The organism is Hymenobacter nivis (assembly GCF_006439025.1).
GTDB lineage: Bacteria > Bacteroidota > Bacteroidia > Cytophagales > Hymenobacteraceae > Hymenobacter > Hymenobacter nivis_A.
The window spans coordinates 344,282-570,313 of sequence record NZ_RCYZ01000003.1; the positions used below are offsets into that span (position 1 = coordinate 344,282).

General features: G+C 65.9%; 209 protein-coding genes (1 of these 209 running past the window's edge). 119 read left to right on the plus strand and 90 right to left on the minus strand.

The annotated features are described in order from the left end of the window. The 5 genes from EAH73_RS23385 to EAH73_RS09295 form a co-directional block, all read right to left on the minus strand. Window positions 1-303: the 5' portion of a phasin family protein gene (locus EAH73_RS23385; protein WP_193560198.1), read on the minus strand. The gene continues 96 nt to the left of window position 1, outside the view; 303 of the gene's 399 nt are visible here — the first part of the coding sequence; it begins with the start codon at window positions 301-303; its stop codon lies beyond the left edge, outside the window. A gap of 120 nt (window positions 304-423) precedes the next feature. After that, the gene (locus tag EAH73_RS09280; protein WP_140466208.1) at window positions 424-1,593 is read right to left on the minus strand and encodes a hypothetical protein; all 1,170 of its coding nucleotides are present in this window, start codon (window positions 1,591-1,593) and stop codon (window positions 424-426) included. A 75-nt stretch (window positions 1,594-1,668) separates the two neighbouring features. Then, window positions 1,669-2,970, minus strand: a complete 1,302-nt coding sequence (locus EAH73_RS09285) for an aspartyl protease family protein (RefSeq protein ID WP_140466209.1) — start codon at window positions 2,968-2,970, stop codon at window positions 1,669-1,671. 489 nt (window positions 2,971-3,459) lie between these two features. Next, on the minus strand, window positions 3,460-4,530 hold the full coding sequence (locus tag EAH73_RS09290; protein WP_140466210.1) for an o-succinylbenzoate synthase: 1,071 nt from the start codon (window positions 4,528-4,530) through the stop codon (window positions 3,460-3,462). Between the two features lie 118 nt (window positions 4,531-4,648). Further along, on the minus strand, window positions 4,649-4,906 hold the full coding sequence (locus EAH73_RS09295) for a KGG domain-containing protein (protein ID WP_140466211.1): 258 nt from the start codon (window positions 4,904-4,906) through the stop codon (window positions 4,649-4,651). 371 nt (window positions 4,907-5,277) lie between these two features. Between EAH73_RS09295 and egtB the strand changes: the two genes are divergently transcribed. From egtB to EAH73_RS09340, 9 genes are all read left to right on the plus strand, one after another. Beyond that, the gene (egtB, locus tag EAH73_RS09300; protein WP_140466212.1) at window positions 5,278-6,588 is read left to right on the plus strand and encodes an ergothioneine biosynthesis protein EgtB; all 1,311 of its coding nucleotides are present in this window, start codon (window positions 5,278-5,280) and stop codon (window positions 6,586-6,588) included. Window positions 6,589-6,748: 160 nt separating this feature from the next. Continuing rightward, entirely contained in the window at window positions 6,749-7,720 is a 972-nt protein-coding gene (egtD, locus tag EAH73_RS09305; protein ID WP_140466213.1) for an L-histidine N(alpha)-methyltransferase, read from the plus strand. 190 nt (window positions 7,721-7,910) lie between these two features. Further along, a complete protein-coding gene (locus tag EAH73_RS23880) occupies window positions 7,911-10,964 on the plus strand; it encodes a T9SS-dependent choice-of-anchor J family protein (protein WP_140466214.1) in 3,054 nt (1,017 codons plus the stop codon). A gap of 299 nt (window positions 10,965-11,263) precedes the next feature. Next, window positions 11,264-12,916, plus strand: coding sequence for a TldD/PmbA family protein (locus EAH73_RS09315; protein WP_140466215.1), 1,653 nt, complete (start codon window positions 11,264-11,266; stop codon window positions 12,914-12,916). Window positions 12,917-12,991: 75 nt separating this feature from the next. Then, window positions 12,992-14,305 carry a TldD/PmbA family protein gene (locus EAH73_RS09320; protein ID WP_140466216.1) on the plus strand — a complete coding sequence of 438 codons (1,314 nt, stop codon included), beginning with the start codon at window positions 12,992-12,994 and terminating at the stop codon, window positions 14,303-14,305. Between the two features lie 57 nt (window positions 14,306-14,362). Next, on the plus strand, window positions 14,363-16,015 hold the full coding sequence (locus tag EAH73_RS09325) for a TldD/PmbA family protein (RefSeq protein WP_140466217.1): 1,653 nt from the start codon (window positions 14,363-14,365) through the stop codon (window positions 16,013-16,015). Window positions 16,016-16,153: 138 nt separating this feature from the next. After that, the gene (locus tag EAH73_RS09330; protein WP_140466218.1) at window positions 16,154-17,488 is read left to right on the plus strand and encodes a TldD/PmbA family protein; all 1,335 of its coding nucleotides are present in this window, start codon (window positions 16,154-16,156) and stop codon (window positions 17,486-17,488) included. Window positions 17,489-17,700: 212 nt separating this feature from the next. After that, window positions 17,701-19,353, plus strand: coding sequence for a TldD/PmbA family protein (locus tag EAH73_RS09335; protein WP_140466219.1), 1,653 nt, complete (start codon window positions 17,701-17,703; stop codon window positions 19,351-19,353). 173 nt (window positions 19,354-19,526) lie between these two features. Next, the gene (locus EAH73_RS09340; RefSeq protein ID WP_140466220.1) at window positions 19,527-20,852 is read left to right on the plus strand and encodes a TldD/PmbA family protein; all 1,326 of its coding nucleotides are present in this window, start codon (window positions 19,527-19,529) and stop codon (window positions 20,850-20,852) included. An 84-nt stretch (window positions 20,853-20,936) separates the two neighbouring features. Here the strand turns inward: EAH73_RS09340 and EAH73_RS09345 are convergent, their stop codons facing one another. Continuing rightward, window positions 20,937-21,563 (minus strand): porin family protein, encoded by a 627-nt coding sequence (locus tag EAH73_RS09345; RefSeq protein WP_140466221.1) that lies wholly within the window; start codon window positions 21,561-21,563, stop codon window positions 20,937-20,939. Between the two features lie 252 nt (window positions 21,564-21,815). Here EAH73_RS09345 and EAH73_RS09350 point away from each other — a divergent pair, with 252 nt between their 5' ends. From EAH73_RS09350 to EAH73_RS09375, 6 genes are all read left to right on the plus strand, one after another. Further along, a complete protein-coding gene (locus EAH73_RS09350) occupies window positions 21,816-22,436 on the plus strand; it encodes a DUF4159 domain-containing protein (protein WP_140466222.1) in 621 nt (206 codons plus the stop codon). Window positions 22,437-22,652: 216 nt separating this feature from the next. Continuing rightward, window positions 22,653-23,630: an AAA family ATPase gene (locus EAH73_RS09355; RefSeq protein ID WP_140466223.1), complete on the plus strand. Its 978-nt coding sequence runs from the start codon at window positions 22,653-22,655 to the stop codon at window positions 23,628-23,630. A gap of 262 nt (window positions 23,631-23,892) precedes the next feature. After that, window positions 23,893-24,762 (plus strand): DUF58 domain-containing protein, encoded by an 870-nt coding sequence (locus tag EAH73_RS09360; RefSeq protein ID WP_140466224.1) that lies wholly within the window; start codon window positions 23,893-23,895, stop codon window positions 24,760-24,762. 111 nt (window positions 24,763-24,873) lie between these two features. After that, window positions 24,874-26,421, plus strand: coding sequence for a BatA domain-containing protein (locus EAH73_RS09365; RefSeq protein ID WP_140466225.1), 1,548 nt, complete (start codon window positions 24,874-24,876; stop codon window positions 26,419-26,421). After that, window positions 26,418-28,712, plus strand: a complete 2,295-nt coding sequence (locus EAH73_RS09370) for a DUF4175 family protein (RefSeq protein ID WP_140466226.1) — start codon at window positions 26,418-26,420, stop codon at window positions 28,710-28,712. The genes EAH73_RS09365 and EAH73_RS09370 overlap by 4 nt, the downstream gene beginning before the upstream one ends. A 4-nt stretch (window positions 28,713-28,716) precedes the next feature. Continuing rightward, the gene (locus tag EAH73_RS09375) at window positions 28,717-30,522 is read left to right on the plus strand and encodes a hypothetical protein (protein ID WP_140466227.1); all 1,806 of its coding nucleotides are present in this window, start codon (window positions 28,717-28,719) and stop codon (window positions 30,520-30,522) included. A gap of 72 nt (window positions 30,523-30,594) precedes the next feature. Here EAH73_RS09375 and EAH73_RS09380 read toward each other — a convergent pair whose 3' ends face one another. The 3 genes from EAH73_RS09380 to EAH73_RS09390 all read right to left on the minus strand — a co-directional run bounded on the left by EAH73_RS09380 (window position 30,595) and on the right by EAH73_RS09390 (window position 34,279). After that, window positions 30,595-31,791, minus strand: coding sequence for a CehA/McbA family metallohydrolase (locus EAH73_RS09380; RefSeq protein WP_205012987.1), 1,197 nt, complete (start codon window positions 31,789-31,791; stop codon window positions 30,595-30,597). Window positions 31,792-32,097: 306 nt separating this feature from the next. Next, complete coding sequence (locus EAH73_RS09385; protein WP_140466228.1) at window positions 32,098-32,934, minus strand: oxidoreductase; 837 nt, start codon at window positions 32,932-32,934, stop codon at window positions 32,098-32,100. A gap of 88 nt (window positions 32,935-33,022) precedes the next feature. Continuing rightward, on the minus strand, window positions 33,023-34,279 hold the full coding sequence (locus tag EAH73_RS09390) for a hypothetical protein (RefSeq protein ID WP_140466229.1): 1,257 nt from the start codon (window positions 34,277-34,279) through the stop codon (window positions 33,023-33,025). Between the two features lie 259 nt (window positions 34,280-34,538). Between EAH73_RS09390 and EAH73_RS09395 the strand changes: the two genes are divergently transcribed. Continuing rightward, window positions 34,539-35,339: a head GIN domain-containing protein gene (locus EAH73_RS09395; RefSeq protein ID WP_140466230.1), complete on the plus strand. Its 801-nt coding sequence runs from the start codon at window positions 34,539-34,541 to the stop codon at window positions 35,337-35,339. Window positions 35,340-35,484: 145 nt separating this feature from the next. Here the strand turns inward: EAH73_RS09395 and EAH73_RS09400 are convergent, their stop codons facing one another. Continuing rightward, complete coding sequence (locus EAH73_RS09400; RefSeq protein WP_140466231.1) at window positions 35,485-35,868, minus strand: nuclear transport factor 2 family protein; 384 nt, start codon at window positions 35,866-35,868, stop codon at window positions 35,485-35,487. 83 nt (window positions 35,869-35,951) lie between these two features. Between EAH73_RS09400 and purU the strand changes: the two genes are divergently transcribed. The 4 genes from purU to EAH73_RS09420 all read left to right on the plus strand — a co-directional run bounded on the left by purU (window position 35,952) and on the right by EAH73_RS09420 (window position 39,940). Further along, window positions 35,952-36,785: a formyltetrahydrofolate deformylase gene (purU, locus tag EAH73_RS09405; RefSeq protein ID WP_193560199.1), complete on the plus strand. Its 834-nt coding sequence runs from the start codon at window positions 35,952-35,954 to the stop codon at window positions 36,783-36,785. Window positions 36,786-36,875: 90 nt separating this feature from the next. Further along, on the plus strand, window positions 36,876-37,460 hold the full coding sequence (locus EAH73_RS09410) for a TetR/AcrR family transcriptional regulator (protein ID WP_140466232.1): 585 nt from the start codon (window positions 36,876-36,878) through the stop codon (window positions 37,458-37,460). A gap of 50 nt (window positions 37,461-37,510) precedes the next feature. Continuing rightward, window positions 37,511-38,329, plus strand: a complete 819-nt coding sequence (locus EAH73_RS09415; protein WP_140466233.1) for a helix-turn-helix domain-containing protein — start codon at window positions 37,511-37,513, stop codon at window positions 38,327-38,329. 27 nt (window positions 38,330-38,356) lie between these two features. Further along, window positions 38,357-39,940, plus strand: coding sequence for an FAD-dependent monooxygenase (locus EAH73_RS09420; RefSeq protein WP_140466234.1), 1,584 nt, complete (start codon window positions 38,357-38,359; stop codon window positions 39,938-39,940). Window positions 39,941-39,983: 43 nt separating this feature from the next. Here EAH73_RS09420 and EAH73_RS09425 read toward each other — a convergent pair whose 3' ends face one another. Next, the gene (locus EAH73_RS09425) at window positions 39,984-41,276 is read right to left on the minus strand and encodes an NCS2 family permease (protein ID WP_140466235.1); all 1,293 of its coding nucleotides are present in this window, start codon (window positions 41,274-41,276) and stop codon (window positions 39,984-39,986) included. 321 nt (window positions 41,277-41,597) lie between these two features. Between EAH73_RS09425 and paaE the strand changes: the two genes are divergently transcribed. From paaE to EAH73_RS09440, 3 genes are all read left to right on the plus strand, one after another. Then, the gene (gene paaE, locus EAH73_RS09430) at window positions 41,598-42,677 is read left to right on the plus strand and encodes a 1,2-phenylacetyl-CoA epoxidase subunit PaaE (protein WP_140466236.1); all 1,080 of its coding nucleotides are present in this window, start codon (window positions 41,598-41,600) and stop codon (window positions 42,675-42,677) included. 663 nt (window positions 42,678-43,340) lie between these two features. After that, complete coding sequence (locus tag EAH73_RS09435) at window positions 43,341-46,820, plus strand: FG-GAP-like repeat-containing protein (RefSeq protein WP_140466237.1); 3,480 nt, start codon at window positions 43,341-43,343, stop codon at window positions 46,818-46,820. A gap of 414 nt (window positions 46,821-47,234) precedes the next feature. Beyond that, window positions 47,235-48,866: a Na+/H+ antiporter gene (locus EAH73_RS09440; protein ID WP_140466238.1), complete on the plus strand. Its 1,632-nt coding sequence runs from the start codon at window positions 47,235-47,237 to the stop codon at window positions 48,864-48,866. 159 nt (window positions 48,867-49,025) lie between these two features. Here the strand turns inward: EAH73_RS09440 and EAH73_RS09445 are convergent, their stop codons facing one another. Beyond that, complete coding sequence (locus EAH73_RS09445) at window positions 49,026-50,123, minus strand: alpha/beta fold hydrolase (RefSeq protein WP_140466239.1); 1,098 nt, start codon at window positions 50,121-50,123, stop codon at window positions 49,026-49,028. A gap of 130 nt (window positions 50,124-50,253) precedes the next feature. Between EAH73_RS09445 and EAH73_RS09450 the strand changes: the two genes are divergently transcribed. After that, window positions 50,254-51,327, plus strand: coding sequence for an AI-2E family transporter (locus EAH73_RS09450; RefSeq protein WP_140466240.1), 1,074 nt, complete (start codon window positions 50,254-50,256; stop codon window positions 51,325-51,327). Between the two features lie 38 nt (window positions 51,328-51,365). Here EAH73_RS09450 and EAH73_RS09455 read toward each other — a convergent pair whose 3' ends face one another. Further along, the gene (locus EAH73_RS09455; protein ID WP_140466241.1) at window positions 51,366-52,358 is read right to left on the minus strand and encodes a DUF1028 domain-containing protein; all 993 of its coding nucleotides are present in this window, start codon (window positions 52,356-52,358) and stop codon (window positions 51,366-51,368) included. A gap of 131 nt (window positions 52,359-52,489) precedes the next feature. Between EAH73_RS09455 and paaA the strand changes: the two genes are divergently transcribed. From paaA to EAH73_RS09510, 11 genes are all read left to right on the plus strand, one after another. Continuing rightward, the gene (gene paaA, locus EAH73_RS09460) at window positions 52,490-53,452 is read left to right on the plus strand and encodes a 1,2-phenylacetyl-CoA epoxidase subunit PaaA (protein WP_140466242.1); all 963 of its coding nucleotides are present in this window, start codon (window positions 52,490-52,492) and stop codon (window positions 53,450-53,452) included. A gap of 122 nt (window positions 53,453-53,574) precedes the next feature. Beyond that, complete coding sequence (gene paaB, locus EAH73_RS09465; RefSeq protein WP_140466243.1) at window positions 53,575-53,862, plus strand: 1,2-phenylacetyl-CoA epoxidase subunit PaaB; 288 nt, start codon at window positions 53,575-53,577, stop codon at window positions 53,860-53,862. Between the two features lie 11 nt (window positions 53,863-53,873). After that, entirely contained in the window at window positions 53,874-54,686 is an 813-nt protein-coding gene (gene paaC, locus EAH73_RS09470) for a 1,2-phenylacetyl-CoA epoxidase subunit PaaC (protein ID WP_140466244.1), read from the plus strand. Continuing rightward, the gene (paaD, locus tag EAH73_RS09475) at window positions 54,680-55,192 is read left to right on the plus strand and encodes a 1,2-phenylacetyl-CoA epoxidase subunit PaaD (RefSeq protein ID WP_140466245.1); all 513 of its coding nucleotides are present in this window, start codon (window positions 54,680-54,682) and stop codon (window positions 55,190-55,192) included. The genes paaC and paaD overlap by 7 nt, the downstream gene beginning before the upstream one ends. Before the next feature lie 100 nt (window positions 55,193-55,292). After that, window positions 55,293-56,486 carry a 3-hydroxyacyl-CoA dehydrogenase NAD-binding domain-containing protein gene (locus tag EAH73_RS09480; protein WP_205012988.1) on the plus strand — a complete coding sequence of 398 codons (1,194 nt, stop codon included), beginning with the start codon at window positions 55,293-55,295 and terminating at the stop codon, window positions 56,484-56,486. Then, the gene (paaI, locus tag EAH73_RS09485) at window positions 56,464-56,916 is read left to right on the plus strand and encodes a hydroxyphenylacetyl-CoA thioesterase PaaI (RefSeq protein ID WP_140466246.1); all 453 of its coding nucleotides are present in this window, start codon (window positions 56,464-56,466) and stop codon (window positions 56,914-56,916) included. Before EAH73_RS09480 ends, paaI begins: the two co-directional genes overlap by 23 nt. Window positions 56,917-56,992: 76 nt before the next feature. Further along, a complete protein-coding gene (gene pcaF, locus EAH73_RS09490) occupies window positions 56,993-58,201 on the plus strand; it encodes a 3-oxoadipyl-CoA thiolase (protein ID WP_140466247.1) in 1,209 nt (402 codons plus the stop codon). 119 nt (window positions 58,202-58,320) lie between these two features. Beyond that, window positions 58,321-60,387: a phenylacetic acid degradation bifunctional protein PaaZ gene (paaZ, locus tag EAH73_RS09495; RefSeq protein WP_140466248.1), complete on the plus strand. Its 2,067-nt coding sequence runs from the start codon at window positions 58,321-58,323 to the stop codon at window positions 60,385-60,387. Between the two features lie 172 nt (window positions 60,388-60,559). Continuing rightward, window positions 60,560-63,808 (plus strand): PAS domain-containing protein, encoded by a 3,249-nt coding sequence (locus tag EAH73_RS09500; RefSeq protein ID WP_140466249.1) that lies wholly within the window; start codon window positions 60,560-60,562, stop codon window positions 63,806-63,808. A gap of 187 nt (window positions 63,809-63,995) precedes the next feature. Continuing rightward, window positions 63,996-65,390 (plus strand): MATE family efflux transporter, encoded by a 1,395-nt coding sequence (locus EAH73_RS09505; RefSeq protein WP_240047195.1) that lies wholly within the window; start codon window positions 63,996-63,998, stop codon window positions 65,388-65,390. A gap of 209 nt (window positions 65,391-65,599) precedes the next feature. After that, window positions 65,600-66,163: a DUF922 domain-containing protein gene (locus tag EAH73_RS09510; protein ID WP_161599496.1), complete on the plus strand. Its 564-nt coding sequence runs from the start codon at window positions 65,600-65,602 to the stop codon at window positions 66,161-66,163. A 76-nt stretch (window positions 66,164-66,239) separates the two neighbouring features. On the opposite strand, the gene EAH73_RS09515 is transcribed toward EAH73_RS09510, so the two are convergent. Next, window positions 66,240-66,581, minus strand: a complete 342-nt coding sequence (locus EAH73_RS09515) for a tRNA-binding protein (RefSeq protein ID WP_140466251.1) — start codon at window positions 66,579-66,581, stop codon at window positions 66,240-66,242. A gap of 7 nt (window positions 66,582-66,588) precedes the next feature. Further along, a complete protein-coding gene (locus EAH73_RS09520) occupies window positions 66,589-66,996 on the minus strand; it encodes a DUF4296 domain-containing protein (protein ID WP_161599497.1) in 408 nt (135 codons plus the stop codon). 37 nt (window positions 66,997-67,033) lie between these two features. Here EAH73_RS09520 and EAH73_RS09525 point away from each other — a divergent pair, with 37 nt between their 5' ends. Continuing rightward, window positions 67,034-67,936 (plus strand): DUF58 domain-containing protein, encoded by a 903-nt coding sequence (locus tag EAH73_RS09525; RefSeq protein WP_140466253.1) that lies wholly within the window; start codon window positions 67,034-67,036, stop codon window positions 67,934-67,936. Then, window positions 67,929-68,885, plus strand: coding sequence for a hypothetical protein (locus tag EAH73_RS09530; RefSeq protein WP_140466254.1), 957 nt, complete (start codon window positions 67,929-67,931; stop codon window positions 68,883-68,885). Before EAH73_RS09525 ends, EAH73_RS09530 begins: the two co-directional genes overlap by 8 nt. Window positions 68,886-68,903: 18 nt before the next feature. Here the strand turns inward: EAH73_RS09530 and EAH73_RS09535 are convergent, their stop codons facing one another. Then, window positions 68,904-69,629, minus strand: a complete 726-nt coding sequence (locus EAH73_RS09535; protein WP_140466255.1) for a CPBP family intramembrane glutamic endopeptidase — start codon at window positions 69,627-69,629, stop codon at window positions 68,904-68,906. Window positions 69,630-69,841: 212 nt separating this feature from the next. Here EAH73_RS09535 and EAH73_RS09540 point away from each other — a divergent pair, with 212 nt between their 5' ends. Continuing rightward, window positions 69,842-70,174, plus strand: coding sequence for a Dabb family protein (locus EAH73_RS09540; protein WP_140466256.1), 333 nt, complete (start codon window positions 69,842-69,844; stop codon window positions 70,172-70,174). Window positions 70,175-70,210: 36 nt separating this feature from the next. Next, window positions 70,211-70,861, plus strand: coding sequence for an MOSC domain-containing protein (locus EAH73_RS09545; RefSeq protein ID WP_140466257.1), 651 nt, complete (start codon window positions 70,211-70,213; stop codon window positions 70,859-70,861). 20 nt (window positions 70,862-70,881) lie between these two features. On the opposite strand, the gene EAH73_RS09550 is transcribed toward EAH73_RS09545, so the two are convergent. Further along, on the minus strand, window positions 70,882-72,591 hold the full coding sequence (locus EAH73_RS09550) for a GH39 family glycosyl hydrolase (RefSeq protein WP_140466258.1): 1,710 nt from the start codon (window positions 72,589-72,591) through the stop codon (window positions 70,882-70,884). 169 nt (window positions 72,592-72,760) lie between these two features. On the opposite strand from EAH73_RS09550, the gene EAH73_RS09555 reads away from it, so the two are divergent. The 3 genes from EAH73_RS09555 to EAH73_RS09565 all read left to right on the plus strand — a co-directional run bounded on the left by EAH73_RS09555 (window position 72,761) and on the right by EAH73_RS09565 (window position 75,083). Next, the gene (locus EAH73_RS09555; RefSeq protein WP_140466259.1) at window positions 72,761-73,789 is read left to right on the plus strand and encodes a VWA domain-containing protein; all 1,029 of its coding nucleotides are present in this window, start codon (window positions 72,761-72,763) and stop codon (window positions 73,787-73,789) included. Between the two features lie 212 nt (window positions 73,790-74,001). Continuing rightward, entirely contained in the window at window positions 74,002-74,670 is a 669-nt protein-coding gene (locus tag EAH73_RS09560) for a YggS family pyridoxal phosphate-dependent enzyme (RefSeq protein WP_140466260.1), read from the plus strand. A 38-nt stretch (window positions 74,671-74,708) separates the two neighbouring features. Continuing rightward, entirely contained in the window at window positions 74,709-75,083 is a 375-nt protein-coding gene (locus tag EAH73_RS09565) for a DUF423 domain-containing protein (protein WP_140466261.1), read from the plus strand. 92 nt (window positions 75,084-75,175) lie between these two features. Here the strand turns inward: EAH73_RS09565 and EAH73_RS09570 are convergent, their stop codons facing one another. From EAH73_RS09570 to EAH73_RS09585, 4 genes are all read right to left on the minus strand, one after another. Continuing rightward, window positions 75,176-75,616, minus strand: coding sequence for a DUF1573 domain-containing protein (locus EAH73_RS09570; protein ID WP_140466262.1), 441 nt, complete (start codon window positions 75,614-75,616; stop codon window positions 75,176-75,178). 241 nt (window positions 75,617-75,857) lie between these two features. Then, window positions 75,858-77,288, minus strand: coding sequence for an ATP-dependent RecD-like DNA helicase (locus EAH73_RS09575; protein WP_140466263.1), 1,431 nt, complete (start codon window positions 77,286-77,288; stop codon window positions 75,858-75,860). Between the two features lie 125 nt (window positions 77,289-77,413). Continuing rightward, window positions 77,414-77,887: a hypothetical protein gene (locus tag EAH73_RS09580; RefSeq protein ID WP_140466264.1), complete on the minus strand. Its 474-nt coding sequence runs from the start codon at window positions 77,885-77,887 to the stop codon at window positions 77,414-77,416. Next, a complete protein-coding gene (locus EAH73_RS09585; protein ID WP_240047196.1) occupies window positions 77,884-78,324 on the minus strand; it encodes a PaaI family thioesterase in 441 nt (146 codons plus the stop codon). Before EAH73_RS09585 ends, EAH73_RS09580 begins: the two co-directional genes overlap by 4 nt. Window positions 78,325-78,522: 198 nt before the next feature. Between EAH73_RS09585 and EAH73_RS09590 the strand changes: the two genes are divergently transcribed. From EAH73_RS09590 to coaD, 4 genes are all read left to right on the plus strand, one after another. Continuing rightward, window positions 78,523-79,128 carry a DUF4126 domain-containing protein gene (locus EAH73_RS09590; protein WP_140466265.1) on the plus strand — a complete coding sequence of 202 codons (606 nt, stop codon included), beginning with the start codon at window positions 78,523-78,525 and terminating at the stop codon, window positions 79,126-79,128. A gap of 86 nt (window positions 79,129-79,214) precedes the next feature. Continuing rightward, window positions 79,215-79,727 (plus strand): NUDIX domain-containing protein, encoded by a 513-nt coding sequence (locus EAH73_RS09595; RefSeq protein WP_140466266.1) that lies wholly within the window; start codon window positions 79,215-79,217, stop codon window positions 79,725-79,727. 56 nt (window positions 79,728-79,783) lie between these two features. Continuing rightward, window positions 79,784-80,665 carry a DUF3822 family protein gene (locus tag EAH73_RS09600; RefSeq protein ID WP_161599498.1) on the plus strand — a complete coding sequence of 294 codons (882 nt, stop codon included), beginning with the start codon at window positions 79,784-79,786 and terminating at the stop codon, window positions 80,663-80,665. A gap of 128 nt (window positions 80,666-80,793) precedes the next feature. Continuing rightward, window positions 80,794-81,267: a pantetheine-phosphate adenylyltransferase gene (coaD, locus tag EAH73_RS09605; RefSeq protein WP_140466268.1), complete on the plus strand. Its 474-nt coding sequence runs from the start codon at window positions 80,794-80,796 to the stop codon at window positions 81,265-81,267. Between the two features lie 103 nt (window positions 81,268-81,370). On the opposite strand, the gene EAH73_RS09610 is transcribed toward coaD, so the two are convergent. After that, window positions 81,371-81,844 carry a hypothetical protein gene (locus EAH73_RS09610; RefSeq protein WP_140466269.1) on the minus strand — a complete coding sequence of 158 codons (474 nt, stop codon included), beginning with the start codon at window positions 81,842-81,844 and terminating at the stop codon, window positions 81,371-81,373. A 15-nt stretch (window positions 81,845-81,859) separates the two neighbouring features. Beyond that, window positions 81,860-82,567, minus strand: a complete 708-nt coding sequence (locus EAH73_RS09615; RefSeq protein WP_140466270.1) for an NUDIX hydrolase — start codon at window positions 82,565-82,567, stop codon at window positions 81,860-81,862. Window positions 82,568-82,672: 105 nt separating this feature from the next. On the opposite strand from EAH73_RS09615, the gene EAH73_RS09620 reads away from it, so the two are divergent. Next, window positions 82,673-83,182 carry a metallophosphoesterase family protein gene (locus EAH73_RS09620; RefSeq protein WP_140466271.1) on the plus strand — a complete coding sequence of 170 codons (510 nt, stop codon included), beginning with the start codon at window positions 82,673-82,675 and terminating at the stop codon, window positions 83,180-83,182. Window positions 83,183-83,277: 95 nt separating this feature from the next. Here the strand turns inward: EAH73_RS09620 and EAH73_RS09625 are convergent, their stop codons facing one another. Next, the gene (locus EAH73_RS09625; protein WP_161599499.1) at window positions 83,278-83,898 is read right to left on the minus strand and encodes a DUF6624 domain-containing protein; all 621 of its coding nucleotides are present in this window, start codon (window positions 83,896-83,898) and stop codon (window positions 83,278-83,280) included. A gap of 300 nt (window positions 83,899-84,198) precedes the next feature. Next, entirely contained in the window at window positions 84,199-84,663 is a 465-nt protein-coding gene (locus tag EAH73_RS09630; protein ID WP_140466273.1) for a hypothetical protein, read from the minus strand. 180 nt (window positions 84,664-84,843) lie between these two features. Between EAH73_RS09630 and EAH73_RS09635 the strand changes: the two genes are divergently transcribed. The 4 genes from EAH73_RS09635 (at window position 84,844) to EAH73_RS09650 (ending at window position 88,848) form a co-directional block, all read left to right on the plus strand. Continuing rightward, window positions 84,844-85,887 carry a threonine aldolase family protein gene (locus EAH73_RS09635; RefSeq protein ID WP_140466274.1) on the plus strand — a complete coding sequence of 348 codons (1,044 nt, stop codon included), beginning with the start codon at window positions 84,844-84,846 and terminating at the stop codon, window positions 85,885-85,887. Between the two features lie 177 nt (window positions 85,888-86,064). Continuing rightward, window positions 86,065-87,333 carry a cation:proton antiporter gene (locus EAH73_RS09640; protein ID WP_140466275.1) on the plus strand — a complete coding sequence of 423 codons (1,269 nt, stop codon included), beginning with the start codon at window positions 86,065-86,067 and terminating at the stop codon, window positions 87,331-87,333. A 151-nt stretch (window positions 87,334-87,484) separates the two neighbouring features. Beyond that, window positions 87,485-88,141, plus strand: coding sequence for a metallophosphoesterase (locus EAH73_RS09645; protein WP_140466276.1), 657 nt, complete (start codon window positions 87,485-87,487; stop codon window positions 88,139-88,141). Between the two features lie 71 nt (window positions 88,142-88,212). Further along, window positions 88,213-88,848: a DNA-3-methyladenine glycosylase family protein gene (locus EAH73_RS09650; RefSeq protein WP_140466277.1), complete on the plus strand. Its 636-nt coding sequence runs from the start codon at window positions 88,213-88,215 to the stop codon at window positions 88,846-88,848. 111 nt (window positions 88,849-88,959) lie between these two features. Here the strand turns inward: EAH73_RS09650 and EAH73_RS09655 are convergent, their stop codons facing one another. Continuing rightward, the gene (locus EAH73_RS09655; protein ID WP_140466278.1) at window positions 88,960-89,502 is read right to left on the minus strand and encodes a 2'-5' RNA ligase family protein; all 543 of its coding nucleotides are present in this window, start codon (window positions 89,500-89,502) and stop codon (window positions 88,960-88,962) included. Window positions 89,503-89,547: 45 nt separating this feature from the next. Further along, on the minus strand, window positions 89,548-90,573 hold the full coding sequence (locus EAH73_RS09660) for an SMP-30/gluconolactonase/LRE family protein (RefSeq protein WP_140466279.1): 1,026 nt from the start codon (window positions 90,571-90,573) through the stop codon (window positions 89,548-89,550). A 135-nt stretch (window positions 90,574-90,708) separates the two neighbouring features. On the opposite strand from EAH73_RS09660, the gene EAH73_RS09665 reads away from it, so the two are divergent. Next, window positions 90,709-92,619 (plus strand): ABC-F family ATP-binding cassette domain-containing protein, encoded by a 1,911-nt coding sequence (locus tag EAH73_RS09665; RefSeq protein WP_140466280.1) that lies wholly within the window; start codon window positions 90,709-90,711, stop codon window positions 92,617-92,619. 101 nt (window positions 92,620-92,720) lie between these two features. On the opposite strand, the gene EAH73_RS09670 is transcribed toward EAH73_RS09665, so the two are convergent. After that, window positions 92,721-93,056 (minus strand): cupin domain-containing protein, encoded by a 336-nt coding sequence (locus tag EAH73_RS09670; protein ID WP_140466281.1) that lies wholly within the window; start codon window positions 93,054-93,056, stop codon window positions 92,721-92,723. A gap of 123 nt (window positions 93,057-93,179) precedes the next feature. After that, entirely contained in the window at window positions 93,180-93,590 is a 411-nt protein-coding gene (locus EAH73_RS09675) for a VOC family protein (protein ID WP_140466282.1), read from the minus strand. A 75-nt stretch (window positions 93,591-93,665) separates the two neighbouring features. Between EAH73_RS09675 and EAH73_RS09680 the strand changes: the two genes are divergently transcribed. Then, window positions 93,666-95,015, plus strand: coding sequence for a type IX secretion system plug protein domain-containing protein (locus EAH73_RS09680; RefSeq protein WP_140466283.1), 1,350 nt, complete (start codon window positions 93,666-93,668; stop codon window positions 95,013-95,015). Between the two features lie 214 nt (window positions 95,016-95,229). On the opposite strand, the gene EAH73_RS09685 is transcribed toward EAH73_RS09680, so the two are convergent. Continuing rightward, window positions 95,230-96,078 (minus strand): hypothetical protein, encoded by an 849-nt coding sequence (locus tag EAH73_RS09685; protein WP_140466284.1) that lies wholly within the window; start codon window positions 96,076-96,078, stop codon window positions 95,230-95,232. 160 nt (window positions 96,079-96,238) lie between these two features. On the opposite strand from EAH73_RS09685, the gene EAH73_RS09690 reads away from it, so the two are divergent. The 4 genes from EAH73_RS09690 (at window position 96,239) to EAH73_RS09705 (ending at window position 101,962) form a co-directional block, all read left to right on the plus strand. Continuing rightward, window positions 96,239-97,666 (plus strand): M48 family metalloprotease, encoded by a 1,428-nt coding sequence (locus EAH73_RS09690; protein WP_240047197.1) that lies wholly within the window; start codon window positions 96,239-96,241, stop codon window positions 97,664-97,666. Window positions 97,667-97,954: 288 nt separating this feature from the next. Next, on the plus strand, window positions 97,955-98,962 hold the full coding sequence (locus EAH73_RS09695; protein WP_140466286.1) for an ABC transporter transmembrane domain-containing protein: 1,008 nt from the start codon (window positions 97,955-97,957) through the stop codon (window positions 98,960-98,962). After that, on the plus strand, window positions 98,955-100,349 hold the full coding sequence (locus EAH73_RS09700; RefSeq protein WP_140466287.1) for an HlyD family secretion protein: 1,395 nt from the start codon (window positions 98,955-98,957) through the stop codon (window positions 100,347-100,349). The genes EAH73_RS09695 and EAH73_RS09700 overlap by 8 nt, the downstream gene beginning before the upstream one ends. Beyond that, window positions 100,346-101,962: a TolC family protein gene (locus EAH73_RS09705; protein ID WP_240047198.1), complete on the plus strand. Its 1,617-nt coding sequence runs from the start codon at window positions 100,346-100,348 to the stop codon at window positions 101,960-101,962. The genes EAH73_RS09700 and EAH73_RS09705 overlap by 4 nt, the downstream gene beginning before the upstream one ends. Window positions 101,963-102,076: 114 nt before the next feature. Here the strand turns inward: EAH73_RS09705 and ychF are convergent, their stop codons facing one another. Next, on the minus strand, window positions 102,077-103,177 hold the full coding sequence (gene ychF, locus EAH73_RS09710; protein WP_140466288.1) for a redox-regulated ATPase YchF: 1,101 nt from the start codon (window positions 103,175-103,177) through the stop codon (window positions 102,077-102,079). A 166-nt stretch (window positions 103,178-103,343) separates the two neighbouring features. After that, complete coding sequence (locus EAH73_RS09715) at window positions 103,344-103,718, minus strand: DUF3276 family protein (protein ID WP_140466289.1); 375 nt, start codon at window positions 103,716-103,718, stop codon at window positions 103,344-103,346. A 151-nt stretch (window positions 103,719-103,869) separates the two neighbouring features. Between EAH73_RS09715 and EAH73_RS09720 the strand changes: the two genes are divergently transcribed. Both EAH73_RS09720 and EAH73_RS09725 read left to right on the plus strand, forming a co-directional pair. Continuing rightward, a complete protein-coding gene (locus tag EAH73_RS09720; RefSeq protein ID WP_140466290.1) occupies window positions 103,870-104,793 on the plus strand; it encodes a DUF58 domain-containing protein in 924 nt (307 codons plus the stop codon). A 60-nt stretch (window positions 104,794-104,853) separates the two neighbouring features. Then, complete coding sequence (locus tag EAH73_RS09725; protein ID WP_140466291.1) at window positions 104,854-105,312, plus strand: hypothetical protein; 459 nt, start codon at window positions 104,854-104,856, stop codon at window positions 105,310-105,312. 61 nt (window positions 105,313-105,373) lie between these two features. On the opposite strand, the gene EAH73_RS09730 is transcribed toward EAH73_RS09725, so the two are convergent. The 3 genes from EAH73_RS09730 to EAH73_RS09740 form a co-directional block, all read right to left on the minus strand. Then, entirely contained in the window at window positions 105,374-105,778 is a 405-nt protein-coding gene (locus tag EAH73_RS09730) for an SRPBCC family protein (protein ID WP_140466292.1), read from the minus strand. A 116-nt stretch (window positions 105,779-105,894) separates the two neighbouring features. Continuing rightward, window positions 105,895-106,656, minus strand: coding sequence for an SDR family NAD(P)-dependent oxidoreductase (locus tag EAH73_RS09735; protein WP_140466293.1), 762 nt, complete (start codon window positions 106,654-106,656; stop codon window positions 105,895-105,897). Between the two features lie 82 nt (window positions 106,657-106,738). Then, complete coding sequence (locus EAH73_RS09740; protein WP_140466294.1) at window positions 106,739-107,158, minus strand: helix-turn-helix domain-containing protein; 420 nt, start codon at window positions 107,156-107,158, stop codon at window positions 106,739-106,741. 156 nt (window positions 107,159-107,314) lie between these two features. On the opposite strand from EAH73_RS09740, the gene EAH73_RS09745 reads away from it, so the two are divergent. From EAH73_RS09745 to EAH73_RS09755, 3 genes are all read left to right on the plus strand, one after another. Further along, window positions 107,315-107,806: a hypothetical protein gene (locus EAH73_RS09745; protein WP_140466295.1), complete on the plus strand. Its 492-nt coding sequence runs from the start codon at window positions 107,315-107,317 to the stop codon at window positions 107,804-107,806. A gap of 97 nt (window positions 107,807-107,903) precedes the next feature. Then, the gene (locus EAH73_RS09750) at window positions 107,904-108,350 is read left to right on the plus strand and encodes a hypothetical protein (protein ID WP_140466296.1); all 447 of its coding nucleotides are present in this window, start codon (window positions 107,904-107,906) and stop codon (window positions 108,348-108,350) included. A 366-nt stretch (window positions 108,351-108,716) separates the two neighbouring features. Then, window positions 108,717-108,923, plus strand: a complete 207-nt coding sequence (locus tag EAH73_RS09755) for a hypothetical protein (protein ID WP_140466297.1) — start codon at window positions 108,717-108,719, stop codon at window positions 108,921-108,923. 84 nt (window positions 108,924-109,007) lie between these two features. Here EAH73_RS09755 and EAH73_RS09760 read toward each other — a convergent pair whose 3' ends face one another. The 7 genes from EAH73_RS09760 to EAH73_RS09790 form a co-directional block, all read right to left on the minus strand. Continuing rightward, window positions 109,008-109,979, minus strand: coding sequence for a deoxyhypusine synthase family protein (locus EAH73_RS09760; protein ID WP_140466298.1), 972 nt, complete (start codon window positions 109,977-109,979; stop codon window positions 109,008-109,010). A gap of 18 nt (window positions 109,980-109,997) precedes the next feature. Then, entirely contained in the window at window positions 109,998-110,510 is a 513-nt protein-coding gene (locus EAH73_RS09765; RefSeq protein ID WP_140466299.1) for an STM3941 family protein, read from the minus strand. 15 nt (window positions 110,511-110,525) lie between these two features. Beyond that, window positions 110,526-111,068, minus strand: a complete 543-nt coding sequence (gene hslV / locus EAH73_RS09770; RefSeq protein WP_068234536.1) for an ATP-dependent protease subunit HslV — start codon at window positions 111,066-111,068, stop codon at window positions 110,526-110,528. A gap of 75 nt (window positions 111,069-111,143) precedes the next feature. Next, window positions 111,144-112,040: a glycosyltransferase family 32 protein gene (locus tag EAH73_RS09775; protein WP_140466300.1), complete on the minus strand. Its 897-nt coding sequence runs from the start codon at window positions 112,038-112,040 to the stop codon at window positions 111,144-111,146. Window positions 112,041-112,485: 445 nt separating this feature from the next. Then, window positions 112,486-115,068 carry a TonB-dependent receptor gene (locus EAH73_RS09780; protein ID WP_140466301.1) on the minus strand — a complete coding sequence of 861 codons (2,583 nt, stop codon included), beginning with the start codon at window positions 115,066-115,068 and terminating at the stop codon, window positions 112,486-112,488. 159 nt (window positions 115,069-115,227) lie between these two features. Then, the gene (locus EAH73_RS09785; RefSeq protein ID WP_140466302.1) at window positions 115,228-116,925 is read right to left on the minus strand and encodes a pyruvate dehydrogenase complex dihydrolipoamide acetyltransferase; all 1,698 of its coding nucleotides are present in this window, start codon (window positions 116,923-116,925) and stop codon (window positions 115,228-115,230) included. Between the two features lie 93 nt (window positions 116,926-117,018). Then, complete coding sequence (locus tag EAH73_RS09790) at window positions 117,019-117,636, minus strand: histidine phosphatase family protein (RefSeq protein ID WP_140466303.1); 618 nt, start codon at window positions 117,634-117,636, stop codon at window positions 117,019-117,021. Window positions 117,637-117,759: 123 nt separating this feature from the next. Between EAH73_RS09790 and EAH73_RS09795 the strand changes: the two genes are divergently transcribed. The 4 genes from EAH73_RS09795 (at window position 117,760) to menB (ending at window position 122,342) form a co-directional block, all read left to right on the plus strand. Beyond that, window positions 117,760-118,194 (plus strand): hotdog fold thioesterase, encoded by a 435-nt coding sequence (locus EAH73_RS09795; protein WP_140466304.1) that lies wholly within the window; start codon window positions 117,760-117,762, stop codon window positions 118,192-118,194. After that, the gene (locus tag EAH73_RS09800; RefSeq protein WP_140466305.1) at window positions 118,194-119,426 is read left to right on the plus strand and encodes a chorismate-binding protein; all 1,233 of its coding nucleotides are present in this window, start codon (window positions 118,194-118,196) and stop codon (window positions 119,424-119,426) included. The genes EAH73_RS09795 and EAH73_RS09800 overlap by 1 nt, the downstream gene beginning before the upstream one ends. Window positions 119,427-119,569: 143 nt before the next feature. Continuing rightward, window positions 119,570-121,399, plus strand: coding sequence for a 2-succinyl-5-enolpyruvyl-6-hydroxy-3-cyclohexene-1-carboxylic-acid synthase (menD, locus tag EAH73_RS09805; protein ID WP_140466306.1), 1,830 nt, complete (start codon window positions 119,570-119,572; stop codon window positions 121,397-121,399). A gap of 118 nt (window positions 121,400-121,517) precedes the next feature. After that, the gene (gene menB, locus EAH73_RS09810; RefSeq protein ID WP_140466307.1) at window positions 121,518-122,342 is read left to right on the plus strand and encodes a 1,4-dihydroxy-2-naphthoyl-CoA synthase; all 825 of its coding nucleotides are present in this window, start codon (window positions 121,518-121,520) and stop codon (window positions 122,340-122,342) included. Window positions 122,343-122,421: 79 nt separating this feature from the next. On the opposite strand, the gene EAH73_RS09815 is transcribed toward menB, so the two are convergent. After that, window positions 122,422-122,607 (minus strand): hypothetical protein, encoded by a 186-nt coding sequence (locus EAH73_RS09815; RefSeq protein WP_140466308.1) that lies wholly within the window; start codon window positions 122,605-122,607, stop codon window positions 122,422-122,424. Between the two features lie 171 nt (window positions 122,608-122,778). Here EAH73_RS09815 and EAH73_RS09820 point away from each other — a divergent pair, with 171 nt between their 5' ends. From EAH73_RS09820 to EAH73_RS09835, 4 genes are read left to right on the plus strand one after another with little or no spacing between them, the layout of a single operon-like run. After that, entirely contained in the window at window positions 122,779-123,228 is a 450-nt protein-coding gene (locus EAH73_RS09820) for a hypothetical protein (RefSeq protein ID WP_140466309.1), read from the plus strand. A gap of 59 nt (window positions 123,229-123,287) precedes the next feature. Continuing rightward, window positions 123,288-123,737 (plus strand): hypothetical protein, encoded by a 450-nt coding sequence (locus EAH73_RS09825; protein WP_140466310.1) that lies wholly within the window; start codon window positions 123,288-123,290, stop codon window positions 123,735-123,737. 15 nt (window positions 123,738-123,752) lie between these two features. Continuing rightward, on the plus strand, window positions 123,753-124,877 hold the full coding sequence (locus EAH73_RS09830) for an AMP-binding protein (RefSeq protein ID WP_240047199.1): 1,125 nt from the start codon (window positions 123,753-123,755) through the stop codon (window positions 124,875-124,877). A 5-nt stretch (window positions 124,878-124,882) separates the two neighbouring features. After that, window positions 124,883-125,746: a DUF481 domain-containing protein gene (locus tag EAH73_RS09835; RefSeq protein WP_140466311.1), complete on the plus strand. Its 864-nt coding sequence runs from the start codon at window positions 124,883-124,885 to the stop codon at window positions 125,744-125,746. A 253-nt stretch (window positions 125,747-125,999) separates the two neighbouring features. Here the strand turns inward: EAH73_RS09835 and EAH73_RS09840 are convergent, their stop codons facing one another. Both EAH73_RS09840 and EAH73_RS09845 read right to left on the minus strand, forming a co-directional pair. Beyond that, the gene (locus EAH73_RS09840) at window positions 126,000-126,218 is read right to left on the minus strand and encodes a hypothetical protein (protein WP_140466312.1); all 219 of its coding nucleotides are present in this window, start codon (window positions 126,216-126,218) and stop codon (window positions 126,000-126,002) included. Between the two features lie 78 nt (window positions 126,219-126,296). After that, window positions 126,297-127,064, minus strand: coding sequence for a hypothetical protein (locus EAH73_RS09845; RefSeq protein WP_140466313.1), 768 nt, complete (start codon window positions 127,062-127,064; stop codon window positions 126,297-126,299). A gap of 264 nt (window positions 127,065-127,328) precedes the next feature. Between EAH73_RS09845 and EAH73_RS09850 the strand changes: the two genes are divergently transcribed. The 7 genes from EAH73_RS09850 to EAH73_RS09880 all read left to right on the plus strand — a co-directional run bounded on the left by EAH73_RS09850 (window position 127,329) and on the right by EAH73_RS09880 (window position 133,238). Next, complete coding sequence (locus EAH73_RS09850) at window positions 127,329-127,784, plus strand: ABA4-like family protein (RefSeq protein ID WP_140466314.1); 456 nt, start codon at window positions 127,329-127,331, stop codon at window positions 127,782-127,784. 27 nt (window positions 127,785-127,811) lie between these two features. After that, the gene (locus EAH73_RS09855) at window positions 127,812-128,654 is read left to right on the plus strand and encodes a hypothetical protein (protein WP_140466315.1); all 843 of its coding nucleotides are present in this window, start codon (window positions 127,812-127,814) and stop codon (window positions 128,652-128,654) included. 62 nt (window positions 128,655-128,716) lie between these two features. Next, window positions 128,717-129,697, plus strand: a complete 981-nt coding sequence (locus EAH73_RS09860; RefSeq protein ID WP_140466316.1) for an alpha/beta fold hydrolase — start codon at window positions 128,717-128,719, stop codon at window positions 129,695-129,697. Window positions 129,698-129,706: 9 nt separating this feature from the next. Beyond that, window positions 129,707-130,759 carry a sensor histidine kinase gene (locus EAH73_RS09865; protein ID WP_140466317.1) on the plus strand — a complete coding sequence of 351 codons (1,053 nt, stop codon included), beginning with the start codon at window positions 129,707-129,709 and terminating at the stop codon, window positions 130,757-130,759. A 297-nt stretch (window positions 130,760-131,056) separates the two neighbouring features. Then, window positions 131,057-131,782, plus strand: coding sequence for an NADPH-dependent F420 reductase (locus tag EAH73_RS09870; RefSeq protein WP_140466318.1), 726 nt, complete (start codon window positions 131,057-131,059; stop codon window positions 131,780-131,782). A gap of 201 nt (window positions 131,783-131,983) precedes the next feature. After that, entirely contained in the window at window positions 131,984-132,454 is a 471-nt protein-coding gene (locus EAH73_RS09875) for a hypothetical protein (protein ID WP_140466319.1), read from the plus strand. A 13-nt stretch (window positions 132,455-132,467) separates the two neighbouring features. Next, window positions 132,468-133,238 carry a LytR/AlgR family response regulator transcription factor gene (locus tag EAH73_RS09880; protein WP_140466320.1) on the plus strand — a complete coding sequence of 257 codons (771 nt, stop codon included), beginning with the start codon at window positions 132,468-132,470 and terminating at the stop codon, window positions 133,236-133,238. A gap of 62 nt (window positions 133,239-133,300) precedes the next feature. Here the strand turns inward: EAH73_RS09880 and EAH73_RS09885 are convergent, their stop codons facing one another. The 4 genes from EAH73_RS09885 to EAH73_RS09900 form a co-directional block, all read right to left on the minus strand. Beyond that, entirely contained in the window at window positions 133,301-134,107 is an 807-nt protein-coding gene (locus EAH73_RS09885) for a LytR/AlgR family response regulator transcription factor (RefSeq protein ID WP_140466321.1), read from the minus strand. Window positions 134,108-134,215: 108 nt separating this feature from the next. Beyond that, window positions 134,216-134,719 (minus strand): hypothetical protein, encoded by a 504-nt coding sequence (locus EAH73_RS09890; RefSeq protein WP_140466322.1) that lies wholly within the window; start codon window positions 134,717-134,719, stop codon window positions 134,216-134,218. Window positions 134,720-134,759: 40 nt separating this feature from the next. Next, complete coding sequence (locus EAH73_RS09895; RefSeq protein ID WP_140466323.1) at window positions 134,760-135,908, minus strand: sensor histidine kinase; 1,149 nt, start codon at window positions 135,906-135,908, stop codon at window positions 134,760-134,762. Between the two features lie 63 nt (window positions 135,909-135,971). Further along, entirely contained in the window at window positions 135,972-136,679 is a 708-nt protein-coding gene (locus tag EAH73_RS09900; protein WP_140466324.1) for a hypothetical protein, read from the minus strand. Between the two features lie 288 nt (window positions 136,680-136,967). Between EAH73_RS09900 and EAH73_RS23975 the strand changes: the two genes are divergently transcribed. After that, a complete protein-coding gene (locus EAH73_RS23975; RefSeq protein ID WP_317129383.1) occupies window positions 136,968-137,075 on the plus strand; it encodes a type IIL restriction-modification enzyme MmeI in 108 nt (35 codons plus the stop codon). 267 nt (window positions 137,076-137,342) lie between these two features. On the opposite strand, the gene EAH73_RS09905 is transcribed toward EAH73_RS23975, so the two are convergent. Both EAH73_RS09905 and EAH73_RS09910 read right to left on the minus strand, forming a co-directional pair. Then, a complete protein-coding gene (locus tag EAH73_RS09905) occupies window positions 137,343-138,128 on the minus strand; it encodes a hypothetical protein (RefSeq protein ID WP_140466325.1) in 786 nt (261 codons plus the stop codon). Between the two features lie 183 nt (window positions 138,129-138,311). Continuing rightward, complete coding sequence (locus tag EAH73_RS09910; protein ID WP_140466326.1) at window positions 138,312-140,549, minus strand: TonB-dependent receptor; 2,238 nt, start codon at window positions 140,547-140,549, stop codon at window positions 138,312-138,314. Between the two features lie 170 nt (window positions 140,550-140,719). On the opposite strand from EAH73_RS09910, the gene EAH73_RS09915 reads away from it, so the two are divergent. The 3 genes from EAH73_RS09915 (at window position 140,720) to EAH73_RS09925 (ending at window position 143,854) form a co-directional block, all read left to right on the plus strand. Continuing rightward, the gene (locus tag EAH73_RS09915) at window positions 140,720-142,027 is read left to right on the plus strand and encodes a PAS domain-containing protein (protein ID WP_140466327.1); all 1,308 of its coding nucleotides are present in this window, start codon (window positions 140,720-140,722) and stop codon (window positions 142,025-142,027) included. 85 nt (window positions 142,028-142,112) lie between these two features. Further along, window positions 142,113-143,399: a PAS domain-containing protein gene (locus EAH73_RS09920; protein WP_140466328.1), complete on the plus strand. Its 1,287-nt coding sequence runs from the start codon at window positions 142,113-142,115 to the stop codon at window positions 143,397-143,399. An 86-nt stretch (window positions 143,400-143,485) separates the two neighbouring features. Further along, window positions 143,486-143,854 carry a hypothetical protein gene (locus EAH73_RS09925; RefSeq protein WP_140466329.1) on the plus strand — a complete coding sequence of 123 codons (369 nt, stop codon included), beginning with the start codon at window positions 143,486-143,488 and terminating at the stop codon, window positions 143,852-143,854. 107 nt (window positions 143,855-143,961) lie between these two features. Here EAH73_RS09925 and EAH73_RS09930 read toward each other — a convergent pair whose 3' ends face one another. Further along, complete coding sequence (locus tag EAH73_RS09930; RefSeq protein ID WP_140466330.1) at window positions 143,962-144,729, minus strand: TatD family hydrolase; 768 nt, start codon at window positions 144,727-144,729, stop codon at window positions 143,962-143,964. Window positions 144,730-144,951: 222 nt separating this feature from the next. On the opposite strand from EAH73_RS09930, the gene EAH73_RS09935 reads away from it, so the two are divergent. From EAH73_RS09935 to EAH73_RS09945, 3 genes are all read left to right on the plus strand, one after another. Further along, entirely contained in the window at window positions 144,952-145,332 is a 381-nt protein-coding gene (locus EAH73_RS09935; protein ID WP_140466331.1) for a BlaI/MecI/CopY family transcriptional regulator, read from the plus strand. Then, on the plus strand, window positions 145,322-146,815 hold the full coding sequence (locus EAH73_RS09940) for a POTRA domain-containing protein (protein ID WP_140466332.1): 1,494 nt from the start codon (window positions 145,322-145,324) through the stop codon (window positions 146,813-146,815). Before EAH73_RS09935 ends, EAH73_RS09940 begins: the two co-directional genes overlap by 11 nt. A 322-nt stretch (window positions 146,816-147,137) precedes the next feature. Then, window positions 147,138-148,184: a glycoside hydrolase family 5 protein gene (locus EAH73_RS09945; RefSeq protein ID WP_140466333.1), complete on the plus strand. Its 1,047-nt coding sequence runs from the start codon at window positions 147,138-147,140 to the stop codon at window positions 148,182-148,184. 18 nt (window positions 148,185-148,202) lie between these two features. Here EAH73_RS09945 and EAH73_RS09950 read toward each other — a convergent pair whose 3' ends face one another. From EAH73_RS09950 to EAH73_RS10000, 11 genes are all read right to left on the minus strand, one after another. Next, window positions 148,203-149,309 carry a glycosyltransferase gene (locus EAH73_RS09950; protein ID WP_140466334.1) on the minus strand — a complete coding sequence of 369 codons (1,107 nt, stop codon included), beginning with the start codon at window positions 149,307-149,309 and terminating at the stop codon, window positions 148,203-148,205. Between the two features lie 17 nt (window positions 149,310-149,326). Further along, window positions 149,327-150,055 (minus strand): polysaccharide deacetylase family protein, encoded by a 729-nt coding sequence (locus EAH73_RS09955; protein ID WP_140466335.1) that lies wholly within the window; start codon window positions 150,053-150,055, stop codon window positions 149,327-149,329. Continuing rightward, window positions 150,055-150,669: a hypothetical protein gene (locus EAH73_RS09960; RefSeq protein ID WP_140466336.1), complete on the minus strand. Its 615-nt coding sequence runs from the start codon at window positions 150,667-150,669 to the stop codon at window positions 150,055-150,057. Before EAH73_RS09960 ends, EAH73_RS09955 begins: the two co-directional genes overlap by 1 nt. 95 nt (window positions 150,670-150,764) lie before the next feature. Continuing rightward, the gene (locus EAH73_RS09965; protein ID WP_140466337.1) at window positions 150,765-151,406 is read right to left on the minus strand and encodes a hypothetical protein; all 642 of its coding nucleotides are present in this window, start codon (window positions 151,404-151,406) and stop codon (window positions 150,765-150,767) included. A 25-nt stretch (window positions 151,407-151,431) separates the two neighbouring features. Continuing rightward, on the minus strand, window positions 151,432-152,832 hold the full coding sequence (locus EAH73_RS09970; RefSeq protein WP_140466338.1) for an oligosaccharide flippase family protein: 1,401 nt from the start codon (window positions 152,830-152,832) through the stop codon (window positions 151,432-151,434). 128 nt (window positions 152,833-152,960) lie between these two features. Then, window positions 152,961-154,178 carry a PP2C family protein-serine/threonine phosphatase gene (locus EAH73_RS09975; RefSeq protein WP_140466339.1) on the minus strand — a complete coding sequence of 406 codons (1,218 nt, stop codon included), beginning with the start codon at window positions 154,176-154,178 and terminating at the stop codon, window positions 152,961-152,963. Between the two features lie 16 nt (window positions 154,179-154,194). Then, the gene (locus EAH73_RS09980) at window positions 154,195-155,328 is read right to left on the minus strand and encodes an ABC transporter permease (protein ID WP_240047200.1); all 1,134 of its coding nucleotides are present in this window, start codon (window positions 155,326-155,328) and stop codon (window positions 154,195-154,197) included. Window positions 155,329-155,330: 2 nt separating this feature from the next. After that, the gene (locus EAH73_RS09985) at window positions 155,331-155,588 is read right to left on the minus strand and encodes a hypothetical protein (RefSeq protein WP_140466340.1); all 258 of its coding nucleotides are present in this window, start codon (window positions 155,586-155,588) and stop codon (window positions 155,331-155,333) included. Between the two features lie 97 nt (window positions 155,589-155,685). Then, the gene (locus tag EAH73_RS09990) at window positions 155,686-156,222 is read right to left on the minus strand and encodes a c-type cytochrome (protein ID WP_240047201.1); all 537 of its coding nucleotides are present in this window, start codon (window positions 156,220-156,222) and stop codon (window positions 155,686-155,688) included. Between the two features lie 75 nt (window positions 156,223-156,297). Then, window positions 156,298-157,653 carry a glycosyltransferase gene (locus EAH73_RS09995; RefSeq protein WP_140466341.1) on the minus strand — a complete coding sequence of 452 codons (1,356 nt, stop codon included), beginning with the start codon at window positions 157,651-157,653 and terminating at the stop codon, window positions 156,298-156,300. Beyond that, window positions 157,650-158,744 (minus strand): lysylphosphatidylglycerol synthase transmembrane domain-containing protein, encoded by a 1,095-nt coding sequence (locus EAH73_RS10000; protein WP_140466342.1) that lies wholly within the window; start codon window positions 158,742-158,744, stop codon window positions 157,650-157,652. Before EAH73_RS10000 ends, EAH73_RS09995 begins: the two co-directional genes overlap by 4 nt. Before the next feature lie 180 nt (window positions 158,745-158,924). Between EAH73_RS10000 and ruvC the strand changes: the two genes are divergently transcribed. Then, the gene (gene ruvC / locus EAH73_RS10005) at window positions 158,925-159,515 is read left to right on the plus strand and encodes a crossover junction endodeoxyribonuclease RuvC (RefSeq protein WP_140466429.1); all 591 of its coding nucleotides are present in this window, start codon (window positions 158,925-158,927) and stop codon (window positions 159,513-159,515) included. Between the two features lie 21 nt (window positions 159,516-159,536). On the opposite strand, the gene EAH73_RS10010 is transcribed toward ruvC, so the two are convergent. The 3 genes from EAH73_RS10010 to EAH73_RS10020 form a co-directional block, all read right to left on the minus strand. Further along, window positions 159,537-160,361, minus strand: coding sequence for a PhzF family phenazine biosynthesis protein (locus EAH73_RS10010; protein WP_140466343.1), 825 nt, complete (start codon window positions 160,359-160,361; stop codon window positions 159,537-159,539). Between the two features lie 109 nt (window positions 160,362-160,470). Then, window positions 160,471-161,301: a phosphatase PAP2 family protein gene (locus EAH73_RS10015; protein WP_140466344.1), complete on the minus strand. Its 831-nt coding sequence runs from the start codon at window positions 161,299-161,301 to the stop codon at window positions 160,471-160,473. Window positions 161,302-161,471: 170 nt separating this feature from the next. Then, a complete protein-coding gene (locus tag EAH73_RS10020; RefSeq protein WP_140466345.1) occupies window positions 161,472-162,665 on the minus strand; it encodes a DUF1624 domain-containing protein in 1,194 nt (397 codons plus the stop codon). A 241-nt stretch (window positions 162,666-162,906) separates the two neighbouring features. On the opposite strand from EAH73_RS10020, the gene EAH73_RS10025 reads away from it, so the two are divergent. Beyond that, the gene (locus EAH73_RS10025) at window positions 162,907-163,179 is read left to right on the plus strand and encodes a hypothetical protein (RefSeq protein ID WP_161599500.1); all 273 of its coding nucleotides are present in this window, start codon (window positions 162,907-162,909) and stop codon (window positions 163,177-163,179) included. 65 nt (window positions 163,180-163,244) lie between these two features. Here EAH73_RS10025 and EAH73_RS10030 read toward each other — a convergent pair whose 3' ends face one another. Continuing rightward, a complete protein-coding gene (locus EAH73_RS10030; RefSeq protein ID WP_240047202.1) occupies window positions 163,245-164,384 on the minus strand; it encodes a spore photoproduct lyase family protein in 1,140 nt (379 codons plus the stop codon). A gap of 118 nt (window positions 164,385-164,502) precedes the next feature. On the opposite strand from EAH73_RS10030, the gene EAH73_RS10035 reads away from it, so the two are divergent. Continuing rightward, the gene (locus EAH73_RS10035) at window positions 164,503-165,021 is read left to right on the plus strand and encodes a 2'-5' RNA ligase family protein (RefSeq protein WP_140466347.1); all 519 of its coding nucleotides are present in this window, start codon (window positions 164,503-164,505) and stop codon (window positions 165,019-165,021) included. A gap of 14 nt (window positions 165,022-165,035) precedes the next feature. Here EAH73_RS10035 and EAH73_RS10040 read toward each other — a convergent pair whose 3' ends face one another. Further along, on the minus strand, window positions 165,036-166,565 hold the full coding sequence (locus EAH73_RS10040) for a glycosyltransferase family 39 protein (protein WP_140466348.1): 1,530 nt from the start codon (window positions 166,563-166,565) through the stop codon (window positions 165,036-165,038). A gap of 192 nt (window positions 166,566-166,757) precedes the next feature. On the opposite strand from EAH73_RS10040, the gene EAH73_RS10045 reads away from it, so the two are divergent. Then, the gene (locus EAH73_RS10045; RefSeq protein WP_140466349.1) at window positions 166,758-167,375 is read left to right on the plus strand and encodes a hypothetical protein; all 618 of its coding nucleotides are present in this window, start codon (window positions 166,758-166,760) and stop codon (window positions 167,373-167,375) included. Between the two features lie 11 nt (window positions 167,376-167,386). Here EAH73_RS10045 and EAH73_RS10050 read toward each other — a convergent pair whose 3' ends face one another. Then, entirely contained in the window at window positions 167,387-167,632 is a 246-nt protein-coding gene (locus EAH73_RS10050; protein ID WP_140466350.1) for a hypothetical protein, read from the minus strand. Window positions 167,633-167,839: 207 nt separating this feature from the next. On the opposite strand from EAH73_RS10050, the gene EAH73_RS10055 reads away from it, so the two are divergent. Continuing rightward, window positions 167,840-168,250: a hypothetical protein gene (locus tag EAH73_RS10055; RefSeq protein WP_140466351.1), complete on the plus strand. Its 411-nt coding sequence runs from the start codon at window positions 167,840-167,842 to the stop codon at window positions 168,248-168,250. A 205-nt stretch (window positions 168,251-168,455) separates the two neighbouring features. Here the strand turns inward: EAH73_RS10055 and EAH73_RS10060 are convergent, their stop codons facing one another. Both EAH73_RS10060 and EAH73_RS10065 read right to left on the minus strand, forming a co-directional pair. Further along, window positions 168,456-168,791 carry an ASCH/PUA domain-containing protein gene (locus tag EAH73_RS10060; RefSeq protein WP_140466352.1) on the minus strand — a complete coding sequence of 112 codons (336 nt, stop codon included), beginning with the start codon at window positions 168,789-168,791 and terminating at the stop codon, window positions 168,456-168,458. A 171-nt stretch (window positions 168,792-168,962) separates the two neighbouring features. Beyond that, entirely contained in the window at window positions 168,963-169,472 is a 510-nt protein-coding gene (locus EAH73_RS10065; RefSeq protein ID WP_140466353.1) for a DUF2721 domain-containing protein, read from the minus strand. A 73-nt stretch (window positions 169,473-169,545) separates the two neighbouring features. On the opposite strand from EAH73_RS10065, the gene EAH73_RS10070 reads away from it, so the two are divergent. From EAH73_RS10070 to EAH73_RS10080, 3 genes are all read left to right on the plus strand, one after another. After that, window positions 169,546-171,387, plus strand: coding sequence for a T9SS type A sorting domain-containing protein (locus EAH73_RS10070; RefSeq protein WP_140466354.1), 1,842 nt, complete (start codon window positions 169,546-169,548; stop codon window positions 171,385-171,387). Window positions 171,388-171,432: 45 nt separating this feature from the next. Beyond that, window positions 171,433-172,791: a YfcC family protein gene (locus EAH73_RS10075; protein WP_140466355.1), complete on the plus strand. Its 1,359-nt coding sequence runs from the start codon at window positions 171,433-171,435 to the stop codon at window positions 172,789-172,791. 166 nt (window positions 172,792-172,957) lie between these two features. Further along, window positions 172,958-174,619: a M1 family metallopeptidase gene (locus EAH73_RS10080; protein WP_140466356.1), complete on the plus strand. Its 1,662-nt coding sequence runs from the start codon at window positions 172,958-172,960 to the stop codon at window positions 174,617-174,619. A gap of 409 nt (window positions 174,620-175,028) precedes the next feature. Here the strand turns inward: EAH73_RS10080 and EAH73_RS10085 are convergent, their stop codons facing one another. After that, window positions 175,029-175,436, minus strand: a complete 408-nt coding sequence (locus EAH73_RS10085) for a DUF6960 family protein (protein WP_140466357.1) — start codon at window positions 175,434-175,436, stop codon at window positions 175,029-175,031. Window positions 175,437-175,673: 237 nt separating this feature from the next. Between EAH73_RS10085 and EAH73_RS10090 the strand changes: the two genes are divergently transcribed. Together EAH73_RS10090 and EAH73_RS10095 are read left to right on the plus strand one after the other, a co-directional pair. After that, window positions 175,674-177,542 (plus strand): alpha-amylase family glycosyl hydrolase, encoded by a 1,869-nt coding sequence (locus EAH73_RS10090; RefSeq protein WP_240047203.1) that lies wholly within the window; start codon window positions 175,674-175,676, stop codon window positions 177,540-177,542. Between the two features lie 77 nt (window positions 177,543-177,619). Further along, window positions 177,620-178,546, plus strand: a complete 927-nt coding sequence (locus tag EAH73_RS10095; RefSeq protein ID WP_140466358.1) for a YitT family protein — start codon at window positions 177,620-177,622, stop codon at window positions 178,544-178,546. A 90-nt stretch (window positions 178,547-178,636) separates the two neighbouring features. Here the strand turns inward: EAH73_RS10095 and EAH73_RS10100 are convergent, their stop codons facing one another. Both EAH73_RS10100 and EAH73_RS10105 read right to left on the minus strand, forming a co-directional pair. After that, window positions 178,637-179,269, minus strand: a complete 633-nt coding sequence (locus tag EAH73_RS10100; RefSeq protein ID WP_140466359.1) for a nitroreductase family protein — start codon at window positions 179,267-179,269, stop codon at window positions 178,637-178,639. A 98-nt stretch (window positions 179,270-179,367) separates the two neighbouring features. Then, window positions 179,368-180,249 carry a DUF5694 domain-containing protein gene (locus tag EAH73_RS10105; protein WP_140466360.1) on the minus strand — a complete coding sequence of 294 codons (882 nt, stop codon included), beginning with the start codon at window positions 180,247-180,249 and terminating at the stop codon, window positions 179,368-179,370. Window positions 180,250-180,485: 236 nt separating this feature from the next. Here EAH73_RS10105 and EAH73_RS10110 point away from each other — a divergent pair, with 236 nt between their 5' ends. The 11 genes from EAH73_RS10110 (at window position 180,486) to trpS (ending at window position 190,614) form a co-directional block, all read left to right on the plus strand. Then, window positions 180,486-181,220 carry a hypothetical protein gene (locus EAH73_RS10110; RefSeq protein WP_140466361.1) on the plus strand — a complete coding sequence of 245 codons (735 nt, stop codon included), beginning with the start codon at window positions 180,486-180,488 and terminating at the stop codon, window positions 181,218-181,220. A 3-nt stretch (window positions 181,221-181,223) separates the two neighbouring features. Then, window positions 181,224-182,258 (plus strand): sensor histidine kinase, encoded by a 1,035-nt coding sequence (locus EAH73_RS10115; protein ID WP_140466362.1) that lies wholly within the window; start codon window positions 181,224-181,226, stop codon window positions 182,256-182,258. A 120-nt stretch (window positions 182,259-182,378) separates the two neighbouring features. Continuing rightward, complete coding sequence (locus tag EAH73_RS10120) at window positions 182,379-183,110, plus strand: LytR/AlgR family response regulator transcription factor (protein WP_140466363.1); 732 nt, start codon at window positions 182,379-182,381, stop codon at window positions 183,108-183,110. A gap of 103 nt (window positions 183,111-183,213) precedes the next feature. Next, window positions 183,214-185,055 carry a glycosyltransferase gene (locus EAH73_RS10125; RefSeq protein ID WP_140466364.1) on the plus strand — a complete coding sequence of 614 codons (1,842 nt, stop codon included), beginning with the start codon at window positions 183,214-183,216 and terminating at the stop codon, window positions 185,053-185,055. Between the two features lie 47 nt (window positions 185,056-185,102). Next, window positions 185,103-185,789 (plus strand): hypothetical protein, encoded by a 687-nt coding sequence (locus EAH73_RS10130; RefSeq protein ID WP_140466365.1) that lies wholly within the window; start codon window positions 185,103-185,105, stop codon window positions 185,787-185,789. 15 nt (window positions 185,790-185,804) lie between these two features. Continuing rightward, entirely contained in the window at window positions 185,805-186,647 is an 843-nt protein-coding gene (locus EAH73_RS10135; RefSeq protein WP_140466366.1) for a DUF4198 domain-containing protein, read from the plus strand. 78 nt (window positions 186,648-186,725) lie between these two features. Next, on the plus strand, window positions 186,726-187,100 hold the full coding sequence (locus EAH73_RS10140) for an STAS domain-containing protein (RefSeq protein WP_140466367.1): 375 nt from the start codon (window positions 186,726-186,728) through the stop codon (window positions 187,098-187,100). A gap of 166 nt (window positions 187,101-187,266) precedes the next feature. Then, window positions 187,267-188,178: a ribonuclease Z gene (locus EAH73_RS10145; RefSeq protein WP_140466368.1), complete on the plus strand. Its 912-nt coding sequence runs from the start codon at window positions 187,267-187,269 to the stop codon at window positions 188,176-188,178. Window positions 188,179-188,190: 12 nt separating this feature from the next. Then, the gene (locus EAH73_RS10150; protein WP_140466369.1) at window positions 188,191-188,940 is read left to right on the plus strand and encodes a queuosine precursor transporter; all 750 of its coding nucleotides are present in this window, start codon (window positions 188,191-188,193) and stop codon (window positions 188,938-188,940) included. A 25-nt stretch (window positions 188,941-188,965) separates the two neighbouring features. Next, window positions 188,966-189,601, plus strand: coding sequence for a hypothetical protein (locus tag EAH73_RS10155; RefSeq protein WP_140466370.1), 636 nt, complete (start codon window positions 188,966-188,968; stop codon window positions 189,599-189,601). A gap of 8 nt (window positions 189,602-189,609) precedes the next feature. Beyond that, complete coding sequence (gene trpS, locus EAH73_RS10160) at window positions 189,610-190,614, plus strand: tryptophan--tRNA ligase (protein ID WP_140466371.1); 1,005 nt, start codon at window positions 189,610-189,612, stop codon at window positions 190,612-190,614. Between the two features lie 169 nt (window positions 190,615-190,783). Here the strand turns inward: trpS and EAH73_RS10165 are convergent, their stop codons facing one another. The 4 genes from EAH73_RS10165 to EAH73_RS10180 form a co-directional block, all read right to left on the minus strand. Continuing rightward, a complete protein-coding gene (locus tag EAH73_RS10165) occupies window positions 190,784-191,701 on the minus strand; it encodes a hypothetical protein (RefSeq protein ID WP_240047204.1) in 918 nt (305 codons plus the stop codon). A 263-nt stretch (window positions 191,702-191,964) separates the two neighbouring features. Next, window positions 191,965-192,654: an ATP-binding cassette domain-containing protein gene (locus EAH73_RS10170; RefSeq protein ID WP_140466372.1), complete on the minus strand. Its 690-nt coding sequence runs from the start codon at window positions 192,652-192,654 to the stop codon at window positions 191,965-191,967. Further along, window positions 192,651-192,983, minus strand: coding sequence for a hypothetical protein (locus EAH73_RS10175; RefSeq protein ID WP_140466373.1), 333 nt, complete (start codon window positions 192,981-192,983; stop codon window positions 192,651-192,653). The genes EAH73_RS10170 and EAH73_RS10175 overlap by 4 nt, the downstream gene beginning before the upstream one ends. Before the next feature lie 57 nt (window positions 192,984-193,040). Next, window positions 193,041-193,778: a class I SAM-dependent methyltransferase gene (locus EAH73_RS10180; RefSeq protein ID WP_140466374.1), complete on the minus strand. Its 738-nt coding sequence runs from the start codon at window positions 193,776-193,778 to the stop codon at window positions 193,041-193,043. Window positions 193,779-193,945: 167 nt separating this feature from the next. Here EAH73_RS10180 and EAH73_RS10185 point away from each other — a divergent pair, with 167 nt between their 5' ends. Then, window positions 193,946-195,655, plus strand: coding sequence for a DEAD/DEAH box helicase (locus EAH73_RS10185; protein WP_410503758.1), 1,710 nt, complete (start codon window positions 193,946-193,948; stop codon window positions 195,653-195,655). 128 nt (window positions 195,656-195,783) lie between these two features. Here the strand turns inward: EAH73_RS10185 and EAH73_RS10190 are convergent, their stop codons facing one another. The 5 genes from EAH73_RS10190 to argS all read right to left on the minus strand — a co-directional run bounded on the left by EAH73_RS10190 (window position 195,784) and on the right by argS (window position 200,567). Continuing rightward, window positions 195,784-196,332 carry an RNA 2'-phosphotransferase gene (locus EAH73_RS10190; RefSeq protein WP_140466375.1) on the minus strand — a complete coding sequence of 183 codons (549 nt, stop codon included), beginning with the start codon at window positions 196,330-196,332 and terminating at the stop codon, window positions 195,784-195,786. Window positions 196,333-196,356: 24 nt separating this feature from the next. Further along, the gene (locus EAH73_RS10195) at window positions 196,357-197,253 is read right to left on the minus strand and encodes a 1,4-dihydroxy-2-naphthoate polyprenyltransferase (protein ID WP_140466376.1); all 897 of its coding nucleotides are present in this window, start codon (window positions 197,251-197,253) and stop codon (window positions 196,357-196,359) included. Window positions 197,254-197,431: 178 nt separating this feature from the next. Continuing rightward, a complete protein-coding gene (locus EAH73_RS10200; protein ID WP_140466377.1) occupies window positions 197,432-198,016 on the minus strand; it encodes a glutathione peroxidase in 585 nt (194 codons plus the stop codon). Window positions 198,017-198,103: 87 nt separating this feature from the next. After that, on the minus strand, window positions 198,104-198,685 hold the full coding sequence (locus EAH73_RS10205; RefSeq protein ID WP_140466378.1) for a TIGR00730 family Rossman fold protein: 582 nt from the start codon (window positions 198,683-198,685) through the stop codon (window positions 198,104-198,106). Between the two features lie 88 nt (window positions 198,686-198,773). Further along, a complete protein-coding gene (argS, locus tag EAH73_RS10210; RefSeq protein ID WP_140466379.1) occupies window positions 198,774-200,567 on the minus strand; it encodes an arginine--tRNA ligase in 1,794 nt (597 codons plus the stop codon). Between the two features lie 254 nt (window positions 200,568-200,821). Between argS and EAH73_RS10215 the strand changes: the two genes are divergently transcribed. The 5 genes from EAH73_RS10215 (at window position 200,822) to EAH73_RS10235 (ending at window position 205,250) form a co-directional block, all read left to right on the plus strand. Beyond that, entirely contained in the window at window positions 200,822-201,082 is a 261-nt protein-coding gene (locus EAH73_RS10215) for a hypothetical protein (protein ID WP_140466380.1), read from the plus strand. A gap of 365 nt (window positions 201,083-201,447) precedes the next feature. After that, window positions 201,448-202,167, plus strand: coding sequence for a CCA tRNA nucleotidyltransferase (locus EAH73_RS10220; protein ID WP_140466381.1), 720 nt, complete (start codon window positions 201,448-201,450; stop codon window positions 202,165-202,167). Between the two features lie 2 nt (window positions 202,168-202,169). After that, window positions 202,170-203,102, plus strand: coding sequence for a phosphotransferase (locus tag EAH73_RS10225; RefSeq protein WP_140466382.1), 933 nt, complete (start codon window positions 202,170-202,172; stop codon window positions 203,100-203,102). 16 nt (window positions 203,103-203,118) lie between these two features. After that, complete coding sequence (locus EAH73_RS10230) at window positions 203,119-203,847, plus strand: hypothetical protein (protein WP_140466383.1); 729 nt, start codon at window positions 203,119-203,121, stop codon at window positions 203,845-203,847. 188 nt (window positions 203,848-204,035) lie between these two features. Beyond that, window positions 204,036-205,250 (plus strand): alpha/beta hydrolase family protein, encoded by a 1,215-nt coding sequence (locus EAH73_RS10235; protein ID WP_240047205.1) that lies wholly within the window; start codon window positions 204,036-204,038, stop codon window positions 205,248-205,250. A gap of 62 nt (window positions 205,251-205,312) precedes the next feature. Here EAH73_RS10235 and EAH73_RS10240 read toward each other — a convergent pair whose 3' ends face one another. Then, on the minus strand, window positions 205,313-206,290 hold the full coding sequence (locus EAH73_RS10240; protein ID WP_140466385.1) for an arginase: 978 nt from the start codon (window positions 206,288-206,290) through the stop codon (window positions 205,313-205,315). Between the two features lie 215 nt (window positions 206,291-206,505). Between EAH73_RS10240 and EAH73_RS10245 the strand changes: the two genes are divergently transcribed. Both EAH73_RS10245 and EAH73_RS23045 read left to right on the plus strand, forming a co-directional pair. Further along, window positions 206,506-207,912 (plus strand): arginine decarboxylase, encoded by a 1,407-nt coding sequence (locus EAH73_RS10245; protein WP_140466386.1) that lies wholly within the window; start codon window positions 206,506-206,508, stop codon window positions 207,910-207,912. Between the two features lie 115 nt (window positions 207,913-208,027). After that, window positions 208,028-208,183 carry a hypothetical protein gene (locus EAH73_RS23045; RefSeq protein WP_161599501.1) on the plus strand — a complete coding sequence of 52 codons (156 nt, stop codon included), beginning with the start codon at window positions 208,028-208,030 and terminating at the stop codon, window positions 208,181-208,183. 310 nt (window positions 208,184-208,493) lie between these two features. Here EAH73_RS23045 and EAH73_RS10250 read toward each other — a convergent pair whose 3' ends face one another. From EAH73_RS10250 to EAH73_RS10260, 3 genes are read right to left on the minus strand one after another with little or no spacing between them, the layout of a single operon-like run. Continuing rightward, window positions 208,494-211,763, minus strand: coding sequence for a type I restriction endonuclease subunit R (locus tag EAH73_RS10250; RefSeq protein ID WP_140466387.1), 3,270 nt, complete (start codon window positions 211,761-211,763; stop codon window positions 208,494-208,496). A 22-nt stretch (window positions 211,764-211,785) separates the two neighbouring features. After that, on the minus strand, window positions 211,786-212,955 hold the full coding sequence (locus EAH73_RS10255; RefSeq protein ID WP_140466388.1) for a restriction endonuclease subunit S: 1,170 nt from the start codon (window positions 212,953-212,955) through the stop codon (window positions 211,786-211,788). A 5-nt stretch (window positions 212,956-212,960) separates the two neighbouring features. Next, window positions 212,961-214,550 carry a type I restriction-modification system subunit M gene (locus tag EAH73_RS10260; protein WP_140466389.1) on the minus strand — a complete coding sequence of 530 codons (1,590 nt, stop codon included), beginning with the start codon at window positions 214,548-214,550 and terminating at the stop codon, window positions 212,961-212,963. A gap of 154 nt (window positions 214,551-214,704) precedes the next feature. Between EAH73_RS10260 and EAH73_RS10265 the strand changes: the two genes are divergently transcribed. After that, a complete protein-coding gene (locus tag EAH73_RS10265; RefSeq protein ID WP_161599502.1) occupies window positions 214,705-215,856 on the plus strand; it encodes a PD-(D/E)XK nuclease family protein in 1,152 nt (383 codons plus the stop codon). Window positions 215,857-216,228: 372 nt separating this feature from the next. Here EAH73_RS10265 and EAH73_RS10270 read toward each other — a convergent pair whose 3' ends face one another. After that, on the minus strand, window positions 216,229-216,744 hold the full coding sequence (locus tag EAH73_RS10270) for a D-glycero-alpha-D-manno-heptose-1,7-bisphosphate 7-phosphatase (protein ID WP_140466391.1): 516 nt from the start codon (window positions 216,742-216,744) through the stop codon (window positions 216,229-216,231). Between the two features lie 36 nt (window positions 216,745-216,780). Here EAH73_RS10270 and hemG point away from each other — a divergent pair, with 36 nt between their 5' ends. Then, window positions 216,781-218,124, plus strand: coding sequence for a protoporphyrinogen oxidase (gene hemG, locus EAH73_RS10275; RefSeq protein ID WP_140466392.1), 1,344 nt, complete (start codon window positions 216,781-216,783; stop codon window positions 218,122-218,124). A 28-nt stretch (window positions 218,125-218,152) separates the two neighbouring features. Beyond that, window positions 218,153-218,932, plus strand: coding sequence for a polyprenol monophosphomannose synthase (locus EAH73_RS10280; protein WP_140466393.1), 780 nt, complete (start codon window positions 218,153-218,155; stop codon window positions 218,930-218,932). 105 nt (window positions 218,933-219,037) lie between these two features. Here the strand turns inward: EAH73_RS10280 and EAH73_RS10285 are convergent, their stop codons facing one another. After that, window positions 219,038-221,152 (minus strand): transglycosylase domain-containing protein, encoded by a 2,115-nt coding sequence (locus EAH73_RS10285; RefSeq protein WP_140466394.1) that lies wholly within the window; start codon window positions 221,150-221,152, stop codon window positions 219,038-219,040. A gap of 118 nt (window positions 221,153-221,270) precedes the next feature. On the opposite strand from EAH73_RS10285, the gene purB reads away from it, so the two are divergent. The 3 genes from purB (at window position 221,271) to EAH73_RS10300 (ending at window position 225,744) form a co-directional block, all read left to right on the plus strand. Beyond that, complete coding sequence (purB, locus tag EAH73_RS10290; RefSeq protein ID WP_140466395.1) at window positions 221,271-222,611, plus strand: adenylosuccinate lyase; 1,341 nt, start codon at window positions 221,271-221,273, stop codon at window positions 222,609-222,611. A gap of 181 nt (window positions 222,612-222,792) precedes the next feature. Then, the gene (locus EAH73_RS10295; RefSeq protein ID WP_140466396.1) at window positions 222,793-224,478 is read left to right on the plus strand and encodes a DUF5723 family protein; all 1,686 of its coding nucleotides are present in this window, start codon (window positions 222,793-222,795) and stop codon (window positions 224,476-224,478) included. A gap of 156 nt (window positions 224,479-224,634) precedes the next feature. Continuing rightward, on the plus strand, window positions 224,635-225,744 hold the full coding sequence (locus EAH73_RS10300) for a glycosyltransferase family 9 protein (protein WP_161599503.1): 1,110 nt from the start codon (window positions 224,635-224,637) through the stop codon (window positions 225,742-225,744). Here the strand turns inward: EAH73_RS10300 and EAH73_RS10305 are convergent. Next, window positions 225,736-225,960, minus strand: coding sequence for a hypothetical protein (locus EAH73_RS10305; protein WP_140466398.1), 225 nt, complete (start codon window positions 225,958-225,960; stop codon window positions 225,736-225,738). The genes EAH73_RS10300 and EAH73_RS10305 overlap by 9 nt on opposite strands. Between the last annotated feature and the right edge of the window lie 72 nt (window positions 225,961-226,032).

A 226,032-nucleotide genomic window follows, 5' to 3' on the forward strand; every position in this document is an offset into this window, starting at 1 on the left:
TTTTTTGGCGGCGGCGGCCTTGGGGGCCCCGGCTTTGGGAGCCGCGGCGGCTTTTTTGGCGGGGGCTTTGGGCTTGAGGCCCACCGAATCCTTCATGCGCTCGGCGAGGCCTTTGAACTGCTGCTCCAACTCGGTGCGCTTGGCTTCACTGCTTTTCAGCAGGTCGTCCACGATTTTCTTGCCCTCCTGCTCGCTGATTTTGCTTTCCTTCACCAAGGTGTCGATGGTGCTCTGCACCTTCTTGTTGCCCTGGGCCAGGTAGCCTACCCCGGCATTGATGAACTTCTTGAACAGGTCTTCCATGATGAAAAAGTGGGGTTGAAGTGAGAAAAAGGGGTGGTGCTGGGGGCCCCCGGGCGCACGGCGGCGCGGGGGGCCCCGGAGCAGTTTACGCATATTTTGGCAAACGGGGGCCGAGGTCCCTCAGGGCCGGCGGCCAAGCTTATGGTTTTTGTAGCCCTTGAGGGCCAGCGGGATCCAGCCCAGCAGGGGAATGAAGTAGGCCAGCACGAAGGGGTTGCGCCACAGCATTTTCCAGAACGCGCCCGGCGCGTCGAGGCGCATTTTGAAGTTGCGCTCGCCGTTGGTCACGAAGCGGCGCTCGAACTCGGTGAAGGCCGCGGGCCAGGCAAAGGGCAGGAAAAACGGGAAGAAGCGGCGGTTTTCCTTCATGCGCTGCCACAGCTCGCGCCAGCGGTACGGGTGCTGGCCGTGGGCGGCCACGGCGGCGTCGAGCTCGGCCTGCATGCGCTGGCGCACCTGCTCGCCCAAGGCCTCGTACTCGGGGCGCGTTAGCTCGTCGTGGGCCTTGGCGGTGAGGTCGGCGGGCCGGATGCGGGTGCCCATCACAAAGGTGAGCTTGGCGGGCAGGGCCAGGTAAAAAATCCAGGGCTGCACCACCATCAGCAGCAGCAGCCCGGTGATGGGCAAAAACGGGATGCCGATTTTCTTCACCAGCCGGTTGATCCAGCCGAAACTATACGCGTAGGGGTCGAGGTACTCGCCGTTGACGCAGTAGAAGGGCACGATGTCGGTGCCGTGCAGCAGGCTCATGCGGATCATGCTGGTGGCCAAGCGCTGCAGCTGGTACTTGCGGTTGAAGCCCTTGCCGATGCCGGCCACGCCCTCGGGGTACAGCATCAGGTTGTGGTCCTGGTAATACATCATGGTTTCGAAGTTGCGCGTGGTGGCGTCCACGCTGCCGCACTTCTTCCAAAAATCGCGCACCAGGTAGGGGTTCATCAGCGTGGTAGCCGAGAGCAGCGGGGCCGAAAGCGGCCGGGGCAAATCGCGCAGGTGGCCGTGGCGCTGCCGCAAGTGGCGCCACAGGTGCGAGAGGCACACAATGGCGTCCCACGGGAAGGCCATGCCCGAGTGGTTGGAAGCAAAAATCAGCGGCCGGTCGGGGTTGTTGCGCTGCGGGTAGTCGTCGAAGCCCACCAGCTCGGAGCGGAACCACACCCGGTCGAGGAGCTGCAAAATGTTCTCGTCGAGCGTCTGCGTAAACTCCTCCTTAAAGTAGTCGCTGTAGATGTGCTGGTTGGCCGCCAGGTCGGGCGGGAGCGGCACAGAAGCAACGAGTGGGCGGGGCATGGCGGCGGGCGGGCGGGGCCGGGAAGGTACCGCGTTTTGGGGAAATTGCCGGGGCGCGCCGGGGCCCCGGGGGCCCTAAATGCGGCGCTCGAGGCGCACGCTGGCCGTGTGCAGCGCGCCGCCGGGGCGGCGCACGATGAGGTGCAGCACCGTGCCGCTGGTGCTGCGCAGCAGGTGGGTGAGCTGGGTGAGCGAGAGCAGCTCGACCGGCAAAATACCCACCGCCAGCAGCTCGTCGCCGTCTTGCAGGCCGGCGGCGGCGGCGGGCGTGCCCGGCACCACGCCCAGCACCTGGTAGCGGTGCAGGGTGGGCCCCGTGGCCAGCACGTCGAAGCCCGCCATGTCGTGCTCAAAGGGCTCGCCGAAGGCCAGGCCCCGGCGCAGCCACAGCTGCCGGTGCGGGTAGTCGATGACGACCCGGAAGCGGCGCAGCAGCTCGTAGCCCACGCTGCCGTTGCGGAACACGTCGGTGCGGGCGTGCACGTCGGCCCCGTTGGGGAAGGAGGTGAGGACGGTGGGGAGGCGGTAGCGGCCCAGCTCGACGGTGGCCACGCGGCCCAGCACCCCGCGCACCAGCCCCGTTAGGCCGTGGCCCAGGTCGGCGGGCAGGCCGGGGGCGGGCAGGTGCAGGCGCGGGTCGGAGGTGGTTTCGAGCGACAGCGCGTGGCTGGCCCCGGTGTCGAGCAGCAGCTTCAGGGGCCGGGCGGCCGAGTCGCCCACCTGGCGCACGGGCACCGTGAAGTACGCCTTGCGCCCCTCGATGGCCAGCGGCAGGCCGGCCCAGCGGCGGCTGCGGGGCGGCCGGTAGGCGGCCGGCGGCGTGAGCACCAGCCGCTCCTGCCCCCCCGCCTGCCCCTCAAACGCGGCCACGAAGCTCTGGAACAGCTCCGACCCCAGGATGCCGTGCACCGGCAGCCCCACGTAGCCCGAGAGGTTCAGCGAGTCGCCGTTGAGTACGAGCAGGGCCATGGCCGGGGCCACGGCCTCCTGGCCGCGGCGGCCCAGGCCCACGCGCACCCGGGGGGCCTGGTAGGCCTGCAGGCCAGTGGGCTTGCCGCCGGCCCCCATCACCCGGAAATCCTGCCCGTGGGGCATGTGCAGCGAGTCGGCCACGGCCGGCGACAGCAGCAGCGACGAGGCCACGCCCGTGTCGAGCAAGAAGTTGTAGGGCCCCGCGCCGTTCAGCCACACCTGCACAATGGGCAGGTTGCGCTGCACCTGCAGCGGCAGGCTCATGCACCGCTGCCTGGCCCGCACCAACTGAAACGGGCCGGGCCCCTGGCCATAGCCGGGCCGGGCCCCGGCCAGCAGCAGGGCCAGTACCAGCAGCCGGCCCCAAGCCCGGCGCAGCGCGCATAAACAGAGCAGCATTTTCATCAGCCCCCGTAAGATACGACTTGTAAGGGTGTTGCCAGGGCCCCCAGCCGAGCTCCTCACTCCTAACCACAGGCTATTGCGACAATCGATTGCACGAAAAGAATTCTCACTGGCTTATTTGGGCTAATTAAGTGTTTCGAGGCAGGAGAAAATTTCTTCTTGCAGCCCCGTCGGAGCGGTCCATTGAGCAATAGAGAAACCGAAGGAGAGCCCCCCCCACGGGGCGGCTCGGTGCTGCGGGAGGGCCGCTCCGCGGGGGCTGGGACACATACCCCGCAGCCCAGGGCAGCAGCCGAGGCTACTGGCGTTGCTTAAGCAATTGTGCGAAAGCAAACAGCTCGTGCTATTGACGTGAATACTTGCTATATAAGAACAAAAGCCATCAGCTAACGAAGCTGTTTAGGAAATCTCTGGAACGTCATACTCATCTGACTTTCTAAACAGGTTCAAGGGCCCAACACTTACGGCAACCAGCTGAACCAGTGGTGTCTACGGCGTTTCCCAGGGGCCCTGGGGGGCGTAGTGGAGGTGGCCGGCGGCGATGCGCAGCGGGGCCCCCACGTTGTTGTGGTAGAGCTGGCCGGTGCCCAGGCCCTGAGCAAAGTTGCCCACCGCAAACTCGCCCGTGAGCTGGGCCACGGCGTTCAGGCCAATGTTTGATTCCAGGGCCGAGGTCATCCACCAGCCCAGGCCGTGGGCCTCGGCCTGGGCCACCCAGCGGCGGGTGGCGGCGTGGCCGCCGAGCAGCGTAGGCTTCAGCACGAGGTAAGCGGGGCGCACGGCGGCGAGCAGGGCCGCCTGCTGGGCGGGGGTTTCGAGGCCAATCAGCTCCTCATCCAGGGCCACGGGCACCGGCGAGTGGCGGCACACCTCCGCCAGGGCCCTCCACTGGCCGGCCGCCACGGGCTGCTCGATGGAGTGCAGCTCGAACCGGGCCAGCTGCGCCAGCTTGCCCAGCGCCTCGGCGGGCGCGAAGGCGCCGTTGGCGTCCACGCGCAGCACCAGCTGGGCAGGCCCGGCCACGGCCCGGATTTCGGCCAGAATCTCCAGCTCGGTGGCAAAGTCCAGGCCCCCAATTTTCAGCTTCAGGCAACGGTAGCCGGCGGCCAGCTTCTCCTCAATCTGCCGGCGCATGAAGGCCGCGTCGCCCATCCACACCAGCCCGTTGATGGGCAGCCCGGCCCGGCCTTCGGCAAAGGCGTTGGCGTAGAGCTGCCGCCGGCCGCCGCCGGCCCAGTCGAGCGCCGCCGTCTCGAGGGCAAACGCCAGGGCTGGCTGCCCAGGGCCCACCAGGGCCGGGGCATCGGCGGCGCTGAATTCGGCGTAGCCCGCCGCGTTGAAGCGAGCGCACAGGGCCTGCACCGCGGCGGCGAAGCCCGGGCCGTGCTCGGGGCTGAGGCCAGCCAGGGGCGCGGCCTCGCCCACACCGGCGGGGCGGGTGGGGTCGGCGGCGTCGTGTAGGTGCAGGTACCAGGCCGTGTGCACGGCCAGGGCCCCGCGCGAGGTGCGGGCCAGGAAGTTGAAGCGCAGGTCGCGCTGGGAAGCCGTAAGCTGGAGCATGGCGCAAAGATGCGGGAGGCCCCGCCAGTTAAAAGTTAAAAAGGGAAGAGCTAAAACCAGGTTGCGGTTTTAGCTCTTCCCTTTTTAACTTTTAACTGACCTATTAAATTGGCAGCGCTTAGGCGGCGGCCTTGAGGTCAGACGGGCCGTTTTTGGCGGGGCGGCGGCTCACCAGGCCACCTTTGCGGCCGGCGTCGCGGGCCTCTTCGGCCGTGAAGCGGTGGCCACGGCCGCTGGCGTGCGAGGCCTTACCGCCTTCGCTGGCGATGCGGCGCTGGGTTTCGGGGCTCATGGCGGCAAAGCCGCGGCGGCTCTTGGTGCCGGTGCGGTTGGCCGGGCGGGGCGTGGTGGCTTCGGGCGTGGTAGATGCTTTCATTGCCTGTAAGATTAAAGGAAAGGATTAGATTTAGCCAAGGCAACATTTACCATTGGCCGGCTTGCCAATGTTAGCGCACAGCGCGACCATATAGTTGCGAATGAACTATAAATGAGCTCAAAATACCGCCTTGTACTGATGGGTTCTACGTATTTATTCCGATGCCCTGCGGCAAATGCCAGCCGGCCCGCGGGCGGCCGTGCAACCAAGCGCGGGCCCCGGCGGTTGCAGTGCCTGAGCCCCGATTTCTGCCGTTCCGTTGCCCGAGTACCGGGCTATTAGCCAACACCTGTTGGCTGATAACTAACGCTCTTGCTAGCAATAATTTACATCAAAGGCGCTAGCTGCTTACTTTTGACTGACTCCCTCGCATGACTGCCTTCGCCCCCGCCCTGCCCACTACCCTGCCCACCGCCCCCGCCGGGGCCCTGGCCGACCGCTACCGCGCCGTGCGCGACCAGTCGGAGGCCCTGTGCCGGCCGCTGCTGCCCGAAGACACCGTGGTGCAGCCCACCCTCGACGTGAGCCCGCCCAAGTGGCACCTGGCCCACACTACCTGGTTTTGGGAAACCATGCTACTGGGGCCCTATGCCTCTGGCTACGAGGTGTTTCACCCCGAGTTTGCCTATTTGTTCAATTCCTACTATAACTCGCTGGGCTCGCGCGTGAACCGGGCCGAGCGCGGCACCCTCACGCGCCCGGCCCTGGCCGAGGTGCTGGCCTACCGCGCCCACGTGGATGCCCACCTGCTGGCCCTGCTGGCCAACGAAGCCGCCCTGCCCGCCGCCGCGCGGGAGTTGGTCGAAATCGGCCTCCAGCACGAGCAGCAGCACCAAGAGCTGCTGGCCACCGACATCAAGTTCATCCTCAGCACCAGCCCGTTGAACCCAGAATACACGCCCGGCCCCGCCCCGGCCGACGCGGGGGCCCTGGCACCGCCGGCCGCCTGGCTGCCGGTGCCGGGCGGCACCTACCCGGTGGGGTTTCAGGGCGAGGGGTTTTGCTTCGATAACGAGCTGCCGGTGCACGCGGCGCTGGTGCCCGACTTTGAGCTGCAAAACCGCCTGGTTACCAACGCCGAGTACCTGGAGTTTGTGGCGGCCGGCGGCTACCGCGACTTCCGCCACTGGCTGGGCGAGGGCTGGGACCTGGCCCAAGCCCAGGGGTGGCAGGCGCCGCTGTACTGGGTGCAGGGCCCTGATGGCCAGTGGCTGCGCTTTACGCACCACGGCCTGCGGCCGCTGGAGCTGGCTGCGCCCGTCACGCACGTCAGCTTCTACGAGGCCGATGCCTACGCCCAATGGGCAGGGGCCCGCCTGCCCACCGAGCAGGAGTGGGAAGTGGCCGCCCGCCGCTTCGGGGCCACGCCCGCCGACGGCGGCACCTGGCTCGAAAGCCCCCGCCTCGACCCCGCCCCCGTGCCCGCCGGCGCCGACGCCACCGCCTGCCACCAGCTGCTGGGCGAGTGCTGGCAGTGGACGTACTCGGCCTACCACGCCTACCCCGGCTACCGCCGCTCGGCGGGGCCCCTGGGCGAGTACAACGGCAAGTTTATGGTGAACCAGTTGGTGCTGCGCGGGGCCTCGTGCGCCACGCCGCGCAGCCACGGCCGCCTCAGCTACCGCAACTTTTTCCACGCCGACAAGCGCTGGCAGTTCACGGGCATTCGCCTGGCGCGGTAGCCCCGGGGCCCCGGCCGGGAATGCTTTGAGCCCCGAAGCGTATTTTTAGGCACATTCCGCCGGCCCCGCCCCGGCACCCGGTGGCCTACGCTGCTTGCGCCGGGGGCCCCGGCTTGTTTTGGTGCCGTCCCCGGCGCCCGTTTTTTCGTTAAGTACCCGCATGACCCCATCCACCGCCCCGTCACCGGTTGTTTCCAGCTTGGCTGCCCACGTGGCCGAAGGCCTGCGCCGGGCCCCCAAAACGCTCTCGTCGATGTACTTGTACGACGACGCGGGCAGCGAGCTGTTTCAGCAAATTATGGGCCTGCCCGAGTACTACCCTACCCGGGCCGAGTACGGGATTTTTGCCGCCCACGGCCCGGCGATTGCCGCCGCCCTCGACCCCGCCGATGCGCCGGGGCCCCTGGCCCTGGTGGAGCTGGGTGCTGGCGACGGCCTGAAAACCAAGCTGCTGCTGCGCGAGTTGCTGGCCACGTCCGACGACTTTAGCTACGTGCCGGTGGATATTTCGGCCGGGGCCCTGGCGGGGCTGGCCGCTAGCTTGGCCACCGAGCTGCCGGGGCTGCGCACCACCCCCGTAGCCACCGATTACGCCACGGCCCTGGCCCAGCTGGCGGCCCGGCCGGGGCGCAAGGCGGTGCTGTTCCTGGGCTCGAACATCGGCAACTTCGCTCCCACCGAGCGGGCGGCGTTTCTGGCGCAGCTGGCGGCCCCCCTGGCGGCAGCCGACCGCCTGCTAATCGGCTTCGATTTGCAGAAGGACCCGCGCCGCATCCGGGCGGCCTACGACGATGCCCAGGGCGTGACGGCGGCCTTCAACCTGAACCTGCTCACGCGCATCAACCGCGAGCTAGCCGCCGATTTCGACCTCGCCGCCTGGCAGCACTACACCGACTACGCCCCCCTGACCGGCGCCGTGCGCTCGTACCTGGTGAGCACCCGCGCCCAAACCGTGCACCTGGGGGCCCTGGGCCAAACCGTGCCGTTTGCGGCCTGGGAGGTCATCCACACCGAAAACTCCTACAAGTTCACGCCCCCGCAAATTGCCGCTATGGCCGCCGCCGCCGGCCTGCGTGTAGTGGCCACCTTCGACGACGGCGACTTTGCCGACGTGGTACTGGCCCGGGCGTAGGGCTCGAGGGGAAGATGGGGGCAAAAAAAAGTAGCGCCGCGCAAAACAGTCGGGCGGCCGCGCGAACCACAAGGTTCGCGCGGCCGCCCGACTGTTTTGCGAAGTAATCGGAGGTGCTGATTGGCCCAGTCGCTACCTTGGGGGTGCGCCCGGGCGGCAGCGGCCGTTTTCTTCATCCCTCCCTTATTTTATGAAACAATTCTTACTTTCTGGGCTGGCCGGGGCCCTGGCGCTGCTCGCGCCTGAGGCCCTGGCGCAGGCACAGGCCACGCTGGGCACCAGCCCCTACGTAGAAACCTTTGACAACCTGGCCAGCGGCTTGCCCGCGGGCTTCGTCGTGTACACGGCGGCCTCGTCGGGCGCCCTGGGCACGGCCGCCGCGTTGGCGCCCGCCCCGGCGCTGTGGAACGCTACCAACGCTGGGTTCAAGAACTTCGCCTCGGCCACGGGCATGCTGGCCACGGCCACAGCGGCCGAGCAAACCGCGGCCCCCAACCGGGCCCTGGGCGTGCGCCAAACCGGCACCGCGGGCTACGACCCCGGCGCAGCTTTCGTGTTTCAGGCGGCCAACACGGCCGGCAAAACCGATTTGTCGCTCACCTTCCGCCTCCAGTCGCTCGACAACGCCACCGCGCCGCGCACCACTTCGTGGCAGGTGGACTACGCGGTGGGGGCCGCGCCCACGGCGTTCATGCCGGTGGGCACGGGCGTTGCCACGGGCGCCAACCTGTTCACCAGCAACGCCGTGACGGTGAGCTTCGGCTCGACCCTTGACGACGTGGCGGGCCCGGTGTGGATCCGGGTGATTGCCCTGACGGCCAGCACCGGCAGCGGCAACCGCCCCAGCACGGCCATCGACGACTTCACGCTGCGCTGGGCCTCGAACCCCAGCGCGCCGGTGCTCACGGCCACGCCCGCCGTGCTGGCCTTCGGCAACCAGCCCCTGAACCTGTCGTCGGCCGCCCAAACCTACACCCTGAGCGCCGCCAACCTCACCGCCGGTGCGACCCTGACGACGGCTGAACCGTTCAGCATTTCGAAGGACGGCACGGTGTACACCACCATCCTCAACTACTCGGCCGCCGACCTGGCCGCCGCCAAAACGGTGTCGGTACGCTTCACGCCCACCGCCCCGGGGCCCGCCACCGGCACCGTGGTCAACACCAGCGCCGGGGCCACCGCCCGCACCGTGGTGCTGACCGGCACCGGCATCAACCCGAACCAAATCGTGTTCAACTTCAATGGCTGCACGGGCAGCACCACGCTCTCCGACGGCTTCACGCAGGTGAGCGTGGTGGGGCCCCAGGTGTGGGGCTGCACCACGTTTGGCCGCGACCCCAACGCGCCCGCCGGCACCACGGCGTTTCCCAGCGGCGTGCAAATCAACGGCTTCGCCAACGGGACCAACGTGACCAACGAGGACTGGCTGGTGTCGCCCCCTTTGAACTTGACGAACAGCACGTTCCCGCTGCTTTCGTACTGGAGCCGCACGGCCTTCAACGGCCCCGCGCTGCGCCTGTTGGCCTCAACCAACTACCCAGGTACGGGCAGCCCCACCGCCGCCGGCGTGACCTGGACCGATCTGAACGCGGCCTTCCCCGCCCCCGGCACCGACCGCTGGACCCAGACCCAGAACGTGGACCTAAGCGCCTACAAAACCGCCGGCGTGTACGTGGCCTTCGTGTACAATTCGACCACCGACGAAGGGGCCCGCTGGACCCTCGACGACGTGGTGTTGACCAACTCGGCTACCGCTCCGCCGCCCACGCTGGCTGCCAGCGCCCGGGGCCTCAGCTTCGGCTACCAGGCCGTGGGCACCAGCGCCGTGCAAACCCTGCGCGTGAGCGCCGCCAACCTCACGGGGCCCCTCACCGTGGTTTCGTCGGACCCCGCGTTTCAGCTCTCAAAGGACGGCACCGCCTTTAGCCCCTCGCTGAGCTACCCCGCGGCCGACGCCGCGGGCAAAACGCTGGCCGTACAGGTGCGCTTTTCGCCCGCGGCGGCCGCCACCGCCTACGCCGCCACGGCCACCGTGGCAGCGGCCGGGGCCCCCACCGCGGCGGTGGCGCTCAGCGGCAACACCTACGACGTGGCGGGTACGCTCGAAGTGGTGAACTGGAACATGGAGTGGTTCGGCTCGCCGGCCGCCGGCCTGGGGCCCCCAGACAAAAACCTGCAAGCCGCCAACGCCGCCGCCGTGTTCCGCGGCCTGAACGCCGACGTGTACGCCCTGCAGGAAGTGGTGGACACCGTGCGCCTGCGCGCCCTGGTGAGCGCCCTGCCCGGCTACGCCTACCGCGTGGCGTACTTCGGCTCGAACGCCGACGACAGCCTGGACGCCGACTACGCCGGGGCCCAAAAGCTGGCCTTCGTGTACCGCACCGCCGTGGTGAGCAACCCCAAATTCTCGGCCTTCTTCCGCTCAAAAGCCGCCCAAAACCTGCCCGACTACAGCTACTGGTCGTCGGGCCGCTTTCCCTTCGTGATGCAGGCCGACGTGGTGCTCAACGGCGTGCGCAAGCCGGTGACCTTCGTGGCCATCCACGCCAAGGCCAACACCAGCCCCACGGCCACCTCCTACGCCCGCCGCAAAAGCGCCGCCGACGAGCTAAAGGCCAAGCTCGACGCCGACTACGCGGGGCGCGACTTCGTGGTGCTCGGCGACTTCAACGACGACCTCGACCAGACCGTCACGGCCGGCGTGGCCCCGCCCACCACGTCCTACAGCGCCTTCACCGCCGACGCCGCCAACTACCCCTCGCCCACCTTGCAGGAGCTGAGCCTGACGGGCAAGCAGTCCACCGTGGCATATAACGACGTGATTGACCACGTGATAACTTCAAAATCGTTTTACAACAGCTACCTCAAGGGCACGGCCGAAGTGCAAACCGGCATCGCCGGCATCATCGCCAACTACGGCACCACCACCTCCGACCACTACCCCGTCCTCACGCGCTACGCCTTCGGCACCGTGACCGGTACCCGGCCGCGCGCCGCCGCGCCGCTGGCCCTCTACCCCAACCCCGCCGGCCCCGCCGTGCGCCTGGAGGTGCCCGAAGCCGGGGCCCACCTGCGCCTGCAGGTGCACACCGCCACCGGTCGCCTCGTGCTCGATGGCCAAGGCACCGCCGCGCAGCTCAACCAGCAGCTCAACCAGCGCCTTGGCGGCCTGGTGCCCGGCGTGTACCTGGTGCAAGTGGTGGGGGCCCAGCAGACCTACGTGAGCCGCCTGCTGAAGCAGTAGCGCCTCTCTGACGCCGGCGCCGCTCGCTTGCGGGCCACGCGGCAATCGTTCTACTCACGGGTGCGCTGCACTCATTTCACTTCCAAAGCCCCGGACCTTACAGCCGGGGCTTTTTGGTGATTACTAGCGCCGTTGGGACCCGGCGCCGGGTATTTTTTGGGCCCTGGGAGCCCGGTGCTGTGCAACCCTGGGGCCCCACCCCTCCCCTTTAAAACGGGCCGGCTAAAAAAATGCGGTAACAAAAATCGTATTTCCGTCCTACTTTGCGGCGGCGGCCATACTCATTTCTGCTTCATCTTGTGAAAAGACGCGACTTTGTGGGCCTCACTGGCCTGGCGGCCGGGGCCCTGTTCCTCCCCGAATTTCCCTCTTTTGGCGGCACGCCCGTCGACCCCGCCCGCCTGCTGGAGCCGGGCCTGGACGTGGCCCAGAAAAAGCGCCTCGCCGACGCCGGCCTCAACGCCGCCAAGGCCGCTGGCGCTACTTACGCCGATGTGCGCATTGGCCGCTACCTCAACCAAAGCATTTTTACGCGCGAAAAGCAGGTGCAGAACCTGGCCAGCGGCGAGAGCTTCGGGGCCGGCGTGCGGGTGTTGGCCGGCGGCACCTGGGGCTTCGCTGCCACCAACAACGTGAGCGAAGCCGGCATTGCCAAAGCCGCCCAGCTGGCCGTGCAAACAGCCAAGGCCAACAGCAAAGTGCAGAAGGAACAGGTACGCCTGGCCCCGCAAAAAGGCTACGGCGAGGTGAGCTGGAAAACGCCCATTCAGCAAAACGCCTTCGAGGTGCCCATTGCCCAGAAGGTAGAATTACTGCTGGCCGCTAACGCCGCGGCCCTGGCCAACGGCGCGTCGTTCGTAAACTCGTCGCTGTTTCAAATTAATGAGCAGAAGTACTTTGCGAGCACCGACGGCTCGTACATCGACCAGGACGTGCACCGCATCTGGCCCACGTTTTCGGTTACGGCCATTGACAAAGCCACCGGCAAGTTCCGCTCGCGCGACGCGCTGAGCGCCCCCATGGGCCTGGGCTACGAGTACCTCACGCCCAAGGCCGCCGACCAGATTGCCGGGGCCGCCGGCACGGGCCTCATCTACTACAAAAACAGCTACGACATCCTCGCCGACGCCGCCCTGGCCGCCAAGCAGGTGAAGCAGAAGCTGACCGCCAAGAGCGTGGTACCGGGCAAGTACAACCTCGTGCTCGAACCCAACCACCTGGGCCTTACCATCCACGAGAGCATCGGCCACCCGCTGGAGCTGGACCGCGTGCTGGGCTACGAGGCCAACTATGCCGGCACCAGCTTCGCCACGCTGGAGTGGAAAGCCAAGGGCCTGCCCTACGGCTCGAAGCAGGTCAACATTGTGGCCGACAAGCTCCAGCCCGGCTCGCTGGGCGCGGTGGGCTACGACGACGAAGGCGTGAAAACCAAGCGCTGGGACCTCATCAAGGAAGGCAAGCTGGTGAACTACGAAAAGATTCGCGACCAGGCCCACATCGTCGGGCAAACCGAATCGGACGGCTGCTGCTACGCCGACTCCTGGGATTCGGTGCAGTTCCAGCGCATGCCCAACGTGAGCCTGCAGCCGGGCAAGGCCAAGCTAAGCGTGGACGAGCTCATCAAGAACGTGGACAAGGGCATTTACATCGCCGGGCGCGGCTCCTATTCTATTGACCAGCAGCGCTACAACTTCCAGTTTGGTGGGCAGGTGTTTTACGCCATCGAGAAGGGCAAAATCACCGAGATGCTCGAGGACGTGGCCTACCAAGCCAACACCCAGGAATTCTGGAATTCCTGCGCTGCTGTGTGCGACGAATCCGACTACCGGCTGTTCGGCTCCTTTTTCGACGGCAAGGGCCAGCCGAGCCAGGTTTCGGCGGTGAGCCACGGCTCGGCCACCACGCGCTTCAACGGCGTGAACGTGATTAACACGGCCCGGAAAATTGGGTAACGAACCGCCCGCAAGGAACGCCAACTGCGCGTGACGTTCCGAGAATACCCAAAACCAGCAAATCAATTCCAGGCCATGCTTTCCAAAGACGACGCCCAAACCATCCTCAAGAAAGTCCTCAGCTTCAGCACCGCCGACGAGTGCGAGGCCACGCTCAACGGCAGCACGGGCGGCAACGTGCGCTCGGCGCGCAACTCCATCAGCACCGCCGGCGCGGCCGAAAACGTGTCGTTGTCGGTGCAAGCGCGCTTCGGCAAGCGCAGCGGCCTGGCCACGTGCAACGAGTTTGACGACGCTAGCCTGCGCCGCTGCGTGCAGCGGGCCGAGGAAATTGCCCGCCTCGCCCCCGAAAGCCCCGAATACGTGCCCCTGCTGGGGCCCCAAACCTACCTCGCGTCGCCGGGCTCGTTTGCGGCGCGCACGGCCGCCATCACGCCCGACTACCGGGCCGAGCAAATTGGGGCCAGCATGGCGCTGTGCGAACAGAAGAAGCTTAGCTCCGCCGGCTTTTTCAACGACTCGGCGGGCTTCGTGGCCAAGCGCAACTCGAAGGGCCTGGAGGCCTACCAGCAGCGCAGCAGCGTGGATTTCTCCATCACCGTGCGCACGGCCGACGGCACCGGCTCGGGCTACGCCATTGCCAACTACACCGATTTGGCGAAGTTTGACGCCGCCCGCCTCACGCGGGTAGCGGCCGATAAAGCGGCCTCTTCGGTGAACGCCAAGGCCATTGAGCCGGGCAAGTACACCGTGATTCTAGAGCCCGCCGCGGCCGTTGATTTGCTTAACAACATGATGAACGCCATGGACGCCCGCAACGCCGACGAAGGCCGCAGCTTCCTCAGCAAGAAAGGCGGCGGCAACAAGAAGGGCGAAAAGGTCTTCGACGAGCGGGTCACCATCTTCTCCGACCCCACGAACCCCGACGTTCCCGACCTGACCTTTGCGGGCGACGGCCGGCCGCAGCAGAAGGTGACGTGGGTGGAAAAAGGCGTGGTGAAAAACCTCTATACCTCGCGCTTCTGGGCCCAGAAATCGGGTGTGCCCGACATCCCGCCGCCCGGTGGCTGGATAATGGCCGGCGGCACCCAAAGCACTGCCGACCTCATCAAAAGCACCGCCAAGGGCATCCTGGTCACGCGCCTCTACTACATCCGGGCCGTGGACCCGCAGACGCTGCTTTACACGGGCCTGACGCGCGACGGCACGTTCTACATCGAAAACGGCCAAATCAAGTTTCCGGTGAAAAACTTCCGCTTCAACGAGAGCCCGGTCATCATGCTGAATAACCTGGAGGCGCTGGGCAAGCCGGTCCGGCTGGGCGGCAACCTAGTGCCGCCGCTCAAAATCCGCGACTTCACCTTCACCAGCTTGTCGGACGCGGTGTAATCGAAGCACTAATTCTAACGGCTTATAAAACAACTAAATACTCCTTCCCTGCACACCATGAAAAGACGCGACTTTGTGGGACTGACCGGCCTTGCCGCCGGGGCCCTGTTTCTCCCCAGCTTCCCTAGCCTTGGCGGCGTCCTGGTGGACCCCGCCCGCCTACTAGAGCCCGGCGCCGACACCGCCCAGAAAAAGCGCCTCGCCGATGCCGGCCTCAACGCCGCCAAGGCCGCCGGCGCCAGCTACGCTGACGTGCGCATCGGCCGCTACCTCAACCAGAGCGTGTTCACCCGCGAAAAGCAGGTGCAGGGCATCGCCAGCACCGAGAGCTACGGCGCGGGCGTGCGCGTGATTGCCAACGGCACCTGGGGCTTCGCCTCCACCAACACCGTGACCGAGGCGGGCATTGCGAAGGCCGCGCAGCTGGCCGTGCAAATTGCCAAGGCCAACAGCAAAGTGCAGAAGGAAAAGGTGCAGCTGGCCCCGCAGGCCGGCTTCGGCGAGGTGAGCTGGAAGGCCCCGATTCAGCAGAACGCGTTTGAGGTGCCTATCAAGGACAAGGTGGATTTACTGCTGGGCGTGAACGCGAAGGCCCTGGATTTGGGCGTGTCGTTCGTGAATTCGATTTTGTCGCAGGTGAATGAGCAGAAGTACTTTGCCAGCACCGACGGCTCGTACATCGACCAAGACATTCACCGCATTTACCCCTCGTTCGGCGTCACGGCCATCGACCGGGCCAGCGGCAAGTTCCGCTCGCGGCAGGCCCTGAGCTCGCCCGTGGGCATGGGCTACGAGTACCTCACGCCCAAAGCGGCCGACAAAGTGGCCGGCCCCACGGGCTCCGACATTGTGGGCTACAAGTACAGCTACGACATGCTGGAAGACGTGGCCGCCGCCGCCAAGCAGGTGAAGCAGAAGCTGACCGCCAAAAGCGTGGTACCGGGCAAGTACGACCTCGTGCTCGACCCGCACCACCTGGGCCTCACCATCCACGAATCGGTGGGCCACCCGCTGGAACTCGACCGCGTGCTTGGTTACGAGGCCAACTTCGCGGGCACCTCGTTTGCCACGCTGGAGTGGAAAGCCAAGGGCCTGCCCTACGGCTCGAAAGTGGTGAACATCGTGGCCGATAAAACGCAGCCGGGCACGCTGGGCGCGGTGGGCTACGACGACGAGGGCGTAAAAACCAAGCGCTGGGACCTCATCAAAGAAGGCCGGCTGGTGGATTATGAGAAGATTCGCGACCAGGCCCACATGGTGGGCCAGAAGGAATCGGACGGCTGCTGCTACGCGCAGTCGTGGCAGGACGTGCAGTTCCAGCGCATGCCCAACGTGAGCCTGCAGCCGGGCAAGGCCAAGCTGAGCGTGGACGAGCTGGTGAGCAAGGTGGACAAGGGCATTTACATCGCCGGCAACGGCTCCTTTTCCATCGACCAGCAGCGCTTCAACTTCCAGTTTGGCGGGCAGGTGTTTTACGCCATCGAGAAGGGCAAAATCACTGAAATGCTCGAGGACGTGGCCTACCAGGCCAACACCCAGGAATTCTGGAACAGCTGCGCCGCTACCTGCGACGAGAGCGACTTCCGCTTCTTCGGGGCTTTCAACGACGGCAAAGGGCAGCCCTCGCAGAGCTCGGCCGTGAGCCACGGCTCGGCCACTACCCGTTTTAACGGCGTGAACGTGATTAACACGGCCCGGAAAATTGGGTAACGCTTGAACGGTCGTGCGGGGCTTGCCGCAGCAGCTCTTCCGCTTCGTGGCAGCCATTGAGTTGCGCACGCAGTAGCGCTGCTTCGGCAAGCCCCGCACGACGTTCTGATTTTCTTCAACGAATCAGCAAATTATTACCTGGCCATGCTCTCCAAAGACGACGCCCAAACCATCCTCAAAAAAGTCCTCAGCTTCAGCACCGCCGATGAGTGCGATGCCACGCTCAGCGGCAACACGGGCGGCAACGTGCGCTCGGCGCGCAACTCCATCAGCACCGCCGGCGCGAACGATAATATTTCCCTCGCCGTGGAAAGCCGCTTCGGCAAGCGCAGCGGCGTGGCCACGTGCAACGAGTTCGACGACGCCACCCTGCGCCGCTGCGTGCAGCGGGCCGAAGAAATTGCCCGCCTCGCCCCCGAAAGCCCCGAGTACATGCCCCTGCTGGGGCCCCAAACCTACCTCGACGGCGGCCGCGCCTTCGCCGCCGCCACGGCCGCCATCACGCCCGACTACCGGGCCACACAAATTGGGGCCAGCATGGCCCTCTGCGACCAGAAGAAGCTCAGCTCCGCCGCGTTTTTGAACGACTCGGCGGGCTTCGTGGCCAAGCGCAATTCCAAAGGGCTGGAGGCTTACCAGCAGGTTTCCAACGTTACGTTCTCGGTGACGGTGCGCACCCCGGACGGCACCGGCTCGGGCTATGCCTCGGGCGATTACATCGACGCGGCGAAGATGGACGCGGCCCGCTTCACGAAGATTGCCGCCGACAAAGCCGCGTCGTCCGTGAAAGCCCGCGCTATTGAGCCCGGCAAATACACCGTAATTCTGGAGCCCAACGCGCTGCTGTCCAACGTGGATACTTCGCTGCTCGGCGCGCTCATGCAGAGCCTCGACGCCCGCAACGCCGACGAAGGCCGCAGCTTCCTCAGCAAAAAGGGCGGCGGCAACCGCAAGGGCGAAAAGCTATTTGATGAACGCGTAACGATTTATTCCGACCCGCTGAACCCGGACATCAGCGACCTGACGTTCAGCGGCGACGGGCGCCCGCAGCAGCGCACCACCTGGATTGAAAAGGGCGTGGTGAAGAACCTCTATTCCACCCGCTTCTGGGCCCAAAAGGCCGGCATCCCCGACCTGCCCCGCCCCAACGGCTGGGTGATGGAAGGCGGCACCCAAAGCACCGCCGACCTCATCAAAAGCACCGCCAAGGGCATCCTCGTCACGCGCCTGTGGTACATCCGCCCCGTCGACCCGCAAACGCTGCTGTTCACGGGCCTGACGCGCGACGGCACGTTCTACATCGAAAACGGCCAAATCAAGTTCCCAGTGAAGAACTTCCGCTTCAACGAGAGCCCGGTCATCATGCTCAACAACCTGGAGGCCATCGGTAAGCCGGTCCGCCTGGCCGGCAACCTGGTGCCGCCGCTCAAAATCCGCGACTTCACCTTCACCAGCTTGTCGGACGCGGTGTAGAACGGCTCATTTTTCTGTCATCCTGAACGCAGTGAAGGATCTGAGGACAGTAGAAAAGCGCGCAGTAACACATTTACTGCTAACCGTTCCGCTATCCTCAGATCCTTCACTGCGTTCAGGATGACAGTTCTGGGGCCCCCAGGCGAGACGTTCTTTTGTCGTTTCACGCCGACTTCACTGAATAGCACATTTTCTATCTTTTCTTTACCGCCATGAAAAGACGCGACTTTGTGGGCCTGAGCGGCCTTGCCGCCGGGGCCCTGTTTTTGCCCAGCCTGCCCGGCTTCGGCCACACCCGCGTGGACCCCGCCCGCTTGCTAGAGCCGGGGGCCGACGTGGCCCAGAAAAAACGCCTGGCCGACGCCGCCCTGAACGCCGCCAAGAGCGCCGGGGCCAACTACGCCGACGTGCGCATCGGCCGCTACCTCAACCAGTACGTATTCACCCGCGAGAAGCAGGTGCAGAACATTGTGAGCACCGAGAGCTACGGCGTGGGCATCCGGGTGCTGGTGGCGGGCTGCTGGGGCTTCGCCTCCACCAGCGTGGTGACCACCGACAGCATTGCCGCCACCGCCCAGCTGGCCGTGGCCATTGCCAAGGCCAACCGCCTGGTACAGAAGGAGCCCGTGCAGCTGGCTCCCCAGGCCGGCTACGGCGAGGTGAGCTGGAAAACGCCCATCCAGCAGAACGCCTTCGAGGTGCCCATTAAGCAGAAGGTGGACTTGCTGCTGGAAGCCAACGCCCGGGCCCTGGACGCGGGCGCCAGCTACATCGGCACCAGCCTGTTCCAGGTGAACGAGCAGAAGTATTTTGCGAGCACCGACGGCTCCTACATCGACCAGGACGTGCACCGCATCTGGCCCACGTTCAGCGTCACGGCCATCGATAAGGCCTCGGGCAAGTTCCGCTCGCGCGAGGCCCTCAGCTCGCCCATGGGCCTGGGCTACGAATACCTCACGCCCAGCACCAGCGAGCAGGTGCCGGGCCCCACCGGCACCGATCTGGTGGGCTATAAGCTGCGCTACGACCTGCTGGCCGACGCCGCCCTGGCCGGCAAACAGGCCAAGCAAAAGCTCACCACCAAGAGCGTGACGCCGGGCAAGTACGACCTCGTGCTTGACCCCGGCCACCTGGGCCTCACCATCCACGAGAGCGTGGGCCACCCGCTCGAACTCGACCGCGTGCTGGGCTACGAGGCCAACTACGCCGGCACCTCGTTCGCCACCCTGGATTGGAAAGCCAAGGGCCTGCCCTACGGCTCGAAGCAAGTCAACATCGTGGCCGATAAGCTGCAACCGGGCTCGGTGGGGGCCGTGGGCTACGACGACGAAGGCGTGAAAACCGGCCGCTGGGACCTCATCAAGGAGGGCAAGCTGGTGAACTACGAGAAGATCCGCGACCAGGCGCACATCGTGGGCCAAAAGGCGTCGGACGGCTGCTGCTACGCCGACTCGTGGAGCTCGGTGCAATTCCAGCGCATGCCCAACGTGAGCCTGCAGCCCGGCGCGGCCAAGCTGAGCGTGGACGACATGATCAAGGGCGTGGACAAGGGCATTTACATCGCCGGCGCGGGCTCTTTCTCCATTGATCAGCAGCGTTTTAACTTCCAATTTGGCGGCCAGATGTTCTACGCCATCGAGAAGGGCAAAATCACGGGGCCCCTGGAAGACGTGGCGTACCAGTCGAACACCCAGGAATTCTGGGGCGCCTGCCACTCGGTGTGCGACCAGTCGGACTACCGCTTGTTCGGCACGTTCTTCGACGGCAAGGGCCAGCCGGCCCAGATTTCGGCCGTAAGCCACGGCTCGGCCACCACGCGCTTCAACGGCGTGAACGTCATCAACACGGCCCGGAAGATTGGGTAGTTTCTTATTGAAGCAGCTAATGGAAAGTTGTCATCCTGAGCACAGCGAAGGATCTTTTCACCGCTGCCCAACTCGCCGTGACCAATAATTTACTGCGAGCGGTTCGACCGTCTATGGGTCCTTCGCTGTGCCCAGGATGACAACTTTTTACTTCTTCGCTTAACTCCATTTCCATGCCCATCCTTTCCCAAACCGACGCCCAAGCCCTGCTCAAGCAAGTGCTGGGCTACAGCACGGCCGACGAGTGCGAGGCCTCGCTGAACGGGCGCACAACTGGCAACATCCGCTACGCCCGCAACAGCGTGAGCACGGCCGGCGCCCAAGACACGATTTCGCTGGCCGTGGAGGCGCGCTTCGGCAAGCGCAGCGGCACGGCCACGTGCAACGAGTTTGACGAGGCCACGCTGAAGCGCTGCGTGCAGCGGGCCGAGGAAATTGCCCGCCTCGCCCCCGAAAGCCCCGAGTACGTGCCCCTGCTGGGGCCCCAAACCTACCTCAAGCCGCCCTCGGCGGCGCCCACGGTGCTTTCGCCCACCGCCCGCGCCCAGGCCGCGGCCGACAGCATCAACCTGTGCGCGGCCAAAAGCCTGACCGCCGCGGGCTTCCTCGACGGCGGCACCAGCTTCGTGGCCAAGCGCAACAACAAGGGACTCGACGCCTACCAGCAGTCCACCAACACCGACTTTTCGGTGACGGTGCGCACCGCCGACGGCCGCGGCTCGGGCTACGCCATTGCCGACGTGACCGATGCCGCCAAGCTGAACGCCAAGGCCCTGACGCAGCGCGCGGCCGACAAAGCCGCCGGCTCGCTCAACGCCAAGGCCATCGAGCCGGGCAAGTACACCGTCATCCTGGAGCCGGCCGCACTAATGGCCGGCGACGACCTATCGCTGCTCGGGGGCCTGTTCTACGGCCTCGACGCGCGCTCGGCCGACGAGGGCCGCAGCTTCCTCGCCAAGAAGGGCGGCGGCAACCGCAAGGGCGAAAAGCTGTTCGACGAGAAGGTGACGATCTACTCCGACCCCATGAACGCCGAGGTGCCCGGCAACGCCTTCGACGGCGACGGCCTGCCCACGCAGCGCATGAGCTGGGTGGAGAAGGGCGTGGTGAAAAACATGCTCTACTCGCGCTACTGGGCCCAGAAAAACAACGTGCCCGCCACGCCGTTCCCGAGCGGTTTCGTCATGAGCGGCGGCACGCAAAGCACTGCCGAGCTCATCAAGGGCACTGCCAAGGGCATCTTAATCACGCGCTTGTGGTACATCCGCGAGGTGGACCCGCAGACGCTGCTCTACACCGGGCTTACGCGCGACGGCACGTTCTACATCGAGAACGGGGCCATCAAGTTCCCCATCAAGAACATGCGCTTCAACGAGAGCCCCATCATCATGCTCAACAACCTGGAGGCCATCGGCCGGCCCCAGCGCTTGGCCGGCTGCCTGGTGCCGCCGCTCAAAATCCGCGACTTCACCTTCACCAGCCTTTCCGACGCCGTGTAAAAAGTTAAAAGTTGAGAGTTAAAAAGCAGGATGCCTAAATGCAGAGTGCCTTTTTAACTTTTAACTCTCGACTTTTAACTCTCATTACTTGCCGAACTGGAGGCCAACGTAGGCCTGGAACACGCGGTTTTGCAACTTGGGGTCGTTGATGCCGGTCAGATTGCGGGCGTCGTTGATGTCGTTGAGGCCCGCCACGAGGCGGCCGCCCACCGTGAGGTTGCCGAGCTTGAGGCCCACGCCGCCGGCGATGCTGATGTCGGTTTTCTTGTACTGGTCCTTCACGTTCTGGCCGTCCACGTTGGCGTAGGCAGCCGAGCCGTTGGTGCCGCTGATTTCCACTTGGCCGTCGCGGGTGGCGTCCACGAGCAGGCCAAACTGCGGGCCGGCTTCCACAAACACGGGGCCCAGCGTGGCCTTGAGCAGCACCGGCACCGAGAAGTAGTGCAACTTGGTGTCGTAGTCGGTGAAGGCGCCCTTCAGGTTGCCGCCCTGCTGCGAGTACTGGATTTCGGGCTGGATGGACAGGGGCCCAACTAGGTGGCCCTGGAAGATGAGGCCGACGTGGTAGTACGTTTTGTAGGACGCCGACTCGCCGTCGCGGCCCTTCATTTCGGCTGCGTTGATGCCGGCCTTCACGCCGAACTGGGCCTGGGCCTTGGGAGCAAATGCCACCGCCAGGGCGGCGGCGAGGGGGAAAGCGAGGAGTTTCATAATCGTTTAAGAATAGAATAATGAGGGGATGGGTGGCGCAAAAGTGAAGCCACGAACGCCAACGCAGCCCGCTTCCGAAAGTTGTGCCGGGGCCCCGGCTGGGCCAGCGCCCGGGGCCGCGCCGGGCCCGGGCTACCCGGGGCCCTAGCAGTATTTTTTTGGGCCGGGGGCCCTAAAATGCCCGGCGGTGGCGCAACCCTGGCATTTTTCTGGTTTCATTTGGGAAGTTTATCCGTTCGCTTTTATTCCTGCATGCCCGTTCCCTTCACGTTTGTGCGCCTCAGCTACCACTCCGGCGATTGGGACGCGGTGGACGAGCGCATGCCCGCCAACCTGCTGCACTCGCTGGTGCAGTACACCAAAGTGCCCGTCGAGCCCAAGGAAAAAGTGGTGGCCCTCGACAGCCCCGCGCTGTTCGGCTACCCGTTCTGCTACCTGAGCGGGCACCGGCTGGTGCAGTTTTCGGCGGCCGAGAAAAAGAACTTTACGCAGTACGTGCGCAACGGCGGCTTCGTGTTTGTGGACGACTGCAACCACGACATCGACGGCCTATTTGCCCGCTCGTTTGAGGAGCAGATGCGCGTGTGCTTTGGGCCCCAGGCGCTGAAAAAAATCCCCAAAACCCACCCCATCTACTCGCAATTTTTCCAGTTCAAGGACGGGCCCCCGAACACGGGCTTCGAGCTGAACGGCTGGGGCGACGACTTGGTGCACGACTACCTCAAAGGCGTCGAAATCAAGGGCCGTCTGGGCGTGCTGTATTCCAACAAGGATTACGGCTGCGAGTGGGACTACGACTTCCGCAACAAGCGCTTTTTGGCCGAGGACAACACCAAGTTTGGGGTCAACATCCTGCTGTACGCGCTGACCTAATGACGATTATACGCAACAAAAACCGTCATGCAGAGCGCAGCGAAGCATCTCTACTGCTGAACTAACTGTATTTACTGCCGCAGTAGAGATGCTTCGCTGCGCTCTGCATGACGGCCTAATTGATTTTTTGAGTTACCGATACAGTTTTCCCGCGTTTTCGATTCCGCCGCCCTTCTTTCCATCCGCGCCTGTTCCTTCGCTTCTGAATCTTTTTACATGACCGAACAAGACGTTAACACGTTGCTGGCCAAGCTGCCGGTATTGAAAGCCGAGATTGGCAAAGTCATCGTGGGGCAGTCGGCGGTGCTCGACGAAGTGCTGGTGGCGCTGCTGGCCGGCGGCCACGCCCTGCTGGAAGGCGTGCCCGGCCTGGCCAAAACCCTGCTGGTGCGCACGCTGGCCTCGGCCACCGATTTGCCGTTTCGCCGCATCCAGTTCACGCCCGATTTGATGCCCACCGACATCCTCGGCACCGAGGTGCTGGAGGAAGACCACGGCACGGGCCACCGCTCGTTCAAGTTCAACCCGGGGCCCATTTTCGCCAGCCTGGTGCTGGCCGACGAAATCAACCGCACGCCGCCCAAAACCCAGGCCGCCCTGCTGGAGGCCATGCAGGAAGGCCACGTAACCTACGCCGGCCAGGAGCACGCGCTGCCCAAGCCGTTCTTTTTGCTGGCCACCCAAAACCCCATCGAGCAGAGCGGCACCTACCCGCTGCCCGAGGCCCAGCTCGACCGCTTTCTGCTGTACGTGCGCATCGGCTACCCCACCGAGCAGGAGGAAATGGCCGTGCTGAGCGGCACCACCGGCACCGCTGGGGCCCAGGTGCGCCCGGTGCTGGGCGGCGACGACGTGCGCCAGCTCCAGCAGTTGGTGCGCCAGGTGGGCCTCAGCCCCGAGCTGCTCAGCTTCGTGAACCGGCTGGTGCGCGCCACCCGCCCGGCCACGTCGGAAGTGAAGTTCATTCAGGACTACGGCCGCTGGGGCGCGGGGCCCCGGGCGGGCCAGGCGCTCATCCTCTGCGCCAAGGCGCGGGCGCTGCTGCAGGGCCGCTTCGCCGCTACGCTGGACGACATCCGGGCCCTGGCCCCGCCCGTGCTGCGCCACCGCGTGCTGCTGAACTTCAACGCCGAAGCCGAGAACCTGACGCCCGACGACGCCGTGGCCGCGCTGCTGCAAGCGGTACAGGTGTAGCGTGGACTCTGCGAGTCCGCGCGGTTGAATGGTACCCATGGTGCTATCCGCACGATTGAACGGGCCCCATGGATAGCGCTAATAGAACGTCAGGCAGAGCGCAGCGAAGCATCTCTACCGCAGCAGTAAATGATGGCAGTAGATGATGATTGGTGCACCAGTAGAGATGCTTCGCTGCGCTCTGCATGACGGCCTGGGGAGTAGGCCTGAGAGAATCCGCCAGGGGCCCTAAATCCAACAACTAGCAACGGACAACTAAAAAATGCTCAGCCCGGAACTCCTGCACGCCTTGCGCAACCTGCCGCTGGCCGCCAAACAGGCGGCGGAGGGCTTCCTCGCGGGCGCCCACGCCAGCCGGCGGCACGGCGTGGGCATGGAGTTCAGCCAGTACCGGCCCTACCAGCCGGGCGACGACCTGCGGCGGCTGGACTGGCGCCTAGCGGCCCGCTCGGACCGCTACTACCTGCGCGAATCGGAGGTAGACACCAGCCTGACCGTGCACCTGCTGCTCGACGCCAGCGCCAGCATGAACCACCGCGACGCCAACGGCCTCACTAAGCTCGACTACGGCCGGCTGCTGCTGGGGGCCCTGGCCTACCTGGCCCAGCACCAGGGCGACGCGGTGGGCCTGACCATCCTCAGCCCCAGCGGCTTGCGCCACCTGCCGGCCCGCGCCGACAACCGCCAGCTGCCGCGTCTCTACCACGCCCTCGAAACAGCTGAGGCCGCCGGCACCTTCCCCGACGCAACCACGCTGGCCCCCCTCACCGCCCGCCGCCAACGGGCCCTGACGGTGTGCGTGAGCGACTTGTACGAGGACGACGGCGAAATAAACCGCCTCCTCAAGCGCCTGCGCGCCGTGAGTGGCGACGTGCTGCTGCTACACTTAGTGGCCGATAATGAGCTGACCTTCAACCACCGCGGCGCCGTGACGCTGCGCGACCTCGAAACCGGCCAAACCTTGCAAATCGACGCCGACCAGCAGCGCGCCGCTTACCAAGCCCAGCTGCAAGCCTGGCTGACCGACACCGCCCAGGCTGCCCGCCGCCAGGGCTTCGACTACCACTTGCTAAACACCGCCGCACCGCTGGATGGGGCCCTGCGCGAGTTTTTGCGGCGCCGGGCAAGTTGATTATTTTCATTCCGAAGAGAAGAATCAGGACTGCTTTCCCGCCCCATTGAACTCAGCCTCTCTTCGTTCGGAATGACAGCAGTATAGCCAGAATTCATAACGTAACAAAACTTGCTCACCCTCACCTCCCCTTCTGCGCTGCTGGCTTTGCTGGGCCTTTTGGTGCCGCTGGCCATCTACCTCTGGAACCGGCGGCCGGGGCCCGAGGTGGCGGTGGGCAGCCTGCGCTGGCTGGCCGCGGGCGCCAACCGCCGCCTGCGCAACCTGAAGCCCGAGCAGCTGGCGCTGCTGCTGCTGCGCGCCGCGGTGCTGGGGGCCCTGGCGGTGGCGGTGGCCGGGCCGGCGTGGCGGCAGGTGCGCCCCGCCGGCCGCGGCCAGGTGCTGGTGGGCCCCGAGCTGGCGGGCACCCCGGCGCTGGCCGCCACCCGGCCCGGGCTCGATTCCTTGCGCCGCCGCGGCTACGCGCTGCGCTGGCTAGCCCCCGGCCTGCCGGCGGTGGCGGCCGATTCGTTGGGCCGCTACCGGGGCCCGGCGGTGGGCAGCTTTGCCTGGGCGCGGGTGCAGCAAGCGGTGGATTCGTTTCCGGGGCAGCCGCTGCGCGTGGTGGTGAGCAGCACCTTGCGCGGCTTGGCGGGGCCCCACCCGCCGCTGCCGGCCGCCGTGCGCTGGCAGCTGCTGAACCCGGGGGCCCTGGCGGCCACCTGGCTGGCCGAAGCGGCGGGCACGCCCGATAGCCTGCGCCTGCTGGTGGGCCGCAGCACCGCCACCCAAACGACTTTCCGCACCCTGGCCGTGGCCCGCCCCGCCGGCGGCGCGCCGCTGCGCGCGCCGGGCCTGGGGCCCCTGCGCTACCTCACCGCGGCCGACGGCACCGGCCAGCTGCGGCCCGATTCTGCGACCCAGGGCCCCGGCCTCGCTGTGACGGGGCCCCTGCGCGCCGTGCTCTACGCCACGCCCAGCCACGCCGAGGAGGCCCGCTACCTGCGGGCAGCGTTGCAAGCGGCCGCCCTGGGGCTGCCGGTGTCGTTGCAGCTGACCACGGCCACGGCCGCACCAGCCCCCGCGGCGGGCGTCAATTGGCTGTTTTGGCTGTCCGACGCGCCCGTGCCGGCCGCTTGGCGGGCCGCGGTGGCGCGGGGGGCGCACGTGTGGCAAGCCGCGGCGGGGCCCGGCGTTGCCGACACGTCCCAACTAGTAGCCCCGGCCGCCGAAGCCACTGCCGTGGCGCTGTTTCGGCGCACCAAGGGCCCCGCGCTGGCCGGGGCTGCGCCGCTGTGGGCCGATGGCCGGGGCCGGCCGGTGCTGGCGCGTCAGGCGGTGGGCCAGGGCGCTTTTTACCAGCTAACTACCCGCCTGCAACCCGCCTGGAGCGAGCTGGCCGACAGCCCAGCCCTGCCCGCTTTGCTGCTGGAAGTGCTCCGTTCCGAGCCTGCGGCCGATGCCCCGGCCGCCCTCAGCGTCCACGACCAGCGCCGCTTCGACCCCGCCCAACTGTCCTCGACTTTGGGGCCCCAGGTAGCAGCTAGCATCTTGCCTATTAGCGCTTTCACATTTACCGATTTACGGCCGTGGCTAGTGCTACTGGCCGCGCTGCTGTTTGCCGTGGAGCGCTGGGTGGCCCGGCGCGCGGCCGCTTCATCCTCCATTTCTGCCGCATGACGCCCACTGCTTCCGTTGCCGAAACTCCCGCGCTGGCCGCGTCGCGCCACCAGCTGGGGGCCCTGGGCCGCCGCTACGCGCTGCGCCGGGCCGCCGCCTTGCTGCTGCCGGCGCTGGCCGGGGCCCTGCTGCTGGCCGGCCTGGCCCAGCACTGGCCCGGCGCCACTTGGCCGCTGGTGGGCGCGGGGGCGCTGGCCCTGGGCCTGGCCGCGTGGCGCCTGGCGCCGCTGGGGCCCCTGCCCGCCGCCGCTGTGGCCCGCCGCCTCGACCGCCGGTACCCGTCGCTCGAAGACAGCGCCGGCCTGCTCCTGCTGCCCCCCGAAAACCTGAGCTTGCTGGAGCAATTCCAGCAGCAGCGGGTGGCCGGGCGTTTGGAGCAATTAGCTGACGGCGAAGAACAACCGCTGCCCGTTGACTTCCGCCGGCCGGGTTTGCTGGCCCTGGGGCTGTTGGTGGCCGGGGCCGCCGCCTGGTTCTGGCCCGCGGCGGGGCCCCGGGCGGCCGCGCCGGCCGCCGTGCCCGTGCATTTTACCGCACCAGCGGCCCGTCCGGGGGCCCCGGCGCCCGCCCGCATCCTCGAAACCCAGCTGCTGGTGACGCCCCCGGCCTACACCCGGCGGGCGGCGTTTGCCCCGGCGCAGGCCTCGTTTCGGTGCCCACAGGGGGCGCGGGTGCGCTGGCGGGTGCGCGTGAGCCGGGCTGCGGCCAGCGGGGCCCCGGTGCTGGAAATGGGCGGCCGCCGGGTAGCTTTCCAACCGGTGGCGGGAGCGGCCAACACCTTTGAAACCGAGCAGATTCTGAACGCCTCGGTGCTGTACCGGTTGCGGTTTGCGGACACCGTGTCCGACGACTACTCCGTTGACGTGCAGGCCGACCAGGCCCCCGCGGTGCGCATCCTCACGCCCAAAGCCTACACGCTGGTGCCCGCCCGCGAGGCCCGGTCCGAGGTGCCGGTGCGCGCCCTGCTGCGCGACGATTACGGCCTGAGCCACGCCGAGCTGGTCATCACCGTGGCCCAGGGCGCGGGCGAGGCGGTGAAATTCCGCGAGGTGCGGCGCGACTTGAGCGGAGCCCTAGGGCCCCAGCCGGCGCAAACCACGGTGGGCAGCTTGCTCAACCTGAAGCAATTGGGCCTGACTTACGGCGACGAATTGTACTTCTACATCGCGGCCCGCGACAACGCCGGCCACAGCGCCCGCTCCGACGCCTACCTGGTGCAGTGGCAAGACACTGCCCAGGCCGCCGGCGTGGCTGGCCTGATGGGGGGGCCTAAGGTGGCCCCGGCCTACTTCCGTAGCCAGCGCCAGCTCATCATCGATACCCAAAAGCTGCTAGCCGAGCGCAAAAACCTCACCTCCAGTGAACTGACTACCCGCGCCAACGACCTCGGGGCCGATCAGCAGGCGCTGCGCTTGCGCTACGGCAAGTTTATGGGCGAGGAGCTGGAGCCCGGCATAGGCGTGACGGCGGGGCCCGAAACCGAGGCCCATCCCGCGCCCCGCGCCGAGTCGCACTCGCCCATTGCGGAGGACGACGATGCGCCGGCACCCGCCGCCACGCCCGCGAGCCATGATGACCACGACCACGAGGCCAGCGCGCCGACCGGCCGCAACGCGTCGCCCACGGCCGAGACCGACGCCCTGATGGAGCCCTACATCCACAAGCACGACGATTCCGAAACCGCTGATTTCCTGGAGCCCGCCGTGAAAACCAAGCTCCGCGCCGTGCTCGACCAGATGTGGGCCGCCGAGCTGCGCCTGCGCACCGGCCAGCTCACCGCCGCCCTGCCCTACGAGTACAAGGCCCTGCGCCTGCTCAAGGAGGTGCAGCAGCAAACCCGCGCCTTCGTCAAGAAAGCCGGCTTCGCCCCGCCCGCCGCGCCCGAGCCCAACCTGCGCCTCACTGGCGACCTGAAGGGCGCGGCCGCCCCGCGCTTGCAGGCGCAAGTGGCCGCGCCCGCCGCCCAGCCGGCCGTGCGCGGGGCCCTGGCCTGGCTGGCGGCCAGCGCCGCCGGCCAGCCCGCCCGCCCCGCCGACGCCCGCCTGCTGGAGCCCGCCGGCGCCGCCCTGGCCCAGGCCGCCGTGCAGCGGCCGGGAGCCTACTTGGGGGCCCTGCGCGACTTGCGCCGCTTGCTAAGCGACGTGCGCGCCGCCCGCCCGCCCTGCCCCGACTGCCGCAGCACGGTGGCCCGCGCCCTCACCGACCTGCTGCCCCCGCCACCGCCCGCCGACGCGGCCCCGCCCGCCCCCGACCGGTTGGCGCGACGCTATTTCCAGAATTTAAGCCGTTGATTGCTTGGCCATTCCTTCCCCGATTTTGATTCAGTACGGCCTGGCCGGCGCGTGCCTGCTGCTGGGCCTTGGGCTGGTGGCGGCCGCTTGGCGCCGGCCCAGCCGCCGCCAGCGCGGGTTGCGGGCGCTGGCCGGGGCCCTGGCGGCGGCCGCCCTGTGGCTCACGGCCTACCCGCCCCAGCGCGCCGTGCCCGCCGCCCGCGCCGAAGCCATCGTGCTGACGCCTGGCTACCAGCCCGATACCCTGGCCCAGCTGCGGCGCTGGCTCGGGGCGGGCACGCCCGTGTGGCGCTACGCCGGGGCCCCGGGCCCGGCGGGCGCCCGGCCGCTGGGCAGCCTGCTGGCCCTGGCCGAGCAGCGCCCGGCCCTGCGCCGCGTGCACGTGCTGGGCGAGGGCCTGCCCGCCGCCGCGCTGCCGCAGCTGGGGGCCCTGGCGGTGCAAGTGCACGCCGCGCCCGCCTTTGCGGGGTTTGCCACGGCTACCTGGCCGCGGCGCGTGCAGCTGGGCGAGCCGCTGCTGGTGGAAGGCACCGCCGCCGGGGCCGCCGGGGCCCCGGCCTGGGCAAGCCTGCGCGCCGACGGCGCCGGGCGCGACTCGGTGCGGGTGCCGGCCGGCGGCGGACCGTTTCGGCTGCGCTACCGGCCCAAGGCGGCCGGGCTGGCGCGCTACCAGCTGGTGCTGCGCCAAGCTGGCCAAGCCGTGCGGGCCGAGCCGGTGCCGCTGGAAGTGACCGCCGCGCCCCGCCCGCCGGTGCTGCTACTGAGCGCCGCGCCATCATTTGAATTCAAGTTTTTGAAGAACCACCTCGCCGGGCAGCCGCGGGCCGTGGCCGTGCGCACGGGCGTTAGCCGGGGCCTGACGCAAACCGAATTCCTCAACCAGCCCGCCCAGGATTTGGGTCGCCTCACGCCCGCCCTGCTGGCCCGCTACGCCGTGGTGGTGGCCGATGTGGCGTCGCTCGCTAGCCTCTCCGCGGCCGAAAACCAGGCCCTGCGCGGGGCCCTGCAAGCCGGCCGCCTGGGCCTGGTGCTGCTGGCCGACGCCGCGCCGCTGCCCGCCGCCACCCCGGCGCGGGCCGATTTTGCCGTGGTGCCGCGCCCCGCGGCCGTGGCGCCCCAGCTACTGGCCTGGCCCGACGCCCCCGCGGCCGTGCGCGCCCCACTGCCCGCCACGCTGCGCCCCGGCGCCACGCTGCAACCGCTGGTGCAGGGCCCCAGCGCGGCGCTGGTGGCCGCCAAGCGCCGCTTCGGGCTGGGTGCGGTGGTGGTGTCGGTGGTGCCCGAAACCTTCCGTTGGGCCCTGGCTGGGCAGGACGCTGGGTACGCTTCGTTTTGGAACCGGCTGCTGGCCGCGGCCACACCCGCCGCGCCGGCCGCCGCTACCTGGCGCGTGGCCACGGCTTGGCCCAAGACGCAGAATGCCACGGGGTTGCAGCTGGCCGCGGGCACCTTCCCAGGCACACCGCCCACCGTGCGGGCCCTGGCCGGGGGCCCCGCCGTGGCCCTGCCGCTCCGCCAAGACCCGCGCCTGCCCGAGTGGAGCACCGCCGTGTTTTGGCCCGCCGCGGCCGGCTGGCACCAGGTTCAGGGCCCCGGCAAAGCCAGTTTTTCCTTCTACGTTTTCGAGCCCGGCGACTGGCAGGGACCCGAGGCCCAGCAGCGCCGGCTGGCCGCCGCGCAGCGCGCGACGGCCGCCCCTGGCGCGGCGCTGGCCGCGGCCGACGCGGTGCAGGAACCCTGGCCGGCGGGCTGGTTTTTCGGTTTGTTCCTGCTCGCCGCGGGGTATTTATGGCTGGAAGAGAAGCTCTAACAAGCCGACACCGGGCCCCGGTACCAGGGCCGGGCGGCGCCCCTGAGGCCTCGGGGAGCCGCCAGTTATGGCCTAGAAGTTCGGGTCGAAGTTGAAGTAGAGTGGGTTCGAGAGGCCCACCATGGGGCTGCTCAGCGCCATCGACTCCGGCACTTGCGGGTAGGGCGTGGCGGGGCCCTCAACCTGCACGCGGTAGTAGGTGCGGCCCGTGGCGGCGGGGGTATCGGTGAACTCCCCGACCGGGTGCCGGCCGCTGAGCTGCAGCGTGTCGAACGCGCCGCCGTTCTTTATCACTGCCACGCGGTAGGTGGCGTCGGGCGCCATTTTGCCCGCCAGCTGCACCCGGAACCGCACGGGCCGGCCCGTAGCCGCCACGTTATCGCCCATCATCATGTCGAGCCGGCCGTCCTGGTTGAGGTCCGCGGACAGCTCCACGCGCGGGGCGAAGGGGTTGGCGCTGACGGACACCCGCCCGTTGGTCAGCGCGTCCACCACGGCCTGCGTGGTGCGGGCCGTGGCAAACACCCACGTGGTGGGGGTGCCCACGTAGTTGGCCGTGGCCTGCACGCTGTTGGCCGTGGCCTGGGCCGGCGTGTCGGGCCGGCCATGGTGGGCGTCGCTGCCCCCGCGCCCCGTCAGCTTGCGCCCCGACGAGAGCATGTCGTCCCAGATCATCAGCGCGTTGGCATTCTTAGCCCAAATCACTGAATTCCAGACCTCCAGCGACTCTAGCATGTCGTAAGAGTAGCCGAAATGGTCCTTGCCGCTCGGGTGGTTGGCCGAGAGGTGCACGCCGAGCTGCCGCTTAACGGCGCCGACCACCACGTCGCGCTGGTCGCGCACTTGGTAGAGGCGCCGGTGGTCATAGGGCTGGGCCGAAAACGCGTTGCCGTGGCCGCGGGTGGTGGTCCACTCCGCCGCGTAGAGCAGCAGCACCGACGGGGACGTGAACTCCGGATCGGCCCAAGTGTGGTGGGCCACGTCCCCGTCCACGTGGTTGTCGTGGTCCGTAATGGCCAGGTAATCCATGCCCACGCTTTGCGAAAAGGCGAGGATCTTGCCCACGGAGTTATTGGTTGATTCCGTGCTGTGGCGCGAGTGCACGTGCAAATCGCCCTTGAGCCAAACGCCCTGTGTGAGGCTGGCGGGCGGCGCCAGCCGGGGCAGCGCGTCGGAAACCCACGGACTGGCCGGGCCTGCTTGGCCGAACCCGAGCCGCGACAGGCCGAGCAGCCACAGCCCAAGGGCAATACTTCTTTGCTTCTTCAAAACGTACGGAATGGGTAAGGCGTCCAGCAACCCGGACCTTTCCAGGGTGGACTGGGGCAAAAGTAGAACCCGCCGGACGCACCGGCGCCACGGGCACAATTACTTAGCACTGCGGTAATCCAGGGCCAACCAAAAGGCTGGGCAACGCCAATCAATGGCACACCAAAAAACATCCTTTTTCATTGAAAACCAATACCTTGCAGCGATGGCCGCGTGGCACTTATGGCTCTAGCAGACGCCACCAAAAAAGCCGCTGCCCGGCAACGGTGAAGTTGCTAAGCAGCGGCTAAACTTATGCCTGGGGCCCTAAAAATCCGTCGGCTCACCGAGGTAGGCGAAGTCGTCAATTTCCTGCAGGAGGCCCTGGAATTTCTGGCGGGCCAGCTTGTAGGCAAAGGCGCCCAGCAGCAGGTGCACCGGCGGGTTGGGCAGGCGCACGAGCTGGTACATGGCCGCGGCGGCCTTCACGGGGTCGCCGGCCTGGTTGCCGTCGCGGCCCAGCGAGGCTTTCAGGCCCTCGCCCACGGTGGCTTGGTAGTCAGCAATTTGCGTGTCGGTATAGGTGGCCGACGCGCCGGCCCAGTTGGTGCGGAACGGGCCCGGCTCCACGTTGGTGACGTGGATGCCCAGGGGCCCCAGCTGCGCGGCCAGCGACTCGCCCAGGCCTTCAAGGGCGAACTTCGAGCCGTTGTACAGGCCGGCGTGGGCCATCCCCATCAGCCCACCCACGGAGGTGATGTTGAGGATGTTGCCCGACTTTTGGGCCCGCAGGTGCGGCAGCACGGCGCGCACCAGGCGCAGGGGCCCAAACACGTTCACGTCGAACTGGCGCTGGGTTTCTTCCTCCGATATTTCCTCGATGCTGCCCAGCGAGCCGTAGCCGGCGTTGTTCACCAGCACGTCGAGGCGCCCAAAGGCATTGACGGCCTGCTGCACGGCGGCGGTGATTTGCGCGGCGTCGGTGACGTCAACCAGCACGCCCAGGGCCTGGCCGGGGGCTTTGTTTGTGAATTCGTCGGCTTGCGCGGGCTGGCGGAACGTGGCCGCTACCCGGTCGCCTTTTTCAATTAAATACGTGGCCAGGGCCTCGCCCAACCCGGTGGAGGCGCCAGTGATAAACCAATTTTTTGATGCTTCGGGCATGGTGATGTTGCGTGAAATGGAAGCAGTAAGACGCCCAAAACGCGCGAATTGTTTGGCCCCGGCCGCCTTGGGCCCGCCGGCCAGGGCCCTAGTACGGGTGGCTGGCGGTGGTTTCGGGGATGACCACAAGGTAATCGTAGCCCAGCAGCACGCGCTGCACGGCCTGGCCCACCACCAGCTTGCCCGCGCTGAGGGCCCGGCGGGCGGGGCGCAGGTCCACCAAGTTCCAGGCGGGGCCGGCGGTTTGGTCGAAGAATAGCTTTAGCGAGGGCTCATCGGCGACGGTGTAGGCGCGGGGCTTTTCGGGGGAGCGGGGGCTCAGGCTGCTGGCGGCGGTGCCCTGCTTGCCCATCACCAGCAGGTGCAGCGATTTTTGGTCCTGCGCCTCGGCCAGGTCCTGGGCCAGGTTGCCAAGGTCGTAGAACTCGCCGAACGAGGCCAGGCTGAGGCCCCGCGCCAGGTGGTTGGCCCCGAACTTGAACAGCATTTTGGGCAGCGGCTGCCCCGCGGGGCCCTGGGTCCCGCGGGCGTAGCGCAGCAGGTTGCGGCGCATCAGGTTCAGGCGCTCCTGATGGCCGCCGGTGCCTTTGATCTGGCCCTGGTAAATGGCGTAGCTGGCCGCGTAGTCCTGCACCATTTGCCGCACGTCGGGGCCCTCTTGCCGGGTGATGTTCACCAGGCTGTCGAGGGCGCTTTGCCGCTGCTCGGCCATGCTGAAATCGTCCTTACCGGCGCGCTCAAACGCCTGGCCCTGGGCCTGGTACTTGGCAGCCTGCTGCTGCAAATAGGCTTTGGCCGGCTTGCCCTTGGCCCGTTCGGCCAGCCGGGCGTAGAAGCGGCCGGCGGTGGCAATGAACACCTGGTCGAGCCCCAGCACCTGCACGCGCTGGGCCCGCAGCGTCCGAATCAGCTCAAATTCCTCGGCCCAATTATAAAAGCACAGCGCCTGGGGGTACCGCTGGCTGTAGGCCGTGGGCAGGCCGGGCTGCGCGGCCAGCGCCGTGAGGTCCTGGGCCACGTAAGGGTCGATTTCGGCCGCGAATACCGCCGGCTGAAGCACCTGCGCCACGGCCGCCGTGAAGCCCGGAATCTGGGCCATGCCGTGGCCCTCGCCGATGAGTACGAACTGACTTTTTTGGATGCTCTGCTGCAACTTGTCCCAGCCCGCGCCCGAAAACTGGGCCCCGGCGGCCACCATCGGAAATTGGTGCTGCCGGATGAGGCGCGTGAGGGTGCTGTCCTGGGCGCGGGCGGGGCCCCAGGCCAGCAGCATAAGCAGGAGCACGACTAGGTAGGGCCCCCGGGCGGGGCGAGCGGTGGCGGCGGGGCGCGGAAAACGTGGCATAAAGCGGGCAAATGGGTGGTTGACGGGGCGAAGGTGCTCGGCCGGCCCACGGCTTTAAAAAATATTATCCCAACCGCCCCAAATTGGCTGTAACATCGGGGCCCCGGGCCCGGTACCCGCGGCGGGCGGGTTGCTCCCGCAAAATCGGGCGTTGGGATAATAAACTACCGGCCGCGGTTCGGCGCGGGTAGCTTCGGCCCACCGACCGGGCCCGCCCGCTCTGTTTTCCTACTTCTTTCACCTCCCTTACTTACTGTTTATGAAAGTCTTCCGACTGTTACTGCCGGCCTTGGTGCTGGGCACCACCGTGGCCGCCGTGCCGCCCACGGCCCCCACCGCCACCCCCGCGCCCACCGCCCAGGAGGTGCGTAACCTGCCCGCCTTCACGAAGGTGAACCTGGCTACCTCGGTGGCCGTGGAGGTGCGGCAGGGCAGCCCGCAGCAAGTGGTGGTGGAAGGCGCGCCCGACGACCTGGCCCAGCTGCGCACCACCGTGGACGGCGACCGCCTCGTCATCGACACCAAATCGGGCGCCGACTGGCGGGAGTTTCTGCGCAGCCACCGCAACCTGGGCAACATGACCGTGCGCATCACCATGCCCACCATCAACGCGCTGGGCGTGAGCGGCTCCGGCTCACTCAGGGCCCCCAGCGTGCGGGCCGAAAACCTGAACCTAAGCGTGAGCAGCTCCGGCTCGGTGGAGGTGGCGCAGGTGCAGGCCACCAACGTGCGGGCGGCGGTGAGCAGCTCGGGGCACGTGGGCATCGGCCAGTTGCAAGCTACCGAGCTGCACTCGAACCTGTCGAGCTCGGGCAGCATCAAGGTGGGCGGCGGCCGCTGCCCGCGCCACGAAGTAGCCATCAGCGGCTCGGGCTCCGTGGCGGCCCTCGACTTGCAGTCGGCCACCTGCGATGCGCGCATCAGCGGCTCGGGCAGCTGCCGCGTGCAGGCCACCGAGACGCTCGAAGCCCGCATCAGCGGCTCGGGCGACGTGTACGTGACCGGCAACCCCAAAGTCACGAGCCACACCAGCGGCAGCGGCGGCGTGCGCCGGGGGTAGGGTTTTGGTTGCCAGTTGCTAGCCGCTGGGTTTGGGGCCCCAGGTTGTTAAATAATAATCTGGCTACCAGATAATAAGCAGGCCGTCATGCTTCGCTGCGCGCTGCATGACGGCCTAACTTTTACCTACTAAGTATCAACTAATCCTAGGAAGCTTGTTTTTGGGCGTGCCAGAGCACAAGCTGCCAGCCGGTGGGGTTTTTGATGTAGGCCACGGCGTACTTGATGTGCGTGGTGAGGGGCTGGCCGTCGGGGCCGGGGCCCAGGTCGATGCGCACGGTGCCGTTCACGAGGGCCGTGCGGTCGTCGTTGTAGGAGCGGACGCTCAGGGCCTCAATGTCCACCTGGTCGTAGCGGCTTTGGCCGGCGCGGATGCTGGCGAGGTAGCTCGCCTTGGTGTCTTGGTGGCCGTTGGCGTGGGTGTACACGAGGTCGTCGGCGAATATTTTTTCCAGCACGGCGTAATCCTTGGATATTTGCGCGGCGAAGCGCTGGCGTTCGAGCTGTTCAACTTCCTGAATGGCGGTCATCTTGCGAGGGGAAAACGCCCGGCCAACCCGGCCGGGGCCCCGCAAAGAAACCACCGCCCCGGCCCCCGCTTCGCCCCCGCCCCATGCCGCACCTGCTGCTCATCCAATCGCCCGACGAGCCCGGGCTGATCTACAAAATCACCGCCGTGCTCTTCGCTCACGGGCTCAACATCTTGCGCAACGACGAGTTCGTGGAGCCCGCGGGCAACGTGTTTTTCATGCGCACCGAGTTTGCCGGCGCCTTCGACGCCGGGGCCCTGGGCGCGGCCCTGGCGGGGGCCCTGCCCGCCGCGGCCACCGTGCGCCTGAGCGACAACCGCCCCCAGGACGTGGTGCTGCTCGTCACCAAAGAGCACCACTGCCTGAGCGAGCTGCTGGTGCGCCACGCCTTTGGCGAGCTGAACGCCAACATCCGGGCCGTCATCGGCAACCACGAAGTGCTGGGGCCCCTCACGCGCCAGTTCGGCGTGCCCTTCCACTACCTGCCGCACGCGGAGCGCAGCCGCGAAGCGCACGAGGCCGAGGTGCTGGCCGTGCTGGCCGGCTACCGCCCCGATTGGGTGGTGCTGGCCAAGTACATGCGCATCCTCTCGCCCGAGTTTGTGGCGCCCTACGCCAACCGGCTGGTCAACATCCACCACTCGTTTTTGCCGGCCTTCGTGGGGGCCAGCCCCTACGCCCAGGCCCACGCGCGGGGCGTGAAAATCATCGGCGCCACGGCCCACTTCGTGAACGAGCAGCTCGACGAGGGCCCCATCATCGCCCAGCGCGTTATCCCCACCGACCACACCCGCAGCGCCCGCGAAATGGCCCAGGCCGGCCGCGACGTGGAGAAAATTGTGCTGGCCCGGGCCCTGGAACTGGTGCTCGACGAGCGGGTGTTTGTGCACCGCAACAAGACGATTATCTTTGATTAGGCGGCGTTTGGATAACAAACATTAGTTAGTTTTGGCTAACTTTACCGCCCGCCCGGGCCCCCGCTGCCTTGCCCGGGGCCCCGCCGCGCCATGCTGAAACCCGAAAAAATATCGAAGCGCCAGCTCATCCTGGCCGAGGCCGCCAAGCTCTTCAAAGACCGGGGCTACAGCGGCACGTCGATGCGCGACCTGGCCGGGCAGGTAGGCATGGAGGCGGCCAGCATGTACAACCACATCAAGGCCAAGGACGAAATTCTGGCGAGCATCTGCTTCCGCATTTCCGATTTGTACATCTCGCAACTGGGCGAAATTTCGGCCACCGCCGCCAGCTATGGCGACAAAATCAAGGCCCTGATTCGGCTGCACATCCGGTTGATGGTGGAGGACGGCCCGGCCGTGTCGGTGGCCAACCACGACTGGAAGTACCTGCCCGAGCCCAAGCTGGGCGAGTTCAAGCAGGCCCGCAAAACCTACGAGAAGGGCTTCGCCGCCCTCATCGAGGCCGGCATTGCGGCCGGCGAGTTCCAGCCCGTGAACGTGTCGGTGGCCCTGTTCACCATCCTCTCCGCTGTGCGCTGGATCGAGCTGTGGTACCGCCCGGGCCGCGAGCTGTCGGCCGAAGAGTTGGAAGCCAACATCATCACGGTGCTCCTCCACGGCTTGGAGCGCAAATAATTAGGGCCCCAGCCAGCAGGCCACGGGCTTAGCCGGGCCTACCTTTCCGCATGCACCACCAAGAAGTAGCACCGCCGGCCGCGCTACGGGACGCCGTCAAGTGCGTTTGGTACACCAGCCGCGACTTGGGCGCACTCCCGGCGAGCTTTGAGGTGGTGCCAGACGGCTACGCGGAAATCATTTTTTACTTCGGCAGTGCTTGCAGCATTGCCACCGCGGACGGCTGGCAGCCCCTGCCCTCCCCGTTCCTGGTGGGGCTGCTCAACCAGCCGGCGCTTTTCCAAGCGCAAAACCGGCTGGAAATCATCGGCATTCGGTGCTTCCCCTGGACGGTGTTCGATTTGCTCGGCCTGCCGCCCGGCAAGGACGGCGTGCGCACCCTGGCCCACCCCATCGCCCAGCTGCAAGCCCCGCTGGCCCAGTGGCTGCGGGCGGGCAACGTAGCGGGGGCCCTGGCGGAGGCCGCCCAATATTTCCTATCGGCCCAGCCGCGGCGGGCCAGTGGCGGCCTGCTGGGCAAAGCAGGCGGGGCGATGCAAGCCGCCGCCGGCACCCTGCCGGTCAGCCAGGTGGCGGCCGCGGCGCACGCCACGGTGCGCACGCTGGAGCGGCAGTTCAAGCAGGCGGCGGGCCACACGGTGAAAGACGTGTCCTCGCTGATGCGCTTCGAGCAGGTGCGCAACCACTTGTGGCAGCACCCCGGGACCAACCTGGCCGGCCTGGCGCAGGAGCTGGGCTACGCCGACCAGGCCCACTTGAGCCGGGAATTTAAGCGCTACAGCGGCACAACGCCCGCGGCCTTCGCCCGAAAAGCCCGGCGCGGCCGGCCGGTAGCGGGGCCCGATTTTGTCGCGTTTGTACAAGCCTAGGGCGGGCGCCGGCCGGAATTTTGCGGCATGAAAACCACTCCTGCAAGCGCAAAGTCCGCCCAAAACACTTCTAATTTCGACGTTATTATTGCCGGGGCCGGGCCGGTAGGGCTCTTCCTGGCCGGCGAGCTGGCCCTGGCCGGCTGCTCCGTCCTGCTCCTGGAAAAGGCAGCGCAGCCGCACTCGCCCCTGAAGCGGCCGCCGTTTGGGGTCCGGGGCCTCAACGCCCCTTCGGTGGAGGCGCTGGACCGCCGGGGCTTGCTCCAGGAGCTGGCGCTGCACAAACGGCTGAAGAACCCACACCAAAATGCCGTGCAAGGGGCCCAGCGCCAGGTGGGGCACTTTGCGGGCATCCCGTTTCACGAGGGCGACGTTGACGCGTCCCGGTGGCCCTACCGCCTGCCCAGCTCAACCGCCACCAGCTTAATGACCGAGCTGGAGGAGCTGGAAGCCGCGCTGGTCCGCCGCGCCGAAGCCCTGGGGGCCGTCATCGAGCGCGGGCAGACCATCGCGGCGGTTCAGCAAACGGCGGATGGGGTGACGGTGCACACCGAGGGCCGCGCGTGGCAGGGCCAGTGGCTGGTGGGGTGCGACGGCGCCCGCAGCGCGGTGCGCAAAGCCGGCGGGTTCGACTTTGCCGGCACGGAACCCGAATTCACCGGCTACACCGCCCACCTTGACCTGACCGGGGCGGAGCAGCTCCGCCCCGGCCGCAACCTGACCGCCACCGGGATGTACCTGCAGTCGCAGCCCGGCTACGTGGTGGTGCAGGATTTTGACGGCGGGGCCTTCCATAATTCCGGGCAGCCGGCCACGCGCGAACACGTGCAGGCGGTGCTCCGCCGCGTCTCGGAGACCGACGTCACCGTTAGCGCGCTGCACCTCGCCACCACCTGGACCGACCGGGCCCGGCAGGCCACCGCCTACCGCCACGGCCGGGTGCTGCTGGCCGGCGATGCCGCGCACATCCATTCGCCGCTCGGCGGCCAGGGCCTCAACCTGGGCTTGGGCGACGCCCTGAACCTGGGCTGGAAGCTCGCCGCCACCGTCCGCGGGCAAGCACCCGCAGGCTTGCTGGACAGCTACCACGCCGAGCGCCACCCCCTGGGGGCCCAAGTCCTGGATTGGTCGCGCGCCCAGGTGGCCCTCATGAAGCCCGACCCCGCCGCCCGCGCGCTGCAAGCCATCGTCCGCGACCTGATGGCCACGCGCGACGGGGCCACCCATTTTGCCGGTCGTGTGTGGGGCGTTTCCACGCGCTACGACCTTGGCAGCGACCACCCGCTGGTGGGCCGGAGCGCGCCCAACTTTGCGTTTGAGGACGGGACGACCCTGGGCGAGCTCATGCGCAACGGCCGCGGCCTGCTGCTAGATTTCGGCGACAATGCTGCCCTTGCAAGGGTGGCGAGTGCCTACCCAATCAAGTACCTGCCGGGCCGGGCCACGGATCAATTGAACTTAAGCGCCGCCCTGGTTCGCCCGGATGGGGTTGTTGCCTGGGCAACGGACCACGCCCCCAACAGCGACGACCTCCACCGGGCAGCTGCGCGCTGGTTCGTCGGCGTGGCGGGGCCCCAGCCACTCCCGGTGCTGCCGAACCCGGTTGCGTAACGCTCTCCGTTTGAGCGGCCCGCCCCGGGGCCCCGCGGGCCGGCTAAAGCAGCAGGCTCACCAGCGAGAGCACCAGGATGAGGCCCAGCACCGGGCTGATGTCGCGCCAGCGGCCCAGCAGCACCCGCAGCGCGCCCCAGGCCAGCAGCCCGCAGGCCAGGCCCGTGGCGATGGAAAAGCTGAACGGCATCAGGAAAACGGTGAGCAGCGCCGGCACCAGCTCCTCGAACTTGTCGAAGGCGAGGTGGCGGATTTCGCCCACCATCAGCAGGCCCACCAGCACCAGGGCGGGGGCCGTGGCGTAGGCCGGCACCACGCCGATGAGCGGAATAACGGCCAGTGACCCTACAAACAGAGCCGCCGTGACCACCGCCGTGAGGCCCGTGCGTCCCCCCGCCGCAATGCCCGTGGCCGACTCGATGTAGGCCGTGCTGGGCGAGGTGCCGAGCAGGCTGCTGGCCATGGCGGCCACCGCGTCGAGGTTCAGCATCCGGTTCAGGCCCCGGATTTTGCCGTCGGGCTGCCCCAGGCCGGCCGCGCCCGCGCAGGCCACCAGCGTACCCAGCGAATCGAAAAGGCTGACGTAGAACAGGGCGAAGATGGGGCCCACCAAATTCCAGCGCAGGGCCCCTAAAACATCGAGCCGGAACGCCACTGGCGCCAGGCTGATACTGCTGGAAAACACCGCCGCCGGGGCCGCTACCAGCCCGGCCGCCGCCGCCGCCAGCGTAGTGCCCACAATGCCCAGCAAGATGGCCCCCGGCACCCGCCGGATGTGCAGCGCCAGCGTGCCAAACAGCCCCGCCACGCTGACGACCACCGGCGGCGTGAACTTGCCCAGCGCCACCAGCGTGGCCGGGTTGGCCACCACCAGCCCCATGTTGCGCAACCCAATCAGCAGCAACAACGCCCCGATGCCCACCGGAATGGCCGCCACAATGGCTGGCGGAATGGCGGCCACCATTTTCTCCCGGGCCCCTATCAGGCTCAGAAACAAGAACAATACGCCCGCCCAAAACCCAATGCCCAGCGCCACTGGCCACGGCACGCCGTTGGTGAGCACGAGGGTGTAGCTGAAAAAGGCCGTCAGGCCCAGGCCCGGGGCCACCGCTATCGGCACGTTGGCCCCGAGGCCCATGAGGGCCGTGGAGAAGGCCGTGACCAGGCACGTGGCGGCAATCAGGGCGGGCTTGTCGAGGCCGGCGGCGCTGAGCGTGGCCGGCACCACAAACACGATGTAGGCCATCGTGAGGTAGGTGGTGGCGCCGGCTGCCACTTCGGTGCGCACCGTGGCGTCGTGAGCACGCAGGCGGAACAGTTTTTCGAGGAGCGGCATGGGCTTGGAAATGCGAATAAGGGGGCCCTGGGCGGGGTACGCCGCTGGCCCGGCCGTGCGGCGGCGGGCGTTTGGCGGGGCCCGGGCGGCGGCAGCGGGGCCCCGCGGTACCTTTGGGGGCCGGCCGGGCGGCCGGGCCCGCCCGGGCAGCCACTGGCGGCGCGGCGCGGCCAGCGGCGCCCGGCGCGAAAGTAGCAGGCGCGGGCGGCGCGGCGGCCACCGGGCGCCGCGCCGCCGCCCGCCCCAGGGGCCCCGCGCCGCCGGCCGCCCGGCAGGGCCCGTTGTTGTTTGCCCGTTCTTTTTTTGGCCTCCTTCCCACCCATGAGCCGCTTCCATTCCCTCGCCGTCAAAAGCATTACCCGCGAAACGCCCGACTGCGTGAGCGTATCCTTCGACGTGCCCGCCGAGCTGCGCGAAGCCTTCCGCTACGTGCCGGGCCAGTACCTCACGCTGCGCCGCACCCACCAGGGCGAGGAGCTGCGCCGCTCCTACTCACTCTGCAGCAGCCCCCTGGACGACGAGTGGCGCGTGGCCATCAAGCAGGTGCCGGGCGGCCGGTTTTCGAGCCTGGTGGTGGGCGGCGACGGCCTGCGCCCCGGCGACCGGCTCGACGTGATGCCGCCGCAGGGCCGCTTCACGCCGCCCGCCCTGCACCCCGAAAATGCCAAGCTGTACGTGCTCTTCGCGGCGGGCAGCGGCATCACGCCCGTGTTTTCCATCGCCAAAACCGTGCTCCTCACCGAGCCCCACAGCCAGGTATATTTGGTGTACGGCAACCGCGGCCGCAACGCCATCATCTTCAAGGAAGGCATTGAGGCGCTGAAGAATAAATTCCTGAACCGCCTGAGCGTGTACCACGTGCTGAGCCGCGAGCAGGGCGACGCCGACCTGCTGTTCGGCCGCATCGACCGCGAAAAAACCGCGCAGTTTCTCCAGAAAATTGTGCCCGCGGGCCGCATCGACGAGTGCTTTATCTGCGGGCCCGAGGAGATGATTACGGGCGTGCGGGAAGCCCTGGCTACCGCCGGCGTGGCCCCGGAAAAAGTCCACTTCGAGCTCTTTGCCACCGGGGCCCCCAAGGCCGCCCAGGGCCCCGGCCGCCCCGCCGGCACCGACGACCAAAAGAGCCAGGTAAGCGTGCACCTCGACGGCCGCGCCTACCGCCTCGACATGTCGTACTACGGCGACACCATCCTCGACGCCGCCCTGGCCGCCGGGGCCGACGCGCCCTACTCCTGCAAAAACGGCATGTGCAGCACCTGCCGCGCCCGCCTCACCGAGGGCACCGCGGCAATGGATGTGAACTACTCGCTATCAGAAGATGAAATAGCCCGCGGCTACGTCCTCACCTGCCAGGCCCGCCCCACCGCCGCCCAGGTGGCGGTGGATTTTGACCAGTAGCAATATCTACTGCCGCGTTACTGGCATAGCGTACACTGGCCCGGCCCAGCCCGGCCCCCAGCTCCTCGCCGTGCCGTTGCGCGACCGCCGAAAACGAGCATTTAGCGCGGCCTCGGAGCCAGCGGCTTTAGGAGCCGGACTTGCCCCGGCCTGGATATTCGCGCCAAACCACCGGGGCCGCGCCGCAACGGGCGGCTGCAAGCCTAGCTCCTACCCCTTGCAAACCATCCTACTGGCTTCGCAGATGGGCTAACGCTCCTTGCGGGGCCCTGTTATGGGGGCTAAGCGGCCCGAAGCGGCGGGGAATTCCGCGCAGGGCCCCCAGCTTCCAGCCCTGCCCAACCGGGGGCCCGGCAAAAAAGCCCCACCGACTTCCGGAAACTGCTTCGGCACTGCTGGCACCCACCCCGTGGGCCGCTTCTCGGGCACTTGGCGGGCTCACCAGAAGGCGCTACATAGGCCCCCCAACTCCCCCGGGCCAGGGCCCGGCAGCCGTTCCGTCGCCAACATATTATACTTAACTACTATTTTATTTTGCTTTATCTATACATTCGGTTAGCTCGTGATTATTTTTGAAACCTACTCCGCAGCTGATACCTAGCGGCTCCATCAACGGTCGTTGCCCGTTCGCTTCTTCCTCCCTTTCCTTTTCAACCCTTGCTTATGACAACAATTTTTACGCGCACTGGCCACCAGGCCGAGGCCCGCTCGAAATTTCCCCGCGCATTGTGCGCGGCCTTAGTGGGTGTGGGGCTGTGGGCCGGCGCGGCCGGGGCCCAAACGCCTGGCCCCGCCCAACACCTTCTGCGGCCGGTCGTTGCGCGGCGCACGCCGCACTCGGCCACGGCATTCAAACCTGGGGAAACGGCGCTTACCACTTTTGCCCTGGCCGGGCCGGGGGCCCGCACGCAGGGCCAGGCGGCCCCGGCCGCCGGTGCTGGTACGGGCCGCTTCCGGGGCGGCTCGGAAGTGCCGGTGGGCAACACCCCCGTAGCCGCCGCCCTGGGCGACGTGGACGGCGACGGCGACCGGGACCTAGTGGTGGCCAACGGCAGCAGCGCCACGGTGAGCATCCGCCTGAACAACGGCATTGGCGGTTTTGGCGGGGGCCGGGAAGTGCCCGTTTACGGGCAGAACCAAGGCCTCGCCCTGGGCGATGTAGACGGCGACGGCGACCTCGATTTGGTGACGGCCAACAACGGCGGCATTGCGAGTGTGCGCCTGAACAACGGGGCCGGCGTGTTCAGCGGCGGCCAGGATGTGGTCCTCGCCAGCAACGACCAGCCCGTAGCCCCAGCGTTGGCCGACGTGGACGGCGACGGCGACCTCGACCTGCTCGTGACTGAGTACGGCGGCCGGGTGAGCATCCGCCAGAATAACGGCCGGGGCTTTTTCAGCGGCAATCAAGAAGTTTTTGTTGGCCAGGGCCCCACGGCCATTGCCGTGGGCGATGTGGACGGCGACGGCGACCTGGACTTTGCTACGTCGAGCGCCCTGGGCAGCACCGCCAGCGTGCGCCTGAACAACGGCCGCGGCGTGTTTGCCGGCGGCCAGGATGTGCCGGTGGACGATAGCACCGAGGGCATTGCGCTGGGCGACGTGGACGGCGACGGCGACCTCGACTTGCTCGCAACGGCCTACAACGAGAAGGGCTCCGCGGACGTGCGCCTGAACGACGGCCACGGCACCTTCAGCGGCAACCGGCAGGTGAGCATCGGCAGCTACCCCAATGGCCTCGCGCTGGGCGACGTGGACGGCGACGGCGACCTCGACCTGGTGGCCACTTACTTTGGCAGCGGCGGCGGCGGCGGGGGGGCGAGTGTGCGCCTGAACGACGGCACGGGCACATTCGCCAGCGGCCAAGAAGTTCCCACCGGGGACATCCCCAACGGCGTGGCGCTGGGCGACGTGGACGGCGACGGCGACCTCGACCTGGTGACGGCCAATCTCGCCAGCAACACGGCCAGCGTGCGCCTGAACCAGCCGGCCCCGGTCATTGTCAGCGTGGCGCCGGCGCCGGCGTCTTTCAGGGCCCCGCGCACGACGCCGGTGGCCGCCACCTTCGACCAGCTGCTCAACACCGGGCCCGCCACCCGGGCCGGCCTCAAGGTATTCAGCCAGCAGGCGGGCGGCTTGAAGGCCGGCACGGGGGCCGTGAGCGGCAACACCCTGACGTTCCAGCCGGCCACGGCTTTCAAGCCGGGCGAAACGGTGTTTGCCACCGTGACGCCGGCCGTGCAAACCCGCGACAACCAAAACCCGGCCGCGCCTTACGTTTTCCAGTTCACCACCGCAGCGGGGGTGGGCCCCGGCGTGTTCCGCGCGGGCTACGACCCGGCGGTGGATGCATCTAGTAGCGGCGTGGCCCTGGGCGACGTGGACGGCGACGGCGACCTCGATTTGGTAACGGTCAGCAGGGTGTACTTCAACACCGGCGTGGGCACGTTCGTCGCCGGCCCCGCCGTCAGCGTCGTGGGCTCCCCCCTCAACCTGACCCTGGGCGACGTGGACGGCGACGGCGACCTCGACTTGCTCGTGACCGCCAACACCGGCCGCGGCATCGTGAACGTGCGCCTGAACGACGGCCGCGGCACGTTTTCGGGCAGCCAGCAAGTTTCCGTGGGCTTCAAACCCTTCGACGTGGCGCTGGGCGATGTGGACGGCGACGGCGACCTCGACATCGTTACGGCCAACCAGACCGGCAGCTCGGCCAGCATCCGCCTGAACAACGGCACGGGTACGTTCAGCGGCGAGCAGCAAGTGCTGGTCGGCGACCAGCCCGTGAGCGTGGCCCTGGGCGACGTGGACGGCGACGGCGACCTCGACTTCGTAACCACGTCCGCCAGCGGCACCACGGCCAGCGTGCGCCTGAACAACGGCGCGGGCGCGTTCAGCGGCGACCAGGACGTTGCCGTAGGCTTCAACCCCTTCGACGTGGCCCTGGGCGACGTGGACGGCGACGGCGACCTCGACCTGGTGACGGCCAACCGCTACAACTACAACAGCATCGGGCAAATTATCAACAGCACGGTCAGCTTGCGGCTCAACAACGGGCACGGCGCATTTGCCGGCGGCCGGGAAGTGCCCGTGGGTGGCGGGGCCAGCAACGTGGCCCTGGGCGACGTGGACGGCGACGGCGACCTCGACCTGGTGGCGACCAGCGGCGGCGCGGCCAACGTGCGCGTGAACGACGGCGCGGGCGCGTTCAGCGGCAACCAGGACGTTGCCAATGTGTATGCGCAAAGCTTGGTACTGGGCGATGTGGACGGCGACGGCGACCTCGACATCGTTACGGAAGGTGGGAACTCGGCCACGGTCAGCGTGCGCTTGAACCAAGCCGAGGCGCCGGCCAGCGCCTTCTACCGCTTGCGGGCGGGCGGCGGGGCCCTAGCCACCTCGCGCGGGCAGTTTGCGGAAGACCAGTATTTTTCGGCCGCCAGCGCCACTTTTGCCACCACCGCAGCCATTGCGGGCACCCCCGACCCGGCCCTCTACCAGCAGGAGCGCTTCAGCACCAATGGTACGCTCAGCTACGCGCTGCCCGTGGCCAACGGCCCCTACACGGTGGTACTGCACTTCGCCGAGCTCTACTGGACCAAGCCCGGCCAGCGCGTGTTCGACATCAACCTGGAAGGGAAAAAAGTGGCCACCAACTACGACATCGTGCGGAAAGTAGGGCCCCTGGCGGCCACCACCGAAACCTTCACCGTGGCCGTGGCCGACGGCGTACTTAACATCGATTTGAGCGTGCCCTACCTCAGCGGCGGCGCGGACCAGGCCAAGCTTTCGGCCCTGGAGGTGCTCAGCCCCGACGGCCGCACCCCGCAGCTGGCAAGCGCCCCGCAGCTCGCAAATGCCGCACTGCGCGGCTCAGCGGCGGGCCCCTTGTCTGGGCTGAGCACTTACCCCAACCCCGCGCAGAATGCCTTTACGCTGGCGTGCACCGCCACGAAAGCACAGGCGGCCACGCTGCTCCTCTCCGGCCCGCTGGGCAACGTGCTGCTTCAGCAGGCCGTGGCGCTGCAAGCGGGCTCAAACCTGGTGCCGGTGCGGGCCCCTAACCTGGCGGCTGGCCTTTATCAGCTCACGCTGCGCCTGCCCGATGGGCAGCACCAAAGCCAACGGATTATTATCCAGCCCTAAAGGCCGGCCGACAATCTCCACACGCCGGCCAGTGCTTGGCAGCGCGTTCCAACCACAGCCACGTAGCGGGCGGCTGGTTTTGCCCACCTGGGTTTCAGCACCTGGGATGAGCAAAACCGGCCGCCCGCTTCCGCGTAGGCTACCCTGAGGCCCGCCTGGTAGCAGGCATCGGCCAGGGGGGCTCGTACGCAGGCTGCCCCCAAGGCCGCCCAGGGCCCCGGCCGCCCCGCCGGCACCGACGGACCAAAAGAGCCGGGTAAGCGTGCACCTCGACGGCCGCGGCTACGTCCTCACCTGCCAGGCCCGCCCCACCGCCGCCCAGGTGGCGGTGGATTTTGACCAATAGCGCGGCGGCGGGGCAGCGGGGGCCCGGTTTGGGCGGTGGCGAATTAGCTTTACCGCATTCTGCTCGTTATGAATAGTTTCGAAACCATTCTGGTATTGTTGGCCCTGCTCGCGGCCCTGTCGGTGCTGTTTCAGCGGAGCCGGCTGCCGCAGGCGGTGCTGTTGGTAGCGGCGGGCTTGGCGCTGGGCTTCGTGCCGGGCCTGCCGCCCATCAAGCTGGAGCCCGACGTGGTATTTCTGCTGATTTTGCCGCCGCTGCTCTATTACGCGGGCTTCAACCTCACCTGGCAAGATTTCAACCATTACCGCCGGCCCATTCTGCTGCTGGCCGTGGGGCTGGTGGCGTTCACGACGGTGGCCGTGGCCGTGGTGGCGCACTACTTCTTGCCGGGCTTTGGCTGGCCGCTGGCGTTCGTGCTGGGGGCCATCGTGTCGCCGCCCGACGCCGTGGCGGCCAGCAGCGCCACCCAGGGCCTGGGCCTGCCCAAGAGCGTGAGCGTGACGCTAGAAGGCGAGGGCTTGGTGAACGACGCCACCGCCCTGATTGCCTACCGCTACGCCGTGGCGGCCGTGGTCAGCGGCGGGTTTGTGGCGTGGCGGGCGGGCGGGCAGTTTGTGCTGGTGGCCGGCGGCGGCGTGGCCCTTGGGGTGGCGGCGGGCTACCTCACGGCGCGGCTGCAAGCCCATGTGCGCGAGGCCACTACGGCCACGGTTATTTCGTTGCTGCTGCCGTTTCTGGTGTATTTACTGGCCGAGCACGTGGGGGCCTCGGGGGTGCTGGCGGTGGTGTTCATGGGCCTGGTGATGTCGCGGCGGGCCCCGGAAGTGTACTCGGGGCCCACGCGCCTGCAAAACGCCAGCTTCTGGCGCGTGGTCAACTTCCTGCTGAACGGCTTCGTGTTCATCCTCATCGGGTTGCAGCTGCCGGCCGTACTGCGCGGCCTGCCGGCGGGCCACTTGCCCGCGCTGTGCGGGTACGGGCTGCTCATCAGCGCCGTGGCCATCGGCATCCGCATTGTGTGGATTTTCCCGGTCACGGCGCTCGTCTCCTTTTTCCGCCGCTCGACCGGCCACCCGGCCTCGCCGCTCATTGGCTGGCGCGAGCTGCTGGTGACGTCGTGGGCCGGCATGCGCGGGGTGGTGTCGCTGGCCACGGCCCTGGCCCTGCCCCTGGTGCTGGCCGACGGCCGCGCCTTCCCGCAGCGCAACGTGCTGCTGTTCCTCACCTTCGCCGTCATTCTGGTGACGCTGCTGGTGCAGGGCCTCACGCTGCCGTGGCTGGTGCGCCGCCTGGGCGTGCACGGGGAAACGGCCGCCGCCGACCGCCACGAGCAGGCCCTGCGCCTGGAGCTGGCCACCGATTCGCTGGCGTTTCTGCACGACACGCTGGCCACCTGCACCGCCCCCGAGGTGCTAGCCCCGCTGGAGCAGCGCCTCACGCAACAAATCGACTTGCTGCAAGCCAACGCCACCGACGCGGCCGCCCCCGATGCGGCCGGACCGGGCCCCGGGCAGCGCCGGCACCAGCAAGTGCTGCGCACCAATTTGGCCGTGGTGCAGCACCAGCTCGGCCTGCTCGTGCAGCGCCACAAGCAGGGCCATGCCGAGGTCGAAATCATCCGCAAGCTCCAGCGCGAGCTGGATTTGGCCGAGCTGGACCTGCAAACGCAGCTAGAGGAAAGCGGCGCAGCGGGCAGCTGAGCAGCGCCTGTTTGAGTTAGCTACAAGGTGCTTTAGGCGGTCATGCGAAACGCAGTGAAGCATCTCTCCCGCCCACTAATCATAGATTACTGCTGCGGGAGAGATGCTTCACTGCGTTCCGCATGACCGTTTTATTAACTCAAACTGCTCTAATTCTTACTACTTGCCGGCCAAGAACTTGCCGATATTGTCGTTGAGGAACTTGGCGTCGGCGGGGTTGCTGGCGGCGCCGGCGGTGTGGCCCCACAGCGAGGGGATGGGCAGCAGCGTGACGCCCGGAATGAACGCGGCCTCGTAGCGCGCGTCGCCCACGGGGAAGTACAAATCCGTTTCCGACGGCATGTAGAGGATGGGCGCTTTTATGCTGCGCAGGGCTTTCTCGACGTCGCCGCCGAAGCCGGGGGTGGTGCCCACGTTGTGGTATTCCCAGGTGCGCATTTGCGCGATGAGGTCGTTGGCGTCTGCCCCGGGGATGAAGTGGATGCGGTAGTTATTGAGTACCTGCTCGAAGGTGGTGCCGGGCTTCTCGTCGCTGCGCCACAGCTCTTTGCGCCACCACTCCTGCGAGAACAGCCAGCCCGTCCACACCGCGGCGAAGGCTTCGATGCCCTTGGTGGGCGGGGTTTTATAGTCGCCGTTCTGGAAGGCCGCGTCGGCGGTGAGGGCGGCAATCTGGCCTTCGAGGCGCACCACGCCGTGGGGGTAGTTTTTGGCCGTGCCCGAGGTAGCCACTAGGCGGTCGGCAAAGGTGGGGTAGCTCACGGCCCACTGAAACGCCTGCTCGGCGCCCATCGAAAAGCCGATGATGGCGCGCAGGTGGGTTATTTTCAGCTCCTTGGTTAGCAACTCGTGCACCGCCGCCACGTTGTCGCGGATGGTCATGACCGGGAAGCGGGGCCCGTGAAACGGCTCGGGCGTGTTGCTGGGCGACGACGACTTGCCGTTGCCGAACAGTTCGGTCGTGACCAGGAACAACTTGGTCGTGTCCAGGCACTTGCCGGGGCCGATGAGCCACTCGTAGCCGTGGTGGCCGGCCATGTAGTGCGAGGGCAGCAGCACGGCGTTGTCGCGCCGGGCGTTGAGGTGGCCGTAGGTGCCGTAGCCCACCCGGGCCTGGGGCAGCACGGCCCCGCCCTCGGTGCGGAAGTTCGGCAGCACGAAGAAGTGGTGCGGCACCCGGTCGGCCGGCTTGGCGGGCGTTTGGGCCCCAACGGCGGCAAAGCAGAACAACAGGGCGAGGGTAAGCAATTGGCGCATAATGAAGACTTAACGGGGAAAAAGCCGTGGTGGCGGCCGGTGGTTTTCGCCGTGCCGCGCGGTTGTTCGTAAAGGTAGCCGGCGCACGGCCCCGCCCGGGGCCCTCACGCGCCCTTCATCTGCCCCGGCAATGGACCAACTTTCTACTTCTTCTTCCCCCACCACTTCCCTCACCGGCTACGCGCGGCGCGTGGGCGTGGCGGTGGGCATCGTGTTCATTGCCTTGTTCTTAACGGGGCTGCTGGGCACGGCGTTCGGGGTGTTTTTGCGGGTGCTGGCGGCGCTGCTCATTGCCCTGCCGCTACAGGCCGGGGCCCAGTGGCTGCACCGCCGCACGCGCCTGCCGCAGGGCCTGGCGCTGCTGCTGGTGGCGCTGCTGGTGGTGGGGGCCCTGGTGGGCGCGGGCTGGCTGTTTTCGACGCGCATCGGCGGGCAGGTGCAGCAGTTGCAACAACAGCTGCCGCAGGCCCTGCGCGAAGTGCAGGCGCGCGCCAAAGGCACCGAGTGGGGCCAGTGGCTGGCCAACGAAAACCTCGATTTCGGCCGCCTCACGGGCGGCGGCTCGGCCTGGATGGGCCGCATCACGGGCATCTTCTCCACCACCTTCAGCGTGCTGGCCGACGCCTACGTCATTGTCTTTCTGTCGCTCTTCATTGCCTTGCAGCCCAAGCTGTACCGCGCCGGCCTGGTGATGCTGGTGCCCAAGCCCGGCCGCGCCCGGGCCCACGAGGTGCTCGACAAAATCAGCGACACGCTGGTGAAGTGGGTGCTGGGCCGGCTGGTGTCGATGCTGGCCGTGGGCGTGCTCACGGCGCTGGGGCTGTGGGCGTTGGGCATGCCGCTGGCCTGGGTGCTGGCCCTGTTCGCGGGGCTGGTCACGTTCATTCCCAACATCGGGCCCATCATTTCAATGGTGCCGGCGCTGCTGCTGGCCTTCTTCCACGGGGGCCCCACGGAGGCGCTCTACGTGCTGGCGCTGTACCTGGGCGTGCAAACGCTGGAAAGCGCGGCCGTGTCGCCGGTGGTGCAGCAGCGGCTCATTCTGCTGCCGCCGGCGCTCATTTTCGTGGGGCAGCTGGTCATCGGCTCGTTCACGGGCCTGCTGGGCCTCACGCTGGCCACGCCCATCATCGCCATCGGCGTGATTTTGGTGAAAATGCTCTACGTGCAGGACGTGCTGGGCGACGACGCGGTGGAACTGTAGCGGGCCTCAGCACGGACTTTGTAGCCCGCGCTACGGCCTTATTTCAGCGCCAAAATTTGCTTTAGTTCTGCATCTGACACCGTGAGCAGGCCCACTTTGGGCAGGCGTTCGGTGAGCACGCGCCAGTTGGGCTCCTGCTGAAAAATGGGCTTGAGCAGGGCCAGGGCGGCGGGCACTTGCTGCTTGTTGGCCAGCGTGATGGCGTGCCAATACTTCATTTCCAGGTTCTGGGGGAACATTTTTTCGGCCGCTTGGTACTCCTGGATGGCTTTCGGCATGTCGTTTTTCTCCACGGCCAGGTCGCCGGCGTTCATGTGGTCGTAGGCGCGGTGCAGCTTGAGGAGGCGGCGCAGTTCGGGCAGCGGCTGGGCGGCGTCGTCCACGCGCAGGTCCACAAGGCGGTCGGCCCAGGGGCCCTCGGTGGCCGTGCCGCGCACCACCAGCAGCGCCACCGACTGCCGGCCGCGCACGTCGCCCCCGGCGGCCTGGGCCGCGTCGAGGGCCCCCAGCACGCGCTCGGCCAGCGGCAGGGCGGCGCCGGCTTCGTAGGCCCGGGCCATGGCGCCCCACACCGTGTTGTTCAGCATCATGTTGGCCTGCACCGAGAACTGGGGGCCCTGCTGGTGGCCGGCCATGTCCACGCACTTTTTGCCGGTGTGGGTGGCCACGCGGCCCTGGTTGTCGAGGATGGCGACCTGGCGCACGTCGCGGGCGTCGTCGGCGGCCAGCAGCTCGTCGAGCGCCTGCTGGGCCGACTTGCCGCTCTTGAGCAGGGCCAGGCCGCGCAGGCCGAACGACTTGTTGGTGAACGACTGGGTGGCCACCACGCCCACCCCGGCCTCGGCCCAACTCACGCTGGTGCCCACCGAAAACCAGTGGCTTTGCACGGCCACGGCCATTTCGCCGGTTTTAGCGTCGCGGGCCACAATGCTAAAGGTGTGGGCCAGCGGGTCGGTGGCCGAGTACACGGACTGGGCCGCAGCGGGCAGCGCCAGCCAGGCCAGCGCGAAAAGGAGTAGCTTGTGCAACATATAATGGACGGGAGAAAAAATGGCATTGGGCCCCGGGGCGGCCGCGGCCTAAGGTACGGCCGCGGCCCGGGGCCCCAGAATTTTTTCGTTACTTTTACAAACTAACGCTTGTTAGCCCTCGTTATCAGCCCATGGAAACGCTCGAAAAAGACCTCTCCCGCGACGACCAGTTCCAGGCCCGCATCGACGCCGACGTGCGCATCGAGCCCAAGGACTGGATGCCCGACGCCTACCGCAAAACCCTGATCCGGCAGATTTCGCAGCACGCCCACTCCGAAATCGTGGGCATGCTGCCCGAGGGCAACTGGATTACTAGGGCCCCCAGCCTCAAGCGCAAGGCCATTTTGCTGGCCAAGGTGCAGGACGAAGCCGGCCACGGCCTCTACCTCTACAGCGCCGCCGAAACCCTGGGCGCCAGCCGCGACCAGATGCTGGCCGACCTGCATTCGGGCAAGGCCAAGTACAGCAGCATCTTCAACTACCCCACCCTGAGCTGGGCCGACATGGGCTGCGTGGGCTGGCTCGTGGACGGCGCCGCCATCCTCAACCAGGTGCCGCTGTGCCGCACCAGCTACGGGCCCTACGCCCGGGCCATGGTGCGCGTGTGCAAGGAGGAGAGCTTCCACCAGCGCCAGGGCTTCGAAATCATGCAAACGCTGGCCGCCGGTGCCCCCGCCCAGCGGGAAATGGCCCAGGAAGCCCTCAACCGCTGGTGGTGGCCCACGCTGATGATGTTCGGCCCAAAAGATTCGGAATCGCCCAACACCGAGCAGAGCATGAAGTGGCGCATCAAGCGCTTTACCAACGACGAGTTGCGCCAGAAATTTGTGGACATGATGGTGCCCCAGGCCGAGTTCCTGGGCCTGACCGTGCCCGACGAAAAAGCTCAATGGAACGAAGCTCGCCAGGCCTACGACTTCGGCGAAGTGGACTGGGACGAGTTCTGGAGCGTAGTGAAGGGCAACGGCCTCTGCAACCACGACCGCCTGCAGGCCCGCGTGCAAGCCCACGAGGAAGGCGCCTGGGTGCGCGAAGCCGCCCTGGCCCACGCCGCCAAGCGCGCAGCGCGGGAAGCGGCCGCCGTGGCAGTTTAGGGCTCCAGCGCTTAGTAAGCTATAATCCAGGCCGTCGTGCAGCGCGCAGCGCAGCGCAGCATGGCGGCCCAGGGCCCCAACCCGTGTAGCGGCCTGGGGCCCCAACCAAAAGAACGCAAGCAATGAATCAATCCGAGTGGCCCTTGTGGGAAGTGTTCATCCGCAGCAAGCAGGGGCTCGACCACAAGCACGTGGGCAGCCTGCATGCCGCCGACGCCACCATGGCCGTGCAAAACGCCCGCGACGTGTACACGCGCCGCCTGGAGGGCGTGAGCATTTGGGTGGTCGAATCGACCCACATCCACGCCTCCAACCCCGACGAGGCGGCCGAGTTTTTCGACCCGGCGGCCGACAAAGTGTACCGGCACCCCACGTTTTACACCGTGCCGGATTCCATCAAACACATGTAAGCCTGCCGGTTATGGACCACCCCGCTGATTTGCAACCCGCCCCCGCCGCCATTGCCCACGCCCCCACCGTGCGGCAGCAGCTCTTCGAATTTGTGCTGCAGCTGGCCGATACCAGCCTCGTGCTGGGCCACCGCCTGAGCGAGTGGTGCGGCCACGGCCCCGTGCTGGAACAGGACCTGGCCATGGCCAACATCGCCCTCGATTTGCTGGGCGAAACCCGCAGCCTTTACCAGTACGCCGCCCAGCTCGAAGGCCAGGGCCGCACCGAGGACGACCTCGCTTACCTGCGCCCCGCCACCGCCTACCGCAACCCGCTGCTGGTGGAGCAGCCCAACGGCGACTTCGCCCACACCGTGGTGCGCCAGTTCTTGTTCGACAACTACCACTACCACTTGCTGTTGGCGCTGAAAGAGGGCCCCGACGCGCCCCTTGCTGGCATCGCCGAAAAGTCGGTGAAGGAGGCCGCCTACCACCTCAAGTGGAGCTCGGAGTGGATCATCCGCCTGGGCGACGGCACGGCCGAAAGCCGCCAGCGCCTCGACAAGGCCCTGGCCACGCTCTGGCGCTACGCCGCCGAGCTAACCACGCCCACCGCCACCGAAACCGCCTTGCAAGGCCTGGGCCTCGTGCCCGACTACGCCGACCTGCTCCCCGCCATGCAGGCCCACGCGGCCCACGTGCTGGCCGAAGCCACCGTGCCCGCGCCCCAAGTCGTGCCCTTCGCCCAGCGCGGCGGCAAGGGCGGCCAACACTCCGAGCACCTGGGCTACCTGCTCGCCGAGCTGCAGTACATGCAGCGCGCCTACCCCGGCCTGACGTGGTAGCTAGCACTACTGGGACCCCCACCGAGGCCCGCGTTTGGGAGCTGCTGGAGGAGGTAACGGACCCCGAGGTGCCCGTGCTCAGCATCCTCGACCTGGGCATTGTGCGGGCCGTGCGCGTGGCGGGGCCCCAGGTGACGGTGACCATCACGCCCACCTACTCGGGCTGCCCGGCCATGAACACCATCGCCACCGACATCCGCCTGCGCCTGCTGGCCGAGGGCATCACCCAGCTCACGGTGCACAACCAGCTCAGCCCCGCCTGGACGACGGACTGGATGAGCGCCGCGGGCCGCGCCAAGCTCACTGCCTACGGCATCGCCCCGCCCGTGGACGGCACTGCTACTGGCCACGTGCTCAACCTGTTCGGCAAGGCCACGGCCGTGGCCTGCCCGTTGTGCGGCTCGGCCCACACGCAGCTAGTCAACCAGTTCGGCTCCACGGCGTGCAAGGCCCTCTACCAGTGCCAGGACTGCCGCGAGCCGTTCGATTATTTCAAGTGCCACTAGGCAATTGTCGTTTGGCAGGCAACCTTTAACGCCTTGCCGCACCGCCGCGCCAGCCATTGCAAAAGGCCGGTGCGATCAAACGACCATTGATAGCCGTTAAATGATGAATGACCACATGACCATCGGAATCATCGGCAGCGGGGCCATGGGCGCGGGCATTGCCCAGGTGCTGGCCACCGCCGGCCACCCCGTGCGCCTGCTCGACCAGCACGCCGGGGCCCTGGAAAAAGCCACGGCCGGCATCGAGGCCAACCTGCGCCGGCTGGTGGAAAAAGGCCAGCTCTCGGCTGACGCCGCCGGCCTGGCCGCCGCCCGCCTTAGCCCCACCACCTACCTGCCCGACTTTGCCGACTGCGAGCTGGTGATCGAGGCCGTGGTGGAAGACCTGGCCGCCAAGCAACAGCTGTTTCGGGAAGTGGAGCCGGTGGTGGCGCCCGAGTGCATCCTGGCCAGCAACACGTCGTCGCTCTCGCTGGCCTCCATTGCGGCGGCGTGCGCGCGGCCGGAGCGCTTCATCGGCTTGCACTTTTTCAACCCTGCCCCGCTCATGCGGCTCGTCGAGATCATTCCGGCGGTGCAAACCCGCGCCGGCCTGGCCGACGAGCTTAGGGCCCTGGTGCTGGGCTGGGGCAAGCAGCCCGTGGTGGCCCAGGACACCCCCGGCTTCATCGTGAACCGGGTGGCGCGCCCTTTCTACGGCGAGGCGCTGCGCATCCTGGAAGAGGGCCTGGCCGACGCGCCCACCATCGATTGGGCCCTGACGGCGCTCGGCGGCTTCCGCATGGGGCCCTTCGCGCTGATGGACTTCATCGGCCACGACGTGAACTACCGCGTGACGGAAGCCGTGTTCGCCGGCTTCTACTTCGACCCGCGCTACCGCCCCGCCATCGCCCAGAAGCGCCTGCTGGAAGCCGGCTTTTTGGGCCGAAAATCCGGCCGCGGCTTTTATGATTATTCCGCCGGGGCCCCGGCGCCCGCCCCCACCCCGGACGAGACGCTGGGCCATATCATTTTGTACCGGGTGCTGGCCATGCTCATCAACGAAGCGGCCGACGCGCTGCACCGCGGCGTGGCCTCGGCCGATGACCTGGAGCTGGCCATGACGCAGGGCGTGAACTACCCCCGCGGCCTGCTGGCCTGGGCCGACGCCCTGGGCCCGCCCCGCGTGCTGGCCTGGCTCGACGCCCTCTACGAAGAGTACCACGAGGAACGCTACCGCGCCAGCCCGCTGCTGCGCAAGCTGGCCCGCACCCACCAGTTATTCATTCCGCATGCGCGCGTTACCCAAGCCTGAGGCCGGCGCTGGGGCCCCCGCCCCGGCCGAAACCGTGAAGGACCTGATGCTGGCCCACGACGCCTTCAGCCGCTGGCTGGGGGTGGCCGTGGCCGCGGTGGGCCCCGGCTACGCCCGCCTCACGCTGGCCGTGCGCCCCGACATGCTCAACGGCTTCGGGGCCCTGCACGGCGGCGTCACGTTCGCGGCCGCCGACACGGCTTTCGGGCTGGCCTGCAACAGCCACGGCCGCCAAGCCGTGGGCCTGAGCGTGACCATCGACTACCTCGAAGCCGGCCGCCCCGGCGACGTGCTCACCGTGGAAGCCCGCGAGGAAAGCCTCAAGCACAAAATCGGCGTGTACCAGGTGCGCGTCAGCAACCAGCACGGCACCGTGCTGGCCCTGTTCAAAGGCACCGCCTACCGCTCAGACAAAGAAATTCCACTGTAATACAATGGGTACGTGCACCAACCAATTACACCAATTGCTTAGGCCGCCGTCCCATTTGATGAAAGTTAACAAGATTATGAAAGACGCATTTATCGTTGACGGCATCCGCACGCCGATTGGCAACTTTGGCGGGGCCCTGGCCACCGTGCGGCCCGACGACCTGGGGGCCCTGGTCATTCAAGAACTGCTGCGCCGCAACCCCACGGCCGACCCGGCCGGCATCGCCGACGTGCTGCTGGGCTGCGCCAACCAGGCCGGCGACGACAACCGCAACGTGGCCCGCATGGCCCTGCTGCTGGCCGGCCTGCCCACCGCGGTGCCCGGCGAAACTGTGAATCGGCTGTGCGCCAGCGGCCTGTCGGCCAGCGTGGCGGCGGCCCGCGCCATCCAGTGCGGCGACGGCGACCTGTTCGTTGCCGGCGGCGTGGAGAGCATGACCCGGGGGCCCCTGGTGATTTCCAAGGCCAGCGCCGCCTTCGGGCGCGACGCGCAAATGGCCGACTCCAGCTTCGGCTGGCGCTTTGTGAACCCGCGCATGGAGGAGCTGTACGGCACCGACAGCATGGGCGAAACCGCCGAGAACCTGGCCGAGCGCGACGGCATCGGCCGCGACGACCAGGACCGCTTCGCCCTGGCCTCGCAGCACAAAGCCGCCGCCGCCCAAAGCAGCGGCCGCCTGGCCCAGGAAATCGTGCCCGTGCCCATTGCGCAGCGCAAAGGCGAGCCGGTGCTGTTTGCGGAGGACGAATTCCTCAAGCCCGGCACCACCGCGGAGGGCCTGGCCAAGCTGCGCCCCGCCTTCCGCAAGAGCGGCGGCACCGTGACGGCCGGCAACGCCTCGGGCCTGAACGACGGGGCCGCCGCCCTGCTCCTAGCCTCGGAAGACGGCCTGAAGCAGCACGGCCTCACTCCCCGGGCCCGCTTCGTGGCCATGGGCGTGGCCGGCGTGGAGCCCCGCTACATGGGCATCGGCCCGGTGCCGGCCACCCAAATGGCCCTGAAAAAAGCCGGCCTCACGCTCGACCAAATCGACCTGATTGAGCTCAACGAAGCCTTCGCCGCCCAGAGCCTGGCCTGCACCCGGGCCCTGGGCCTGGCCGACAACGACCCGCGCCTGAACCCCAACGGCGGCGCCATTGCCCTGGGCCACCCCCTGGGCATGAGCGGCGCCCGCCTGCTCCAAACCGCCGCCCTGGAACTGCACCGCCAGCACAAGCGCTACGCCCTGGTGACGATGTGCATCGGCGTGGGCCAAGGCTACGCCGCCATCATCGAACGGGCGTAGCGCGCTGTAGCGCGGACTTTGTAGTCCGCGGCTTTCGCTTCGTCCTGCCGATGACCGCTGGGCGACCGTTCAAAAACGCGGACTACAAAGTCCGCGCTACATTCTAATCTTCCTTTCCCATGCCCACCCAACTGCTCGAAAACTATACCCTTGGCCGCTGGCTGCCCGGCGGGGGGCCCCAGCAAGAACTGCTCGACGCCAGCACCGGCGAAACCATTGCCCTGGCCAACACCGAAGGCGTGGACTACGAAGAAGTGCTGGCCTACGGGCGGCGCGTGGGCAATCCCGCGCTGCGAAAAATGACCTTCCACGAGCGGGGGCGGATGCTGAAGGCGCTGGCCTTCCACTTGCAGGAGAAAAAGGAGGTATTTTACGAGCTGAGCTACCGCTCGGGCGCCACCCGGGCCGACTCGTGGATTGACATTGAGGGCGGCATCGGCAACCTGTTTGCCAACGCTTCGCTGCGGCGCAAATTCCCCGACAAGCCGTTTTACGTGGAGGGCGAGCCGGTGGGCCTGAGCAAGGGCGGCACCTTCGTGGCCCAACACCTGCTGGTGCCCAAGGAGGGCGTGGCCGTGCACATCAACGCCTACAACTTCCCCATTTGGGGCATGCTGGAGAAGATTGCCGTGAACCTGCTGGCCGGCATGCCCGCCGTGGTGAAGCCCGCCGTGCCTACGGCCTACCTCACCGAGGCCGTGGTGCGCGAAATCATTGCCTCGGGCATCTTGCCCGCCGGGGCCCTGCAGCTGGTATCGGGCTCGGGCCAGGGCATCCTCGACCACCTCACCTACCAAGACGTGGTGACCTTCACCGGTTCGGCCACCACCGGCCGGCTGCTGCGCGCCCACCCGCGCATCATTGCGGAGGCCGTGCCCTTTACCATGGAGGCCGATTCGCTGAACGCCGCCGTGCTGGGGCCCGACGCCCGGCCGGGCACGCCCGAATTCGACCTGTTTGTGAAGGAAGTGCGCAAGGAAATGACGGCCAAGTGCGGGCAGAAGTGCACCGCCATCCGCCGCGCCATCGTGCCCGCCGAATTGCTGGAGGACGTGCAAATTGCCCTCGGCAAGGCTCTGGCCCAGACCACCATCGGCCACCCGCGGGCCGAGGGCGTGCGCATGGGGGCCCTGGCCGGCCGGGCGCAGGCCGCGCAGTTCCGCGCCCGGGTGCAGGAGCTGGCCCGCCACACGCCCATCGTGTACGGCGACCTGGACGCCGTGGACATTCGGGGCCAGGAGCTGGGGGCCCACGCCGGCCGGGGCGCCTTTGCCTCGCCCATCGTGCTGCGCAACGACGAACCGTTCCGCCACCTCGACTCGCACGAAATTGAGGCCTTCGGGCCAGTGGTGACGCTGATGCCCTACCACGACCTGGGCGAGGCCGTGCAGCTCGCCAACCTCGGCAAAGGCTCGCTGGTGTGCTCGCTGGCCACGGCCGATGCCGGCGTGGCCACGGAGTTTGTGCTGGGCGCGGCCACCCACCACGGCCGCATTTTGGTGCTGAACGCGGAGATGGCCAAAGAGAGCACCGGCCACGGCTCGCCGCTGCCGCAGCTCATCCACGGGGGCCCCGGGCGGGCGGGCGGCGGCCAGGAAATGGGCGGCATCCGCGGCGTGGAGCACTTCATGCAGCGCGTGGCCCTGCAGGGGTCGCCGAGCATGATTACGGCTATTACGCAGGTGTACCAAACTGGCGCTAAGCAGATTGAGCGCGACAAACACCCTTTCCAGCACTACTTTGAGGAGCTGGAAATTGGGCAGACCTACACCACCCACCGCCACACCGTGACGGAGGCTGACATCACGAACTTCGCCCAGGTGTCGGGCGACAACTTCTACGCCCACGTGGACGCTACCTCGCTGGAAGGCACGCTGTTTACGGGGCGCGTGGCCCACGGCTACTACGTGCTCAGCAAGGCCGCCGGCATGTTCGTGGACCCGCGCAAGGGCCCCGTGCTGCTCAACTACGGCCTCGACGAGTGCCGCTTCACCAAGCCCGTGTACCCAGGCACTACCATCGGCGTGCAACTGACGGTGAAAGAGAAGATTGGGCAAGAAAAACGCGACAGTACCGACGTGGCCAAGGGCATTGTGCGCTGGCTGGTGACGGTGACCGACGAAACCGGCGATACGGTGGCCGTGGCCACGATTTTGACGATGGTGAAGAAGCGCGACCAGGGCTAAGCCGCGGCCGGCGGGGGCCCGCCCGTTGGGGCCCACGCCGGCCCCCGGCGCAGGGGCGGCGCGTATGTTCTGCAATACCCCTATATTCAGGCCGCCTTACTATCAACCCGCTGGCTTCCACCAGCGGGGCCCGCTCCTTGCGCCAACGGCTGCTACTCTACCCTACCCAGCCATGCCCATTACCCCGCCCCTCCCCGCTTCCCCCGTTGCCGGCGGCCCCCCCCCGGCTCCCGAACGGGACCGCGCCGAGCGCGCCGAAGCCGCGCTGGCCCAGGCCCAGGCCCGCATCGCCGCCCTCGAAGACCAGCTGGCGGCCAGCGCCGGCACCGCCCAGCGCCACTACGCCCAGCTCAATGCCCTGGTGCAGGCCCTGCAGGTGGGCCTGGTGCTGGTCGACCCCGAGGGCCAGATTCAGTTCGTCAACCAGTTCTTCTGGGAGCTGTTTGGCCTGGCCCCGGTGGCCAACCCGGCGGCCGGGGCCCCTCCCCTGGTGCCGGCCGATGTGCAAATCAACCAAGTCTTCGCTGATCCGGCCGCGTTTAAAATGCGCGTGCGGGACCTGAACGCGGCCGGGGGCACGGCGCTGCGCGAAGTATTTGCGCTGGCCGACGGCCGGGTGGTGGAATTGGATTACCTGGTGCTGGACCAGGGCCGGGGCGGGCGGCTCATTTGCTACCGCGACGTGACCGAACGCCACCAGCGCGACGCGCAGCTGGCCGGGCAGCGGGCCTTCTACGAGCACGTGCTGGAGCAAATTCCCACCGCGGTGGCCGTGTTCGACGACGCCCACCGCTACCTGTACGTGAACCCCGCCTTGGAGCCCGACCCCGCCCGGCGTGCCCAGATGCTGGGCCAAACCAGCGCGGCCGCCTGCCCCAGCCGCTGGCGCACGCCGGGCACGGAGGCCCACCGCGCCGCCGCTTTTGCCGAGGCCGTGCGCACGCAGCGCCCCGTGGCCTGGAACGAAACGCACACCGGCGACACAGAGCCCCGGCACTTCCAGATCCGCTACCAGCCCGCACCGGGCCCCGCCGGCGCGCAGTGGGTCATCAGCACGGGCACCGACATTACCGAACGCAAGCGGGCCGAAGAGCGCCTGGCCAACCAGCAAGAATTTTACGAATCGGTGCTGAACCTGCTGCCGGTGGACGTGGCCGTGTTCGACCCCGACCACCGCTTCCTGTTCGTCAACCCCTCCGGCCTTACCGACCCCGCGGAGCGCGAGCGGGCCATCGGCCTTACCAACGTGGAATTCTTGGCCAAACGCCCGCAGGCGCCCCCCGGGCTAGCCGCGCAGCGCGAACGCTGCTTTGCCGAGGCCGTGGCCACGCGGCAAGACGTGTCGTGGGAAGAAGTGCGCCCCACCCCCCAGGGGCCCCAGTTGATCCTGCGGTCGTTTCGGCCCATTTTTACCGCCGACGGCAACCTCCGCTGGATGGTGGGCACCGGCCTCGACCTCACGGCGCGGTACGCCGCCGAGGAGCGCCAGCTCCAGGCCCAGGCGCGGCTCCAGCAGCAGCAGGATTTCATGCGCCAGGTGGTGGACGCCCTGCCGGACGCGCTCTACATGATGGGCCCCGACGGACGCCCGGCCTTCGCCAACGGGACCTTCCGGACGTCGATGGAGCGCAGTGCCCACGCCCAGCCCGGTGCCGAAAAGAACACCGTGGTGCAGGACGAGCTGCGGCAGATTGGGGCCTTTAACGACTTGGTGCTGCGCACCCAGCAGGCCCAGACGCGGGAATTGCCCTTTACCCTGGCCACTGGCGAAACGCGGTACTACTCCGTGTACAAGCAGCCCATGCAGCAGCCCGACGGGGCCCCGGGCGTCCTCACGGTGAGCAGCGACGTGACGGCCATGAAGCAGGCCCGGCAGGCCCTGGAGCGGCGCGAAAAGCAATACCACGACCTGGTGTACTACTCCCAGGCCCTCATTTGCACCCACGACGCCGAAGGCCGGCTGCTATCGGTGAACCCCGCCATTGAGCAGCTGATGGGCCTGTCCGCCGCTGCCTTGGTGGGCCACTACCTGCACGAAGCCATGCCGCCGGAATACCACGCCGCGCTGGAAGAATACCTTAAAAATCCGGCCCCGCTGGCAGTCGGGCCGCAGTCGGTGCTGATCCTCACGGCTACCGGCGAGAAGCGCTACCTAAACTACTATTCGCACCGCGTGGCCGAGCCCGGCCAGCCGCCCTACGTGGTGGCCTCGGGCTACGACGTGACGGCGGGCGTGCGGGCGCAGCGGGCCCTGCAACAAGCCAAGCAGGAAGCCGAGGAAAACGCCAGCGCCAAGGAGGCCTTCCTGGCGCACATGAGCCACGAAATTCGCACGCCCCTGAACGGGGTGCTGGGCATGGCCGCCCTACTCCAGAAAACGCCCCTCACCGATTCGCAAGCCGAGTACCTGCACACCATGCAGCACGCCGGCCGCCACCTGCTGGCCCTGCTCAACGACGTGCTGGACATGGCCAAAATCACGGCCCAGCAGCTCGAGCTCGACCACGCGCCCTTCGACCTGGCCGTGGCCCTGCAAGGAGCCAGCCAAACGGTGGCCTCCCTGGCCGAAGCCAAGGGCTTGCAGCTGACGGTAACCCTGTGGCCCTCCAGCCTGTCGCCGCGTGTGCTGGGCGATGCCTACCGCCTGCACCAGGTGCTGCTCAACCTGCTCAGCAACGCCATCAAGTTTACCGAGCGGGGGCGCGTGCGGCTGGGGGCCGACGTGCTGCGCGACGCCCCCGGGGCCCTCACCGTGCGCTTTTGGGTGGAGGATACGGGCATCGGCATCCCGCCCGCCCAGCAGGCCCACATCTTCGAGGCCTTCGCCCAGGCCGGCACCGAAACCAGCCCCCGCTTCGGCGGCACGGGGCTGGGGCTGGCCATCAGCCAGCAGCTGGTGGCCCAGATGGGCGGCGTGCTGCGCCTGACCAGCACGCCCGGCCACGGCACCACCTTCGCGTTTCAGCTCACGCTGCCCCGCCCCACCCCCGCCGCCGCCCCCGCCGCCCCCGCCCCGCCCCCGGCCTACGACGAGCTGCAGGGCCGCCGCATCCTGCTGGCCGAAGACAACCCCGTCAACCAGTTCATTGCCGTGGTGGTGCTGGAGCGCTGGGGCGTGCAGGTGCAGGCCGTGGCCAACGGCACCGATGCGCTCGACTACCTGCGCACTCAGCCCTTCGACGCGGCCCTGCTCGACATCCGCATGCCGGGCCTGAGCGGGGTGGCCGTAACGGCGGCCATCCGCCAGCACGCCGACCCGGTGCGCGCCACCGTGCCCATCATCGCCCTCACCGCCAACGCCTTCGACACCGACCGCGCCGGCTACCTGGCCGCCGGCATGGACGCCTGCCTCACCAAGCCCTACGAGGAAGCCGCCCTCTACCAGCTGCTGGTGCAGCTACTGGCCCGCGCCGAGGAGTAAGGTGGGCGGCGTGCGTTCTACGTCCCCCCAGGCCGTTATGTGCAATGACGGCTAACAACGAGCAGCTGGCAGCGAGCAACCGGCAACACCCGGCAACGAGCAACTACTAACGGAGCCGCAGGGGCCCCGGGGTTACCTTTGCGGCGGGAGCGGCGCGCGTGGCGCCGCTCCTTTTGCGCCGCTCGTTTTGAAAGAACACCTCCGCCCCACCCTGCTGCTTGCTTACCCCGTCGTGCTCTCGCAGCTCGGCCACATGCTGGTGAGCGTGTGCGACTCGGTGATGGTGGGCAACCAGCCCGGGGCCCTGGGCACGGCCTCACTGGCCGCCATCAGCGTGGGTGTGAGCACCACCAACGTGCTGCTCATCCTGGGCATTGGCCTGAGCATGGGGGCCGTGCCGCTGGTGGCCGCCGCCGCCGGCCGCCGCGACGAGCCCGCCCTGCGCCGCCTGCTGGTGAGCAGCGTGTGGCTGTGCACGCTGGCGGGCCTGGCGCTGGCTGGCCTCAGCGAGCTGCTGCCCCGCGTGATGCCCCACCTGGGGCAGGCGCCGGCGGTGGTGGCCATGGCCGCGCCCTGGGTGCGGGTGGTGGGCTGGTCGCTGCTGCCGCTGATGGTGTTCCAGGGCTTCCGCGAGTTTGCCGAGGGGCTGGGCCTCACGCGGCAGGCCATGTGGCTGTCCATCGGGGCCAACGTGGTGAACGCGCTGCTCTGCTACGCCCTCATTTTTGGGCACTGGGGGGCCCCGAAAATGGGCCTCATCGGCTCGGCCTGGGCCACGCTCGTTTCGCGCGTGCTGATGGCGTCGCTCATGGCCGGCTACGTGCTGCGCGCCGGGGCCCTGCGCCCCTACCGCGCCACCGCCGCCGAGTGGCTGCGGCCCCACGCGGCGGCCCTGCGCCGCCTGGTGGCGCTGGGGGCCCCCATTGGCAGCCAAATGATGTTCGAGATGGGCGCCTTCGCCTTCTCGGCCCTGATGATTGGCTGGCTGGGCGCCGTGCCGCAGGCTTCCCACCAAATTGCCATCAACGTGGCGGGCGTGACCTACATGGCGGCCAGCGGCATTGCGGCGGCGGCCACCATTCGGGTGGGCAACCTGCGCGGGGCCGGCGACGCGGCCGGGGCCCGGCAGGCGGGCTTTGCGGCCTACTGGCTGGCGTTTGGCTTCATGAGCAGCATGGGCGTGGTGCTGATCCTGGCCCGCCACTTGGTGCCGCCGCTCTACAACCACGACCCCGCCGTGCTGGCCCAGGCCAGCACGCTGCTGCTCATCGCGGCCGGCTTCCAGGTGTCCGACGGCTTGCAGGTGGTGGGCCTGGGGGCCCTGCGCGGGCTGGAAGACGTGAAGGTGCCCTCGCTGGTGGCCCTGCTGGCCTACTGGGCGGTGGCGCTGCCGCTGGGCTACTACTTGGGCTTCCACCTGCACCTGGGGGCCCCGGGCGTGTGGGCGGCGCTGCTGCTGGGCCTCACCATCGTGGCCGGGGTACTGCTGCTACGCTTCCGCCGCGAAACTGCCCCCGGGGCCCTCCTGCCCGCCGGCCCCACCCCGCTGCCCCTGCCCGAGGCGGAGCTGCTGAAAGCGTAGCCGCCGCCCGGTCCGTAGCGCACTGTAGCGCAGACTTTGCAGTCCGCGGCTTTCGCTTCGTCCTGCCGGTAATCGTTGGGCGACCGTTCAACCCCGCCGACTACAAAGTCCGCGCTACAGTTCGCGCTACGATGTGCTACGGGCCAGGCGGCGCACTTTTCGGGCCCGGTTGTTGTTTTGGCGGCCTTCCATTTATGGCTTATTCCGCTATGCGCACTACTGTTTTAGGATTTGCTTTGTTGCTGATGGGGCCCCTGGCGGCCCGCGCCCAGGCCCCCGCCAAGCCCGCCGCGGCCAAGCTGGCGGGCATTGCCTGGTCGGCCAGCCGGCCCCTCACGTGGGCCGATTTCCAGGGCCGGCCGAAGTTTGGCGAGCCCGAGGCGGCCCTCACCTCGGCCGATTTGCTGTCGGGCGCCAAGTGCACCGACTTTGTGTTTTCGGCCACCGTCACGCCTACCTTCGACCCCAGCACCTCGTGGGTGCGCGACGCCAAATCATCGTCACCCGCGCTGCTGCGCCACGAGCAGCTGCACTTCGACCTGACGGAGGTGTACGCCCGCCGGCTGCGCCAAAAGCTCAAAACCGCCAACCTCGACTGCCAGAAGCTGCAGCCCGCCTTCAGCCGCCTCACCCAAGTGGTGTACGACCAGTGGAGCGACGAGGAAAACCGCTACGACATCGACACCAACCACGGCCTCAACGCCGCCAAGCAAGCCGTGTGGGAAAAGAAAGTGCAGCAGCAATTGGCCGAACTGGCCGCATTTGCTTCGTAGTTATCGGCTCCTAGTGGGGCCCCAAGGAATAGGGCCTCGCTAATTGACTGACAGACTGCACCCAACAGCCAAGACGCTACACCAAGCGGCTGCCGTTGGGCACGGGGCCGGCCACGGCGGCCAGCACAATGTGGCCGTCGGCGTCGGCGAAGCCCGTGACGAGGACTTCGGACATGAACTTGCCGATTTGCTTGGGCGGAAAATTGACCACGGCCAGCACCTGGCGGCCCACCAGGGCGGCGGGGGTGTAGTGGTGCGTGATTTGGGCGCTGGAATTTTTCAGGCCGATTTCGGGGCCGAAGTCGATGCGCAACTGGTAGGCCGGGCGGCGGGCTTCGGGGAAGGCGCGGGCCTCCACCACGGTGCCCACGCGCAAATCGACGCGGGCAAATTCCTCCCAGGTGAGCGCGGCGGGCACGGCCGGGCTAATTGGTTTGCCCCATGGCCGCTGGGCTGAAGCGGGGATTGGTGGGGTCGAGGCGCTTCACTTTGTGCTCCAACGAGTCCACCACCACGACGTAGATTTCGTCCAGGTCTTTGCCGTGCACGCCGTAGTAGCGCACACTGTGCTGGAACGATGAATCGGTCATGCGGTGGGTGCGGAACACGTTTTTTTGCTGGGCCAGGAACAGGGCCCGGGCCGAATCGGGCTTGAGGGCCGCGTTTTCCACCCGCGCTTCGAGCAAGTGCAAGTCAACGAGGGCCCCCACCAGCTGGGGGCGGGGCACGAGGTCGGCGGGGCGCAGGGGTTCTTCGGGGCGCTGGCAGGCGGGCAGGGCCCCGGCGGCGGCCAGGGCCCCGGCCAGCAGCCAGGGGCGGCAGCGGCGGTTCATGGGGCCCAAGTTACGCCCCGGCCGTAGCTTCGCCGCCATGAACGCCGCCGCCCCCCCGGCCCTCACCGACTTGGTGCGCCGCCTGCGCCACCTCGAAATCCGCATTCGCCGGGCCGTCGAGGCGCAGGTGCAGGGCAACGCGCGCTCCATCCTCAAGGGCACGGGGCTGGAGTTCGACGACGTGCGCCTCTACCAGTACGGCGACGAGGTGCGGGCCATCGACTGGGCGGTGAGCAGCAAGGGCCACGGCACGTTCGTGAAAACCTACAAGGAAGAGAAGGAGCAGCAGTCGCTGGTGCTGCTCGACGTGAGCGCCTCGCTCGACGCCGGGCCCGCCGCCCGCCGCAAGCTGGACCTGGGCCGCGACATTGCCGGGCTGCTGGCCCTGTCGGCGGCCCGCCAGAACATTCCGCTGGGCCTGCTGGCGTTTTCCGACCAGAAGGAGCTGTACCTGCCCCCGGCCAAGGGCATGCGCGGGGCCTATGCCCTGGTGCAGCGGCTGTTTGCGCTGGTGCCGCGGGGCCGCCACACGGCGGTGGGCGCGGCCATCCGGCAGGCGCTGGGGCTGCTCACGCACCGCAGCCTGGTGGTGGTCATTTCCGACTTTCTGGACCAGAACTACGAGCGCGAAATTGCCCTGCTGGCCCGCCGCCACGACCTGGTCATCATCCAGGTGCACACCCCGCGCGAGCAGCAGCTGCCGCGCCTGGGCATTGTGCCCCTGCGCGACGCCGAAACCGGGGCCACCCGCTGGGTGAACACCTCGGCTCCCGGCTTCCGGGCGCGCTACGCCGCCGGGGCCCAGCACCACGCCGCCCAGCTGGCTGCCCTGTGCCGCCGCCACCGCGCCAGCTACCTGGCCCTGAGCACCGAAGAAGACTTCGTGCCGCCGCTGGTAGCCCTGATTCGCCAACGCAACCGCGCCGGGGCCCGTGGCTAAGGCGCGCGCACCGTGGGGCCCCCGGGCGCGGGCCGGGGCCCTGGGGGCCCTGCTGCTGGGCGGGCTGCTGGCCGGCCCGGCGGCGGCCCAGGGCCCCGGGGCCGACCGGCCGCAGGGGCGCTTTTTGCGGCCCACCACGCGCATCGGCCAGCCGCTCGACTACGAGCTGAGCTACCGGCACGACCCGGCCGAGGAAGTGGTGTTTCCCGATTCGCTGGCCGGCTTTGCGCCGTTTGAGTACGCCGGGCGCAGCTACGCGCCCACCGTTACGCGCCAGGGCCGCAGCCTCGACCGGGCGGTGTATCACCTGCGCACGTTTTCGCTGGCCCCGGTGCAAACCCTGGCCCTGCCCGTGGCCGTGCTCAGCGGCGCCGACACCCTGACGCTACGCCCGCCCTTGGCCAGCGTGCGCGTACTGCTCTCGGCCCCGGCCGCGGCGCTGGCGCCCGGGGCGGGGCCCCCGGCCCTGCGCGCGGCCACGGCCCTGGCGCCGGTGCCGCCGCTGTTCAACTACCCCTACTGGCTGGCCGGCACGGGGGCCCTACTGCTGGGCCTGGCGGGCGGGGCGGCGCTGTTTCGGCGGGGCCTGGCGCGGCGCTACGACGCCTACAAGCGGCGCAAAAACCACCGCTACTTCCTGGCCCAGTTTGCGCGCCACGCCGAGCGGTTCACGCTCTCGCAGTCGGCGGCCAACGTGGAGCGCGCCGTGGCCCTGTGGAAAAACTACCTCGCCGGCCTCGAAAACAACGCCCTCAACTCCTTCACCACCCGCGAGATAGTGGATTACTTCGGCCACGACGACGACGTGCGCCGCGGCCTGGCCACCACCGACCAGGTGATTTACGGCAACGGCCTGCCCGACGACGAGGGCGCGGAAATCGAGCGCGCCTTCCAGCGCCTGCGCGTGTTTGCCGAGCACCGCTACGCCGTGCTGGCGCGGGCCGAATAGGGCCCCGGCGCGGGGGCCCTAGCGCAGCAGCGCGTGGCCCACGGCGAGGCAGGTGTTCATCAGGTTGTGGGTGGCCATGGCGGCGTAGCACGAGCCCGTGCGCTCGCGCACCCACAAAAACAGGCTGCCCATGACGAGTTTATCGGCCACTTCGCCGGGCGTGAAGTGCACCTGCGGCCACCCTTGCAGCGGCCCGCCGCGAAACGCAATGCCGTGGGCCAGCACAAACAATACCACGCCCACCACGCCGCCCCAGCTGGTGCGCACGCCAAAAAACGGCAGGTTGCGCGGAAACACCTGGCCCAGCATCCCGGGCAGCACGCCCCGGAACACCAGCTCCTCCGCAATGCCCGGCGCCAGCAGCTGGAACCACAGCGCCTCGGCCGTGGGCGCCGGGTGGTGGTGCCGGGCCCCAAAGGCTTCGAAGAATTGCCACGCGGCCAGGGCCCCCACCACCAGGCCCACCACGCGCCAACTGCCGGGCTGCGGCCGCGCCAGGCCCACTTCGGCCGGGCTCACCCACCGCAGCCCGTAGATGACGCCCAGCGCCAGCAACGTGCTCAGCAGCTTGCCCATCCAGTTGAATTGCAGGGCAAACAGCAGCGCGGGAGCCCAGATGGGCGCCATCAGCACCACTTCGCCCAGGCCGTACACCAGGGCGGCCCGGGCCAGCAGGCGCGGGGCCCGGGCCCACCCCGGGGCGCACAGCAGCAGGCACAGCAGGCCCCAAAAAATTCCGTTCATGGGTTGCGCCCGAAGCAAACGCTCGGCTCGGGGCCCCAAAGTAATTCGCCGGGGCCCCAACCGTGGCCGGTTACTTTGGCGGCGGCGGGGGTCCCGGCCGCTCCGGGCCGTGGGGCGGCCGGGCGAAACTGACCATCCCAGGGCCCTATCTTTCCGCGGCCAAGAACGCCCGTTCCCGGCCCACCCACCGCCTCACTACTTTCCCTCGCTTTATGCCCGCACCCACCACACCCGACGTTTTCGTGCACCACGTCTTGTTCTACATGCCCGCGACGGCCAGCGACGCCGACCGCGCCCAGCTCCTGGCCGGGCTCCAAAAAATGCGGGCCATTCCGGCCATCCAGCTGATGCACATCGGCACGCCCGCCGCTACCGACCGCGCCGTCATCGACCGGTCGTACGCCTTCTCCTTGCTGTGCCTCTTCGCCAGCGCGGCCGACGAACAGATTTACCAACACCACCCGCTGCACGACGACTTTCGGAACGAGTGCGCGCAATACTGGGAGAAAGTCGTGATTTACGACGCGGTGGGGCCGGCTGCTTAAGGAGCCATTTCATCAACTCCAATCGCCTTCAGGACCATGCACTTGCTTTCCGTTAACGTCGGCTTGCCCCAGGACGTGGAATGGCGCGGCCAAACCGTGCGCACCAGCATTTTTAAGCGGCCCGCTGCGGGGCCCGTGGCCGTGCTGGCCGAGCACCTGGCCGGCGACGGCCAGGCCGACCTGCGCGTGCACGGGGGCCCCGACAAGGCCGTGTACGCCTACCCGCACGAGCACTACGCCTACTGGCAGCAGCACCTGCCAGCCGAGTTGCTGGTGCCGGGCGCGTTCGGTGAGAACCTGACCACCAGCGGCTTGCTTGAAAGCGACGTGCCCGTGGGGGCCCTATACCGCGTGGGCACCGCCGTGCTGATGGCCGTGCAGCCCCGCCGCCCCTGCGCAAAGCTGGGCATCCGCCTGAACGACCCCGGCATGGTCCGCCGCTTCGAGGAAGCGCGGCGCAGCGGCGTTTACTTCCGGATAATTCAAGAAGGAATCATCCAAGCCGGCGACGCCCTCATGCGCCTCGAGCCCGGGGTCCCAGAGGAAATTACCATCCAAGACATGGTGGACAGCAACGCCTTGCCCGACAAGGACTTTACCAAAATTGAAGCCATGCTCCAGCTGCCCGACCTCTCCCCTTCCTGGCGCGCACGGCTGGAGCAAATGCTGGCCGCTAGCGGCCGTTAAAGCCCCGGCCGCCGGGGGCCCTACCAGCGCAGGCGCAGCAGCGACACGCCCTGGCGGGGTAACGCAAAGTGCACCACGGCCTGGCCGTTTTGGGTGCTCACCCAGGCCGGGGCGGCCAGCAGGGGCAGCTGCCCGGCCTGCTCCAGGGCGGCTTGCTGGGGCCCCGATACTTGCTGGGGCGAGCCCAGGGCCTGCCAGGCGGCGTAGGCGTTGCCGTGCGCGGCGTCCACGCGGTAGTGCTGCACGAGGGCGCGGGTGGCGGGCAGGCTGCGCAGGGTGAGGGCGATTTCGGCGGGCGGGGCGGGCAGGTCGTCGTTGTGGTAGTTCCAGACGAGCACGCTGGCCGAGTGGGCGTCGGCGGTGGCCAGGGCCCCCACGTCGGGCCGCTGGCTCTGGGCCTGGGCCCGGATGTCGGCCACGGTGAGGGCCCCGGGGTTGGCCACGGCCACGCGCGGGCCGCTCATCAGGCCCAGCATCCGGAACACGTTCAGCACCGGCTTATCCACGCCGTGGGTGGCCAAATCGCGGAAGCCGGCAAACCAGGGCTGGTTTTCAAACTCGAAGGCCCAGCTCACGGCTCCTTCCAGGTTCACCTGGTACTGCGCGGCCAGGGCGTAGAGGCGGCCGTAGGCGGCGGCGGTGTAGCTGGCGAACAGGGGGCCGTTGCGGTAGGCGTTTTCGGGGTTGGTTTGCACGCCGCAGGCGGCGCAGCCCTCGGGGTCGTTTTCGCCCAGAATGATGGGTAAGTGGCGCAGGGTGGGGAACGAGGCCACGATTTTGAAGCCCTCCTCGATGTCGCCAAACTGGGCCCCCATGTTCATGCGCACGTGGCCGTCCACCACCTTGGGGGCCCCCTTGGCGTGGAAGGAAATGTAGTCGAGCCGGGTGCCGGTGGCGCCGGTTACGTAGTTTTTGCCGCTCACGCAATGCTCCAGGAAGCCGCGCAGGTAGGCGGCGGCCTTGTCCCAGCCGGGGCCGGTGGTTTCGGGGCCGCCCAGCACGGCGGCGGGCAAGGCGCGGTGCACGGCGGCCTCGGTGTAATCATACAGGCGGTGGTACTCCTCGGGCGTGCCCTTCCAGTAGCCGATGTTGGGCTCGTTCCAGAGCTCCCAGCGCCAGGTTTTTACCTCGGCCTCGCCGTAGCGGGCCACGCTGTGCCGCACCCACTGGTACACCAGCTCGCCCCACTTTTGGTAGTCCTTCGGCGGGTAGGCCCAGCCGGTGTAGATGTCGTTGTAGTTGTCGCCGGGCTTCCAGTGGTGGCGGTAGGGCGCGGGGTGCGTGGAGAGGGCCTCGGGCATGAAGCCGAGCTGGGCAATGGGCCGCATCCCGCGCTGGATATAGGTATCGAAAATGCGGTCCACGATGGTCCAGTCGTACACCGGGCGGCCTTTTTTGTCCTCGGTGTAGGCGTTGGTCGAGCCCCACTTCAGGGCCGCCGTGCCGTCGCCGGTGGTCAGTAGGTTATGCACCCGCACGTACACGGGCCCCGGGCTGAGGGCGGCCAGCTCCGAGAGCAGCTTCTGGCCGTCGGGCATGTAGGTGTAGTTGGGCTCGTCGTAGCCAAACCACGCCCACAGCGGCGGCATGGGCCCCACAGGCTGGTTCACATCGACGGCAATGGCCACCGGGGGCCCCGGCGCCGCGCCGGGGGCGGCGGATTGGGCACGCGCCGCGGGGGCCGCCAGGGCCAGCAGCCCGCCGGCCAGGTACGAAAGGAAGGAGCGCATAGGGAGGCAAATGGGAGCGGTGGGGCCCCGGCCGCGCACCGCCGGGCCAGGGCCCCGCAAGGTAGGGCCCCGGGGCGCAGCGGCCCAGGTGGCCCTCGCCGTGGGCCGGTTGCGCCGCCCGGGGCCCTCAGCGGCGCAACCGGCCGGGGCCGCCCGTACTTTTGCGCCGATGAGCAGCTTCCCCGATTTTTTGCGCTACGCCACCTTGGCTGGCTACCAGTGGCAGCACCCGCTGCTGCTGCTGCTCATCGGGGCGGTGCCGCTGCTGTTTTTGCTGCGCCGGGGCCTGGCCCACCGCTGGCGCGCCCAGGTGCCCGTGACGCTGGCGCCCGGCGTGGCGCCCGGGGCCGGGGCGGTGGCACTGCTGCGCTTCGTGCCCGACGCGGTGCTGGGCCTGGCCTTGGTGCTGGCCATCGTGGCCCTGGCCCGCCCCCAGCGCACCGACGAGCGGGTGGAGCAAACCGGCCGCGGCATCGACCTCGTGCTGGCCGTGGACGTGTCGGGCTCGATGGAAATCCAGGACCTGCGCCCCAACCGCCTCGAAGCCGCCAAGCGTCTGGCCACCCACTTTGTGAACCGCCGCGCCGGCGACCGCCTGGGCCTGGTGGCCTTCGCCGGCACGGCCTACTCGCTGGCCCCCCTCACCACCGACTACGACCTGCTGCGCGAAGACCTGGCCAGCCTCAAGCTGGGCCTCATTGCCGACGACGGCACGGCCATCGGCACGGCGCTGGGCGTGGCCATCAACCGCTTGCGCGAATCGACGGCCCGCTCGCGGGTGTGCATTTTGCTCTCCGACGGCGAGAACACCGGCGGGGCCCTCGACCCGCTGCTGGCTGCCCGCCTGGCCCACGCCTACGGCATCCGCCTCTACACCATCGGGCTGGGCAAAGACGGCTTCGTGCCCTTCGGCCAGGACTCGCTGGGCCGCCCGCGCTACGTGCAAACCCGCCTCGACGAAACCACCATGCGCGAGCTGGCCCAAGCCGCCGACGGCCAGTTCTTTCGGGCCACCGACAACGCCGCCCTGAGCCAGGTATTTGCCCGCATCGACGGCCTCGAAAAGTCCGACATTCGCCAGCTGCGCTACCGCAACACCAAGGATTTCTACCGCCCCTACCTGGCCCTCAGCATCGCCCTCTGGCTGCTGTGGCTGGCCCTGAAAAGCACGTTCCTCAGCAACCCGCTGGAGGATTAGATCACAGATTATGCAGATTTTAAGAGGATTTCGCTGATTTTAAATTACCCAATCCATCCGTCCTTTTGCGCCCGCTGGCGGGCAATGTTGGCCGTTCCTTTGTTACACCCCCGGCCGGACTAGCGCCGACCGGGACCCTACCGCTCGCTGCCCAGGGCCGTTGAATCTGTGAAATCTTTTTAAAATCTGCATAATCTGCGATTTAGTCTGCGATGAGTATTGCCGAAAACATCCACGCCTTTGAAGAGAAAATAGCCGGTACCGGGGCCCGGCTGGTGGCCGTGACGAAGACCCACCCCGTGCCGCTGCTGCAAGAAGCCTACGCCGCCGGCAGCCGCCTCTTCGGTGAAAATAGGGCCCCGGAGATGGCCGAAAAAGCCCCCCAGCTGCCGCCCGACGTGGAGTGGCACCTCATCGGCCACCTCCAAACCAACAAGGTCAAGCTCATTGCCCCGTTCGTGCACACGGTGCAGAGCGTGGACAGCCTGCGCCTGCTCCAAGAGCTTGACCGCCAGGCCGCCCGCCACAACCGCATCATCCGCGGGCTGCTGCAGTTCCACATCGCCGAGGAGGAGGCCAAAACCGGCCTCTCACTGCCCGAAGCCGAAGAGATGCTAGCCTCGGCCGAATTTAGGGCCCTGCAGCACGTACGCCTCACCGGCGTGATGGGCATCGCCACCAACACCCCCGACGAGGCCCAGGTAAGCCAGGAATTTGGCCAGCTTCGCAGCTACTTCGACGCGCTGAAGGCCAAATTCTTTGCCGATGACGCCGAGTTCCACGAAATCTCGATGGGCATGAGCGGCGACTACGCCCTGGCCCTGGCCGCGGGCAGCACGCTTATTCGCGTGGGCAGCGCCATCTTCGGCCACCGCGGCTAGCGTGCCATAACTTACTCAACCCCAATCCCTATTTATAAATGACTGCTCGCCTTCTCATTCAAATTGCGGCCGCCCTGGGCTTTTTGGGCGTGGCCATTGGCGCCTTTGGGGCCCACGGGCTGCGGCCCATGCTCGAAGCCTCGGGCCGCTTCGACACCTTCGAAACCGCTGTGCGCTACCAGTTTTACCACACGCTGGCCATGCTGGCGGTGGGCGTGCTGTGGGTGGCGCGCCCCGAGCTGCGCCTGGGCCTGGCCGGCAACCTGTGGCTGGCGGGCGTGCTCGTGTTCAGCGGCTCGCTCTACGCGCTGTGCTTCACGGGCATCACCAAGCTGGGGGCTGTGGCCCCGGTGGGCGGCCTGCTGCTCATCGGCGGCTGGCTGGCACTGGCCCTGGCCGTGCGCAACCTGTAGGGCCCCGGGGGCCCTGGCCCGTTCCCAACCGCACGCAAAAAGGGCGGCCCGCTGGTGCGGGCCGCCCTTTTTATTTTTGGCAACAGCCTAGCTTAGTTGGCTTTGGCGGCAGCGGCGGCGCTGGCTTCCTTCACCTCGCCCACGAGCGAAACGGTGGCGGGACCCGCGGCGGCGTTCGACTCGATGGTCAGCACTTTGTTCTGCATGCCCATTTTGCCGGCCGAGTTGAAGTGGGCCGAGAGGGTACCGGTTTTGCCGGGCATCACGGGCGCTTTGCTGTACTCGGGCACCGTGCAGCCGCAGCTCACGCCGATGTTGGAGATGATAAGGGGCTGGTTGCCAGTGTTCTTAAACTTGAACGTGTGGTCCACCATGCCGCCCTGGGCCACCGAGCCGAAGTCGTACTTCGACTCTTCGAAGGTGATGGCGGGGCCGGCCGTTTTGGCGGCGGCCATGGCGGGCTTCGTGGTTTGGGCCTGGGCGGTGAAGCCGGCGGCGGTCAGGCTCAGGGCGAGCAGGAGGGCTTTTTTCATGGTTATAGAAAAACGGATTGGGTTGGGGAGCAGCAGAAAGGCAACGGGTAAAATTACACGTTTTGGCGGGCTTGGCAAATCCGGGGCCAAAGCCGCTGCCTGGGCCCCCAACAGCGCCGGGGCCCCAAAAATTCCGGGGCCCCAGCCAGCCGCTGGTTCTTCAAAGTCCTAATTATCAACCTGCCTAACCACTTGAAAGCACGAATCCGCGAAATCATGGTCAATCAGCCTAATCAGCAATTTAGTCCTCCACGGGCGGGTCGCTCACCAGGCGCTGCTGAAAATTGAGCAGAAATAACCGCTCCGAGGCCCGCGTGATGGCCGTGTACAGCCAGCGCGCAAACTCGCCCGCCAGCGGCTCGTCGGGCTTCAGGAAGCCGTGGTCCACGAACACGGCCTGCCACTGGCCGCCCTGGGCCTTGTGGCAGGTAAGGGCGTAGGCAAATTTGATTTGCAAGGCGTTCAGGTACGGGTCTTTGCGCATTTCCTTGTAGCGCTCGGCCTTGGTTTTGAGGTGGGCGTAGTCGGCGGCCACGGCCTGGTAGAGCTCGTTGTTGCGGTCAGAAGGCAGGGCCGGGCTCTCGGTGTGCAGCGTGTCGAGGAGCAGCTTCACCTCCAGCTCGGGCTCGTCGGGGTAGTCCACGAGCCGCACCCGGGCCTGGGCAAAGTGGAAGCCGTACACCTCCTCGCGCCGGATGATCTTGCTGATTTGCAAGAAGTCACCGTTGGCCAAAAACCCGATTTCCGAGTCCTTATCCAGCCAGTAGTAGTTGTTGCGCACCACCATCAGGTAGTCGCCGCCCTCAATCTCCTCCTCGGCGTCGAACAGGGCCCGCCGGATGAGCTGGTTGTACTGGTTAGCGTTGCGGTTCGAGCGGCAAATAATGGTCGTGTTTTCGTGCCCAAACTCGCGGTAAGCCCAACGCAGGCCGTCCTCCAGCTTGTCGCCGCCCATCTTGAACATGTCGCGGAAGCCCTGGGTGTGCAGCTGGATGTTGGGCGTGGGCTGCCGCAGCTCCTCGCGCAACTCGGTGGCGTTCACCAAGATGCCGGAGTTCAGGGCCTGGCGCATCACCTGGCGCAGCTCCACGGTGGCCACCTGGGCGCGGAAGCGGTGGGCCAGGCCCTCAGGGTCGAGGGCGGGGCTCAGGAGCTGGCCCACCGGCGGCAGCTGGGCCGTGTCCCCAATCAGCAGCAGCTTGTTGGTTTGCTTCTCGAACACGAAGTTCATCAGGTCGTCGAGCAGCCCGGTTTCACCAAACGCCTTTTCGTCCGATATCATCGAGGCCTCGTCCACGATGTAGAGCATCTGCTCCACGCGGTTGGGCTGGCGCTGGAAGCTGAGCCGCTCGGCCGGGGCCCCCGAGGTTTGGCGGTAAATTTTCTTGTGGATGGTGCCGGCCGGCACGCCCGCGTAGCCAGCCATCACCTTGGCCGCGCGGCCCGTGGGGGCCATCAGCGTGTACTTGCGCTGGAGCTGGTGCAGCCACTGCACCAGGGCGCTGATGACGGTAGTTTTGCCGGTGCCCGCGTAGCCGCGCAGCACAAACACCTTGCGCCCGGGCAGTTGGTCGCGTAAAAACTCGTCGAGCTTGGCGAACAGCAGCGCCTGGTCATCAGTGGGCTCGTAGGGAAAAAAGTCGCGGACGGAAGGATGGCGGACGGAGAGCATAGCGAACGTGGTAGAGCAACTTCAATCGTCAAACATAATGCTTGACAATTGCGTATATTTGTACTGGATGGGGTGAGAACCCTGACCCCCCGGGGAGATGCAGCATGCTGCGCTCCCCATTTTTTTTAGCCCATTTTGCCACGGAAGGTATTGTTTAGGATTTCCTGCCGGGTAAAATGATGCAACGCATCGGCCAATAGAATTGCTACCTCCACGATGTTGGCCGCCCGCCGGACCCGGCCATAAATAGCAGTTTCGAGCACTTGGCGGTCAAATTCATTTGCTACCTGGATTAACACCCGAGCGGCCTGCCGGTTCGCCCCGCGCAGGGCTTGGTCGATGGCGTTGGCGGTGCGCCCGGCGGGGACTTTGAATTCCCATTCTATCCCGTCGCGGGTCGCGTCGGCGCACTTGGTGCCCGGAATGCGCAGCACCGGTAGCAACTGCACCCGTTCGCCCCGGGCTGCTAGAAAGAAAGCGATGGGGATATTCTGGCGGCTTTCCAGCTTGCCGTGGGTTTCGTGCATGTCAACGAAGCTGCCATCGGTTCCCTGAAACAGTCGGAAGTATCCGTCCAATGGATTTTCGAACGTACTCACGCGGCCGGTTCAATCACGGCCATGGTGGCCGAGGCCTTGGCTACCAGCTTGCCGTCGCACCACACCTCGGCCTCGCAGAAATGCAGGCGGCGGCCGGACTTCAGCACCCAGCCAATGGCGGTGAGCTTGGTGCCCACGGCGGGATTCAAGTACGAAACCCGCAGGTCGGCTGTGACCACGCCGTAGTCGTCGGGCACGAGGGTGACGGCGGCAAAGCCCGCGGCCAGGTCAGCCATAGTGGCCACCATGCCGCCGTGCACGAAGCCACGCTGCTGCTTATGTTGCTCGCCAATCACCACCTCCGCTTCAATGCGGCCGGGGGCAATCAGGGTGAGGTCGGCCCCCACGTGGTGCATGAAGTGCTGGCGCAGCAGTTTGCGGCGGATGCGGGCTTCGAGGTCGTCGGCGGGGTCGGGGGCGGGCAGGTCGGGGGTCAAAGCGTAGGCGAAGCGGGTGGACGTACGGCATTATGTACCGTTTTGTACTTGTCTAAATTTTTAAGGGCGTTTAAGAACTGCGCCAGGGCTTAATTCGGCCCTGCTGCCCAGCCCTGGGGGCCCTCGGGCAAAGATAGGGGACCCGGGGTGCGGCAGGTGCGCCCGCGGGCCCCCGGCTTTTTCCCTACTTTAACGGGCATGGAAACCCTCCCGCTTACCGAGTACATTGTGGCCGGGGCCCTGGGCCTGGGCTTGGCCGCCAGCAGCGGCTTCCGGGTGTTTGTGCCGCTGCTGGCGGCCAGCGTGGCGCACCACTTTGGGTGGCTGCCGGCAGCGCCGGGCTTCGCGTGGCTAGGCTCGTGGGCGGCCGTGCTGGCGCTGGCCGCAGCCACGGTGTTTGAGGTGCTGGGCTACTACCTGCCGGTGGTTGATAACGTGCTCGACACGCTCACCACGCCGGCGGCCATCGTGGCGGGGGCCCTATTGATGACCTCCTCGCTGCCCCACCTCGACCCCGTGGTGCGTTGGGGGCTGGGCATTGTGGTGGGCGGCGGCACGGCCGGGCTGGTGCAGGGCGGCACGGCGCTGCTGCGCGCCGGCGCCACGGCCACCACCGGCGGCCTGGTCAACCCCGTGCTGGCCACTTTCGAAAACGTGCTGGCCGTGGGCGGCACCGTGCTGGCGCTGGCCCTGCCGCTGGTGGCCGGCGCGGGGGCCGTGGCGCTGGTGCTGTGGGGGCTGGGGCGGCTGCGGCGCTGGCGGCAGCGGCGGGCGCTGCGCCGCGCAGGGGCCCCGGCGGCGTAGGGCCCCGGGGCCGGTTTGCCACCCTGCGGGCCTTCTTTGCGTACAATGCGGCAACCCGGTCTACTCCCGGGTTATTTTTTGTCGCAATGCCCGATTCTACCCTTCCGCCTTCCGATACATTGCTGGCCCTCTATACCGGCCAGGTGCGCGTGCGGGTGGGCGGCCTACTGCTGCACGACAACCGCCTGCTGCTGGCCGCCCACCGGGGCCTGCTGCCCCTGGGGGCCCCGTTTTGGTCGCCGCCGGGCGGGGGCTGGCAGTTTGGCGAGAGCCTGCACGAGGGGCTGGTGCGCGAGTTCCAGGAGGAAACCGGGCTGGCCGTGCGGGTGGGGCGCTTCCTGCATTTGCACGAGTTCCGGCGCGACGGCTTGCAGGCGCTGGAGCTATTTTTTGAGGTGCTGACCACCGATGGGGCCCCGCCCGCCCCGCGCCTGGGCCACGACCCCGAGCACGCCCCCGATGCCCAGCTGCTCACCGAACTGGCCTGGCACACGCCCCGGCAGCTGCTGGCCCTGCAGCCGGCGCACGTGCACCCAGTGCTGCGCGGCCTGCTCAGCGTCGACGACGTGTTTGTGCCGCAGTTGCGGTTTGGGGGGTAAAGCGGGCCGGGCGCGGGGCCGTATCTTGCGGGGCCCTTCGGCTTTTTGCTTTGCCCGTGCCCGTTTCCACCGCTCCTTTCCCTGCTTCCCCCGCCGCGCCCGCTGCTCCGGCCGCCCTGCTGCGCCTGCGCGACGACAGCTTCGACCCCAACCACCGCGCCGCCTACAACCTGTACCTGACCGTGGGGCCCGGCCGCCTGCGCGTGGCCGCCGTGGAGGTGGCCCGCCAGTCGTTTGTGCTGCTCGAAGACTACGCCCTGCCGCCCGGGGGCCTGCCCACCCTGGCCGCGGCCCACGACTGCCTGGGCCGCGCCGGCTGGCACGCCGTGCGCCTGGCCACCACCGGCCGCGCCTTCACGCTGCTGCCCGGGGCCCTGTTCCGGCCCGGCGACGAAGCCGCCGCCCTGCGCCTGCACCACACCCTGGGGCCCACCGAGGCCGCCTACGCCCGCCCCCACCCCACACTCGATTTGGTGAACGTGTTTGCCGCCGACGCGGGCCTGGCCGATTGGCTGGCCACCACCCACGGCCCCAGCGGCCAGCTGCTGCACCACACCAGCGGCCTGCTGGCGGGCTTGGCGCACCAGCGCGACGCCGGGGCCCCGCGCCAGCTCTACCTCTGCCTGGGGCCCCACGAGCTGACGCTAGTGGTGCTGGGGCCCCAGCTCCAGTACTGCAACGTGTTTCCCTTCGCCACCGCCGAAGACGTGCTCTACTACACCTTGCTGGTAATGCAGGAGCTGGGCCTGAACCCCGACCAGGACGAGCTAACCGTGTGGGGCGAGCTCACGCACGACTCGGCCCTGTTCACGCTGCTGCGCAACTACGTGCGCCACGTGCGCTTCGGCCCCCGGCCCTACGACCTGTTCTACAGCTACCGCCTCAACGAAGTGTTCGAGCACCGTTACTTCGACCTGTTCAGCCTGCACTTCGCGTAGTTATAAGACTCGTTCCCGAATAAAGAATGACTCTATAATTTGGTTATGAGGCCTTTAAAACATCATGCTCAGCATGACCGTTTTCAGTAGCACTTATAAAAAACAACCAACCCATAATTCTTCTTCCCGTGGCCCGAATTGCCCTTTTTCCTGGTTCGTTCGACCCGTTCACCAACGGGCACCTCGACGTGGTGCGGCGCGGCACGGCGCTGTTTGATGAGGTGATTGTGGCCATTGGCACCAACAGCAGCAAGCAGCGCTACCTGCCCCTGGAGCAGATGCTCGGGCTCATTGAGGGCGTATTTGCCGACGAGCCGCGGGTGTCGGTGCGCACGTTCCGGGGCCTCACGGCGGAGTACGCCCGCGCGGTGGGGGCCCAGTTTCTATTGCGCGGGCTGCGCAATACCACCGATTTCGAGTACGAAAACACCATCGCCCAAGCCAACCGCCACGTCAACCCCGGCCTGGAATCGGTGTTCCTCATCACGGCCCCGCCGCTGGCGGCCATCAGCAGCACCATCATCCGCGACATTCACCGCTACGGCGGCGACGTGCGCGACTTTGTGCCCTTCCCGCTGCCGCCCGCCCCGCCTTTTTCTTAGCTGTTGGCTTAATGGCCAGTTGGCCAAGTGGCTGATGTGCCGCTCGTGGGGGCCCTGCAATGGGGCGTTGAACGCCGGGCCAGCTGGGCCGCCGGCTCAGGTGCTACCCGCGGGGCACGATGCGCAAGCCCACCAACCGGGTGCGGTGGCTGGCGGCAAACACCGGCAGCAGCAGGTAGCCCGGGGCCCCGGCCAGCAGGCCGGTGCGGCGCATGAGGGCTTCTTCGTCGTTGCCCAGCACCAGCAGGTCGAGCACCTGGCGGGTGCGGGCGTCGTAGCTGGCCAACACCATCAGGCCCTGCGGCCGGAAGGCCAGGGTCGAGTCGTTGGCGCTCCGGCCCATGGGGTCTTCGAAGCCGGCGGGCAGGGCCCGGGCGGGCCCCAGCTGCCGGCGCACCTCGTCGATGGAGTGGCCCACCACGGCCGCCACGTTCACGGCCGGGGTGGCCGCCGTGCGGGCGGGCGCTACCAGCCCGTGGGCGGCGGGGCTGTCTTCGTGCTCGCGGGCCCGCGAGCAGGCCAGCTGCGCTGCGGCCGCCAGCAGCAGCAAGGGCAAAAACTTGGCTGAACGACCCATAACACTAAGGTACGCCTATTTGCCGGTCGCGACGGCTTCTTTCGATGGCTTGCCGCCACCGGCCTTGCTCAGGTAGTGGCGCATCACCAGGGCAATGGAGGCGTAGGAATTGTCGAGCTTGGCCAGGGCTTCCTGGGGCGTCATCCAGCGCACTTCCTCGATGTATTCCTCGGCCTGAGGCTTCATCACCGAGTCGTCGAGGCACTGCATCACAAACCAGCTGGTTTTCTTCAGCATTTTGTTGCCCTTGTAGGCGTAGCTGTGCCAGGTGCTGGGCAGCTCCTCGCCGATGGCCAGCTTGATGTTGGTTTCCTCCTCCACCTCGCGCAGGGCCCCCAGCACGGTGTCCTCGTCGCTTTTGAGCTTGCCCTTAGGCAAGTCCCACTTGCCCAGGCGGTAAATCATCAGCACCTGGCCGTCTTTCACCACCAGGCCGCCGGCGGCCTTGGCAATCTTGAACTGGTCCTTCAGGTGCTGAATGAGCATGCCCTTCTTGCGCACCAGCATGGTGAGGGAGGTCAGCTTTTTGAGCTTTTTCACCTCCATCAGCCGCAGCAGGCGGTCGAGGAACGCGGCCGTGGCGTCGCGCACCAGCACGTCGCCCACCAGGTCTTTCGACGTGAACTCCTGCTCGGGGCCCAGCACGAGGTCGTACTTATGTTTGTACACTTTTTCGCTTAGTTTCTTGATAACCAGCGGAATATCGTTGATGAAGAGATTCATCGGAGCAAAGGTCGGGGAGTGAATGGGCCGCCGGGCCCCGTGGGCCCCGCCCCGCAAGATACGGGGCCGCGTCGCTTTGGGCGAGCCGGGGCCCATCTTTGCCGCATGAAACGCATCGGCCTGCTCTCCGACACCCACGGCTATTTCGACGAGCGCATCGCGCACCACCTACGCGACTGCGACGAGATTTGGCACGCCGGCGACTTCGGCAGCGCCGCCGTGGTGGGGGCCCTGGAGGTGCTGGCGCCGGTGTTCCGGGGCGTGTACGGCAACATCGACGGGGCCGACGTGCGCCGCACCGAGCCCCTGGTGCAGGATTTTGTGGTCGAGGGCCTGCGCGTGCTCATCACCCACATCGGCGGCTACCCGGGCCACTACGCCCCGGCGGCCCGCCCCCTGCTCGACGCCGCCCGGCCCGGCCTGTTCGTCACGGGCCACTCGCACATTTTGCGCGTGATGCCCGATAAGGGCCGCGGCCTGCTGCACCTCAACCCCGGCGCGGCCGGCCGCCACGGCTTCCACCAGGTGCGCACGCTGCTGCGCTTCGGCATCGACGCCGGCAAAGTGGTGGACTTGCAGGCCGTGGAACTGGGCAAGCGCGGGGCCCTGGAGTAGCGCGGGGCCCTGGAGTAGCGCGGGGCCCTGGAGTAGCGCGGGGCCCTGGAGTAGCGCGGGGCCCCGGCCCGGCGGCTGGTGAGCGGGCCCGGGCGCTACTGTTTGGGCATTTTGGCCACGTCTTCCAAGGTTAGCGCTTTGTAAGGGGCCCCCAGGCTGGCGGCGTTTTCCTCCACCGTGGTTTTAAAACCGGCCTGCCGGCGGCGCTGGTTCACCTGCGCCGGGTTTTGGATGGGCCAGACGAAGGGCGGCTGGCCGTTGTAGCCAATCACCTGCGAGCCGTAGAGCTGCGCCTGGCCGGCGTGCTGCAACTGGCGGTCCAGCATCACGGCGTAGCGAAAAAAGGGCAGCTCGCCCTTTTCCGCGGCCGTTTTCATCATCGGCAAGTACTGGTCGATGAGCGCCGGGTTGTGCTGAATTACGTGCCACGCGGCCTCATTGGTGGGGGCCCCCACCAGCGAGGTGCCGGGGTAGCCGTACTGCTGCAAAATGGCTTGCGTGCGCCCCAGGTTGGTGGCGTCGGTGCGGCGCATCCGGTCCATGATGGTTGTGTTGAGTTCCGCCTTCGCCACGCCCAGCGCGGCGGCCAGCGAATCGGGGCGGCGGTTGAGGCGCGGGTCGAACAGCATGGCGCGGTAGCGTTGGTCCACCGCGTAAATGCTGTCCAGCTCGTGCTTGAGCCGGGGATTCAGGGCAGTCTGGGCCGCCGCCGCCAAGCCAACAAGCTGATTATAACAACGCAAAGGCCGTGTTTCATGACCGCAAGGTAAGGAGCCGCGTGCGCCCGTAGCCCCCCGCGCTTGGGGCCCCCGGGTGCCCAGTCGGCCCGTCCGCACTCAGTTGGCAGCCACGCAGCAAAAGCAGATCTACTGCTACATAATCTTGGCTAATAGGGCAGTGGAGGTATTCCAACAAGCCCGGCGTAACGTTCTATAAAACCTGCTGGAAACGCAAAAAGCACCTGCCCCGGGTGGGGCAGGCGCTTTTTAAGATTAGCTGCTGCTTGGCGAAACGCCTTACAGGGAGATTTCGGGCTTGGGGTGCGTGCCTTCCTGGCCGTCGGCGTTCACGGGCTTGGTCACGGCGTCGGCGCTGTCGAAATCGGCAGCGTTTTCAGCGGTTTTGTCAGCGGGGGCGTCGGCGCCCACGGCGTGCTTCACGGTGTCCACCACGTTGCCGGCCACTTCTTTGGCTTTCTCCACCACGGCCGAGTGCGATACAGCGTCCACAGCGTCGCTCACGGCGTGCTTGGCTTTGTCCACCAGCGACTCGGGCTTGGCCTCTTTGGCCGCTTTCGGGGCTTTGGCATCAGCTTTGGCGGCCGGGGCAGCACCTTCGGGCGTAGCAAAACGGCTCTTCAGCTCGTCCAGGTCCACGTTTTTCAGCACCGGGGTACGGAGCAGGTTTTTGATGATGTGCTGCTTGTTGTTGGCGCGGGCAATGTTTTTGCGGTGCTTGCGCTTGAGGCGGGTAACGGACATGGTGCCGGGCGGTTAAGGTCTTATTGCTTAGGAAATGGAGGGCAAAAGTACGGCTTTAATTTGGAAAGTAAAAACGAGGGGCCATTTAAGCGGTTTGGGATGGGTGCCGGGGCCCTGCGGGCTACTTTTGCCCTGGGCCGCTGCCGGCCCGTTCCGTCGTTTTTTTCTGCTGCTCCCCCCATGCCCGCCCCCGCCCTGCCCCTCGTCGACCTGCGCTCCGACACTGTGACGCGCCCCACCCCGGCCATGCTGGAAGCCATGTGGGGGGCCCCGGTGGGCGACGACGTGTACGAAGAAGATCCCACCGTGGCCCGCCTCGAAGCCGCCACCGCCGCCCGCTTCGGCCTCGCAGCCGGCCTGTTTTGCCCCTCGGGCACCATGACCAACCAGATTGCCATCAAGGCCCACACCGAGCCGCTGAGCGAAGTAATTTGCGAGCAAACGGCCCACGTGTACCTCTGGGAAGTGGGCGGCATCGCCTTCCACTCGGGGGCCAGCGTGGCGCTGCTACCCGGCGAGCGGGGCCGCGTCACGGCCGCGCAGGTGGAAGCCGCCATCCGGCCCACCAACATCCACTACCCCACCACGCGCCTTATTTGCCTGGAAAACAGCCACAACCGCGGCGGCGGCAGTTGCTACGCCTGGCCCGAGCTGCTGGCCATTGCCGAGGTGGCGCGCCGCCACCAGCTGCCGCTGCACCTCGACGGGGCCCGGGTGTTCAACGCCGCCGTGGCCACCGGCCAGCGCACGGAGGACTACGGCCAGCTCTTCGATTCCATTTCGGTGTGCCTGAGCAAGGGCCTGGGGGCCCCCGTGGGCTCGGTGCTGCTGGGCTCGGCGGCGTTCATCCAAAAGTGCAAGCGGCTGCGCAAGGCCTTCGGGGGCGGGTGGCGGCAGGCCGGCTACCTGGCCGCGGCGGGCCTCTACGCCCTCGAGCACCACGTGGCCCGCCTCGCCGACGACCACGCCCGCGCCGCCCGCCTCGCCGGGGCCCTGGCCCGCCAGCCCTACGTGGCAGAGGTGCTGGCCCCGGAAACCAACCTCGTCATTTTCCGCCTCCACGAGGCCCTGCCCACCGCCACCTTCCTGGCGCATTTGGAAGCCCACGGCATCAAGGCCAGCGAGTTTGGGCCCCAGTGGGTGCGCTTCGTGACGCACCTCGACGTGGACGATGCCGGCCTGGCCCGCGTGGAAGCAGCGCTGCTGTCGGCAGCAAAGAATTAGTCCTCTGTCATCCTGCGCATCAAGCAGAAACAAAGGACTTGGGGACAATGAAACGGTTTGTAGTAAACCATTAATTAATGCAAACCGCGCAACGGTGAGAAGGTCCTTCATCTCTGCTTGATGCGCAGAATGACAAAACCTTCGCCGATTCACCACCTCGCCAACTCACTCATTTGAATGGAATTATACAACGCCCTGGCCCTGCTGCTGACAACAGCGGCGGCATTTGCTTACCTCAACCAGCGCTTTTTGCGGATGCCGCCGGCCATCGGGCTGATGGTGCTGGGGCTGGCGGCCTCGCTGGCGCTGGTGGGCCTGGCGCGCTTCCAGTACGCGCCGGTGCTGCACTTGGCGCAGGTGGTGCAGAAGCTCGACTTTAGCACCCTGGTGGTGCAGGTGATGCTGGGCTTCCTGCTCTTTGCCGGCTCGCTGCACGTGGACACGCGCCGGCTGGGGGCCCTGCGCGGGGCGGTGGGCCTGATGGCCACCCTGGGCACGCTCCTGAGCACGGGCGTGGTGGGCGGGGCCATGTACCTGCTGCTGCCGCTGTTTGGGCTGCCCACGCCGTTCATCTACTGCCTGGTGTTCGGGTCCCTCATTTCGCCCACCGACCCCGTCGCGGTGCTCAGCATCCTCACCAAGGCCAACATCGACAAGCCCTTGGAAACCAAGATTGTGGGCGAGTCGCTGTTCAACGACGGCGTGGGCCTGGTGCTGTTTGTGGTGACGCTGGAAGTGGCCACCGTGGGGCCCCAGGATTTTTCGGTGGGCCACGCCCTGCGGCTGTTTGCGCAGGAGGCCCTGGGCGGGCTGGCCCTGGGCACGGCCCTGGGCCTGGGCGGGGCCTGGCTGCTGCGCAGCATCAACCACTACCAAACGGAGGTGCTCATTACCCTCGGGCTGGTGGCCGGCGGCACGGCCCTGGCTTCGGCCCTGCACACCTCGGGGCCCCTGGCCATGGTGATGGCCGGCCTGCTGGTGGGCCACCTCAGCCGCACCCGCGGCGTGCTCTCAGACATGTCGCAGGACTACGTGGACAAGTTTTGGGAGCTGCTCGACGAGGTGCTGAACGCGCTGCTTTTCGTGCTCATGGGCCTGGAGGCGCTGGTGCTCGACATCAGTACCCCCACGCTGCTGGCGGGGCTAGCGGCCGTGGCGGTGGTGCTGACGGCGCGCACCGTGGCGGTGTTCGTGCCGCTGCGAATTTTGCGCATTGGGGCGGCGTTTCCTGAAAACGACGGCAGCTTCCCGGTGCTGGTGTGGGGGGGGCTGCGCGGGGGCCTCTCGGTGGCGCTGGCCCTGAGCCTGCCCGCCACCCTGCCGCGCGAGCTGCTGGTGGGCCTCACCTACGTGGTGGTGGTGTTCAGCATCGTCGGCCAGGGCCTCACCATCGGGCCCCTGGTGCGGCGCCTGGGCCTAAGCCGGCCCGCACCCGGGGGCCACTAGGGGCGCGGGGCCGGCCGTTTTTTCTTCACAGCCGTTAACCAAGCAGTTCGACGACGTTGATTATGCGGCGAATACGGCGTAATCGACTGGTTTATTGAGCGAACGCTAACGGCTATCCGCTAATAGCCAACAGCTCATTCTTTAAGGCTGCATGGATTTATTTGTTATCGGCGATGTGCACGGGTGCTTCCACACGTTCAATGCCCTACTGCGGCACTGGCGGCCGGCCACCGAGCGCCTCGTGCAGGTAGGCGACCTCGTAGACCGCGGTACCGACAGCCCGGGCGTGGTGGAGCTGGCCCGCCAGCTCCAGCAGCACGACCCCGAAAACGCCGTTTTTATCCTGGGCAACCACGATTGGGGCATGGCCCAGCACCTGGGCCCCGCCGGGCCCCTGCCCGAGTGGCTGGGCTGGGGCGGGCGCGAAACCCTGCACCAGTACCGCACCCGCCACCCGTCCTGGCTGGGGCCCCACACGGCCTGGCTGGCCGAGCGCCCCGCCTTTTGGGAAAGCGACCACCTGCTGCTCTCGCACGCCGGCCGGGCCGATACCGCCTTCCCCTTCGACCCCACCAACCCCGACGGCTCGCTCTGGCGCCGGGGGCCCCTGCTGAACCTGGGCAAGCTGCAAGTGGTGGGCCACACCCCCACCGCCGACGGCCGCCCCCGCTTCGATGCCGCCGCCCAGGCCCTGTACCTCGACACGGGGGCCTACCGCGGCCAGGCCCTCACCGGCGTGCGCCTCAGCGCCACGGGCGAGGTGCTGGAAATCATCTCCTTGCCCACCGACCCGCGCGACCTCAGTTAAAAGTTAAGGGTTAAAAGTGAACCGGCCGGCCCTGTTTTCACTTTTAACCCTTAGCTTTATAACTCCCCAAAATGCCCCAAACCGCTGCCCTTCAGCACCTGAGCGCCGCCGATGCGGTGCTGGCCGCCCTCATTGCCCGGGGCCCTGCCATTACGCCCCGCGCCCACGAAGACCTATACCTGGCCCTGCTGCGCGCCATCGTCAGCCAGCAGATTTCGACCAAGGCGGCGGCGGCCATCTGGGGGCGGTTCACGTCGTTGTTTAAGCCCGAGGGCTACCCCGAGCCGCGCATCTTGCTGGAAATGAGCGAGGACGACCTACGCCAGGTGGGCCTCTCGCGCCAGAAGGCCGGCTACCTCCGCGCCATTGCCGAATACAACGAGCGCGGCCTGCTCGACTACGAGCACCTCACCAGCCTTAGCGAGGAGGCTTTCACCCAGCACCTGACGGCCATCCGGGGCGTGGGGCGCTGGACGGCCCAGATGCTGCAAATGTTCGCCCTCGACCAGCCCGACGTGTTTGCCGAAGGCGACCTGGGCATCCAAAATGCCATGCGCCGCCACTACGGCCTCGAAACCACCGGCCGGGCCCTGCAAAAGGAGATGCTGGCCCGCGCCGAAGCCTGGCGCCCCTACCGCTCCCTGGCTTGCAAGTACCTCTGGCAGAGCCTCGACCAAAAAGGCGAGTTGGAGCCGCTAACGAAGTAGCCGCCGCCCAAACGCGCCGTAAGCCGTTGTGCAGGCGGCCGCTAGCAGGGCCCCAGGCTTGAGTGCCTTACCAGTGGCCGCCTTACACGGGCAGCCCCAAATTTCCAGGCCTTAGTCGCGGCCCGTCAGCTCTACTTTTTCTACGCATTTGTAGAGGCTACCCTTCTTCTGCATGATGCCGATGTTGTTGATGTTCAGGCGCATGTTGTAGGTACTCTCGTTCAGGAATTGCAATACGGGGCCCAGGGTTTCGGGCGTGGTGTCGTGCAGGGCCAGCGAGAGGTGGGGCAGCCAGCGCGAGGGCGAGTTGAAGCGGTCGGTGCCCTTGCAGAGCGGCTGCGTCACGTCGAGCACGCGCTGGTGGATGTGGTTGAGGTCGAACGAGCGCAGCACGGGGATGTATACCACCGGCTTGGGCCCCGGGAAGATGCCGATGCCAGTGGTATAGGCCGAAAACGGCGGCGTGGTGGCTGCCACCTCGGCCAGCGAGTTGCGGAGGGTTTCGATGCTGCGCACCGCTGCCAGCATGAAGGTGAAGTGCGGGGCGGGCGTGGCTTGCACGGCCTTCAGGCCAAACTTGGCTTCGAGCTCGGCAATGATTTTGTTGACCCGCTGGGCATTGCGCGGGTGCAGCATGGACGTGATGGCGAGCATTGCGGCGGGCAAAAAGGCGAACGAAAACCAGGGGCCCTGGGGCCCCTACTGGAACCGCAGCCGGGCGATGGTGAACTGGCTCACCGGCGGCTGTTGGTTGGTTTGCAGGGCGTTGAGGTTGGAATAGAGCACGTAGCCGTCGGTGCCGGTGCGGGCGGCCAGGGTGGTGGGGTACTGCGGCGGGGTGGCGAAGGTACCGCTGAGCGCGGCCGCGCCCCAGGCGTTGGCGGTGGTGAGGCGCTGCACCTTGGCCTGGGCGTTGGTGCTCACTTGCAGCGTGTTGTTGTCTTGCAGGCGCATGCCGTCGGCCCCGGTCAGGTTCAGGCCGGTGGTCGTCACGCGGGAAAAAGTCGTGGGGTCACTGAGGGGCACCTTGAATAGGGCCCCCTCGTCGGACTTGGCCACCAGCAGGTAGCCATCGGGGTGGTACACGATGCCGTTGAGGCCAAACGTGCCGGCCGGTGCCACGAACTGAGAGTTGTTGAGCAGCACCGTGGCATTGCCCTGCAGGTCTACTTTATAGATAATGGGCGCGAAGCTGTCGGTTACATAGGCGTTGCCTTGGGCATCCACGGCAATGTCGTTAGCGAAGTGGTTGAGGGCGGGCAACAAAGCCCCCAGGTCCACGGAGCGCACCAGCTGGCCGTTGTCGCGGTTGAAGATGGCCAAGCGTGCGAGTTTACGCAGCGTGGCCGCGCTGGTACGGGCGGTGTTGTAGCCGGGGTCCGACACGGCCACCAGCAGGCGGTTGCGGCCGGCGTCCAGGTTCAGGCCAATGCTCGACACCAAGGCGGCGTCGGTGGCAAATTCGGTGTAGGTGCCGTTGTCGGCCACGGCCCCCACGGTGCCCGCGGTTTGCGAGCTGACCAGAAAGCGGCTGCCGGCGGCGTCGTACTGCACGCCCTCGGGATAAACGGCCGACTTGGTGAAAACCACCGTCTCGGGGGCCTCGGGCGGGGCCAGGGCAATGTCGTTTTTGGAGCAGGCGGCCAGGGCCAGCAGGCCAGCCAGCGGGGCCAGGCGGCGGGCGGGGGCCCTAAAAGCAGCGGTAAGGAAGGGGCGAGCGGGCATGAACTGGGGATGATTGCAACAGTAGATGGGTTGCCATACGCCCCGGCGCGGGGCGCGGTTGTGCGGCCGGGGCCCCGGGGCGGTAGCGGCCGGGCCCCGTGTGCCGTACCTTTGCCCTTCAATACGCCGCACCCGATGATTTCCATTTCCGACCTCGACTTTCACTTTGGCTCCCGTACGCTGTACGACAACGCCAGCCTGCACATCAAGCCCAAAGACAAAATCGGCCTCATCGGCCTCAACGGCACCGGCAAATCCACGCTGCTGCGGCTGCTGGTGGGCGAGTACAAGGCCGACGGCGGCAGCATTTCGATGAGCAAAGAGGTGAGCCTGGGCTTCCTCAACCAGGACCTGCTGAGCTACGACACGCACGAGAGCATCCTGCACGTGGCCATGCAGGCCTTCGAGGAGGCGCTGCGCTTGCAGGACGAGATTGAGGCGATTCTGGTGAAGTTCGAAACCGACTACACCGACGATTTGGTGGAGAAGCTGGCCGCCTTGCAGGAGCGGTTCGAGGCCCTGGGCGGCTACACCATGCAGTCGCGTGCCGAGGAGATTCTGGAGGGCCTGGGCTTCGGCACCGAGGAGCTGCAAAAGCCGCTGAAGTCATTTTCGGGCGGCTGGCGCATGCGCGTGATGCTGGCCAAAATCCTGCTCCAGCAGCCGTCGCTGCTGCTGCTCGACGAACCCACCAACCACTTGGACCTGCCGTCCATTAAGTGGATTGAGAACTACCTGGCCGACTACGAGGGTGCGGTTATCATCGTGAGCCACGACCGCGAGTTCCTCGACCGCACCACCAACACCACCGTGGAAGTGACCGGCGGCAAGCTGGTGCCCTACGCCGGCAACTACTCCTTTTACTTGGAGGAAAAAGAGGAGCGCAACCTCATCCAGAAGGGCGCTTTCGAAAACCAGCAGTCGCAGATTCGGGCCGCCGAGCGGTTCATCGAGCGCTTCAAGGCCAAGGCCAGCAAGGCCAAGCAGGCCCAGAGCCGCGTGAAGGCGCTGGACAAGCTCGAGCGCATCGAGGACGTGGCCAGCGACGCGGCCAAGGTCAACATCAAGTTCCAGTTCAAGGTGGAGCCCGGCCGGCACATCCTGCGCATGGAGCACGTGACGAAGAAGTACGACGAGAAGCTGATTTTCCGCGACACGAACGTGCACATTGAGCGGGGCGACAAGATTGCCTTGATTGGCGCCAACGGCAAGGGCAAGTCGACGCTCATGCGCCTGGTGGCCGGCTCGGAGGCCCCCACCGCGGGCAAGCACCAGCTGGGTCACAACGTCATCATGTCGTTTTTCGCCCAGCACCAGCTGGAGTCGCTGACGATGGACAACGAGATTATCCAGGAGATGAGCGAGGCCGGCTCGAAGCGCAACGACATGGAGCTGCGCTCGGTGCTGGGCTCGTTCCTGTTCACGGGCGACCAGGTTTTCAAGAAAATTAAGGTGCTGAGCGGCGGCGAGAAAAGCCGCGTGGCCCTGGCCAAAACCCTGATTTCGGAAGCCAACTTCCTGCTGCTTGACGAACCGACCAACCACTTGGACATGGTGTCGGTGAACATCCTGATTCAGGCCCTGGAGCAGTACCAGGGCACGTTCATCGTCATCAGCCACGACCGCTTCTTCGTGGAGAACGTGGCCACCAAAATCTGGTACATCGAGGATTTCCAGCTAAAGGAGTACCCCGGCACCTACGCCGAGTACGAGCAGTGGCAGGAAGACCGCGAAAAGGCCGCCAAAAAAGCCGGCCTGCCCAGCCCCAGCGCCCCCAAGCCCCAACCCAAAGAGGAGAAAAAAGCCGAAGCCGCCCCCGCCAAAACTTCGTCGCCCGACCAGAAGAAGGCACTCAAAGAATTAGCCGAAGTAGAAGCCAAAATCGACACCTTGGAAAAGGAATTAGCGGGCTACGAAAAAGAGCTGGCCGACCCCAAGATTTACCAAAACACCGCGATGCTCAAAGATGCCACGATGAAATTTGAGCAGGTAAAGAAGGAACTGGGCCGCCTGAACGACCGCTGGGAAATGCTGGCGGAAATGTAGAATTTCTGGGCCAACACCCAAAAAGCCCCACCAGCAGTTGCTGGCGGGGCTTTTTCATGTCTGAGAAACTACTGGATTAATAAAACGGCCGTGCTGCCTGCTTACCCCGGCACGCCCGCGTTCCAAACTAGGATCGTGCAGCCCTCAGAGCCGCTGGGGCTGCTGGCGCGGTGCTCGGTGTCAGGCGGGTAGTAGACGTAGGAGCCGGCTGCGAACGCGCGGCCATTTTCCACGCCGGGGTCGCAGTACGTGCCGGCTACCACAAATACCTCGTCGGGGGTGGCGTGGGCGTGCGGCGGGTACGTACGGCCAGCCTCGATTTTGATGAGCACCCGCTTTTCGCCTGGCTCGGCACGCAGCAAAGTGCGCGTTACGCCCGCACTTACCTGCTCCCAGGCCTGATCTTCGGGGTCTTTGAATGCGATGGAAGTAGCCATAGAGCTATAAAAAAGGGGTTTATAGCCTCAACCGATTTGCCACGGCTTGGGTTGGGGCCCTTTCGGCTGGGGCCCTAGCCAGAAAAATATACTGGGCGGAGTCTGGTTCGCAGCCCCTCTGCCTCACAGAATCTGGCAGAACTCCAGCCGCTCGCCGTCGGGGCCCAGCAGGTTGAAAAACTTGCAGCCGCGGGCCCAAAAATTTAGGAAAACGGGCTGGTCTTCAATAATCGTGAAGCCTTCGCTTTTCAGCAGGGCGTAGGTGGCGTCGATGTCGTCCACGTCGAAGGCCACGTGGTCGATGCGGCCGTCGCGGCGCTGCCGCACGCGGCTGAGCTCGGGCTCGGGCATTTGGTAAAGTTCGAGGGTGATGTCGCCGCGCTGCATCATCGACACCTGGCCGGGGGCCCCCTCGTGGTCGAAGGTGGCGTTCATGGCGCGGTGGAAGCCGAGCCGCTCGTAGAAGGCCTGGGACGCTTCGATGTCGGTGATGGGCAGGCCGATGTGTTGCAGGCGGTTTATTTTCAGGTCCATGGCGGGAAGGCGGTTTGGGTGGGCGGGGCACGGGGCCCCAGGGGCGGAAAGATAGCGCAGCGGTACTTTCGCCCCATGCGCTTCCTGCCCCTCCTGCCCTACCCTTTGCTGCTCCTCGCCGCGGCCTGCGTGCCGCTGGGCACGCCCATCACCTCTACTTCTACCGCTACGGCCCCCACCACCGTGAACCGGGCCCGCGCGGGGGCCCCGGCCAGCGCGCCCGCGCTGCGCTACGCCGACGCTACCTACTCGGACTTTGTGCAGAGCGTGCAGTGCTACGTGGCCACGGGCGTCAACACGGCCATTTTCCAGCCGCCGGTGGTACCGCTGGGCCAGAGCCAGTCGCTGGCGCTGGAGTTTGACGTGCTCGGCGACCAGGCCCCGCGCCTGCTGGCCCGGCTGGTGTACTGCGACGCCAACTGGCAGCCCTCGACGCTGATTGACAACCAGTTCCTGACCGACATCAACGAGTTTTTGATTACCGACTACAAGATTGGCATCGGCGGCAAGGTGCCGTACTTCCACTACGCGCTGCGGGCCCCGGCCCTGAAGGTGAGCGGCAACTACCTGTGGGTGGTGCAGGACGGCACGGGGGCCCCGCTGCTCTCGCGCCGGCTGCTGGTGTACGAAAACCAGGTGGCTGTGGCCCTGCAGCTGGGCCTGGCCCCGGGCGGCAACCAGCGCTTTACGCTCCAGCAGCTCAACTTCAGCCTCAGCTACGGCGGCGTGGAGCTGGTGAACCCCGCGGCCGAAGTGCAGGTGGTGCTGCGCCAGAACTTCCGCTGGGATAACGCCCGCTACGGCCTGCGCCCCACCTTCGTGCGCGATGCCGAGCGTCGGCTTGACTACCAGTATTTTAATTACGAAAATACATTTCCGGGCCTGAGCGAGTACCGCTACTTCGATACCCGCTCCATCCAGACCGTGGGCCAGAACGTGCTGCACCTCGACCTGCGCGCCCGCCCCACGACCGTGGCCCTGGTGCCCGAAACCACCCGCGCCGGCCTGGGCTACTTCCAGTACGTGGACGCCAACGGCCGCCGCGTGTTCGAGAGCCGCGAGTACGGCAACGGCGCCACCAACGCCGACTACGCCGACGTAACCTTCCAGCTCCGCGCCGACCAGCCTGCCCCGGGCCCCGTGTACGTGCTGGGGGCCCTGTCGGACTGGCAGTTGAAGGACGCCTACCGCCTCACCTACGATGAGGCCAACCATATGTACACCGGCCACGCGCGGCTGAAGCAGGGCTACTACAACTACAGCTACGCCGTGGCCCGCCCCGACGGCTCGGCCGACGAAACCTACTTCGAGGGCAGCCACTACGAAACCGAAAACCAGTACGACCTCCTGGTGTATTACCGCCCGCCCGGCACCCGCACCGACCTGCTCATCGGCTACCAGGCCATCGACGCCAACGCTAGGTAGCAGTTGGGGCGCGCAGGGTAAACCCCACAAAAACGGTCCTGCTCACCTGGCGTCCGCGCAGCCGAAGCACCTCTCCCGCATGAGTAATCCGAATCGTTCAGCGATTGGTTTACCCAGCAGTAGAGATGCTTCGGCTGCGCTTACGCCAGATGAGCCGGACCGGATGGTTTGCTTTTCACGAACGCCTGGGGGCCCTAACTAACTCGCCGGGGCCCTACTGCCCGCTGAGCTGGGCGTTGACCTTGAGGGTGAGGGGCTGGGGCCCCATGTAGCCGCCGCGCATGCCCCCGCCGCCGTAGCCCCGGCCGCCGTAGCCGCCCATGCCGCCGCGCCCGCCCATGCCGCCGTTGCTGCCGCCCACGCCGTAGCCGCTGTCGTCGGCACCGCTGCCTTTGGGCATGGCCATGCGGTTGCTGAGCACCGTGACGCCCACCTTGGCGCGCTGGCCGCTGGCCAGGTTGGGCACCTTGCGGTAGAGCAGGCGCAGGGGCACGGCCAGCTCGTACACGATGTTGTCCTGCGCATCAAGGGCCAGGCCGAGCTTCACGCCGAGCGGCGACTGGGTATCGGTGTAGGTAGGCTCCTTGTTGCCTTTGTAGTTGAGCAGCTCCATATCGTGCACGTCGGCCAGGGCCTGGGCCAGGCGGGCGCGGCGGTCTTTGAGGCTCATGGGGGCAGCGGCCACGGGCTGGCCGTTGGCGTCGAGCTCGGGCTTGGCCACGGGCTCGGGGTGCAGCTTGTAGCGCACGCCCAGCTGCTGCTGGTTCTGCCCCGTGCTGTCGAGCCACACCGTGAAGCCCTGGCTCAGCAGGCGCCCCTGCGTCATGGGGTCCGATACTTTCAGGCGCACGTACACGGCCCGCTGGTCGTTGAGCACCGCGTACTGAAGCTTGCTCTCAACGTCGTAGCGCAGCGAGTCGGGGCCCCAATCGGTGCTTAGGCCGTCGATGGTGGGCGGCGACGCGGTGAAGCGGCTGGGGTTGGCGGCCTGGGGCTGGCGGCCGCAGGCGAGCAGCAGCAGGGCGGCGGGCAGGCAGGCGGGTAAGGAACGGAGCGACGTCATAAGGCAAAGCAAAAAGGCGGAATACCGCAAATTTACGCCCCGCGCCGCCCCCGGCGGGTGTAGGTTTTGTGAAGCCCCCGCAACCTTGGCACCACTTTGGCACGTTGGGGGGAGCACCGCCGCTACGGCCGCGCTAATTACCGCCGTTTTGCCTTCTTCTATGAGCCTTCCTTTTCTCCGCGCCGGGGCCCTGGCCCTGCTGCTGCCCCTGGCCAGCGCCGCCCCCACCACCCCGGGCCTGCCCGCCGCCCCCACCGCCCACCCGCTGCAAGGCAACAAGCCCGACCCGGCCGTTATTGCCCAATTTGGCCTTTACAACAACCCCGCCCTGCAACGCCTCATCAACGCCAAGGGCCAGCAGATGGAGGCCGTATCGGACCGCCCCGGCGACTACGGCTTCACCATCGTCGATTCGCCGGTCATCAACGCCTTTGCCACGCCCGAGGGCCACGTGTACTTCACGCGCGGCATCATGGCGTACTTCAACAACGAGGCGCAGTTTACCGGCGTGCTGGGCCACGAGCTGGGCCACATCACCGCCCAGCACGGCAAAAAGCAGAAGCGCAACAACACCATTGCCGGCATTGGCATGTTGCTGGGCCAAATTGCGGCCCCCCGGGTCATGCAGTCCATCGGGGGCGCGGTGCAGCAGGGCGTGGGGCTGTGGATGCTCAAGTACAGCCGCGGCGATGAAAACGAGGCCGACGGCCTGGGCGTGAAATACTCGACCAAAATTGGCTACGACGCCAGCCAGATGGCCGATTTCTTCCTCACCCTGCAACGCACCGAGGAGCAGAGCGGCTCCTCCACCCCCACCTTCCTCTCCACCCACCCCAACTCGGCCGACCGCTACCAGCGGGTGAAGGGCCTGGCCGCGCAGGCCAAGCAATCGGTGGGCAACCGCGCCCTGGCCGTGAACCGCGACCAGTACCTGCGCGCCATCGAGGGCCTGCCGTTTGGCGAAGACCCGCGCCAGGGCTTTGTGGAGGGTAACGTGTTTTACCACCCCGACCTGAAGTTCCGCTTCCCGGTGCCCAGCGGCTGGAAAACCCAGAACTCGCCCGAGCAATTCCAGATGGCCGAGCCCAACGGCAAGGCTTTGCTGGCCTTCCTGGGGGCCGGCACCGGCACCGTCCAGGAGGCTTCTCAGGCGTTGGTGAAGCAGTTGGGCCTCACCGGGGCCCAGGCCCAGAACACCACGCTCAACGGCTTTCCGGCCGCCGTGGTGGAGGGCGACCAGGCCGCCACCCAGGAAGGGGCCGGGGCCCACGTGCGCGCCTACCTGCTGCAAGACGGCAAGTCCGTATACGCCTTCATCGGCCTGGCGGCAGCTTCCTCGTTTACTACCTACGCGCCGCAGTTTGAGGCCGTGGCCAAGGGCTTCGGCCGCCTCACCGAGGCCAGCAAGCTGAACCGCCAGCCCGAAAAAATCCGCATCAAAACTGCCACCGGCACCACCACGCTCGCCGCCGCCCTGGCCGCCAACGGCATCGCCAAGGGCCGCTACGAGGAGCTGGCCATCCTCAACGGCATGAAAACCACCGACCGCCTCACCAAGGGCATGCTCTACAAAGTGGTGGGCAAATAACTGTCTGGGGCCCCGGGGCAAGGCGTTGCCCGGGGCCCCAATTTGGCGGCATTGCGCAATAGCTGGCTGCGCACAACGGCTTGCTAACCTGCCCTTCCAGAACGGTTTATACAGTGGGGCTAAAATTAAAAATGACAAACTAAAAATTTGATTATCAAATTTTTAGTTTGTCATTTTTAATTTTAATTAATGCCGATTTAATCACTATTTAATACCGCGACAGTAGACTAAGCCCGAAATTTGTAACTCTTTAAATCACCTGCCGGCGCCGCCGGCTTTTTTCTCTGCATGGCATCTCATTCCGCTAATCTTCCCCCGCCCACTGCCTGGCAGCGCCTGACGCGCATGCTGGACACGGAGCGGCAGACGATCAATTACATTATTTTCTACGCTGTACTCACCGGCCTCATCAGCCTCACCCTGCCGCTGGGAACGCAGGCGGTGTTCAACTTGGTGTCGACGGGGGCCGTGTTTGCCTCAACTTACATCCTGATCGGGGTGGTGTTTCTGGGCGTGGTGCTAGGCGGCGTACTGCTCATCGGACAAATGACGCTGGTGGAAGCCATCGAGCAGCGCCTGTTTGCCAAGGCCGCTATCGAGTTTGCCTGGCGCCTGCCGCGCATCGCCCCCGGGGCCCTGGAGGGCTCGAATCCGCCGGAGCTGGTGAACCGGTTTTTTGACATCTTAACCGTTCAGAAAAGCCTCACCAAAATCCTGATCGACTTGATGTTTGCGGGGTTTCAGGTGCTGTTTGGGGTGATTGTGCTGGCCTTTTACCACCCGGTGTTCATTGCCTTTGGCCTGCTCACCCTGCTGCTGCTGGCGCTGATTTATTCCGTGAACTACCGCCGGGCCCTGCGCACGAGCATCGAAGAATCGGCTTATAAGTACGAGGTGGTGGCCCTGCTCGAGCAAGTGGCCGGCGACCTGCCCGCCTACCGCCAGGACGCGGGGCGGCAAACGCAGGCCCTGGTGCGCACCGACGAGCTGACGGCCGAGTACCTGAAGGCCCGCAACGCCCACTTCCGGGTGCTGAAGCGCTACTTTACCTACACGGTGGCGCTGCGGGCCCTGCTCACGGGGGGGCTGCTGGTGGCGGGCACGCTGTTTGTGGTGTCGCGCCAGATGACGCTGGGCCAGTTTGTGGCCGCCGAGGTGCTGATTGTGCAGATCAGCGGCTCGATTGAAAAACTCATGACCGGGGTGGGCACCATCTTCGACGCCCTGACCGGGGTGGAGAAGTTGGGCGCCGTCACCGATCTGCCCCTCGCCACTAATCACCCCGCCCATGCTTAACCTATCCAACCAAAACGTGGACCGGGTGGTGTGGCAGGACGCGCCCCGCCTCAGCCGCCCCGAGCTGCTCGACGCCGGTGGTGGGCGCCGGCTGGGCCGCATCATGATGGTGGCCGTCGTGGCCTTCGTCATCATCCTGTTTTTGCCCTGGCGGCAAACCATCGAGGGCAACGGCACGCTCACCGCCCTCACGCCCGAAGACCGGCCCCAGAACATCCAAAACGCCATTGCGGGCCGCATCGAGCACTGGGCCGTGCGCGAGGGCCAATTTGTGCACCGCGGCGACACGCTGCTCACGCTCTCCGAAATCAAGGACGAGTACTTCGACCCCAACCTGCCCGAGCGCCTGGGCGAGCAGCTGGCCGCCAAGCGCGGCAACGTGGCCGCCAACGGGGCCCGCATTGCGGCCGCCAGCCGCCAGATTGTGGCCCTGCAAACGAGCCTGACCGTGGGCTTGGCCGCCGCCCGCAACCGCGTGGACCAGGCCCGCAACACGGTATCGATGGACAGCGCCGACTTGGTGGCCATCACCAACGCCTACCGCATTGCCCAGAACCGGCTGGCCCGCTACGAGGCCGGCTACCAGAACGGCCTGTTTTCGCTGACGGACATTGAGGCCCGTCGCCTGAACCTGCAAAACGACTTGGCCAAGGTGGTATCGCAGCGCAACAAGCTGGGCAGCAGCCGCGACGCCCTGGCCAACAGCATCATCGCGCTGTCCGAAATCCAGGCCAAGTACCAAGAAAACCTGGCCAAAACCGAGTCCGACCGCAGCTCGGCCGTGTCGAGCCGCGCCAGCTCGGAGGGCGAGGTGGCGGCCCTGCGCAACAAGATCAGCAACGTGGCCGTGCGCCGCGGCCTCTACATTGTGCGGGCCCCGCAGACCGGCTACTTGGTGCGCACGCTCAAGGCGGGCATCGGCGAAACCATAAAGGAGGGCGAGTCCATCGCCACGCTCCAGCCCGAGGCCCCAGTGCTAGCCGCAGAGCTGTACGTGCGCGCCATGGACGTGCCGCTCATCCAGCGGGGCCGCCAGGTGCGGCTGCAGTTCGACGGCTGGCCGGCCATCCAGTTCTCGGGCTGGCCGTCGGTGGCGGTGGGCACGTTCGGCGGCACCGTGTCGGTGATTGACGTGGTGAGCAGCACCAATGGCCGCTACCGGCTGCTGGTGCGCCCGGTGCAAACGCAGCCCGGCGACCAGCCCTGGCCGCCGCAGCTGCGCCTGGGCTCGGGCGTCTACGGCTGGGTGATTTTGGATTCGGTGCCCGTGTGGTACGAAATCTGGCGGCAGCTCAACGGCTTCCCCCCCACCCTGACCACCGCGCCCGATGGCTCGCCCATCAAGACCGAAGGCAAAGGCGACAAAGGAGAGGGCAGCAAGTCGTGAGGAAATTCCCGCAACTAGCCGCGGCGCTGGGGGCCCTGCTCCTGGCGCTGGGGCCCCTGGGCCTGTGGGCGCAGGGCTTGCCGCCGTCGGGCCAGGGGGCCCCGGGCCAGCTTGGGCCCGGCCAACTGGCGCCCGGGCAGCTCGCCCCGCGCCGCCCCACTTCCGACCCCACCACGCCCGGCAAGCTGGCCACGCCGGCCGCACCGCTGCTGCTGGGTGGGGCCCCGGCCGTGCCCGCCCGCGGCACGGCGGCCGACACCATGCGCGTGTTCTCGCTGCAAGACCTGGCCGAACTCGTGTTTGCCAACCACCCCATCGTCAAGCAGGCGGTGCTGCTCAGCGCCGAGGCCCGGACCCAGGTGCAGCAGGCGCGCGGTGGCTTCGACCCGAAGCTGGGCGCCGGCTTCGACCGCAAGGTGTTCGGCGGCACCAACTACTATAACAACTGGGCCAACGAGCTGAAGGTACCCCTGTGGCCGGGCGGCGTGGACCTGAAAGCCAGCTACGACCGCTACGTGGGCACCTACGTCAACCCCGAGCACCGCACGCCGGTGGGTGGCCTGGCCGGCATCGGCCTGTCGGTGCCGCTGGGCCAGGGCCTGCTCATCGACGCGCGCCGCAGCACCCTGCGCCAGGCCCGCATCATGGTGGACGCGGCCGAGGCCGACCGTGTGAAGCAGATCAACGAAGTGTGGCTGCAAGCGGCCAAGGACTATTGGAACTGGTACTACGCCTACCAGCAAACCGCCCTCATTCAGGAGGGCGTGGCGCTGGCCGAGGGCCGCTTCCAGGCCGTGAGCCGCCGGGTGGACGTGGGCGACCAGGCCCCCATCGACTCGGTGGAGGCCCGCATCACCGCCCAGGACCGCCTCGTGCAGGCCGAGCAGCTACGCGTGGAGCTGCAAAACGCTCGCCTCGTGCTCTCCAACCACCTCTGGAACGGCGACGCCCAGCCCGTAGAGCTGCCCACCCGCGCTTTGCCGCAGGACCCCGCCCTGGCCCGCCTCGACACGGCCGAGCTGAGCCGCTTGCGCACGCAGGCCGCCGTGCAGCACCCCACGCTGCGCAAGCTGGACGCCAAAATCCGCCAGCTCGGCATCGAGGAGCGCTACCGGCGCGAGATGCTCAAGCCCAAGATCAACGCCAGCGGCACGCTGCTAAGCCAGGGCGATTTCTACCGCAACGAGGTGCCGGCCACCTACAACTTTGGCTGGGACAACTACAAGGTGGGCGTCGATTTTGCCTTCCCGCTGTTCCTGCGCCAGGAGCGCGGCAAGCTCCAGTACACCCGCATCCAGGTGCAGGAAAACGTGCTGGAGCAGCAGCAGAGCCGGCGCACCATCCTCAACCGGGTCGATGCCAGCTACAACACGCTCAAAGCCTACGAGCGCCAGCTCGCCATCCAGGCCCTCACCATCGAAAACCAGCGCGTCCTGCTGCGCGCCGAGCTGGCCAAGTTCAACCTCGGCGAAAGCACGGTGTTCCTCATCAACGCCCGCGAAACCAAGCTCATCGACCTCCGCCTGAAACTGGCCAGCATGCAGGCTAGCTACGAAAAGTCGCTGGCCGAGCTGTACTACTACGCCGGCACGCGCACCCAGGGCAACGAATAAAAACCCAAAGCGACGGATAAACAAAAGAGGGCCCCTGGGGGCCCTCTTTTGTTTTACTTATGAAGCAGCCAGCGGTCGGTCCAGGCCAAACGGGCTACGGAAGGCAGAGCCGTTCTAAACGTTGAAGCGGAAGTGCATGATGTCGCCGTCTTGCACCACGTAGTCTTTGCCTTCCACGGCCATGCGGCCGGCTTCTTTAATTTTTACTTCGGTTTTGTACTCCTGGTAATCAGGCAGTTTGATGACCTCGGCGCGGATGAAGCCCTTCTCAAAATCGGAGTGGATGACGCCGGCCGCCGCCGGGGCCTTGTCGCCGCGGTGGATGGTCCAGGCGCGCACTTCCTGCACGCCGGCGGTGAAGTAGGTGATGAGGTTCAGCAGCTCGTAGCTGGCCCGGATGAGCTTGTTGAGGCCCGACTCGGTGAGGCCGTACTCGCCCAGGAACATCTCTTTTTCCTCGGGGTCTTCCATGTCGGCAATCTGCGACTCAATGGCGGCCGACACCAGTACCACTTGGGCCCCCTCGGCTTTGACGTGTTCGCGCAGGGCGGCCACGTGGTTGTTGCCGTCGGTGGCGATGCTGGCCTCGTCCACGTTGGCCACGTAAATCACGGGCTTGATGGTGAGCAGCTGCAAATCGGCCACGGCCTCCAGGTCGTCGGCGGTGGCGGCCACGGCGCGGGCGTTCTGGCCAGCTTCGAGAGCTACTTTGAATTTCTGCAGGCCCGCCACTTCCTTCTTGGCCACGGCGTCGCCGGCCTTGGCACTACGCTCCGACTTCACTAGCTTCTTATCGATGCTCTCCAAATCCTTGATTTGCAGCTCGGTGTCAATCACGTCCTTGTCGAACACCGGGTCCACGCCGCCAGCCACGTGCACGATGTTGGGGTCGTCGAAGCAGCGCACCACGTGGATGATGGCGTCCACCTCGCGGATATTGGCCAGGAATTTATTGCCCAAGCCCTCGCCCTTGCTGGCGCCCTTCACGAGGCCGGCAATGTCGACGAACTCGATGATGGTGGGCAGCACGCGCTTGGGGTTCACCAGCGCCTCCAGGATTTGCAGGCGCTCGTCGGGCACAGTAATTACGCCCACGTTGGGCTCAATGGTGCAGAACGGGTAGTTGGCCGATTCGGCTTTGGCGTTGGATAACGCGTTGAACAGGGTGGATTTGCCGACGTTCGGCAAGCCCACGATACCGCAGCGGAGGCCCATATTCTTGAGGATAAGTGTGGAGTGAAGAATTGCGCGTTGGCGCAATGCGGCCGCAAAGGTACGACGCGCCGTAGCGTGGGCTCGGCAAATTTGTGCTATAGGCAAACGGCGCGAACGGACCGGGGTCCATTCGCGCCGTCGCGTATTCAAATACGGGGCTGGGGCCCTAGTAGCTATCGTCGCTGCGGTTGGCGTCGAAGGCGGGGCGCTGGGCAGCCACGGGGCCCTCGCGGCGGTCGCGCTCGTCGTATTCGCGGGGGCGGTCGAGCTCGGCCACTTCCTCGGGGGTTAGCAGCTCTTCGCGCACGTAGTCCACGGCGTCCTGGAGGGCATCCACGAATTTCAAAAAGTCTTCTTTATACAAGAAAATCTTGTGCTTTTCGTAGGAAACCGAGTCGTCGTTGTTTTGGCGGCGCTTGCTTTCGGTAATGGTCAGGTAGTAATCCTGGCCGCGGGTGGCTTTCACGTCGAAGAAATACGTGCGCTTGCCAGCCTTAATACGTTGGGAATAAATCTCTTCCTGGTCGGGGCGGTCGTCCACAGGCGTTGGGTGGGTAAAGTTGATGAATAGAACAATCGATTGATGTGAATTCGAATGTAGGTACGGAGGGCCAAAGAAAAAAGCGCCCGGGGCCCCGGCGTGGTATCTTTGAACAGGGCCCCCGGGGCCCCGCCGCCCCTTTCGCCCGCCCATGCCCGCCCCCGACCTCGCCGCCATCCGCTCGTTCGAAAACCTGGAATTCCTGGCCCGCCAGCTCGTCGATGGCTTCATCACCGGCCTGCACCAGTCGCCCTACCACGGCTTTTCGGTGGAGTTTTCGGAGCACCGCCTCTACAACCCCGGCGAGAGCACCCGCCACATCGACTGGAAGGTGTTTGCCCGCACCGACAAGCTATTTGTGAAGCGCTACGAGGAGGAAACCAACCTGCGCGCTCACCTGCTCATCGACGTAAGCCCGAGCATGTACTACCCCGCCCCCGACCACGCCAAGCTGACTTTCAGCGTGGTAGCGGCGGCGGCGCTGGCCACGCTGCTCACCCGGCAGCGCGACGCGGTGGGCCTCGTCACCTTCGCCGACCGGGTAGAATTGCAGACGCCGGTGCGCTCCACTACCACCCACCGCCACGCCGTGCTGCTGGCCTTGCAGCGCCTGCTCGAGCGGCCCGCCGCGCCGGTGGGGCCCCCGCGCGGCACCGACGTGGCCGGCGTCATCCACACCATTGCCCAGCAGATTCCCAAACGCTCGCTCGTCATCCTGTTCAGCGACATGCTGGGGCGCGACGCGGCCGGGCAGGCCGCCGCGCTGGCTGCCCTCCAGCACCTGCGCCACCAGCACCACGAGGTGCTGCTCTTCCACGTGCTCGACCGCGCCACGGAGGCTAACTTCGACTTTGCCGAGCGCCCCTACATTTTCGAAGACGTGGAAACGGGCCAGGAAATCAAGCTCCAGCCCTCCCAAATCCGGGCCCAGTACCAGGCGGCCATGGCCACCTTCGAGCAGGATTTGGCGCTGCGCTGCGGGCAATTGAAGATTGATTTTGTGCCCGTGGACGTGCGTGAGCCCTTCGAAAAAGTGCTGTACGCCTACTTGGTGAAGCGCGGCAAAGGGCGCTAGGGCCCCAACTTGCCCCTACTTTTGTTGTAGTACCCATCACCCACGCTTCCCCCTAGCACCATGTATCAAGTTCTGCTCATCCTCCATTCCTACCTCCGCTACTTCGTGCTCGGGGCCGGCCTCGTGGCCGTGTACCGCGCCTACGTGGGCATGTCGGGCCGCCGCCCGTTCGGCAAGGGCGACAATGCTTTTGGGGCCAGCTTCGTGGGCTTCATGCTGTTGCAGCTCATCGTGGGCCTGGGCCTGTACTTCGGCATCAGCCCCTACGGCCTCAAAGCCATGAAAGTAGCCGGCGCCATGAAGGACCCGGTGGTACGCTTCTTCGGTATGGAGCACGTGGCCATCATGGTCCTCGCCGTCATCATCGCCCAAATCGGCCGCTCGCTCTCTAAAAATCGCCCCACCGACACCGCTAAGCACAAAACCGCCTTCATTTACTACGGCATCGCCCTGCTGCTGGTGCTGCTCATGATTCCGTGGGGCATTTGGAACCCGGCCCGGCCGCTGTTCCGGTTCTAGCCACTGGCCCAGCACCCAAAAAAACGCCTCCCGATCTGCGCAGATCGGGAGGCGTTTTCGGTTAACTCGGGTGGCTTTCCAGCACCTCTTTTAGCTTCGCCATTTCCTGTTCAATCAATTGAACGGCTTGGTAAAACGGCTCGTCCGGCATTTCTGCCGGCTTGGTGAAGGTCATCATAAAATGCGCGCCGGTGCTGCCCGCCACTACCCGGCACGGCACCAGCCAGTTGCCCTCCACCGGGTCCTTAAATTCCTGGTCCAAAATACCCAGCCCCTTATTCGACAGCATTTTTACTTGCTGCGTACCCCGGGGGCCTTCCATGAGCCAATACCCGTTGAGGCCGGGGGTGGCGCTGAAGACGTTGTGAACGGCCCATTTGGGCCAATTGGCCAGGTCGTTGAGGAAGTCCCATACGTGTTCGGGACTGGTCTGAATATTAACGGTTTTGGTGACGGTGCTGGCCATAAGAAGCAGAAGGTAGGCTATCAATTTTGTGGGTGAATGGCAAGATGAAAATTTAAATTCATTCGCCCCCTCCCTGGCCGACGCGGGTTGTACTGCCTCACTCGCCTACCGGCCACCTACACGTTCATCCCGCCCGAGGCTTCGATGCGCTGGGCGTTGATCCAGCGGGCCTCGTCGGTGCAGAGGAAGGCCACGATGGGGCCGATGTCGTCGGGCAGGCCCACGCGGCCCAGGGCCGTGGCGCCGGCTATCGTGGCGTTAACCTGGGGGTTGTCGCGCACCATGCCACCGCTAAAATCGGTGGCGATGGCGCCGGGGGCCACCACGTTGGCGGCAATGCCGCGGGCCCCCAGCTCCTTGGCCTGGTAGCGGGTCAGCACCTCGATGGCGCCCTTCATGGCCGCGTAGGCCGACGAGCCGTTGTAGCTGAAGCGGGCCAGCCCCGACGAGATGTTGATAATGCGGCCGCCGTCTTCCAGCAAGGGCAACGCTTTCTGCGTCAGAAAGAAGGGCCCCTTGAGGTGGACGTTCACCATCTCGTCGAACTGCGCCTCGGTGGTGTCGGCGAAGTCGGCGTGCAGGGCAGTGCCGGCGTTGTTGATCAGGAACTGAAAGCGTTCGGCCTGGAAGTCACGCTGGAGCGTGGTTTTAACTTGCTCAAAAAAGGCGTCGAAGCTCGCGGCATTGGCCACGTCGAGCGGCAGAGCGGCGGCTAGGCAGCCCAGGGCCCTAATTTCGGCCACTACGGCGTCGGCCTCAGCCCGCTGGCTGCGGTAGGTCAGCAGCACGTCGATGCCTTTGTGGGCCAAGTTCAGGGCCATGCTTTTGCCCAGGCCGCGGCTGCCGCCGGTGACGAGGGCTATTTTGTTGGTGCTCATGGGTGTATTGTTTAAGGGTTGCCTTAATTGACAATACAAAGGTCCGGGGCCCCCGCGGCCGGCTTATGGTGAGTAGCCCAGTTTAAATGGTGACTACTTCCGAAACTTCGGCGCGGCGCTGGGCCCACACCTGCTCGCGGTACTGCTTGGGCGTGCAGCCGGCGAAGCGCTTGAAGAACTTGGTGAAGTTGGACGGGTCGTAGGTGAGGTTCGCGGCAATGGCGGCGATGGGGCGGTCGGTGTCGCGCAGCAGGGCCTGGGCCACGGCCAGGATCTGGGCCTCAAAGTAGTGGCACGGCGGGTGGCCGGTGGTAAGCTTAAGGGTGTTGCTCAGGTGCGTGGGGTGGATGCAGAGCTGGCCGGCAATGTCGCGGATTTCCAGCATCTCGGTGGCCCGGCCGGCCACCACATCGGCCAAGTGCTGGTCGATGGCGCGCCGGAAATCGGCCGTTATTTCGTGCTGGCGGGCCAGTATTTTCTGAGGAATGGGCGTGGTGGCCATGCGGCGGCGGGCGAAGTGATAGGGCGTTGCGAACGGCTAACTTAACCGCTCGCGGCGCATTCTGCTTTTTTGCCGGGGCCCCGGCAGTGGGGCCGTGCAACCTTTTTGGTGGCGTTGGGGTCACCTAAGCACTCCCCCGCCTTTCCGTTCGCCCGTATGCGCTTGCCTCTGCTTCTTGCCGCCTCCCTCGCGCTGTTCAGCTGCCGCAAAAGCGACGACCCGAGCCTGGCACCCAGCGAGGGCGTAGCACTGGCGGCGGAAGAAGACTGCGGCACGCCGGGGCCCAGCGGCTACCTCGTGCTGCTGCGCACCCAGCAGCAGGCCGTGCAGCTGCCGGGCACGGTCGAAACGTTTCTGCTCAGCAAAGACAACGTATTCAACACCAGCGGCAACGACCACCTCATCGCCTCGCTCAGCCGGCAGGAGGGCGACGTGCTGAGCCTGCACTACTGCGGCGTGGTGCACGACGGCATGACCGCCAACGCGGGGCCCGCCCGCAGCAGCATCAGCCTCCAAGATCTGCCCGCCCAGGTGTACCGCCTGCGCATCACCGTGCGCAACCGCCACACCACCGGCACCCTCGACCTGACCACCACGCCCGCCCGCCTCAGCTTCGCCGACACCACGGTGGCCGCCGTGTGGCGCTAATGGGGCCCCAGGCGGCTAGGGTTTTGGGCGCGGGCGGCGTAGATTGGCGCTGTTTTTCACAGCACTATACATTCGTCAGCCTAGCTTATTACTTTTCATGAAGAAAATACTACTTCTATCACTCCTCACCTTTCTTACACATTATTCTTACTGTCAAAGCACACCTGAGAGCATTGTCGCTGAGTTCTTTAAAGAATATCCGAAAGGCCCTGCCAAAGCCGTAGAAACGCTTTATGCTACAAATCCTTGGTCAACGCGAAACAGGGATGGAATTGAACAGATTAAAAGCGAAGTCAATAAGTTGACGCTAGATTACGTGGGCAAATACCACGGCTACGAACCGATAACTAAGCGGCATGCAGGAAACAGCTTCGCATTGCATTCTTATTTGGTACGCTACGACCGTCAGCCTTTGCGCTTCACGTTCGAATTCTATAAAGCTGATGACAAGTGGATTGTGTATGCTTTCAAATTTGACTCAAACATCGACGACGAATTAGAAGAATCTGCTAAGCTTAACTATTTTTCCTCTGAGCCAAAATAAGAGACTTGAACAGAACAAGTTATGCTTAGCTACTTGAGACCACCATATAAAAAGCCCGCCGCTGATAATCAGCGGCGGGCTTTTTGTTTGCCGCCGCACCAAGCGCATTTCACCGACGAGCTGTTGGGCGGCGCAGCTGTTTGAGAAAGCTAATTTTTGCTTCGGTGGGGCCCCCATTTCCTCCGGGCGCGCCGGTCCAGCCAAGAGCGCTGCCAACTCCACCCGGCCGCTGGTAGCCGCGGCGCCGGGTTTCGTAGCGAAAGGATGGGCGTTGGTCGAGTGCATTTTTTTGGGTTGCAACTACAGTATGTCGCGCGGTATCCCGTCTATGCACTTGCCGCTCCGTTTCACCCCGCCCCGCCCGTCATGCTCTACCTATTTGGCCGCCTCGCCCTCAGCGATTCTTACCATTCCCAGCAAGAGGAAGAAGAACTTCATTTCCAGCAAAAGCTGAACGGCCACCGCCCCGAGGGGCCCCAGCCCGCCCCCAGTGCCGCAGCAGCCGACCGCCGCCTGTGTCAGGATTACCACTTACCGCAAGCGGGCTACTTGGCTGCTTGCCGCGCCAGCTAGCCAAGCTGGGGGCCCCAGCCAACGCAAAAAAGCCCGCCGCTGTAAATTCAGCGGCGGGCTTTTAAATGCTTGCGCGGGCGGCAATTATTGCCCCAGCACGATGGCAAAAATCAGCGGGGCCACGATGGTGGCGTCGCTCTCGATGATGAACTTGGGAGTTTTCTCGCCGAGCTTGCCCCAGGTAATTTTCTCGTTGGGCACAGCGCCCGAGTAGCTACCGTAGCTGGTCGTCGAATCCGAAATCTGGCAGAAGTAGCCCCACAGCGGCACCGAGTGGCGCTGCAAATCCTGGTGCAGCATGGGCACCACGCAAATGGGGAAGTCGCCGGCAATGCCGCCGCCAATCTGGAAGAAGCCGATTTTGCTCTCTTCGGTGGCAGTTTTGGTGTACCAGTCGGCCAGGTAAATCATGTACTGGATGCCCGTGCGCATGGTGTGCACGTTCTTGATGTCGCCCGAGATGACGTGGCCGGCGTAGATGTTGCCGAGCGTCGAGTCTTCCCAGCCCGGGCAAATGATGGGCAGGTTTTTCTCGGCCGCGGCCAGCATCCACGAATCCTTGGGATCAATCTGATAGTACTGCTCCAACTCGCCGCTCAGCAGAATCTGGTAGAAGAACTCGTGCGGGAAGTAGGCCTTGCCCTCTTGGTCGGCCTTCTCCCAGAACTTGAGCACCACGTGCTCGAGGCGGCGCATGGCCTCCTCTTCGGGGATGCAGGTATCGGTCACGCGGTTCATGTGGCGGGCCAGCAGGGCCTGCTCGTCGGCGGGCGTCAGGTCGCGGTAGTTGGGCACCCGCTCGTAAAAGTCGTGGGCCACCAGGTTGAAGATATCCTCCTCCAGGTTGGCCCCGGTGCAGCTGATAATCTGCACCTTATCCTGCCGGATGAGCTCAGCCAGCTGAATCCCCATTTCGGCGGTGCTCATGGCCCCGGCCAGGGTAATCATCATTTTGCCGCCTTCGGCAATGTGCTGGTTGTAGCCATCGGCCGCGTCGATGAGCGCCGCGGCGTTGAAGTGGCGGTAGTGGTGCTTGAGGAAGTTGGTAATGTGCATGGGGAAGAATTGAGGTGCTTAATTAAGGGGGAAATCGGGCCGCACCAGCTGGGTAGCAGCGGCCTGTTTTAAGATGTATTCCAGCAGTTGCTCGGGGTCGATGGCAACCCCGCTGAGGTTGATGGCAATCGGCGTGAACCCCAACGCTTGGTTTGCGGCCTTCAGCTTTTGCTTCAAAGGCGAGAGCCGGCCTACGTAGGCGGCTTCGTTGCGCAAGTGCAGGCAAATAAAAAATTCGCGGTTGACGCTCCGCACGTAGGCCCCCGCGATGTCGTGCCAGCGGATGGTGCCCACGCCCAACGTGCGGTCGGTGATGCCGGCGTCGGAGATTTGCAGGCGCGGGCGGCTGTCGAAAAACTGCCAAGCCCCGATGGCAGCGCAAGCCCCGAAAAAAAACACGCTGGCCAAGCCGCCGCCCCAATTGCCTTCGCTCACCACCATCCACCCCCCTACCGCCACGAAGGCCAAGCTGCCACCGGTGAGCAGGGCGTAGCGCCAGCGCGAATTATAGTAGATGAGGTCCTCGGCCATGAGTGCGGACCGCTCTTACGCCGGCTCGGCGATGATGAGGTTGTGGTTGGTGTAGATGCAGATGTCGGCTGCGATGTGCAGGGCGTCCTCTACCATCTGGCGGGCGGTGAGGTGCGGGGCGTGCTTCTTGAGGGCCAGGGCGGCGGCCTGCGCGTACATGGCGCCGCTGCCGATGGCGGCCACGTCCATGTCGGGCTCCAGCACGTCGCCGGTCCCGCTGATGATGAGCAACTCGTCTTTGTCGCAGACCACCATCATGGCCTCCAACTTGCGGAGGTACTGGTCCTTGCGCCAGTCCTTGGCCAGCTCGATGGCGGCGCGCTTAAGGTTGTTGCCGTAGGCGGCCAGCTTCTCCTCGAAGCGGTCGAGCAGCATGAAAGCATCGGCCGTGGAGCCGGCAAAGCCGGTGACCACCTTGCCGTCGTTGAGCTGGCGCACTTTGCGCACGTTGTTTTTGGCCACGTGCTTGTCCATGGTGGCCTGGCCGTCGGCCCCGAGGGCAATCTGGCCGTTGTGGCGCACGCCGAGCACGGTTGTGGAGCGAATTTTTGGGAGCATGGGGCAAAAATACAACGCTTGGTTCCGGCGGTGCCAGAACCAAGCGTTGCCGACACAACTTGGTGCCGCCAAATACTAGGCCGGATGCGTCCTTCCGTGGTGGATGCTGTTCACTTTGGCCAACAGCAAGTGTTTGCTTTTTTTGGCAAAGCTGTAGCAATGAGCCAGTAGCTGGTCCGCATTCTTCATTAGCACAATGGACTCCGTCAACACCGAATAATTCGTTTTGTAAACGGCCCGGTGTGAGGTATGCGCGTAAACCGAATACTGAAGGCTCATTACCGTTTCGTTGGCTACCCGCCGATGCAGCACGGCTGGCAACAACGGCTGAATGGCGACGGTGTAGGCAAGCGGGCCCGTTAGCCTCAGCACCCCAATGGCCCCCGTGCCGTGCAGCCACGGGCGATACTGATCAATGTTTCGGAGGACAGTTTCGATTACTGCCTTTAAGAAAGGGTGGCCAGGGGCCGCAATGATGTGCCACTGTTGGTATTCGCCGCCGGCAATGCCCACCACCTCCTCCGAAGTACCAAATCCTTCGTGTGGCTCGCCAGGCTTATTCCGCCAGTTGGACAGAATGTACCGGTCGTCCGGCCGTATCACTTGCTCGAGTGGGCGGGTGCATGCGCTCTTAATGTCTAAGTAAACGCCCCCGCACTTGTACATCAGCAAGTAGCGGAAAAGGTCTGCCCGGGCCACCCCGTACCGCGGGTTTATCCGTTCAAAGTAGCGAAGGATATGGGGCCCGTAATTTTCGCTGATGAACGCTCTTATGTCGTCGTCGTCGTAAATAACGTGCGCCCACCCCGGGTTGAGCCGCTTGATGTTGTCGACGTTTTCCTGAAGTTCCGGCGGGAGCTTTTTGGACATAAACGTTTGATGAATGATACGGGGGATAACCGTGCTCTCATCAACCTGTGGTAAATTCCATTTGCCGCCAGGCAATTCGAAGAGGATAGAATTTCTCATCATGGGCAGTCCGAAAGGATACAATGAGTACTAGCCAACCGCTAGCCGGCTACCCTATTTTATTAGCCTGGCATGAAGGAACATAGAAAAGAACAAAAAATCAAGGACACAATGCAAATTGATGGTAATTCCCCAAATGTTATAATGCTCGAAATACCAGTGCGTAGGTAGGCCGAAGCTTTCCAAAGCGCCGCAGTGCCGGTGGATAGCGGGGTCAGTGAAACGGTCTTACCTATTCGGGGTTTGCGCGACTGAACAGCGCTTGACCGACGCCCAAAGCTGTCCCAATCATAAAAACTGTCCCGAAATAGTTTTGAAGCACTTTGCCTGAATGGGAAGCCCCGCCGGGCTTCAAAAGCCCATCAGGGGGACGGTTACCTGGTGCTGTTTTCGGCCCGAAACCACCGGCAAACGTTCTGTACCAGCGGGAATAATTGCCCGGGCTAACTTAAAAACGAGCCTGGAGCTTGGCAAAAAGGAAGCGGCCGTTCGAGCCCATTTGCACGGGGTCCCAGGCGCCGCCGGTTTCGGTGGCCTGGGGGTTGAAGAAGTTGGGGTACTTGTTGAACAGGTTCGAGCTGCCCACCGAGAGGCGCAGCTGGTTGGTGAGGGCATAGCTCAGGGCTACGTCGGTGGTCAGGCGCGGGTCGTAGCGGTTCAAGTCGCCGTTGTAGTCGATGAGCGACACGCCGCCGAACTCCACGAACCGCACCAGGGCCCCAAACCGGCCGAGGCTGTAATCGAAGGTGAGGTTGATTTTGAAAGGCGGCGCGGAGGCCTTCACAAATGCCTGCTCGCGGGGCCCGAAGAAGACGTCTTCCTTGCCGGCCAACAACGGCGTCGTTTGCACCCGCGTCACGTTCAGGCGGTTGAAGTTGGCGGCCAGCGTGGTGGTGAGGCGGCCGGCGCCCACACCCAGCGTATTGGCCACCACGGCGTCGAGGCCGAACGTGCTGGTAGAGGCCGCGTTGGCAAAGAACTGTGCCTGGCCCACGCTCAGGGCCGTGAGGGTGGGCCCGATGATGTTGTCGTCGCTGCCGAACGTGCCGGTGAGCACAATCCGGTCTTGGATGTGGATGTAGTAGCCATCCACGGTAAACGTCAGCACCGAACCAGCGCGGCCCGTGAAGCCCACGCTGGCCGAGCGCGAAAGCTCGCGCGTGAGCGGCGGAATGCCCACGGCCCGGGTCACGGGACCGCTGTTGCGGTCGAGCAAAATGTCAACCGGCTTGCCGCCCACCACGTTGGTAAACACGGTGTTGAAATTGATTTGCGCCAGCGAGGGGGCCCTAAAGCCGGTGCTCAGCGTGCCGCGCAGCGAGAAAGCGTCGCTCAGCTTGAGGCGCGTGGCCAGCTTGCCGGTGAAGTTGCTGCCGAAGTCGGTGTAGTTCTCGAAGCGCACCGCGCCTTCCACCAGCAGGGCCTTGGTCACGTCCAGCTCGGCGTCGGCGTACACGCCCACGTTGCTGCGGCTGGCCTTCACCTCGTTGCGCGGCTGGAAGCCGGGGAAACCCTGGGCCCCGCCCGCCACGCCCGAGCCCGGCGCGTAGTTGGTGTACGAGCCCGCCTCGCCGGCAAACAGCGAATACCACTCGCGGCGGTACTCGCTGCCAAAGGCTAAGTTGAGGCCCTGGAGCACGGTTTTGTAGTTGCGGCTCACGTTGAGGTCTACCACGTCTTGCTGGAGCTGGAAGCCGCCCGCGTCAAACGTCGTCGGCGACTGGGCCCCCAGCGTGGCGTTCAGCGTATTTTTCACGCCGTAGTGGAAGTTGTTCGAGCCAAAGCCGTTGCTCAGGTCCACGTCCCACTGCCCGAAGGTGCCGCGCACGCCGGCCACCCCGTGCCCGTCGAAAATGCTGCTCGTGATGATGGGGTCGAAGCCGTTGGGGTAGAGCGTGGCGTTGCTGCGCGGGTTCGGGATGTCGTTGCCGTTGCCGTCGCTGATGGTCGGGAAGCGGGTGTAGGCGTAGGCGTCGCCCTTGCGCACGTTGATGCCGCCGAACACGTAAGCGTACACATTCTCACTCAGCGGCAGCTTGCTGTTGAGGTACACGGAGGTGTTGGTCGCCTTGGGGTCGCCGTACTGGCGGCGCTGGATGCCGTCGGGGGCCGGCACGTTGGCGCGCTGGGTGTGCTCGCGCTGGTTGAAATCGACGGTGGCGTTCACGAAGCCGCCCTCGCCCACGGCCACGCCGTAGTTGGCGTTAGCGTTGAAGTTGCCGCCGTCAAAAGTCTTGTCGTCGAAGCGGTACTTGGCGGTGTAAGCGCCGTAGTTAGCGTTGGCCGTCAGCTCCTTGGTGCTGGTTTTCAACACGATGTTGATGACGCCCGCAATGGCGTCGGAGCCGTACTGGGCCGAGGCCCCGTCGCGCAATATTTCGATGCGCTCGATGCTGGCGGCCGGAATCGTGTTTAGGTCGGTGCCCGTGTTGCCGCGGCCGCGCGAGCCGAACAGGTTTACGAGCGCCGACTGGTGCCAGCGCTTGCCGTTCACCAGCACCAGGGTTTGGTCGGGGCCCAGGCCGCGCAGGCTGGCGGGGTCCACGTGGTCGGCGCCGTCGGCGCCGGTCTGGCGGTTCGAGTTGAAGGACGGGGCCACGAATTGCAGCAGCTGGTTCACGTCGAGCTGGCCGGTTTTGGCCGTCACCTGCCGTACGTCGATGATGTCAACCGGCGAGGGCGAGTCCGTTACCGAGCGGTTGAGGCTGCGCGTGCCCACTACCTGCACGCCCTCCAGGGCGGTGCTGTTGGCGGCCAGGCGCACGGCCACGGGGCCCCCTTCGGTACCCACTTCCTGACTGGTGTAGCCCAGGGCGCTGATTTGCAGCCGCGGCTGGGCCGAGCGCGCCCGCAGCACGAAGCGGCCGGTAGCATCGGTGCTGATGCCGTTGTTAGTCCCTTTTTCCACCACCGTGGCCCCAATAATGGGGGCCCCAGCCGCGTCCAATACTTGGCCAGTCACTGTGCGGCTCTGGGCCCAGGCCGCGCTGCTGGCCAGCACGAGCGGCACAATCAGTAATTTTTTATTCATAATCAGAAAATAGGATGATGACCCGTAAATATAGGCTCCTTCCCATACCATCCTAATTACCTGGGGCCCCTACGGCCATAAATGCAAAGAATCAGCCCGGTGGGGGCTGATTCTTTGGGGCATTTTTAGAAATTAAACCGCTTTTGCAGCGACTAGGGGTCAGATCAGCATCCGCATGGGGTCTTCCAGCAGCGCCTTTACCGTTTGCAGGAAAGCCGCGCCGGTGGCACCGTCCACCACGCGGTGGTCGCAGCTCAGCGTCACCTTCATGATGTTGCCGATGGCCAGCTGGCCGTCCTTCACCACGGCGGTTTGCTTGATGCCGCCCACGGCCAGAATGCAGGCATTGGGCTCGTTGATGATGGCCGTGAACTCGTCGATGCCAAACATACCCAAGTTGCTGATTGTGAAGGTACTGCCTTCCCACTCGGCAGGCTGGAGCTTCTTGCTCTTGGCCTTGCCGGCCAGCTCCTTCACCTCGGTGGCAATCTGCGAGAGGCCCTTGCCGTCGGCGTTGCGGATGACGGGCACCAGCAGGCCTTCGTCCACGGCCACGGCCACGCCGATGTGGATGGCCTTGTTCTGGCGAATCTTGTCGCCGAGCCACGACGAGTTGATGACCGGGTGCTGGCGCAGGGCCACGGCCGAAGCCTTGAGCACCAAGTCGTTGAAGCTCAGTTTCACCGGCGAGAGCGTGTTGAGCTGGGTGCGCACCTCCATGGCCTTGTCCATCAGGATTTCCATCGTGAGATAGAAATGCGGGGCTGTGAACAAGCTCTCCGACAGGCGCTTGGCAATCACCTTGCGCATCTGCGACACCGGCGTGTCGGTGTAGGTGCCTTCGGCCGCGGCGGGGGCCGGCGCCGCTTTCGGGGCCGGGGCAGCGGCGGGCAGGGCGGCGGCGATGTACTCGTTGGGGGCCGTAGCGGGCGCAGCAGCCGGCGCAGCGGCGGCCTGGCCGGGCGTGAAGGCTTCCACGTCGCGCTGCACGATGCGGCCGTTGTCGCCGCTGCCCTTCACCTGGGCCAGGTTGATGCCTTTCTCTTTGGCGATGCTCTTGGCCAGCGGCGAGGCCAGGATGCGGCCGGTGGGCGCCTCAGCGGCAGCGGGCGCAGCGGCGGGCGCGGGGGCCCCGGCGGGAGCTGCCTCGGCAGCAGCAGGAGCTGGGGCGGCACCGCCGCTCTGGCCGCCCAGCAGCGCCTGAATGTCAGCGCCTTCTTCGCCGATGATGGCCAGGATGCCGTCCACGGCTACGGCTTCGCCGGCCTTGGGGCCCGTGTAGAGCAGGGTGCCGTCCTCGTAGTTTTCGAGCTCCATCGTGGCTTTGTCGGTCTCGACTTCGGCCAGGATATCGCCGGCTTTTACCTTGTCGCCCACCTTTTTCAGCCAGGCGGCGATGGTGCCTTCGGTCATCGTGTCGCTCATTTTAGGCATGAGCACCACGGTGGCTTTCTTGCCGTTGGCGGGCGCGGCCGGGGCTGCGGGAGCCGCCGGCTTGGGGGCCTCGGCGGCGGGGGCCGGAGCGGGTTTGGGGGCCTCGGGCGCGGGGGCCGGGGCGGCCTCGGCTTTGGGCGCAGCGGGGGCCCCACCACCGTTCAGCAACGCCGAGAAATCTTCACCCGGCTTGCCCACGATGGCCAAAATGCCGTCTACGGCCACGGCTTCGCCCTCTTTGGGGCCGATGTAGAGCAGGGTGCCGTCGTCGTAGTTTTCGAGCTCCATCGTGGCCTTGTCGGTTTCGACTTCGGCCAGGATATCGCCGGCTTTAACGTTGTCGCCCACTTTTTTGAGCCAAGCCGCGATGACGCCTTCGGTCATCGTGTCGCTCATTTTGGGCATTTTTATGATTTCGGCCATCGGGTTGTCGCGCTTGGGTTGATTGGGCCAAAATTAGCCCGAAAAGTTGGCCGCGCCAACCGGCCGGGGCCCACCGGGGGCCGGGGGCCCCGCTCAGCCTTGCAAATGGGCGGTATCAAGGAAATTTTTCACCGTAAACACCGTCCCCGTAAACTCCAGCTTGTACAAACACAAGTTACTGTGCTCGAAGCCGTCCATGCAGCGGAGCGGATAGTGCAGCAGCTGGCAGAGCAGCACGCGCAGGGCCCGGCCGTGCAGGCACACGAGCACGGGGTCTTCGTCGGCGCGGGCCTTAAGCAGCTCGATGAACGGACGCTGGCGGGCGGCTACTTCGGCGGGGCTCTCGCCGCCTTCGAGGCGGGCGTGGTCGTCGCCAGCGGCCCAGGCGGCCAGCGTGGCGCGGTACTCGGCATCTTCGGCCACCGTGATGCGGGTGCCCTCGCGGCGGCCCCAGCTAATCTCGTTCAGGGCCGTGTGCGCCTCGTGGGGCAGCCCCAAATCGAGGAAGCCCTGCACCGACTGCCGGGTGCGGCGCAGCGCCGAGGTGTAGACTTTAGCGAACGGCACGTGGCCGTAGGCAGCAAAAAACTGCGCAGCTTGGCGGCGGCCGGTGTCGTTCAGGTCGGAGTCGACGCCGCTGCCCTGCACGATGCTTTGCACGTTGAAATCGGTCTGGCCGTGGCGCAGCAGGAAGATGGTCCGGGGCCTCACGTTTCGGGGTAGTTTTGCGGAACAATGGCCCAAAGTACGGGTTCCTAAGTTTAGTTATTCGCCGCCAGTTGCCGGGCGCGGCAAACGCATCACCTGCCGCCCCAAACCACCACCCCGCCACCCATGACCCTCGACGAAGTAAAGGCCTGGACGGCCACCCGCCCCACCTTGGCCGATGCCCTCGGCATTGAGCTAACCGCCCTCACCGACGACTACATCGAGGGGCGCATGCCCGTGGACGGCCGCACCCACCAGCCCATGGGCCTGCTGCACGGCGGGGCCTCGGTGGCACTGGCCGAAACGCTGGGCAGCGTGGGGGCCGCCAGCCGCGTGGACCCCACCAAGCAGGCCTGCGTGGGCCTAGAAATCAACGCCAACCACCTCAAGGGCGTGCGCGACGGCTGGGTGCACGGCCGGGCCACGCCGGTGCACGTGGGCCGCAGCACGCAGGTGTGGGAAATTCGCATCACCCACGAAGAAACGGGGGCCCTGGTCTGCATCAGCCGCATCACGATGGCCGTGGTGGACCTGCCGGCCGCTAGCCCACGCCCCGCCTAATGCCGCTGCCCGAACCGCGCTTGCTGCCGTGGCCGCCCGCCGCGGCGGGCCTGGGGGCCCTGGCCCGGCTGCGCCACCTGGTAGCGGGGGCCCTGCGCACGGGCCGCCCGCTGGCCGTGTGGCGCGAGCCCGGCGCCGGCCGCCCGCAGCTGCTCGTGAGCCGCTCGCTCGAAGCCGCCTACACCGGCCTGCCGCCCGCCCTCGACGCGGGGGCCCCGGCGGGCTTCGCCTTTTTTCCCTTCCGCGACTCCGACCACAACCCGGCCTTCTTCCTGCCCGCCGACGTGCGCTACGACGCCGCCCGGCCCGACGCCATCCTGGTGGCCCCCGCCGCCCGCGAGCTGCTGCCCAACATCGCGGCGTGGCTGGCCCTGCCTACGCCCGCCGAACTGGCCTGGCACTACAGCCCGCAGCCCGCCCCGGCCGCGGCCACCGAGGCCGAGTACACAGCATTAGTACGCGAGGGCGTGGCCGCCATTAAGGAGAAGGCGGTGGTGAAAGTGGTGAGTTCGCGGGCGGCGCGGCGGCCGCTGCCGGCTGGGTTTGATGCGCTGGCGGCGTTCAACAAGCTCAGCGCCAAGTACCCGCAGGCGTTTGTGTCGCTGGTGAGCGTGCCGGGCGCGGGCACCTGGCTGGGGGCCACGCCCGAGGTACTGGCCGAGGTCACGGCCGGCGGGCACTTCCGCACCGTGGCACTGGCCGCCACCCAGCCCGCCACCGAAGCCGCTTCGCCGCGCACGGCCATCTGGCGGCAGAAGGAAATTGAGGAGCAGGCACTGGTGGCGCGCTACATCGTGAGCTGCTTCAAGCAACTGCGCCTGCGCGAATACCAGGAAACGGGGCCCCGCACCGTGGTGGCGGGCCAGCTCCTGCACCTGCGCACCGACTTCGAGGTGGACCTGACCGCCGTGCCCTTCCCCAACCTGGGCACCGACATGCTGCGCCTGCTGCACCCCACCTCGGCCGTGGGCGGCATGCCCAAGCTGGCGGCGCTGGCCTTTTTGCGCCAGCACGAGGGCTACGACCGCGCCTACTACAGCGGCTTTTTGGGCCCCGTAAACGTGGCCGCGCCCGGCGTTGCCCGCCTCTTCGTGAACCTGCGCTGCCTGCAAGTGCGCCCCCACGAGGCCATCCTCTACGCCGGCACCGGCCTCACGGCAGACTCGGACCCGGACCGCGAGTGGCAGGAAACCGAAATGAAACTGCAAACCGTGGGCACGGTCTTACAATGAACGCTTTAGAATTACTCTAGGGCCCCCAGGCCGTTATGCGGAGCGCAGCAAAGTCTCTTTCCTGCTCAGCTAATCATGTTTACTGCTGCGCGCTGCCTGACAACCTGGGGGCCCTAAATCAATTATTACGATTACCTGCTTAAATGAATAACCAAGCCGTTTTCAACATCGCCGAAATCTGCGCCCGGCACGGGATTACCGACGTGGTGCTCTCGCCGGGCTCGCGCTCGGCGCCGCTCACGCTGGCCTTTGCGCGGCACCCGGCCTACCGCGGCCGGCTGCGCGTGGTGCCCGACGAGCGGGCGGCGGCGTTCATCGGCCTGGGTATCGCGCAGGCCACGCGGCGGCCGGTGGTGCTGGTGTGCACCAGCGGCACGGCCGGCCTCAACTACGCGCCCGCCGTGGCGGAGGCCTTTTTCCAGCAAATCCCACTGCTCATCCTCACCGCCGATAGGCCCCCGGAGTGGATCGACCAGCTCGACGGCCAAACCATTCGCCAGCGCAACCTCTACGGGGCCCACGCCAAGGCGGCCTTCGACTTCCCCGCCGATACCACCCACCCCGACGCCAAGTGGCACGCTGAGCGCCTCATTAACGAGGCCATCAACCTAACCCAGGCGGGCCCCGCCGGCCCAGTGCAGGTGAATATCCCGTTGCGCGAGCCCTTTTACCCCAAGGCGGGCGAGGAGGTGGTGTACGAGCAGGATGTAAAAATCATTCGGGAAGACCAGGCAAACGCCGTGCTGCCCCCGGCCGAAATCCTGGACCTGCGCCAGCAATTGCGGGCCGCCGGCCGCGTGCTGGTGGTGGCCGGCCAGCAGGCCGGGGGCCCTGGCCTGACGGCCGCGCTCTACGACTTTGCCGCGGCGCGGCGGGTGCCGGTAGTGGCCGACATCATCGCCAACCTGCGCGATGTGCCCGCCGTGCACCGGCAGGATATTTTCCTGGCCGGCCTGCCCACGGAGCAAAAGGCCGCGCTCCAACCCGACTTGCTCATCACTTTCGGGCAGTCGCTGATTTCGAAGAGCCTGAAGCTGTTCCTGCGCGACGTGGCCCCGGCGCAGCACTGGCACCTGCAAGCCACGGGGCCCGTGGCCGACACGTTTCGGAGCCTCACGCGCATCGTGCGGGTGCAGCCGGCCGCGTTTTTCCAGCAGCTGGCCTCGTTCGAAACCAAGGACTACGGCCCTGCGCTGGGGCCCGGGGCCCCAGCAGCGGCGCCAGCAGCACCGGACCAGCACTCGGGTACGGATAGCTCAGAAGCTCTTGATCTAGGTTCGATTCCTAGCGCGACTACCACCGAAACACCCGTGACCTGGCAGCGGGCCGATGCGGCGGCGGCGGTATTTCTGGAGGACTTCTTTGCGGCCGAAGATCAGCCGTTTAATGAGTTTTCAGCCTTCCGCCACGCGCTGGGGGCCCTGGCCGACGGCACCGCCCTGCACTTGGCCAACAGCATGGCCGTGCGCTACGCCAACATCCTGGGCCTGCCGACGGACCGGCAAATCGAGGTATTTGCCAACCGCGGCACCAGCGGCATTGACGGCTGCAACAGCACCGCCGTGGGCGGGGCCCTGGCGCAGCCCGCGCGGCCGGTGGTGCTGCTCACCGGCGACGTGGCGTTTTTCTACGACCGCAACGCCTTTTGGCACAACTACCCCGTGCCCAACCTGCGGGTGGTGGTGTTCAATAACCACGGCGGCGGCATTTTCCGTATGATTGAGGGGCCCCGGCAGCAGCCCGAGCTGGAAGAGTTTTTTGAAACCCACCAGGCCCTGACGGCCGAGAACCTCTGCCGCGATTTCCAGCTGCGCTACTTCCCGGTGGCGTCGTTTGATGAACTTGCGGCCGCGCTGCCGGTTTTCTTTGCCCCCGAGGGCGGGGCGGCGGTGCTGGAGGTTTTCACCGACAGCCAGGCCAACGCCGCCTTTTTTGAGGATTACCGTGCGGCCGTTAAAACCGCTTTCTCTTAACGTTTTGTCATGCTGGCGAAGGGAGCAACTTATCACGGCTGCTTTCGTCAGAATTATTCACCGCTTGGGCGTTGCGAACGTGATAAGGTGCTTCGCAGGCTCAGCATGACAGTTTTTTATGTCTGAAAAAATCGAGTGGACGCCCATCAAGGAGTTCAAAGAAATCCTGTTCTCCCAGCACGGGGGCATTGCCAAAATCAGCATCAACCGGCCGCAGGTGCACAACGCCTTCACGCCCCTCACGGTGGACGAGATGATTGAGGCGATGGACATTTGCCGCAACCGCACCGACATCGGCGTGATTGTTTTCTCGGGCGAGGGCGGCAAGGCCTTCTGCTCGGGCGGCGACCAGAGCGTGCGCGGCCACGGTGGCTACGTGGGCGAAAACGCCGTGCCCCGCCTCAACGTGCTGGACTTGCAGAAGATGATCCGCAGCATTCCCAAGCCCGTGATTGCGATGGTGGCGGGCTGGGCCATCGGCGGGGGCCACGTGCTGCACGTGGTCTGCGACCTGACCATTGCCGCCGATAACGCCCGCTTCGGCCAGACGGGCCCCAACGTGGGCTCGTTCGACGGCGGCTTCGGGGCCTCGTACCTGGCGCGGGTGGTGGGCCAGAAGAAGGCCCGCGAAATCTGGTTCCTCTGCGACCAGTACGACGCCCAGGAAGCCCTCGACATGGGCCTGGTGAACAAAGTGGTGCCCCTGGATAAGCTGGAGGAAACCACCGTGGCCTGGTGCCACAAAATCCTGCAAAAGAGCCCCTTGGCCCTGCGCATGCTCAAATCCAGCTTCAACGCCGAGCTCGACGGACAGGCCGGCATCCAGGAGCTGGCCGGCAACGCCACGCTGCTCTACTACCTGAGTGAGGAAGCTAAAGAAGGCAAAAACGCCTTCCTCGAAAAGCGCCAGCCGGACTTCTCGAAGTTCCCCAAGTTTCCGTAGCCGCTGCGCTGCATCGCACAAAAAAGCCCCGCCAGTTTGGCGGGGCTTTTTGCATTTAATTAGCTATCTATCAACAGTATCAGAAGCTTCCGCCCATGTACTGGCATCCCCAGCACCAGGAGAAAAACCAGCGCAACCGCGCGTGCTTGCGCTCCTTTTTGGCGGCCTTGGCGGCTAGCTTGGCGGGCGTGTGGACGGCGGCGGGGCGGGCGACGTTTTCAACGAGGGGCGCCGGGGGCGCCAGCGGCTGCGAATAGGGAGTCATGGCCGTAAGGGTTAGGTGGGAGGTAGGTAATAATAGCGATTTTTTTCGGAAAAAGCAAGCCAAATTGCCCCGGGCTTTGTTGCCAACGTGCTCATCGCCTTTGGCGTGCGGGTGCGCGGGCCACCAAACCCGCGCCTTGGTTTGACCCGCCCCCGGGGCTCCTTTCACCGCATGACGGACGCTGAATTTCACGAAGCCCTCGGGCGCATCCGGCGGCGGCACTGGCTGCACTACGGGGCCCAGGCCCTGCTGATGGGCGGCGCGGTGCTGGCCACCGGCCCCCGCATGGCGGTGGGCGCCGCCGCCAACCCGCGGCTGGCCACGTGGCCCCTGCTGCTGCTGCTGGGGGCCCTGATGCCGGTGGTGGGGGCCCTGCTCTACGCCGTATCGCGCAGTTTGCGGCCCAACCTGCGGCGGCCCTACGCCGAAAACCTACGCATTTACCAGGCCCGCATCTTCTTGCGCGACAGCCTACTGGGCCTCCTAGCGTTGCCCCTACTGGCCTCCTACGTTGTAACGCACGCGGCCACCGACCTGGCCATTTGCGGCGGCCTGCTGCTAGTTTTGGGGCGGCTCACGGTTCCGTCGGCCCCCACGTACCAGCGCTGGCTGCTTGGCTAGGGCCCCGACCGGCGGCGGTTGGCGCTGGTTTTTCGCTCGCTACTCACTTTTCATAGTCCGTGCTAGCCCGAATTGTAGAACGCTTGCTTGACGGAGATAACTACCCGACAGCAGTCAAAACAATTTTCGTCGTGTTGTTTTTTGCCGTCGCATTATTATTATTCAATAATTTTGAAAAAACGCCTACTCAAGCAGAAGAAATAATTCGCAATCAAAATAGCTCTTTTGCAGGAGCGCTTTGGAATAAATTACCGAGTCCAAGCGCTGGCTATCAATTATTTATTGGCAAAGAGTTCGATTGGATGAGACTTCCCAACCTGACGCATTATTACCCAGCGCCGTTTACATCAGATTCCATTCGCGCTTCCTCCAATTATCAGGTAGTTAGAAAAGCGTCCTTGCCATTTTACGTGGAAGCTGGCGATAGTTTGATCAAAAAGAAGGGTGAATTAACCGTTTTGGTAAAGCGCGGAAAAACCACTCGCGTGTTCAACTATTGCAGCTTTTAGCAATAATTCTTTGTTTTGATTAACTCCCTCCCCACTTCCCTGCTGCTCAACGGCCGCGAATTCACCTACGCGGCCATCCAGCAGTACCCCGCCGCGGTGCCCGCGGACCTCAACGGCTACGAGGCCCGCGTGCTGGAGCGCGTGCGCGAGTGGCTGAACGGCTCGCAGGAATTTACCCTCACCACCTCGGGCAGCACGGGCCCGCCCGCGCCCATTGTGCTGCGGCGGCGGCAGCTCGAAGCCTCGGCCCGCCGCACCGGCGACTTCTTCGATTTGGGCCCCGGCGACCGGGCCCTGGTCTGCCTCAACTGCGAGTACATCGGCGGGCTGATGATGCTGGTGCGCGGCCTGGAGCGCCGCCTGCACCTCACCGTGGTGGAGCCCCGGGCCGACCCGCTGGCCCTGGTGCCGGCCGAGGCCGAATTCGACTTCGCCGCCTTCGTGCCCTTGCAGCTGCGGGCCGTGCTGGCCGCCGGCCACGCCCCGCGCCTCAACCAAATGAAAACCATTTTGGTGGGCGGGGCCCCCGTGGACGCCGCGCTGCTGGCCGCCGTGCAGGCCCAGCTCACGGTGCCGGTCCTGCTCACCTACGGCATGACGGAAACCTGCTCGCACGTGGCCTTGCGGCGGCTAAATGGGCCCCGGGCCACCACTGCCTTCCGGGTGCTGCCGGGCATTGCGGCCGGGCAGGACGCGCGCGGCTGCCTCACGCTGCGCGGCGACGTGACCGACGACCAGCTCGTGGTGACGAACGACCAGGTGGCGCTGCATGCGGAGGACCACACGTTTGAGTGGCTGGGCCGGGCCGATTTCGTCATCAACTCGGGCGGGGTGAAGGTGCCGGCCGAAAAGGTGGAGCTGGTGCTCGACGTGGCCCTGGCCGAGCTGGGGGCCCCGCGCCGCTGCTTCGTGGCCGGCCGGCCCGACGAGCGCCTCGGCCAGGCCGTGGCCGCCTACGTGGAGGGCCCCGCCCTGCCTGCCGCCGCCGAGGCCCAGCTGCGCGCCCTGCTGGCCGCCCGCCTGGGCCCGTACGAGCAGCCCCGGCACCTCGTGTTCGTGCCCGAATTTCAGACCACGGCCTCTGGCAAGCTCGACCGGGCGGCCACGCTGCGCCGCCTCGAAACCCCGAATTTGATTTGATAAAGATGCCGTTTTTGAAGTTTTGGGGCCCCGGGCTGCTGGCGCTGCTGCTGCTGGCCGCCGGCCCCGCCGCCCGCGCCCAGGGCACCGCCGACTCGACCCGCACCGCGCCCAAGGCCGACACCACCGCCACGCCCGCCGTGGCCCCCGCGGCCGGCGGCGCGGCCGGCCTGCCCCCCGCCGAGTTCGAAACCTACGCCGTGAAGGGCAAGGGCGTGCGCTACACGGCCTCGCTCACGGGCCTCTACACCACGGGCACCGTCGAGCGCATGTTCCTGAGCACCAGCCACACGGTCAATTTGTCATTCAAGGGCGGGCACTGGCTGGCCCCGGTGGCCCTCAACTTCAGCTACGGCAAGCAGGACGGCTTGCAGCGCGAGCGCGAGTTTTTGCTGCTCACCACGCCCACCTACCAGCAGGGGCGCTACAAGTTCTATGCCCTGGGCCAGACGGAGTACAGCAACCTGCGGGCCATCGACTACCGCCTGGTGGGGGGCCTGGGCGTGGGCTACCAGCTGTACCAGGATACGCTAAGCAACGAGGTGCACCTGAGCTACTTCCTGATGGGTGAGAAGACGCAGTACTACACCGATTTGCGCCGCCAGGTGCTGCGCCACTCGCTGCGCGCCAAGGGCAAGTACACGCGGGGCGGGGCCACGCTCACAGCCCTGGTGTACTACCAGCCGGCGGTAGGCAACGTCAACGGCGACTACCGCGTGAACGGCACGGGGGCCCTGTCCGTGCGCCTTTCGCGCCACCTGGCCCTGGCCGTTACCTACACCTACTCGCTCGAAAGCATCAACGTGGAGGGCCGCGCCCCCGTCAACACCAACCTATCGGTGGGCTTCACCTACGCGGCAGGCAAGTAGTGGCCGGCGGCCCTCCCGGCCAGCCGTATCATTTTGTTAAACAGCAAGCTACATTCTACATTTTTCAGGCTTTTTAGCCCACCTGAAATAAAAAAAGGCGAAGGATTAAAAACCCGAACAATCAGGTTTTTAATCCTTCGCCTTTTTTCACGTTAAGCAATTGGGCAAAAGCAAACAGTCAGTGCTTTCGACGCAAATTATTGTTGATTAAGAACATTAGCCATCAGCTAATGGCTCAGCAAAGGCGCTGGTACTAGCGGGCCGAGCGCGGGGCTGCCGGGGCCTGGAGGGCCCCCAGCGGGGCCGGGGCGGCGGGGGCAGCGGCGGGGGCCACGGCAGCTACCGGGGCCGGCGGGGGGGCCGGGGCGTTGCCGCCCTTGGCCAGCCACACGGCCGGCAGCAACAGCAAACCGAAGATCCAACGGACGCCGCGGGCGTCGGGTACAAACGCCGAAATCCAACCGAAACGCATACAAGTACTATTTATTGGGTGGGAGAGGTGGCAAACATAAGCCGACAGCACCCACACCGCAATAGCCCGGCGCAACAATTATTCGCTGCGCAGCCCTTTTTGCGAAAATAACCGCTCGCGGCCCCGCACCACGGCCACCAAATCGTTGACGAAAAGCTTGCCGCGCAGGAAAAAAATGGGCCCGCTCAGCTCTTTGCGCACCGCGGCGTTCACAAACACCGGGGCCCGCCAGCCGGCCCCCGCCCCCAGCCCGGCCCAGCGGAAAATGCGCATCTGGGCGTTGGCGCTGGGCTCGATGACGCCCATGAAGTCGTGGGGCGTTTCCTGGTGGGTGCCGTCGGGCGAGATGTACTCCACATAGGCATTGCCGAGGCCCGCCTGGATGGGCACGCTCAGCTCCCAGCGGCGGTTTTCGATGAGCACGTACTCGCCGTAGAGGGCCAGGTAGCGGAAGCGCAGGTCGGCGCGGGCGTCGTCGTCCACGCCGTCGGGCCGGGCGCGGCGGGTGGGGATGCGGCTGCTGAGGAAGTACACGGCCGCGCCGGTGCGCAGGCGGTTTTTCCACTCCAGGCCCAGCTTCAGGCCGTTGATGGTGACGAAGTGGCCGTTGATGATGGAGTAGCGGGCGTCGAAAAACGCCACCACCCGGGGCTTGGGCAGCCGCGCCACCGCGTGCCGCCGCACCGTATCGGACCCGATGCGGAGCTGGCTGTGGCCCATTCCGGGGAGCTGGGCCCGGGCCGCCAGCGGCAGCAGGGCCCCCAGCCACAACAGCAATAGCCCCCGCCGTGCCCCAGAGCCAAGGGCCTGGCGGCTAACAACAAACAGGTAATCAATCAACGTCACGCGGCGGGTGCGCAAGCCTGGCCATAGCCGCTGCGCTTAATAGGCAAAGAGGGGGTTAACCCGCAACGGGCGCTTTGGTTCAGAAAGCCGGGCGTGGGGGCCCGGGGCCCTCCGCAATTCGTGCGCCAGAATGGGGCCCCACCCGTCGCTTCGCCCCGCCTGGCGGCGGCTTGGCCCCGGCGCGGGGGCGCTTCGCCCCGAATGGGCTGGCGGCCGGCGGGGCCCGCTGCTACTTTTGACGCACTTCCCGCCGCGAAAACCGCCATGCCCACGCCCGACTTTTTATTTTCGCTGGCCAACCCCGCTGCCCTGCTCGGCTGGGCCCTGCTGGGGCTGGCCCCGCGCAGCCGCTTCACCAAGGCGCTGGTGCTCAATGGGGCCCTACCGCTGGCGCTGGCCGCGGTCTACGCGGTGCTCATCGCGGCGCACTACCTGGGGCCCCACGGCGGCGAAGGCGGCTTTGGGTCGCTGGCGGCGGTGGCGGCGCTGTTCCGCGACCCGTGGGCGCTGCTGGCGGGGTGGGTGCACTACCTGTGCTTCGACCTGTGGACGGGGGCCTGGGAAGTGCGCGACGCCCAGCGCCGCGGCCTGCCGCACGCGCTGGTGGTGCCGGCGCTGGCCCTCACGTTCTTGTTCGGGCCGGTGGGCCTGCTGCTGTATTTCGGGCTGCGCGGGCTGTGGGCCCGCAAGACCGCTTCGGCTTCTTCGCCAATCAATTAGTCCCGCTGCCCTCACCCCTGCCGCCTTATGGAAACGCTGCTGCCCTTCGCCATTCGCCCCACTCCTACCGCCTTGTCCGCAGCGGCTGGGGCCCTGCGCACCTTGCACCGCGCCAGCCCGGCGCTGTCGGGGGTGGGCTGGCTGCACGTGGGGCTGGCCGGGCTGGCCCTGGTGCTGCTGCCCCTCGACCACCGCCACGTAATGGGGGCCCTGGTCTGGTTGAAGCCCCTCAAATTCGCCCTCTCGGGCACTGCCTACCTCTGGACGCTGGGCTGGCTGCTGGCCGACCTGCCCGCCCCGGCCCAGCGGGCGGTGCGCCGCCTCGGCGGCGGCGTGGCCCTGAGCATGGCGGTCGAAATCGCCATCATTTTTGTACAGGCCGGGCGCGGGGTTTCCTCGCACTACAACCAGAGCAGTGCCCTCAATGGCCTGCTGTTCGGGCTGATGGGGATTTTCATCGCGCTGAACACGGTGCTCACCGCCGGGGCCCTGTACCTGGCCTGGCGCTACCGGCCGCAGGGCCCGGCGGGCTACGCCTGGGGCGTGCGGCTGGGGCTGCTGGTGTTTCTGGTGGGCTCGGCCCTGGGGGGCCTCATGATTCGGGCCCAGCAGCACACCGTGGGGGCCCCCGACGGCGGCCCCGGCCTGCCCGGCCTGGGCTGGAGCACCGCCGCCGGCGACCTGCGCGTGGCCCACTTCCTGGGCCTGCACGCCTTGCAGGCGCTGCCGCTGCTGGGCGCAGCCCTGAGCCGCTGGGCCCCGCGCCGGGCCGTGGCCGGCACCTGGCTGGGCGCGGCCCTGTACGCGGGGGCCGTGGGCGCGCTGCTGCTGGGGGCCCTGGCGGGCCGCCCGCTGTGGGCCGGCCGCTGAGGTAGCCACGGCACCTGGGCGCAGGCCATTCTATTTGTAGTCTGTTTTCTTTTCCTCCCCCAATGCACCGCTTTCACCGCCGCCCGCTCGTTCAAATTTTTGCCTTCGTCCTCGTCCTAATCGGGCTGGCCAGCGCGCCAGCCGCGGCGCAGAAATCCCGCGCCCCCCGCGCCGGGGCCCCGGCGCTGCCCAGCGGCGAGCTGGCCTTCCGCACCTCCGATTCGGTGCGGCTGTTTGTGAAGGTGGCGGGCCGGGGCGTACCGTGCGTGTTTGTGGCCGGGGGCCCCGGCGCGGGCAGCTACGCCTTCGAGCAGTTGGCCGGCCGGGCCTTGGAAAGCTCGCTGCAACTGATTTACCTCGACCAGCGCGGCAGCGGCCGCTCGGCCAGCGCCCCCGGCCACGATTACCGCCTGGCCCGCCAGGTACAGGACCTGGAGGAGCTGCGCATTCGGCTGGGCCTCCGGCAGTGGGTACTGCTGGCGCACTCCTTCGGGGGCGTCATTGCCACGGCCTACGCCCAGCGCTACCCGGCCCGGGTGCAGGCCCTCATCCTGGCCAATGCCGTGCTGAACCCCTCGGCCTCGCTGGCCAGCATGGTGCACTACGGCGACAGCCTGCTGCCCGCCGCGGCCCGGCCCGCACTGCCGGCGGGTGCGCCACTGCCCCAGCAATTGGGCCTGGCGATGCAGGCCCTGGGTCAGCAAGGCATTATGTACCAGCTGCAATACGCCGCCGATACCACGGCGGCCCGCGCCGGCCGCGTGGCGCGCCAGGTGCCCGGCAACCAGGATTTTGCAGCCCACGTGTTCGACTTCTCGGAGTACGGGCAGGACTACGCGCCCGCTACGGCGGCCCTGGCCATGCCCGTGCTGGTGCTGGCTGGGCACGACGACTACACCGCGGGGCCCCGGCACTACCGCACGTTCCGGTTTCCGCACCAGCAAGTGGTGGTGCTGCCCGGCCGCCACAATTCGCTGACGGAGCAGCCCGCGGCGGCCCAGCGGGCGGTGCGCACCTTTGCGGCGGCGCTGCCCAAGCGCTAGCCCGTGCCCATGCCGTTGCCCGCTTTCCCCCCGCTTCGTGACCGCCGCCTGGTGCTGGTGGGGCTGGTGCTCATCAGCCTGGTGATGACGCTGGGCAGCGGCAAGTGGGCGTTTCAATCGGCGGCGCACTTTGGCGTCACCTGGGGCTGCTCGCTGCTGTACACGCTGGTGCTGGGCCTGGGCAACCGCGAAATTTGGCGGCAGCTGCAGCGGCGCTACCCGCACGTGGCCCAAACGCGCCGGCGGCTGTGGTACCTGGGGCTGGGCAGCGCGGCCTACACCTGCGCGGCCACGGTGGCCCTCACGCTGGGCCTGGCCTGGGCGGGGCCGGGCGTGAACGCCTCGCCGCAGGCGCTGCTGCTCATCGCGGCCATCAACTTGGTGCCCACGCTGGTTGGGCAACTCATTTACGAAAGCCGCCACACCTTCCAGCAGTGGGAGGCCACCGGGCGCCGCGCCGACCAGCTGGCCCAGGCCCAAACCCAGGCCCAGCTCGACGCCCTGGCCCAGCAGCTCGACCCGCACTTTTTGTTCAACTCCCTCAACACGCTCGCCGCCCTCATCGAGCCCGCCAACGCCCCCGCCCAGCAGTACCTCGAGGGCCTGGCCGACGTGTACCGCTACGTGCTGCTGAGCCGCGACCGCCCCACCGTGCCCCTGGCCGAGGAGCTGGCCTTCGTGCGCACCTACGTGGCCCTGCAAAAGGTGCGCTTCCGCGACAACGTGCAGGTGCGCTACGACGTGCCGCCCGGGGCCCTGGCCCGCCGCGTGGCCCCGCTCAGCGTGCAGCTATTGGTAGAGAACGCGCTGAAGCACAACGAGGCCTCGCGGGCCCGCCCCCTGCACCTGCACCTGGTAGTAGATGCCGCCGCCGGGGCCCTGCGCGTAGAAAACACCTGGCAGCCCCGCCCCGCCGGCCTGGCCCCCGGCACCGGCCTGGGCCTGGCCAACGTGCGCCGCCGCTACGCCCTGCTGGGGGCCCCCAACCCGGTCGAAATCGTGCAGGATGCCCGCACGTTTGCCGTCACGCTGCCCCTGCTGGGGGAAGGGGTGGGGGCGTGAGGCTGTGAAAGTGAAGAAGAAACCGGGCGGGCGCGGCAAGTACAACGGCCTGCCCCGGCGGGGCAACTCAGCGGCAGCCACTGCTGCCGCCGCGTTTCGGTGGGGCTGATTGACAGCCGTTTGGGTCCGTCCTGATTTAAAAGTGCGCCGCCCCGTGCCCCGCCCGGGGGCCCGCGCCGCGCAGGGGCCCCGGGCGGGGCACGGGGCAGCGGGACAAACAATTCCGCCGGCCGGCCGGTCTTGCTACACGCGGCAGCGCGCTGCCGCCCACAACTTGTTCATTAAGCTTTTCTTACTATGAAAATTGGAATCATTGGCGCCGGCCACATCGGCAGCGCCCTGGCCGTGCGGCTCGTCAGCCTCGGCCACTCGGTGCTGATTGCCAACTCGCGGGGCCCCGAAACCCTGGGCGACGTGGCCCAGAAAACCGGCGCTACCGCCGCCACGGCCCGCGAGGCGGCCCAGCACGGCGAAATCATCGTGGTCACCATCCCGCTGATCAACATCCCCGACCTCGACAAAAACCTGTTTGCGGGCGTGCCGGCCGATGTGCCGGTCATTGACACCAGCAACTACTACCCCATGCTGCGCGACGGCCACCTGCGCGAGCTGGAAACCGGCCCCCTCACCGAGAGCGAGTGGGTGCAGCAGCACCTGGGCCGCCCGGTGGTGAAGGTGTTCAACAACATCTACGCCGACCACCTCGAGAAAAAAGGCACCCCCGTGGGCACGCCCGGCCGCATTGCCCTGCCCGTAGCCAGCGACGACGAGGCCGCCAAGCGCAAGGTGATGGACCTGGTAGAGGAGATGGGCTTCGACGCTGTGGACGACGGCACCCTGCGCGAATCGTGGCGGCAGCAGCCCGGCACCCCCTCCTACGGGGCCGACTGGCCCGAAAACAAGCTGCGCGAGCACCTGCGCAGCCTGGGCCACGAGCGCACCGAGGAGCAGCACAAGCAGTACCTGGCCAACCACGCCGAAGCCGAAAAGCAGATGGCCGCGCAAGGCATCAAGCTAAAGTAAGCCGCAGCAGGGCCCCCAGGGCCCTATCTTGCTGGCATTGAAGCGCACAGCCCCGGTGGGGCGGCCCGGCTGCACGCAGCAGCGCGGGGCTGCCCCGCCGGGGCTGTGCCGTTGCCGGGCGGCCAGCGGGCAGTGGCAAGTGCGCGGGCGGCGGCATCTTTGCCGGGCGGCGGGCCGGGGCCCCACTTTTCGTTTTCTGTTATGAAGCCACTGCTGGTATTGGTCGTTGCGTTTGGGCTGGCGCTGGGGGGCACGCGGCTGTGGCTGGGCCACGTCGATTATGCGTGGGCGGGCAACGTGGCCATGGCCACCATGCTGGTATTCACGGGCATTGCCCACGTGCCCTACGCGCGGGGCATGGCCCAGATGCTGCCCGCCTGGCTGCCCGCCAAGGCGGCCTGGGTGTACGGCACGGGCGCGCTCGAAGTAGCGGGCGGCCTCGGGCTGCTGGTGCCCGCGTGGCGGCCACTGGCGGCGGCGTGCCTGCTGGTGTTCTTCGTGGCTATTTTTCCGGCCAACGTCATTTCGGCCTTCAAGCACCTCGACTACCAGCGCGGCACCCGCACCGGGCCGGGCCCCGCCTACCTCTGGTTTCGGGTGCCGCTCCAGCTGCTGTTTCTGGCCTGGACGTGGTACTTTGGCCTGCACCGGGCGGGCGGCCTGCCCGGGTAGTATTGCCGTGCCCATGCTCACCGTGCTCATCCTCGAAGACGAATACCCCGCTGCCGAGCGCCTGCAGCGGCTGCTGGCCCAGGCCGCGCCCGGGGCCCAGGTGCTGGCCGTGCTCGATACCGTGGCCGGGGCCCTGGCCTGGCTGGGGGCCCACCCCGCGCCCGGCCTCATCCTCAGCGACATCCAGCTGGCCGATGGCCTCAGCCTCGACGTGTTTGCCCAGGCCCTGGTGCGCAGCCCGGTCATCTTCACCACCGCCTACGACCAGTACGCCCTGCAGGCCTTCCGGGCCAACGGCATCGATTACCTGCTCAAGCCCCTGAAGCTGGCCGAGCTGCAAGCGGCCCTGGCCAAGCTGCCCGCGGGGCCCGCCGCCGCCGCTGGGGCCCCGGCCTCGTTCAACATCGAGCGCCTGCTCGACGCCCTGCCCCGCCCCCAGCGGCCCCACAAAACGCGGTTTCTGGTGCGCCAGGGCGAAACCCTGCTGCCCCTGCCCACCGCCGACGTGGCCTGGTGCCAGAGCCGCCACGACACCACCACGCTGGCCACCCACGACGGCCGCCGCTTCGTGGTCGACTACACCCTCGAGCAGCTCGAGGCCTTGCTCGACCCGGCCCAGTTTTGCCGCCTCAACCGCCAGCTCATCGCCCAGCTGCCGGCCGTGCGCCGGCTGGTGCCCCACTTCGGCGGCAAGCTGCTGGTGGACCTGCACCCCGCCCCCACCGGCGAGATTGTGGTGAGCAAGGAGCGCGCCGGGGCCCTCAAAACCTGGCTCGAAGGCTAAGTCCGCGGCCCCATTTGCTAGCCTAATTCATCCCCGCTGGTAGGGTTAGGGCCCTGGCCACGCTACCGGTCCAGCCAGCTTTTGAAGAGGGTCACTTTCTCGCGGCTCACGAGTACCTGGGCGTCGGGGGCGGCGGGCTTCAGCACGGTTTGCAGGCGCGAGTTGGTGTAGTGCACGATGTCGTGGATGGCGGCTTGCTGGGCCAGGTAGGCGCGGTTGAGGCGGAAGAACCGGGCGGGGTCGAGCAGGGCTTCGAGCTGCTCCATCGTGTAGTCAACCACGTACTTGCGGCCCTCGGTGGTTTGGAGGAAGGTAGCTTTTTCGAGGCTGAAAAAGTACGCCACCTGCTCGACGGGCACCACCTTGAGGTGCTCGCCCACCCGCACCACAAACTGCGCTTTGTAGCTGGCCGCGGGCGCGGGCTGGCGCAGCTGCTGCACCAGCTGGGCCAGGGCGGCGGCGTCGAGCAGCGGGGCGGCGGCGGGCGCGGGGGCCCCGGCGGCGGGCGGGGCCAGGCGCTGGCGCAGCTTGGCCACGGCGCCGCGCAGCTCCTCCTCGTCAATGGGCTTGAGCAGGTAATCCACGCTGTTCACCTTAAAGGCGCGCAGGGCGTACTGGTCGTAGGCGGTGGTGAAGATGACCGGGCACGGCACCGCCACCTGCTCGAACAGCTCGAAGCTGAGGCCGTCGGCCAGGTGAATGTCGAGGAAGAGCACGTCGGGCGCGGGGCCGGCTTGCAGCAGGGACACGGCTTGCGCCACCGACTCGGCGGGGCCCAGAATCTCGAACGGCTCGGGCAGCTTGTGGAGCAGGGCGGCCAGGCGGCGGGCGGCCAGCGGCTCGTCCTCAACGAGTAGGGCGCGGAGCATGGAATGGGCTTGGGGGTGAATGAGTGGCGGCGCAGAGCCGGGGGCCGTTCGGGGCAACTGGGGCGCAAGCTCGCCACGGCGGCCGATTTTAAAAAGAATAGCGGCCGGCTAGGGGCTGCGCTGGGCGTCTACGCTGTCGCGCAGCTGCCGCACTTGCCGGTTGAGCGCGGGGCTCTGGCACACAACCGGGCTGAACGCCCGCAGCGCCACGTCGCCCTCGGCGGCCCGGGCCAGCCGCCAGATGACGGTGCCGCTGTGCAGGTGCCAGGCATCGGCCAGCGCCGGCCGCAGGCGCACCATCACCGTGGTTTCTACCAGCGGGCTGAAGGCCGGTTGGCTAACCGCCACGGGCCGCAGCTGCCGCAGTGCCCGCAGCAGCGGGGCAATGGTGGCGGCCGTGCGCAGCTGAAACGGCCGGGCCGGCCGCCCGCGCCGGTCGGGCAGCAGGGGGTAGCAGGTGATGCTTTCCACGTCGGCGGGCCGGGCCTGGCGCAGGGCCCCGGCCACCGCGGGGTAGGCATCGGGGGTGGCGGCCCGGCTGGTCAGTAGCCAAAGCAAGCCCGCGGCCAGCGCGGTGGCCAGCAGCAGCAGCGCAGATGTACTCTTTTTCACGTGGTAGGGCCCCTGCCAGCGCCCGCCGCAGGCCCTTCGCCTACAACGCCAGCAGCGGCAAGGTTACGACAAACTCGGCGCCCACGGGGCCCGCCGCCACGGGCCGGTCGGTGAGGAAGGCGTAGCGGGCGCGCAGGTTTTCGAGGCCCCGGCCCGAGGTTTCGCCGGGGGCCAAGCGGCGGGGGCGCAGGGTGTTGCGCACGGTGAGGGCGGCGGCGGCCGCGTCCACGGCCACGCGCAGGCGCAGGGGGTCGGCCTGGTAGGCGGTGTTGTGCTTGAGGGCGTTTTCGAGCAGCAATTGCAGGGCCAGCGGCGGCAGAAACAAGCCGGCCAGGGCCCCGGCGGGCGGCACGTCTAGCTCCACTTGCAGGGCTTCGTCGAGGCGGTTTTTTTGCAGGAATACGTAGGCTTCAGCGAAGGCCAGCTCCTCGGCCAGCGGCACCAGCTCCTGGCTTTGGCTATCGAGCACGTAGCGGTACACGCTGCTGAGCTGCCGGATGAAGCGCACGGCGCGGGCAGGGTCGGCCTCCTCCACGAGGCCGGTGAGGGCGTTGAGGGAATTGAAGAGGAAGTGCGGATCGACCTGCCGGCGCAGCGAATCGAGCCGCGCCACGGCCGATTCCTTTTCGAGCCGCTCGGCCCGCACGGTGGCCTCGCGCCAGGCCAGCAGGAAGGAGCGCGAGTGCATGAAGAGCGAGATAACCACCGTGGTGAGCAGCGGGAAAGCCGAGTTCTCGAAGAAATGGTGGCCCAGGGTGTAGCCCAGCGGCCGGTGAAACAGCAGCACCGCCGAGAGCTCGCCGACCAGCACAATTACCAGCAGCGAGGCCAGCAGCGACAAGCCCACCGTGAACAGCAGCCGGCGCACGGGCCGCGCGCTCCAGCCGGAGCGCAGGTTCAGCAGGTCGGCGGTGTAGGCGTTGGCAAACCACAGCCCCGCCGCGTAGCAAAAGCCGATGCCGCACGACACGGCGTAGCCCAGCGGGTCGCGCCAGGGCGGCGGCGCGTACAGGAAGGCGGTGCCCGCGCAGGCCAGCGCAATCCAGCCCAGCACCCGCCCAAAGGCCCGCACGTTGGAGCGCGCTACCGTGGCCACCCAGGGCGTGCCGGGCGGGGCGGTATTGGCGTAAGGCGGGGCGGGCGGCGGAGGCGAAGGCACGGCGGGCGGGGCAACGAGGGAAGGGGCCATAAAACTAGCGGCGAAGGGGGCAAAGTGGGCGCGACGAGCGGGGGCCCCTGGGGGCCCCGGCCGCTACCTGCTGGCCTGGGCGGGGGCGCCGTACTCCTTCAGGCGGGCCGTTACTTGGTACTGGCCCCAGGTGGGCGCCAGGGCGCTGGCGGGCTTAAAGGCCGCAAACTTGGCCTGGGCGGCTTCGAACAGCGGGCGGGCCGCGGCGGCGCCCCCGCCGTACTCGGAGGGCATGTGGTACAGGTTGTTAGCCGCAATCAGGTACGGGCGGGGGTTGGCGGGGTTCAGGGCTTCGGCTTGGGCCACGGCATCGCCGGCCAGCTCCGAGTACTGCTGGCCGCGCTCCATGGGGGCCACCATCAGCCGGGCCTGGTACACGTAGGCCTGCAGCGCGAGCAGCTCCGATTCGTCGCCCTTCAGCTGGCGGGCCTGGCCGATGGCCTTCTCGGCTTGGTCGAGGGTGTTATCCTTGGCCGTGGCGTTGTCCTGGCTGCCAAACGTGCTGATGGCCAAAGCGTAGGCCTGGTAGTAGCGGGGCAGCCAATCGGTGGGGGCCGCAGCGGCGGCGCGCTCCATCTTGGCCGCCCCGGCTTGCAGCACGGCCGGGTCGCCGGTGCGCGTGATTTCGGCAATGGCCTGGGCCATGCCCTCGGCGTAGCCGGCGGGCGCGGCGGCCGCAGCGGCGGGTTTGGCGGGGGCCCCGGGCTTGGTTTGGGCGGTGGCGGCAAGGGCAAAAGCAGCGAGGGCGAGGGTGAAGAGCGACTTTTTCATGGCGGGGGTTGGGGGTGAAAAGGTGGTTGGGTGCGTTGATGATTCAAAGGTGGCGGCCCGGCTGGGGGCCCCAAACTTTCTGTTGCCCAAGCGTCGGTTGGGGCGGATGAACCGGCGGATTAGGGCCCCGGGGGTTTGGCGGCGGGCCATGAAAAAAGACTACTCCGGGGAAAGGCCAGGCCCCGCCACAACCCACCGCCTTATTCCAAGAACATCGTCTACAACAGTTTCCCCTGGCCCACGCCGCAGAACAAAGAGGCCCGCCAGACGGTAGCCGCTGCCCAGGCCGTGCTTAGTACCCGCACTGCCCACCGCACGCTCGACGCCCGCGTGGAGCGCCTCTACCGCGCCAAGCGGTTCACCCACGACACCGAGTGCGTCCAACACCTAATTTAAGCGCTACGCCGACTTGAGCACTTCCCTGTCCCCTGCCCACGAACAGCATCCACGGGGCCCCAAGCGTCACGGCGGAGCTGGCCGCTCGGGCTGGGCAGCGACCTCAGCAGCGGCGAGGCGCAGGCGTTCGCCTGCCTCGTGTGCCGCCGGGCCACCCAGCCGGCCCTTGGTGCAACGTATGCTGTCAGGACCGGCGGGCCGGCCGCGCCCTTACCAGGCGGGGCCGCGCAAGTAGCCGAGCCGGGCCCTGGTCGGCCGGCAGCCCGCCTACGGCAGCATCAGTTCGACGTAGGTATACGGGGCGTCGTAGCCATCGGGCAGCAGGCGGGCCTGCGCCAGCACCACGGTGCGCGGGCCCGCCCAGCGGGGGCCATCCGGGCCCCAGTGCTGCGGGTTGCGCAGCCAGCACGGGCGCGGGGCGCCGGGGCCTAGTTGAACGAGTTGCAGGCCAGCGGGGCCTTCCAGGCCCTGGTCTTCGTACAAGCCGCTGGCGGCGCAGAGCAGATAGCGGCTATCGGGCGACACGACCGGGAAACCCACCAGGTTGGTGCGCTGCCCGGTGCGCTGGTCGACGAGGCAGTGATACGAGTGATGAAGCTCGCTGAAGCCGAAGCGCGAGCGGTGAAGCTCATTCGCCGCTACCAGCCACTGGTGGGTGCCGGGCAGCGGCCCGCAGTAGGAATAGGTGCCGGTACCCAGGTTGTAGGAGCCTTGCCCACCGGGCAGCTCAACCTGTTCCTGGGTGTTGCGAAACGTAACGGCCGGGCCCTGGGCGGGCTGCAAAATCAAGGTGGCATCCTGGCGGCGCACCCGCCCCGTATCGGCCGTGAGAGTTGCTTCGTAGTCTGCCTTGTACAAGGTATCTTCCGGCACGCGCCGGAAAGCCGCCTCCGTGATGGGCTTCAGGTGGAGCACCCCGCCGCCGGCTACGTGCAGCGTATCGTAGGCCGAAGAGCGGTCGGTATCGGCCGAGCGCAGGGCGGTGCCCGTGGCGGGCGCATCAGCATTGCAAGCCACCAGCAATAAAGTAGCGAGGAGCAGCAGGTACTTCATGTCGCTAAACTTACAACCCGCCACCCAATCGGTGACCCGTAGACAGGGCGGCCAATCCTGGCCCGCGGCCCCCGATGCCGACTGCGTCGCCAGCGCCTTCATCCTACCAGCCGTTGGGCTGTAGGTTACGAAGTGGAGCGGGCAGGAACAATTTACGTAAGCGTTGCTCGCTGCCATCCCCACTCATTCCGGGGCCACCTCGGTATTCCCAGGCGCCTTCTTATTAATGGAGATGAACACGCCTATGAACAGCATGCGCGGGGCCGAGGGGGCCAGGGCCACGCCCTGGTACTGGCCGCTGGCGTCGGGGGCGGCGGCGTAGCGGTAGCCGTAGGTGTTGGCGCGGCCCAGCACGTTGCTGGCCGACACGTTCACGATGGTGTACTGGCCCAGGATGTGGGTGAGGTAGCTGGCGCTCAGGCTCAGGTCCTGGTAGCTGGGGGTGCGGGCCTGGTTGTAGCCGGGCCGGTTGGGGTCGAAGTAGGCGCGGGGGCTGTTGTAGGCGGCGGTGGCCCCGAACTGCGTGTGCAGCCGCGGCACCCAGTACTTGGCCACCAGGCTCAGGGCGTGGCGGGCGGCGAAGGTGGGCACGGCCGGCACGGGGTCGGCGCGGTACTGGCGCACGGTGGCGAGGTAGCCGTAGCTCACCCAGTAGTCGAGGCGGGGCACGCTGGTGCGGTCGCGCCAAAACGCGTCGAAGCCCCGGGCGTAGCCCTGGCCGCCGTTTCGGTAGGCGCTGGCGGCCATAAAGTTGGCTGGGTCGTAGGTCACCAGCTGGGCGTAGCTTTTCTGGTACACTTCGCCCCGCAGCGTGCGGCCGGCGGCGCTGCGCTCGTAGCTGAGCTGCAGGTGCTGGGCGCGCTCAAAGCCCAAATTGTGCGTGAAGCGGAGCAGGTCGTTGGTGGGCGTTTGGTAGAAGTAGCCCCAGGCGGCGGCCAGCTGGCCGTGGGGCCCCAGCCGGTAGGCCAGGGCCAGGCGCGGGGCGGCGTTGGCGCGCCCGAGCAGGGCCGAGTACTCGGCGCGGGCCCCGGCGCGGCCGGCCAGGCGGTGGCTCAGCACCAGCTCGCTTTCGGCGAAGGCGGCCACGCGCTGCTCGTCGAAGCCGGTGCGCAGGGCCCCGGCGGCTCCGGCAGCGGCGGTGTCGGGCCGGTAGGTTTGGCGGTAGCGCTGGGCCAGGCCCTCGGCGCCCACTTTCAGGTTGAACCAGGTGCTGGCCGAGTCGTTGGTGAGCACGAGGCGGGCCACGGCCGACTGCTCCACGTCGCGCACGGCCAGGGCCCCGGGGCGCACGTCGTTGTCGTCGCGCGTGAGGGCCAGGCCGGAGTTCAGGCTCCAGCCGCGGCGCAGCGGGGCCCGGAAGGTGGCGTTGAGGTAGTCGTTGGTGTTGGCCAGGGCCACGGCGCGGCCCTGGGCGGCGTATTCGGGGGCGGGGTCGGGCTGAAGGGCGGCCACGGTTTGCCGGGCGAAGGTGCCGTAGACTTTCAACAGGCCGTAGCGGCCCACTTGCTGCACCAGCCGCACCGAGCCGCCGCGGGTTTCGTAGGCCTGCGCCTGGCCCTGGGGCACGAGGCGAAAGTAGGGCCCCAGGTTGGTGTAGTCGGCGCTGGCGGCCAGGGAGGTGCGTGCCCAGCGGTGCACGTGCGAGAGGCCGCCGCCCACGCTCATCAGCGACACGCCGGTTTGGGTTTCGGGGGCCAGGTCGGTGCTGTTCAGGGCCACCACCGCGCTCAGGGCCTGGCCGTACTCGGCCGAGTAGCCACCGGTGCTGAACACCAGGCCTTTGAAGAGCAGCGGCGAGAACCGGCCCCGGGCCGGCAGGTTGGGCACGGCCCCGGCGTAGGGGCTCTGCACGGGCAGGCCGTCGAGGTACTGCTTGGTTTCGGAGGCCGCCCCGCCGCGCACGAACAATTTCCCCTCCTCCCCCACCCGCGTGGTGCCGGGCAGCGCGTTCAGGGCCCCGGTGATGTCGCCCAGGGCCCCGGCGGTGGTCAGCACGTCGAGGGCCGTGAGGGCGGTGCCGCGCTTGGCGTCGCTGGCCTCGAAGGCACCGGCCGTCACCACCACGTCGCCGAGCTGGGCGCGGCTGGCCTTCAGCACAATACCGGGCACGGCCACGGGGCCCCCGCCCAGCACCACGGGTACCTCCGCGGGCTCGAAGCCGATGAGCCGCACCGCCAGCACCAGGGCCCCGGCGGCGTGGTTGGTGCCGAAGCTAAAGCGCCCCAGCGAGTCGGTGCTGGCCCCGTCGAAGGTCGTTTTCAGGAACACGTTGGCGCCGGGCAAGGGCTGGCCGGCAGCGTCGCGCACGGTGCCGCTGAGTGAATGCGTGCGTGAGTGAATCGGTGATGGGGCCGGGGTTTGGGCCCGGGCGGGGCGGGCGGCGGGGCCCAGCAGCAGGGCGGCGAGGAGCAGGTATTTCATGGGCCAGGAGGCGGAGGGCAGGTTGCTGGCCCAAAAGTGCCCGGCCGCCGGGGGCCCCCCAACTGCCCGTTTCCGAAGCGCCGAATGGGCCCGACGAAGCGCGGGCGCGGGGCCCCCAACCCGTACCGCCCGGTTTGCGTAGCGGGGAGAAATTATTCTGCCCGCTGCCCATGCCCGCCGCCGCCGACCTCGCCGCCGACTACCAGTACCTGTTCCACCACCTGCCCGACTCGTACCTGCTGCTGGCCCCCGACGGCACCGTGCGCGACAACTCCGATCTGCACCAGCAGGCCTCGCTGCAACCGCGCGCCACCGTGGTGGGCCGCAACATCTTCGCCGCTTACCCCTCGGCCCCCGAAAGCCAGCGCACCCTGAACGAGTCGCAGGACCGCGTGCGTCACACCTTGCAGCCCGACACCATGCCCCTGCTGCGCTACGACCTGGACCTGCCGGCCGCGCAGGGCGGCGGCACCCAGGAGTTGTACTGGGAAGTGACGCACTACCCCATCCTGGGCCCCGATGGAACGCTGCTGCACATCTTGCAGCGGGCCACCGACGTGACGGCCGCCACCCGCGCCGCCGCCCAGGCCGCCGACACCCAGCGCGCCCTCGACGAAACCCGCACCCGCACCCAATTCATCCTCGAAAGCCTGCCCTTGCAGGTGTGGACCACCACGCCCGCCGGCCAGGCCGACTTCTTCAACAGCCGCTGGACCGACTTTACCGGCCGCACGCTGGCCGACACCCTGGGCAACGGCTGGGCCCAGGACCTGCACCCCGACGACCTGCCCCGCACCTACGCGCTGTGGCAGCAGGCCCTGGCCACCGGCGAGCCCTTCCAGGGTGAGTACCGCGTGCGCCGCCACGACGGCCAGTACCGCTGGTTCCAGGCCATGGCCGTGCCCCGCCGGGGCCCCAGCGGCGACGTGCAAATGTGGGTGGGCGCCAACGCCGATATCCACCAGCAGAAGCTGATGGTGGCCGAGCTGCTCGAAGCCAACGAAACCCAGGCCACCCTGGCCGACCAGGCCTACACCACCGCCGAGCAGGTGCAGCAGCAGCGCGAAACCCTGTTTCAGGTGTTCATGGATGCGCCGCTGGCCGTGGCGGTAGTGCGCGGCAGCGATTACCGCTACGAGTTCGTCAACCGCCGGTTCCTTATGGCCATGGGGCAGGTGAACGTGGTGGGCCGCACCGTGGCCGAGGCCTTCCCCGGGCTGGTGGCCCAGGGCTACCTCACGCCCCTGGCCGAGGTGTACCGCACGGGCCAGCCGTTTTCGGCCCGGGAAGTGCTCTTGCAGCTGCCGGCCACTGCGGCCCAGCCCGCCCGCGATATCTACATCGACTACACTTACCAACCCTTCTTCGAGGACGGCCGCGTGGCCGGCGCCACCTCGTTTTCCTACAACGTGACCGAATTGGTAACGGCCCGCCGGACTTTGGAAAACCTTGGGCTCAGCGCCGCCAAAGCTTCGTAATTTTTTTATATTTTTAACGTACATAAGTACTACGCAGCGCCCTAAACGCCCTGAAGTAGCACTATTTTTTGATTCTTTGTTGCGTATGCCCGCTCCTGCTTTGCCCGTCGATTACCAGGCTTTGTTCCGCAAGCTGCCCGAAAACTTTTTGCTGATGCGCCCCGACGCCACCATCGTCGACAACACCGACGGGCACGTGGCCGTGGGGATGAAGCCGCGCGCCGAGGCCGTGGGCCAGTCTTTATTCGACGCCTACCCGTCGGTGGACCAGAACGAGGGCGACAAGATTTTTCAGTCGCACGAGAACGTGCGCCGCACCTTGCAGCCCGACGTCATGCCCCTCATCCGCTACGACCTGGAGCGGCCCGCGGCGCAGGGCGGCGGCTTTGAGGAGTCATATTGGCAGGCCACGCACTACCCCATCCTGGACGACGACGGCCAGCTGGAGTACATCCTCCAACGCACCCAGAACGTGACGGAGGCGCACCGGGCCGCCCTGCTGGCCGCCGAAACTCAGCGCGCCCTCGACGAAATGAACCGCCGCACGCGCTTCATCCTCGAAAGCCTACCGGTAATGGTGTGGACCAACCGCCCCGACGGCACGCCCGACTACTTCAATCCCCGCTGGCTGGAGTTTACCGGCGAAACCGCGGCCGCCCTCGTGGCCAGCAACTGGGGCGAGCGCGCCCACCCCGACGACCGCACCGCCCTGGCCGCCGGCTGGGCCCACGCCCTGGCCACGGGCCAGGAATTCCAGCTCGAGTACCGCCTGCGCCGCCACGACGGCCAGTTCCGTTGGCTGCTCATCCGGGCCGCCCCGCGCCGCGAGGCCGACGGCCGCATCAGCATGTGGGTGGGCACGGCCGTCGACATCAACGAGCAGCGCGAAATGGTGGCCGAGCTACTGGCCAACAACGAGTTGCAGGCCAGCCTTTCCGACCAGGCCTACCAGAGCGCCGAGCTGGCCCAGCAGCAGCGCTCGGCCTACTACAACCTGTTTATGCAGGCCCCGGCGCCCATCTGCATCCTGCGGGGCCCCGAGTACCGCTACGAGTTCGTCAACCCCCGTTACCAGAGCCTGTTCCCCGGCCTCGAGCTGCTGGGCCGCCCCCTGGCCGAGGCGCTGCCCGAGGTGGCCGCCAGCGGCTTCGCGCAAATCCTCGACGACGTGCTGGCCACCGGCCAACCTTTCCACGGCCAGGAAATGCCCGTGCCGATGCCCGCCGCGGCGGGGGCCCCGGCCCGCACCGGCTACTTCACCTTCACCTACCAGCCGTTCATCGAGGCCGGGGAGCGCGACGGCATTGCCGTGTTTGCGTTTGAAGTCACCGACCTGGTTCTGGCCCGCCAGGCCCTCGAAAAAAATGCGTAGCCGGGGCCCATTTGCCGCTTTGGTCCGCTGTTTGCAGCCGCCGCCGGCGCTAACTTTGTTCATCCACCCTGCCCTGCCCCTCCCACATGGAATTAACCAACCTGGATTTTCAGCAAGCCAGGATTAAGCAGGTGCTGTTTAAATCGCGCCTGCGCTCGGTGCTCTACGGGGTGCGCGAAGCCGACGAGGCGCTGTTTGCCCGCCCCCTCAACCCACTTGGGCAGTGGCTCGACGCGGTGGTGCGCCCCAAGTACGGGACCCACCCCGAAGTGCGCGAAATCGAGCAAGTGCTCCAGCAAATGCTCAGCACCGGCCGCGACCTGGCCGCCCAGTACAAGCGCGGCCAAATTGAGGAAGCCCGCGCCGGCCTCGACCGCGTGAACGCCCAGGCCGAACGCATCGACACCCTGTTTCAGCAGCTGGAGCGCCGCGCCAAGATGGCCCAGGCCGCCTAGCTTTTCTTCTGACTCCTAACCGCCGCGGGCGGCCTCCACCCGGGGGCCGCCCGCTTTGCGTTGCAGCAGAGTCCGCCAGCATGTAGCGCGGACTCGCAGCGCCCGCGCTACAGGTTGAACAGCGCGGCGGCGTTGCGGGTGGTGGCTTCGGCCACGGCCTCGGGCGACTGGCCCAGCAGGGCAGCCACGCGGTGCAGCACCAGGGGCAGGTAGGCGGGCTCGTTGCGCTTGCCCCGGTAGGGCACGGGGGCCAGGTAGGGGCAGTCGGTTTCGAGCAGCAGGTGCTCCAGGCCGATGCCGGGCAGGAACTTGTCGGCCCCGCCGTTCTTAAAGGTGGCCACCCCGCCAATGCCCAGCATAAAGCCCAGCCCGATGGCCTGCGCCGCCTCGGCGGGCGTGCCCGAGAAGCAGTGGAACACCCCGCGCAGGGTGCCGTCCTGGGCGGCTTCCACCAGGGCCATGGTTTCGGCGAAGGCCTCGCGGGTGTGCAGCACAATGGGCAAGTTGTGCTTTTTAGCCAGGTTCAGCTGAATCTTCAGGGCCTCCTGCTGCTCGGCGAGCAGGGTTTTGTCCCAGTACAAATCGAGGCCGGCCTCGCCCACGGCGGCGAAGGGGCGGCGGCCCAGCCACTCCTCCACTTCGTAGAGCTGCTGCTCGAAGCCGCGCGTGACGGAGCACGGGTGCAGGCCCATCATGGCGAAGCAGGTTTCGGGGGCCTCGGCCTCCAGGGCCAGCATGCCGTCGATGCTGCTGTGGTCGATGTTGGGCATCACGATGGTGCCCACGCCCGCGTCTTGGGCGCGGCGCAGGGCAGCGAGGCGGTCGGGCCCGAACTGCTCGGAGTAGAGGTGGGCGTGCGAATCGGTAAGGTGCATAGCGCGGGCAAAGGTCGGGCCCCCGGGGCGGGCGGGCCAAACCAGTTGCCCGGGGGCCCCAGCAGCCACGCAACCCAAGTTAGCCTTCGGCGCGGGGTACTGGCTTCACAATCAACGCACAAAACGCATTCCCAAGCTCTCCCAAATTGGCACAAACGCATTGATACGTTTTATAACGTAAAAATAAGTTGTCAAACTGAAACACCAGTTATACATTTGGGCATGGAAGAACTCACCAAAACCGAGGAGCGTATCATGCAGGTGCTGTGGAAGCTGAAGAAGGCGTTTGTAAAGGACGTCATCGAGCACTTGCCCGACGAGCCCAAGCCGCCCTACAACACCGTATCATCGGTGGTGCGCATTTTGGGGCGCAAGGGCTACGCGGGCTTTAAGGCCTACGGCAAAACCTACGAATACTTCCCGCTGGTGAGCAAGATGGAGTACCGCGCGGCCAGCCTCAAACGCATGCTCAGTCAGTACTTCGACGACTCGCCCACGGCCCTGGTATCGTTCATGGTGGAGGAAACCCTGAGCCAGCGCGAAAAGCAGCAGCTCCTCGACTTGCTCCACGACTCCGAAAACCCCACCGGCGATGCTCGCTAACGGCCTGTGGTATTTGGCCGGGGCCAGCTTTTGCCTGGCCGTGCTGGCCCTGGCCTACCGCCTGCTGCTGGCCCACCTCCCCGCCTTCGCCTGGAACCGCGCCTACCTGCTGGGGGCCCTGGCGGCCGGGGCGCTGCTGCCGCTGGCGGCGCGGCCGGGGCTGGCGGCGCTGCTGCCCCACGCCGCAGGGGGCCCGGCGGGGGCGCTGCCCTTTGCGCTGCACTGGCCGCCGGGGGCCCCGGTGGCGGCCGCCGCGGCCGGCGCAACGGCCGGAACGCCCGGGCCCAATTGGGCCGCGCTGGCGCTGGGGGCCCTGGCGATTGTGTACGGGCTGGGGGCCCTGCGCCGGCTAGTAGCGGCTGCACGCAACCTGGGGGCCCTGCGGCGGCTGGCCCGGCAGCACCCGCGCACCCCGCTGGCGGGCTGCACGGTGGTGCACCTGCCCCCGCCCGGCCTGCCGGCCTTTTCCTTCGGGCGCTACGTGTTTCTATCACCGCTGCACGAGGCGCTGAGCGCCGCCGAGCGCGACCAGCTGCTGCGCCACGAGCAGGTGCATGTACGCCAGCGCCACACGCTCGATTTGCTGCTGGTGGAGGCCCTGGGCGTGGTGTTCTGGTTCCACGGCGCGGTGCCCTACTTCGGCCGGCAGCTGAAGGCGGTGCACGAGTACCTGGCCGACGCGGCCGTGGCGCGCACCCCGGCCGGCCCCGTGCGCTACGGCGAGCTGCTTATCAAGCTCGCGGCCCAGCAGCCGCCCTTCGCTTTGGTGCACGCCTTCGCCGCGCCCAAACAGCTTTTTCTCCGCATCCAAATGCTCACCCAACCCCCCGCTACGCCCATGCAAAAACTACGTTTTCTCGCCGTGCTGCCCGTGGCAGCTTTCGCCTGGGCTGCCACGGCCTGGGCCGCGCCGGCCCCCAGCCACCCCACGCCCGGGGCCCCCAGCGCCCGCACCTTGGCCGCGGCACCGGGGGCCCCGCGCATCGGCCGCATTACCTGGCGGGGCAACGCGGCGGTGCCCGCCGACCGGCTGAACGCGGCGCTGGGGCTGCGGCCCGGCGACGCGTACGACTCGCTAACGGTGGAAAAGCACCTGAACTACAACCCATCTGGCAACGACGTTTCCTCGCTGTACATGGACCACGGCTACCTGTTCTTCCAGGTAATGCCCGTGGCCACGCGCCAAGCCGACGGCACCGTGGACCTGGCTTTTAATGTAACTGAGGGCCACCCGGCCAAGCTGCGCCGCGTGTACATCACCGGCGGCCTCGACGCCTCCGCCCAAGCGGCGCTGCTGAAACGGCTGCCGCTGCGCACCGGCGACGACTTCAGCCGCGCCAAGCTCGTCGAAACCAACCGCCTCCTGGTGCAGGAAGGCAAATTCGACTCCCAGAAAATCCGTATCAACCCCCAGCCCATTGTGCGCCCCACCGAAGCCACCGATTTGCTGGACATTGAGTTGGTACTGGTGCCCAAAGCCTGACTTTAGGCACGGACCAGCAGCGCATTACGCAAGACCCGGCCAATAATGCAGCGGCCAGAGCGCGTGGCTGCCTGCCCCCGGCCGCTACGCTGCGCGGGGCCCCACCAAACAAGTTATTCGGATAAGAACGATCATGCTGGGCCCAGCATGATCGTTTTGCTTTGGGCCGATGCGAACAGGTGATAAATGGCCCATAGCGCTCAGTAATACATTTTCAGCAATTGCTGGGCGCTGGGTGCGCGCGGGCTAGCGAACGGTGGCGCGTCCAGCCCCGGGGCCCTAAATTGAGCCGCTGCCGCCAACGGCAGCGCTTGCCATTGCCATGCTCAACCCCCGAAAAACCCTACTATTGGCCGCGGCCGCGGCCCTGCTGCTGCCCGCCGCGGCCCAGCCACCCGCTCGGCTTGAAGCGCCCAACCATTTACCCAGCAATCACTTAACTATAACTCCGACTGCGCGGCCCGCCAGCTTTGTGCAGCGGCACGGGGCCCTGCGGGTGGAGGGCACCCAGCTGGTGGACCAAAAGGGCGAAAAAATTGCGCTGCGGGGCGTTAGCTTCGGCTGGCACAGCCTGTGGCCGCGCTTCTACAACGAGGCGGCGGTGGGGTGGCTGGCGCAGGATTTCCACTGCAACGTGGTGCGGGCGGCGATGGGCATTGAGGTGGGCGAGCGGTGCTACACGAAGGATCCGGCGTTTTCGAAGGCCAAGGTGAAGGCCGTGGTGGACGGGGCCATCAAGGCCGGCATCTACGTCATCATCGACTGGCACAGCCACAACATCAACCTGGCCGAGGCTAAGGAATTCTTCGGCGAGGTATCGAAAACCTACGCCAAGACGCCCAACGTTATTTACGAGGTCTTCAACGAGCCCGACCAGGAAACCTGGCCCGAGGTGAAGGCCTACGCCGAGGAAATCATCCGGGTAATTCGGGCCAACGACCCCAACAACGTCATCCTCGTGGGCTGCCCGCACTGGGACCAGGACATCAACCTGCCCGCCGCCGACCCCATCCGGGGCCAGAAAAACCTGATGTACACCATGCACTTCTACGCCGCCACGCACGGCAAGGCGCTGCGCGACCGCACGGACGCGGCCTTGGCCAGCGGCCTGCCGGTGTTCATCTCCGAATCGGCGGGAATGGAGGCCTCCGGCGACGGGCCCCTGAACCCAGCGGCCTGGCAAGCCTACATCGACTGGATGGAAGCCAAGGGCCTGAGCTGGATCACTTGGTCGGTGTCCGACAAAGACGAAACGTGCTCGATGCTCCAGAAATCGGCCAGCTCCACGGGGCCCTGGAAGGATACCGATTTGAAGGAGTCGGGCCGGGAAACCCGGGCGTACGTGCGGCGCTACAACGTGGAAAAGTAGTCGTTTGCGCCGGGGGCCCTAATCGTAGCGGCGCCCCTTCCATACCACGGCCCCTCCGAAGAGGCGCACGTAGCCCATGCCCAGGGTGAGGGCCAGCGTGTAGCCCTCGAAGAGCGGCAGCAGCCAGGGGCGCAGGCGCAGGCCGGCGCGGCGGTAGCACACGGCCGCCAGGGCCCCTTGCACGGCCACGCGCCCGCCCCCCAGCGCCAGCGCCAGGCCCGGGGCTCCGGCCCACACCAGGGCCCCCAGCGCCGGCCAGAAGCTACTGTACACCAGCAGCTCTAGGCGCAGGCGCAGCGGCAGGGCCTGCACGCCGCGCAGCCAGCGGTGGCGCTGCCGCAGCAAGGCCCGCCAGCTGGGCATGGGCAGCGAATCGGCGCGGGCCTCGGCGCTGAACACGTGGCGGAAGCCGTAGCCCCGCGCCAGCACGGCCCGGAACAAAGCGTAATCTTCGGTGACGGAGAACGGCAGGGCTTCGTAGCCGCCGGTGGCCTGGTAGGCGGCGCGCGTCACGAGCATGTTGTTGCCCATCGCCGTGACGGGCCGGCCGCCGGCGCTCACCACCTGGATGAGGCCCAGCGAGAGCAGCCAGTCGAGGCCCTGGAGGCGGTCGAACAGCCGGGGCCCCCGCACGGCGGTAATGCCCGTGACGGTGCCCACCCCGGGCGCGGCGTGGGCCAGCAACGCGGTGATCCACGTGGGCGGCAGGTGGATGTCGGCGTCGGTGACGAAGAAGTAATCGGTGGTGGCGCGGCGGGCCAGGTGGGCCAGCACGTTGGCCTTGCCGCGGGCCGTGCCCAAGGCGTCGGCAATGGGCACAACTTCAAAATGCCCGGCAAAGCCCCACATGGCGGCTTCGGCCACGGCGGCGGTGCCGTCGGTGCTGCCGTCGTCGCCGAGCAGGATTTCCAACAATTCGGGCGGGTAGCGCAGGGCGCGCAGGCTGGCCAGGCAGCGCGGCAGGGCCGCGGCCTCGTTGCGGGCGGCCAGCAAGATGCTGACGCGGGGCAGCGGCACGGGCAGGGGCCCCGGCGCGGGGGCCCCGCGCCGGGTGGCCAGGGCCCCCGCCGAGCCGGCCAGCACCAGCAGCCACAGCAAGCAGTACAGCAGCAAAAAGGTCGTCATCACGCCCAAAGAACGGGCTACAATGCCGCGAATTCGTAGCCGCGCCGGGCAAAGTACCTCAGCACGTTTGGCAGCACGTGGCGGAGGCGGGCGCTGGCCTTGCGGCTGTCGTGAAACACGAGAATGTCGCCGGGGCGGGCGGCGGCCAGCGTCAGGCGCAGGCACTCGGCGGGGGCCAGCTGGGGGTCGTAGTCGCGGGTGAGCACCGACCACAGCACCACCCGAAACTCGGGCCGCAGCGCCCGCAGCAGCGGCCATGTGAGGCGGCCGTAGGGCGGCCGGAACAACGGTTTGGCCTGATTGGCTGGTGGTTGGCCGCCAGCCGTTGATGCCAAGGCAGCCCCACTCGGCGCGTCAATCCCTAAGCTGCGCAGTATCTGCTGGCACTGGGCTACGCCGGCTAAGTACTCGGTGCGGGGGGTTTGCCAGGCGCTGCGGTGGTGCTGGGTGTGGTTGCCGAGGCGGTGGCCGGCGGCCAAGGCGGCGCGGGCAATTTCGGGGTAGCGGGCCAGGTTGTCGCCCACGCAAAAGAACGTGCCTTTGGCGTCATACTCTGCCAATTGCGCTAGCACCCAAGGCGTTTCCTCCGGAATGGGGCCATCGTCGAAGGTGAGGTAGAGGCGCGGGCGGCCGCTGGGGCCCGCGGCGGGGGCGTGCCACTCGGCCCCCGGCAGCAGGCGGTGCAGCAGCCGCGGCGGGCGCGTGAGCAGGGCCGCTTCCAACCAGCCCGTCAGCGGCCCGGCCATCAGCGGGCGATGCGCATGTAGGGCACGCCGGCGCCGGGCAGCGGGCCCAGCACCTGGGCCAGGGCCTTCAGGAAATTGGGGGCCGTGTCGGGCCGGCCCGCGGCGGGGCCCCGGCCGAGCTGGCGGTAGTGCTCGCCGCGCCATTCACCCACGGCGGTGGGCGTGCCGGCCTCGTCGGAGCTGCGGCCCAAGGTGGCTTCGAGCAGGAAGTAGCGGGGGCGCGCGGCATCGAGGGCTTCGGGGGCGGGGGCCCCGGAACCGGCGGCCGGGCCGTCGCCCTCGTCGCCCTCATTGTCGTCCTTTTCGTCAGGGTAGTCGTCCGCGTCGTTTTCGTACACCAGGGCCCCAAAGTGGGCTTCGGTGCTGGCCTGGGGGGCGGGCAAGTGCAGCAGGGCCACGGCGCGGCCGGCTACCTCGTGCCAGGTGAGGCGCAGGCCGCGGGCGGGCACGTGCTCGGCAGGCGGCAGGCCCTCAGCGGCCTTCTCCCACATGTAAAGCAGCAGCTCGCGGGCCAGGGCGGGGTCGGCCAGCTCGCGGCGCACGGCGGCGGGCCGGCGGCCGGCCAGCTGGGGCACGAGCACGTGGGCAAAAGCGTAAGGGTGCGGACGGGCCATAAGTGGGGCAAAAGTAGGCCGCCGGGGCTTAGTTGGAGGTTGTTAGTTGGCCGTTGTTGGCGGGAGGGCGGCCATTGGCAAATTCTATTTGTCCACTATTTCAGCAACTCCGCTTCTATTGCCCCGGTCCTGAGAAACGAAATATCTTCCGTGGTGAACGTCTTATTCACGTACCGGCTCCTCACATAAAGCACGCCGTACCCATCAAAGTATTTGCCCTTACGAATAGTCAGCAGACTGTTAGCTGGGTATTTCGCAAGAAATCGACATATTGGTTGTGCGCAAATCCTTTGATAACCAATTCCTTGGTTCTTGCTATTCAAGACGTAGAGCGTATAGGAATGGCAGTAGCCGCGGCCATATATTTCGATAAACTGCAAAGAATCTTGCTGGAGCAGCGCCGAAGCGCTGCACTTGTCGCAGAGTTGCTCCAGCGCGTGCCTTCGCGTCCGATTGGCCTCGTTAATTAATATAGAATCCAGGGGTGCTCTGGGCACCACGGCTACGGCTAGTGAAGTATCCGCTTCATGGGCTGCAAGCGCATTTATTTCGAGGGCTTTGCTGGTAAACGCCCCGTTGAGCCGTTCCAGGTAGCCCGCCGTACCGGCCGCGCAGGGCAGCAAATTGAGGGCAATTTTAGGCTTTGGCTGAGCTGTCTTTCCACCTGTGGTGCAAGCCCCGAGCCACACTACTCCCAAAAAAATAGCGCGGAGAATAGGCGAAGCTCCTTTGTACATGGCGTTGGGCAACCGACTGCGTTCCTCACGTAAGGGGCTTGCCTTTCGGCAGCAGGGCCCGGATTTCGGCCCACTGCACGGCGCCCGTGGCCAGCAAGATGGGGCCGAACAGGGACCCCAGCAGGCCCGCTTCCAGCCACCAGGGCAGCGACAGGCCGGCGCGCGCGGCCCACCAGGCCCCGCACAGCAGCCCGAAGGCCAGCAGCAGGCGCGCCAGCAGGGCCCACGGCAGGGCCACGCGGGTGCGCCGCGCCACCAGCACGAGGTAGGCCGCCGACACGGCCACGGCGCAGACCAGCGTGTTCAAGGCGGCGGCCACGGCCCCGAAGCGGGGCAGCAGCACCAGGTTCAGCACCACGTTCAGGGCGAGGCTGGCGGCCACGGCGCGGCTCACGGCGCCCTCGTGGGCGGTGCTGGTGAGCAGGGTGCTGTAGATGGCGAAGAAGGCGTGCACCAGCACGTTGAGGAACAAAATGCGCAGGCAAAGCGCCATTTTGGCCAGCTCCGCCGGGCTGCTGTGGTGGAACTGCCAGAACAGCACTTCGCCCCGAAACAGCCCGAACGCCACCGCGAACATGAGCGGCGCGGCCACCACCCGCTGCCCAAACCAGAGCAGCTTGCGCTGGGCCTCGGCGTCGTGCGGGGTGCTGGCAAATTTGGCAAAAAACAGCGGCAGCACCGTCCAGGCGTACATCATCACGGCGTCGGCCCAGCGGTAGGCCCCGGCGTAGTAGCCGGCCTCGGCGGGCGAGTGCAGGCGCTCGAGCATCACCATGTCCACGCGCTCGTTGATGCCGTAGAGCAGCGCCATCAGGGCGAAGGGCAAGCTGGCGCGCAGGGCCTGCCGCGCCCGGGGGCCCTGCCAGCGGTAGCGCACGCGGCCAAACAGGCGCGTCATCAGCCCATAGAGCAGCGCCGCCGTGAAAGCCGCCGCCCCCAGCCGGGCCCCCACGTAGCTGCCCAGCGTGAGGCCGCCCGGCAGCAGGGCCAGGATGGCGGCCAGCAGCAGGGCTTTTTCGAGCACCGAGAGCACGGCGTCGGTGTTGAAGTGCTGGCGGGCTTGCACGGGGCCCCGCAAAAACTGCCCGTACTGGGTGAGCAGCAGCGCCGCCGACACCCCCGCCAGCAGCCCCAGCTGGGGCCCCCGGTAGCCCAGCGCCCAGCCCACGGGCAGCAGCACGGCCAGCCCGGCCAGGCCCAGCCCCCCGCGCAGGGGCAGCAGCACCGGGAATTCCTGGGCCAGAAAATCGGGCGCGGCGGCCAATCGCTGCACCACGTAGGGCGTCAGGCCGAGGTCGGCGAGGGCGGCCACGGCAATGGCCAGCGCCGAGAGGGCGGCCACCAGCCCGAAGGCCGCGTGGCCCAGGCGGTCCTGCACCAGGTTTTCGACCACGATCCAGCCGGGCTTGATGGCCAGGTTGAGCAAAACGACGAGGCTGAGGTTGCCGAAAAACCGTTTGATGCGGGGTATGCGTTAGGGCGGCGCGGGCACCGCGCCCACGCCGGGCAAAGTTACGCCCCCGGGCCGGCCGAAGGAGGGCCCCCGGGGGCCCCCTATTTCAGGCGGCAGCTGAGGATGGTCACATCGTCGGCAAACTGGTCGGTGCCGCCGCCAAAGGCCTGGATTTCGCGCAGCAGCGTTTCGTGCAGGCGCGGCAGGGGCAGGTAGCGGTTTTGGGCGATGACGCGCAGCACACCTTCTTCGCCAAACTCATTGCCCTCGGCGTCAAATACTTCCGTCAGGCCATCGGTGTAGGTGAAAAGCAGCGAGCGGGGCGGCACCAGCACTTCGCCCACCTCCAACCCGGGCAGTTCCTCAATGATACCAAGCATGACGGTGCCGGTTTTGAGGAACTGCGGGGGCCCCTGGTCGGGCAGCAGGATGGGGTCGTTGTGGCCGGCGTTGATGAAGCGCAGGCGGCGGGTGCGGCCGTCGTAGATGCCCAGGAAGGCGGTGATGAATTTCTCGCCCCCGGCGTTGCGAAAGATCAAGTGGTTGAGCTCGTGGGCGATAATGGCCAGGTCGGCGCCCTGGCGCAGCAGCGTGCGCAGCCCGGCCTGGAAGTTCGACATGAGCAGGGCCGCCGCCACGCCCTTGCCGCTCACGTCGGCAATGCAGAGCAGCAGGCGGTCGGCATCGATTTCCACCACGTCGAAGTAGTCGCCCCCGATTTCGGTGTGCGGCACATAGGTGCGGGCCACGGCCACGGCCGCGTTGTTGGGCAAGTGCGTGGGAAAGAGCAGGCGCTGCACGTCCTGGGCAATCTCAATTTCGCGGCGCAAGGCCGCCGCCGCCACCCGCTGGCGGGTGAGGCGGCGGTTTTCCACGGCCCCGATGAGGATATTGGCCAGCGTTTCGAGAAACTTGGTGGCCTCCTGGCTGGCGTAGTCGGCCTGGGCCGTGCCGATGAGGGCATAGGCCAGCACCCGCCCGCCCAGGCTCACCGGAATCACGGTTTCGAAGCCGGCCCAGGCGGGCCCCAGGTCGAGGCCCTGCATGACGCAGGGCACGGCGCAGCACTGGTCCTGCACCACCGCCGGCAGGGGCCCCACGGCCACCGGGAAGGCCACTTCCTCGCGGTACACGCCGTCGGTGAGCACGTACAGCACCAGCCGCCGCACCCCCAGCTGGCCGATGAGCGTGAACTGAAAGATTTTGTAGAGCGCGGCCTCGCTGGTCTCGTCCTGGGTGATGGCCTGGGTGATTTCGAGCAGCGCGGAAAGTTCGCGCTCCTTGAGAAACAGGCGTTTATCGGAAGCAGTGTTGGGCATGGGGAGGGAACAGGGCTTAGCGCACCGCCGTTTTGGGGTCGTAGGCGTCGCGCAAGCCGTTGCCCAGCAAGTTAAAGCTTAAAACCAGCAGCGAGATGGCCGCGCCCGGCAGCACCGTCAGCCACAGTCCAGCTTGGGTGCCCAGCAGGTCGTAGCCCTCCTTCACCATCAGGCCCCAGCTGGGGGCCGGCGGCTGCACGCCCAGGCCCAGGAAGCTCAGGCCGGCTTCGAGCAGGATGGCGGCGGCGAAGTTGCTGGTGGCCAGCACCAGCAGGGGGCCCCGCAGGTTGGGCAGCAGGTGCCGGGCGATGAGGCGCGACGTGGGCAGCCCCAGCACCCGCCCGGCCTCCACGAAGGTGGCCGAGCGCAAACTCAGCAGCTGGCCGCGCACCACGCGGGCCACGTCCACCCACATCGTGAGGCCCACGGCCACGAAGCTGACCCACACGCCTTTGCTATCCAAAGCTAATGAAATGGCGATGACCAGCATGATACCTGGAATGCTCCACACCACGGTCATCAGCCCGAGCAATACGCTGTCGAGCCATCCGCCGAAGTAACCGGCCAGGGCCCCCACAGCCATGCCGAGCGCCATGGAAATGAGCACCGCCACCAGCCCGATGCCCAGCGAAATGCGGGTGCCCAGCAGCAGGCGGCTCAGCTCGTCGCGGCCGGCCTTGTCGGTGCCCAGCCAGTAGGTGCGGACCACGCGCGGCCCGGCGGCCACGCGCTGCGGGGGCCCCGGCGCGGTGCCAGGCTCGGCCCAGGGCCGCACCAGGGCCGAATCGGGGCCCTGGGCCTGGTAGGCGCTAATGGGCGCTTCCTCGTAGGCGGGCTCGCGGCCGCGCCACCAGGTGCGGAAAATGTTGTTGGACGGGCGGCCGGCCAGGGCCGAATCGGGCAGCGGCCGGCGCAGGAAATCGACCGTGAGGCCGGGGCCCTGCTTTTGCAGCGCCACGAAGCCGTGGCTGGCGTTGGGCGAGTTATCGGGCAAAATCCAGTAGCCCAGCACCGACACCAGCGCGCACAACGCAATGAATACTAGGCCGAACACAGCGGGCCGGTTTTGCCACAGGCGCTGGCGCACGTAGTAGCCCGGCGGGCGGGCGGCCGGCGCGGGCGGCGGGGCGGGCAACACGGGCGGCGCCACGGCTAGCGGGTGTTGTGGCGCAGCAGGCCTTCTTTGGAGGCCAGGTAGCTGGCGTCGGTGGCAATGGCCCCGAAGGAGGTGGGCTCGTAGGCCAGCTCTGTATCGGGGTCGGGCCAGTAGCTGCGGATGAGGCCCTGCTCGAGCAGGCTGCGCAGCTGCTCGCGCAGCTCGGCCACGGGTAGGCCGGTTTTTTCCAGCAAGGTGCGGAACGGGGTGACGAAGTAAAGCTCGTCGAGCAAGTCGAATTCAGGATCGGTCACGGGAGGCGGAAAGCGGCGGAAAGGCAGGTGGGCAAAGGTACTTGTGAGGGCGGGATTGGTGTCATAAAGAGACGTTGTCAGCGTATTCTTGCCCTCGTTAATATGCCGCAGTTAGCGAAGAATCATCAATTGTCACTGCACCTCCCATTTCGGACGAAACGTAGGCAACAATCTCCTCTATTTCTTTATCCGACAAACGAAAAGAAGGCATTTGCTGCTTTTGAAACCTGTTGTAAAGTGCTACAGCGTATTCATCGCCGCTGGCCACCACTTTAGCAGAATTTTTTACCCAAGGAATAATCCAGCCAATAGAACGGCGCTTGGTAATGCCCGCCAGCGCGGGGCCCACTACTTGCTCGTTCACGGCGTGGCACTGGGTACAGTTGGCCTTGAACAAAGCGTCGCCTGCCGCAATAGCGGGCGAAGTCTTGTCAACGACAGGCCTTCCATCCGCTGGTGAAGCCTTGGCCTTGCTGGCCACCAGCGGCGATGCTAATTCGCTTTGCGCCGCAGCGGCAACATCCGCTGCCGCGAACCCCACCAGCCCCGCCCCACTGAGCACCGCGTAGCCCATTAATACCACAATCAACCCCATCCCCACCGTCAGCGCAAAACTCAACGAATTGGTCCGCATGTGCTTGAAAAATTAGGTGATGCCCCATGGTAAATGAACAACTGAGCGGGCCATAAGCTTGCGCCCGCCGAGCTTTTATTTTGCGGCGTTCGTCACCGCCCTACCCTTCCAGCTATACCCACCGCGCCAGCCGGCGGCGCCCACGGCCAGTGCGTAGGGCGCGTAGAGCAGCTGGAGCGGCAGCAGGCCCCACAGCCACCGCCGGGGCCCCAGGAACCGCAGCACCGGGGCCAGCAGCCACCAATCGGCGCCCAGCTTGAGGAGCCAGGCGGTGGCTACCCAGGGCCCCAGCGCGGGCCAGGCCAGGGCCCACGCCGCGCCAGCGGCCAGGGCCACGTTGGCGCCCAGCACCAGCGGGGCCAGGCGGCGCGAAGCGGGGCTTTGGTAGTGGCGCCATTTGCTGGCCCAGCGCACGCGCTGCCGCAGCAGGGCCCCCACGGTGGCGGGCGCGGCGGTGCGCACCACGGCGGCGGCATCGGCCAGGAAGCGCACGGCGCCGGGGCGGGCGGCGTGCAGCTGGTGCATCAGGAACTCATCGTCGCCACTGGCCAGGTGGGCGTGGGCGGCGTAGCCGTTGACGGCCTCGAAGGCGGCGCGGCGGTAGGCCAGGTTGGCGCCGTTGCACATGGTGGGGGCCCCGCGGCCGATGCACGCCGCCCCCACCCCCACCAGGCCCGCAAACTCCAGTCCCAGCAGCCGCTGAAACCACGTATCGGGCCCCGTGAGCAGCACCGGGCCGCTGATGAAATCGGGCGTGGCACCGGCGGCCAGCAGGCGGGCGTAGGCGGCGAGCCAGCCGGGGCCCAGGCGGCAATCGGCGTCGGTGCACACCAGCCAGGGGGCCCCGGCCAGCGCCAGGGCGGCGGCCAGGGCGGCTTTCTTGCCGGTTTGGGCGGGCGCCAGCGCCACCAGCCGCAGCCGAAACGGCAGGCCCGCGGCGGCGGCCCGCACCAGGGCCCCGGTGCCGTCGGCGGAGTGGTCGTCGGCAATGAGCACCTCGAAGCGGGCGGCGGGCAGGGTTTGGGCGGCGAGGTCGGCCAGCAGCTGGGGCAGGGCGGCGGCTTCGTCGCGGGCGGCGATGAGGACGGAGAAGAGCAGCGGGGCAGCTTCGTCGGTGGTGGCGGTGCCAAGTGCTTCGGCGGGGGACCCGGTGGGGGCCTTTTCGGGAAGCCTGGCGACTGCAGGGGCCCCGGCGGCGACGGCCGCTACTGCGGCGCGAGCCGTTGCGGCCGTGGCAGCATCTGCTTTGCTGGGGGCCCCAGCAGCGGCCTCCCCGGGGGCTCTGGTGTCTGTTTCGGCGGCTACCTCAGTGGCATTAGCGGCTTCGGCGGCGGCGCGGCTGCGTTGCCAACCGCCGCGCAGCCACATCATTACGCCGGCGTAGAGCGCGGGCATGGCCAGCAGCAGGGGCCCTACCACGGCCGCCCTCATGCGCTGCGGCTGCGCCACACGCGCAGGCCCGGCACCAGCAGCAGGCCGGCGGCGCTGGGCAGGGCAATGTTGATGACCCACAGGCTGAGGCTGGCCGAGAGCACCGGCAGCGCCGGCTGCCCCAGCAGGCCAAACAAGTGGGTGGCCGAAAGCTCGCGCACGCCTACGTCGGCCAGCGCGTTCAGCGAGGGCACCAACGACTTCAGCAAAAACGTGCCCGCCACGGCGGCCAGCCCGGGCCCCAGCCCCGCCCCCACCCCGTAGGCGCGCAGCAGCAGCAGAAACTGGGCGCAAAACACGCCGTAGCGCAGCCCCGAAATGGCCAGCACCGCGTGCAGGGCCCGGGCGGGGTAGGTGGGCATCACGGCCAGCGCCGGACGGAACCGCCGCAGCGGCCGCCACAGCCCCAGCGCCGCCACCAGCAGCCGCGAGCGGTACAGCGGCACCAGCACCAGCCCACAGACCCCTACGGCCGTGACGATTACCCCCAGCTTCGCCGCCGGGAAGCCCACTAGATAAAACGTCAGCAGAAAGTACAGCAAGCCCGCCACGCCCGCCACCACGGTGGCCACCAGCTGGCAGTAGCGCCCCAGAAACACGGCCCCCAGGGCCCGCACGCGGCGGCTTTTCAGCTCCAGAATGCGGCCGGCGTAGTCGCCCACGCGGTTGGGGGTGGCGAAGCCCAGCGTGAGGCCCACCAGCACGCCCCGCAGGCTGCGCCCGAACGTGACGGGCTCCAGGTGCCGGGCCAGGCGGTGCCACTTCCAGGCCTCCAGGCCCCAGTTGAGGGGCACCAGGGCCAGGGCCCCCAGCACCGGCCCGCGGCCCGTGCCGCCCAGGGCCGTGGCCAGCAGGGCGCGCCAGGCGGCGGCCGTGTCGGGGGCCGCAAACACGGAGTTGTACAGCAAGCCCAGCGTGAGCAACGTCACCAGCACCTTGCCCAGCGCAATCCAGGGGCCCCACTTGGCGGGGGCGCGGGACGAATTTTGGGGCCCCGGGGCGACGGCGCGGGGCAAATCGTGGCCTCCCGGGGCAGCGGCAGCAGTTGGTACGGAGGCGCCCACCGGGGCAGCGGTGGCCAGGACAGGCATTGCCGGAGCAGCGGCAGATACAGTTGAAGCGGCGGAAACGGCCGGGCCGTGGGGCCCCGCGGCGGCGGCGTAACTTTGTAAAGGAGGCTTTGCCCCCGCGTTCCTTTCCCCGTGCCCGCTTTGCCCCCCTTCGTCCACCCCCGCCCCGCCCCGCCGGCCGATTTGCTGCCCAAGGTCATCATGGGCGTCGACCCCGGCACCCAAATCATGGGCTACGCCGTCATCGAGGTGCGCGGGCAGCACGTCACGGTGCTCCGGTACGACGTCATCAACATGAAAGCCCTCGGGTCGAACCATGCGGTAAAATTAAAGCGGATTTTCGACCGCATGATTGAGCTGATTGACGAATTCCTGCCCGACGAGTTGGCCATCGAGGCGCCGTTTTTTGGGGTGAACGTGCAGAGCATGCTCAAGCTGGGCCGGGCGCAGGGCGTGGCCATCGCCGCGTGCCTCTCCCGCCAGATTCCGTACGTCGAATACGCGCCCACCAAGGTCAAGCAATCCGTCACCGGCTCGGGCAGCGCCACCAAGGAGCACGTGGCCCACATGCTGCGCCAAACCCTGGCCCTGCCGCCCATCGCCGAGGCCCCCAAGCTGCTCGACGCCACCGACGCCCTGGCCGTGGCCCTGTGCCACCACTACCAAAAAGGCAACAACGCCACCGCCGCCGGCGGCAAAAGCTGGGGTAAGTTCCTGGCCGAAAACCCCGACCGCCTCAACGCCGCCACCACCAAAAAAGCTACCCCGCGCGCCGCCAAGAAAGCGGTGTAGCGCGGCCTCGCCGCGGCAGCGTTACAGGCCGGCCAAGTTGGGCAGGGCCCCCACGAGGTACGTCACGGCGTAGCCGCCAATGTCCACCCGGTCGCCGCGCAGGCGGCACCACAGCTCGCCGCCGCGGGCCGATTCCTGGCGGGCAAACAACTCAGTTTTGCCCAGCTTAGCGGCCCAAAATGGGATGAGCGTGCTGTGCGCCGAGCCGGTGACGGGATCTTCGGGCACGCCCACTTCGGGGGCGAAAAAGCGCGACACAAAATCGACGCCATCGGGGCCGGGCGCGGTGGCAATCAGGCCGATGTAGCCCAGCGCCACCAGGGCCCCGAAGTCGGGCTGCAGGGCCAGCACGTCCTCAGCAGTGGCGAACTCGACGACTAAATCGCGCGAGGCCAGCACGGCCAGCGGCGCGGCCGCCCCGGGGCCCAGCGACTGCGTGAGCACGGCCGGCACCTCATCGGGGGCCAGCGGCCGGGGCGGGCGGCTGGGGAAGTCAAGCGTGAGGCGGCCGTCGGCCTCGCGGCGCACGCGCAGCGGGCCGCTCTGGCTCTGGAACACGATTTCGTCTTTCGCAAAGCCGCGCTCATTCCAAAGCACGTGGGCGGTGGCTAGGGTGGCGTGGCCGCAGAGGTCAATCTCGAACGTGGGCGTGAACCAGCGCAGGTGAAAATCGGCTTCCTGGCCGGCCAGCGGCACGTAGAAGGCGGTTTCGGCCAGGTTGTTTTCGGCGGCAATCTGCTGCATTAGCGCGTCGGGCGGCCACGCGTCGAGCGGGCACACGGCGGCGGGGTTGCCGGCAAACGCGCGGCGGGCAAAGGCATCGACCTGGTAGATGGGGATGGGCATGGCGGAAGGAAAAACGGCGGCGCGCAAGGCGCCCCGCAAAGATGGGCCCCGGCGCCGGACCGCCCGGCCCCCGCGGTGCGCGCCGGGCCCCCACCCTGCCCCCGGGGCCCTACAGCTGCTTGCGCAGCAGCAGGCCCGAGTAGGCGTAGCCGTTCACGTTCAGGCCTTGGATGGGCGAGAGGGACACGCCCGCGGCGCTGGCTTTTTTGTGCAGCTGCGGCACCACCACGCCCACGGTGGCGCCCACGGCGTAGCCCAGCAGGTTGTCGGTGAGGAAGTGCTTGCCCGCCTCGATGCGGTAGTAGGCCACGACCACTGGCAGGGCAGCCGCCACGCCCCACACGTAGGGCTGGGCCCGCGAGCCGGGGTTGAAGTCGTGGAATACCTTGGCGGCGAAGAACGTGGCCGTGGCCGCGTGGGCCGTGTGGCCAGAAAAGAACGAGTTGGTGGCGATGCGGCCTGTGCGGTCGCCGCCGCCCTCGGGGCCGTAGAGGTAGGGCCGGTTGCGCGACACGTTGCCCACGGAGGTCGTGAAAATGGCGTCCGTGGCGAGCATCGTTTCCAGGTACAGGGCCACCACTTGGCCGTAGCGGCCGCGCGCGGCGGGGTTCAAGGCGAGCAGGCCGGGGGCCACCACGAGCGAGCCGTAGCAGAGAAAGTCGCTGGTGGTCTGGGCCCTGTCGCTGTAATAGCCGGCCGAAAACCGGTCGATGCGGGGCACGTCGTCTTTGCGCAGCGCCAGCAGCTCGGCTTCGGTGAGGCCGGTTTTTTGCTGCACCCGGTAGAGGCCGAAGCCGCTGACGGCCGCCAGGCCCAGCGTGACGGGCGCATCGACCACGAAGCGGGTGTGGTAGGGCGACGGCGCCTGCTGGGCCACCACCGCTGGGGCCCCGGCCAACAGCAGGCCCCCGGAAACTACTAAGGAGGAGAAGAATTTCATCAAATAAGGCGCGTTTGGGTGAAGCTCGAAACGCAAGCGTGCGCCCCGGGGTTAGCGTCGCCCGGCGGTTTTATCCAACCGGTCGCTGCTGCTTCAGCGGCGACACAAAATGCATGCCGCGGCCCAGCTTATTGCTCCCGGGGCCCCAACTAATGCACACGCCCGCTGAGCTACAAATACGCCAGCCACCAGTGGGTGTGCTGCTGCTTATAGCTCTGGTACCAGCGGCAGGGCCAGTAGAGCAGCGCCACCACCACGGCCCACACGGCGTAGGTGCGCCACAGGCTGGGGTGGTAGCCGGCGGGCAGCCCGGCGCCGGGCGGGGCAAACGACAGGTTGAAGGGCCGGCCAAACGCCAGGGTCGTCCACACAAACGCGCCGCCGCTGATGAGGCAAAAGTGGAGCAGGTAGTAAAACATCGGCACCCGGCCGTAGGTGCTCAGCCAGTGGCCTAGGCGGCCGGTGGGGCCCCAGGTGGCCAGCAGCACCAGCGCCACGCCCAGCGTGAGGCACAGAAACAGCAGCGACGGCGGGTACTTCGTGACGTTCACGAACGACAACGCGCTGTACGCCAGGCCGCGCGGCTGCTCGCTCCACGGGGCCGGGTCGCCGTACCAGTTGGTGGCGCGCAGGGCCCCGAACAGCAGCAGGGCCCCGGCGCCCGCCGCGGCCAGCCGCCGGGTGCGCCGGGGCCCCGGCAGCTGGAACCAGGGCCCCACCGCGTAGCCCAGGGCCAGCACGGCGGCCCAAGTCGATACCGTGTAGGCCGCCAGCACAGGCAGCTTGGGGGTGAGCGGGAAGAGAAACGGCCGGTTGTAGAGCAGGGCCCAGCCCACGCCGGCGCCCGTGGTGGGCGCGGTGAACGGCAGCAGGTGCTGGCCGGCAATAAAGGCCAGCGCCAGGGCCCCCACCAGCCCGCGCGGCAGCCAGATGAGGCCCGCCAGCAGCACCATGCCCCACCCCAGGGCCCAAATTACTTGCAGCAAGATGCCGCTGTAGCCCCACTGCAACAGGAAGTTGATGACGACGATTTCCAGCACCACCAGCCACAGCCCGCGCGTGAGCAAGAACCGGCTGACGGCCCCGCGGCTGGCCTGCTTCTGCTGGTAGAGAAACACGCTGACGCCGGCCAAAAACACGAACGTGGGCGCGCAAAAGTGCGTCACCCAGCGCGTAAGAAACAGCGCCACCGACGCGTGGGCCACGTCTTCGGGCCGCACCGCGGTGGGGCTCCAAAACTCGCGGGTGTGGTCGAGGGCCATGATGACCATCGCCAGGCCCCGCACCACGTCGATGGCGGCCACCCGCGGGGTAGCGGCCCGTAGAACCGGACCAGTTTGCAGAGCATCAGCAGATTGGAGCATGGCGGCGGCAGGAATAGTGCAACCGCAATATATCACGCCAGCTCCCGCTTTTGCACCGCTTTCTCCCTTATCGAAACCAGCTGGCCCTGGGTTCGGCAGCGGGGCCCCGGTTGAAGGAGTACGTTTCGATGTAGCTAAACGGCTGCGCGGCCCAGAATTCGGCGGTGGTCATAAAGCGTGGCGGTTAACACGGAGTTGATTGCAAGCGTAAACTACGCTCGCAACCCAACCTCCCATCGCCGTGCCGACCGATTACCAACCCATTGACTGCAACTTCTACGACGTGCTGGAAGCCGCGGCCACCCGCAAGCAGCCGGTTTACCTGCAATACTTCAACGACCTGCGGCAGCTCTGCCAGGAGTCCGTGGCCATCAAAACGTTCGTCACCCGCGACCACGTCGAGTACGCCCAGTTGGCCTCGGGCGAAGAAGTGCGGCTCGACCGCATCATCCGGCTCGACGATACGCCCGCGCCGGGCTTTGCCGACTATCCCGATTACCGCTGTGGCTGCTGATCAGCTCAAATTCGACCAATCAAAAGCCCGCCCCGATGCACTCGGAGCGGGCTTTTGGCGGGGCCCTACGTCCAGTACTGGATGGGCGCGTTCGGGAAACGGCGCTGCCACTCGGTGTAGAACCAGGTCTTTAACTCCTTCATCGTGGGCGGGTTGTACACGTACTTGAGGCCCCCGAACTTGTTGCGCTTCACGGCACGGTCGGTTTCACTCAGGTCGAGGCTGGTGTTGGGGTACCAGCCGAGCAGCACCTCTTTGGAGCCGGGCGTGAAGCGGTGCGTGACGAACTCCACGGTGAGGTCGCAGTCGAAATCGAAGGCCGCGCGCACGCGGTCGAGCAGCTCGCCGTAGTGCTGCTGCCAGTCGGGCAGGGGCATGATGGGGGCCAGCAGCACGCCCACCGGGTAGCCCCCGCCGCCCTGCGCCACGGGCAGTGCCAGCTTGCGCAGGGCCTGAATGCGGGCCTCGATGCTGGCCGTGCCGCCCTCCAACTGCCGGGCCAGGGGCTCGGCGTTGAGCGAGGCGCGGGCGCGGGTGTGGCCGCCGTGGGGCAGGCCGAGCAGGCTCTCCACGTGGTCGTACTTGCTCACGAAGCGCAGGCGGCCGCCCTCGCGGCCGGCGAAGTAGCGCACGGTTTCGGCCAAGGCCCCGGTGAGGTGCTCGATGCCCAGCACATCGGTGTAGCAGCTGGCCTCGAAGCTCACGGAGCGGTCGGCGCGCTCGTACACCTGGGTGTTGGCCAGCAGCTTGGGTAGGTTGGCGAAGGCGCGCACCACGGGCGGGCCGCTGAGGCTGCCGGCCAGATAGCAGTACTGGCAGTGGGCGGGGCAGCCCTCGGCCAGGTTGAGCTGGAAGTCGGCCGAGGGGGGCGTGGGCTGCAGGCGCAGGGCCCCGGCGGGGGCGTTCACCACGGCCAGCGTGGTTTTGGCGGTGCGGTAGGTGGCGCGCTCGTCGTCGCCGCGCAGGCCGGTGAGGCGGTTGCTTTTCAGCAGCTCAATGTCGAGGTTCAGGGCCGTGGCGCGGGCCAGGATTTGCTGGCCGTAGTCCTCCTGCAAGGCGTCGGGGGTGAAGAGCACGCGCTTGGGCAGCCACAGCTTGGCACCGTGCGTACGAGGAGCAGCGGCATCGGCGGAAACGTCGGCGAGCACGGGCATGGCCGCGGGCACCGGGGCGTTGAGAACGGGCAAAAAGAGGTCGGTCTGCATTGGTTGTTTAACACCCCGGCCCGTACAATAGGTCCCTTGGGGGCCCACCAGGGACCATTTATTCGTTCTCTCTGCCAAGTAGTTAGCAGTTATTTTTCAATTGTTTTTGTTGCCCTTCATGTCCTTCGCCTCCCCCGCCCCGCTCATCCTCACCCTGGCCCTTGATGCCGAATCGCAAGACTATTTCAACGAGCTGCGCCGCCAGCATTTTCCGCCGAAGATCAATTACTTAGCGGCGCACGTTACGCTGTTTCACCACTTGCCGGGCGAGGACGAGGCGGCGCTAAAAGACGAGCTGGCCGCCACTTGCCGGGCGCTGGGGCCCCTGCCGGTGCAGGTGGCCAGCGTGCGCTCGTTGGGCCGGGGCGTGGCCTTCAACCTCGAAAACGCCGAGCTGCGCGCCCTGCACCGCCGCCTGCAAACGGCCTGGGCCCCCCTCCTCACGCCCCAAGACCAGCAGAAGCTCCAGCCCCACGTCACCGTCCAAAACAAGGTGGATCCCGCCGTGGCCCGCCAACTGCTGGCCGACTTGCAGGCTGACTTCCAGGCCTTTGCCGCCACCGGCACCGGCCTGAAGCTGTGGGCCTACCGTGGGGGCCCCTGGGAGCTGCGGGCCGAATTTGTCTTCGCGGGCTGAGGCTTGGGGCGGCGCTACTGGCCCTGCCAGGCCGCCAGCTCGGCTTGCTGCTCGCGGCGCACCAGGGCTTGCACGGCCGCGTCGGGGCCCCGGCCCACGATGATGAGCGTGCCGTGCTCGCGGGCGTAGGGGTTGGCCACTTCGCCGGCGCGGCGGTAGGAGGCGAAGTGCGGCGCGATTTCGGGGTGGAACTCGTCGTCGATGATGATGGCTGCGCGGTAGGATTGCGGGGCCGGCCACCAGAACAGGAAGCTGCCGTTGGTGCTTTGGGCCGGGGGCAGCGGGCGGTGGCGGTTGTAGTAGTTGATGGCGCTGGCCTGGCCGTAGTTGGCGCACTTGATGAGGGTGTGGGGGCGCACCGAATCGGGCAGGGCCTGGTAGGCGGCCCAGGTTTTGTCGGCCAGCTCGCGCCAGCCCAGCATGTCGGCGTAGTCCTGGGGCAGGGCGTGGTCGCGGCCGTCTTCCCAATGGTAGAAGCCCCGGCTGACGAAGCGCGGGCGCAAAGCGAGCATCTCGGCCGGCCCCGCCACGGGGTAGATGAACGGGTAAATGCGCACCAGCAGCGCCAGCGGCAGGGCCACCAGCGCCGGCCGCAGCACGGTTTTCCAGCGAGAGTTTTGCAGCCGGGCCGCCCACCACACCGCCCCGAAGCTGAACAGCACCGGGTAGTAGCCCAGGGCGTAATAGTCTTTGCCGTGCAGGGCCGCCAGCAGGCCCACGCCCAGCACCGGCACCCAGCCCAGCGCCCGGTACGCCCGAAATTCGCGCGCCACCAGCAGGGCCCCCAGCCCCGGCAGCCACACCCACGCGGCTCCCAAGCACATGAGCAGCTGCGCTTTCCAAAACGTGCCGGCCTCGACGTGCACCAGCTGGCTGTCGTGCAGCAGCTGCATGTGGTGGCGCACCGGCAGGCCGTGGGCCAGCTGCCAGGCCAGGTTGGGGCCCCACAGCAGCAGCGCCAGCCCCAGCGCGCCCCAGAAGTGGCGGTTGCCGAGCAGGCGGCGGGCGGGCGTGAGTAGCAGGGCCCCCACCAGCGCCGCCCCAAAAAACAGCGTCGTGTACTTATTCAGCAGGCCCAGCCCAAGGGCCGCGCCCAGCCCGTACAGGGCCCCGGGGCGCTGGGTGTGCAGGTAGCGCGCCAGGCAGTACAGGCTTAGCACGAAGCCGAACACCTCGAACGAGTTGGGCTGAAATAGCAGGTTGAGCCGGGCGAAGGCCGTGCCCAGGTAGCAGGTGCCGGCCAGGGCCCCCGCAAACCAGCCGCCGCCCAGCCGCTGCGCCAGCCGCACCACCAGGTACACGGTGGCCGCGCCCCACAGAAACGGCCAGAACTTCACGGCCCAAAAGTCGCCGCCCGCCGCGTTGGTCAGCCAGGCCTGGGCGGCCGTCAGGGGCGGCACTTCGAGGTAGCCCCAGGCCGGGTGGCGGCCGTGGGCCAGGTACAGGTATTCGTCGCGCTGCAGCTCGTACAACGGACTGAGCAGCAAGTAGCCCGACGCGAACTTGACCAGGGCAAACAGCAGAGGGAGCAAGCGCGCTTTCATGCCGGGCAAGGTCGGCAGAAAACGGCGGCCGGGGGCCCCGCCCGGCGCCGGCAACTAAGCGGCGCGGAGCTTGCAACATGGCTATTCCTGGATTCTTCTTGATTTATGGAAACCCAGTGCGATTTTGCGTACCCAACGCCTTTACTTTTACCCCACTAACTCCTTATTTATCCTCGTCCAGCTTCTATCCGCATGATTATTTACGGAACCAACGGCGCGCACCTGCACACGGCGCCGCTGCCCGGCCTGGCCTGCCCCTCCTGCGCCACCCCCGAGGCCTTGCAGCTCAGCGTGTTCAGCCGCTACGTGCACATTTACTACGTGCCGGTGCTGCCCTACAGCCGGCCCGCCGTGACGCAGTGCCTGCACTGCCAGCAGGCCTGGGACGAAAAGGCGCTGCCCGCCGCCATCCGCCCCGAGGTGCAGGCCTTCAAAAAGCAGTTCCGGGCCCCTATCTGGCACTGGACCGGCGTGTTTCTGCTGGTGGTGGGCATCGTGTGGGCCAGCGTGGCCAGCTCGCGCGACGACAAGGCCAACGCCGCCTTCCTGGCCGCGCCCCGCGCCGGCGACATCTACACGGTGCACGAAAAAGAGGGCGACCCCAACTACTCGCTCCTCAAGGTCGTCAGCGCCGAGGGCAACCTCGTGGAGCTGGTAGCCAACCAGTACCAGGTGAACAACAGCCACCCCATCGACGACCTCAACGCCCCGGCCAAGTACAGCAAAGAATCGTTTTCGCTGACCCTGCTCGACCTGCGCACCATGCAGAACAAGGGCCAGATCACCGACGTGGACCGACCGGGCAAGTAGCCCCAGGGGCCCTACAAGCCCCGCGGCAGTTGCACCCGGGCCAGGTACTCGCCCAGGCCGGCGGGCTTTTGGAACACGTGGATGAAGAGCACGGCTTCCTCGCCGCGGCTGCGCCAGGTTTCGGCATAGAAGTCGTTCACGGCAAACAGCGTCAGGTCGAAGCTGTCCTCCTGGCGCTCGGCCAGGCGGTGGCCGTGGTGGGCCAGGTACTCGGTCTGGCGGCGCTGGTGCAGGGCTTTGAAGTCGGCGAAGGTCATGCGAAGTGGGGAAAGGCAGCGGCCGGGCAAAGGTGGGGCGGCGGCGCGGCTTGCCGCCGGGGTCCGCAACCGGACTGGCATTTACCGCCCTTCGCCGGGCCAGGGGCTCCGCCCATCTGCTGGGGCCCGTGGCGGCAAAACCCTGCCGGTTTAGCACCTGTTAACCAGCTTCTACCTACCCTTTAGTGCACTTTAGCGTCCGTCGCCTTGGCTCCTTACAGCATCCTCCACCGGCCCGACCTCCACGTCTTATTTCTGCGCTGGCTGCGCGAAACTACCCTGGCCGAAGCCCAGGCTTCTTACCTGGAGCTCCTGGCCCAGGCCCAGCGGCACGGCTGCGCCCGCTGGCTGCTCGATGCCCGCCGCGGGGGCCCCATCGATGTGGTGGAGACCAACTGGCTCGCCAGGGAGTTTTTTCCGGAAGCCGCGGCCCAGCTGGCGCCGTCCCCGCTGCGGCTGGCCGTGTTTAGCTCGCCGGCCCGCATCGAACAAATGCACGCCGACGCCGCGGTAGCCGCGCCCGTGGCCCACGCCCTGGCCCCCGAGCGCCCCTACCAGGCCCGCATCTTCACCGACGAAGGCGTGGCCGTGAACTGGCTGCTGGACCAGCCGGCCTAACGCCGCGGGATGGGGCCGGGCGGCCGGGCCGTAGCGCGAACCGAAGAACCGCATTCATCCTCTCCAAGAGCTTAAGGGGCAACGCCCGACCGCGCCAACTACCCACAAAAAACCCCGCGGCCCACAATCGGTAACGATTGCAAAGCGCGGGGACCGAAAACGAGCCGTCGGCGCGGGGGCGCCAGCGGCTCGGGTTACCGGGGGTCTACCAGAGGCGCGTGTCGCTGATGCCGGCCGGCAGCGGCGGGTGCTCGGCCAGGCCCAGCACGCACCAGCCTTCTTCGATGCCGAAGGTGCCGCCTTGCAGCACGTGGCTGGCCCAGCGCAGGGCAATGCGCCCACTGTGGGCCCCGGTTTCGGGGTCGAACTCGCGCAGCAGCAGGGCGTCGCCGGCCCGGAAGTTGCGGTCGTTCAGGCGCACGTCAAACGGTTTGGTGCCGGCTTCGATGGCGGCGTAGCAAGAGGACCAAATGTCCAGCTCGTGGAGCTGGCAGTCGTCGGGGACCGAGACTTGGATGTGGTTCGAAGGGACAATTCTCATAACAATCACTAATTAATTGATAACAGGCGGGGCGCATGCTTTTTCGCGCACCGCAGCAGCAATGTACCCAAAAAGCCGTGGGCGCGGCAAGTAAAACAAAAACAACAGCACCGGCCCAATTGGCCGGTGGGACTTCCCCGGGAAGTACAATAACCGGGCCCTAAATTGAGGTCATGCCAGGGGATTGTGCTGCAGTAAATAGTCCGTCTCAGAGCCTACGTCGCGTAACGCCACCCGCGACTCCCAAATCAACAACACGCTGGCGTAGAAGAACATTCCGCTGCCGGCCAGGGCCAGTCCCGTCAGCAGCCAGGCCGCCGTCAGGGCCAGCACCTCGATGGCCCCGATGACGACGATGCTGGCCACAAAGATACCCAGGGCCAGGTAAAGACAAGTCATGGCCTGTTGCAAGAGCCGGGCGCGGCGGGCCGAAAACACCAGCTGCTGGGTGAGGTAGCCGTGCTCGTCGGCGTCGGGCGGGGCCCCGGCGGCAATGGCATCGCGCAGGGTTTTGAGGGCGGCGGCTACGGCGCGCACCCGCTCCAGGCTGCGGCTCAGGCGCTGCGAGGTGGTGAGCACCAAGGCCCCGCAAGCCGACACCAGAATGGCGGGCGTGACCATGGCCGAGAGCGCCGTGAGGGCCCCGGGCACGTCGCGCAAAAAAGTGGTGGGGTGCGGCATGCCGCGAAGTAACGGCCCGGCCGGCCTGGGTCCCTATCTTCCGCGCCCATTCTTCCTGCTCGCACCCTGCCAAATGCTTACTCCCCGCGTTGATTCAAAAGGCCTCGCGCTGGCGGCGGTTACTCCAGATGCGGGGGCCCCGGGCAGGTCACCGCGCGGAGCGGCCGGGCAGGCCGCTCGTTTCCTACTGGGGCTGCTGCTGGTGCTGGGGGCAGGCAGGGCCCGGGCGCAGGCGCCGGCCTGGCGGGCGGCGGTGGCGGCCAGCTCGACCAGCGGCGATTATTCGTCCGTGAGCGCCACGGCCACCGACGACGCGGGCAACGTGTATTTGGCCGGCAACTTCGCTGGCACGGTCAGCTTCGGTTCCTTCGCCCTCACCAACGCCACCGCCGACGGCCGGCGCGACGCCTTCGTGGCCAAGTGGAGCCCGGCCACCGGCGCTTTCCTCTGGGCCCAGCGCGCCGGGGGCCCCGGCGATGATGGAGCCACCGCCCTGGCCGTAAGCGGGGGCAATGTGTACGTGGCGGGCAGCTTCGGGGGCCCCACGGCCGCGTTTGGGGCGCTCACCCTGGCCAACGCCGACCCTAGTGGCGCCACCCGCGACGTCTTCGTAGCCGAGCTGGCGGCCGATACCGGCGCCTTCGCCTGGGCCCAGCCGGCCGGGGGCCCCGCCGACGACTACGCCACGGCCCTGGCCGCCGCGGGCCCACGGGTGTACGTGGCCGGTGCCTTTGGCAGTGCCACCGCCACTTTCGGCGGCACGGCCCTGGCCCGCGCCGGCAGCGGCGGGGCCGATGCGTTCGTGGCCGCGTTGGAAGCCGGGGGCGCCGGCGCGGCTTTCGCCTGGGCCCAGCGCGCCGGGGGCCCCGGCGACGACGTGGCTACGGGCGTGGCTGTGAGCGGCGCCAGCGTGTACTTGGCCGGCCGCTTTGCCAGCGCCACGGCCGCGTTTGGGCCCCTGGCGCTGGCCAACGTTAACCCCAACGGCAGCCACGACGCCTTCGTGGCCAAGCTGGCCGATGCGGGCCCCAGCGCCGCCTTCGCCTGGGCCCAACGAGCCGGCGGGCCGGGCGATGACCGCGCCAACGCGCTGGCCGTGAGCGGCACCAACGTGTACGTGGCCGGTGAATTTCAGGGCCCCACGGCCACCTTCGGCGGCACCGTGCTGGCCAATACCACTACTGATAATTTGTACTACGACGTGTTTGTGGCCAAGCTGGCCGATGCCGGGCCCAGCGGGGCCTTTGCCTGGGCGCGCCGCGCCGGGGGCCCCGGCGACGACTACGCCAACGCCCTGGCCGTGCGCGGGGCCGACGTGTACATGGCCGGCAGCTTCGCGGGCAACGTGTTGGGCAACGCCGCGGCCACCTTCGGCAGCACCACGTTCACCACCGCCGGCCTCATCGACCTGTACGTGGCCAAGCTGACCGACGCGGGCCCCAGCGGCGCCTTTGCCTGGGCCACGCGGGCCGGCGGGCCGGGCTACGACTACGCCACGGCCGTGGCCCTCGGCACCGCCGGCGTGTACGTGGCCGGCGATTTTGCCAGCGCCTCGGCCAGCTTCGGGGCCCTGGCGGTGGCCAACCCCAACAGCGCCGCCACAGCTTACCTGGCGGTCCTGGGTGACGGCACGGCGCTGGCTACCAGCGCCCCGGCGCCACTGGCCGGCGTGGCGGCCTTCCCCAATCCGGCCCGCGCCAGGGCCACGGTGCGGGTGCCCGCCGTATCCGGCGCGGCGCGGGCCACCGTAGTGCTGCTCGACGCCCGGGGCCGCGTAGTGCGCACGCAAACCGTGCCGCTGCCGGCCGCCGGCACCGCGGCCGAGGTGCCGCTGAACGGCCTGGCCCCGGGCCTCTACCACGTGCTGGTGCAGGCCGGCAGCTGGCGCGCCGTGCAGCCGCTGGTGGTGGAGTAACCTTGGCCCTGGCCGCGTAGCCCCGGGGGCCCCACCTTTGCGCCCATGACGCGTTTCCGTTTTCCCCACCCGCTCGTGCTGCTGATGGGCTTTATTGTGCTGGCCGCGGCGCTGAGCTACGTGCTGCCGGCCGGCGAGTTTGTGCGCCGCCTCGACGCCGCCACCCAGCGCCAGGTGGTCGTGCCTGGCAGCTACCACCCGGTGCCGGCCACGCCCGTGGGGCCCCTTCAAACGCTGGTGGACGTGCCCCGTGGCCTGCTCGACGCCGGGGCCGTGGTGTTCCTGATTTTCCTCTCCGGCGGCGCCTTCACGGTGGTGGACCGCACGGGGGCCCTGCGCTACGGCGTGGACTGGCTGCTGGCCCGCGCCCACGGCCGCGAATGGCTGGTGCTGCCGCTGCTGGCCGCGTTTTTCGCCACCATGGGGGCCCTCGAAAACATGGGAGAAGAAATTATTGCCCTCGTGCCGGTGCTGGTGCTGCTGATGCGGCGCATGGGCTACCCGGCCCTCACGGCGGTGGCCATCAGCACGGGGGCGGCGGCCGTGGGGGCCGCGTTTAGCCCGCTCAACCCCTTCCAGGTGGGCGTGGCCCAGAAGCTGGCGCAGCTGCCGGCCCTCTCGGGCGGCGCCTACCGGGTGGCGCTGCTGGTGCCCGCCCTCGTGCTGTGGACGGCCACCACCATGCGCCACGCCGCCCGCTACCGCGTGGTGCCCAGCGCCGCCGATGCGGCGGCCGACGCGGAAGCCGCCGAACAGGGCCCCGGCGCGGGCCGCCACGGGCTGGTGCTGCTGCTCATGTTCGGGGTGTTTGCCCTGTTTGCCTACGGCGTGGTGCGGCTGAACTGGGACTTCGACCAGATGTCGGCGTTGTTCCTAGCCCTGGGCATCGGGGCGGGGGTACTGGGCGGGCTGGGCCTGAGCGGCACCGCCGACGGCTTCGTGGCGGGCTTCCGCGACATGGCCTTTTCGGCGATGCTGGTGGGGTTCGCGCGGGCCATTTTTGTGGTGCTCGAACAGGGCCACATCGTCGATACTTTGGTGCAGGCCCTGGCCGCGCCGCTGGCCCACCTACCCGTGGCCGCCGCCGCCCTGGGCATGATGGGCGTGCAAACCGCCCTGCACCTGCCCGTGCCCAGCGTCAGCGGCCAGGCCACGCTCACCATGCCGCTGCTCGTGCCCCTGGCCGACCTCATCGGCCTTTCGCGCCAGGTGGTGGTGCTGGCCTTCCAGTACGCCGCCGGCCTCTGCGAGCTAATAACGCCCACCAACGGGGCCCTCATGGCCATGCTCGCCGCCTGCGGCGTGGGCTTCGACGAGTGGCTGCGCTTCGCGGGGCCCCGCTACCTGGCGCTGCTGGCGCTGGGCGCCGCGGGCGTGGTAGCGGCCATCTACCTAGGGGTGTAGCACGCTGTAGCGCGCTTCGTCCTACCGATAATCGGGCAGCCACCGTTCAGCGCTGCGGACCACAAAGCCCGCACTACAGACTGACAGCGCGCGCCGACATAATGGCCCGTCGTGCAGCCCTGCGTTTAGCATGCCGTTCTTTGGGGCCCGAACAGTACCTCCTCCCATGCTTCTGAAAAAAGCCCTCCTTTTGGCTGCCCTGTGGGGCCCCGCGCAGCTCGCCAGCGCCCAACTGATGCAGCCCAAGCTGGCCTTCACGCGGGCCGATACGCTGCGCGGCGGCCAGCCGGCGGCCCGCACCTGCTACGACATCAAGTACTACCACCTCGACGTGCGCCTCGACCCGGCCCAGCAATCCGTGAGCGGCAGCAACCTGTTCCGGTTTGCGGCCACGCAGGACTTCACGCGCCTGCAGTTCGACCTTTTTGCCAACCTTGCGGTGGATAAAGTGCTGTACCGCGGGCAGTCGGTGCCGTTCGTGCGCGAGGCCAACGCGGTGTTCGTCACCTTCCCGCAGGCTATCAAGAAGGGGGCACAGGACGAGTTCACGGTACAGTACAGCGGCAAGCCCACCGTGGCCAAAAAAGCGCCCTGGGACGGCGGCCTGGTGTTTGCCAAAGACGCGCAGGGGGCCCCGTGGGTGGCCAGCGCCTGCCAGGGCGTGGGCGCCAGCATCTGGTGGCCTACCAAGGACCAGCAGGCCGACGAGGTAGATTCCATGCTCATCAGCATCAGCGTACCCACCGGTTTGCAAGACGTGTCGAATGGCCGCCTGCGCCGCGTGACGGACCTGAAGGACGGCTACACGCGCTTCGACTGGGCCGTGCGCAACCCCATCAACAACTACGACGTGGCTCTGAACGTGGGCCACTACACCCACTTCAGCGATACCTACGCCGGCGAGAAGGGGCCCCTGACGCTGGACTATTGGGTACTGCCCGCCAACCTGGCCAAGGCCAAAACCCACTTCGCGGCCAACGTAAAGCCCATGCTCAAATCGATGGAGCACTGGTTTGGGCCCTACCCGTTTTACGAGGACGGCTACAAGCTGGTGGACGCCCCGCACCTGGGCATGGAGCACCAGAGCGCCGTGGCCTACGGCAACAAGTACCTGAACGGCTACCTCGGCTCCGACCGTTCGGGCTCGGGCTGGGGCGCCACCTGGGACTTTATCATCATCCACGAGAGCGGCCACGAGTGGTTTGGCAACAACATCACCAGCAAGGACATTGCCGACATGTGGGTGCACGAGGGCTTCACGTGCTACTCGGAGGCGCTGTTTGTGGAGAGCCAATTTGGCAAGCCCGCCGGCCAGGCCTACGTGCACGGCCAGCGCCAAAACATCCAGAACGCGGCGCCCATCCTGGGGCCCTACGGCGTGAACAAGGAAGGCTCGGGCGACATGTACGACAAGGGCAGCAACCTGCTGAACATGGTGCGCACCGTGGTGAACGACGACGAGAAGTGGCGCCAGATGCTGCGTGGCCTCGGCAAAACCTTCTACCACCAAACCGTCACCGGCGACCAGGTCATTGCCTACCTCAGCAAAGAGTCGGGCCGCGATTTGACCAAGATTTTCGCCCAGTACCTGCAGTACAGCACCTTGCCCATCCTGGAGGTGCGCTTCAGCAAAACCCAGCCCCCCATGTGCCGCTGGCAGGCCAGCGTGCCGGGCTTCGACCTGCCGGTGCGCGTGCGCACCAAGGGGGGCGAGTACCGCTTCCTCACCCCCACCACCAAGTGGGCCCCCCTGGCCCTGCCCGGCGCCACCCTGGAGAACGTGGAAGTGGACACGTTTAATTACTACATCGGCGTGCTGGTGGAGTAGGTTTTTAGGTTTACGGATTCGCCAGGGCCTGTCATCCTGAACGCAGTGAAGGACTTGAGGACAGCGAAACGATTTGCAGTGAACAATTACTGCAAACCGTTCAGCTGTCCTCAGGTCCTTCACTGCGTTCAGGATGACAGTTATTCTTTCTTATAATAAACGCTAACTACTTCTCCCCACTGGCGCGAGTTTAGGCGAAGCCCTAACTCGTGCCTGCCTTGGCGTGGAGGCTGCGCCTCCACTGCCGCGCCAGCGGCACCACGGGTTGAAAGGGGCGAAACGACGGCCTCTCGGGTCGTTCCACGCGAGGCACAGCCTCGCCCGATTTGCCGACACGAGTTACGCTGCGCTAAACTCGCGCCAGAGGGGGACCAGGGGGCCAGAGGGACCAGCCGCGGCCACTTCTGCGCTACCCGAACCGCAGCTCGTCGGCGCGGAAGACGCGGGCCAGCTTGCGCTTGCGCTGCACGATTTGGTAGGTGGCCTGGTCAGTGGCCTCGTTCCAGAACACGTCCGACACCAGGCCGAAGCTGCGGTACTGGCCCAGGGCGGGCATAATCTCTTCCACCTCGTCGCCGAAGCTGAAGGGCGGCTTCTGGCTGATTTCTTGGAACAGCTCGGGCCGCACCAAGAACTGCTGCTCGTCGTAGCGCAGCGTGAGCCACTCATTCTCTTCGTCTTCGCTCACTTTTTCGAACAGCTTGCCCACCGGCTCCAGCAGCTCGAAGGCGCGGCGGTTGGCGGGGTGCACGTAGCGGAAGCCGTAGGCGGGCGTCCAGCCGTAGAGGCCGTGAATAAGAGGTTTTGGGCGGGGCATCCGGGCGAATAGGGGTGGTGAACGGGCAATAAACAACCCCGGGGCCCAAATTGCTCATTCCGCTGGCAAATTAGCTGCGCGTACTAAGTAATCGGTTGCCTAACCAGGTGGTGGCCAAGCGGAATAGCGCAATGCTTAGGTTCAGTTAGACTAAAAATGGAAACGTGCGTATAAGTGCGCACCCCGCCCGCCACCGGCCGTTCTTTGGCCGCGCCAGCGGGGTATTTTATGCCCTTTATGTCCACCACTGTTCCTCTGACCCGTTCAGCTGCTCCCGCTAAAAAAACTTCTACCCCCGTTGCCCTTCCCCAGCCCACCCCCAGCACGCACGGCGGCATGGGCGCCGTGCCCTACGACGGCGGCACCACCTTCCGGGTGTGGGCCCCCCACGCCGACACCGTGGCCGTGGTCGGCACCTTCAACGATTGGAACGGCCAGGCCAATGCCCTCAAGCACGAGGCCGACGGCTACTGGGCCACCGATGTGGCCGGGGCCAAGCCCGGCGCCGAGTACAAGTTTGAAATCACTAACGGCGACCAAACGTTCCGCCGCAACGACCCCTACGCCCGCGAGGTGACCAACTCGGCCGGCAACTCGGTGGTGTTCGACCCTAGCTTCGACTGGGCCGACGACGACTTCCGCATGCCGGCCTGGAACGACCTCGTGATTTACGAGCTGCACGTAGGCACCTTCAATGCCCCCGACGCCGACAAGGTGGGCACGTTCATGGGCGTGGTGGACAAGCTGCCCTACCTGCGCGACCTGGGCATCAACTGCATCGAATTGCTGCCGGCCACCGAGTTTCCGGGCTCGCGCTCATGGGGCTACAACCCTGCCAACCCCTTTGCGCTGGAGAGCGACTACGGCGGGCCCCTGGCCTTCAAGGAGATGGTGAAGGCGGCCCACCAGCACGGCATCGCCGTGGTGCTCGACGTGGTGTACAACCACTTCGGCCCCGGCGACCTCGACCTGTGGCAGTTCGACGGCTGGAGCGAGAACGGCGGCGGCGGCATCTACTTCTACAACGACTGGAAGGCCAAGACGCCCTGGGGCGACAACCGCCCCGACTACGGCCGCCCCGAGGTGCGCCAGTACATCCGCGACAACGCCATGATGTGGCTGGAGGACTACCGCGTGGACGGCCTGCGCGCCGACGCCATTGCCTTCATCCGCAACGTGAAGGGCGAGGAAGACCCCGGCGATAACTTGCCCGAGGGCTGGAGCCTGATGAGCTGGATCAACGAGGAGATTGACAGCAAGATGCCCTGGAAAATCACCATCGCCGAGGACATGCGCGGCAACGACGGCATCACGGCCGCGGTGGCCGAAGGCGGCCAAGGCTTCAACTCGCAGTGGGACTCGGCCTTCGTGTACCCCATGCACGAGGCCATTACGGCCGCCAGCGACGCCGACCGCGACATGCACGCCGTGGCCGGCGCCATCACCCAGACCTACAACGGCGACGCGTTCCGCCGGGTGATTTACACCGAAAGCCATGACGAGGTGGCCAACGGCAAGAGCCGCATCCCGGAGGAAATCATGCCCGGCGCCGCCGATTCGTGGTTCCCGAAGAAGCGCGCCGTGCTGGGAGCCGCCATTGTGCTCACCGCCCCGGGCCTGCCCATGCTGTTCCAGGGCCAGGAGTTCCTGGCCGATGGCTCGTTCAACGACAACGAGCCCCTGCAGTGGGGCCGCGCCGAAGAATTCAAGGGCTTGGTGCAGCTCTACCGCGACCTGATCCGGCTGCGCCGCAACCTCGACGGCCACACCCGTGGCTTGGGCGGCCAGCACACCCGCATCCTGCACATCAACAACGAGGAAAAAGTGATTGCCTTTGCCCGCTGGGCCGACGGCGACGGGGGCCCTGGCGACACGGTGGTGGTCATCGCCAACTTCGCCGATAAAACCCACGAAGCCTACCGCATCGGCCTGCCCGCCGGCGGCGACTGGCCGTGCCGCTTCAACTCGGATTGGCAGGGCTACGACGGCTCGTTTGGCGACTACGGCTGCCTTGGCACCACGGCCGCCGCCGGCGAATACGACGGCCTGGGCTGGCACGGCAGCGTGGCCCTGGCGCCCTACGGCGTGGTGGTGCTGGCCCAATAGGGCCCCGGCGCGCAGCGCTCATTTTGTAGCTTTACCCGAAACCCCAGTCATCTGGGGTTTCGTTTTATACCCCTGCCATGGAAGAAAACCCTACCTCTGAAATTGCGGCCGCCCTCCCCCTCTCCGGCAACGCCGCTACCGTCAACACCCCCAATTCGGAGCTCAAAAACGCAGCTTTTATCCTGGCCGGCGTGGCCTCGGCGGCATTTGGCTTAAAAGGATTCCTGCTATCGAGCCACTTCATCGACGGCGGCGTGACTGGTATTTCGATGCTGCTAGCCGCCGTGATGCACTTGCCCCTGTCGGTGCTCATCCTGGTGTTCAACCTGCCCTTCATTGCCCTGGGCTTGAACCAACTGGGCAAAAAATTTGCCTTGCGCAGCGCCATCGGCATCGGGGGCTTGGCCTTGGTAATTGCCGTGGTGCCGTTTCCCGACGTCACGCACGACCACCTGCTCACGGCCGTGTTCGGGGGCGTGTTCATCGGGGCGGGCATTGGGCTGGCCATGCGCGGCGGGGCCGTGCTCGACGGCACCGAAATTGCCGCCCTGCTCGTGAGCCGCCACCTGAGCTTGCTCAAGGTCAGCGACTTGATTTTGATTCTTAACCTCGTCATCTTCAGCGTAGCCGTGGCCGTGCTCGGCACCGAGGCGGCGCTGTACTCCATGCTCACCTACTTTGCCGCGGCGCGGGTATTGGAGTTCGTGCTCAACGGCATCGAGCAGTACACGGGCGTCACCATCGTGTCGGAACACAGCGACGACATCCGCAAGGCCATCACCGAGAAGCTGGGCCGCGGCGTGACCATGTACCAAGGCAAGGCCGGCTACGGCAAGCGCGGCGAAATGGGCCAGGAGCGCGACATCGTGTTCACGGTCGTCACGCGCCTGGAGCTGCCCGGCCTCCGCGCCCAAGTGAAGGACATTGACCCCCGCGCCTTCATCGTGCAGTACCGCGTCGACGACGCCCAGGGCGGCATCATCAAGCAGCGCGCCCTGCACTAAGCCAAACGCATTGCCCCGCCCGGGGCCCTAAAAAAGGCCTTCCTGCTTGCGCGGGAAGGCCTTTTTCTGTTATGCGGCACCGGCGCAGGGCTACACCGGGGCTTGGTCGTAGCGCTCCCCTTCGGGCTGGGGCCAGCCGCCTTCAAACACGAACTCGGCCAGCGGCTTGCGCACGCGGGGGGCCATTTCGCGCTCGCGCAGGGCGTCGGGCAGGCCGGCGGGGTCGCCGGGGTAGCCGAGGGTGAAGACCGCCACCGGCGCGTAGTCCTCGGGCACACCGAACGCGGCGCGCACCTTATCGGCCGAGAAACCGGCCATTTGGTGGATTTGCAGGCCCAATTCGGCCCCCTGAACGGCGAGCGTGGCCACGGCCTGGCCCACGTCGTGCGTGGCCCAGGCGTTGGCGTTGCCGTCGTGCGAGAACGTTGTTTTGGCCACGCTTACCACCAGCACGGGCGCGGCCTTGGCCCAGGCCTGGTTGAACTCGGCCAGGCTGGCCAAGATCTTGTCGTAGGCCTCGGCCGAGGTGGCGCGGTTGCCCACCAAAAAGCGCCACGGCTGCTCGCCAAAGCACGAGGAGGCCGACGAGGCGGCCGCGAATACTTGCTGCAAAGCCTCGGCCGGCACGGGCTGGTCGGCGTAGGCGCGGGGGCTGCGGCGCTGGGTCAGCACGGGCAGGATTTCGTGTTCGAGGGTGAGGACGTTGGTGGTGTCGGCGGCCATTGCGGAAGGGGATAAGAGGAGGGGTACCGGCGCCGGGCAGCCGCCCGGGAACCGGCGTGCAAACTACGACCGAGCCGTATTGTTGGGGCCCCGGGGCCCTACTTGGCTTGCAGCAGCGGCACCACGTCGGCCACCTCAAACAGCGAGTTGTACTGGAGAATGGCCTTCAAAAACGCCACGTGCCCCTGCCCGATGACGAGCACCACGGCCTTGTCGTGCTGCACGTCCACTTGCCGCAGCAAGTTGGTGTAGATGCGTACGTTGCGCTTGAAAAACTCGCCCGCCAGGTCGGCCCCCGCGTAGTTGTCGCCCCCTCCAATGCGGGCAAAATCTAGCAGGTAGGCGTCCATCTGGGCCAATTCGGCGGCGCGGGTATTTTGTCGAATAAAGCGCTCCAACAGCGTACCGCCCGGCATTAGGAGCAACTTAGCAGGGCTTTGCCGGGCCCCCACCCGGGCCGCAACGAGCCGGCCGGCGCTGTCCTGGGGTGCGCTAGCAATCGCGCCTTCCAGGATTTTCTCCTGGCCATGTTGCTTGGCATAAGCCTGAGTGGCCTCGAAATCGAGCATCCCGGCGGCATCGGCGCAGTACACCCGGGGGCGGCCCAGCCGCTTGGCCAGGCGGTAGGCTAGTTGGTAAACTTCGTTGTTGCTGGCCTTGAACTGGCCCTGGCGGTACAGGGCGTAGGTGCTGTCTACAAACGGCTGCTCCTTCAACTTGAACTCGATGAACACCTTGTCGGCCCGCGTCTGGGCGAGTTTGCCCACCAGCTCGTCCAGCTCGCGCTGCATTTCGGGCTTTTTCATGTCGGTTTTGGTGCCCTTGTGCAGGTCGGAATCGGAGCCGCTGAAGTGGAACGTGCCCACCAAATACACCTTGATTTTGGCGGGCGCCGCCGGCTTGGTTTGGGCCAAAGCAACGGTGGCGGGCCCCAGCAACGAGAGCAACAGGAGGCGGGCGGCGGTGCGGAAAACGGACATGGCGACGGGGCGAAAGCGGTTTGGTGAACGGCGATGAAGCAAAGGTGCCGGGGCCCCCGGGGGTCCAAAACTTTATTATCCCAACCCCCGCAAACCGGCCGCCAACGCCGCTGGGGGCCCCGGCGGGCGGGTCGTCCGCCGTTTGGCCGGGTTGGGATAATAAAATTTCCGGCCGCCCCGCCCGCCGGCACTTTTGCGCCCGGTTGCTACTGGCCGTTTTCCTCTCCGTTTTTACCATGAAAATTACGCTTACCTGGCCGGGGCTGCTGGCCTTTGGGGCCTTGGTGTTTGGGCTGGCCGAAGCCCACGAGCTGGTGCACACCGGCCTGGGCCGGCTGCTGTGCGGCTGCTGGGGCCCCCGCGACTTCAACGTGTGGAGCCTGTGCAGCACCTGCGCCACCGGGCACCCCTACACCAACCTGGCCGCCACGCTGGCGGGGCCGGCGTTCACGTTTGCCGTAGGCTGGGTGGGCTACGGGCTGCTGGGCCCGCGCCAGCCCGCGGCGCGGCAGTCGCTGGGCTTCGCGCTGGTGATGGCCACCGTGCCGTTTGCCCGTATTCTGGGCGCCGTTTTCATGGGCGGCAACGACGAGGTGTACGCCCTAAGCAAGTTCCTGCCCTACTCCACGGCCTGGGCCCTGGGGGGCGCGCTGGTGGTGCTGGCCACGGTGCCGCCGCTGGTGCGCGCCTGGGCGGCGCTGCGCGGCCAGGCGCGGCCGTGGGTGTTCCTGGCGTTTTTCCTACTGCCCTTTCCCATCGCCGCCGCGGTGCTGCTGGGGGCCCTCAATTCGCTGCTGGCCACCGGCTTTATGGCTACGTACGGCATCTTGGGCTCGCCCCTGCTCATTACGTGCTGGACGGCGGCCGTGGGCGCAGTGCTGGCCCTCTCCTACCGGCACTTATTCGCGCTGGGGCAGCCGGCGGCGGCGCCCGCGGGGCCCGCCGCGCCGGCCCCGGCCGCCTACTTTTAGGCCATGAACCGCCCCCGGATTGCCCTGTACCACGCCCTGGGCTGGGCCCTGCTGATTGCCCACGACGAAGTCGGCGTGCTGATCAACCGCACCACCCACGTGCCCGAATACCTGCTGTTCACGGCCACGCTGTGGCTCACCCAAATGGTGCTGTTTTACTACTGCTTTTCGTTCGTCTACCCGCGCTACTGGCGGCCGGGCCGGGGCCCCCAGCTACTACTGGGCCTGCTGGCCACGCCGCTGGTGTTCGGCGCCGTGCGCTACCTGGTGGAGGAAATGCTGATGCCGGCGCTGTTCGGCCTGCGCAACTACAACCCGAGCAGCTCCTGGCAAGCGTTTGCCATCGACGACGTGTACCTGAGCCCGCCCATCGTGGTGCTGTCGGCTTTGGCCTGGAAAATTGAGGCGGTGCTCCGGCGCGAAAACGACCACGCCACCCAGCTCCTGACGCAGGAAAAAACCCAGGCCGAGTTGGCGTTCCTCAAAACCCAAATCAACCCGCACTTCCTCTACAACACCCTCAACTACCTCTACGCCGAGGCCTACGCCGTGTCGGAGCCGCTGGCCGGGGCCGTGCTGCGCCTTTCCGACCTCATGCGCTACATGCTGCACGAGGGCCCCGACGGCCGCGTGGAGCTGCACCGCGAAGTAGAGTACCTGGAAAACTACCTGGCCCTGCACCGCCTGCGTTTCGAAGACCGGTTTTTTGTGAATTTCCGGCAGCCGGCGGCCGTGGGCGGGCAGCGGGTGGCCTCCCTGCTGCTCGTCCCGTTCGTCGAAAACGCCCTCAAGCACGGCGTCCTCCACCGCCCCGACCAGCCCGTGGACATCTGCCTCACGTTGCCCACGCCGGGCCGCCTGTGCTTCGAGGTGCGCAACCGCGTGGGGCCCCACCCGCGCGACGCCACCACCGGCATCGGCCTGGCCAACCTGCGCCGCCGCCTGGCCCTGCTCTACCCCGGCCGCCACACGCTGGAAGTGCAAAACGACGGCACCGAGCACTACACCCGCTTGGAGCTAGATTTGGGGCCGGCTTAGTTTTTAGTTGTCAGTTGTTCGTTGTCAGTCGTCAGAAAAGGCCGTCATGCTGAGCGCAACGGACTGGGGCCCTGATGACAGACAACTGACAACGAACAACTGACAACTAAAAACCAAAACATGCTCCGCTGCATCGCCGTCGACGACGAGCCCGCCGCCACCCGGCTGCTGGCCGCCTACATCCAAAAAGTGCCCACGCTGGCGCTGGTGGGCACCACCAACAACCCCCTCGAAGCCCTGCAATGGGTGCAGGAGGGCCGCGTCGATTTGGTATTCCTCGACATTCAGATGCCCGAACTCACGGGCTTGCAGTTCCTGAAAATCTGCGGCCGGCAGTGCCGGGTCGTGCTCACCACCGCCTACCCCGAATACGCGCTGGAGGGCTACGAGCACGACGTGGTGGACTACCTGCTCAAGCCCGTGGCCTTCGACCGCTTCCTGCGCGCCGTGCAAAAAGCGCAGACCCTGGCGCTGGGGCCCCCGGCGCCGGCGGCCGCTGCTCCGGCGCCGCTGGGGGCCCCGGCGGCCGACTACCTGTTTGTGAAGGGCGAGAGCAAAAACAAGTTCCTGCGGCTCAACTACGCCGACATCCTGTACGTGGAGGCGCTGAAGAACTACGTGTCCATTGTGGTGCCGGGCCAGCGCATCGTTACCTACCAGACGCTGAAGGACTTGGCCCAGCAGCTGCCGCAGCCGGCGTTTCTGCGGGTACATAAGTCGTTCGTGGTGGCGCTCGACAAAATTCGGCTCGTGGACGGCCACACCGTGTACGTGGGCGAGGCGGCCATTCCGCTGGGCGAAACCTACCGGGAAGGTTTTTTCCAATTAATTCGGGCCCAGAGCCAACCGTGAGCGCCGCGCGGGCCGTACCAAAAATAGTTGGGGCGGGCGCGGCGGCAGCGGCCGGGCCGGCTTACCTTTCGCCGCCGCTGTTTTTTGCACTATCCCACCCGCCATGCCCTATTCTTCCGTTCCCCCCGCCTCCGAAGCCCTGCTGCCCGACTCGCTGCTGATTGAAGTAGCCTGGGAAGTGTGCAACCAAGTTGGCGGCATCTACACCGTCATCCGGTCCAAAGTGCCGGCCACCGTGCCCGCCTGGGGCAACCGCTACTGCTTGCTGGGGCCCTACTTCGCCCACATGGCGCAGGGCGAATTTGAGAACTTCGACGACACCCAGCTCGCTCTCATCGACGACCCCTACGCCGCCGCCGTGCGCACGCTGCGGGCCCAGGGCTACGACATTTGCTACGGCGCCTGGCTCGTGACGGGCCGCCCGCGGGTGGTGCTCATCAACCCGTTTCAGGCTTACGACCGGCTGGGTGACATCAAGCGCGACCTCTGGGAGCGCCACGGCATTCCGATGCCCGACAACGACGACCTGCTGCACCAGGTGGTGGCCTTCGGGGCCCTCTCCAAGCTGTTCATCCAAACCGTGGCGGCCCTGAAGGGCGAAAAGCAGCTGCTGGTGCACTTCCACGAGTGGATGACGGGCGTGGCCATCCCCGACCTGCGGCGCGACGGCACGCCGGCCCACCTCGTGTTCACGACGCACGCCACGCTGCTGGGCCGCTACCTGGCCATGAACGACCCCGACTTCTACGACCACCTCATGCGCGTGGACTGGCTGGCCGAGAGCCGCCACTTCGCCATCGAGCCGGCCGTGACCATGGAGCGCGCCGCCGCCCACGGCAGCCACGTGTTCACCACCGTGAGCGAGCTGACGGTGCGCGAGTGCATTTACCTGCTCGACCGGATTCCGGACGCGGTGCTGCCCAACGGCCTGAACGTGGAGCGCTTCGTGGCCGGCCACGAGTTCCAGAACCTCCACCAGCTCTACAAGGCCAAGATCCACGAGTTCGTGATGGCCCACTTCTTCCACTCCTATTCGTTCGAGCTGGACAAGACGCTGTACTTCTTCACCTCGGGCCGCTACGAGTACCACAACAAGGGCTTCGACCTGACGCTGGAGGCCCTGGCCCGCCTCAACTACCGCCTCCAGCAGAGCGGCATCGACATGCAGGTGGTGATGTTTTTCATCACCAAGCGCGCCTTCACCAGCATCAACCCGCAGGTGCTTGAGCGCCGCGCCGTGCTGGAGGAAGTGCGCCAAACCTGCCGCGCCATCGAGGAGCAGGTGGGCGAGCGGCTGTTCTACGCCGCCGCCGCCAGCTCCGACCAGCGCCTACCCGAGCTGGGCTCGATGGTGGACGACTACTGGAAGCTGCGCTACCGCCGCACGCTCCAAAGCTGGAAATCGAACGCCCTGCCCCCGGTCATCACCCACAACCTGGTGGACGACGCCAAGGACGACATCCTCAACTTCCTGCGCCGCTCCAACCTGCTGAACTACGAGCACGACCGGGTAAAAATCGTGTACCACCCCGATTTTGTGTCCACCACCTCGCCCCTGTTCGGCATGGAGTACGGGCAGTTTGTGCGCGGCACCCACCTGGGCGTGTTCCCGAGCTACTACGAGCCCTGGGGCTACACGCCCTTGGAGTGCGTGGCCCGCGGCGTGCCCGCCGTCACGAGCGACCTCTCGGGCTTCGGCGACTACGCCCTGCAAAACGTGCCCGACCCCGAGCAGAAGGGCATTTTTGTGGTGCACCGCCAGGAGCGCACGTTCGACGAATCGGCCGAGGAGCTGACCGAGATGATGTGGCAGTTCGTGTTGCTCTCGCGCCGCGAGCGCATCCAGCAGCGCAACAACGTGGAAAGCCACGCTGAGCTGTTCGACTGGAAAAACCTGCGCGTGTACTACGACCGGGCCTACGCCTTGGCCCTGGAGCGGCAGTAGGGCCCCGGCGAACCTACCCGCAGCTCAACGGCAGCACAGCACGAATCATGAGTAATTTCAGGCTGGAAACTCACACGGGCACCGTGTTGGATTCGCAGAAGCACACGCAGTCGCACATTTACAGCGAGGGCGGCGGGGGCTACGTGGGCCCCCGCGGCGGGCGCATCAAGGCCCCCACCGTGAAGTCGTACAACACCACGCGCCACGACATCTTCCTGCGCCTAGCCGACGGGCGGGAGGAGCACGTGCACTTCCCGCTCGACGGCATTGCCCTGCGCAACGGCAACGCCATTTCTCTGATTGCCGCCTTCCGCGGCGACAGTCCCAACGGCCACTACGTGCGGCTGTGCAACCACGACACAGGCACCATCTACAACGTGCTGGACGATACCGCCTGGCAGGCCATGACGGCCCCCAACCCGACGGATTTAGCTTCCCTGAAGGAAATCAAAACCGGGTATTCGTTCCTTCTCCCACTCGCAATCTGGCTAGTAATATCTTTGCTAACCATAGCAATAGGCTATTACTTGTACGGGCAGCTGCCCGGTTCGCGGGAGCTAATCACCAAAGTGTGCTTGTACGCCATCTTGTCCTTGCCCCTCTTCTTCGTCGCGGCATTGCTAATGGTGCACGGGAAAAGCAAGCAGCGCCGAGCCGCCAGGCAAGGCATAAACAGCCGGCTGGCGGATGAGTTGAACGAGAAAATAGCCGCCGCCATAGCCGCTTTGGGTTAACGCTGCTTTAGCATTATGGCCAAATGCTTCCTTACCCTTGCCCCACTTTTGGCGCTGGCCAGCGCCGGCCTGGCCCACGAGTTCTGGCTCCAGCCCACCCGCTTCCGCCTCGCGCCGGGCGAAACAGTGTATGTGCGGCCGCTGGTGGGCGCGGGCTTCCAGGGGGCCCCGTGGGGCAACCGGACCAGTAAAATTTTGGCTTTTGCGCGCTACGGTTCGGCCCCAGCTGACTCCACCAACCTGGCGCCACCGCCCGGTGGGGCCCCGGCCGACACGTTTCGCACCGCCGTGGCGTTTGCGCGGCCCGGCACGCACCTCGTGGTGCTGCGCAGCAACCTGGCTTTCATTGAGTTGCCCGCCGCGCAGTTCACCGCCTACCTGCGCGAAGAAGGCCTGGAGCTGGCCCTGCGTCGCCGCCAGGAGCGCGGCCAGCAAGCCCAGCCCGGGCGCGAGGCCTACCGCCGCTGCGCCAAGGCCCTGGTGCAGGTGGGGCTCCTAGCGCCGGCCGCCGACACGGCCTACCGCCGCGTGCTGGGCCTGCCCTTCGAGCTGGTGCCCGAGCAAAACCCCTACCGCCTGGCCCCCGGCGCGGCCCTCACCGTGCGGGTATTGCGGGCCGGGCAGCCGGCACGCGGGGCCCTAGTGCAGGTGTGGGAGGCGCAGCCCGGGGGCCTGCCCGCCAAGCATTTTACCACCCATGCCAACCAAAACGGCCGTTTGTTGTTACGCCTGTCCGGACCGGGGCCCTACCTGGTGGCCACCGTCGACGCGGCCGAAGCGCCCCCGGCGCTGCGCGCCCGCGCCGATTGGCTCACCACCTGGGCCTCGCTGGCGTTCGCCGGGCCGTTGGGGCCGTAGGCCGAAAGGCACGGCGGGCATCGGGCTTTTCTGTTTACCTTCGTCTCTTCTAATCCTTTTTCTCTGCTCCTCCGCCGCATGAAGTACGTCATCGATAAAAAAGAAAGCTATACCGTCATCACCATCGACGAGAAAAAGCTGGATACGACCGTTGCCCCGGACCTCAAATCGGAGTTCGTGAAGCTCAACGCCGAAGGCATCAACAACCTGATCCTGGACCTGTCCAACGTCAAATACACTGACTCGTCGGGCCTGAGCTCCATCCTCATTGCCAACCGGCTGTGCAACTCCACGGGTGGCCTGCTGGTGCTCACCGGCCTGCAAGACCACGTGCTCAAGCTCATCACCATCAGCAAGCTCGAGTCGGTGCTGCACATCCTGCCCACGGTGGAGGAAGGCATTGACCGCGTGTTTTTGCACGCCATCGAGCGCGACTTGACGGACAAGGAATAGCTTTTTTAGCTGTTAGCGCTTGGCTGTTAGCTGGTGGCTTTCCTTTGGAATGCCGCGGCTAACAGCCAATTTCTTTTCGCCAAACAACTGCGCCTGGGGCGGGCGATTTTCATTCTTGACTCAAAAAAGCTAACAGCTACCCGCTATTGGCCCACAGCTTAGTAATTTGACTTTCGAACTGCGAATCCTGGGCTCGGCCTCCGCCACCCCGACGCTGGGCCGCCACCCCACGGCCCAGGCCCTCACCGTGGGCGGCGCGCACTACCTCGTCGATTGCGGCGAGGGCACCCAGTGGCGCCTGCTCGAGTACCGCAGCCGCCTGAACCAATTGCGGGCGGTGTTCATCTCGCACCTGCACGGCGACCATTTCTTCGGGCTGTTTGGGCTGCTGGGCTCGCTGCACTTGCAGGGCCGCACCCGGGCGCTGGTCATCGTGGGCCCCCCGGGCTTGGATGAAGTGCTGACCACCCAGATGCGGGTGTCGGGCACGAAGCTGGCTTTCGCCATGGAGTTTGTGGCCGTGGACACCGAGGCCCACGCCGTGGTGTACGAAGACGTCCACATCACCGTGTCGTCGCTGCCCATGCGCCACCGCGTGCCGTGCACCGGCTACCTGTTTGCCGAGCAGCCCCGCCGCCCCCGCCTGCTCAAGGAGCGCCTGCCCGCTGGCCTCAGCGCCGCCCAGCTCGGCCAGCTGGCCCAGGGCCACGACCTGCCCGCCGATGCCGGCCAGCCCGGCCTGCGCCACGCCGACGTGTCGGCCCCCGCCCCGGCCCCGCGCCGCTACGCTTTCTGCTCCGACACGCTCTACACCCCCGCCCTGGCCGAGCTGGTGCGCGGGGCCGACGTGCTCTACCACGAGGCCACCTTCCTGGACAACATGCACGCGCGCGCCGCCCAAACCCACCACAGCACCGCCCGCCAGGCCGCTCAGCTGGCCCACGACGCGGGCGTGGGCCGCTTGCTCCTCGGCCACTTTTCGAGCCGCTACAAAGACCTGGAGCCACTGCTGCTGGAGGCCCGGGCCGTGTTTCCTACCGCCGAGCTGGCCCTCGAAGGCTTGATGGTGAGCGTGTAGCCGGGGCCCCGCATGGCATCTTTCGCCCACAAAAAGCAGCAGCTGTACCTGGTGCTTAGCAGCATTTTCCTAGTGAACGCGCTGCTGGCCGAAATCATCGGCGTCAAAATTTTCTCGGTGGCCAAGCTCACGGGCGTGCTGCCCGGCAACCTCACGGCGGGCGTGCTCATCTGGCCGGTCGTGTTCGTCACCACCGACATCATCAACGAGTATTTCGGCAAGGACGGCGTGCTGCGCGTGAGCTACCTCACCATGGGCCTCATCCTGTTCGCCTTCGGGGTTATCTACCTCACCACCAAGCTCCCGCCGGCCGATTTCTGGCTCGATGTGAACAAGGCCGACCCCCGGGGCCGTCCCTTCGACATCGACTTTGCCTACCAGAGCATTTTCCGGCAGGGCCTGGGCATCATCGTCGGCTCCATCGTGGCCTTTATCGTCGGGCAGCTGCTCGACGCCAGCATTTTCCAGGCCATCCGCCGGGCCACGGGCGGGCGCTACGTGTGGCTGCGGGCCACCGGCTCCACCCTCGTTTCGCAGCTCGTCGACAGCTTCGTGGTGCTGTACGTGGCCTTTTATATCTTCGGCAACTGGAGCTTGGCGCAGGTCGTGAGCGTGGCCAACTTCAATTATTGGTACAAATTCGCGGCCGCCATCCTGCTCACGCCGGTCCTTTATATCGCCCATTATTTCATCGACCGCTACTTGGGCACCGCCGATACCTTAGAATTGCAGCACGAAGCCGTGGACGACGACAGCGTGTAATTATCCCTTCCTTATTTATCATTTTATGTTGCATTTATCCTTCATCTCCAAATACTTACCGCTGGCCGCCCTTTTCACCAGCTCTTTTTTACTACCGGGCCAGGCCCGGGCCCAGTTTGCGTTTGCGCCCGGCCACTACAAGCTGGCCACCGGGGCCCAGGGCGACGCCGACCTCAAGCTGGTGCTGGCCGAAGACAACCGGCCCGGCGCCATGGCCGGCATCCGCAACGGCCAGGAGCGCAGCTTCCGCTTGGCGCAAGTGGCAGCGTTCAGCGTAGACGGCCACTCCTTTGCGCGGCAAGACGGGTTTAAGCTACGCGCGGGCTTCGATGCGCAGTTTGCCGACCCGGTGCTACTCGAAACCGTAGTGGCCGATGGCCCTATTGAAATGTTTCACTACTACTACGTGGCCCAAATGGGGCCCCTGAAGGCCCACATCACGCTGGCCGTACTGCGCAAGAAGGGCACCAATAACTTCTTCGTATACAGCCCCAAGCACGCCCCTGGCCTAACTGCCCAGCAGGCGCTGAGCCCGCTCGTAGCCGGCCTCTTTCCCGCCGACCCGATATTGCAGCGGCAACTGGTCAGCAACCAAATCACCCGCGTGCAATTGCCCGATTTGGTGCGCGCCTACAATAAGGGCGTGCGCCTCAAACCTTAATTTTTCTCATGTCCCGCATCCTTACCGGCATCCAGAGCACCGGCCGCCCGCACCTGGGCAACCTGCTCGGGGCCATCCTCCCGGCCATCGAGCTGTCGAAAAACCCGGCCAACGAGTCGCTTTATTTCATCGCCGACTTGCACTCGCTCACCACCGTGCGCGACCCGGAGGTGCTGCGCCAGAACACCTACGCCGTGGCCGCCGCGTGGCTGGCCTGCGGCTTCGACACCGAGAAAAACCTGTTTTACCGGCAGTCCGACGTGCCGCAGGTGACGGAGCTGACCTGGTACCTGTCGTGCTTCACGCCCTACCCGATGCTGGCCAACGCGCACAGTTTCAAGGATAAGAGTGACAAGCTCTCGGACGTGAACGCCGGCCTGTTTACCTACCCGGTGCTGATGGCGGCCGACATCCTGCTCTACGACGCCGAAATTGTGCCCGTGGGCAAGGACCAGGTGCAGCACCTCGAAATTGCCCGTGACATTGCCCAGGCTTTTAACAGCCGCTATGGTGACACACTGGTGCCGCCCCAAGCCCGCGTGGATACTGAGCTGATGACCATCCCCGGCATTGACGGCGCGAAGATGAGCAAGAGCTACGGCAACATCATCGATATTTTCTTGCCCGAGAAGGAGTTGCAGAAAGTCATCCGCAAGATTATCACCGACGCTAAGGACCTCGCCGAGCCCAAGGACCCCGACACCGACATCACGTTCAAGCTGTATTCGCTCCTGGCCTCGCCTGAGGAAACCGCCGAGCTGCGCCGCCTCTACCTAGCCGGCGGCTACGGCTACGGCCACGCCAAGCAGGCGCTTTTTGAGCTGATTTTGAAGCGTTTCGCCGTCGAGCGCGAGCGGTTCAACTTCTACATCAATAACCTACCCGAAATCGACGCCCAGCTGGCCATCGGGGCCCAACGGGCCCAGGCCTACGGCGCCGGCGTACTGGCCAAAGTCCGCCAGAAGGTAGGATACGGTAGCCGAACCACGGATTTATCGGATCTATCGGATTAAGCGTATTCGTCGGATTTTGGGCGATTGTCTTGTCACGAAAAAAGGCCACTCACTGAGTGGCCTTTTTTGTTCAGCTAATAGCCGGCAGCCCGCCCTTGGGGCCCCCAGTTAAGCTTGGCGAATCGTCCCCAAAATCCGGTGAATTTGCTTAATCCGATAAATCCGTGGTTCAGATAACCTGCTCGTGAGAGAAGCTGAAGCCAACCTTGCTGCCGCGGCTAACTTGTTGGTTTTCCAGCTTTTGCTTGACGTTGATTTTCTGGATTTCGGGGAGCGGCGGGGCGATGAGGTCGTTGTTGACGGCGGCAATCATGGCGCTTTCGATGAACAGGCGCATGGCGTCGGCTGTCAGCACGTTGTCCGACATATCGTTGTTAGGCAGTTCCAGCTGCTGCACGCCTTCGAGGAAGTAGTGGTTGTCGATGTTGACGAGCAGGCGGCCGACGAGGTAGCCGGGGTCGTTCAGGCGCTGGTACTTGATGCTGTCGGCCATGAAGTTGTAGGCCATGATGTGGCCGAAAAACCGCCGCCGGAAGTCGGCGTTGACGTAAGCGCTGGGCATGGGGCCGTACTCGTCGGGGAAGGTGACGATGTTGGAGTGCATGACGAAGACCAGCAAATCGCCCGAAAACCGGATGTGGAATTCCAGCTCGTTGACGGCGTGGTACTCCAGCACCACGCTCGCGTCGAGGGGCGGGCGCTTGCTGGCCAGCTCCCGCACCAGCTCCTGCGATACGGTGCGCAGGCAGTCGAACGCGGCCCGGGTGTTGCGGTAAATGGCCTGTTTGGCGGTAGATTTCTGCTTGAGGCCGTCGTAAATCTGGTCGAGGCGGTCGGCCGGGGCCTTGGTGGGCGAGCCGGCCTCGGCAATGGGCAGGTTGTCGGTGGCCGTGGCGCCGCTGTGCACGGCCTCGGCGGGGGCAGCGGTATCGGCCGGAGGGGCGGCCGGTTTTGGGGTTTTGGGGCCCCGGGCCTTTGCGGGCTTTTTGGCAGGCGCGGGCGCAGCTACCAAATCAGTGGCGGGCTGGGTTTCGGCCGGCGCGAACAGCTCGGGCGCGGCAGCATTTTTATTGGACGACTTAGCCATAGGAATAAGAATAATATGCGTTTGGCAGCGGTGTGGAATAAAAAGGGATAACTAATAATGACAAGAATAACGCATTCTTACTTCAATACCAAACCATTCCGGCCTTACCGATAAATAAAGCCCTAATTATTACTACTACCGCCGGAATAATGCAAACGGCTTGCACACCGTAAAAATGGATTTCCGCCGCCTGCAGCTAAACCTTGCCGGCCCGCGGCTGGGGCCCCAGCACGAGGCATTGGGCGCCTGCGCACTGGCCGGAATCAGGTAGCTAAGTACCCGTAATCGCGCAATTCGGCCCGGGGGTCGGCCCCAAGTTGCCGCAGGCGGCCTTGGTGCAGCAGGTACACTGCGTCGCACAGCGGCAGCACCTCGGCGTAGCGGTGGTCGGTGATGAGGATGCCTTTGCGCTGCTTGGCTTGCTGCATGATGAGGGCCAGCGCCTCGACGTGCACGGGCATAATGCCGGAAAACGGCTCGTCGAACAAGGAAAACGCCGTGTCGGCGTGCAGCAGGAGCAGCACCTCCAGCAGGCGCACCGTGCCGCCCGACAGCTCGCCGGGGCCCTGCCCAAGCTGCGCCCGCAACTCGGGGAAGCCAGCGGTGGCCTGCTCCGCATCGACCCGCAGCAGGCGCGCCGCTTGGCGCAACGACGCGCCCGGTGGCAGCAACGGCACTTGCGGCAGGTAGTTGATGAGCCCGGGCTGCGCGAAGGCCGGCACCGCCCGGCGGCCGTTCACGCGCACCGACGCGTCGGGCGTGGCCCGGGCCCCAAACACCGTTTGCAGCAGCACCGATTTTCCGCTGCCGTTGCGCCCCAGCAAGCCCACTATTTGGCCGGTTTGCACCCGCAGGTACACGTCGGCCAGTACCTGCCGCGTTCCGAACGCCAGCCGGATGCCGTCGGCCTCCAGCACGTGCGGCCCGGCCCCGAGGGCCCCCGCCCGCCTCATGCGAAAGCGGCCACCAGGGCCCCCGCCAAGCCCAGAAATAGGCTGCCGTCGAGCAACACCAGGCCAACCCACAAGAATCGGCGCGACACGCCCAAATTGAAATAGAACCAGTACTGGTCGGGCCGCAGTTGCTCGGACAGGTACCACACCGCGGGGGCCGTGGCCAGCTTTACCAGCAACAGTTGCAGCACCAAGCCGCTGGCCCAGCCTTCGTGCAAGGCGGGCCACAGCACCACGAGCAGAATTAAGACGGAAGTGCCCACCATAAATGGCGCCACGCTGCGGTAGAACAGTCCTACCGCCCGCAACCGGGTAGCCAATGAATTCATGCCGCTACTTTTTAGTTGGCTACCAATCAGGTGGCTACCAACGCCGCTGGGCCAGAATTATTCTACCCGCCCGGCGCGGGCAAACACGGGGAACGTCACGGCCCGCTCGCCGGGGCCCCAGGCTTGCGTCAGCTCGTCCGCCACCAGCAACACAGGGTCGGTGCCGTGCTGCTTTTGGTAGTTCTGCACGCTCGACCAAGTGCGCAAATAATCGAGGTACCAAGCCGCCGACCACTGCCGCTGCTCGGCAAAGTGGGCCCGCTGCACGTCGGCAAACGGGAACGGGATGCGGGCGTACTCGTCGTCGACATGCCAGCGGTTTTCGTCCCAATAGGGCCCCAGCACCTCGCGGTAGAAGTGCCACACGAGCGGGTCAACTTCGGAGCTGATGCGGCCCAGGCCGTAGCCCCACTCGGCCAGCCGGGCCCCGGGCCGGGCCACGCGGCGCACCTCGCGGTGGTAGGCGGCGTGGTCGAACCAGTGCACGGCCTGGCCCACGGTGATGAGGTCGAACGCGTGGTCGGGGAAGGGCGTGTGCTCGGCGCGGGCGGCCTGGTAATGGACGTTGAGCCGCGCGGGGGCCTGGGCCAGCTGATTGGTGCTGAGGTCGGTAGCGTCCACTTCGGCGAAGTGCGCGGCAAGTACCACGGCCACCTGGCCGTTGCCGGTGGCGCAGTCCCAGGCGCGCTGGCGGCCGGGCACCAGCGGCAGCAGCCAGTCGTAGAGGGCCGCGGGATAGTCGATGCGGAAGCGGGCGTAGGCCGCGGCCTGGTCAGAGAAACGGTCGAGGGACATTTTGGGGCGGGAATTCGTTGGGAATTGGGGGCACGCGCCGCGCTGGGGCCCTGGTTTCGGGGGCAACCTCAAGCGTGGGCCCCGCGCGTATCTTTACCGTAAATCAAGCGGTTTGCTGGCCGAAAGCACGAGGTCAGCCCAAATTTTTCATTCTAAACAGCTGTCCCGTGACGTTTCACGAATTTAACCTCCACGACGACCTCCTGGCCGGCGTGGACGCCATGAACTATCAGCAGGCCACGCCCGTGCAGGAGCAGGCCATCCCCAAAATTCTGGAAGGCAAGGACTTGATTGCCTGTGCCCAAACCGGCACCGGCAAAACCGCCGCCTACCTGCTGCCGCTGCTCGACAAAATTTCGCACGCCAAGCACGGCCACACGTCCACGCTCATTTTGGTGCCCACGCGCGAGCTAGCTACCCAGATTGACGAGCAAGTGACCGGCTTCGGCTACTTCGTCGAGGCCAGCAGCATCGCCATTTACGGCGGCGGCAAAAGCGAGAACTGGGAGCAGCAGAAGCGCGCCTTGACGAGCGGCGCCGACATCATCATCGCCACCCCCGGCCGCCTCATCGCCCACCTGCAAATGGGCTACGTCAAGTTCGACCAAATCAAGTACTTGGTGCTGGACGAGGCCGATAAGATGATGGACATGGGCTTCTCGGACGACATTTTCAACATCGTGCGCCAGCTCCCCAAAGAGCGGCAGACACTGCTGTTTTCGGCCACCATGCCCACTAAAATCCGCGACTTCTCGCAGCAGATTTTGCAGAACCCGGAGGAAATCCGGCTGGCCGTGAGCAAGCCCGCCGCCGGCATCGACCAGCAGTTTTACTTGGCCTTCGACCGCCAGAAAATCTACGTCCTCGAGCACATCATCAAAACCCAGGACGTGCAGAGCATGGTGCTGTTTACGAGCCAGAAAGCGGCCGTGGGCGGCATTGTGAAGGCCGTGAACAAGCTCGGCATCGAGGCCCGCGGCATCAGTTCGGACCGCACCCAGGAGGAGCGCGAGGAAATCATGCGCGCCTTCAAAAACAAGCAGTTCCCCATTCTGGTGGCCACCGACGTGCTCAGCCGCGGCATCGACATCGACAGCCTGAGCCACGTGGTGAACTACGACATCCCGCGCGCCGCCGAGGACTACGTGCACCGCATCGGCCGCACGGCTCGCGCCGCCACCAAGGGCACGGCCATCACCTTCATTTCGGACCAGGACCAGGACCGGGTGGTAAAAATCGAAAAGCTCATCGAGCGTGAAATCCCCAAGCTGGCCATCACCGAGGAGCTGGGCCTGGGCGAAGCGCCCGAGTTTGACCCCAAGCGGTTCGCCGGCCTGGGCGGCAAAATCGGCGGCCGGCCCGCCCGCGGCGGCCATGGTGGTAGCGGTGGGGGCGGCCGGAGCGGCGGCTTCGGTGGGGGCCCCCGCGAGGGTGGCCCGCGCCGCGAAGGCGGACGCGACGGCGAGCGGCCGCCCCGCCGCGACGCCCCCGACCCCAAAGATCCTAAGCACCTGGAGCGCCTGGCCAACGCCAAAAACGCCCTGGCCGCGCTAGATGCCGGCATCGCCCCCGCCGTGCCCTACCAGCGCCCGCCCCGCCCCGAAGGCGAGCCGCGTCCCGAGCGCCGCCCCCGCCCCGAAGGCGAAAACCGCCCCCCGCGTGAGCCCCGGGCCCCGCGCCCCGAGGGCGAAGCCCGCCCGCCCCGCGAACCCCGGGCCGAAGGCGAGGCCAGTGCCAACGGCGAACCCCGCGAACCCCGCCCCGACGGGGAGCGCCGCCGCAGCCGCGGCGGCCGCAACCGCAACCGGGGCCCCCGGCCGGAGGGCAGCGCCGACAGCAGCGCCGCTCCTATCGAAACGCCACCTGCCAGCGAATAAAAAAGCGCGGCCGCCCAAATGGGCGGCCGCGCTTTTTTATTATTCTAGTGTCATCAGGGGCCCTACGTTACCCAAAGCGTGCGGCAGGCTTCCTTGCTGACGCCAATGCGCGCTAGCATTGGGCCGATTTATGTTATCCGCAAGTAGGCCGTTGGTACGGCATCGGTCAGCCACACGCCGTTATCGGCTTGGTAAAACTGGGCCCCGGCGCGGTGCATCTCGCCAGCTGCCACGGCAAAAATTATGGGCTGGCCATGCCGGCTGCCCACGGTACGGGCCGTTGCTACGTCGGCACTCAGGTGCAAGTGGTGGCGGGCCATTTTCCGCAACCCTTCGCGCTGGATAACGGCTTGGTGCTGGGCGGCCGTGCCGTGGTACAGCGTTTCGGGCGGCGTTGCGGCAGCGTAACCCAACTCCACCGCTACGGAGTGGCCCTGGCTGGCGCGGATTTGGGTGCGGTCGTCGCTGAACTTGAACCGCTGCTTGGGGCTGGTTTCCACGATATGGGCCAATTCCGCGAAGCTGAGCGGCTGGCCGTGGGCCCCTAGTTGCGCCAGCAGCACGGCCACGTCGGTCCACCCTTGCTCGTCCAGCACGATGCCAATTTGCGCGGGCGCGTGGCGTAGCACTAAGCTCAGGAATTTGCTGGTGCGGGTAACTTCTTTCTCCGAAAGCATGGTTGTGCTACTCGTTTTCAGGGTTTATCCCACCACCTGCCCCACCCCAAACAGCACGGTGAACACGAGCGTGCTCAGAGCCATCTGCTTCAATAGCGGGTCGATTTGCAGCGACTCCTGGCGCTGCCACACCTGGATGGCGTTGAAAAGGAGTAGCGGCGCGGCCAGCACGTAGAGCCACTGCCAGGGCGAGTGGTAGGTGAGGGCCACGAACACCGTGGCGCAGCCCAGCCCAAACAGCACCAGCAGCCAGTGGTAGCGCCGGGCGTGCCGGGGCCCCAGCCGCACGGGAATCGTGATTTTGCCCGCCAGCACGTCGGACTTGATGTCGCGGATGTTGTTGACGTTCAGCACTGCCGTGGCGAAGCAGCCCAGCGCGGCGGCGGGCAGCAGCACGGCCACCGGCAGGGCCCCCGCTTGCAAAAAGTAGGTGCCGCACACGCCCACAATCCCGAAAAAGAGAAACACCGAAATATCGCCCAAGCCGGCGTAACCGTAGGGCCGGCTGCCGGCCGTATAGTTCACCGCCGCCCAAATGGCGGCCAGGCCCAGCGCCAGAAAGCCCGCAAACAGGCCCAGGCCCGCCGCGCCCAGCGCCACCCACAGCAGCAGCAGGCCGCTGGCCAGCGCCAGGGCCCCGCAGATGTACATGCCGCGCTTCATTTGGGCGGGGGTGATGGCGCCGCTCTGCACGGCGCGCAGGGGCCCCTCGCGGTGCACGCTGTCGGCCCCGTTCTGCGAGTCGCCGTAATCGTTGGCCAGGTTACTGAGGATTTGCAGCAGGATGGTGGTGAGGGCCGCCAGGGCCACCACGGGACCGTTGAACAGGCCGGCTGCCTTCGCCAAAAAGCCGCCGGTGAGGATGCTGGCCAGGGCCAAGGGCAGGGTACGCGGGCGAAACGCGGAAATCCAGGGGGACATAATTATAAGAGAATACTAGAAACGATAAACAAAAGAACGTCATGCCGAGCGCAGCCGAAGCATCTCTCCCGCCAGCTATCCCAATCGTTCAGCGATTGATTTACTCAGCGGGAGAGATGCTTCGGCTGCGCTCAGCATGACGTTCTTAGAAGCTGGCCAGCGCCAGCGGCAAAGACTGCTACTTGGCCGTGATGTCGGCCACCAGCTCGGGGCTGAGGGGGGTTACTTTCGAGGGGTAGAATTTCACGACGTGGCCCTGCTTGTCCACCAGGTACTTGCAGAAGTTCCAGCTCGGAGCATCGCTCACGGCGCCGTTCTTGGTCTTGTCGGCCAGGAACTTGTAAAGCGGGGTAGCGTCGTCGCCCTTCACGGCCACGGTCTGGAACAGGGGGAACGTCACACCGAAGTTCTTCTCGCAGAACGAGGCCACTTCCGAATCCGACGACAGCTCCTGGTTGAAGCTGTTGGACGGGAAGCCGAGCACGGTCACGTCTTTGCCGTACTTCTTCGACAGCTCTTCCAGCTCCTTGTACTGCGGGGTGAAGCCGCACTTGGAGGCGGTGTTCACGATGAGAATTTTCTTGCCCTTGTACTTGCTCAGTTTCACGTCTTTGCCGTCGATGGTTTTCACGGTAAAGTCGTACACGGTGGGGGCGGCGGCAATTTCCATTTTGGGGGCGGGAGCGGTGGCGAAATTCATGGCCGAGAGGCCAGCCACGGCCAGCGTACCCAGGCCCAATAGGCGCAACAGAGGGGTTTTCATTGAAATGATTGTGAAGGTGTTGGGGGATGAAAGCTGCCGCTTGAACCGGCGCGGTGGCCGCAAGGTTTCGGCCCGGTGCTTACGGGGCTACGTGGTGCTTGGATTGAGCCATTTCTCGACCGGCGCCGGGCGGTAGGCCGCCAGCTGGGCCAGCAGGCCGGCGGGGCTGGCGTCTTGCAACAACTGCGCCCGGTTTTCGGCGCGCAGCAGCTGGTCGTCGCGCATGCGGTCGAGGGCCAGCAGCAGGTGGTCGTAGTAGCCGTCCACGTTCAGCAGGCCCACGGGCTTGTGGTGCAGGCCCAGCTGGCCCCAGGTGAGGACCTCAAATAGCTCCTCCAGGGTGCCGTAGCCGCCGGGCATGGCGATGAAGGCGTCGGCGCGGTCGGCCATCAGCAGCTTGCGCTCGTGCATGGTGCCGACGACGTGCAGCTCGGTGCAGCCCTTGTGGGCCAGCTCCTTGTCGTCCAGAAAGCCCGGAATGACGCCGATTACTTGGCCCCCGGCGGCCAGCACCGCGTCGGCGATGGTGCCCATCAGGCCCACGCGCCCGCCGCCGTACACCAGCGTGAGGCCCTGGGCCACCAGGGCGGCCCCCAGGGCCTGGGCCTGGGCCACGTAAGCAGGGTTGGTTCCAGCACTGGAACCGCAGTAAACGGCGACGCTTTTCATTTAGGGGAGAAAGTGTCATTGCGAGCGCAGCGAGGAATCTGGATTAAGGCTTCCAGATTCCTCGCTGCGCTCGCAATGACAGTAAAAACTACATGCGCTCGGGCACCTGGATGCCCAGCAGGCCCAGCGCCACCTTGATTTGCGCGCCCACGCGGGCCGAGAGGGCCACGCGCAGGCTGCGCTTCAGCGCGTCCGGCTCCTGGAAGATGGACACCTCGGCGTAGAAGCGGTTGTAGGCCTTGGCCAGGTCGTAGGCGTACTGGGCCACCACGGCGGGCGAGAGGGTGCGGGCGGCGTCGGCCACCACGGCGGGGTAGCGGGCCAGCTCCTGCACCAGCTCGCGCTCGGTGGGCGCCAGGGCCCCCAGGGCCGCGAAGTCGGCGGTTTCGGCAATGCCCAGCTCGGCGGCTTTGCGGCGGATGGCGGCGATGCGGGCGTAGCTGTACTGGATGAAGGGCCCGGTGTGCCCCTCCAGGCTCACCGATTCTTCGGGGTTGAAGAGCATGCGCTTCTTGGGGTCCACCTTCAGCAGGTAATATTTTAGGGCCCCCAGGCCGAGCAGGTGGTAGAGTTCCTCCAGCTCGGCGTCGGACAGGCCTTCGGTTTTGCCTTTTTCGAGGGTGGCGGCTTTGGCGGCGGCCACCACGTCGCGCACCAGCTCGTCGGCGTCCACCACGGTGCCTTCGCGGCTTTTCATCTTGCCCGAGGGCAGGTCCACCATGCCGTAGCTGAGGTGGTGGATGGCCGCGGCGTAGGGCTTGCCCAGCTTGCCGAGGGTGGCTTGCAGCACCTGCATGTGGTAGTTCTGCTCGTCGGCGATGACGTAGATGCTGCTGTCGTAGCCGAAGTCCTGGTACTTCAGTTCGGCCGTGCCCAGGTCTTGGGTGATGTAGACGCTGGTGCCGTCGGCGCGCAGCAGCAGCTTCTCATCCAGGCCCTCGGCTTGCAAATCGACCCACACCGAGCCGTTCTCTTTGGTGAAGAACACGCCTTTTTGCAGGCCTTCTTCCACCCGCTCCTTGCCCAGCAGGTAGGTTCCCGACTCGTAGTAGAACTTGTCGAAATCGACGCCGATGGTTTCGTAGGTTTCGGTGAAGCCTTCGTACACCCAGCCGTTCATTTGGTGCCAGAGGGCCATTACTTCGGCGTCGCCGGCTTCCCAGGCTTGCAGCATTTGCTGGGCCTCGGCCATCAGGGGGGCCTGCTTTTTGGCTACTTCGTTGGTCACGCCTTCGGCTTCGAGCTGCCGGATTTCCTCGCGGTAGTGCTTCTCAAACAGCACGTAGTACTTGCCCGCCAGGTGGTCGCCCTTGAGGCCGGCGCTGGCCGGGGTTTCGCCCTGCCCGAAGCGCTGGTAGGCAATCATCGACTTGCAGATGTGGATGCCGCGGTCGTTCACCAGGTTGGCCTTGGTGACGGTGGCGCCGGTGGCTTTCAAGATTTCGGCCACCGAATAGCCCAGGAAGTTGTTGCGCAAGTGCCCCAGGTGCAGGGGCTTGTTGGTGTTGGGCGACGAGTACTCGACCACCACGCGCTGGGGGCCCCCGGTGGGCACCGGGGCCCCGGCCGGCTGCGCTTGCAGCTGGGCGAAGAGTTGGAGCCACTCGGCGTCGGCGATTTCGAGGTTGAGGAAGCCCTTCACCACGTTGAAGCCGCTTACGCGGGGCTCGTTGGCTTGCAGCCACTCGCCCAGGGCGCGGCCGATGGGCTCGGGGCCCTGGCCCAGGGCCTTGGTGAGCGGAAACGTGACGAGGGTGAAGCTGCCGGCAAACTCCTTGCGCGTAGGTTGCAAGGTGAGGCTGGCGATGGGGATTTCGACGCCGAAAACGGCCCGGGCAGCGGTTTGCAGCGCGGTTTTGAGGTCTTGTTCTAGCTGTTGCACGGGGCAAAGGTACGGGCTGGCCGTAACCCCCTCCCCTTCGCAGGCTTGCTGCTGAACTGCTTTAGAGGTTTCGCAGGCAAAAGAGCCGCGGCGGCGCCGTTGCGCGGCCCGCGTACCGGCGGTTCTGCCGGGGGCAGGCGCTGCGCTGGTTGGGCCACCCGGTTGCTAGCGACTGGGCGCTACCGGCGCCCCGTAGGTTTCGTATAGCATTCGGCCAGCTGACCGGCGCACTTCTCCCCTCAGGTGGCATTGCCATGAAAGTTCTGCTTGTTTCCAGTTTGCTGGCCTTGTGCGCCCCCGCGGCCCGGGCGCAAGTCGACCCTACGGTGGTAGCCCAGGGCCAGGTACTCTCCGGCATGATGCGGGGCCACGCCGAGCGCGACCGCAAAGCCCAACTCTCCGGCAAGCGCCCCACCCAACGGCCGCTCACGCCGGCCGAACAGCGGCTAGCCCACCGGCGGGAAGTGGAGGCCGCCATGCGCCGCCCGCCGGCTCCCCGAGGCTCCATCCGCTAAGCCTACAGCATTTGCTGCTGGACTAAGTTGCCGCTGCAAACAAGCGGCCTAGGGCCCTACGCCCGCTCGACAAATAACCGCTTCTTCCTTTTTTAAGCCACCAGGGCCCCTAGCTTGCCCGCAACGGCCGCCCGCGCCGCCGCCCGCAACCAAAGCGGCTAGACGTTACTGCGCTGGCCAGATGGGTAGCTTAGTGAGACTTGTAGCAATTGAGGGTCCTATGAGTGACTGGTAGAGCTTTTAATTATGTATAATGCCTTGGGTATTTGGACTTTCTTTTAGCCTCAAATATGTCAACTAACTATGCATACCTGTACATTCATACTATTTCTTTGCATTTCTCACCCCAATAGAACATCCAACGCATGGTATCAAACAAAATTGATTTCGTTTACAACGACATTCAAGAAGGCATTAAATCAGCGCCTGGCTTTATTCAATTGAAGCAAATTTTACATCAGATTGAAGACGCTAACTTTTATATAGCAGGTGGAGCGATACGTAATTTGATAGAGAAGTCACAAGAAGAATTAAATGATGTAGATGTATTTATCCATACCAAAGATAAATATGACGAGTTAATAAAACACCTCGTTACTAATTTATCAAAAATTGGTTTTTTAGAATTTGGTCAATATGGATCACCAAGATGGTATCCTAATAAAGAGGAAAGGTTTTATTACGATATAGTTCCTTTTTCCAAATTTAATGTAGGCCTTGGAACACCTCAAACAATAGAAGAAACATTATTGCAATTTGATTTCACAGCCAATGCAATTGCATTCGACATTTTCAAACCAGATATATACAATCCTGTTGATGGTTTGAATAATATTCAGAATAAAGTATTTAAAGCAGTTAGATTTGATTTTCCCGACTCCATAATATCGGAAAAAATTCCACTACGAAGACTCACCGTTCTTTGGTTTAGATTTATTCATTATGCCTCAAAACTAAATTATACTATCGAAAAGGAAACTTTAAATTGGTTATCAATAAATTCCTACAGGCTAAATAGTCTAAAATTATTCGAAACATATTTTTTTAAACCATTAATCAGCGAGAAAATACTGAAATTACTGTAACCATGACTTCTCGAATAATTTCCCAAACGTTACTCAATTCTATTATTCATGATCTTGAATCAAAAAACGAGAAGATAATTAAAGTTGAGGAGATTTTTACTGGTGTTATGACATATAAATTCGAACTCATCACCGATAGCAATAAATCGTTCATTGCCAGAATATATCCTAAATCGATAGGCTCAACAATACACTATGAACCTGACTTAATAAGAAATGCCCATTTACTTGGGGCTAGGGTTCCGCAAATCATATTTGACTCAAGGGGCAAAATACATACTTATGATTTCATTGTTTATAGAAAGATTTTAGGCGAAACATTAGCAAAAAGTGTTAACACTCTAGAATTAAAAGATATTATAAGTATTTCGGATAATTTATTTAATAATTTATCAATACTTAGAAAAATAACCCTCAACGGCTTTGGACCACTAGTTAATGCCTCACAAGGAGCTTTTGACACATGGCAGTCATTTATAAATTCAAGCATAGAAGAAGGAATAAAGAATTTAGCTAATTTAGAATTAAGTGATAAGGATAATAAAAAGGTTATTAATTATTTTAGTGAAAATAAATTTATATTTATTGAAGGCAAGAAAACATCTAATCTCATCTGGAGCGATATAAGCACTGACAATATCATAATAGACAGAAATCAATTATCAGGCATGATTGATTTTGATTCAGCTATGGCAGGAGAAATTGCTCTAGAAGCAGGTTACTTATATGCACGTGAAGCTAAGTCAATTTTCTTTATTGCAATGAAAAGAAAATATGATTCATTAGGGATAACCTTTGATGAAATTAAATTTTATTCTTTACTAAGATTATTACGAATAAGTAAGTATTTAAATACAAATTTACCTAATGGAGCAATTCGCGAAAATCCACGTGCGATATTTCCAGGAGCTTTTCAAACAATTAATTCATTGTAATCTTTACTAATGTTTTATGACATCACAAACATTAACCGCAAGAAAATCTCTTAAACGTTTACACATAATATTCTTTTTACAAAAAGGAAAAATATTTTTATCTATTTATATACTAACCCTATCTGTATTATCAATATATGAATTCCGTGAAACTTATCTAAAATTAAATTCATTTTCTTTAGAATCTAAGATATCCAACGTAGATAGCCTAGACCTTAAACCTTATCCTACTTGGTTCTATTATGACAAGACTAACAAAAAGATTTTTACAAGTAAAATTCTATCTGATTCTAATAAATATCAACTTCTTAGACTAGTAGTTAATAATCATAAATCATACATTAATTTCAGTGATGCAGTTAATAAACTTGCTTACCAAAGCAATCTGAAAAAACCTGATTTATTTGTATCTCTACTTTTACTCACTGGATGGGCTGCTGTTATTGGTGTGCAAATCAGAACTATCTTTGATTTTATTGGAAACGTCTGCTATACAAAAAATTTAATTATAACCGTATGGTGGCCTTGGTATATTTTAAGACCTATACTAGGTTTTATAATTGGCAGTTTAGTAGTGTTCCTCACTAAATCTCATTTACTTAATACGACTGTAACAGAGGAGAATTTTACTTATATTACAATATCAACTATAGCTGGGTTTGGCATCGTGGAAGTAGTGATGAAACTAAGACTAATTTCAAAAGCTTTATTTGGAAGTGATGATGACAAGGCAAGAAAGGCTTGACGAAAAGTAAAGAAGTAATAAGGCTAGTATGAACACCACAAAGCCCCGCCAGATACTGGCGGGGCTTTGTGTTTCTTCAGCGGCGGGCTGGGGGCCCCGGGGGCCCTATTGCGGCCGGCATGGGAACACGGCCGCCGCTGCTGGGTGTTAGGAGGCCAGTTCTTCATCCTCCTTACAGCTTTCGTATCGTGTCTATCTTTCGTTTAGGGGCCCTGGCGCGGCCGGCCGCCAAGTTTCGTTTTGTGTGGCTGCTGGCCGGCCTGGCAGCGGCGCCCAGCTGCAAGAGCGGCGAGCCCGAGCCCACTGCCACGGCGCCCGCCGCTACTACCGTGCTCACGGGCAGCACGCTCATCGGCGAGTACAGCGTGGCCACGCTGGCCGGGCGCGTGCAGGCCGTGCCGCTGGTGGGGGCCCTGGCGCGCTACCCCATCCGCGCCTACCGCCTCACCTACCGCACCCGCACGCCCGACGGCCAGGAGATTACCGCCTCCGGGGCGGCGCTGGTGCCGGTGGGCGCGGGCGAGCTGCCGGTGCTCAGCTACCAGCACGGCACCATCACGCCCGACGGCGAGGGCCAAGCCCCCTCCTACTACGCCACGGGCAGCGACGTGTGGTCGGCGGTGTCGGTGCTGGCCTCCACGGGCTACGTGGTGTCGGCGCCCGACTACATCGGCTACGGCGCCTCCAAGGCCCTGCCCCACCCCTACGAGCACGCCGCCTCGCTGGCCTCGGCCTCGGCCGACATGCTGCGCGCCACCCGCGAGTTTTGTCAGCAGCAAGCCGTGGCCGTGAACCAGAAAAACTTCCTGCTCGGCTACTCCGAGGGCGGCTACGCCACCATGGCCCTGCACAAGCTGCTAGAAGAAAAATATGCCACCGAGCTGCCCGTCACGGCCAGCGCACCCGGCGCGGGGGCCTACCACAAGTCGGCCTTCGCCCGCTACATCCTGGGGGCCCAGCAGCCGCTGAGCTTCCTGAGCAGCTACGTGTGGGTGCTGCGCACCTACGACCGCATCTACGCCCTGAACCGGCCCTTCGCCTTCTACTACCAGGAGCCCTACGCCACCCAGCTGCAAGCCAACCCGTTTGCCGACGTGCCCACCCAGCAGAGCCAGCTCTTCGCCGATAGCTTCCGCCAGGCCGTGCTGAACAACTCGGACGCCGCCCTCACCGCCGCCGTGGCCGACAACGACATCTACGACTGGAAGCCCCGGGCCCCGCTGGCCCTCTTCCACGGCACCGCCGACGACTACGTGCCCTTCTTCAACTCGCAGGACGCCTACGACGCCATGCAGCGGCGAGGCGCCACCCAGGTGCAGCTGCGCCCCATCCAGGGCGGCAACCACTTCTCGTCGGCCGCCGCTTACACGCTGGGGGCCTATGCCTTCATCAGCCAGTACTAAACAGAAAGTAGCTGAACCGAAAACGGCCCTCCCGAGCGCAGCTTATGAGGGCCGTTTTCGGTTCAGCTGCGGCTGGCCACGCCCTCCGTCCTCAACCGCCGCTCGATGGCGTCGGTGGCTTTTTCGAGGATGTTGAAGGCGTTCTTGGCCATGGTGTTGCCGTTGTCGAGGGTGGGGTTGATTTCGACCATCTCGAAGCACACCACCCGCTCGTTTTCCAGCAGGTCCTGGCACAAGTTTTCGGCTTCGGAGAGGTAGAGGCCGTCTTCCACGGGCGTGCCGGTACCGATGCTAAAGCTCGAATCGAGGCTGTCCACGTCGAAGGAAATGTACACCAGGTCGCAGAAGCGCAGGTGCTCGTAAATGTCGCGGGCCAGCTGGCGCGCCCCTTTCTCCTTTATTTCGGGCAGCTTGATCCACTTGATGCCCAGCTCGGCAATCAGGGCGTCTTCCTGCTCCTCGGTGTCGCGCACCACCACGTACACCAGGTGCTCGGGGCGCAGCTTGGGCCCCGGCTCGGCCAGGTTTTGGAGGCGGTGCCAGAAAAACTCGGTTTCGGCGTCGGGCTCGTTGCGCTGGTGGGCGCGGTTGTCGAGGCCCAGGGCGGCGGCCAGGGGCATGCCGTGCACGTTGCCGCTGGGCGTAGTGTAAGGCGAGTGCAGGTCGGCATGGGCGTCGATCCAGATGACGCCCAGCGTTTTGTGCGGGTACGCGGCCTTGATGCCGGCAATGGTGGCGTTGGCGCTGGAGTGGTCGCCGGCCAGCACCAGCGGAAACTCGCCGAAGCGCAGCGTCTGCTCCACGGCGCTGGCAATGCCCTTCTGCACGGTGTAAATGGCGTCGATGTGCTTGGCCCACCGGAAGGGCGTTTTCTCGAACAGCACGTGGTTCAAATCCGGCACCACCACCGAATTGTAGCGGCGGAAGTAGTCGGAGCCCTTGTTGAGGCACGCCACGCGCAGCGCGTCGATGCCCATGCCGGCCCCGCGGGTGCCCGCGCCCAGCTCGGAGCGCACTTCCAGTAATTTGATGCGTTTCATCGGTCGGTAAGTTAGAAGAGCAAAAGGGCCGCACCGGTCCGCTTAGGGCCCCGGGGGGCCCCTTGCGGGCGCTGCCTTGCGGTGGGGCAAGCCCGCCGTAGCCAAGTCGCTTCGTCCATCGTTGCCGATGCGCGGGGAACATTTCTTTCCCCGGGCGGTAGTTTTGAGCCGCCGCCGCAAAGGTCGGCATTTCGCGCCGTTTTTCCCCGCCCTCGATGGACAAGTACCACGACCTGATTTCCCAAACTTTCGATTTTCCCACCGCCGACTTCACGGTTCAAAACGACGAGCTCCAGTTCCACGGCATCGACCTGATGGCCCTGGTGGAAAAGTACGGCACGCCGCTGCGCCTCACGTACTTACCCAAAATCAGCTCCCAAATCCAGCGGGCCAAAAAGTGGTTTGCCGACGGCATTGCCGCCACCGGCTACCAGGGCACCTACTCCTACGCCTACTGCACCAAGTCGTCGCACTTCCGCTTCGTGCTCGAAGAGGCCCTAAAGAACGACGTCCACCTCGAAACCTCGTCGTGGTTCGACATCAGCATCATCCGCGCGCTCTACGGGCAGGGCAAGTTTGGCAAAGATAAGTACATCATCTGCAACGGCTTCAAGCCCGACGAGTACAAGCACGACATCACCGCGCTGCTCAACGACGGCTTCGTGAACTGCCTGCCCATCCTCGACGCGCCCAACGAAATTGACTACTACCACGCCCACGTGCAACCCGACACGCGGGTGAAGCTGGGCATGCGCCTGGCCTCCGACGAGGAGCCGCGCTTCCAGTTCTACACCTCGCGCCTGGGCATCCGCTACGCCGACGCCATCCCGCTGTACGAGCAAAAGATCAAGGACGACCCGCGCTTCGAGCTCACGATGCTGCACTACTTCATCAGCACCGGCATCAAGGACACGTCCTACTACTGGTCCGAGCTGAGCCGCTTCATCCACAAGTACTGCGAGCTGCGCAAAATCTGCCCCACGCTCACCACCATCGACATCGGCGGCGGTTTGCCCATCCAAACCAGCATCCAGCCCGAGTACGATTACCCGTACATGATTGCCGAAATCATGCGCACCATCCAGCGCATTTGTAAGGAGGAAGGCGTGCCCGAGCCGCACATCTTCACCGAGTTCGGCATCTTCACGGTGGGCGAGAGTGGCGCCATCATCTACTCCATTCTGGACGAGAAACTACAGAACGACAAGGAGTTGTGGTACATGATCGACGGCTCGTTCATCACCAACTTGCCCGATACCTGGGCCCTGAACCAGCGCTTCATCCTGCTGGCCCTCAACGGCTGGCAGAAGCAGTACAAGCGCATCCAGCTCGGGGGCCTCACCTGCGACTCGCAGGACTACTACAACGCCGAGCAGCACTTATACCAGGTGTTTTTGCCCGAGCGCAAGCCCGCCGACGAGCAGCCGCTCTACATTGGATTTTTCCACACCGGCGCCTACCAGGAAAGCCTGAGCGGCTACGGCGGCATCAAGCACTGCCTCATCCCCGCGCCCCAGCACGTCATCCTCGACCGGGGCCCCGACGGCGTGCTCACCGACACCATTTTTGCGCCTAAGCAGGAGGCGGCCAGCATGATGCGCATCCTGGGCTACACCTCATAGAAGGGCGTTGCACGAAAATTTGCATTTTTCCGTTCGATGGGAGTGCGGCGGTTGCGGCGGCCGTATTATCTTTGGGCCAACCTCCACTTCGCATTCACCCATTTAGCATTATCTTATGAAAAAGCTTATTCTCTTAGCGGCTGGCGTGGCCACCCTGGGCCTCGGTTCGTGCAGCCAGGCCAAGTGCCCCGCCTACACCAGCACCAAGGCCGCCAACCGCGTGTCTTCGCCCATTATGGCCAGCGCCGCCACCCCCTCGGCCCGCCAGTAGTTTTCGGGTTGCAGAAATAAGAAGGCCGGTTTCCCCAAGTGGGAAGCCGGCCTTTTTACGTATGCCGTCTGGGCCGGGCTGCCGGCTTTTCGTCGGCTGCCCGGTAATCGCCAGGGCCCCAGGGTAGCCCTTGGGGCCCCAGCGTAACTGAGCGTGGCACTATGAAACCTATCCACTGACAACCAGGCAGTTGAAAATGCGCTGGATTTCCTAATTCCTCTTATAACATCTGGTGTAGGTATCTTTTCTAAAGCTGAGTGCTTGTGGAATAACTAATATTTTTCTTGTTAGCCAAGATGAAGGGAAGAATTTACTTCTTCGTCAGCTCGTTGGCAATTAATTCTGCTTGCTTTAGTACCGTTTCGGTGGCCAGCAACTCCATATCGGGTGGGTAGCCGAATTGGCGCAGGGTGCGCTTTACGATGACTTTTAGCTTGGCTTTTACACTCTCCTTTATCGTCCAATCGATGGAGGCGTTGGCGCGCACCCGCTCGGTGAGGACTACGGCCAGCTCGCGTAGCTTATCACGCTGCATCAGTTCCTGAGCGCTGTCGTTGTTGGCTACGGCGGTGTAGAAAGCGTACTCAAACGTGGTCAGGCCCAGCGCTTGGGCTTCGCTGTCCATGTGGGTGATTTCCTTACTGAGCTTGATGAGCTCGTCCATTACTTCGGCGGCGGTCAGGATTTTGGCGTGGTAGCGCTTGATGGCGCTTTCCAGCATTTCCATTAGGCTCTTACTTTTCACCAGGTTTTGCTTGGCGCGGGACTTTAGTTCGTCGTTCAGTAGCTTTTTCAGCACCTCCAGGGCCACGTTCTTGTGCTGCATCCCCTTCAGCTCCAGTAGGAATTCTTCGGAGAGGATGGAAATGTCAGGCTTCTTGATGCCGGCCGCGTCGAATACGTCAATCACCTGCTCCGATACCAGGGCCTTGTCGATTACCTGCCGGATGGTGGTTTCGATTTCCTCGTCGGTGCGGCCGTTGCCGGTGCTGTCGAACTTGGCCAAGCGGGCTTTTACGGCCTGGAAGAACGATACCTCATCCTTCACCGCCAGCGCGGCCTCGTGCGGAATGGCAATGGCGAAGGCCTGGGAAAGCGCCGTTACTTCGTTGATGTAGCGCTTTTTGCCATCGGGCAGACCTAGGATATGCTCCTCGGCCGCCAGTATCATGGAGAGCTTCTGCGACGTGGGCGCGTCGTAGTAGCTCTCGTAGCCGAAGCCGTGATACATTGCCTGCACCACTTCCAGCTTCTCTTCCATTAGCGCCACGGCTTGCTTCTGAGCCACGGCGGGGTCGCCTTTGCCGCCGGCGTCGGAGTAGAACGAGAGGGCTTTTTTGAGGTCAGCGGCGATGCCCAGGTAATCGACCACCAGCCCGCCGGGCTTGTCCTTGTACACGCGGTTGACGCGGGCAATGGCCTGCATCAGGTTGTGGCCCTGCATGGGCTTGTCGATATAGAGCGTGTGCAGGCTCGGCGCGTCGAAGCCGGTGAGCCACATGTCGCGCACGATGACGAGCTGCAACGCGTCGGCGGGGTCTTTCATGCGCTCGGCCAGGGCGCGGCGCTGCTCCTTGGTGGTGTGGTGCTTGGCAATCAGCCCGCCTTCGGTCGAGGCCGAAGTCATCACCACTTTGATTTTGCCCTGGGCTCGGTCGTCCGAATGCCAGTCGGGGCGGATGGCAATAATGGCGGCGTACAGCTCAGCGGCGATGCGGCGCGACATGGCCACGACCATGGCCTTGCCCTCGAATACTTCCTGGCGCTGCTCGAAGTGGGCCACCACGTCGGCGGCGATGGTGGCGATGCGGCGCTCGCTGCCGATGAGGGCTTCGAGCTGCGTCCACTTGGCTTTGGCTTTCTGGGTGTTGGTGAGGTCGTCGGCGTCCAGCTCCTCGTCCAGGTCGGCCACCAGCTTTTTGCCTTCTTCGCTCAGGCTCACTTTGGCCAGGCGGCTTTCGTAGTAGATGCGCACCGTGGCCCCGTCTTCCACGGCCTGGGCGATGTCGTAGATGTCGATGTAGTTGCCGAACACGGCCGGCGTGTTCACATCCGTTTGCTCGATGGGCGTGCCCGTGAAGCCCAGGTAGGTGGCCTGGGGCAGGGCGTCGCGCAGGTACTTGGCGAAGCCGTACACGGTGCGCTTGCCGATTACTTCGCCCTCCGCTTTCACGTCCACTTCCTTGGCCTTGAAGCCATACTGCGTGCGGTGGGCCTCGTCGGCAATGACGATGATGTTGCGCCGGGCCGACAGTTCCTCGTACACGTTGCCTTCTTCGGGCTGAAACTTCTGGATGGTGCTGAACACCACCCCGCCCGAGGCCACGCGCAGCAGCTCTTTCAGCTGCTCGCGGCTTTCGACTTGCTTGGGCTCCTGGCGCAGCAGCTGCGTGCAAGCGGCGAAGGTGTCGAACAGCTGGTCGTCGAGGTCGTTGCGGTCGGTGATGACGACCACCGTGGGGTTGTCGAGGGCCTGCACGATTTTGCCGGTGTAGAACACCATGCTCAGGCTCTTGCCGCTGCCCTGGGTGTGCCACACTACCCCGCCTTTGCGGTCGCCGAAGGGCTGGGATGCTACGCCGGGCACGCCGTAGGTTTCGGGGGCTTCGTGCGCCAGCGCGGGAGGCGGGATGCCGCGCCCGTAGCTGCGGCCGGTGGGCGGCGTGGCGGCCGTCACTTCGGCCGGGGCGTGGCCGGCGGCCCGCAGCGTCGATTGCACGGCGGCATTCACGGCGTAGTACTGGTGGTAGGCAGCCACCTTCTTCACCGTCGTAATGTGAATGACACCCGTTTTGGGGTCTTCCTTCTTCGACTTCTCGAACACCACGAAGTGCCGCAGCAAATCGAGCAGGGTGGCCGGGGCCAGCATACCCCGGATGAGGGTTTCGAGCTGGCTCACCAGGTGCGAGGCTTCGGCCAGCCCGTCGGCCGACTTCCAGGCCATGAAGCGGCTCAGGCCCGCCGACAGCGACCCGGCCCGTGCCTCCAGGCCATCGGAGATGACGAGCAGGCCGTTGTAGGTGAAAAGGCCCGGAATGAGGGCCTTGTAGGTGTCGAGCTGCTGATAGGCTGACTTGAGGGTGGCGTTTTCGGCGGCGGCGTTTTTCAGCTCCAGCACCACCAGCGGCAGGCCGTTGACGAACAGCACCACGTCGGGCCGCTTCTGGTGGCCGTTTTCGATGACCGTGAACTGGTTGGCCACCACAAACTCGTTGCGGGCGGGCTGCTGGAAATCGACCAGCCACACCACCTCGCCGCGCTCCTGCCCGTCTTGCTGCTTGCCCACCTTCACGCCCTCGGTGAGCAGGCGGTGAAAGGTTTCGTTGTTGGCCAGCAGCTCGGGCGAGGCAATGCGCTGCACCTGCCGCAGGGCGTCTTCGCGGGCCTCGGCCGGCACGGTGGGGTTGAGCTGGGCGATGGCAACCCGCAGGCGCTCCAGCAGCAGCACGTCGGCGAAGCTGGCCCGCTCGGGGTGCGGCCCGTCGGGGGCAAAGTCGGGGGCATAGTGGTACTGGTAGCCCAGCGTTTGCAGCAGCTCGATGGCCAGCTCCTCAATTGCGTTTTCAGTCAGCTTGGCCATGGGGCAGACGGCGGAAGGGTGCTTAATAGGCCACGCGCACTTCGCCGCTCATCAGCTTCGGTAGCAGCGTGTCGCGCAGGGTGGAAAGAGTTTGGATTTGGTTGGTGTTCTGATAGATTTTCTTGAAGTGTGGATATGCCACTTCCTCAAATCTATTTATTAAATCCTTCGGCGGAATTGGTGAAATGTGAGCATGAACATGGTTCCTATTCAATGTTGGCACTGCCGAACCTGCATTGAATCCTTCCAAGTCCGCGAACTTCAAGGTGAAGTAAGAAAACAGCGGAGTACCTAGCTTGTATTCTTTGATAAAAAGTGAAGTGTTCAATGGCCAGAAATCTTCCATCACAAAAAAGACCTTTCCAATAACTCCACTTCGGCCGGTTGTAACTCCCGGCCCTTTTATTTTGAATTCGTTGTGTCCAGCACTGTATCCACTCGACGTTAAAATTGGAAATTTACCGGGCACACGATTTTGAATCGGTAAGTCAAATCCTCTTTGTAGCGTGAAAAAATCACCTAATGTACCTTCCTCCCACTCCTCCTTCGCCTCCTCCACAAACCACTGCCGGAACAGCGTTTCCGCCAAGGCTTCCAGGGTGGCGTTCTGGCGGTGCAGCAGGTCTATTTTATCATCCAAGCTGCTAAGGACTTCAACGATTGCGCGCTGTTCAGATAAAGAAGGTAATGATATTGGAAGCCGTTTTAGAATCCCCGAATTCAGATTGGGCATGGTTGTGCCCACCGCATGGCTGCTTATCCAACCCTTCATCTCATCGGTAGAGAGATAATAGGCGCAGAACTTAGGATGAATAATTTCAGAAGTAAATCGAATTCTCAAACAGCCAGTACCGCAAAGCCAACCGTTTTCTTGCTCTGTAATAAAAGCGCACTTTTCGACGTCTCCCCTTCTGCTATAGACAATATCACCAGCTTCTACCAAGTAACGACTGAGACGTTGCGCATCGGCTTCCGTAATACAAGCAATTGATTCTTTGCTGATTTCCAACCGCCGCCCAATGTTCGTAGGCATTATGGAAGGAATGCCTACTGCTACATAATCCGCAGAATGGAGTTGACTACCAAATGGCCCAGTTTGAATATCTGCGACATCTCCTAGATGGTACTGTTGCCACTCGTCTGTTTCAGCAATAGCCACCTCCCCCCACTGTATTTCCGTCTGTTTACTCATCCTTCCTAAGCCGTTAAAATCTTCGCCAGGTTATCCGCAATCAGCTGGTTCAGCGCGGCTTCTTCGCCTAGCTGGGCTTCCAGTTCCGCCCGCAGCGAGGTAAACCGCTCGGTGAAGTCGAACTCGTCCTCGTCGTCGGGCAGGCCCACGTAGCGGCCGGGCGTGAGCACGTAGTCCAGCTCGCGCACCCGCGCCAGGGGGGCGGCCAGGCAGAAGCCGGGCACGTCGGCGTAGCTGCCGCTGGGGTTGCGCCACTGGTGGTAGGTGTCGGCAATGCGCCGGATGTCGTCGTCGGACAGCTCGCGGGTGCGGCGGTTCACCAGGAAGCCCAGGTTGCGGGCGTCGATGAACAGAATCTCGTCGCGCCGGTCGCGGAAGCGGCCATCACCCTGGCGGCTGCGGTTCATAAACCACAGGCCCGCCGGAATCTGGGTGTTCAGAAACAGCTTGGCCGGCAGGTTCACGATGCAGTCAATCACGCCACCCTCCACCAGGGCCTTGCGAATGTCGCCTTCACCCGAACTTTTGGAAGTGAGCGCGCCTTTGGCCAGCACCACGGCTGCCTGCCCCGTGGGGGCCAAGTGGTGCAGGAAGTGCTGCATCCAGCCAAAGTTGGCGTTGCTGGTGGGGGGCGTGCCGTACTGCCAGCGGCCATCGGTGCGCAGCAGCTCGCCGCCCCAGTCGCTCACGTTGAAGGGCGGGTTGGCGATGATGTAGTCGGCCTTTAGGTCGCGGTGCGCGTCGTTGAGGAACGAACCCTCGGTGTTCCACTTCACCTGCGAGCTGTCGATGCCCCGGATGGCCAGGTTCATCTTGGCCAGCCGCCAGGTGGTCTGGTTGCTTTCCTGCCCATAAATGGAAATGTCGTTCACGCGCCCCTGGTGCTCGGTCACGAACTTCTCGGAGTGCACGAACATGCCGCCCGAGCCGCAGCAGGGGTCAAACACGCGGCCCTGGTAGGGCTCCAACATTTCTACCAGCAGCTCCACCACGCTGCGCGGCGTGTAGAACTGCCCGCCCTGCTTGCCCTCAGCCAGCGCAAACTCGCCTAGGAAGTACTCAAACACGCGGCCCAGCACGTCGGCGCTACGGGCCTTGGCATCGCCCAGCGCGATGTTGCCCACCAGGTCAATCAGCTCGCCCAGGCTGGCGGGGTCCAGGTTTTGGCGGGCAAATACCTTGGGCAATACGCCCTTCAGCGGCGGGTTGTCCTTTTCGAGCCAGTCCATGGCATTGTCCACGGCCCCACCAATGGCCACGATGATTTCCTTACCCTCGGGGTCGCGCACCACAATCTGGCTGCCCTTGGCGTTGTTTTGCAGAAACTGCCAGCGGGCGAACTCGGGCACGAAGAACACGTTTTCGGCCTTGTACTCGTCCTTGTCTTCGGGGTCGGCCCCGGCGTACTCGCCCGCGCCGGCCAGCAGCCTGGCGTAGTGCTCCTCAAAGGAATCGGAAATGTATTTGAGGAAAATGAGGCCCAGCACCACGTGCTTGTACTCGGCAGCATCAATGTTTTTGCGGAGCTTGTCGGCGGTTTTCCAAAGCTGCTTTTCGAGCGGCTCTTCGGCAACTTCTTTCTTCTGTTTGGCCACGGGGCTAATTCTTCTTAAGTACTAATCCGGTATAGGCGTGCCCAACCGCAAGGAAGCGCACCTTACAAAGTAAGTACGCAGCTACGCTTTGCAGCCACAGGCTTTTGACCAAGCAATGGTAAACGGCGGAATAAACCCCGCATACTTTTGGCGCATGACTACAGAAGACTTTGCAGCCCTGGACGGCTTTTTTCTGACCTCGGACAACTGGCCCGTTCTCGCCCCCGCTCAGCCCTCCTTTTTTTCACTGGCCAAAATCGAGCACAAGGAATTACCGCTAAGCAATACCTACGCCTTCTTTTTTGATTCCCAGGGCCCCCACGGCTTAGGCAATCTCTTTACCAGGGCGCTGCTTGAAGTGCTAAACCAAAAAGGCCACCCGCTACCGATGCAGCCCGAGGCATTGAGGCGCATTCAGGCGGTGCGGGAATACCCCATAGCGCAGGCCGGCACCCCCACCAAATGGCTGGATTTGCTCCTTCACAACGGCCATCAAGGCAGGCCGATTCCGGCCAGCGCGACGTTCGCGGTGCTAGTCGAAATCAAAGTATGGCATACCCTGCACAATGATTTAACCGCTTATTGGCACGCTATTCCTACGGCAGAGAAGCGGGGCATCGTCTTAGGCTTCCGCAAAGAAGAACCCCGGGATAAGAACTGGGTTTTTGTAACCCACCTGGACGTAGCATTGGCCGTCGAGCAACAGCTAAAAGCCTCGCCGGAACTGCCAAATCCCTATTATCAAGACATTTTACGCCATTTTTTAGACCACATCAAACACATGAGCGGAGCCACACCTGATTCATTCGCCGAAGTCTTTGCCTATGCGCAGCGCCACCGGGCAGAGCTGAATCGAGCCCAGCAGCTGTTGAAGCAATTACAGCCAGCTTGGCTAGCCGAGGCAATCGCCGCTGCTTTCGGAGACGATTACGTACAAGGAAGCTCCTTCGAAGACCGTGTGCATATCTCCCCCAAAAGCGGTGGGCCCGTTGATTACCTCGTTTGGTTTGGCTACTTATTGCAGCTAGATGTCATAGATCCAAGCTTTAGCATCACGCTGTTTCCAACGGGAGGCGGAGAGAATTTGCCGCCTGATATGCGGAGCCGATTGATTGCGGTTTTCAAAGAAGCAGGCAGGGGCGTAGAAAGGTTAAACTGGTTTGATAAGGACTGGTACGACGAAATGCTTGTAGGCAAGAACTACTATCTCAATCCTGCGAACGGAACACTCGATGCATTAAAAGACCAGATTAGGCAAGCGTTACTTGAAGATTGGCAACCGATGAAAAATCATTGGGTTGGCTAATATTCAGCCTTTCTATTTGAGATAATGAAGCTGTTCGGGAAGTCTTTAGGACGTCGTGCTGAGCTTGTCGAAGCATTTCTCCCGCTGACTGACTTATTGATTACTGCTGCGGTAGAAATGCTTCGGCTACGCTCAGCACGACGTTCAATTCTAAATATCCTGACTTCCTAAACAGCTTTAATTCCAGTAGAATTTCTACAATTCAGCAGTAAGCAAAAACCTATCTTACAAGTTTTTATCTACCAGGCGCAAGAGGATTGAACTGCTTTATACAAGCGAAGCGAGCAGGAGAATAACCGCCCCCAGCGTCGCCCAGCGATTCAACAATCAGCGGGCAGCCGGCAGCCGGCGAAAAGTCGGCAGCCCGCGTCCCTACTGGCCCAAAATCAAGTCTGTGGCGGCGGCCAAATCGACGGCGTAGGGCGTGTGGGCCCCTATTTCGGTGTGGCCCACCAGGATGCCCCGGATGCCCAGGCGGGCCCCGGCCTGCATGTCGCGCACCCGGTCGCCGATGATCCAGCACTGGGCAGGGTCGAGGGCGAAGCGGGCCACGGCTTTTTCCAGCATCCCCGAATCAGGTTTGCGGAAGATGGATTCGCTCACGCTGGGGTGGTTGGCGCTGAAGTAGAGCGCGTCCAGCGCGTTGCCGCAGGCGGCTTGCAGCTGTTCGTGGCGGGCCTGCACGTCGGCCCCGGTGTAGAGGCCCTTGGCGATGCCGGCCTGGTTGGTAACGACGATGAGGTAGTAGCCCGCGGCTTTGAGGCGCGCCAGGGCCCCGGGCACGCCGGGGCTGACCACGAACTGCGCGGCCTGCCACACGTATTCGCCGGTTTCGTTGTTGAGTACGCCGTCGCGGTCGAGGAAAATTGCTTTGTGGGGGCCCGTCATGGGGCAAAGCTACGGGCGGGGCCCGACCTTTGCCGAATGAAAATCGCCATCATCGGCGGGGGCCTCGCCGGCCTCACCTGCGCCTGGTACTTGCAACGGGCCGGCGTCGCCTACGACTTGTTTGAGGCCGACGCGCGGCCCGGCGGCAACCTGCTCAGCATCAACCAGCCCGGGGGCTACTTGCTCGAAGCGGGCCCCAACTCGCTCCAGCTCAGCGTCGAGCTGGCCGAACTGTTTGAGGAGCTGGGCCTCACCGACCAGGTGCAGGACACGGCCGCTGTGGGCCAGCGCCGCTACGTGCTGCGCGGCGGGCAGTACCGCGAGCTGCCCGGCTCGCCGCCGGCGCTGCTGGCCAGCAGTTTCTTCAGCCTGAAGGGTAAATGGCGGCTGCTGCGCGAATTCTTGAAGCCCGCCGGGGCCCCCAACCCCGACGAAACCGTGGCCGCGTTCTTCACCCGGCGCTTCGGCCCGGAAATCGTGGACTACGCCGTGAACCCGTTCGTGGCCGGCATCTACGCCGGCGACCCGACCCAGCTGCTGCTGCGCCACACGTTTCCGCAGCTGGCGGCGCTGGAGCAGGCGCACGGCTCGGTGCTGCGCGGGCTGGCCAAGGCCGGCAAGGGCGTGGGCCGGCGGCGCGTCGTCACGCTGCAAGGCGGCGTGCAGCAGCTCACCGATGCGCTGGCCGCCCAGCTCACCCACTACCACCCCGGGGCCCCCGCCACGGCCCTAGCCCGGGCCGCCGATGGCAGCTACTCGTTTCAGGCGGGCGGGGCCGCGCGGGGGCCCTACACGCACCTGGTGCTGGCGCTGCCCGCCTACGCGGCCGCGCCGCTGCTGGCGGGCCTATTTCCGGCGGCCGGAGCAGCGCTGGCGGCGGTGCGCTACCCGCCCATGAGCGTGGTGTATTCGGCCTACCCGCGGGCCGCGGTGGCGCACCCGCTGGAAGGCTTCGGGGCCCTGCACCCCAAGGCCGAGGCCGCCTACGCCGCCGGCTCGCTCTGGACCAGCAGCCTCTACCCGGGCCGGGTGCCGGCGGGGCAGGTGCTGTTCACCACCTTCGTGGGGGGCACGCAGTACGCGGCGGCGGCGGCCCAGCCCGAGGCCACGCAGCTGGCCGCCGTGCACGCCGAGCTGGCCAGCCGCTACGGCATCAGCGGGGCCCCTACCTGGCAGGGGCGCTACTACTGGCCGCGCAGCATTCCGCAGTTCGATGCAGCCATTGGGCCCGCCCGGGCGTCGATAGAGGAGCTGCGGACCGATGGCATCGTGGCCGTGGCCAACTGGCAGGCGGGCGTGGGCGTGCCCGACGTGGTGCGCCATGCCCGCGCCACGGCCCGGGCGCTGGCCGCCGGGGCCCCCGCCGCACCCGCCGCATAGCTTTCCGCCGCCCTTATCTTTGCCGCTTATGAACGACGGCCTCGTCCTGATTCCTACTTACAACGAGCGCGAGAACGCCGAGCAGATCGTGCGCAAGGTGATGGGCCTGCCGCACGCGTTCGACGTGCTGGTCATCGACGACGGCTCGCCCGACGGCACGGCGGCCATCGTGCGCGGCTTGCAGGCCGAGTTTGCCGGCCGGCTGTTTTTGGAGGAGCGCCCCGGCAAGCAGGGCCTGGGCACGGCCTACATCCACGGGTTTCGCTGGGCCCTGGCCCGGGGCTACAACTACGTGTTCGAGATGGACGCCGACTTTTCGCACAACCCCAAAGACCTCGTGCGCCTCTACAACGCCTGCGCCGTGGAAGGCTACGACGTGGCCATCGGCTCGCGCTACATCCAGGGCGTCAACGTGGTGAACTGGCCCATGGAGCGCGTGCTCATGTCGTACTACGCCTCGTGGTACGTGCGCTTCGTGACCGGCATGCCCATCCGCGACGCCACGGCGGGCTTCAAGTGCTACACGGCGCGGGTGCTGCGGGCCATCGACTTCGACCGCATCCGCTTCGTGGGCTACGCCTTCCAGATCGAGATGAAGTGGCGCGCTTTTCAGCTCGGCTTCAAGATCAAGGAAGTGCCCATCATCTTCACCGACCGCACTCGCGGCACCTCCAAAATGTCGAAAGGCATCGTGAAGGAAGCCTTTTTCGGCGTGCTCCAAATGAAAATCAGCAGCTGGCTGCGCCCCGCGCCCAAGCCCGCGGGGCCCCAGCTGGCGCCGGGCCCGGGCGGCTTAGAAGCAGTTTGAGCCAACGCCCAACGTGCACCGCCCGCACTGGTTGAAAACCAAAAGGCCGCCCTGCAATGCGCAAGGCGGCCTTTTGGTTGGAGGTCCGGGGCCCTGCTTGGGGCCCTATTTAGGCGCCTCGGCCGGGGCCGTGCCCGCTGCGGGGGTGGCGTCGGCGGCCTTGGCGGTGTTGAGCAGGTCGATGAGGTTGATGGATTCGAACTGGCTGCTGTCGGCCGGCGACACGGTGCGGGTGGTGTCGCGGGCCGTGACGATGTAGCCGCGGGCCGGGCCGTTGAGGTTCACGCCGTAGGTCAGGTTGTCGCGGTCATTCTCCGAAATCAGGCCCTTGTTCACCATAATGTCGGCGATGAGTTTGAAGAAGTAGCGCGTGCTGGAGCGCAGGTTGCCGTAGCTGTTGAACGAGTAGCGGTAGAACTTGGGCTTGGGGATGATGCTGGCCAGGTACAGGCTCTCGGGCAGGTTCAGCTCGCTGGGGCGCTTGCCGTAGTAGAACAGGGCGGCTTCCTTCACGCCGTACACGCCGCGCTTGCCGCTGGGCCAGCGGTACTTGCTGGGGCCCCACTCGATGATGTTGAGGTAGACCTCGAACATGCGCTGCTTACTCACGAGGCGCGTGTTTTCGATGAGCCACACGATCAGCATTTCCTCGGCCTTGCGGCCCACGGTTTTCTGGCGGTTCAGGAACACGTTTTTCACCAGCTGCATGCTGAGCGTGCTGCCGCCGCGGGCAAAGCGCTTCTCCTTGATGTCCTGGATGGCGGCGTTCACGAAGGCTTTTTCCATGAAGCCGCGGTGGGTGAGGAAGCGCGGGTCTTCGGCCGTCATGATGGCCGATTTCAGGTAACCGGCCACGTCGTCGTAGCGCGTGAAATCGGGGTTGGAGGGCCCCACGGGGAAGGTGCGCAGCGAGTCGCCCTTGTCGTTGTAGGCGGTGTAGGCGAAGTCGGTGTTGAGCTTGCCCAGGTCTTCGGCCCCGAAGCGGGTGATGCGGAAATCCTTGCTGGCTTGCAGCGACGAGTTGAGGTGCAGGCTGTCGACGTGGGCCAGGTCCACGTCGGCTTTGAGGTGGTAGGCCAGCGTGCCCGTGCCCTGGGTGCCGGCCACCACGTCGAACATGCCCTCGGGCAGGGAGGCGAAAAAGGCGTTGGTGGGGGCCGCGTCGGAGTCGATGCGCAGGCGCACGGCCAGCTGGGGCTTGAGGCGCACGGCAATTTCGGGGTGAAACACCAACTGGTTGAGCACCACGCGTGAGCCTTCTTCCAGGGCCATGGTGGCGCGGCCCAGCGAGGCCACAAAATCGAGCTGCCCGCGGTGCACCACAATGTCTTCCGAGCCCAGCCGGGGCTGGTAGAGGCTGAAGTTGCGGGCCGCCAGCGAGCCGCGCACCGTGAGCTTGCCGCCGGTGTCATCATCAGCAAAGTCCTTGCCCGCCATGCGCACCAGCACCGTGTCGAAGCTCACCAGGGCCCCGAAGCGGCGCGGCACGTAGGGCAGCTGCACGGAGCTGCCCACGCCGAATACGCGCGCCGTGAGGGCGTAGTCGCCGGCCTCCACGTGGCCGTCGATGCCCAACTCGTTCACCACCGAATCGACGGTGGCCGTGAGGCGCCCGCGGATGTCGCCGTCCTCAATTTGCAGGCGCGGCAGGGTGAGCAGCGCCTGGTGGCGGGGCCCGTCGTAGCGCACCACAAAGTCCTGGAAGTCGGCCTGGCCGGGCACGTTATCGAAGCCGGCTTCGAGCAACTGGTTCAGCAGCAGGCCGTAGTTGCGGCCCTGGGCGGCGTCGCGCGGGGCCACGGCGGGCTGTTTTTTCTTGTTCAGCAAAAAGCTGAAATTGTTGGTGGTGGCCGTTTTGTGGGCCGTGAGGCGGGCGTGCTGAATCTGCAAATCGGAAAATACCGGCCGGCCCGCAAACAGCGAGCGCACGCTCAGGCTGGCTTGCAGGCGGCGGGCGGTGAGCAGCGTATCGGCGGGGCTGGCGGTGGGCACCAGGCTCATGCCCTTGATTTCGACCGTGTTGAGGTCGGTGAATTGGGCGGGGCCCAGGGCCAGCGTCACGGGGTATTTGCGCTCCACGCGGGCCTTTACCTCGCGCAGGGCGTAGGCCAGCAGCTGCTGGCGCTTCCACTGAAAAATGCCGAACGCCAGCAGCAGCAGCACCACGAAAGCGCCCGCCACGCCGATAAGAATTCGTTTGGTGGATGGGGAAATGCGCACAGAGCAGAAAAAAGGGTTCGGGTAGTCGGGGCCAAAGGTAGGCAGAACGCGGGGCCCCCGGCCCGGGTTCGGGCCCCACCGTGCGGGCCCCGGCGGCCGGGGGCCCTACTTTTGCGCCATGCTTTCGCCCCTCACCGCCCTTTCGCCCCTCGACGGGCGCTACCACCGCACCACGGCCGCCCTGGCCCCCTACTTCTCCGAGCTGGCCCTGATGCGCTACCGCGTACGGGTCGAGGTGGAGTATTTCATTGCCCTGGCCCAGCTGCCACTGCCGCAGCTCAGCGGCGTGTCGGCCGATGTGTTTCCGGCCCTGCGCCGGCTCTACGCCGAGTTCGGCGAGCCCCAGGCCCAGGCCATCAAGGCCCACGAGGCCGTGACGAACCACGACGTGAAGGCGGTGGAGTACTTCCTGCGCGACGAGTTCACGAAGCTCGGCCTGGGCGGGGCCCTGGAGTTCATCCACTTCGGCTTAACCTCGCAGGACGTCAACAACACGGCCATCCCGCTCAGCCTAAAGGACGCTTGGGCCGACGCGCTGGGGCCCCAGTTTGCCAAGGTGACGGGCAACTTGACAGCGCTGGCTATTGCCTGGGGCCCCATCCCGATGCTGGCCCGCACCCACGGCCAACCCGCCTCCCCCACCCGCCTGGGCAAGGAAGTGGAGGTGTTTGTGGCCCGGCTAGAAGGGCAGCTGGCGCTGCTGGTCCAGGTGCCCTACGCCGCTAAGTTCGGCGGGGCCACGGGCGGCTTCAACGCGCACTTTGTGGCGTACCCGGACACCGACTGGCACGGCTTTGCCCAGCAGTTTGTGGAAGAAACCCTGGGCCTGACCCGCACTTTCCCCACCACTCAAATCGAGCCCTACGACAACCTAGCGGCCTTTTGCGACGGCGTTAAGCGGCTGAATACCATTCTGATAGACTTGTGCCGCGACGTGTGGCAGTACATTTCGATGGGCTACTTCCGCCAGACGGTGAAGGCCGGGGAGGTGGGCTCGTCGGCGATGCCGCACAAGGTGAACCCCATCGATTTTGAAAACGCCGAGGGCAACCTGGGCGTGGCCAACGCCCTGCTGGAGCACTTTGCGGCCAAGCTACCGATTTCTCGGTTGCAGCGCGACCTCACCGACTCGACGGTGCTGCGCAACCTGGGCGTGCCGCTGGGCCACACGCTCATCGCGCTGAACTCGCTGCTGCGCGGCCTGGGCAAGCTGGCCCTCGACGAAGCCGCCCTGGCCCGCGACCTGGAAGCCAACTGGGCCGTGGTGGCCGAGGGCATCCAAACCATCCTGCGCCGCGAAAACTACCCCGACCCCTACAACGCCCTCAAGCAGCTCACGCGCACCGGCGAAGCCATTTCGGCCGCCACCATTGCCCGCTTCGTGGACGAGTTGGACGTGGCCGACGGCGTAAAAGCCGAACTGCGGGCCATCACGCCGCAGGGCTACGTGGGGCGGTAGCGGCGGCCACCTTGTTTTAGATTTGATTAGCCCGGCGGGCGGAACGGCTTATACCCCGTCCGCCCGCCGCGGTATTTTACGGCTACACGGTTTAAATATACCCACATATAAGTATTGTAGTATTTTTAGCTTCCGGAGAACTTTGCTCGAAGTAATTATTCACTTCTAGCCGGTTACTCACATGGTTTGCTTCGCTACGCATTTTTTCCGGGGCCCCGGCCGCTTGCTGATTGCCGCCGGGCTGCTGGGGCTAGCCGGGGCCCCGGCGGCCTGCGCCCAGGACTGGACCGGGCTGGCCCATAGCAACTACGCCGGCACGAACAGTCTTTATATCAACCCTGCCGCGCTGGCCGACTCGCGCCAGAAGTTTTACCTCAACGTGGTGAGCGCCAACATAAATTTCAACAACGATTACCTCCAGCTCGACCTGCCCGGTCCGGCCCGTGAGTTTATCAATGGCACCCGCACCTTCAGAAAAGAATACCTGAACGAGCAGGGCGGCGGCGGTAATAAGTACGGCAGCATGGTGGGCGAGCTGCGCCTGCCCTCCCTAATGCTCTCGCTGGGACCGCGCCAGGGCTTGGCTTTCACCAACCGGGTACGGGCCTTCGCGCAGGTGAGCAACGTGCGCGAAAACCTGGCCCGGCTTGCCCGGTACGGCCTAGCCGACGCCGAAGGCCTGGGCTTGGCCAACCAGCTTTCCGAAGGCAACAACTTCACGCTAACCACCGGCGCCTACCACGAATTTGCGCTCTCCTACGCCCGCGTCCTCACGGCCAACACCTCCCATTTTTGGAAGGCCGGCGCCACGGTGAAGTACTTGGTGGGCCTGGGCGGCGGCTACCTGCGCAACGCCGGCACCGACTACCAGGTGCTGGACAACAACGTTCTGGAACTGCGCGACCGCGACCTGAGCTACGGTTTTACCGACTACAAGCGTTACGACGAGCCCGGCTTCAGCGTGGGCCAGCTCTACGGCAGCCAACGCCTCGGGCAGGGTTTTGGGCTGGATGTGGGCGCCACCTACGAGTGGCGGCCGGAATGCGACAGCTACCAGTACCGCATGGACGGCCAGGAATGGACCGACCCCTCCCGCAACAAGTACCGCCTGCGCCTGGGCCTGGCCCTCACAGACCTGGGGGCCCTCAGCTACAACAACGAACAGTACGTGCAGCAAGCGGCGGTGGTGGGCACCAATACGGTACGCATCAGTGGCGACGACTTTGACAACGTCAACAGCCCCAGCGACGTGGCCCCGACGCTGCGGCGGCTGGTGGGCCTGAGTGAAGAAGGCCACCGCTTCACGAGCTACCTGCCGGCCACGGTGCGTTTCACGGCCGACTATCGCCTGGCCAGCCACCTCTACGCCGGGCTGCTCTGGACTCAGAACCTGCTGCCTACCCGCACCGTTGGGCAGCGCAGCCTCAGCAGCCTGGCCCTCACGCCCCGCGTCGAATTCAGCCGCGTCGAGGTAGCCCTGCCCGTCATCCTGGCCAACAATTACCGCAAGCTACAGGTGGGTGCCATGCTGCGGCTGGGCCCACTCATCGTGGGGTCCGATAATTTGGGAGGGCTTTTTGGGCTGACTACTACAACCGGCGCCGACCTGTATTTGGGCCTGGGGCTGGCCTTGCACAAGCACAAGCAGAAGGACAAAGACGGCGACCAAGTGAGCAACAAGTACGATAAGTGCCCCAAGGAAAAAGGCACTTGGGCCCTGCGCGGCTGTCCCGCCCCGGCCGCTCCTCTTAGTGTCCCGGCGGCCCCCGCGCCCGCTCCTCCCGATGCGTCCGGGGCCCCCACGCCCACTCCCCCCGATGCGCCCGGGGCCCCCACGCCCACCCCGCCGCTGCCCCCGATGCCCTAAAGCGCTGCGGCTACCCTACCCCAGCCGTACGCTGCGGGGCCCCATCCATTCCAAACGAGGCCCGGCCAGGTTGCCGGCCCCGCCGTTTCCCTCGCCTTGGCGGGGGCAATGGGCGGGGCCGGCTACTTTTGCTTTCTAATTAGCCCTGCTTCCTGCGTGTCCGAATTTCTCCACGACGTTTCCGTTCGCCCCGACTGCCGCCATTTCCGCGGCGACCTGCCCTGCCGGCCCAACAAAGAGCACGGCTACACCTGCGCCGAGTGCCCGGTGTACGCGCCGGTTACGAAGCGTGTATTGCTCATCAAACTCGGGGCCATTGGCGACGTGATTCGAACCACGCCGCTGCTGCGGCGGCTGCGGGCCGAGCACCCGGGCTGCTTCATTACCTGGCTCACGCTCACGCCGGCCATTTTGCCGCAGCGCGAAGTCGACGAGATTTTGAAGTTTGACTACGCCAGCGCCTTGCAGCTCCAGGCCCGGCGTTTTGATATTGCCATCAACCTCGACAAGGAAAAGGAAGCCTGCGCCCTGCTGCTAAACGTGCGGGCCGACGCCAAGTTTGGCTACACGCTGCGCGAATACGACGGCGTGCCGTGGCCAGTAAATGGGCTGGCCGACCATAAATTCCTCACCGGCGTGTTCGACCAGCTCAGCCTGGCCAACACCAAGCCCTACGTGCAGGAAATCTTCGAGCTGTGCGGCTTCGACTTCCGGGGCGAGGAGTACGTGTTCGACACCCACGACGACAAAGGCTACGACTGGAGCGCCCTGCCGCCCGCCGCCCAGGGCCCCCGCATCGGCCTGAACACCGGCTGCGGCGACCGCTGGACCACCCGCCTTTGGAGCACCGAGAAGTGGATTGAGCTCATCGAGGGCCTGCAAGCCGGTGGCTACGCGCCCGTGCTGCTGGGCGGCGAGGCCGAGCATCCGCGCAACCTGGAGCTGCAAGCCGCCACCGGCGCCGCCTACCTGGGCACCTTCCCCCTGCCCCAGTTCATCAACCTGATGCACCAGATGCAGGGCATCGTCACGCAGGTCACCATGGGCATGCACATCAGCATTGCCTTGGGCAAGCCCACCATCTTGATGAACAACATCTTCAACCCGCACGAGTTCGACCTCTACGGCCGCGGCCAGCTCGTGGGGCCCAACCGGCAGTGCGTGTGCTTCTACCGCGGCACCTGCAAGCTCGGCACCAGCTGCATGGAGGACTTGCCGGCAGCCAAAGTGCTGCAAGCCGTGCGCGAAAGCGTGCCGCTAGGATAGGAAGGCCGCGATGCGGGCCAGGTAGTCCGCCGTATAGAAGTCAACCTGTCGCCGCCACAGCCGTTCGGAACCCAACAGCCGGTGCTGGTCCCCAGTATAATGCGCAGTGAGGCGCCCCACCAACCATTCCTCGTCCCAACTGGCCCACTCGCCAGCCACGCTGAGCAGGTTGGGCCACAAGGCCGGGGCTACCTCGTCGTAATTTATCTGCTTCACCTCGTCCCAACTAAATCCGCTGTCCGCTATTGTAACGGCAATGCTCCGCAGCTCGTCGTCTGGCAGTTCAGT

Coding starts and splice junctions, on each gene's coding strand:
- EAH73_RS09280 (WP_140466208.1), bottom strand. CDS start 1,593: ATGCCCCGCCCACTCGTTGCTTCTGTGCCGCTCCCGCCCGACCTGGCG.
- EAH73_RS09285 (WP_140466209.1), bottom strand. CDS start 2,970: ATGAAAATGCTGCTCTGTTTATGCGCGCTGCGCCGGGCTTGGGGCCGG.
- EAH73_RS09290 (WP_140466210.1), bottom strand. CDS start 4,530: ATGCTCCAGCTTACGGCTTCCCAGCGCGACCTGCGCTTCAACTTCCTG.
- EAH73_RS09295 (WP_140466211.1), bottom strand. CDS start 4,906: ATGAAAGCATCTACCACGCCCGAAGCCACCACGCCCCGCCCGGCCAAC.
- egtB (WP_140466212.1), top strand. CDS start 5,278: ATGACTGCCTTCGCCCCCGCCCTGCCCACTACCCTGCCCACCGCCCCC.
- egtD (WP_140466213.1), top strand. CDS start 6,749: ATGACCCCATCCACCGCCCCGTCACCGGTTGTTTCCAGCTTGGCTGCC.
- EAH73_RS23880 (WP_140466214.1), top strand. CDS start 7,911: ATGAAACAATTCTTACTTTCTGGGCTGGCCGGGGCCCTGGCGCTGCTC.
- EAH73_RS09320 (WP_140466216.1), top strand. CDS start 12,992: ATGCTTTCCAAAGACGACGCCCAAACCATCCTCAAGAAAGTCCTCAGC.
- EAH73_RS09325 (WP_140466217.1), top strand. CDS start 14,363: ATGAAAAGACGCGACTTTGTGGGACTGACCGGCCTTGCCGCCGGGGCC.
- EAH73_RS09335 (WP_140466219.1), top strand. CDS start 17,701: ATGAAAAGACGCGACTTTGTGGGCCTGAGCGGCCTTGCCGCCGGGGCC.
- EAH73_RS09340 (WP_140466220.1), top strand. CDS start 19,527: ATGCCCATCCTTTCCCAAACCGACGCCCAAGCCCTGCTCAAGCAAGTG.
- EAH73_RS09345 (WP_140466221.1), bottom strand. CDS start 21,563: ATGAAACTCCTCGCTTTCCCCCTCGCCGCCGCCCTGGCGGTGGCATTT.
- EAH73_RS09350 (WP_140466222.1), top strand. CDS start 21,816: ATGCCCGTTCCCTTCACGTTTGTGCGCCTCAGCTACCACTCCGGCGAT.
- EAH73_RS09355 (WP_140466223.1), top strand. CDS start 22,653: ATGACCGAACAAGACGTTAACACGTTGCTGGCCAAGCTGCCGGTATTG.
- EAH73_RS09360 (WP_140466224.1), top strand. CDS start 23,893: ATGCTCAGCCCGGAACTCCTGCACGCCTTGCGCAACCTGCCGCTGGCC.
- EAH73_RS09370 (WP_140466226.1), top strand. CDS start 26,418: ATGACGCCCACTGCTTCCGTTGCCGAAACTCCCGCGCTGGCCGCGTCG.
- EAH73_RS09385 (WP_140466228.1), bottom strand. CDS start 32,934: ATGCCCGAAGCATCAAAAAATTGGTTTATCACTGGCGCCTCCACCGGG.
- EAH73_RS09390 (WP_140466229.1), bottom strand. CDS start 34,279: ATGCCACGTTTTCCGCGCCCCGCCGCCACCGCTCGCCCCGCCCGGGGG.
- EAH73_RS09395 (WP_140466230.1), top strand. CDS start 34,539: ATGAAAGTCTTCCGACTGTTACTGCCGGCCTTGGTGCTGGGCACCACC.
- EAH73_RS09400 (WP_140466231.1), bottom strand. CDS start 35,868: ATGACCGCCATTCAGGAAGTTGAACAGCTCGAACGCCAGCGCTTCGCC.
- purU (WP_193560199.1), top strand. CDS start 35,952: ATGCCGCACCTGCTGCTCATCCAATCGCCCGACGAGCCCGGGCTGATC.
- EAH73_RS09410 (WP_140466232.1), top strand. CDS start 36,876: ATGCTGAAACCCGAAAAAATATCGAAGCGCCAGCTCATCCTGGCCGAG.
- EAH73_RS09415 (WP_140466233.1), top strand. CDS start 37,511: ATGCACCACCAAGAAGTAGCACCGCCGGCCGCGCTACGGGACGCCGTC.
- EAH73_RS09420 (WP_140466234.1), top strand. CDS start 38,357: ATGAAAACCACTCCTGCAAGCGCAAAGTCCGCCCAAAACACTTCTAAT.
- EAH73_RS09425 (WP_140466235.1), bottom strand. CDS start 41,276: ATGCCGCTCCTCGAAAAACTGTTCCGCCTGCGTGCTCACGACGCCACG.
- paaE (WP_140466236.1), top strand. CDS start 41,598: ATGAGCCGCTTCCATTCCCTCGCCGTCAAAAGCATTACCCGCGAAACG.
- EAH73_RS09435 (WP_140466237.1), top strand. CDS start 43,341: ATGACAACAATTTTTACGCGCACTGGCCACCAGGCCGAGGCCCGCTCG.
- EAH73_RS09440 (WP_140466238.1), top strand. CDS start 47,235: ATGAATAGTTTCGAAACCATTCTGGTATTGTTGGCCCTGCTCGCGGCC.
- EAH73_RS09445 (WP_140466239.1), bottom strand. CDS start 50,123: ATGCGCCAATTGCTTACCCTCGCCCTGTTGTTCTGCTTTGCCGCCGTT.
- EAH73_RS09450 (WP_140466240.1), top strand. CDS start 50,254: ATGGACCAACTTTCTACTTCTTCTTCCCCCACCACTTCCCTCACCGGC.
- EAH73_RS09455 (WP_140466241.1), bottom strand. CDS start 52,358: ATGTTGCACAAGCTACTCCTTTTCGCGCTGGCCTGGCTGGCGCTGCCC.
- paaA (WP_140466242.1), top strand. CDS start 52,490: ATGGAAACGCTCGAAAAAGACCTCTCCCGCGACGACCAGTTCCAGGCC.
- paaB (WP_140466243.1), top strand. CDS start 53,575: ATGAATCAATCCGAGTGGCCCTTGTGGGAAGTGTTCATCCGCAGCAAG.
- paaC (WP_140466244.1), top strand. CDS start 53,874: ATGGACCACCCCGCTGATTTGCAACCCGCCCCCGCCGCCATTGCCCAC.
- EAH73_RS09480 (WP_205012988.1), top strand. CDS start 55,293: ATGATGAATGACCACATGACCATCGGAATCATCGGCAGCGGGGCCATG.
- paaI (WP_140466246.1), top strand. CDS start 56,464: ATGCGCGCGTTACCCAAGCCTGAGGCCGGCGCTGGGGCCCCCGCCCCG.
- pcaF (WP_140466247.1), top strand. CDS start 56,993: ATGAAAGACGCATTTATCGTTGACGGCATCCGCACGCCGATTGGCAAC.
- paaZ (WP_140466248.1), top strand. CDS start 58,321: ATGCCCACCCAACTGCTCGAAAACTATACCCTTGGCCGCTGGCTGCCC.
- EAH73_RS09500 (WP_140466249.1), top strand. CDS start 60,560: ATGCCCATTACCCCGCCCCTCCCCGCTTCCCCCGTTGCCGGCGGCCCC.
- EAH73_RS09510 (WP_161599496.1), top strand. CDS start 65,600: ATGCGCACTACTGTTTTAGGATTTGCTTTGTTGCTGATGGGGCCCCTG.
- EAH73_RS09520 (WP_161599497.1), bottom strand. CDS start 66,996: ATGAACCGCCGCTGCCGCCCCTGGCTGCTGGCCGGGGCCCTGGCCGCC.
- EAH73_RS09525 (WP_140466253.1), top strand. CDS start 67,034: ATGAACGCCGCCGCCCCCCCGGCCCTCACCGACTTGGTGCGCCGCCTG.
- EAH73_RS09535 (WP_140466255.1), bottom strand. CDS start 69,629: ATGAACGGAATTTTTTGGGGCCTGCTGTGCCTGCTGCTGTGCGCCCCG.
- EAH73_RS09540 (WP_140466256.1), top strand. CDS start 69,842: ATGCCCGCACCCACCACACCCGACGTTTTCGTGCACCACGTCTTGTTC.
- EAH73_RS09545 (WP_140466257.1), top strand. CDS start 70,211: ATGCACTTGCTTTCCGTTAACGTCGGCTTGCCCCAGGACGTGGAATGG.
- EAH73_RS09550 (WP_140466258.1), bottom strand. CDS start 72,591: ATGCGCTCCTTCCTTTCGTACCTGGCCGGCGGGCTGCTGGCCCTGGCG.
- EAH73_RS09555 (WP_140466259.1), top strand. CDS start 72,761: ATGAGCAGCTTCCCCGATTTTTTGCGCTACGCCACCTTGGCTGGCTAC.
- EAH73_RS09560 (WP_140466260.1), top strand. CDS start 74,002: ATGAGTATTGCCGAAAACATCCACGCCTTTGAAGAGAAAATAGCCGGT.
- EAH73_RS09565 (WP_140466261.1), top strand. CDS start 74,709: ATGACTGCTCGCCTTCTCATTCAAATTGCGGCCGCCCTGGGCTTTTTG.
- EAH73_RS09570 (WP_140466262.1), bottom strand. CDS start 75,616: ATGAAAAAAGCCCTCCTGCTCGCCCTGAGCCTGACCGCCGCCGGCTTC.
- EAH73_RS09575 (WP_140466263.1), bottom strand. CDS start 77,288: ATGCTCTCCGTCCGCCATCCTTCCGTCCGCGACTTTTTTCCCTACGAG.
- EAH73_RS09590 (WP_140466265.1), top strand. CDS start 78,523: ATGGAAACCCTCCCGCTTACCGAGTACATTGTGGCCGGGGCCCTGGGC.
- EAH73_RS09595 (WP_140466266.1), top strand. CDS start 79,215: ATGCCCGATTCTACCCTTCCGCCTTCCGATACATTGCTGGCCCTCTAT.
- EAH73_RS09610 (WP_140466269.1), bottom strand. CDS start 81,844: ATGGGTCGTTCAGCCAAGTTTTTGCCCTTGCTGCTGCTGGCGGCCGCA.
- EAH73_RS09615 (WP_140466270.1), bottom strand. CDS start 82,567: ATGAATCTCTTCATCAACGATATTCCGCTGGTTATCAAGAAACTAAGC.
- EAH73_RS09620 (WP_140466271.1), top strand. CDS start 82,673: ATGAAACGCATCGGCCTGCTCTCCGACACCCACGGCTATTTCGACGAG.
- EAH73_RS09630 (WP_140466273.1), bottom strand. CDS start 84,663: ATGTCCGTTACCCGCCTCAAGCGCAAGCACCGCAAAAACATTGCCCGC.
- EAH73_RS09635 (WP_140466274.1), top strand. CDS start 84,844: ATGCCCGCCCCCGCCCTGCCCCTCGTCGACCTGCGCTCCGACACTGTG.
- EAH73_RS09640 (WP_140466275.1), top strand. CDS start 86,065: ATGGAATTATACAACGCCCTGGCCCTGCTGCTGACAACAGCGGCGGCA.
- EAH73_RS09645 (WP_140466276.1), top strand. CDS start 87,485: ATGGATTTATTTGTTATCGGCGATGTGCACGGGTGCTTCCACACGTTC.
- EAH73_RS09650 (WP_140466277.1), top strand. CDS start 88,213: ATGCCCCAAACCGCTGCCCTTCAGCACCTGAGCGCCGCCGATGCGGTG.
- EAH73_RS09655 (WP_140466278.1), bottom strand. CDS start 89,502: ATGCTCGCCATCACGTCCATGCTGCACCCGCGCAATGCCCAGCGGGTC.
- EAH73_RS09660 (WP_140466279.1), bottom strand. CDS start 90,573: ATGCCCGCTCGCCCCTTCCTTACCGCTGCTTTTAGGGCCCCCGCCCGC.
- EAH73_RS09665 (WP_140466280.1), top strand. CDS start 90,709: ATGATTTCCATTTCCGACCTCGACTTTCACTTTGGCTCCCGTACGCTG.
- EAH73_RS09670 (WP_140466281.1), bottom strand. CDS start 93,056: ATGGCTACTTCCATCGCATTCAAAGACCCCGAAGATCAGGCCTGGGAG.
- EAH73_RS09675 (WP_140466282.1), bottom strand. CDS start 93,590: ATGGACCTGAAAATAAACCGCCTGCAACACATCGGCCTGCCCATCACC.
- EAH73_RS09680 (WP_140466283.1), top strand. CDS start 93,666: ATGCGCTTCCTGCCCCTCCTGCCCTACCCTTTGCTGCTCCTCGCCGCG.
- EAH73_RS09685 (WP_140466284.1), bottom strand. CDS start 96,078: ATGACGTCGCTCCGTTCCTTACCCGCCTGCCTGCCCGCCGCCCTGCTG.
- EAH73_RS09690 (WP_240047197.1), top strand. CDS start 96,239: ATGAGCCTTCCTTTTCTCCGCGCCGGGGCCCTGGCCCTGCTGCTGCCC.
- EAH73_RS09695 (WP_140466286.1), top strand. CDS start 97,955: ATGGCATCTCATTCCGCTAATCTTCCCCCGCCCACTGCCTGGCAGCGC.
- EAH73_RS09700 (WP_140466287.1), top strand. CDS start 98,955: ATGCTTAACCTATCCAACCAAAACGTGGACCGGGTGGTGTGGCAGGAC.
- ychF (WP_140466288.1), bottom strand. CDS start 103,177: ATGGGCCTCCGCTGCGGTATCGTGGGCTTGCCGAACGTCGGCAAATCC.
- EAH73_RS09720 (WP_140466290.1), top strand. CDS start 103,870: ATGCCCGCCCCCGACCTCGCCGCCATCCGCTCGTTCGAAAACCTGGAA.
- EAH73_RS09725 (WP_140466291.1), top strand. CDS start 104,854: ATGTATCAAGTTCTGCTCATCCTCCATTCCTACCTCCGCTACTTCGTG.
- EAH73_RS09730 (WP_140466292.1), bottom strand. CDS start 105,778: ATGGCCAGCACCGTCACCAAAACCGTTAATATTCAGACCAGTCCCGAA.
- EAH73_RS09735 (WP_140466293.1), bottom strand. CDS start 106,656: ATGAGCACCAACAAAATAGCCCTCGTCACCGGCGGCAGCCGCGGCCTG.
- EAH73_RS09740 (WP_140466294.1), bottom strand. CDS start 107,158: ATGGCCACCACGCCCATTCCTCAGAAAATACTGGCCCGCCAGCACGAA.
- EAH73_RS09745 (WP_140466295.1), top strand. CDS start 107,315: ATGCGCTTGCCTCTGCTTCTTGCCGCCTCCCTCGCGCTGTTCAGCTGC.
- EAH73_RS09750 (WP_140466296.1), top strand. CDS start 107,904: ATGAAGAAAATACTACTTCTATCACTCCTCACCTTTCTTACACATTAT.
- EAH73_RS09755 (WP_140466297.1), top strand. CDS start 108,717: ATGCTCTACCTATTTGGCCGCCTCGCCCTCAGCGATTCTTACCATTCC.
- EAH73_RS09760 (WP_140466298.1), bottom strand. CDS start 109,979: ATGCACATTACCAACTTCCTCAAGCACCACTACCGCCACTTCAACGCC.
- EAH73_RS09765 (WP_140466299.1), bottom strand. CDS start 110,510: ATGGCCGAGGACCTCATCTACTATAATTCGCGCTGGCGCTACGCCCTG.
- hslV (WP_068234536.1), bottom strand. CDS start 111,068: ATGCTCCCAAAAATTCGCTCCACAACCGTGCTCGGCGTGCGCCACAAC.
- EAH73_RS09775 (WP_140466300.1), bottom strand. CDS start 112,040: ATGATGAGAAATTCTATCCTCTTCGAATTGCCTGGCGGCAAATGGAAT.
- EAH73_RS09780 (WP_140466301.1), bottom strand. CDS start 115,068: ATGAATAAAAAATTACTGATTGTGCCGCTCGTGCTGGCCAGCAGCGCG.
- EAH73_RS09785 (WP_140466302.1), bottom strand. CDS start 116,925: ATGGCCGAAATCATAAAAATGCCCAAAATGAGCGACACGATGACCGAA.
- EAH73_RS09795 (WP_140466304.1), top strand. CDS start 117,760: ATGACCCTCGACGAAGTAAAGGCCTGGACGGCCACCCGCCCCACCTTG.
- EAH73_RS09800 (WP_140466305.1), top strand. CDS start 118,194: ATGCCGCTGCCCGAACCGCGCTTGCTGCCGTGGCCGCCCGCCGCGGCG.
- menD (WP_140466306.1), top strand. CDS start 119,570: ATGAATAACCAAGCCGTTTTCAACATCGCCGAAATCTGCGCCCGGCAC.
- menB (WP_140466307.1), top strand. CDS start 121,518: ATGTCTGAAAAAATCGAGTGGACGCCCATCAAGGAGTTCAAAGAAATC.
- EAH73_RS09815 (WP_140466308.1), bottom strand. CDS start 122,607: ATGACTCCCTATTCGCAGCCGCTGGCGCCCCCGGCGCCCCTCGTTGAA.
- EAH73_RS09820 (WP_140466309.1), top strand. CDS start 122,779: ATGACGGACGCTGAATTTCACGAAGCCCTCGGGCGCATCCGGCGGCGG.
- EAH73_RS09835 (WP_140466311.1), top strand. CDS start 124,883: ATGCCGTTTTTGAAGTTTTGGGGCCCCGGGCTGCTGGCGCTGCTGCTG.
- EAH73_RS09840 (WP_140466312.1), bottom strand. CDS start 126,218: ATGCGTTTCGGTTGGATTTCGGCGTTTGTACCCGACGCCCGCGGCGTC.
- EAH73_RS09850 (WP_140466314.1), top strand. CDS start 127,329: ATGCCCACGCCCGACTTTTTATTTTCGCTGGCCAACCCCGCTGCCCTG.
- EAH73_RS09855 (WP_140466315.1), top strand. CDS start 127,812: ATGGAAACGCTGCTGCCCTTCGCCATTCGCCCCACTCCTACCGCCTTG.
- EAH73_RS09860 (WP_140466316.1), top strand. CDS start 128,717: ATGCACCGCTTTCACCGCCGCCCGCTCGTTCAAATTTTTGCCTTCGTC.
- EAH73_RS09865 (WP_140466317.1), top strand. CDS start 129,707: ATGCCGTTGCCCGCTTTCCCCCCGCTTCGTGACCGCCGCCTGGTGCTG.
- EAH73_RS09870 (WP_140466318.1), top strand. CDS start 131,057: ATGAAAATTGGAATCATTGGCGCCGGCCACATCGGCAGCGCCCTGGCC.
- EAH73_RS09875 (WP_140466319.1), top strand. CDS start 131,984: ATGAAGCCACTGCTGGTATTGGTCGTTGCGTTTGGGCTGGCGCTGGGG.
- EAH73_RS09880 (WP_140466320.1), top strand. CDS start 132,468: ATGCTCACCGTGCTCATCCTCGAAGACGAATACCCCGCTGCCGAGCGC.
- EAH73_RS09885 (WP_140466321.1), bottom strand. CDS start 134,107: ATGCTCCGCGCCCTACTCGTTGAGGACGAGCCGCTGGCCGCCCGCCGC.
- EAH73_RS09895 (WP_140466323.1), bottom strand. CDS start 135,908: ATGGCCCCTTCCCTCGTTGCCCCGCCCGCCGTGCCTTCGCCTCCGCCG.
- EAH73_RS09900 (WP_140466324.1), bottom strand. CDS start 136,679: ATGAAAAAGTCGCTCTTCACCCTCGCCCTCGCTGCTTTTGCCCTTGCC.
- EAH73_RS09905 (WP_140466325.1), bottom strand. CDS start 138,128: ATGAAGTACCTGCTGCTCCTCGCTACTTTATTGCTGGTGGCTTGCAAT.
- EAH73_RS09910 (WP_140466326.1), bottom strand. CDS start 140,549: ATGAAATACCTGCTCCTCGCCGCCCTGCTGCTGGGCCCCGCCGCCCGC.
- EAH73_RS09915 (WP_140466327.1), top strand. CDS start 140,720: ATGCCCGCCGCCGCCGACCTCGCCGCCGACTACCAGTACCTGTTCCAC.
- EAH73_RS09920 (WP_140466328.1), top strand. CDS start 142,113: ATGCCCGCTCCTGCTTTGCCCGTCGATTACCAGGCTTTGTTCCGCAAG.
- EAH73_RS09925 (WP_140466329.1), top strand. CDS start 143,486: ATGGAATTAACCAACCTGGATTTTCAGCAAGCCAGGATTAAGCAGGTG.
- EAH73_RS09930 (WP_140466330.1), bottom strand. CDS start 144,729: ATGCACCTTACCGATTCGCACGCCCACCTCTACTCCGAGCAGTTCGGG.
- EAH73_RS09935 (WP_140466331.1), top strand. CDS start 144,952: ATGGAAGAACTCACCAAAACCGAGGAGCGTATCATGCAGGTGCTGTGG.
- EAH73_RS09940 (WP_140466332.1), top strand. CDS start 145,322: ATGCTCGCTAACGGCCTGTGGTATTTGGCCGGGGCCAGCTTTTGCCTG.
- EAH73_RS09945 (WP_140466333.1), top strand. CDS start 147,138: ATGCTCAACCCCCGAAAAACCCTACTATTGGCCGCGGCCGCGGCCCTG.
- EAH73_RS09950 (WP_140466334.1), bottom strand. CDS start 149,309: ATGACGACCTTTTTGCTGCTGTACTGCTTGCTGTGGCTGCTGGTGCTG.
- EAH73_RS09955 (WP_140466335.1), bottom strand. CDS start 150,055: ATGGCCGGGCCGCTGACGGGCTGGTTGGAAGCGGCCCTGCTCACGCGC.
- EAH73_RS09960 (WP_140466336.1), bottom strand. CDS start 150,669: ATGGCCCGTCCGCACCCTTACGCTTTTGCCCACGTGCTCGTGCCCCAG.
- EAH73_RS09965 (WP_140466337.1), bottom strand. CDS start 151,406: ATGTACAAAGGAGCTTCGCCTATTCTCCGCGCTATTTTTTTGGGAGTA.
- EAH73_RS09975 (WP_140466339.1), bottom strand. CDS start 154,178: ATGCCCAACACTGCTTCCGATAAACGCCTGTTTCTCAAGGAGCGCGAA.
- EAH73_RS09990 (WP_240047201.1), bottom strand. CDS start 156,222: ATGCGGACCAATTCGTTGAGTTTTGCGCTGACGGTGGGGATGGGGTTG.
- EAH73_RS09995 (WP_140466341.1), bottom strand. CDS start 157,653: ATGAGGGCGGCCGTGGTAGGGCCCCTGCTGCTGGCCATGCCCGCGCTC.
- EAH73_RS10000 (WP_140466342.1), bottom strand. CDS start 158,744: ATGCCTGTCCTGGCCACCGCTGCCCCGGTGGGCGCCTCCGTACCAACT.
- ruvC (WP_140466429.1), top strand. CDS start 158,925: ATGGGCGTCGACCCCGGCACCCAAATCATGGGCTACGCCGTCATCGAG.
- EAH73_RS10010 (WP_140466343.1), bottom strand. CDS start 160,361: ATGCCCATCCCCATCTACCAGGTCGATGCCTTTGCCCGCCGCGCGTTT.
- EAH73_RS10015 (WP_140466344.1), bottom strand. CDS start 161,301: ATGAAATTCTTCTCCTCCTTAGTAGTTTCCGGGGGCCTGCTGTTGGCC.
- EAH73_RS10020 (WP_140466345.1), bottom strand. CDS start 162,665: ATGCTCCAATCTGCTGATGCTCTGCAAACTGGTCCGGTTCTACGGGCC.
- EAH73_RS10030 (WP_240047202.1), bottom strand. CDS start 164,384: ATGCAGACCGACCTCTTTTTGCCCGTTCTCAACGCCCCGGTGCCCGCG.
- EAH73_RS10035 (WP_140466347.1), top strand. CDS start 164,503: ATGTCCTTCGCCTCCCCCGCCCCGCTCATCCTCACCCTGGCCCTTGAT.
- EAH73_RS10040 (WP_140466348.1), bottom strand. CDS start 166,565: ATGAAAGCGCGCTTGCTCCCTCTGCTGTTTGCCCTGGTCAAGTTCGCG.
- EAH73_RS10045 (WP_140466349.1), top strand. CDS start 166,758: ATGATTATTTACGGAACCAACGGCGCGCACCTGCACACGGCGCCGCTG.
- EAH73_RS10050 (WP_140466350.1), bottom strand. CDS start 167,632: ATGACCTTCGCCGACTTCAAAGCCCTGCACCAGCGCCGCCAGACCGAG.
- EAH73_RS10060 (WP_140466352.1), bottom strand. CDS start 168,791: ATGAGAATTGTCCCTTCGAACCACATCCAAGTCTCGGTCCCCGACGAC.
- EAH73_RS10065 (WP_140466353.1), bottom strand. CDS start 169,472: ATGCCGCACCCCACCACTTTTTTGCGCGACGTGCCCGGGGCCCTCACG.
- EAH73_RS10070 (WP_140466354.1), top strand. CDS start 169,546: ATGCTTACTCCCCGCGTTGATTCAAAAGGCCTCGCGCTGGCGGCGGTT.
- EAH73_RS10075 (WP_140466355.1), top strand. CDS start 171,433: ATGACGCGTTTCCGTTTTCCCCACCCGCTCGTGCTGCTGATGGGCTTT.
- EAH73_RS10080 (WP_140466356.1), top strand. CDS start 172,958: ATGCTTCTGAAAAAAGCCCTCCTTTTGGCTGCCCTGTGGGGCCCCGCG.
- EAH73_RS10085 (WP_140466357.1), bottom strand. CDS start 175,436: ATGCCCCGCCCAAAACCTCTTATTCACGGCCTCTACGGCTGGACGCCC.
- EAH73_RS10090 (WP_240047203.1), top strand. CDS start 175,674: ATGTCCACCACTGTTCCTCTGACCCGTTCAGCTGCTCCCGCTAAAAAA.
- EAH73_RS10095 (WP_140466358.1), top strand. CDS start 177,620: ATGGAAGAAAACCCTACCTCTGAAATTGCGGCCGCCCTCCCCCTCTCC.
- EAH73_RS10100 (WP_140466359.1), bottom strand. CDS start 179,269: ATGGCCGCCGACACCACCAACGTCCTCACCCTCGAACACGAAATCCTG.
- EAH73_RS10105 (WP_140466360.1), bottom strand. CDS start 180,249: ATGTCCGTTTTCCGCACCGCCGCCCGCCTCCTGTTGCTCTCGTTGCTG.
- EAH73_RS10110 (WP_140466361.1), top strand. CDS start 180,486: ATGAAAATTACGCTTACCTGGCCGGGGCTGCTGGCCTTTGGGGCCTTG.
- EAH73_RS10115 (WP_140466362.1), top strand. CDS start 181,224: ATGAACCGCCCCCGGATTGCCCTGTACCACGCCCTGGGCTGGGCCCTG.
- EAH73_RS10120 (WP_140466363.1), top strand. CDS start 182,379: ATGCTCCGCTGCATCGCCGTCGACGACGAGCCCGCCGCCACCCGGCTG.
- EAH73_RS10125 (WP_140466364.1), top strand. CDS start 183,214: ATGCCCTATTCTTCCGTTCCCCCCGCCTCCGAAGCCCTGCTGCCCGAC.
- EAH73_RS10130 (WP_140466365.1), top strand. CDS start 185,103: ATGAGTAATTTCAGGCTGGAAACTCACACGGGCACCGTGTTGGATTCG.
- EAH73_RS10135 (WP_140466366.1), top strand. CDS start 185,805: ATGGCCAAATGCTTCCTTACCCTTGCCCCACTTTTGGCGCTGGCCAGC.
- EAH73_RS10140 (WP_140466367.1), top strand. CDS start 186,726: ATGAAGTACGTCATCGATAAAAAAGAAAGCTATACCGTCATCACCATC.
- EAH73_RS10150 (WP_140466369.1), top strand. CDS start 188,191: ATGGCATCTTTCGCCCACAAAAAGCAGCAGCTGTACCTGGTGCTTAGC.
- EAH73_RS10155 (WP_140466370.1), top strand. CDS start 188,966: ATGTTGCATTTATCCTTCATCTCCAAATACTTACCGCTGGCCGCCCTT.
- trpS (WP_140466371.1), top strand. CDS start 189,610: ATGTCCCGCATCCTTACCGGCATCCAGAGCACCGGCCGCCCGCACCTG.
- EAH73_RS10165 (WP_240047204.1), bottom strand. CDS start 191,701: ATGGCTAAGTCGTCCAATAAAAATGCTGCCGCGCCCGAGCTGTTCGCG.
- EAH73_RS10170 (WP_140466372.1), bottom strand. CDS start 192,654: ATGAGGCGGGCGGGGGCCCTCGGGGCCGGGCCGCACGTGCTGGAGGCC.
- EAH73_RS10175 (WP_140466373.1), bottom strand. CDS start 192,983: ATGAATTCATTGGCTACCCGGTTGCGGGCGGTAGGACTGTTCTACCGC.
- EAH73_RS10180 (WP_140466374.1), bottom strand. CDS start 193,778: ATGTCCCTCGACCGTTTCTCTGACCAGGCCGCGGCCTACGCCCGCTTC.
- EAH73_RS10190 (WP_140466375.1), bottom strand. CDS start 196,332: ATGCTTTCGGAGAAAGAAGTTACCCGCACCAGCAAATTCCTGAGCTTA.
- EAH73_RS10195 (WP_140466376.1), bottom strand. CDS start 197,253: ATGTCCCCCTGGATTTCCGCGTTTCGCCCGCGTACCCTGCCCTTGGCC.
- EAH73_RS10200 (WP_140466377.1), bottom strand. CDS start 198,016: ATGAAAACCCCTCTGTTGCGCCTATTGGGCCTGGGTACGCTGGCCGTG.
- EAH73_RS10205 (WP_140466378.1), bottom strand. CDS start 198,685: ATGAAAAGCGTCGCCGTTTACTGCGGTTCCAGTGCTGGAACCAACCCT.
- EAH73_RS10215 (WP_140466380.1), top strand. CDS start 200,822: ATGAAAGTTCTGCTTGTTTCCAGTTTGCTGGCCTTGTGCGCCCCCGCG.
- EAH73_RS10220 (WP_140466381.1), top strand. CDS start 201,448: ATGGTATCAAACAAAATTGATTTCGTTTACAACGACATTCAAGAAGGC.
- EAH73_RS10225 (WP_140466382.1), top strand. CDS start 202,170: ATGACTTCTCGAATAATTTCCCAAACGTTACTCAATTCTATTATTCAT.
- EAH73_RS10230 (WP_140466383.1), top strand. CDS start 203,119: ATGACATCACAAACATTAACCGCAAGAAAATCTCTTAAACGTTTACAC.
- EAH73_RS10240 (WP_140466385.1), bottom strand. CDS start 206,290: ATGAAACGCATCAAATTACTGGAAGTGCGCTCCGAGCTGGGCGCGGGC.
- EAH73_RS10245 (WP_140466386.1), top strand. CDS start 206,506: ATGGACAAGTACCACGACCTGATTTCCCAAACTTTCGATTTTCCCACC.
- EAH73_RS23045 (WP_161599501.1), top strand. CDS start 208,028: ATGAAAAAGCTTATTCTCTTAGCGGCTGGCGTGGCCACCCTGGGCCTC.
- EAH73_RS10250 (WP_140466387.1), bottom strand. CDS start 211,763: ATGGCCAAGCTGACTGAAAACGCAATTGAGGAGCTGGCCATCGAGCTG.
- EAH73_RS10255 (WP_140466388.1), bottom strand. CDS start 212,955: ATGAGTAAACAGACGGAAATACAGTGGGGGGAGGTGGCTATTGCTGAA.
- EAH73_RS10265 (WP_161599502.1), top strand. CDS start 214,705: ATGACTACAGAAGACTTTGCAGCCCTGGACGGCTTTTTTCTGACCTCG.
- EAH73_RS10270 (WP_140466391.1), bottom strand. CDS start 216,744: ATGACGGGCCCCCACAAAGCAATTTTCCTCGACCGCGACGGCGTACTC.
- hemG (WP_140466392.1), top strand. CDS start 216,781: ATGAAAATCGCCATCATCGGCGGGGGCCTCGCCGGCCTCACCTGCGCC.
- EAH73_RS10280 (WP_140466393.1), top strand. CDS start 218,153: ATGAACGACGGCCTCGTCCTGATTCCTACTTACAACGAGCGCGAGAAC.
- purB (WP_140466395.1), top strand. CDS start 221,271: ATGCTTTCGCCCCTCACCGCCCTTTCGCCCCTCGACGGGCGCTACCAC.
- EAH73_RS10295 (WP_140466396.1), top strand. CDS start 222,793: ATGGTTTGCTTCGCTACGCATTTTTTCCGGGGCCCCGGCCGCTTGCTG.